Annotated in this window: 167 protein-coding genes, 7 pseudogenes and 2 riboswitches (1 of these 176 cut by a window edge); of the genes and pseudogenes, 82 read left to right on the top strand and 92 right to left on the bottom strand. The window is 51.8% G+C overall.

Going from position 1 to position 190441, the window contains the following annotated elements; all coding sequences use genetic code 11:
* Positions 1-215: 215 nt before the first annotated feature.
* The gene (locus ACPXSQ_RS18755) at positions 216-620 is read right to left on the bottom strand and encodes an MBL fold metallo-hydrolase (protein ID WP_014598310.1); all 405 of its coding nucleotides are present in this window, start codon (positions 618-620) and stop codon (positions 216-218) included.
* A gap of 657 nt (positions 621-1277) precedes the next feature.
* Between ACPXSQ_RS18755 and ACPXSQ_RS18750 the strand changes: the two genes are divergently transcribed.
* Positions 1278-2423, top strand: coding sequence for a lactonase family protein (locus ACPXSQ_RS18750; protein ID WP_426144228.1), 1146 nt, complete (start codon positions 1278-1280; stop codon positions 2421-2423).
* Between the two features lie 168 nt (positions 2424-2591).
* On the opposite strand, the gene uca is transcribed toward ACPXSQ_RS18750, so the two are convergent.
* From uca to ACPXSQ_RS18720, 6 genes are all read right to left on the bottom strand, one after another.
* Positions 2592-6197: an urea carboxylase gene (gene uca / locus ACPXSQ_RS18745; RefSeq protein WP_426144227.1), complete on the bottom strand. Its 3606-nt coding sequence runs from the start codon at positions 6195-6197 to the stop codon at positions 2592-2594.
* A 111-nt stretch (positions 6198-6308) separates the two neighbouring features.
* Positions 6309-6944, bottom strand: coding sequence for an urea amidolyase associated protein UAAP2 (locus tag ACPXSQ_RS18740; protein WP_014333187.1), 636 nt, complete (start codon positions 6942-6944; stop codon positions 6309-6311).
* A 10-nt stretch (positions 6945-6954) separates the two neighbouring features.
* Positions 6955-7683, bottom strand: coding sequence for an urea amidolyase associated protein UAAP1 (locus ACPXSQ_RS18735; protein ID WP_426144226.1), 729 nt, complete (start codon positions 7681-7683; stop codon positions 6955-6957).
* Complete coding sequence (locus ACPXSQ_RS18730; protein WP_426144225.1) at positions 7680-8462, bottom strand: ABC transporter ATP-binding protein; 783 nt, start codon at positions 8460-8462, stop codon at positions 7680-7682. Before ACPXSQ_RS18730 ends, ACPXSQ_RS18735 begins: the two co-directional genes overlap by 4 nt.
* Positions 8459-9274, bottom strand: a complete 816-nt coding sequence (locus ACPXSQ_RS18725; RefSeq protein WP_013027909.1) for an ABC transporter permease — start codon at positions 9272-9274, stop codon at positions 8459-8461. Before ACPXSQ_RS18725 ends, ACPXSQ_RS18730 begins: the two co-directional genes overlap by 4 nt.
* Before the next feature lie 24 nt (positions 9275-9298).
* A complete protein-coding gene (locus tag ACPXSQ_RS18720; protein WP_014604647.1) occupies positions 9299-10357 on the bottom strand; it encodes a putative urea ABC transporter substrate-binding protein in 1059 nt (352 codons plus the stop codon).
* Between the two features lie 55 nt (positions 10358-10412).
* A riboswitch (guanidine-I (ykkC/yxkD leader) is annotated at positions 10413-10511 on the bottom strand.
* A 589-nt stretch (positions 10512-11100) separates the two neighbouring features.
* Between ACPXSQ_RS18720 and ACPXSQ_RS18715 the strand changes: the two genes are divergently transcribed.
* Positions 11101-11760 carry a DUF1345 domain-containing protein gene (locus ACPXSQ_RS18715; RefSeq protein WP_210453306.1) on the top strand — a complete coding sequence of 220 codons (660 nt, stop codon included), beginning with the start codon at positions 11101-11103 and terminating at the stop codon, positions 11758-11760.
* A gap of 123 nt (positions 11761-11883) precedes the next feature.
* On the opposite strand, the gene ACPXSQ_RS18710 is transcribed toward ACPXSQ_RS18715, so the two are convergent.
* Complete coding sequence (locus ACPXSQ_RS18710; RefSeq protein WP_029569653.1) at positions 11884-12117, bottom strand: hypothetical protein; 234 nt, start codon at positions 12115-12117, stop codon at positions 11884-11886.
* Positions 12118-12454: 337 nt separating this feature from the next.
* The gene (locus ACPXSQ_RS18705) at positions 12455-12718 is read right to left on the bottom strand and encodes a hypothetical protein (RefSeq protein ID WP_210448553.1); all 264 of its coding nucleotides are present in this window, start codon (positions 12716-12718) and stop codon (positions 12455-12457) included.
* A gap of 533 nt (positions 12719-13251) precedes the next feature.
* Here ACPXSQ_RS18705 and ACPXSQ_RS18700 point away from each other — a divergent pair.
* Positions 13252-13608, top strand: a complete 357-nt coding sequence (locus ACPXSQ_RS18700) for a cupin domain-containing protein (protein WP_019105927.1) — start codon at positions 13252-13254, stop codon at positions 13606-13608.
* Between the two features lie 35 nt (positions 13609-13643).
* On the opposite strand, the gene ACPXSQ_RS18695 is transcribed toward ACPXSQ_RS18700, so the two are convergent.
* From ACPXSQ_RS18695 to ACPXSQ_RS18670, 6 genes are all read right to left on the bottom strand, one after another.
* Positions 13644-14336 carry an aspartate/glutamate racemase gene (locus tag ACPXSQ_RS18695; RefSeq protein WP_019105926.1) on the bottom strand — a complete coding sequence of 231 codons (693 nt, stop codon included), beginning with the start codon at positions 14334-14336 and terminating at the stop codon, positions 13644-13646.
* 176 nt (positions 14337-14512) lie between these two features.
* Positions 14513-15748, bottom strand: coding sequence for a protein-disulfide reductase DsbD family protein (locus ACPXSQ_RS18690; RefSeq protein WP_019105925.1), 1236 nt, complete (start codon positions 15746-15748; stop codon positions 14513-14515).
* 23 nt (positions 15749-15771) lie between these two features.
* Complete coding sequence (locus tag ACPXSQ_RS18685) at positions 15772-16335, bottom strand: peroxiredoxin (RefSeq protein WP_014333199.1); 564 nt, start codon at positions 16333-16335, stop codon at positions 15772-15774.
* A 213-nt stretch (positions 16336-16548) separates the two neighbouring features.
* On the bottom strand, positions 16549-17085 hold the full coding sequence (locus tag ACPXSQ_RS18680; protein WP_426144224.1) for a DUF4865 family protein: 537 nt from the start codon (positions 17083-17085) through the stop codon (positions 16549-16551).
* A 10-nt stretch (positions 17086-17095) separates the two neighbouring features.
* Complete coding sequence (locus ACPXSQ_RS18675; RefSeq protein WP_042677084.1) at positions 17096-17503, bottom strand: tautomerase family protein; 408 nt, start codon at positions 17501-17503, stop codon at positions 17096-17098.
* Between the two features lie 9 nt (positions 17504-17512).
* Entirely contained in the window at positions 17513-17827 is a 315-nt protein-coding gene (locus ACPXSQ_RS18670) for a carboxymuconolactone decarboxylase family protein (RefSeq protein WP_145032626.1), read from the bottom strand.
* 100 nt (positions 17828-17927) lie between these two features.
* On the opposite strand from ACPXSQ_RS18670, the gene ACPXSQ_RS18665 reads away from it, so the two are divergent.
* Positions 17928-18806, top strand: coding sequence for a LysR substrate-binding domain-containing protein (locus tag ACPXSQ_RS18665; protein ID WP_426144223.1), 879 nt, complete (start codon positions 17928-17930; stop codon positions 18804-18806).
* Positions 18807-19085: 279 nt separating this feature from the next.
* On the opposite strand, the gene ACPXSQ_RS18660 is transcribed toward ACPXSQ_RS18665, so the two are convergent.
* Genes ACPXSQ_RS18660 through ACPXSQ_RS18640 form a run of 5 tightly spaced genes read right to left on the bottom strand, consistent with a single transcriptional unit; the run spans position 19086 to position 24149 of the window.
* Complete coding sequence (locus tag ACPXSQ_RS18660) at positions 19086-19994, bottom strand: metallophosphoesterase (protein ID WP_014598297.1); 909 nt, start codon at positions 19992-19994, stop codon at positions 19086-19088.
* Between the two features lie 11 nt (positions 19995-20005).
* Positions 20006-20824, bottom strand: coding sequence for a carbohydrate ABC transporter permease (locus ACPXSQ_RS18655; RefSeq protein WP_014598296.1), 819 nt, complete (start codon positions 20822-20824; stop codon positions 20006-20008).
* Positions 20821-21738: a carbohydrate ABC transporter permease gene (locus tag ACPXSQ_RS18650; protein ID WP_014598295.1), complete on the bottom strand. Its 918-nt coding sequence runs from the start codon at positions 21736-21738 to the stop codon at positions 20821-20823. Before ACPXSQ_RS18650 ends, ACPXSQ_RS18655 begins: the two co-directional genes overlap by 4 nt.
* Before the next feature lie 4 nt (positions 21739-21742).
* Positions 21743-23020 carry an ABC transporter substrate-binding protein gene (locus tag ACPXSQ_RS18645; RefSeq protein WP_014598294.1) on the bottom strand — a complete coding sequence of 426 codons (1278 nt, stop codon included), beginning with the start codon at positions 23018-23020 and terminating at the stop codon, positions 21743-21745.
* 25 nt (positions 23021-23045) lie between these two features.
* Positions 23046-24149 carry an ABC transporter ATP-binding protein gene (locus ACPXSQ_RS18640; RefSeq protein ID WP_014598293.1) on the bottom strand — a complete coding sequence of 368 codons (1104 nt, stop codon included), beginning with the start codon at positions 24147-24149 and terminating at the stop codon, positions 23046-23048.
* A 497-nt stretch (positions 24150-24646) separates the two neighbouring features.
* Here ACPXSQ_RS18640 and ACPXSQ_RS18635 point away from each other — a divergent pair, with 497 nt between their 5' ends.
* Both ACPXSQ_RS18635 and ACPXSQ_RS18630 read left to right on the top strand, forming a co-directional pair.
* On the top strand, positions 24647-25234 hold the full coding sequence (locus ACPXSQ_RS18635) for a TetR/AcrR family transcriptional regulator (protein ID WP_013027929.1): 588 nt from the start codon (positions 24647-24649) through the stop codon (positions 25232-25234).
* The gene (locus tag ACPXSQ_RS18630; RefSeq protein ID WP_426144222.1) at positions 25234-26166 is read left to right on the top strand and encodes a DMT family transporter; all 933 of its coding nucleotides are present in this window, start codon (positions 25234-25236) and stop codon (positions 26164-26166) included. The genes ACPXSQ_RS18635 and ACPXSQ_RS18630 overlap by 1 nt, the downstream gene beginning before the upstream one ends.
* A gap of 450 nt (positions 26167-26616) precedes the next feature.
* Here the strand turns inward: ACPXSQ_RS18630 and ACPXSQ_RS18625 are convergent, their stop codons facing one another.
* Positions 26617-28281: a methyl-accepting chemotaxis protein gene (locus tag ACPXSQ_RS18625; protein WP_019105917.1), complete on the bottom strand. Its 1665-nt coding sequence runs from the start codon at positions 28279-28281 to the stop codon at positions 26617-26619.
* A 341-nt stretch (positions 28282-28622) separates the two neighbouring features.
* Here ACPXSQ_RS18625 and ACPXSQ_RS18620 point away from each other — a divergent pair, with 341 nt between their 5' ends.
* On the top strand, positions 28623-29180 hold the full coding sequence (locus ACPXSQ_RS18620) for a GNAT family N-acetyltransferase (protein WP_014333214.1): 558 nt from the start codon (positions 28623-28625) through the stop codon (positions 29178-29180).
* Between the two features lie 194 nt (positions 29181-29374).
* Here ACPXSQ_RS18620 and ACPXSQ_RS18615 read toward each other — a convergent pair whose 3' ends face one another.
* Positions 29375-30007 carry a LysE family translocator gene (locus ACPXSQ_RS18615; protein WP_013027933.1) on the bottom strand — a complete coding sequence of 211 codons (633 nt, stop codon included), beginning with the start codon at positions 30005-30007 and terminating at the stop codon, positions 29375-29377.
* Positions 30008-30324: 317 nt separating this feature from the next.
* On the opposite strand from ACPXSQ_RS18615, the gene ACPXSQ_RS18610 reads away from it, so the two are divergent.
* A complete protein-coding gene (locus ACPXSQ_RS18610) occupies positions 30325-31065 on the top strand; it encodes a nitroreductase family protein (RefSeq protein ID WP_426144221.1) in 741 nt (246 codons plus the stop codon).
* Between the two features lie 60 nt (positions 31066-31125).
* Here ACPXSQ_RS18610 and ACPXSQ_RS18605 read toward each other — a convergent pair whose 3' ends face one another.
* From ACPXSQ_RS18605 to ACPXSQ_RS18590, 4 genes are all read right to left on the bottom strand, one after another.
* Positions 31126-32667, bottom strand: coding sequence for a diguanylate cyclase (locus ACPXSQ_RS18605; protein ID WP_426144220.1), 1542 nt, complete (start codon positions 32665-32667; stop codon positions 31126-31128).
* A 265-nt stretch (positions 32668-32932) separates the two neighbouring features.
* Positions 32933-34291: a c-type cytochrome gene (locus ACPXSQ_RS18600; protein ID WP_014333217.1), complete on the bottom strand. Its 1359-nt coding sequence runs from the start codon at positions 34289-34291 to the stop codon at positions 32933-32935.
* Positions 34284-35888: a GMC family oxidoreductase gene (locus ACPXSQ_RS18595; protein ID WP_022622847.1), complete on the bottom strand. Its 1605-nt coding sequence runs from the start codon at positions 35886-35888 to the stop codon at positions 34284-34286. The genes ACPXSQ_RS18600 and ACPXSQ_RS18595 overlap by 8 nt, the downstream gene beginning before the upstream one ends.
* A 24-nt stretch (positions 35889-35912) precedes the next feature.
* A complete protein-coding gene (locus tag ACPXSQ_RS18590; RefSeq protein ID WP_014604669.1) occupies positions 35913-36416 on the bottom strand; it encodes a sugar dehydrogenase complex small subunit in 504 nt (167 codons plus the stop codon).
* 466 nt (positions 36417-36882) lie between these two features.
* Between ACPXSQ_RS18590 and ACPXSQ_RS18585 the strand changes: the two genes are divergently transcribed.
* Positions 36883-37899, top strand: a complete 1017-nt coding sequence (locus ACPXSQ_RS18585) for a lipoate--protein ligase A (RefSeq protein ID WP_426144219.1) — start codon at positions 36883-36885, stop codon at positions 37897-37899.
* Positions 37900-37986: 87 nt separating this feature from the next.
* Here ACPXSQ_RS18585 and ACPXSQ_RS18580 read toward each other — a convergent pair whose 3' ends face one another.
* Positions 37987-38877 carry an ABC transporter six-transmembrane domain-containing protein gene (locus ACPXSQ_RS18580; protein ID WP_029571378.1) on the bottom strand — a complete coding sequence of 297 codons (891 nt, stop codon included), beginning with the start codon at positions 38875-38877 and terminating at the stop codon, positions 37987-37989.
* Positions 38878-38971: 94 nt separating this feature from the next.
* Between ACPXSQ_RS18580 and ACPXSQ_RS18575 the strand changes: the two genes are divergently transcribed.
* The 5 genes from ACPXSQ_RS18575 (at position 38972) to ACPXSQ_RS18555 (ending at position 44170) form a co-directional block, all read left to right on the top strand.
* On the top strand, positions 38972-39556 hold the full coding sequence (locus tag ACPXSQ_RS18575) for a TetR/AcrR family transcriptional regulator (protein WP_014333223.1): 585 nt from the start codon (positions 38972-38974) through the stop codon (positions 39554-39556).
* Positions 39557-40022: 466 nt separating this feature from the next.
* Positions 40023-41405 carry a diaminobutyrate--2-oxoglutarate transaminase gene (locus ACPXSQ_RS18570; RefSeq protein WP_426144234.1) on the top strand — a complete coding sequence of 461 codons (1383 nt, stop codon included), beginning with the start codon at positions 40023-40025 and terminating at the stop codon, positions 41403-41405.
* A gap of 14 nt (positions 41406-41419) precedes the next feature.
* Entirely contained in the window at positions 41420-42886 is a 1467-nt protein-coding gene (locus tag ACPXSQ_RS18565; protein WP_426144218.1) for a pyridoxal phosphate-dependent decarboxylase family protein, read from the top strand.
* Between the two features lie 305 nt (positions 42887-43191).
* Positions 43192-43662 carry a DUF1203 domain-containing protein gene (locus ACPXSQ_RS18560; protein WP_019105907.1) on the top strand — a complete coding sequence of 157 codons (471 nt, stop codon included), beginning with the start codon at positions 43192-43194 and terminating at the stop codon, positions 43660-43662.
* 220 nt (positions 43663-43882) lie between these two features.
* Complete coding sequence (locus ACPXSQ_RS18555; protein WP_014333227.1) at positions 43883-44170, top strand: VF530 family DNA-binding protein; 288 nt, start codon at positions 43883-43885, stop codon at positions 44168-44170.
* A gap of 79 nt (positions 44171-44249) precedes the next feature.
* Here the strand turns inward: ACPXSQ_RS18555 and mqo are convergent, their stop codons facing one another.
* The gene (gene mqo / locus ACPXSQ_RS18550; protein ID WP_013027945.1) at positions 44250-45899 is read right to left on the bottom strand and encodes a malate dehydrogenase (quinone); all 1650 of its coding nucleotides are present in this window, start codon (positions 45897-45899) and stop codon (positions 44250-44252) included.
* Positions 45900-46280: 381 nt separating this feature from the next.
* Positions 46281-47225, bottom strand: a complete 945-nt coding sequence (locus ACPXSQ_RS18545) for an Rpn family recombination-promoting nuclease/putative transposase (protein ID WP_013027946.1) — start codon at positions 47223-47225, stop codon at positions 46281-46283.
* Between the two features lie 268 nt (positions 47226-47493).
* Between ACPXSQ_RS18545 and ACPXSQ_RS18540 the strand changes: the two genes are divergently transcribed.
* Both ACPXSQ_RS18540 and dcuR read left to right on the top strand, forming a co-directional pair.
* Positions 47494-49125, top strand: a complete 1632-nt coding sequence (locus ACPXSQ_RS18540; protein ID WP_426144217.1) for a sensor histidine kinase — start codon at positions 47494-47496, stop codon at positions 49123-49125.
* Positions 49122-49841 (top strand): two-component system response regulator DcuR, encoded by a 720-nt coding sequence (gene dcuR / locus ACPXSQ_RS18535; RefSeq protein WP_013027948.1) that lies wholly within the window; start codon positions 49122-49124, stop codon positions 49839-49841. The genes ACPXSQ_RS18540 and dcuR overlap by 4 nt, the downstream gene beginning before the upstream one ends.
* Here dcuR and ACPXSQ_RS18530 read toward each other — a convergent pair.
* Together ACPXSQ_RS18530 and ACPXSQ_RS18525 are read right to left on the bottom strand one after the other, a co-directional pair.
* Positions 49835-50803: an FAD:protein FMN transferase gene (locus ACPXSQ_RS18530; RefSeq protein WP_028716071.1), complete on the bottom strand. Its 969-nt coding sequence runs from the start codon at positions 50801-50803 to the stop codon at positions 49835-49837. The two genes, dcuR and ACPXSQ_RS18530, sit on opposite strands and share 7 nt — an antisense overlap.
* Before the next feature lie 66 nt (positions 50804-50869).
* Positions 50870-53647 (bottom strand): flavocytochrome c, encoded by a 2778-nt coding sequence (locus tag ACPXSQ_RS18525; protein ID WP_014333233.1) that lies wholly within the window; start codon positions 53645-53647, stop codon positions 50870-50872.
* Between the two features lie 591 nt (positions 53648-54238).
* Between ACPXSQ_RS18525 and ACPXSQ_RS18520 the strand changes: the two genes are divergently transcribed.
* Both ACPXSQ_RS18520 and fumA read left to right on the top strand, forming a co-directional pair.
* On the top strand, positions 54239-55747 hold the full coding sequence (locus ACPXSQ_RS18520; RefSeq protein WP_013027951.1) for a DASS family sodium-coupled anion symporter: 1509 nt from the start codon (positions 54239-54241) through the stop codon (positions 55745-55747).
* Between the two features lie 156 nt (positions 55748-55903).
* Positions 55904-57550 carry a class I fumarate hydratase FumA gene (gene fumA, locus ACPXSQ_RS18515; protein WP_210507880.1) on the top strand — a complete coding sequence of 549 codons (1647 nt, stop codon included), beginning with the start codon at positions 55904-55906 and terminating at the stop codon, positions 57548-57550.
* A 53-nt stretch (positions 57551-57603) separates the two neighbouring features.
* Here fumA and ACPXSQ_RS18510 read toward each other — a convergent pair whose 3' ends face one another.
* Both ACPXSQ_RS18510 and ACPXSQ_RS18505 read right to left on the bottom strand, forming a co-directional pair.
* The gene (locus ACPXSQ_RS18510) at positions 57604-58257 is read right to left on the bottom strand and encodes an SDR family oxidoreductase (protein ID WP_014604677.1); all 654 of its coding nucleotides are present in this window, start codon (positions 58255-58257) and stop codon (positions 57604-57606) included.
* A gap of 87 nt (positions 58258-58344) precedes the next feature.
* Positions 58345-59409, bottom strand: coding sequence for an SDR family oxidoreductase (locus ACPXSQ_RS18505; protein WP_014333237.1), 1065 nt, complete (start codon positions 59407-59409; stop codon positions 58345-58347).
* 99 nt (positions 59410-59508) lie between these two features.
* Between ACPXSQ_RS18505 and ACPXSQ_RS18500 the strand changes: the two genes are divergently transcribed.
* Together ACPXSQ_RS18500 and ACPXSQ_RS18495 are read left to right on the top strand one after the other, a co-directional pair.
* A complete protein-coding gene (locus tag ACPXSQ_RS18500; RefSeq protein WP_013027955.1) occupies positions 59509-60411 on the top strand; it encodes a LysR family transcriptional regulator in 903 nt (300 codons plus the stop codon).
* A gap of 296 nt (positions 60412-60707) precedes the next feature.
* Positions 60708-61493 (top strand): CDP-diacylglycerol diphosphatase, encoded by a 786-nt coding sequence (locus ACPXSQ_RS18495; RefSeq protein WP_072139175.1) that lies wholly within the window; start codon positions 60708-60710, stop codon positions 61491-61493.
* A 5-nt stretch (positions 61494-61498) separates the two neighbouring features.
* Here ACPXSQ_RS18495 and ACPXSQ_RS18490 read toward each other — a convergent pair whose 3' ends face one another.
* Positions 61499-61960, bottom strand: a complete 462-nt coding sequence (locus tag ACPXSQ_RS18490) for a hypothetical protein (protein WP_240678607.1) — start codon at positions 61958-61960, stop codon at positions 61499-61501.
* Positions 61961-62533: 573 nt separating this feature from the next.
* Between ACPXSQ_RS18490 and ACPXSQ_RS18485 the strand changes: the two genes are divergently transcribed.
* Both ACPXSQ_RS18485 and proP read left to right on the top strand, forming a co-directional pair.
* On the top strand, positions 62534-63736 hold the full coding sequence (locus ACPXSQ_RS18485; protein ID WP_014598266.1) for an MFS transporter: 1203 nt from the start codon (positions 62534-62536) through the stop codon (positions 63734-63736).
* Between the two features lie 362 nt (positions 63737-64098).
* Positions 64099-65574 carry a glycine betaine/L-proline transporter ProP gene (gene proP, locus ACPXSQ_RS18480; protein ID WP_089528434.1) on the top strand — a complete coding sequence of 492 codons (1476 nt, stop codon included), beginning with the start codon at positions 64099-64101 and terminating at the stop codon, positions 65572-65574.
* Positions 65575-65634: 60 nt separating this feature from the next.
* Here the strand turns inward: proP and ACPXSQ_RS18475 are convergent, their stop codons facing one another.
* On the bottom strand, positions 65635-66171 hold the full coding sequence (locus tag ACPXSQ_RS18475) for a YbhB/YbcL family Raf kinase inhibitor-like protein (RefSeq protein ID WP_019105898.1): 537 nt from the start codon (positions 66169-66171) through the stop codon (positions 65635-65637).
* Positions 66172-66539: 368 nt separating this feature from the next.
* Here ACPXSQ_RS18475 and ACPXSQ_RS18470 point away from each other — a divergent pair, with 368 nt between their 5' ends.
* Positions 66540-66713: a GhoT/OrtT family toxin gene (locus ACPXSQ_RS18470; RefSeq protein ID WP_014333244.1), complete on the top strand. Its 174-nt coding sequence runs from the start codon at positions 66540-66542 to the stop codon at positions 66711-66713.
* Positions 66714-67041: 328 nt separating this feature from the next.
* Here the strand turns inward: ACPXSQ_RS18470 and ACPXSQ_RS18465 are convergent, their stop codons facing one another.
* The 10 genes and pseudogenes from ACPXSQ_RS18465 to clcA form a co-directional block, all read right to left on the bottom strand.
* Positions 67042-68433: a VasL domain-containing protein gene (locus tag ACPXSQ_RS18465; protein WP_426144216.1), complete on the bottom strand. Its 1392-nt coding sequence runs from the start codon at positions 68431-68433 to the stop codon at positions 67042-67044.
* A 326-nt stretch (positions 68434-68759) separates the two neighbouring features.
* Positions 68760-69116: pseudogene (gene tssE / locus ACPXSQ_RS18460) on the bottom strand (type VI secretion system baseplate subunit TssE); the annotation flags it as partial.
* Entirely contained in the window at positions 69026-70666 is a 1641-nt protein-coding gene (gene tssA / locus ACPXSQ_RS18455) for a type VI secretion system protein TssA (protein ID WP_426144215.1), read from the bottom strand. The pseudogene tssE and the gene tssA, both read right to left, overlap by 91 nt.
* Before the next feature lie 169 nt (positions 70667-70835).
* Positions 70836-72101, bottom strand: a pseudogene (locus ACPXSQ_RS18450) (type VI secretion protein VasK); the annotation flags it as partial.
* Complete coding sequence (locus tag ACPXSQ_RS18445; RefSeq protein WP_426144214.1) at positions 72088-73236, bottom strand: hypothetical protein; 1149 nt, start codon at positions 73234-73236, stop codon at positions 72088-72090. The pseudogene ACPXSQ_RS18450 and the gene ACPXSQ_RS18445, both read right to left, overlap by 14 nt.
* Positions 73220-73477 (bottom strand): PAAR domain-containing protein, encoded by a 258-nt coding sequence (locus ACPXSQ_RS18440; protein ID WP_133344964.1) that lies wholly within the window; start codon positions 73475-73477, stop codon positions 73220-73222. The genes ACPXSQ_RS18445 and ACPXSQ_RS18440 overlap by 17 nt, the downstream gene beginning before the upstream one ends.
* A 14-nt stretch (positions 73478-73491) precedes the next feature.
* Positions 73492-73971 (bottom strand): annotated as a pseudogene (locus ACPXSQ_RS18435) (DUF2235 domain-containing protein); the annotation flags it as partial.
* Positions 73970-74500 (bottom strand): annotated as a pseudogene (locus ACPXSQ_RS18430) (AAA family ATPase); the annotation flags it as partial. The pseudogenes ACPXSQ_RS18435 and ACPXSQ_RS18430, both read right to left, overlap by 2 nt.
* Before the next feature lie 140 nt (positions 74501-74640).
* Positions 74641-75117 (bottom strand): type VI secretion system contractile sheath small subunit, encoded by a 477-nt coding sequence (gene tssB / locus ACPXSQ_RS18425; RefSeq protein WP_426144213.1) that lies wholly within the window; start codon positions 75115-75117, stop codon positions 74641-74643.
* A gap of 1080 nt (positions 75118-76197) precedes the next feature.
* Complete coding sequence (gene clcA / locus ACPXSQ_RS18420; protein ID WP_024471503.1) at positions 76198-77616, bottom strand: H(+)/Cl(-) exchange transporter ClcA; 1419 nt, start codon at positions 77614-77616, stop codon at positions 76198-76200.
* A 258-nt stretch (positions 77617-77874) separates the two neighbouring features.
* Between clcA and glsB the strand changes: the two genes are divergently transcribed.
* Complete coding sequence (gene glsB / locus ACPXSQ_RS18415; protein WP_014598235.1) at positions 77875-78795, top strand: glutaminase B; 921 nt, start codon at positions 77875-77877, stop codon at positions 78793-78795.
* A gap of 1 nt (position 78796) precedes the next feature.
* Here glsB and ACPXSQ_RS18410 read toward each other — a convergent pair whose 3' ends face one another.
* A complete protein-coding gene (locus tag ACPXSQ_RS18410; protein WP_013027987.1) occupies positions 78797-79738 on the bottom strand; it encodes a D-2-hydroxyacid dehydrogenase in 942 nt (313 codons plus the stop codon).
* Positions 79739-79923: 185 nt separating this feature from the next.
* Here ACPXSQ_RS18410 and ACPXSQ_RS18405 point away from each other — a divergent pair, with 185 nt between their 5' ends.
* Together ACPXSQ_RS18405 and ACPXSQ_RS18400 are read left to right on the top strand one after the other, a co-directional pair.
* Positions 79924-80352, top strand: coding sequence for a DUF2946 domain-containing protein (locus ACPXSQ_RS18405; protein WP_024471501.1), 429 nt, complete (start codon positions 79924-79926; stop codon positions 80350-80352).
* Between the two features lie 63 nt (positions 80353-80415).
* Positions 80416-82152 carry a DUF2534 family protein gene (locus ACPXSQ_RS18400; protein ID WP_022622835.1) on the top strand — a complete coding sequence of 579 codons (1737 nt, stop codon included), beginning with the start codon at positions 80416-80418 and terminating at the stop codon, positions 82150-82152.
* A 59-nt stretch (positions 82153-82211) separates the two neighbouring features.
* Here ACPXSQ_RS18400 and ACPXSQ_RS18395 read toward each other — a convergent pair whose 3' ends face one another.
* Positions 82212-82430: a helix-turn-helix domain-containing protein gene (locus ACPXSQ_RS18395; RefSeq protein WP_014604682.1), complete on the bottom strand. Its 219-nt coding sequence runs from the start codon at positions 82428-82430 to the stop codon at positions 82212-82214.
* A gap of 149 nt (positions 82431-82579) precedes the next feature.
* Here ACPXSQ_RS18395 and ACPXSQ_RS18390 point away from each other — a divergent pair, with 149 nt between their 5' ends.
* From ACPXSQ_RS18390 to crtB, 6 genes are all read left to right on the top strand, one after another.
* Positions 82580-83128 carry a YtfJ family protein gene (locus ACPXSQ_RS18390; protein ID WP_105080746.1) on the top strand — a complete coding sequence of 183 codons (549 nt, stop codon included), beginning with the start codon at positions 82580-82582 and terminating at the stop codon, positions 83126-83128.
* A 243-nt stretch (positions 83129-83371) separates the two neighbouring features.
* Entirely contained in the window at positions 83372-84280 is a 909-nt protein-coding gene (locus tag ACPXSQ_RS18385) for a polyprenyl synthetase family protein (RefSeq protein ID WP_275233621.1), read from the top strand.
* Positions 84281-84289: 9 nt separating this feature from the next.
* Positions 84290-85585, top strand: a complete 1296-nt coding sequence (locus ACPXSQ_RS18380) for a glycosyltransferase (RefSeq protein WP_426144212.1) — start codon at positions 84290-84292, stop codon at positions 85583-85585.
* On the top strand, positions 85569-86717 hold the full coding sequence (crtY, locus tag ACPXSQ_RS18375) for a lycopene beta-cyclase CrtY (protein ID WP_022622834.1): 1149 nt from the start codon (positions 85569-85571) through the stop codon (positions 86715-86717). The genes ACPXSQ_RS18380 and crtY overlap by 17 nt, the downstream gene beginning before the upstream one ends.
* Positions 86718-86728: 11 nt before the next feature.
* Positions 86729-88207, top strand: coding sequence for a phytoene desaturase (locus ACPXSQ_RS18370; RefSeq protein ID WP_014598227.1), 1479 nt, complete (start codon positions 86729-86731; stop codon positions 88205-88207).
* Positions 88204-89133, top strand: a complete 930-nt coding sequence (gene crtB, locus ACPXSQ_RS18365; RefSeq protein WP_426144211.1) for a 15-cis-phytoene synthase CrtB — start codon at positions 88204-88206, stop codon at positions 89131-89133. Before ACPXSQ_RS18370 ends, crtB begins: the two co-directional genes overlap by 4 nt.
* On the opposite strand, the gene ACPXSQ_RS18360 is transcribed toward crtB, so the two are convergent.
* The 3 genes from ACPXSQ_RS18360 to ACPXSQ_RS18350 form a co-directional block, all read right to left on the bottom strand.
* Positions 89072-89599 (bottom strand): sterol desaturase family protein, encoded by a 528-nt coding sequence (locus tag ACPXSQ_RS18360; protein ID WP_013027996.1) that lies wholly within the window; start codon positions 89597-89599, stop codon positions 89072-89074. The two genes, crtB and ACPXSQ_RS18360, sit on opposite strands and share 62 nt — an antisense overlap.
* A gap of 112 nt (positions 89600-89711) precedes the next feature.
* On the bottom strand, positions 89712-90728 hold the full coding sequence (gene ahr, locus ACPXSQ_RS18355; RefSeq protein ID WP_014333258.1) for an NADPH-dependent aldehyde reductase Ahr: 1017 nt from the start codon (positions 90726-90728) through the stop codon (positions 89712-89714).
* Between the two features lie 12 nt (positions 90729-90740).
* On the bottom strand, positions 90741-91325 hold the full coding sequence (locus ACPXSQ_RS18350; protein ID WP_014333259.1) for a flavin reductase family protein: 585 nt from the start codon (positions 91323-91325) through the stop codon (positions 90741-90743).
* 354 nt (positions 91326-91679) lie between these two features.
* On the opposite strand from ACPXSQ_RS18350, the gene ACPXSQ_RS18345 reads away from it, so the two are divergent.
* Positions 91680-92231, top strand: coding sequence for a DsbA family protein (locus ACPXSQ_RS18345; RefSeq protein WP_014598224.1), 552 nt, complete (start codon positions 91680-91682; stop codon positions 92229-92231).
* Between the two features lie 53 nt (positions 92232-92284).
* Complete coding sequence (locus ACPXSQ_RS18340; protein WP_072138448.1) at positions 92285-92698, top strand: ASCH domain-containing protein; 414 nt, start codon at positions 92285-92287, stop codon at positions 92696-92698.
* 62 nt (positions 92699-92760) lie between these two features.
* On the opposite strand, the gene ACPXSQ_RS18335 is transcribed toward ACPXSQ_RS18340, so the two are convergent.
* Entirely contained in the window at positions 92761-93174 is a 414-nt protein-coding gene (locus tag ACPXSQ_RS18335) for a YybH family protein (protein WP_014333262.1), read from the bottom strand.
* Here ACPXSQ_RS18335 and ACPXSQ_RS18330 point away from each other — a divergent pair.
* From ACPXSQ_RS18330 to ACPXSQ_RS18320, 3 genes are read left to right on the top strand one after another with little or no spacing between them, the layout of a single operon-like run.
* Positions 93163-93615 (top strand): VOC family protein, encoded by a 453-nt coding sequence (locus ACPXSQ_RS18330; RefSeq protein ID WP_013028002.1) that lies wholly within the window; start codon positions 93163-93165, stop codon positions 93613-93615. The genes ACPXSQ_RS18335 and ACPXSQ_RS18330 overlap by 12 nt on opposite strands.
* 53 nt (positions 93616-93668) lie before the next feature.
* Complete coding sequence (locus tag ACPXSQ_RS18325) at positions 93669-94271, top strand: LysE family translocator (RefSeq protein ID WP_041457914.1); 603 nt, start codon at positions 93669-93671, stop codon at positions 94269-94271.
* Between the two features lie 49 nt (positions 94272-94320).
* A complete protein-coding gene (locus tag ACPXSQ_RS18320; protein ID WP_029571301.1) occupies positions 94321-94788 on the top strand; it encodes a GNAT family N-acetyltransferase in 468 nt (155 codons plus the stop codon).
* A gap of 13 nt (positions 94789-94801) precedes the next feature.
* Here the strand turns inward: ACPXSQ_RS18320 and ACPXSQ_RS18315 are convergent, their stop codons facing one another.
* The 6 genes from ACPXSQ_RS18315 to ACPXSQ_RS18290 form a co-directional block, all read right to left on the bottom strand.
* Positions 94802-95764 (bottom strand): HesA/MoeB/ThiF family protein, encoded by a 963-nt coding sequence (locus ACPXSQ_RS18315; protein WP_019105885.1) that lies wholly within the window; start codon positions 95762-95764, stop codon positions 94802-94804.
* Between the two features lie 9 nt (positions 95765-95773).
* Positions 95774-96532: a thiazole synthase gene (locus ACPXSQ_RS18310; RefSeq protein ID WP_426144210.1), complete on the bottom strand. Its 759-nt coding sequence runs from the start codon at positions 96530-96532 to the stop codon at positions 95774-95776.
* A gap of 2 nt (positions 96533-96534) precedes the next feature.
* Entirely contained in the window at positions 96535-96732 is a 198-nt protein-coding gene (thiS, locus tag ACPXSQ_RS18305; protein ID WP_013028008.1) for a sulfur carrier protein ThiS, read from the bottom strand.
* Positions 96729-97661 (bottom strand): FAD-dependent oxidoreductase, encoded by a 933-nt coding sequence (locus ACPXSQ_RS18300; protein WP_013028009.1) that lies wholly within the window; start codon positions 97659-97661, stop codon positions 96729-96731. The genes thiS and ACPXSQ_RS18300 overlap by 4 nt, the downstream gene beginning before the upstream one ends.
* 138 nt (positions 97662-97799) lie before the next feature.
* Positions 97800-97919, bottom strand: a riboswitch (TPP riboswitch).
* Positions 97920-97977: 58 nt separating this feature from the next.
* Positions 97978-98298 carry an AzlD domain-containing protein gene (locus tag ACPXSQ_RS18295; protein ID WP_019105883.1) on the bottom strand — a complete coding sequence of 107 codons (321 nt, stop codon included), beginning with the start codon at positions 98296-98298 and terminating at the stop codon, positions 97978-97980.
* Positions 98295-98966: an AzlC family ABC transporter permease gene (locus ACPXSQ_RS18290; protein WP_013028011.1), complete on the bottom strand. Its 672-nt coding sequence runs from the start codon at positions 98964-98966 to the stop codon at positions 98295-98297. The genes ACPXSQ_RS18295 and ACPXSQ_RS18290 overlap by 4 nt, the downstream gene beginning before the upstream one ends.
* 94 nt (positions 98967-99060) lie before the next feature.
* Here ACPXSQ_RS18290 and ACPXSQ_RS18285 point away from each other — a divergent pair, with 94 nt between their 5' ends.
* Positions 99061-99609 (top strand): helix-turn-helix domain-containing protein, encoded by a 549-nt coding sequence (locus ACPXSQ_RS18285; protein ID WP_014604694.1) that lies wholly within the window; start codon positions 99061-99063, stop codon positions 99607-99609.
* 22 nt (positions 99610-99631) lie between these two features.
* Here the strand turns inward: ACPXSQ_RS18285 and ACPXSQ_RS18280 are convergent, their stop codons facing one another.
* The 4 genes from ACPXSQ_RS18280 to ACPXSQ_RS18265 are packed head-to-tail and all read right to left on the bottom strand — an operon-like array spanning position 99632 to position 104299.
* Entirely contained in the window at positions 99632-101065 is a 1434-nt protein-coding gene (locus tag ACPXSQ_RS18280; RefSeq protein WP_426144209.1) for an ABC transporter ATP-binding protein, read from the bottom strand.
* Positions 101062-101841, bottom strand: coding sequence for an ABC transporter permease (locus ACPXSQ_RS18275; protein ID WP_022622827.1), 780 nt, complete (start codon positions 101839-101841; stop codon positions 101062-101064). The genes ACPXSQ_RS18280 and ACPXSQ_RS18275 overlap by 4 nt, the downstream gene beginning before the upstream one ends.
* Complete coding sequence (locus ACPXSQ_RS18270) at positions 101838-102773, bottom strand: ABC transporter permease (protein ID WP_014598212.1); 936 nt, start codon at positions 102771-102773, stop codon at positions 101838-101840. The genes ACPXSQ_RS18275 and ACPXSQ_RS18270 overlap by 4 nt, the downstream gene beginning before the upstream one ends.
* Complete coding sequence (locus ACPXSQ_RS18265) at positions 102773-104299, bottom strand: ABC transporter substrate-binding protein (RefSeq protein ID WP_426144208.1); 1527 nt, start codon at positions 104297-104299, stop codon at positions 102773-102775. The genes ACPXSQ_RS18270 and ACPXSQ_RS18265 overlap by 1 nt, the downstream gene beginning before the upstream one ends.
* A gap of 217 nt (positions 104300-104516) precedes the next feature.
* Here ACPXSQ_RS18265 and zigA point away from each other — a divergent pair, with 217 nt between their 5' ends.
* Complete coding sequence (gene zigA, locus ACPXSQ_RS18260) at positions 104517-105749, top strand: zinc metallochaperone GTPase ZigA (protein ID WP_013028017.1); 1233 nt, start codon at positions 104517-104519, stop codon at positions 105747-105749.
* Positions 105750-105890: 141 nt separating this feature from the next.
* On the opposite strand, the gene ACPXSQ_RS18255 is transcribed toward zigA, so the two are convergent.
* Positions 105891-107261, bottom strand: a complete 1371-nt coding sequence (locus ACPXSQ_RS18255) for an aldehyde dehydrogenase family protein (protein WP_426144207.1) — start codon at positions 107259-107261, stop codon at positions 105891-105893.
* 479 nt (positions 107262-107740) lie between these two features.
* On the opposite strand from ACPXSQ_RS18255, the gene ACPXSQ_RS18250 reads away from it, so the two are divergent.
* From ACPXSQ_RS18250 to ACPXSQ_RS18235, 4 genes and pseudogenes are all read left to right on the top strand, one after another.
* Positions 107741-108670, top strand: a complete 930-nt coding sequence (locus ACPXSQ_RS18250; protein ID WP_014604568.1) for a RepB family plasmid replication initiator protein — start codon at positions 107741-107743, stop codon at positions 108668-108670.
* A gap of 1883 nt (positions 108671-110553) precedes the next feature.
* Positions 110554-111753: an AAA family ATPase gene (locus tag ACPXSQ_RS18245; protein WP_105083232.1), complete on the top strand. Its 1200-nt coding sequence runs from the start codon at positions 110554-110556 to the stop codon at positions 111751-111753.
* Between the two features lie 7 nt (positions 111754-111760).
* Positions 111761-112732, top strand: a complete 972-nt coding sequence (locus ACPXSQ_RS18240; RefSeq protein WP_013028021.1) for a ParB family protein — start codon at positions 111761-111763, stop codon at positions 112730-112732.
* Positions 112733-113099: 367 nt separating this feature from the next.
* Positions 113100-113867 (top strand): annotated as a pseudogene (locus ACPXSQ_RS18235) (IS3 family transposase); the annotation flags it as partial.
* A gap of 3062 nt (positions 113868-116929) precedes the next feature.
* Here the strand turns inward: ACPXSQ_RS18235 and ACPXSQ_RS18230 are convergent.
* Together ACPXSQ_RS18230 and ACPXSQ_RS18225 are read right to left on the bottom strand one after the other, a co-directional pair.
* A pseudogene (locus ACPXSQ_RS18230) lies at positions 116930-117303 on the bottom strand (RidA family protein).
* Between the two features lie 20 nt (positions 117304-117323).
* Entirely contained in the window at positions 117324-117656 is a 333-nt protein-coding gene (locus ACPXSQ_RS18225; protein ID WP_013028026.1) for a hypothetical protein, read from the bottom strand.
* A 335-nt stretch (positions 117657-117991) separates the two neighbouring features.
* On the opposite strand from ACPXSQ_RS18225, the gene ACPXSQ_RS18220 reads away from it, so the two are divergent.
* Together ACPXSQ_RS18220 and ACPXSQ_RS18215 are read left to right on the top strand one after the other, a co-directional pair.
* Positions 117992-118720 carry a YoaK family protein gene (locus ACPXSQ_RS18220; protein ID WP_014598206.1) on the top strand — a complete coding sequence of 243 codons (729 nt, stop codon included), beginning with the start codon at positions 117992-117994 and terminating at the stop codon, positions 118718-118720.
* A 369-nt stretch (positions 118721-119089) separates the two neighbouring features.
* A complete protein-coding gene (locus ACPXSQ_RS18215) occupies positions 119090-119284 on the top strand; it encodes a hypothetical protein (RefSeq protein ID WP_426144206.1) in 195 nt (64 codons plus the stop codon).
* Between the two features lie 88 nt (positions 119285-119372).
* Here ACPXSQ_RS18215 and ACPXSQ_RS18210 read toward each other — a convergent pair whose 3' ends face one another.
* The 4 genes from ACPXSQ_RS18210 to ACPXSQ_RS18195 all read right to left on the bottom strand — a co-directional run bounded on the left by ACPXSQ_RS18210 (position 119373) and on the right by ACPXSQ_RS18195 (position 120992).
* Entirely contained in the window at positions 119373-119627 is a 255-nt protein-coding gene (locus ACPXSQ_RS18210; RefSeq protein WP_014604571.1) for a biofilm/acid-resistance regulator YmgB/AriR, read from the bottom strand.
* Positions 119628-119769: 142 nt separating this feature from the next.
* On the bottom strand, positions 119770-120057 hold the full coding sequence (locus ACPXSQ_RS18205; RefSeq protein ID WP_013028030.1) for a hypothetical protein: 288 nt from the start codon (positions 120055-120057) through the stop codon (positions 119770-119772).
* A gap of 169 nt (positions 120058-120226) precedes the next feature.
* Positions 120227-120472 carry a regulatory protein YcgZ gene (ycgZ, locus tag ACPXSQ_RS18200; protein WP_019105874.1) on the bottom strand — a complete coding sequence of 82 codons (246 nt, stop codon included), beginning with the start codon at positions 120470-120472 and terminating at the stop codon, positions 120227-120229.
* A 229-nt stretch (positions 120473-120701) separates the two neighbouring features.
* A complete protein-coding gene (locus tag ACPXSQ_RS18195) occupies positions 120702-120992 on the bottom strand; it encodes a hypothetical protein (RefSeq protein WP_013028032.1) in 291 nt (96 codons plus the stop codon).
* 358 nt (positions 120993-121350) lie between these two features.
* On the opposite strand from ACPXSQ_RS18195, the gene ACPXSQ_RS18190 reads away from it, so the two are divergent.
* The 9 genes from ACPXSQ_RS18190 to ACPXSQ_RS18150 all read left to right on the top strand — a co-directional run bounded on the left by ACPXSQ_RS18190 (position 121351) and on the right by ACPXSQ_RS18150 (position 130325).
* Positions 121351-122226, top strand: a complete 876-nt coding sequence (locus ACPXSQ_RS18190; protein ID WP_246872277.1) for a metal ABC transporter substrate-binding protein — start codon at positions 121351-121353, stop codon at positions 122224-122226.
* A complete protein-coding gene (locus ACPXSQ_RS18185; protein ID WP_426144205.1) occupies positions 122223-123041 on the top strand; it encodes a manganese/iron ABC transporter ATP-binding protein in 819 nt (272 codons plus the stop codon). Before ACPXSQ_RS18190 ends, ACPXSQ_RS18185 begins: the two co-directional genes overlap by 4 nt.
* Positions 123041-123901 (top strand): iron/manganese ABC transporter permease subunit SitC, encoded by an 861-nt coding sequence (gene sitC / locus ACPXSQ_RS18180; protein ID WP_014333020.1) that lies wholly within the window; start codon positions 123041-123043, stop codon positions 123899-123901. Before ACPXSQ_RS18185 ends, sitC begins: the two co-directional genes overlap by 1 nt.
* Positions 123901-124728, top strand: coding sequence for a metal ABC transporter permease (locus ACPXSQ_RS18175; RefSeq protein WP_019106861.1), 828 nt, complete (start codon positions 123901-123903; stop codon positions 124726-124728). The genes sitC and ACPXSQ_RS18175 overlap by 1 nt, the downstream gene beginning before the upstream one ends.
* Positions 124729-124944: 216 nt before the next feature.
* Entirely contained in the window at positions 124945-125433 is a 489-nt protein-coding gene (locus ACPXSQ_RS18170; RefSeq protein ID WP_024471490.1) for a (2Fe-2S)-binding protein, read from the top strand.
* Entirely contained in the window at positions 125430-126422 is a 993-nt protein-coding gene (locus ACPXSQ_RS18165; protein WP_013028038.1) for an FAD binding domain-containing protein, read from the top strand. The genes ACPXSQ_RS18170 and ACPXSQ_RS18165 overlap by 4 nt, the downstream gene beginning before the upstream one ends.
* The gene (locus tag ACPXSQ_RS18160) at positions 126419-128755 is read left to right on the top strand and encodes a xanthine dehydrogenase family protein molybdopterin-binding subunit (RefSeq protein ID WP_426144204.1); all 2337 of its coding nucleotides are present in this window, start codon (positions 126419-126421) and stop codon (positions 128753-128755) included. The genes ACPXSQ_RS18165 and ACPXSQ_RS18160 overlap by 4 nt, the downstream gene beginning before the upstream one ends.
* Before the next feature lie 2 nt (positions 128756-128757).
* Entirely contained in the window at positions 128758-129357 is a 600-nt protein-coding gene (locus ACPXSQ_RS18155) for a nucleotidyltransferase family protein (protein WP_014598200.1), read from the top strand.
* On the top strand, positions 129354-130325 hold the full coding sequence (locus ACPXSQ_RS18150; protein ID WP_210452128.1) for an XdhC family protein: 972 nt from the start codon (positions 129354-129356) through the stop codon (positions 130323-130325). The genes ACPXSQ_RS18155 and ACPXSQ_RS18150 overlap by 4 nt, the downstream gene beginning before the upstream one ends.
* Before the next feature lie 55 nt (positions 130326-130380).
* Here the strand turns inward: ACPXSQ_RS18150 and ACPXSQ_RS18145 are convergent, their stop codons facing one another.
* Both ACPXSQ_RS18145 and ACPXSQ_RS18140 read right to left on the bottom strand, forming a co-directional pair.
* The gene (locus tag ACPXSQ_RS18145) at positions 130381-131517 is read right to left on the bottom strand and encodes an ABC transporter substrate-binding protein (RefSeq protein ID WP_028716058.1); all 1137 of its coding nucleotides are present in this window, start codon (positions 131515-131517) and stop codon (positions 130381-130383) included.
* Positions 131504-133633, bottom strand: coding sequence for a TonB-dependent siderophore receptor (locus ACPXSQ_RS18140; protein ID WP_426144203.1), 2130 nt, complete (start codon positions 133631-133633; stop codon positions 131504-131506). The genes ACPXSQ_RS18145 and ACPXSQ_RS18140 overlap by 14 nt, the downstream gene beginning before the upstream one ends.
* A gap of 500 nt (positions 133634-134133) precedes the next feature.
* On the opposite strand from ACPXSQ_RS18140, the gene ACPXSQ_RS18135 reads away from it, so the two are divergent.
* The 5 genes from ACPXSQ_RS18135 to ACPXSQ_RS18115 all read left to right on the top strand — a co-directional run bounded on the left by ACPXSQ_RS18135 (position 134134) and on the right by ACPXSQ_RS18115 (position 139822).
* Positions 134134-135012: a MurR/RpiR family transcriptional regulator gene (locus ACPXSQ_RS18135; protein ID WP_014598196.1), complete on the top strand. Its 879-nt coding sequence runs from the start codon at positions 134134-134136 to the stop codon at positions 135010-135012.
* A gap of 289 nt (positions 135013-135301) precedes the next feature.
* Complete coding sequence (locus ACPXSQ_RS18130) at positions 135302-137278, top strand: autotransporter outer membrane beta-barrel domain-containing protein (RefSeq protein WP_426144233.1); 1977 nt, start codon at positions 135302-135304, stop codon at positions 137276-137278.
* 208 nt (positions 137279-137486) lie between these two features.
* Positions 137487-138359 carry a 23S rRNA pseudouridine(2604) synthase RluF gene (gene rluF / locus ACPXSQ_RS18125; RefSeq protein WP_014598194.1) on the top strand — a complete coding sequence of 291 codons (873 nt, stop codon included), beginning with the start codon at positions 137487-137489 and terminating at the stop codon, positions 138357-138359.
* Positions 138360-138374: 15 nt separating this feature from the next.
* Positions 138375-138890, top strand: coding sequence for a GrpB family protein (locus ACPXSQ_RS18120; RefSeq protein WP_210448541.1), 516 nt, complete (start codon positions 138375-138377; stop codon positions 138888-138890).
* A 260-nt stretch (positions 138891-139150) separates the two neighbouring features.
* Positions 139151-139822: a hypothetical protein gene (locus ACPXSQ_RS18115; protein WP_014333033.1), complete on the top strand. Its 672-nt coding sequence runs from the start codon at positions 139151-139153 to the stop codon at positions 139820-139822.
* Between the two features lie 47 nt (positions 139823-139869).
* On the opposite strand, the gene ACPXSQ_RS18110 is transcribed toward ACPXSQ_RS18115, so the two are convergent.
* Positions 139870-141666 carry a sensor domain-containing phosphodiesterase gene (locus tag ACPXSQ_RS18110; RefSeq protein ID WP_426144202.1) on the bottom strand — a complete coding sequence of 599 codons (1797 nt, stop codon included), beginning with the start codon at positions 141664-141666 and terminating at the stop codon, positions 139870-139872.
* A 690-nt stretch (positions 141667-142356) separates the two neighbouring features.
* Between ACPXSQ_RS18110 and ACPXSQ_RS18105 the strand changes: the two genes are divergently transcribed.
* Together ACPXSQ_RS18105 and ACPXSQ_RS18100 are read left to right on the top strand one after the other, a co-directional pair.
* Positions 142357-143550, top strand: a complete 1194-nt coding sequence (locus ACPXSQ_RS18105; RefSeq protein ID WP_014333035.1) for a diguanylate phosphodiesterase — start codon at positions 142357-142359, stop codon at positions 143548-143550.
* A gap of 486 nt (positions 143551-144036) precedes the next feature.
* Entirely contained in the window at positions 144037-144807 is a 771-nt protein-coding gene (locus ACPXSQ_RS18100; RefSeq protein WP_014333036.1) for a DeoR/GlpR family DNA-binding transcription regulator, read from the top strand.
* A gap of 267 nt (positions 144808-145074) precedes the next feature.
* On the opposite strand, the gene ACPXSQ_RS18095 is transcribed toward ACPXSQ_RS18100, so the two are convergent.
* Positions 145075-145314, bottom strand: a complete 240-nt coding sequence (locus ACPXSQ_RS18095; RefSeq protein WP_014598192.1) for a hypothetical protein — start codon at positions 145312-145314, stop codon at positions 145075-145077.
* 802 nt (positions 145315-146116) lie between these two features.
* Between ACPXSQ_RS18095 and ACPXSQ_RS18090 the strand changes: the two genes are divergently transcribed.
* A complete protein-coding gene (locus ACPXSQ_RS18090; RefSeq protein ID WP_013028054.1) occupies positions 146117-147883 on the top strand; it encodes a sensor domain-containing phosphodiesterase in 1767 nt (588 codons plus the stop codon).
* A gap of 108 nt (positions 147884-147991) precedes the next feature.
* On the opposite strand, the gene ACPXSQ_RS18085 is transcribed toward ACPXSQ_RS18090, so the two are convergent.
* Together ACPXSQ_RS18085 and ascF are read right to left on the bottom strand one after the other, a co-directional pair.
* The gene (locus ACPXSQ_RS18085) at positions 147992-149422 is read right to left on the bottom strand and encodes a 6-phospho-beta-glucosidase (RefSeq protein WP_013028055.1); all 1431 of its coding nucleotides are present in this window, start codon (positions 149420-149422) and stop codon (positions 147992-147994) included.
* 29 nt (positions 149423-149451) lie between these two features.
* Positions 149452-150900, bottom strand: a complete 1449-nt coding sequence (gene ascF, locus ACPXSQ_RS18080; protein WP_426144201.1) for a PTS cellobiose/arbutin/salicin transporter subunit IIBC — start codon at positions 150898-150900, stop codon at positions 149452-149454.
* Positions 150901-151212: 312 nt separating this feature from the next.
* Here ascF and ACPXSQ_RS18075 point away from each other — a divergent pair, with 312 nt between their 5' ends.
* A complete protein-coding gene (locus tag ACPXSQ_RS18075) occupies positions 151213-152220 on the top strand; it encodes a LacI family DNA-binding transcriptional regulator (protein ID WP_013028057.1) in 1008 nt (335 codons plus the stop codon).
* Positions 152221-152225: 5 nt separating this feature from the next.
* On the opposite strand, the gene ACPXSQ_RS18070 is transcribed toward ACPXSQ_RS18075, so the two are convergent.
* Together ACPXSQ_RS18070 and ACPXSQ_RS18065 are read right to left on the bottom strand one after the other, a co-directional pair.
* Positions 152226-152984, bottom strand: coding sequence for a DNA-binding transcriptional regulator YciT (locus tag ACPXSQ_RS18070; protein ID WP_426144232.1), 759 nt, complete (start codon positions 152982-152984; stop codon positions 152226-152228).
* A gap of 36 nt (positions 152985-153020) precedes the next feature.
* Positions 153021-154280, bottom strand: coding sequence for a DUF1479 domain-containing protein (locus ACPXSQ_RS18065; RefSeq protein ID WP_019105859.1), 1260 nt, complete (start codon positions 154278-154280; stop codon positions 153021-153023).
* 222 nt (positions 154281-154502) lie between these two features.
* Between ACPXSQ_RS18065 and ACPXSQ_RS18060 the strand changes: the two genes are divergently transcribed.
* Positions 154503-155324, top strand: a complete 822-nt coding sequence (locus tag ACPXSQ_RS18060; RefSeq protein ID WP_014604586.1) for a Cof-type HAD-IIB family hydrolase — start codon at positions 154503-154505, stop codon at positions 155322-155324.
* A gap of 289 nt (positions 155325-155613) precedes the next feature.
* Here ACPXSQ_RS18060 and ACPXSQ_RS18055 read toward each other — a convergent pair whose 3' ends face one another.
* Positions 155614-156300, bottom strand: coding sequence for a hypothetical protein (locus tag ACPXSQ_RS18055; RefSeq protein ID WP_014598185.1), 687 nt, complete (start codon positions 156298-156300; stop codon positions 155614-155616).
* 170 nt (positions 156301-156470) lie between these two features.
* On the opposite strand from ACPXSQ_RS18055, the gene ACPXSQ_RS18050 reads away from it, so the two are divergent.
* The gene (locus tag ACPXSQ_RS18050) at positions 156471-156782 is read left to right on the top strand and encodes a hypothetical protein (RefSeq protein ID WP_014333049.1); all 312 of its coding nucleotides are present in this window, start codon (positions 156471-156473) and stop codon (positions 156780-156782) included.
* Positions 156783-156971: 189 nt separating this feature from the next.
* The gene (locus ACPXSQ_RS18045) at positions 156972-158030 is read left to right on the top strand and encodes a diguanylate cyclase (protein ID WP_028716050.1); all 1059 of its coding nucleotides are present in this window, start codon (positions 156972-156974) and stop codon (positions 158028-158030) included.
* A 98-nt stretch (positions 158031-158128) separates the two neighbouring features.
* On the opposite strand, the gene map is transcribed toward ACPXSQ_RS18045, so the two are convergent.
* Positions 158129-158914, bottom strand: coding sequence for a type I methionyl aminopeptidase (map, locus tag ACPXSQ_RS18040; RefSeq protein ID WP_013028064.1), 786 nt, complete (start codon positions 158912-158914; stop codon positions 158129-158131).
* Entirely contained in the window at positions 158914-159156 is a 243-nt protein-coding gene (locus ACPXSQ_RS18035) for a ParD-like family protein (protein WP_013028065.1), read from the bottom strand. The genes map and ACPXSQ_RS18035 overlap by 1 nt, the downstream gene beginning before the upstream one ends.
* A gap of 626 nt (positions 159157-159782) precedes the next feature.
* Between ACPXSQ_RS18035 and ACPXSQ_RS18030 the strand changes: the two genes are divergently transcribed.
* From ACPXSQ_RS18030 to ACPXSQ_RS18020, 3 genes and pseudogenes are all read left to right on the top strand, one after another.
* A complete protein-coding gene (locus ACPXSQ_RS18030) occupies positions 159783-160076 on the top strand; it encodes a hypothetical protein (protein ID WP_033766331.1) in 294 nt (97 codons plus the stop codon).
* Positions 160077-160206: 130 nt separating this feature from the next.
* Positions 160207-160408, top strand: a pseudogene (locus ACPXSQ_RS18025) (methyl-accepting chemotaxis protein); the annotation flags it as partial.
* A gap of 435 nt (positions 160409-160843) precedes the next feature.
* Positions 160844-161944, top strand: a complete 1101-nt coding sequence (locus tag ACPXSQ_RS18020; protein ID WP_028716049.1) for a tyrosine-type recombinase/integrase — start codon at positions 160844-160846, stop codon at positions 161942-161944.
* Between the two features lie 61 nt (positions 161945-162005).
* Here the strand turns inward: ACPXSQ_RS18020 and ACPXSQ_RS18015 are convergent, their stop codons facing one another.
* On the bottom strand, positions 162006-162401 hold the full coding sequence (locus ACPXSQ_RS18015; RefSeq protein WP_013028069.1) for an H-NS family nucleoid-associated regulatory protein: 396 nt from the start codon (positions 162399-162401) through the stop codon (positions 162006-162008).
* A 1177-nt stretch (positions 162402-163578) separates the two neighbouring features.
* Here ACPXSQ_RS18015 and fhuE point away from each other — a divergent pair.
* The 4 genes from fhuE (at position 163579) to ACPXSQ_RS17995 (ending at position 167820) form a co-directional block, all read left to right on the top strand.
* The gene (gene fhuE / locus ACPXSQ_RS18010) at positions 163579-165792 is read left to right on the top strand and encodes a ferric-rhodotorulic acid/ferric-coprogen receptor FhuE (RefSeq protein WP_426144200.1); all 2214 of its coding nucleotides are present in this window, start codon (positions 163579-163581) and stop codon (positions 165790-165792) included.
* A 213-nt stretch (positions 165793-166005) separates the two neighbouring features.
* Complete coding sequence (locus ACPXSQ_RS18005) at positions 166006-166566, top strand: non-canonical purine NTP pyrophosphatase (protein ID WP_013027794.1); 561 nt, start codon at positions 166006-166008, stop codon at positions 166564-166566.
* A complete protein-coding gene (locus tag ACPXSQ_RS18000; protein WP_013027795.1) occupies positions 166563-167357 on the top strand; it encodes an SIR2 family protein in 795 nt (264 codons plus the stop codon). Before ACPXSQ_RS18005 ends, ACPXSQ_RS18000 begins: the two co-directional genes overlap by 4 nt.
* A 136-nt stretch (positions 167358-167493) precedes the next feature.
* On the top strand, positions 167494-167820 hold the full coding sequence (locus ACPXSQ_RS17995) for a YebG family protein (RefSeq protein ID WP_014333057.1): 327 nt from the start codon (positions 167494-167496) through the stop codon (positions 167818-167820).
* A gap of 333 nt (positions 167821-168153) precedes the next feature.
* On the opposite strand, the gene ACPXSQ_RS17990 is transcribed toward ACPXSQ_RS17995, so the two are convergent.
* Complete coding sequence (locus ACPXSQ_RS17990) at positions 168154-168492, bottom strand: cupin domain-containing protein (RefSeq protein WP_019105854.1); 339 nt, start codon at positions 168490-168492, stop codon at positions 168154-168156.
* 159 nt (positions 168493-168651) lie between these two features.
* On the opposite strand from ACPXSQ_RS17990, the gene ACPXSQ_RS17985 reads away from it, so the two are divergent.
* Positions 168652-170583 (top strand): methyl-accepting chemotaxis protein, encoded by a 1932-nt coding sequence (locus ACPXSQ_RS17985; protein ID WP_014333058.1) that lies wholly within the window; start codon positions 168652-168654, stop codon positions 170581-170583.
* A gap of 55 nt (positions 170584-170638) precedes the next feature.
* Here ACPXSQ_RS17985 and ACPXSQ_RS17980 read toward each other — a convergent pair whose 3' ends face one another.
* The gene (locus ACPXSQ_RS17980) at positions 170639-171913 is read right to left on the bottom strand and encodes a Glu/Leu/Phe/Val family dehydrogenase (RefSeq protein ID WP_013027799.1); all 1275 of its coding nucleotides are present in this window, start codon (positions 171911-171913) and stop codon (positions 170639-170641) included.
* A 530-nt stretch (positions 171914-172443) separates the two neighbouring features.
* Positions 172444-173337, bottom strand: a complete 894-nt coding sequence (locus ACPXSQ_RS17975) for a LysR family transcriptional regulator (RefSeq protein ID WP_013027800.1) — start codon at positions 173335-173337, stop codon at positions 172444-172446.
* Positions 173338-173441: 104 nt separating this feature from the next.
* Between ACPXSQ_RS17975 and budA the strand changes: the two genes are divergently transcribed.
* From budA to ACPXSQ_RS17955, 4 genes are all read left to right on the top strand, one after another.
* Positions 173442-174224 (top strand): acetolactate decarboxylase, encoded by a 783-nt coding sequence (gene budA, locus ACPXSQ_RS17970; RefSeq protein ID WP_019105851.1) that lies wholly within the window; start codon positions 173442-173444, stop codon positions 174222-174224.
* 16 nt (positions 174225-174240) lie between these two features.
* Positions 174241-175920, top strand: coding sequence for an acetolactate synthase AlsS (alsS, locus tag ACPXSQ_RS17965; RefSeq protein ID WP_014604595.1), 1680 nt, complete (start codon positions 174241-174243; stop codon positions 175918-175920).
* A gap of 24 nt (positions 175921-175944) precedes the next feature.
* Complete coding sequence (locus ACPXSQ_RS17960; RefSeq protein WP_029571328.1) at positions 175945-176718, top strand: (S)-acetoin forming diacetyl reductase; 774 nt, start codon at positions 175945-175947, stop codon at positions 176716-176718.
* A 223-nt stretch (positions 176719-176941) separates the two neighbouring features.
* Positions 176942-177379, top strand: a complete 438-nt coding sequence (locus ACPXSQ_RS17955) for a hypothetical protein (protein WP_014333063.1) — start codon at positions 176942-176944, stop codon at positions 177377-177379.
* A 226-nt stretch (positions 177380-177605) separates the two neighbouring features.
* On the opposite strand, the gene ACPXSQ_RS17950 is transcribed toward ACPXSQ_RS17955, so the two are convergent.
* Together ACPXSQ_RS17950 and ACPXSQ_RS17945 are read right to left on the bottom strand one after the other, a co-directional pair.
* On the bottom strand, positions 177606-178079 hold the full coding sequence (locus tag ACPXSQ_RS17950) for a DUF1348 family protein (RefSeq protein ID WP_014333065.1): 474 nt from the start codon (positions 178077-178079) through the stop codon (positions 177606-177608).
* Positions 178080-178160: 81 nt separating this feature from the next.
* Positions 178161-178595, bottom strand: coding sequence for a 6,7-dimethyl-8-ribityllumazine synthase (locus ACPXSQ_RS17945; protein WP_013027806.1), 435 nt, complete (start codon positions 178593-178595; stop codon positions 178161-178163).
* Between the two features lie 435 nt (positions 178596-179030).
* Between ACPXSQ_RS17945 and ACPXSQ_RS17940 the strand changes: the two genes are divergently transcribed.
* Positions 179031-179738, top strand: coding sequence for a phage antirepressor KilAC domain-containing protein (locus ACPXSQ_RS17940; RefSeq protein ID WP_014333068.1), 708 nt, complete (start codon positions 179031-179033; stop codon positions 179736-179738).
* A gap of 56 nt (positions 179739-179794) precedes the next feature.
* Here the strand turns inward: ACPXSQ_RS17940 and ACPXSQ_RS17935 are convergent, their stop codons facing one another.
* A complete protein-coding gene (locus ACPXSQ_RS17935; RefSeq protein WP_014333069.1) occupies positions 179795-180592 on the bottom strand; it encodes a MetQ/NlpA family ABC transporter substrate-binding protein in 798 nt (265 codons plus the stop codon).
* Between the two features lie 248 nt (positions 180593-180840).
* Between ACPXSQ_RS17935 and ACPXSQ_RS17930 the strand changes: the two genes are divergently transcribed.
* Positions 180841-181242, top strand: a complete 402-nt coding sequence (locus ACPXSQ_RS17930; protein ID WP_210507831.1) for a cupin domain-containing protein — start codon at positions 180841-180843, stop codon at positions 181240-181242.
* 185 nt (positions 181243-181427) lie between these two features.
* Here the strand turns inward: ACPXSQ_RS17930 and ACPXSQ_RS17925 are convergent, their stop codons facing one another.
* From ACPXSQ_RS17925 to ACPXSQ_RS17900, 6 genes are all read right to left on the bottom strand, one after another.
* Positions 181428-182108, bottom strand: coding sequence for an SDR family NAD(P)-dependent oxidoreductase (locus ACPXSQ_RS17925; protein WP_072139138.1), 681 nt, complete (start codon positions 182106-182108; stop codon positions 181428-181430).
* A gap of 1 nt (position 182109) precedes the next feature.
* Positions 182110-182580: a YhcH/YjgK/YiaL family protein gene (locus tag ACPXSQ_RS17920; RefSeq protein WP_013027811.1), complete on the bottom strand. Its 471-nt coding sequence runs from the start codon at positions 182578-182580 to the stop codon at positions 182110-182112.
* Between the two features lie 4 nt (positions 182581-182584).
* The gene (locus ACPXSQ_RS17915; RefSeq protein ID WP_014598171.1) at positions 182585-183742 is read right to left on the bottom strand and encodes a sialidase family protein; all 1158 of its coding nucleotides are present in this window, start codon (positions 183740-183742) and stop codon (positions 182585-182587) included.
* A 1-nt stretch (position 183743) separates the two neighbouring features.
* A complete protein-coding gene (locus ACPXSQ_RS17910) occupies positions 183744-185165 on the bottom strand; it encodes a sodium:solute symporter family protein (RefSeq protein WP_013027813.1) in 1422 nt (473 codons plus the stop codon).
* Between the two features lie 76 nt (positions 185166-185241).
* Positions 185242-186126 (bottom strand): dihydrodipicolinate synthase family protein, encoded by an 885-nt coding sequence (locus ACPXSQ_RS17905; protein ID WP_013027814.1) that lies wholly within the window; start codon positions 186124-186126, stop codon positions 185242-185244.
* Between the two features lie 19 nt (positions 186127-186145).
* Entirely contained in the window at positions 186146-187291 is a 1146-nt protein-coding gene (locus ACPXSQ_RS17900; RefSeq protein ID WP_426144199.1) for an iron-containing alcohol dehydrogenase, read from the bottom strand.
* 465 nt (positions 187292-187756) lie between these two features.
* On the opposite strand from ACPXSQ_RS17900, the gene ACPXSQ_RS17895 reads away from it, so the two are divergent.
* Both ACPXSQ_RS17895 and ACPXSQ_RS17890 read left to right on the top strand, forming a co-directional pair.
* Positions 187757-188743, top strand: a complete 987-nt coding sequence (locus ACPXSQ_RS17895; RefSeq protein WP_014333076.1) for a D-threonate 4-phosphate dehydrogenase — start codon at positions 187757-187759, stop codon at positions 188741-188743.
* Between the two features lie 744 nt (positions 188744-189487).
* A protein-coding gene (locus ACPXSQ_RS17890) for a tyrosine phenol-lyase (protein ID WP_282472860.1) crosses the window boundary here: on the top strand, positions 189488-190441 show its 5' portion. Its footprint extends 417 nt past the window's final position; 954 of the gene's 1371 nt are visible here — the first part of the coding sequence; the start codon lies at positions 189488-189490; its stop codon lies off the right edge, out of view.

Genomic DNA, 190441 nt, shown 5'->3' with positions numbered 1-190441 from the left:
GGAGTACTTTACGATGAATGAAGTTAACCGCCTCAAAATCCTGCAGGATGTCATTGATGGCAGGCTCACCACTTCGCTTGCATCACAACGACCTGGCCTTACGGATCGCCACTGCCGGCGTCTGCTGATAGCCGAATGACGCGAGATAGAATTGCACCACACCGAGCATGTAGTGCCAGTAGGATCCTTCGTGGTTTTGACTATCTAACAGATAATCAATTTATATGCAGTGGGGTACTGATGTACTCCATGCGAAAACGTGAAAAATTATTATGTATCGACAATTTTTTAATTCTGGCGGTATAGCCTGGAAACCTTACTGCCGAGTAGCGCTCATTCGCCACCATTGGATGGCATATTATTCGACATTTGTCAGGTATCCACGGCACACCACCACAATGGTCATAGTGACCGTGGGAAAGTACAGACGCGGTAAGGTTTGTCAAATCTACTCCCATTAAACCTGTATTATGCATGAAGCTATCATCAGGGCCGGTATCAAACAGAATTGAATCATTTTCATCCTGGATAAACAGACTAAGTCCGGCTTTAGCACACAGCAAATTTTTAGATTCGGGCTTAAGTCGGTTTTCCAGCAGGACGCTGATGGTTATGGACATGTTCGCTCTTTCCCTGAAGTAATACGTTACCGCCAGGCTGCGATAACTCTGTGAGGCACAGTCAATAATACTCCATTGGACTATTGGACTGCCCCCACAACCCTAGACAATTTGTGTCCTCACGATGAGGCCTGATCGAAGGCCTCTGGAGTGACGCCGCCGAGGTGACTTTGGCGCCGGGCGCGGATCGATTAATTCTCATCGAAAACCCTTTAAAGATGCGCGAAATACTTTCCACACCCGCAGATAACGGAGATTAAAATTTGGAGTACTTGCCTCTCCTGTGACATCTCTCACCCCCTGCCAAAACATTTCCGTTTAGTACTGGAAAAATACTCTCTGTATCCGGCCAGACATTGCTGATAATTTGTCCAGACTCTGGTTTAACATAGCTGACACAACGCTTAACGGACGCATCAGAAAACGAACAGCATCAACGTAAGGCTTCGTGCCACGAGGGGCCGTTTCTGACATTTCAAAAAGCGACACGACTAACAGCAAACGAATACCGCTCATCTTCCTTTTCTGGCAACCGTTTCGACGTGAAGAAAGAACGTATTACTGAAACGCGACGCTCTGCCCTTTTGCTTACTAAGTATTCATTGCCCGGATGTTCAGGCGACCGTAAAAATTAACGACACTGGCGAGTAGGGAAAAATGATGAATAAAACGATTCTGGCGCTAGCCGCCGTTGCAAGTGCTTCGGCCATTGTGCCGCTAATGGCTCAGGCATCTTACGCGTATGTGGGAACCTATAATCCCAATGGCGAAGGGGTTTATCGATTTATCCTCAATGCGCAGGGTGAACTGTCGGGAAAAACATTGGTGAGTCAACTGCCCAACCAGGCACAGATGGTGGCGTCAGCGGATGGTAAACATCTTTATGTGGTGAGTGAGACCGAGAAAGGTAGCATCACCGCTTATCAGATTGGTACGGACGGTTCGCTCACGGCATTAAATCAGGTCGACACGCAAGGCAAAGGACCGGTGTACCTGTCCCTGACACCCGATCAGCGTTACCTGTTGGTCGCAAATTATGTCAGCGGCAGTATTACAGTGTTTGCGGTGACGCCAGAAGGCAAGCTGAGTGAGGCTGTCGATCATCATCAGGACAGCGGCCCAGCTGGCGCAGGCAAACCGGCCGCAGCGGTAGACGGCAGCTTTGCCATCAGCGATCACAATGGTCCGCATGCACATATGGTCGCCAGCGATCCCACGGGCCAGTTTGTTTACTCGACGGATTTGGGGCTGGACCGCATTTACCAATACCACCTGAATAAAGACGGTACCCTGACGCCCGGCAAACCCGCATGGATAAACGCCTCGTCTGCCGGTGCAGGCCCCCGCCATTTCGTTTTTAGCGCTGAGGGTCATGCGCTCTGGTTAGTGAATGAAGAAGCCTCCACACTCACACATTACCTCATTAATCCGCAAAGCGGTGCTTTGCAGGAAAAGGCCACGGTTTCTACGCTGCCTGCCGGTTATAAAGGCACCAGTTTTGCAGCCGGGTTAGTCATTGATAAGGGCGGGAAAAATCTTTACGTCGCCAACCGTCTGCATGACAGCATTGCGCACTTTGAGGTCAATGCAAACGGCACACTGACGCATAAAGATGATGTGTGGACGCGCGGGGATTACCCCCGAACGCTGACATTATCCCCTGATGGCAGCATGATTTACGTGATGAATCAGCGTAGCGATAACATCACCAGCTTCAGGGTGGATAAAGCGAGTGGTGCCATCAACTTTACCGGGAACTATGTTGCCGTAGGCGCGCCTTCACAGATGGTGATTGTTCCCTGAAACATTGATGCAGATAACATGCACGTCACGCTGTGGTGCGTGTTACCGACGCAGCGTGCAGGTGCACGAGAAGGTCAGTCTCGCGCACCTGCCCGTTCAAGATCACTAACGGGCATGATCGATAAGCACTCAGGCCCAGCGATTATCGCTGCCAGTGCCAACGCAAAATCAAGTGTTATCCTCCACAATCACCGCAACCCGCTGTCCGGCGCGCACGGCACTGCCTGGCTGTACGTTAACCTGCTGGATGATCCCATCGCAGGGTGCCAGCAGCGGAATCTCCATTTTCATGGATTCAAGCACCACCAGAACATCCCCCGCCTGAACCCGACTTCCCACCGTGGTTTGCACTTGCCAAAGGTTGCCGGAAACCGGGCTTTCGACACCCTGCTCGCCCTGCTGTAGCGGTGCATCACCGCCCTCTTCTGCCATGTTCTCCTGGCTGTCGAAATGGGCCTGACCACTGGCGATCCAGCGATCGCGTTCCGCATTGAACGCCTCTTGCTGGTGGTCACGAAACGCCGCGATACTTTGCGCCTCATGAGCGAGAAACTGCTGATAATCACTCAACCGCAGCGTACTGGGCTCAATGCGCAGCGGATAACGCCCCAGCGGGAAATCGCGGCGGATTTGCACCAGTTCCTCGGCGGATACAGGGTAGAACCGCAGTTGATCAAAGAAGCGCAGCAGCCAGGGTTTCCCCGCAAAATCAGCAACCTCTCGATAGCGATTCCACATCTGAAGCGTGCGCCCCACAAACTGATAGCCGCCAGGTCCTTCCATGCCGTAAACGCAGAGGTAAGCGCCGCCGATACCCACCGAGTTCTCTGCCGTCCAGGTGCGCGCCGGGTTGTATTTTGTGGTGACCAGGCGATGGCGCGGATCCAGCGGTGTCGCAACCGGCGCCCCCAGATAGACATCGCCCAGCCCCATAACCAGATAGCTGGCCTCAAACACCGTCTCCCAGACCGCCTGTTCGTCAGGCAGATCGTTAATGCGGCGAATGAATTCAAGGTTACTGGGGCACCACGGTGCATCAGGGCGTACCGTCGTCATGTACTTTTCAATCGCCTGGCGACAGGCGGGATCGTCCCAGGAAAGCGGCAGATGTACTGCGCGAGTTGGCACCTGCAGATCATCACTCAGGCAAACCCTGAGCCACTCGCCGCGTACCCAGTCCAGCAGCGCGTCATGGGTGAGGATTTCAGGCTGAAAATGGATCTGCAACGAACGAATCCCGGGCGTGATATCAATCACCCCGTCTTTTGCATGCGCTTCCAGCGCCTGCATCAGGGCATGAATGCGAAAACGCAGAACCAGATCCAGCTCCGGCTCCCCGGCTTCGAGTAGCAGATGCGTATCGCCAGAAAGTCGCGCGACCAGGCGCTTATCGGCCTCACCGCAGGTCATCACGATCGGCGAGGTCAGCGGCGCAGGTTGCCAGACTGTCGCCTGGCCACAGAGCGTTGCCAGTTCCTGGCCTCGCGCTTTAGCCAACTGGCGCGCGGTGGTTAAATCCACCGAGGTAAAGCGCACTTTATCACCGGCTTTCAACTGCCCTAACTGCCAGAGATCGGCTTCGATGACTGTGACCGGACAAACGAATCCCCCGAGGCTGGGTCCATCCGGGCCCAGAATCACCGGCATATCGCCGGTAAAATCAACCGCACCTACCGCGTACGGATTGTCGTGAATGTTTGACGGATGCAGTCCGGCTTCGCCCCCGCTGTCTCGGCTCCAGATGGGCTTGGGCCCAATCAGGCGGACGCCCGTGCGGCTGGAGTTAAAATGCACTTCCCATTCTGTGGCAAAAAAAGTGGCGATATAGTCCGGCGCGAAGAACTCCGGCGCACCGTGTGGACCATAAATTACCCGTAGGGTGCGGATCTGCGGGAGATCCATGCGCAATGCCTCAGGAAGTGCCGCGCCAGCTTCCGTTGCTGCCTGTGGGGCCAGGTGCAGCACATCGCCGCTACGCAGTGCGCGTCCGGCGTGGCCGCCAAACTGGCCAAGCGTAAAGGTGCTTTTACTGCCTAAATACGTTGGCACCTGAATGCCGCCGCTCAGGCAGAGATAGCTTCGCACGCCCGCCCCACTCACAGCACCCAGCTTTAACGTCGCCCCGGCGGGAATGGTAAAAACACAATCCATCGGCACGGGCTGGCCATCCAGGGTAGCGCTCAGTGGTGCACCGCAGATGACGGCCTGGATGGCGGTATTGAATTTCAGAGTGGGTCCGGTGAGGGTAATTTCCAGTGCGGCTTCCCCCTCGTCATTGCCCAGCAGCCGATTGCCTGAACGCAGGGCGCGGTCGTCCATCGGCCCCGATGGCGGTACGCCGACCGCCCAGTAGCCCAGACGGCCCGGATAATCCTGCACGCTGGTTTGCGTACCGGCGCCTAGCACCTCAACCGTCGCTGCCTGATAGCTCAGCTGTTCCAGACAACGGGTCCAGGGTTCTCCCTGAACAAAGGGCGCAAACGCTAAAATTTGCTGCAGATAGAGGCGGTTGGTTTCAACACCGTATAAACGCGTTTCTGCCAGCGCCTGCGCCAGTGTGGCAATGGCCTCCGGGCGGCTGGGCCGCCAGGCGATCGTTTTCGCCAGCAGCGGATCAAAAAAGGGCGGCACTTCGCAACCGGCTTCAATCCAGTGATCAATGCGCAGGCGAGCATCCTGTTGGTCGGGAAAGGCAACGTCTGTCAGCAGGCCCGGTGAAGGCTGAAACTGCCGTCCCGGATCTTCCGCATAAATGCGTGCCTGGATAGCATGGCCTTGTGGCGCAAGCCCGGCAGCCAGCTCGCGCAGGGGCGGCAAGGTGTCCGCAGCCAGTTCAATCATCCATTTCACCAGGTCAACGCCCCAGACCTGTTCTGTTACGCCATGCTCGACCTGAAGGCGAGTGTTGACCTCCAGGAAGTAAAATTGTTGGTTCAGGCTGTCATAGACAAACTCCACGGTGCCCGCGCTGCGATAGTTCACTGCTTTACCCAGCGCAACTGCCGCCTCGCAGAGCGCCTGTGCCATGCCTTCAGGCAAATTGGGGGCAGGTGTTTCTTCGATGACCTTCTGGTTACGCCGCTGCACCGAGCAGTCACGCACGCCCAGCGCGATAACGTCTCCTTGCCCGTCACCAAAGATCTGCACCTCAAGATGACGTGCGCGTTCGATATAGTTCTCGAGAAACACGCCGGCATCACTAAAGTTGTTCTGCCCCAGCCGCTGCACGGTATCAAACGCTTCCGTCAGTTCATGCGAATCGCGACAAACGCGCATGCCAATCCCGCCGCCACCCGCCGTACTTTTCAGCATCACCGGATAACCAACGGTCTCGGCGACGCGGCAGGCTTCGGCGGCATCGGCCAGTAATTCGCTGCCTTCCAGCAAGGGCACACCTTCAGCTTTCGCCAGAGCACGGGCCGTGTGCTTCAGACCAAAAGTCCGCAACTGCTGTGGCGTTGGGCCAACAAAAATCAGCCCTGCGGCCTCGCAGGCCTCAGCGAACCCGGCGTTTTCAGAGAGAAAACCGTAGCCCGGGTGAATCGCCTGTGCACCGCTTTGCTGCGCTGCGGCAATAATTTTTTCAGCGGCCAGATACGTTTGTGCCGCCGGGCCGTCGCCAAGGGACAACGCTTCATCGGCATCACGAATATGCAGGCTGCCCAGATCGGCCTCGGCATAGACAGCCACCCCCTTGACCTGCATGGCGCGCAGGGTGCGCAAGATGCGGCAGGCGATCGCACCGCGGTTAGCAATCAGTAAGGTATCAAACATAAGCGGAACTCTCAGGAAAGCGGGTCGTCCCGCAGAAAGTCGACATGTCCCCTGGGGCCGTCCCCGGGGCTTCTCCTGTTCAGGCGTGCGTATTGTTCAGTCGCACCAGGCTCAGTTCCATACCAATACCTCGGCGGGCGTGGGATTCCAGCCGTTACAGGGGTTATTCAGCTGCGGACAGTTTGAGATTAAGACCACCGCATTACACTCGGCGCGCAGTTCAACATATTTGCCGGCGGCGGAAATACCGTCTTCAAAGGTCAGTCCACCCTGCGGAGTGACGGGAACGTTCATAAAAAAGTTGATGTTGGCGCCGATATCGCGTTTATGCAGGCGACCGTCATGCAGGCAGGCACAAAGAAAATTATCCCGGCAGCTGTGCATATAGCGCTTGTCGTGAGCATAACGTACCGTGTTACTTTCCTGCGCGCAGGCACCGCCCAACGTATCGTGGCGGCCACAGGTATCGGCGACAATGGTCAGCAGCGGATTGCCCATATTCGAGTAAAGTACGCTGCCGGTGGTCAGGTAAGCATTACCCTGACGGCGCAGCGTACGCTGGGGATCGTAACGCTCGCGCGGATTATCTGCGTTGTAGAACAGCGTATCGATCGCCTGATTCCCTTCCAGGTCGAGCAGACGCAATGTTTGCCCTTGTTTGACCTCAAACAGCCAGGGTTCGCCCGCCGGAATCACATGACGGTAAACCGCATCCTCTGGGCGGCGGTCGCTGGAAATAATCATCATCGCTGACTCCTTACAGGGCAAAAAGTTGGGTGTTATGTATTGCGCGCTGATTTTCATCGCGGATGAACAGCGCTTCAGTGGTAGCCTGTACGTCATCGGCCTGATACCAGCTCAGCTGGATGGGACGCGGTGCATAGTCAGGGGCAGGATCCATTGGATGGGTGAGCGCGGTCAGGACGATCAGCACGTCCATTGGGGCAAACAGCTCAACAACATCCCCTGCGCGGCTATGTTCGGTATCGAAGCGGAAGCGGCCATCTTCATCGACGGTGACTTTGCTAAAGAAGTTAACGACCATGAGCAGATCTTCAAGACCCAAATCCCATTTGCCCATCTCGACCAGCAGATTATCGACTCCATTGCGGTAAAACCCATTCCGCAGCTCCTGATAGCGCCCTGCGCCATATTTTTCGCGCGTTTCCGCCGCGTTAAGTACGCCACCAAACGGGTCGTGCCAGCCACAACTGTCCGCCACGATCCCGGCGAGTACGCGGCCCATATCGGAATAAAAACAGTGGCCGGTAGTGAGCCGGGCCGTATGCTGGCCCTTCAGCGTATCCGGTAGATTAAGGCGTTCACTTTTCTCATGCGGATTGAGCATCATCATGCTGACGTTCGCGCCGCCATCAATATCGGTCAGGCGCAGGATGTGCCCTTTGCGCAGAATGAATGAGGTGTGCGCCCCGCCTGGAAGCCGCTCTTCGCGCAGGCTGGGCGCTGAGTGAAAACGTGCCGTCATTGCTGTCTCCTTAATGCATAAACGTTGTCTTTACTGTCTGTCATCAGCTGTGCCATTCGCGCCTCATTCAGCGGAATGTCATAGGTGATACGCGCGCCCCAGGCATGAGGGGCCTGGGGATCGTGGCGGACTTTGTCAAATACCAGTAGCCGTGTACCCAGGTTGAAGCCTTCAGTAAGATCGTGGGTGACCATAAAGACCGTCATTCGGGTTTCACTCCACAGTTGAAGCAGCAGCGCGTGCATGTCTTTGCGGATACCGGGATCCAGTGCGCCAAAGGGCTCATCCAACAACAGCACTCGCGGTTGCATGATAAAAGCCTGGGCAATTGCCAGCCTTTGCTGCATTCCGCCGGAGAGCTGTGCCGGATATTTATCCAGCGCATTTCCCAGCCCCACTTTGTCCAGCATCTGTCGTGCCTGCTGCCGGGCCGCGCGTTTTCGGGTGCCGAACAGGCGACCCGACAAGGGCGAAGCAGGCAGTTCGAGCCCTATCGCGACGTTATCCAGTACATTGAGATGGGGAAACACGGAATAGCGTTGAAACACGACGCCGCGGCTGCGGTCGGGTTCTGTCGCCAGTGCCTTACCATCCAGGGTGATCTCTCCCCGGGTGGGTTTTTCCTGCCCCAGCAGCAGGCGCAAAAACGTCGACTTCCCGCAGCCCGATGCACCGACCATAGAGCAGAACTCGCCCGCCTTAACCTGCAAATTGATGCGTTCCAGCACCACGTGGTCGCCGTACTCCTGCCAGATATTGTTGATACTGATAAAACTCATTCCCGGCCTCCTTCCGCCCATGGGAAACAGGCGTTGTGCAGCTTGCGCAGGCCCAGATCCATCAGCCAGGCCAGCAGCGTGATCCAGATGACATAGGGGATAATCACATCCATCGCCATGTAGCGACGCACCAGGAAAATGCGATAGCCCAGCCCGGCGGTCGCCGAAATCGCTTCGGAGGAAATTAAAAACAGCCAGGCCGATCCCAGAAGCAGCCGTACCGAGGTTATAAGCCGTGATAACAGCTGCGGCAGCACGACCCGCAGCACGACCGTCCAGCTATTGGCTCCCAGGGTTTGCGCTTTGATCAACAGTTCCGCCGGAATTTCCCGTGCCCGCTGTTCAAGATCGCGTGCCAGCATCGGCGTAATGCCAATGACGATGAGCATGACCTTCGACAGCTCATCCAGGCCGAAAACAATAAACAGCACGGGCAGAATCGCCAGCGGCGGCACCATTGAGACAACCGTCATCAGGGGTGACAGTGCGGCGCGGGACATCGGAAAAACGCCCGCGGCAATGCCGAGGCACAGACCAATCAGCGAGGAGAGCGCCAGCCCCATGAGCAGACGGCTCAGGCTGATAAACGTATCGGCCCACAGCAGGTATTCACCACTGCGCTTATCTGGCGTGAAGGCCATCCGATCAATCGCCTCAATCATCTGCGACAGTCCGGGCAGCAGTTTGTCCTGCGGATTGGCCTCCAGCCGCACCGCTGATCCGATAAACCAGGCGGCGATGATCAGCACGAAGGGCAGCAGCATTAGCGTCAGGCGCATGCCCTGGCGGGGATAGCGGTTGATGTAGCGCATGACATGAACTCCCGTGGTCAGTGGTTACAACTTGCCCGCAGCGGCCAGCTTAAGATAGCTGTCGTCAAAGCGCAGTTTGCTGTTAGCCCTATCGCCAACGGTGACGTTGCCCGGGAATGTCATGCCGATAAAATCAGCGCTCTGTGCGCCCTGACCCAGCAGACCTTTGTCAAACGAGAAGTTCGCCACGCGTTGCATGGTCTTTGGCAGATCAGGCGAAGAAATAAAGGCCAATGTCTCAGCAGGCGTCCAGAACAGATGCGTTGTTTTAAGCTGAGCCTGATAGCCCGCGAGGTCGGTACCGGAATCTGCCGCCATTGCACTCAGCGCTTGTTTATCACCCGCCTGCATTTTTGCCATCATTTCAAACCACGCACCGGTCAGCGCTTTGCCGAGGGCGGGGTTATCTTTCAGCGTTTGGGTGTTCACGACCATCATGTCGATGAGTTCGCCGGGCACTTGGGTGGAGCTAAACACTTCGGTGGTTTGTGGCGTCTTTTTGATGACGGACAACTGCGGGTTCCAGGCTACCGCTGCCCGCACATTGCTGGTGCCAAAGGCCGAGACGATATCCGCATCGGAGGTATTAACCACTTTCACATCTTTTTCCTGCAGCCCGGCTTTTTCCAGTCCGCGAACCAGGAGATAGTGCGATACCGAGAGTTCGGGCAGATAAACCGACATACCTTTCAGATCGCTGAGTTTTTTATTCATCCCTTTTAGCACGACGCCGTCGTTGCCATCGGAATAGCTGCCGGTGATGAGTGCTGTCGAATCTACCCCACCTGCCGCCGGGATAGTCAGCGCATCCATGTTGGTCATGGTGCAGCCGTCAAACTGCCCTGCCGTGTACTGGTTGATGGATTCGATGTAGTCGTTGAGTTGAACAATATTGATTTTGATGCCGTATTTGCTGGCCCATTTATCAATAATTTTTTCATTGCTGATGGTGCCCCAGGGCATCCAGCCCGCATAGATCGTCCAGCAGATGTTGAACTCTTTTTTAACCGTGGCGAAGGAAGAAAAGCTGATCAGCAAGGTGAGTGACAGCAAAAGCGTGCGGATGAACGGCGTTGTTTTCATGGTTAACCTCTGGTTGGCACAAAAAAGGAGCAGCGCGACACCTGACGGTGCTGCTGTCTCCCGGGCTTTTGTCCCGCCGTGTAACCTCTCAGAGGTCGCCAGCTCTCGGACCAGACATTCACCTGCGTGAACCGGAACCCTAGCCAGCTATTTAATTCAGATTATGTGTTGCGCTGCTTACCGATCAGGTTTTTGCAATTGACGTGCCAGAATTAATGACAATAAAAATCAGTGATTTAGCATTATTCCTGGTGACGAAGCACCAGAATGATGAGTGACCGAGGGGCATTGCACACAATCAGTGCCGACTGGAACACGAAATATGCTGTGCAGTCCTTACATCATAAGCATCAGCGCGGTTTCTGGGCGACGTTGCAGCGGTAGTGTCCATCCTGACGAGGCGTAACGGTATAACGCCTGACGCAATACCGCTGACGGCGCGAGGTGCTTTAATCCTGTACATGTCGCGCGGTCAAAGGGGAGCCACTATTACGCGATAGCCATCCTTGTAGCTTAAGGGAACGTACACGCTTTTAACGGTGACCATCCGCACTTCTCGTTTGTTGACCCTCCATTACTGCTATAGATGCCCGCACGCGGGTATGGCAGTAGCGTGCTACACAGAGACTGGCTTTGCGTTCTGCCGGTTCTTTAACCCACCATAAACGTCGCGCGTTTTTTGCAGCAGGGTCATCCGGCCTGCACTACAGTTAACTGACTCAGTAACCAGCAAAAACATAACCATGTCCTCTTCCCTTCGCTCAAATCTGTTTGCCCGGTTGCGCCTGCTGATCTCTGTGGTGGCAGGTCTCGTCTGCTATGTTTTACTGCCTGGGCATCTGGGGCAAATGCAGAGACTGTTAATCAGTTGGAACGTGCTGGCATGGCTCTATCTGTGGTTTATCTGGTTTCGCATGTTGCGTACCGCGCCAGATGAGATTAAACGAATCGCCCAGATGCAGGATCAAAGTGCCGCGCTGGTGCTGGGGCTGGTCATCGTGGCCTGTATGATCAGTATGGTGGCCATCATGAGCGAGCTTCCCACGTTAAAAAGCCTGACGGGCTCGTCGCGGGCCCTGCATCTGCTTTTGACTGCCATGACGCTCATCGCCTCATGGGCCTTACTGCCCAGCGCATTTGCCATGCATTATGCCCATCAGCATTACCTGCTTCGCAGCAACAGTATCACGCCGATGATCTTTCCGGAGAAACCGACGCATCCGGGTTACTGGGATTTTCTCTACTTCTCTTTCACCATCGCGGTGGCATCCCAGACGGCGGATGTGGCGACGGGCACGACAGAAATGCGCAAGATCGCCTTGTTGCAGTCGGTTATCTCTTTTATTTTTAATCTGGCGATTCTGGGACTGTCCGTGAATGTGGCAGCCAGTTTGTTAAGTTGAGAGTCTGCCTGCGACGATAGCCAGCAGAGAAGCGCATTGACTGTTACTGGAATTTGCCGCTTACAAGCCTGTGCGAAGAGAAGTTGCACCCTCTTTGAGAGGGTGCAGAAAATGCGAGAAAAATTAACCGCCCTGCTGCTGTTGCCCTTGCTGTTGACTGGCCGCTTCTTTCTGTTTCTTTTTGGCCATATGATGTCCAACAGCGCAGCCTGCTGCGGCCCCAGCGACACCGTGATGTTTAACATGCCCTGCCACGCCGCCCACGGCCGCGCCCTTTAGACAGCCTTTGGCTTCAGCTTGTGAACTCATCGCCATGAGCAGACCCGCGGTAACAAGAACAACTGACAATTTTTTCATCGAATGACTCCCTGATAAATAGCGAATACGCATTAATGTCTACTGAGCATAGTTAATCAGGTCGCTTCTGCTGGCCGAAGTCAGTAAATCTTGAAACCGTTTACCCGCCGTTAAGCATTTAACATTCCGGGAGTGATAGCGATATCATAACAGGCGCTTTTTAGCACAATATTCAGTCTTTAACGCTTATCGATAACGACGGGAAGGAGATGTAAGAGAATATAAAAAACTGCACCTTACTCAGTAAGACGTCCAGCTTTTGAGGTGCAGTTCGTTGAGGGGGTTGAGCATAATTAAAAGGCTAAACAATCAGTTCAGGATGTAAAACCGAGCAGGTTCAGGACATATCATCCTGAGTTTCATCGTGTGGGCAAGGTTCGCCGGTGTCATCACAGGCAGGGTTAATGCGCAAACCGCCTGAAGGCTTTTGATGAGCAGCAAGTTTGATGTTCCCCGCACTGCCCGCATTGTTCTTTTGCAGCGAAGAAGCTGACTGTTGTTCATGTACAGATACAGCCAGTGCTGCATTCTGAAAGGTAATCAAGGTCGCGATGGTGAACGCCGTTGTTTGCAGTGCCACTTTTACGGATAACATTTTCATAACTTGCCCTTTAGAGATTACGCCAGGAAGGACAGAACGGTTAGCCGTTCTGCTCTGTGCTGTATTCAAACTCAGCAGGGTGAAAATAGGATCTTTATATTTCCATTTTAAGACGGACCTGATAAATCAGATTACTCCTTGCCAGCCTGATACAGAAAACACCAGGCGGAGGGAAATAATAAAGATTAAAATCATTATCTTATTTACCTCATTCTGCTCGTTGATATTGCAACACCCCCCCTTACTTACACATTTTTCAGATCCTGACTGAGCAGAGCATTAACCAATGACGAGCGGATGAGCGGTAACTGGCTGCACTTTCTCTCAAACTGTCTAAACCTGGCATCGATAGCACCGTACTCAAAAACCTGTGCAGGCCACGGCCAGAAATTTCATGCTTTTAGGGCAATGTATTCTGCGCATAACTTTCATGCCAAAGCGTTTAAGACGCGCTTTGTTTTTCCGTTTTTGTATACGCTGACGTATCAATTCAGACCACGCTGCATCGTTAACGACTGCTCAGGAAGCATGAAATGAAAGTACAAAAACTTAATCAACCCGCTTCAATCAAGACGCTGGAATCATGGGGGACCGTTGAGGGCCTTCCGGGATCGCCCGAGATTGCACTGGCCGGGCTGCAGACGGTGATCCCCGGTCATGAGAATACAGATATGGGCATTTTTGAATGTACGGCGGGCAGTTATCGTCGCGGCGTTAAGCAAGCAGAGATGATGCATTTCCTGTCAGGAACGGGTTCCTTCACAGCGGATGGCGAAGCACCACAGCATTTCAAACCTGGCGATACCTTGTTCTTTGAAGCGAATACAGAAGGGACATGGGTCATGGAGACCACCATGCGCAAGCTTTATGTGATTTTCGACACCCTGTAAAAGTTCGATCACTGATTCATCCCACTGAGGATGAATCAGGACAGCATAAAATCGACGGCATCGTTTGCATGAATGCGCGTTGTATCGAATACCGGTAGCGCGCTTTGTGCTTCTGAAACCAGCAAACCAATTTCCGTGCAGCCAAATATGACTCCTTCTGCACCTTGTGAAGCCAGTTCGTGTATCACCTCAAGATAATACTGGCGGGAGCCTTCCGAAAATTTCCCCATGCAGAGTTCATCAAAAATGATTTGGTTGATGACGTTACGCTGTTCTGCCGGTGGTACCAGGGTAGCAATTGAGAATTGTTTATTCAGGCGGCCCAGATAGAAGTCCTGCTCCATGGTATAACGCGTGCCCAGCAAGGCCACTCGGGTCATGCCTTTGCTCGTTATCGCCCTGCCCGTCGCATCCGCGATATGTAAAAAAGGCAAATGACAGCGAGATTCAATCGCCCCGGCAACCTTGTGCATCGTGTTGGTACATAAGACGATTGCGTCTGCACCGGCACCCGCCAGACCCACGGCCGCTTCAGCCAGTAGTTCACCAGCCCGATCCCAGTCGCCACTGCGCTGGCAGGCTTCAATTTCATGAAAATCCACGCTGTGCAGAAGCAGCTTTGCCGAGTGTAAACCGCCTAATTTGCTTCTGATTCCCTCATTGATCAACCGATAATAAGGGAGCGTTGATTCCCAGCTCATGCCGCCTATAAGGCCGATTGTTTTCATCACTCTCCTTTGAAATACATCACTGCCAAAGCCTGTCGAGGATAATAAAACTGCGCGTTGCCTGAAAGGATTATGACGGATTAGCCGCGTGTTTTCAGGCGTTGCGCTAACCCGTTACCGCCAGAGCCTTGCCGCCGCCGGGCAGCGGAAATCCACTGCCCGGCAGGGATCTATCATCACGTTTTATTGCCTTTTTCACTCGCCTGCTGCAATGCCGTGATGACGATGCCCGGCGTTAACACCTGAGGCAGGACAACGGGTTTTCCGCCGTCAGCAGGATAAACCACATACAGCGGCAAACCGCCACGGCCAAAATCGCTGAGTGCCTGCTCAACGTCAGGATTGTACTTTGTTGAGTCAGCAATCATATAAATGGTGTTGGTACGCGCCATGGCCGTCTTTACTGCCTGGGTTGACAGCGAGGTACGTTCATTAACCTGACAGGTAATGCACCAGGAGGCGGTAAAGTTCACCAGAACCGGTTTACCCTGGCCTTTTATAGCGTCCACATTTTGGGGCGACCATGCCACCGCAGCCGCTGCCACAACATCCGAAGAATCAGGGGCTGCCGTCGAGGTTTTCAGCGTAAATAACGGTGGTACCAACAGGATAATTACAACAGCTGTGGCGATGTGCAGAGCCCAGTGCCGCCTTCCCATCATCTGCCGCTTCTGAGCCAGGCCATACAGCCAGGCGGCAAAACCCAGCAGCAGGCAACAGGTCAGTATCGCTGCCAGCGCCGTCGAGCCAGCCTGCCGTTCCAGCACCCAGATTAACCAACCCGCCGCACCCAGCATCGGAAACGCCAGGCCATGTTTTAGGGTGATCATCCAGGCACCCGGCGACGGCAGTATTCGGGCAACGACAGGGAAAAAGGAAATCAAGGTGAAAGGCGCAGCAAAGCCCAACGCCAGAGAAAGAAAGATAATAAAGCTGATAACGGGGGGCTGTACAAGCGCATAACCTATGGCGCTGGCCATAAAGGGCGCGCTACACGGGGTAGCAACAACAATAGCCAGCGCCCCCGTTAACGCGGACCCGGTCAATCCCCCCCGCTCGCCCCCGACTTCGCCGGCCCGCTGAAGTGATAATCCCACCTCGAACAGGCCAAACAGATTAAGTGCGGATGCCAGCATCACCAGAACCAGCAACGCAATCACCAGCGGTGACTGCAGTTGAAAACCCCAGCCCACTGATGACCCACCGAATCTCGCCAGCAACAGCAGACCAACCAGTAACATCATGGTGACCACTACGCCAGCCAGAAAAGCGAGCCCTTCTGAACGAGCCTGTGCGGGCCTGGCGTGATGCCGTATCAGACTCAATGCCTTGAGCGAAATGACCGGGAACACACAGGGCATGAGATTAAGTATGATGCCGCCCAGAAAAGCGGCGGCGATAGCAGTCAACATGATTTATCTGTCCAGATCGGGAATTAAGCCGGGTTGGCCTGGCGGTATTTTTTCACGGCATCCAGCGTTTTCTGAATGTGTGATTCTGGATTTTTATCCGTATAACTCAGCAGGATTTTGCCATCCGGTGCAATAACATAAGACGTACGATCGGAAAGCGTTTTACCTTTCATCTCCATCGTACTTTTGTATTCTGCAGCCACTTTTGCGCCCGGATCGGCAGCAACGGTGAATTTATCGCGGCATTCAAGTTTAGAAAATTTCTCAATCTGGTCAGTATTACCTGCGGTGACGCCGATTACCGTTGCGCCCTCTTTTTTAAAGTCATCTGTCGCTTCTGCAAAGGCATGCGCCTCTAAGGTACAGCCTGCACTAAACGCCGCCGGGAAAAAATATAGAACGACCGGGCCTTTTTGCAGTGCCTGCTGTAAAGAGAAGGTGGTTTCTTTACCTGCCAGTGCGGCTTCCAGTTTGAAATCCGGCGCCTTTGCACCCACCGGCAGTGCCGCGAACGCGGAGGTCATTGGAAGGCTCAGTGCCAGTAATGATGCAGCCGTCAGCATTTTCAGGTGATTCTTGATACGCATTCTCTTTTCTCCGTCGACAAGCAGGCATAAGTGCCCCTTGCACGTTAATACTAGGTTCATTCACTAAAAATGAAAAAGTTTGCGTCATGGAATAACGCGATAGCGTCACCAGAGCGTTAATGCAAACGTGTCTGGCATCTACAGTAAGATAGTCTTACAACCGATCATTTAGATATGCGGTTAAGCGATAATTTTGTGTCAGACGGTAAATATTCAGGGAACAGAGAGATGCCCTACCTGATAACGCTGAAAATGGCCCGAATCTTGCGCGGGCGCCGTTGTCCAGAGACAAAAATCTATGTGGCGCCAGTGAAAGGTATCCAGAGCCGATACGCGTGCTAACGCCCCGGCTTGTTTTGGGGGCTGTGTTAACCCGGCGAGATCGGCGTAAGCAGGAACGGTGCTGACGTTCAGGGAAGCAAAACCGGCTTGAACCATCTCTGGCGACAGCCTGGCCGATAACACCGGGAAGGTATGCACCTGCGGCCAGCCAAAATCCTCAGTAAGCTTTTTAAAACCTGCCCCCGACAAAAAACAGTGCATGCTCTCTGCGTCCTGCCAAAGATAAAAGGGCACATACACATTTTCATCCGTGTTTATGGGACCTTTGGCTTTGCACGCATAAAGCCAGGCTTTGAATATGAGACCAGGAAATCCCGCCATCTTATATCCGTTGTCATCAATCCGGCGTTGAATAATCGTCATGTCGTAATCGGCGGGAAGAACAAAACGGTATTGCATAGCAAGCATGGTTTTCTCCTTAAAGTTGGGGAATATCCGCCAGGTTAAACATCTTCCCATGACTAAAAGACCAGTCTTCTGGCTGAGTGAAATGAAGAACGATCATGACATCATGGGGCTTTATACCCATCGATTTTTCAAGACGCCGGGTAAGATCCTGATAAAAGGCCTGTTTCTGCTGCGTATTACGCGTTTTACCTGCGGTAATGGTAAACAGAAGAAAGTCATTGCTGCGGCCCGCCTCAGCACCACAAAGATAATGCCGATCAAAAATCCAGCTGTGCGCGTCATAACAATCAAAAAACTGAAAGCAGTCTCCGCGCGGTACGGAAAATGAAGCTTCAAGCGATTGCTGTAACGCAGCAGAAATTTTCTCTCGCCACTGCTGAAAACGCGCTGTTGAGATGGCTATATGGCTTACAGGCATCGGTATCCCTCACTCAGGCTGTGTGTTTTTGAAGACGGTCAACGCGGAAACGGCGTTCGGCCAGCCGCAATAAAAGGCAAGATGCGTTATTACTTCGATAATTTCATCGTCTGAAATGCCATTTTGGCGAGCAAATTCCAGATGCCAGCCCAGCTGTTCATTTCGATACAGTGCAACGAGGGCGCTGACCGTAATCAGACTTCTGTCCCGCGGTGAAAGCCCGTCCCGCTGCCAGATATCGCCAAATAAGACCTCTTCACTGAGACGTGCCAGCTTCGGTGCTATCCCGTCCATATTCTCCCGACTCACCTTTATCGTGTTCATTTTTGTTTCTCCTTGAGGATGTGGTAGAAAGATAGGATGCTTTGACGATCTATAAAATCAGAAATATTGGGACCCTGAATCCCATAAAACGGGATGAAAAATGGCAAAAAGACCCGTTACGTTCGATGCTGAAACATTACGAACCTTTGTCACCGGTATTGAGTTGGGAAGTTTTGCTGCTGCTGCAGAGCGCCTGGGGCGTTCAACATCGGCGGTAAGCGCTCAGCTTAAAAAGCTTGAGCAGCAGGCAGGCGCCGCGCTGGTGCAAAAGTCAGGACGACATCTGGTCCTTACTGCCCAGGGGGAAATGATGCTTGCCTATGCGCGCAGGCTGATGAGTCTCAACGACGAAGCTTACCAGGCGGTGAAATCGGTGGGCATCCGTGGCGAGGTTCGGCTGGGATTGCAGGAAGATTTTGGAGAATCACTTCTCCCCTCTCTTCTTGGGCAATTTTCACGTGCGCACCCCGACGTTCAGGTCTCCGCGACCGTGACCCGCAACAAGCCTCTGCTGGATGCAATACGTCACAATGAACTTGATGTTGCCCTGAGCTGGCAGGGTGACGAAAGCACCGCTTACAGCGAGTCGCTCGGGTCATTACCACTCTGCTGGATTGGCGCAAAAGATTTCGATATCGGCGCATTTATCGATCGGAACCGACCTCTGCCGTTACTGGTTTTTGAAGCACCCTGTCTGATGCGTAGCGCGGCGACAGCGGCCCTGGACAGCATGAATATCCCCTGGCGCATTGCGTTTACCAGCAGAAGCCTGAGTGGGATATGGGCGGCCGCGGCGGCCGGGCTCGGAATGACGTTGCGAACACAAACGGGCATGCCGTCATCACTCGCGATATTTGACCAGCAAAAATTGCCAGATACTGGCGCGATTGGCGTTCGTCTGCATCAGTCTGAAAAAAAAGTATCAGCCGCAGCAGCCTCGCTTTGCCAGATGATAAAAACGCACTTTCGTGGCACATAAGCCAACTACCGCGCCTGAAGAAATCCAGCCAACAGACAGCATCAATCAATGACCGGACAGGCAGGATTTCTGGCGGTTGAGGCTGAGCACAGGGCTGTCAGATTGTGGTCGTTTAAGCAACGCCCTGCTTTTTGTCCGGCCCGGCTTTGGCACCCCTCCTGCTTGCTGCGCTAATCTTGACGCGGGCACCTGAGTAAGGCCAATTACAGTATGCTGTAACTAAAATCGTTACAAAAAATACTGTGCTCACACTTTTGTGACATCCATCGCCAATGCTGTTTACCCCCGGCTTATCTCTCCACCATAGCCTTGTACGCTGAGCGTATCACCGTCTGCTTCCACCCACGCGAAGGGCACAACTGAAGGGCCGTCGAGCATGCCCTTCATGATAAAAAAGTCGGTGTCCAGAATACGGGCATAGCCTCCGCGATGATCGTGTCCGGCAAAACAGGCGCGCACCCGGTAGCGGGTGAATAAATTCACCAGCGCGTCGGCGTTCATTAACATATGCGTATTCCCGGGAGCCAGCGGATAATGCCCGAATACCACGATGCTTTCTCCGCACTGCTGTGCCGCCTGTAACTGCTGCTCTATCCACACCAACTGTTGCGCGCCCACGGCACCGTTCCAGGGCTGCGCGTGGGGTTGATGCTCATGTTGCAGCCGGGCCAGCAACGCTGCCGCCTGTTGGCGATCGGTGCCGTTGAGCGCATTGCAGTAAAGACTCATATCATTGCCATCGTAGACAATGAAGCGCCAGCCGTTAAAACGGAAAGCGTAATAGCTCTTGGGTAGGGGAACCTTACCTTCAAGTCGTGTGGCAATCGTCTGCGCATCATGATTACCCAGCACCACGGCATGGGGATGCTTTAATTCTTGATATACCGGCAATACCGCAGCATAGCTGTACCAGTCGCGATCGACGAGATCGCCCAGGGTCACCACAAAATCGAGCGGCTGAGCGTTGAGCGCCGTGATGGCCTGGTGCAGTTTTTGTAGTCCGTTGCGATAGTAAAGATGGTTGTCAACATCCGGTTCGATATCCGCATATTGCGGGTCGGCGATCAAACCAAAACGAACAACGTTGTTCCGCGCAGGTAAGGGACGCAGCAACGGCGGTTGATACAGCGGTACGACCTCCGCCAGCAGTTCGCGCTGCTGCAGACTAAGCGAGTGAGGCGTTAACATTGGCGTTCACCTTAACGTATACCGGCACGCATGAAAGACTGAATAAACTGACGCTGAAATATCAGAAAGAGCAGCAAAAGCGGCAGCGTTGTCATCAATGTTGCTGCACCAATAAGCGCCCACTGCACGCCCTGCTCTGGCGCGGAAAATAGCTGCAGCCCGACGGTTAAGGGCCGTACCTTAACCGAGTCGGTAATCACCAGCGGCCAGAGAAAATCATTCCAGTGAAAGCTGACAGAGACTAACGCAAAGGCGATATAAATCGGTCTGGCCAGCGGGATGTAGATCTTACGTAAGATATAAAACCGGCTGGCGCCTTCCACGATCGCCGCCTCTTCCAGCACTAAGGGGATGCTTTTAAACGTCTGGCGCAGCAGGAAGATGGCAAAGGCAGACGCAAAATACGGTAAGGCAATGCCGGTCAATGTATCGCGCAGGCCCAGTGCGCCAATGGTTTTATAGTTATTCAGGATCAGCACATCGGGGCTGATCATGAGCTGCAACAGGATAAGGGCAAACAACATGCCCGAATACTTCAGGCGAAAACGGACCAGTGCGTAAGCCGCCATCGTGGCCAACACCAGCTGGACTGTAACGATCATCGTCACCAGCAAAATCGTATTCATGAAGTAACGGGCAAAGGGGGCAGCATGCCAGGCGTTAATAAAATTTTGCAGCGTCAGCGGCGCAAAAAGCCTGAAGCTGCCCTGCTCTGCCGCGGGATGCACCGCAACCCACAGCGCCACCAGGATAGGGAGCAGCCATAGCAGCGCCGCTAACCAGATAATCAGATTCAGGCCGAGGCGGCCAACAGAAAAGGAAGGCTTCATTGATAGTGGGCTCGTTTATCCATCAACTTAAATTTAACTAGCGCAATCGCCGCCAAAATCAGCAGCAACACCACGGTCATGGCCGCGGCTGCCGGTAAATCCCAGTAACTGAATGCTGTGCGATAGATGTAAAACAGCAGCAGGCTACTGCTGTTGTCCGGGCCGCCATTCGTCATCGCAATAACCTGATCGACAATGCGAAACGCATTCATAGATGCATTGATCAAGACAAATAACGTGGTCGGCATCAGCAATGGCCACTGGACGCGCCGGAAGAAATAGCCCTTTGATGCCCCTTCGATTTCCGCCGCTTCACGCACGCGCGGATCAATCTGCTGCAGGGCAGCAAGATAGAAAATCATAAAGAAACCGGCCTCACGCCAGACGGAGACCGCCATCAGGCACCACAGGGAGGTGCCCGGCTCGCCAAGCCAGTTAACCGGAGCAATGGAAAACAGCGACAGAAGTTTGTTCAGTAAGCCCAACTGTGGCGTGTAAAAAAACAGCCACAGGTTAGCAATCGCAATCATTGGCAGAAGAGAGGGAATAAAAAAAGCCGCACGTATCACGGCGTTAGCCGCCAGTCGTCGGTTAACGGCCAATGCCATGAGCAGAGCCAGCATCACCGCCAAAGGGATAGTGACCAGGGCATAGAGCAGATTGTTCCACAACGACCGGATAAACACATCGTCATCCAGCAGCGCAGCGTAGTTATCCAGCCCAACAAACTGGGCCGGATGACCGTTACGTGAGGCGCTGAACAGACTTTCCCACACCGTCGCCAGAGCAGGATAATGGGTAAACAGCAATAAAAAACCCAGTGCCGGTAAGATCAGCAAATAGCCGCACAGCTGTAATGATCCGACGCCTGAGCGTAAAGCAGGGGATGCTGTTGCAAGTGTGTTCATCGCCATCGTATTACTGGTAAGCCTTCAGCAAACGATCGGCCTGCTTCTGGGCAGCTTCCAGTGCTTCTGCCGGGGTTTTCGTCTGGGTTATCGCGGCTTCAATGGCGTGGTTCAGCGCCTCCTGAATTTGCACGCTGTTATAGGTCGAGAGTTCTGGCTGGGCATAGTTAAGTTGCTCACGTGCCACCAGCGCCTGCGGAACCTGTTTCACATAGTCTTTCATGGCTGGCGTTTCCCAGGCGGCGGGTGAAGTCGCGACATAACCGGTAGCAATACTCCAGCGAGCAGCCTGTTCAGGGGCGGTGACCCAACGGATAAACGCCATGGCGGCTTTCTGCTGTGCCGGGGATGCATTTTTGAAGACATACAGATTACCGCCACCGGTCGGGCTTCCGCGCTGTGTCTTTTCAGGAAGCATCGCGACACCAAACGGGAACGTCGCATTTTTACGCACCACGCTCAGATTACCCGTGGTGGTCACCATCATCGCGGTTTTGCCACTCAAAAAATCTTGTGGCGTGGTGCCCCATGCCACGGCGCCTTTAGGTGAAACGCCCTCTTTCTGACCGAGATCGGTTAGCCACTGTAGCGTTTCAATGTTCCCGGGCTTATTAAAATACACGGCCGTGCCCTTGCCATTATCAAGATGCGCGCCATTGGTCGCAGCAAACCCCTGAAACACCCAATAGCCATTTGGCGTAGTCGGGATTTCGATGCCCCACTGGCTGACGTTTTGCCCGTCTTTCACGACCAGCTTTTTGCCAAAGTCCACCACCTGCTGCCAGTTCGCAGGCGGCGTATCAGCATCCAGACCCGCTTTTTCAAACGCCTGCTTATTCCAGTACAGCACCACGGTCGAGCGCTGAAAAGGAACGCCCCAGACTTTTCCATTGATATGGCGTAAGAAAGCAGGATAGAAACTGTCGATCCATTTCTTACCCTCATCGTCTTTGGCCAGATCGCTGGCCGCGACAATCGCCCCCGCATCCATCAGTGAATAAGCTTCGATATCGCCAATAACGGCCATTTGTGGCGCATTACCGCCACGAAAAGCGGTCAATGCTTTGGTCACCGTCGTGGCGTAGTCACCGGTATAGACCGGCTGAATACTGACTTCGGGATGAATTTTTTCGAAATCGGCAACCAGTGCTTCAACGGTGTGGCTGATCTCGCCTCCCACTGCGATGGGATAATACATTTGCAGTTTTACCGGATCGGCAGCAAAAACTGACGCGCTGGTTGCGATAAGCAATGCAGGAAGCAGATGTGACAGACGAATAGCAGACATGATTTTCCCTTAGGTAAAAAGATCGTTAAACCGCGTATTTTTTGGACGAAACAGACATCAGCTGTTCTGCATGCAAACAGCGTTTACCGTTATCGGTGGAAAACAGGTATTGCTTATCAGCAGGCCATTGCAGCCCCACCAGGCTTCCCTCACTGAACCGTTTCATCCCTGCTACCGTCACCGTTAATGTTTCGTGGCTGTGAGCAAGCTGGCACATTAATAAGGTATCAGCCCCCATATATTCGTAACTCACCACGCTGGCCGTCAGCACCGCGCCATCAGCGTTAATAAGCTGAATATCTTCAGCCCGAATGCCCAGACTGAGTGCGCCGGCGGTGAAACCTTCGACGACAGGCTCCCTGAGCGGACTCAGATAGTGGTTCGCGTTGTGGCAGGCGAGCGGCAGGATGTTCATGGGCGGTGCGCCAATAAACTGTGCCGCGAACACGCTGGCAGGGTTGTTGTAGAGATTATCAGGTGTGTCGTGCTGCTCAATTCGTCCCGCGTTCAGCAAAATAATGCTGTCCGCCATGCTCATGGCTTCCGTCTGATCGTGAGTGACATAGATCATTGTCAGACCCAACTTCTTCTGTAAGGCACGGATCTCACGGCGCATGCTTTGGCGTAGCTTGGCATCAAGGTTAGAAAGGGGTTCATCCATCAGGCAGAGCGTATTGTTGGCGATAACGGCTCGCCCCAGTGCCACACGCTGTTGTTGACCACCGGACAACTGGGACGGCAAGCGATCCAGCAACGCCTCCAGTTCCATCAACTTACTGACCCGACTCAGACGATCGGCAAACGTGAGCTTATCTTCACCGCGGGCTTTTAAGCCAAATAACAAATTTTCTTTAACGCTCAGGTGAGGAAAAAGCGCATAAGACTGAAACACCATGGAGAGCTTGCGTTGGGAGGGGGGCAAATGGGTGATATCCACATGATTGAAACTCACCGAACCCGTGTCGGCCGTCTCCAGGCCGGCAATAGTGCGCAGCAGCGTCGATTTACCACAGCCTGAAGGCCCCAACAGAGCAACGAACGTCCCTTCGGCGGCGTCAAAATGGATATTATCCAGTGCGATTTTCTCGCCCCAGCTCTTGGTGATGTGATGAAGCGCCAGATGGCTCATACATGCGCCGCTTTGCAAATAAGAATTGCAGTAAGCTAGCCGAGAAAAATGAACGATTTATGGCTGAAAAATGACAGAAAAAAGATGCACCCATTGATTAATCATGCGGGCTTATCCTTCCCTGCCTTACCAGGCCGCCGTCGCGACCAAGCTTTTCCTCTTGTTCCTGACAGCGAATGAACGCAGAAAGCGGCATCCTGACAACCTGTCGTGCCCATAAGTGACGTTGAACGTCTTGACTGACCAGCCGAGACTGCATGCGATTCTGCTGCACGACAGGGCTGGGGCTCACGTAGTACGTTCGGCAGCATCCCGGATGCTATAAGAAATGACCAGACGCATGCAAAGCGCCAGAGACTCACACAACGTCTCGGAATCCTCGCTGCAGCCACAGAGAAAGGGCTGCAACGACTGTTCACTGCCGGAAACAGACACAGGTTGAATATTTCCGCTTAGTAGGTAGACTGGTATACATACCACTAACAAAGGTTATCGTCATGCCAACTCAATCTGCCAGCGCAGAAACTGCTTATGATAAGTTGCTCAGTGCGGCGCGCGTGCTGTTTTACAACCACGGCATTAACGGGACAGGTATCGATGCCATCGTAAAGCGGGCCGGGGTCGCCAAAAAAAGCTTATATAACAACTTTGCCTCTAAAGATGAGCTGGTCGCGATTTATCTCAGGGTTCGTCACGAGGAATGGCTTGCCTTGTACAAAAATCGTCTGGACCTTGCCATGACGCCGAAAGAACGGGTACTGGCCGTATTCGCGGCTTATGAGGACCATGCTGAATTTGCCTATGAAAACGGTTTTCGCGGATGTGGCCTGCTGAACGCAGCAGCAGAGTTGCCCGCCAGCGCGCCGGGACGACAGGCCGTTCGTGAGCACAAGGAGGAAGTGGAGGCGATTCTGACCGCGCATCTGACAGACCTGATGATGGGTGATGCAGAAAGCGCGCGCAAGATGGCACGGCACTTCGCTTTTCTACTGGAAGGCAGCATTTCACGAGCCGGGCTGGAAGGTAACAGCGACTGCGTGAGTCAGGCCGGTATGATTGCTGAACAACTGATGGAGGCATACTGATGCCTGCATCCGTACACCAAACGGGTGGCGCAACGGCCGTCATTATCGCGGCTGCGCTCTGGGGAACGACCGGTACAGCCGCCACCTTTGCCCCGGCTTTAAGCCCGCTCGCCGTGGGCTCGGTGGCAATGGGTATCGGTGGACTGTTCCAGGGACTTATCGCTGCAACCCCGCTTATTCGACAGCGGCGACTGATTTTTCGGCATTGGCCTTTTCTGCTGACGGGTGCCCTCGCAGTGGCGGTTTATCCGCTCGCTTTTTATGCGTCTATGCGTTATGCCGGGGTCGCTGTCGGCACTGTCATTTCCATCGGCTCCGCCCCGCTACTGTCAGCCCTCATTGAGTACCGTCTTGAAGGCGTACGTCTCACAAAGCAGTGGGCAGGCGGTGCCGCTACAGGGCTTGCCGGCATGATCCTGCTTTGCCTTGCGGAAAGCGGTGGGCACAGTACTGGACAAGGTTCTGCAATGACGGGCATTACGCTGGGGCTGCTGGCTGGTTTTACCTATGCCCTTTATTCGTGGTCTGCGCGGCGGTTAATGCAGGGCGGCATAGCTCCACGCGCGGCAATGGGGGCGACCTTTGGGGCGGGCGGTATCCTGCTTGTCCCTGTCCTTCTGATGACCGGCGCACCGCTTCTGGAAACCTGGAATAATGCCGCCGTCGGGATATATATGGCGCTGGTTCCAATGTTTCTGGGATATCTCTGCTATGGCTACGGACTGGCGCGCATCCCGGCCAGCATGGCAACCACGATCACGCTGCTGGAGCCGGTCGTGGCCGCTCTGCTGACCATTCTGCTTGTCGGGGAAAGGCTGCCGCTTTCAGGTTGGGCCGGTGTAGGACTCATTATTGCCTGCCTGGGTGTGATCACCTTTCCAGCGGGCAAGCGCGCCTCCCCTTCAGCCCAGCGCCGGGCTGATAACCTTTAATCTGGGGACAGGAAAAAGTAGGAAAAAGCGGCCTTCGATGCATTCTGGGCTCTCGACATACGCACGGGCGCTCTCATTAAGCTTGAGGAAAGCAAAACCCGCCTTGATAACTGACTCCGTCCCTGAACCTGAGCAGAGGTGTCCTGTGGCGCCTGTATCAACGATAACGCCCAGGATTTACAGGGCCCCAGGGTAATCTGCATAGTCAATCCGGATACGATGAAGACAGGACCAGAGAAATCGAATGTTCTGCTGCCTGGCGTCTCCGAGGGTTCAGGCGGGACGATACCTTTCGCTTTTTGCTCATGGCTGACATTACCAACATCAGCAGCGATGTCTCAGCCCTCTCGGTCTGCCCTTATCAAATATAAAACGCCTGTTGCAAGGCATCAGGCGTTTAAAAGCTGCCAGATTTCGATCTTTATCAGAACCTTTTATGGCCTACTTTTATCAGAACTGCTCCCAGTTTTGATCCTGTCCGCCAACCACTGCGGTCTGCGGTTTCTTAAAAACCGGCGACGATACCGCTGCGGCGCGGTTTTGCTCCCGATTATTACTGGCTAACTGACCCGCAAGCGTAATCGTGAAGGCACCCACTAAATGACCCAGCGTGGAGGCCTGATCTATCAGAGAACGCGATGCTGCGGAGGCCTGCTCAACCAGTGCGGCGTTTTGCTGTGTCGCTCCATCCATCTGATTTACGGCCTGATGGACCTGGCTGATGCCTTGCGACTGTTCTCCGGCGGCTACGGATATTTCATCCACCAGATCAGTGACCTGCCGCACCGCATCATTCATGCGTGACATGTTAGAGCCTACCCCTTCCGCCTGCTCAGAACCGGCCTCGACAAAGCCCATTGATGACTCAATCAACTCCTTGATTTCACGAGCTGAAGAGGATGAGCGCTGTGCAAGATTACGAACCTCACCCGCCACGACCGCAAATCCCCGCCCCTGCTCACCAGCACGTGCAGCCTCAACGGCGGCATTCAGCGCCAGGATGTTGGTCTGGAAGGCAATCCCTTCAATGAGTGCAATGATGTCAGTGATTTTGGCTGAGCTTGCCCTGATGTCACTCATAGTGGACAGTAGTGTGCGGACACGACCAGCACTGTCTTCTGAGATATCCCGGGCGTTTTTCGCCAACTGACTGGCAAGACGCGTATTTTCAGCGGTCTGACGGACGGTTTCGCTAAGCTCGGACATACTCGCTGCTGTCTGCTCCAGGGAGGCCGCCTGCTCTTCCGTACGGGAGGACAGGTCTTCATTACCCGCCGAAATCTGTGCAGAAGCAGAGCTTACCGACTGAGCAGAAGCTTCCACCTTAGACAGTGAATCTGAAACATTCTCAATCAGATGGTTGAAGGCCCTTGCCGTCAGGCCGATTTCATCATGACGTGACTCATCAACCCTGAGAGTCAGGTCGAGTTTTTCACTGGCCTCTTCCATGGTCTGACGCATGCCGTTCAACTGACGGCGTATAGACATGATGGTTTTGATCGTGAAAAAACCCAATACAAGGATGACGGCGCCAGAGCCGGCAATCAGTCCCCATAGAGTCGTATAGTAGATATGGGTATTGGTTTCATCCAGTTGAGTGCCGATATCAATATTTATCTGCAGTTGCTTACGGTAACTGCTTGTAAGCGTGCGAATGGCTTCACTCAGATTTTTACTGCTTTCATCTGAGTTCGCCGTCGATGATGACTGGGGAATCCTGTTGGTCTGCAGGAAAGGCAGCAGCCTGTCATGAATGTTTTTAATCATGACGAACGCCTCTTTGGTCAGCCGCAGATCTTCGTCGCTGGATATATCATTCTCAAGATAATGCTGATTGAGGGTATTAAGGCGCTCAACCGTTTTGTTCATTTCTGATTCAATTTGCCCCTGCCTGGCAGGGTCTTTTGCGCCCTGATAGTCGTATAGCTTAATGAGAAGTTCATTGTTCTCATCAATCAGTACGTTTAAGTCGATGATCGAAGGTATGGCGTTAATCTGAACATAGTGAAAGCGATACTGGAAGCCAGTAACGACCACGATGGAAATAATAACCATAGAAACGAGAGAAGCTGAGAGCAGAGAAAACGTAAGATAAAGTCGCTGTGAAATTGTCATAACTCACCCTGTGTGTATTTAAAAAATAAAAAACCAACGCTTAGTAAATCGTCGAAATCAACGAAAACTTGATTTTTTTAGAGAGAGGCTGGTGAGTTATGGAGATGAGTAGAGTGAGAATGTGCAGGGCCTGAACATAAACGTGAATATCGCGTAAAACCCAGGGCTAACAAAGCCGCGAAAGGCTGCTCAAGTTTCGCTTTCTGCTGAATGTGGACATTGCGCAATAAGCTGGCTGTTTTTTGCCTGAATGGGCACGGCTCACCCTTTTCACTCAGTTAGGCTAATGCAGCTTTTCATCGCTTATGATAAAAAAGATAACCCGCACTAAGGAGATTTTTATGTATCTGGATGATATTCCTTCTTCTTTTCGGCAGCATGACATGCTTTATCTGACAGCGCCTGACCTGGGCCGTGCAGAAGAAATGCAACGAAAACTGAATGCGTTCAGCTCACTTCATCATGAGTTCTTACTCTGGTCTCCGGGTTTTCACTCTATTGATTCAGTTGAGAAAAACATGGCAGATGCCGCAGATAACTTCCTGAATGACAGAGACGAATATAAGTTTTTAATCATTGAACGCAAGTCAGATGAACTCTTAGGCTGCATAAGCTTGTTCATCCGCAATCAGGCTATCCCTTACGTCGAAATCGGCTACTGGCTTGCAACCAATGCACTGGGCAAAGGCATCATGCCCGAAGCGTGCAAACTGGCCACTAAAATAGCCTCCGATTTTTTGCACGCAAAGAGAATTGAAATTCGTGTCGCGGGACGTAATGTGCGGAGTCAGTCCGTTGCATTAAAATGCGGTTTCAAACTGGAAGCCAGACTGGTTAACGAGCGCCTCGACAGCATGGGAATGACTGACGATACCTTGATCTACAGATATGGCGGTTGACTCTCCCCATCCTGTGAAGTCAGCCTTTCGCTGAGCGCGGCTCTAGACTGTTACGCATGTCCGCTTTATGCCGGGACGGGTCGTTACCCTCAAATCAACCCATCTGTGTCCTCTCACCCACGGTTTCCCTTTCCGGCGAGCCACAGGAGAAAGAACGAATGATTAAGCGCGCCCAGGGTAAAGAGTCAGGCTGCTTATTTGGTGAATGATGAGGAGATTAGTTTGATACCCAGTATGCCCAGGACCGCTGAGGAAACGCGATCAACTGACGTCTTGATACGTAAATATACCTGACGCGGTTTCTCGGCAGACAGCGCGACAGAAACGATGGAGTACCAGACAAAATCGATCAAAAAGCTCATCAGAGGGATGACGACATAAAACAGTAGCGGGATATTTTTAGGCAAAAGGGCACTAAAAATAGAGGCAAAGATAATGGCTGTTTTGGGATTGCTCAGTTGTGTTAACAACCCATCTCTGAATGTTTTTAGCCATGTCTTGCTGTGCCCATTTTGTCCATTCAACGCGAGGTGTACAGGCTGAGATGCACCTTTGAAGATGTTAAAAGCCAGCCATAATAAGTAAAACCCGCCCGCCACCTTCATAACCACAAACAGTTCCGGCACCAAAAGTAGCAGCCTCTGTAGCCCAAGCATCGCGACCAGGGCAAAAATCGCAGCACCAACGCCAGTGCCTAAAGCGGTCACGATTCCGTGAAGACGAGAATGCACAACAGCATTTCTGGCAACATAGATAAAGCTTGGGCCGGGGCTTATCACCCCCATAATCAGAACGGCAGCAATGGCCATAAGGCTTGAAATCAACATCCTGGACCTCGGTAGGGAATAATCAGAGCGGCTATTCTAAAGGAAATGATCCGTTTTCACAGGGTGGATTGTGTTGTCTCCGGGATTCGAAAACGAAACAGGCCCGATGAAGCAGCTTCTTGCTCGTCACTATCGTTCATCGCTCACCACCCAGGCGCATCGGTTTAATACCTTTGCTGGTTACCCACGAACAGCCTGACTCACCTGTTAAATTTGTTATTAATCGGCAGCTTAAAGCCAGTGCGGTTAAAGAGGTGCCAGTCTGTATTTGCTATCCTTGGGAAACGAATTCTTGGGTTACCCTTTTTGGAGCAATAATGGGCGATATTATTAATCTGTTCACCAGCCATAAAAGTGAGCGCAGCTTTACCGATAAACCTGTTGACGATGCCATCCTTGATCGCATTATCAGCACCGCCTATCGCGCCCCTACCTCCGTTAACTCACAACAGGTTTCACTGGTGGTTACGCGGGATGCCGCTCAACGTCAGGCCATTTCAGAGATTGCCGGTGGACAGCCCTGGATTGCCAAAGCGCCCGTTTTTATCACCGTCGTTCTCGATATGCATAAATCCCGGGTCGCCATGGCGGCTGTGGGCAAAGAGCAGGTTGCTCAGGACAGCATTGAAAGTATTGTTTCTGGCGCGACTGACGTAGGCATTGCACTAGGCAGTATTATGGCCGCTGCGCGGGCGGAAGGTTTAGGCATCGTGCCCATCGGGGGAATTCGCCGCGATCCGGACGCGATGATCGAACTGCTTAATTTGCCGGAATATACTTTCCCTGTCGCGGGCGTCGTTATCGGTTACGTCGACCAGCCCGCTTTCCAGAAGCCGCGCCTGCCTCTGCAGACCTTCCGTCACGAAGAAAGCTATCACACCGAAGGTCTGGAACAGCAGATCGCCGCTTACAATGCCGAAATGGTTCAGCACTGGCAAGCCACCGGGCGAGCAGACGGCGAAAGCTGGAGCGACAGCGTGAGCGGATATTACCAGCACATCTATTTCCCAAAAGTCCTGCCTGCACTGCACAAACAGGGATTTGGTAGCGACAAATAACCGTTATTCGTCCGGGCAATGCCCGGGCGATGTCTTTCCCTCTGGCTCAACTCTCACAGGCTAACCCCTTGCCCCGTTTCGCCCCTCGTGTTTGGCACGATAGAGCGCTTCATCCGCCCGTTTAATTAATCGTTCCGCCCTTTCTGGCCCTTCCCCTGCCACCGTTGTTGCCACGCCGGCACTCAGCGTGACGCACCCGGTTTCCAGCCCTGTCGAGCTGTGCGGTATCGCTAACTTCCTGACGGCCTCAACCACGCTTGAGGCTATTTTTAACGCATCCGCGGCGCAGGTGTCGGCTAACACGATGGCAAATTCTTCTCCGCCATAGCGTGCGGCGATATCGATGCGGCGCTGGGCAAACGTCTTCAGTAAGCGTCCTACTTGTTGTAAACAGGCGTCACCCGCGACATGGCCGTAGGTATCGTTGTAGCGTTTGAAATAATCGATATCGAAAAGGATTAATGATACCTGCCCACCGCTACTGCGGCCGTGCAGCAGGCTTTTTATCAGAAAGTGGTCAAAGTACCGGCGGTTAGCCAGCCCCGTAAGCCCATCGCCGTTTGCCAGATTCTCCAGTGAATGATTCGCTTCGGTCAGTTCATCCCTGAGATGGGTTAATTCAATTTGATAGCGTAAGCTACGTTTGGCCTCATGCCGTATCAACATCCACAGCAGAATGATCGCCATCAGAAGCACCAGGCTTAATACTACGCCCTGAACCCGGCTTTCGGCCCAGCTAATCAAAAGCCCCTCTTTGTCAAATCCTGCAGCGACAACCAAGGGGTAACGGCTTGAACTGGCGAAACCAAAAATGCGGGTTACGCCGTCAACCTTCGCTTTCCACTGGCCGCTGCCGCGTTCGGCATTGGCTAACAGCTGGTGAAAAAGCGGGCTGGAGGAGAGATTTTTACCAATGTAGCTGTTCGACAAAGGACGAGCATAGAGCACGGTGCTGTCTGCCAGCATCAGCGCCAGTAAGTCCTTGGGACCAATAACAAAATAATCGTAGTAGTGACGAAAGTAATCGATGCTCACCGTGGCAAGGAGTACACCACGGAATCCCTGGTAGGTATCACTGACGCGCAGCGAAACAGGAATAACGTAGCGGCCCGAACTGCGGCTTCGTAATGCAGGCCCCACGTGCAGGCTGTTGCGTGGATTGTTGCGATGATAGCTGAAATACTCACGGTCGGCGTTATTTCCTGAAAACGACTGCATTAACGAACTGGCGACCCATCGCCCCTGCGCATCGTAATAGAAAATACCCTCCAGCTGCGGCAGGCGGCTCTGTAACGTCCGCATAATGTCGTTGAGGGTTGAGACATTTCCGCCCGTCTCTGCCTGAGACTCGATTTCACGCTGGACTTCACGCAGCGACAGTTCCGTTTGCAGAAAGGTATCTTCGGCCTGACGGGCCTGAGCCAAAGAAAGATCAATGGCGCGTTCTTCAGTGATACGAACCGTTCTTTGCCAGTCCTGGTAAAGCGTCCAGACATTGATCACAATAACGCCAATCGTCAATAAACTTCCCGCCAGGGTAATGCTTCTGAGCAGTGGTGAAAGGCGCATCATCGCCGCATCTTTTTTTCGACGTAATTCCATGCTGGTTAACCCTTCTCTCGCCACGGGATAATGCAACATATCAGAAACAACGTGTTATCAATAACATCCTGACAGGCCATTTATATCTGCTGTTTTCAGTTTAGATTAAGACAGGAACGCCGGCATCGCCTTGCGCCTGTTCAGAGTACAGGCAGCAGGCTCTGATAGCAGGCTGATGGTGCCAGCCTCACCGGTCGGGCGTATCGGGGAACGCGCAGATGTCGAGGCAGCGCTCCACGTCATCCATGACATGGAGAAGGAGAGGTTAACGTCGGCGGCGCCACCACCAAAACAGCAGCAGTCCGATCGTCAGCACAACTACTGCCAACCCTGCGCGGGCTATCGGTAAAAGCAGTGACGGCTCGCCGCCCTGACGCAGTGATTTCACCCGTTCCGGGGTAATGCGCACGGCACTGTTGCCTATATCCTGCATGACATAATTCGTGACGTCGGCAATTTGCGTATTATCCAGCGTATGGGCAAAACCAATCATGCCCTGACCGTTTGCGGGCCAGACACCTTCAAGCACGGCCATGGCAACGTTATCGGCCGTAGGCTTTTCCAGGATCGGATGTTTACTCAGGGCAGGTAAACCATTCAGGCCCTGTCCCTCAAGGTTATGGCAGGCGGCACAGTTGTTGCGGTATACGCGCTCGCCATCCGTTAAATCGGACAGCATGTCTGGCGTATCATCTCCGGTCACCGGCGTGAGTCCGCTAGCCGGTTCCTGAACATCTGAATCCGCGTCAGCCTCGCCTTCTTCCTGATCGGCGGCAGGCATCAGGTAGGTTGCTATGGCCGCCCGATCTTCCGGCGTCATACGCGAAAAACTCTTGTCTATCGCTTCAAGCATCGGCCCCGCTGCCGTCGCACCGTTATCGGCGTGACCGCTCGCCAGATAAGCTGCCAGCGATTCCCGTGACCACTGATCGTCACTCTGTAAGGTATTGGCGGTGATGTCAGGCGCAAACCACGTCCCTAAAGAGGCGCCCTGTAACGATTTGCTCTGCTGCTCAGCCATCAAAAAATTGCGCGGCGTATGGCAGGTGCTGCAGTGCGTTAGCCCTTCGACCAGGTAAGCCCCCCTGTTCCATTCCGCGGACTGGCTGGGATCGGGCTTGAAGGGTTTTGTGTCCAGGAAGAGGAAATTCCACGCCGCCATACTAAAGCGCAGATTAAACGGAAACGGCAAATCGGTTTTTTCTGGCTGGCTATCGACCGCTTTCACACCATGCATAAAGTAAGCATAAAGCGCAGACACATCGCTATCACTCACTTTGGCATAGGCGGTGTAAGGCATAGCCGGATACAAATGACTGCCATCGGCACGAATGCCCCTGCGTAGCGCATCGGCAAACTGTTTTTCAGTATAGTGACCAATACCGGCTGTTTTCGAGGGCGTGATATTGGTGCTAAAAATAATGCCTAAAGGGCTACCGATGGCATGGCCGCCGCTGAACGGCGCTTTGCCTTCCTCTGTGTGGCAGGCCGCACAATCCCCAGCCACAGCAAGATATTCCCCTCGTTTTATGAGGTCAGTCTGGCTTTCCGCCCACGCGCTACTCTGAGTTGCAGTCAGCATTAGCAGCGTGGCGGGCAGCAATCGGCTCAATCGCTTACCCATGCTGCGTCTCCTGCAAAATCTTATCAGCGGTACGCAGCGCAAGCGCCATGGCGGTGAGCGTGACATTACAGGTGCCGACCGTTGGCATCACGCCGGTACCGACCATAAACAGGTTTTCATGATCGTGCGCCCGTCCCCAGACATCGGTTACGCTGGTTGCCGGATCGAGTCCCATCGACAACGTACCGATGATATGTTGACGGTTCGAAAATTTACCGCTTTTGCTGTGTCGGATATTGGTCGCACCCAGTTTTGCCGCTATCGCATCGTAGCACTCTCGCGTTTTTTCCGTGCCCTTCTGCACATAGTCATCCACATCCCAGAACAGCGCAGGCGTGGGTAATCCTAATGCATCTTTATTGCTGCTCAGGGTCACGCGGTTATCGGGATTGGGGAGCTGTTCCAGCGCATTTTTAATGCTCAGTCGGCGGGCCGCACGAAAACGAACCTGCTCCTGGAGTTTTTTACCAAAGTACCCCTCTTCCAGCACTTCCTTCGTCACCGCCGCCACCTGTGATGCATTGGAGATATCCAGACGGAATGGCGCATGTTCGCGGCGGAATTCGCCGTCTCTGAACTGCCCTATTGAACAGGGACTGACAGGTCCGCGTCCGGGCCAAATCTCTTCATCCACGTCGAAGGTAACGCCAATGGCGGGATGGTCGCAGAGATTACGACCAACATTGTCACGGGCATTGCCAATCCCGTGCGGAAATTTATCGCTGGTCGACATCAGTAAAAGCTTTGGCGTTTCAATCGCATTGGCCGCCAGAACAAATGTCTGTGCCGTAATGCGATGGCTGGTTTTATTCCAGTCATAATAGTGGGCGGCAACAATCCTGCCCTGCGCGTCATGCTCAAGCTTATACACGACCGCCTCGGTGATCACCTGAACGCCTGTGTCCTCAGCCTGCTGAGCGGCCAGACCGCCGTGATACTGAGCATCAATCGGACACACCGGCATACAGTTGTTGTTACCGCAGCAGGCCGGGCGACCATCGTAACTGCGACTGTTGCGTCCCGTGCTGTCGTCCAGCACGGTGAAGTCAGGTGCCAGTCTGGCCGTGACGCGTTGCTGAAGCCATGAAGCCGGCACGCGCGCCATCGGAAACGGTTTACTGCGTGGCGAGCCGTTATCAGGTGAACCGCCGACGCCGGCAATGACCTCCGCCTCATAGTAATAGGGCTCCAAATCCTGATAGCCGATCGGCCAGTCTTTGCCCACGCCATAAAGGGTATGCTGCTGAAAATCATTTGGCACAAAGCGCCACAGCTGAGCGGCCCAGTGCCAGCTGGTGCCGCCAAAAATACGGATGTATTGCGCATTAAACGCCTGCGGACCGAGCTGTTGCAGATAATCATTAGGCTCAGGCGTATAGCGTGGCTGAGGTGCCATGGGAGAAAAGGGATAAGGTGACATAAAGTCAGACTTAAAGGCGGAACTGCGAAAGCGCTCGACCAGTTCATCGCGCCCAATTTTCGGCCCGGACTCAAGTAATACAACGGATTTACCCGCTTTGGCCAGTCGGGTAGCCAGCAAAGCGCCATTTACGCCCGCGCCTATCACAACGACATCCGCCGACTCATTCTTCTTCATTGATGACAATACTCATAAAAAGGATCACGGTTGACTCGCCCAGCTGCCGCAGACGCCATAGGAGAAGCTCGGCGGTACCAGTTTGTCATTCACAATTTGATTCGCGAGCGTGTTTATGTAGGTGATGTAGCGTGCATTTTTGCCTTTGCCCACAACCCCGGTGTACCAGCCGCTCAGGATAGTGCCCGCCAGCTTCGCGCTACCTGCGTCACTCTCAGCAAACGGCAGGCGTTCCTGTTGCAACAGATCGGGCTGATGGGTCAGCAGGTTACTCAAACGCAAAAGCGCAGAGGAGAAATTCTTTTGGGTCTGACTCAACGTGTCATACAGCGCAGCACCCACGGTTTCGTTAAGTTCATCCTGCTGAGTAAGCTGCTGAGAAACCTGCATAAAGATATCCAGCTCATCTGTCTGGGCATCGGGCTGGGCGGCGTTGAGGCGAGCAAGAGGGAGCAGATGTCCGGCAGCGCTGGTTACAGCAACCAGACCGACCATCTTCAGCACGCGTCGGCGTGAATAGTGATTCATCATATCTTCCAGTAAAAGCCACCTGTCGCTGGCAGCAAATCAGCCTGCGTAATACGGATTATTATGCTGGCAGCGCGCATAATATTTGGGCCAGGATTCACAGCAATTCCCTGCCGCGTTCGCACCTGAAGCCGCTGGTTAAGCGCCAATTCAACAGCATAATGGTTGGTGAGTCTGCCATCTGCCGCTTTCAGTCTGCGGGATCATGAACGTCTCTTTCTCAATGATCCACTGGTAATTAACTAAATGTTAACAATCCGCTGAGGATAAACCAGATAGTTGCTTGGGTTATAAATATATTAAATCGATATTAAACAAATTTGATACAAAGCGGAACTGAGAGCACGCTGGCCCATGTGGCATTTTCAGGCTATGGAGGGCGATCGTTGTCTTTGAAGCGGAGTGAAGTAAACTGCCATTCTGCCCTGCTGCAGCGGCATACGTTCTCAAGCAAACGGAGTTGATCATGCCCCCATTACGTTTACTGTTATCAGAATCGAACGATCCCTGGTTTAACCTGGCGGTAGAAGAGTGTATTTTTCGCCAGATGCCGGCTAACCAGCGCGTACTGTTTTTGTGGCGTAATGCGGAAACGGTGGTCATTGGTCGGGCGCAGAACCCGTGGAAAGAGTGCAATACACGTCGTATGGCAGAGGACGGTATTAAGCTGGCGCGACGCAGCAGTGGAGGCGGCGCGGTGTTTCACGATCTGGGCAACTGCTGCTTTACCTTTATGGCGGGCAAGCCAGGTTACGATAAAAGTGTCTCAACCGCTATCATCCTGCAGGCACTGGCAACGCTGGGCGTCAATGCGCAGGCTTCAGGACGAAACGATCTGGTGATCGACACCGGTGACGGCGTGCGCAAAATATCCGGCTCTGCTTATCGCGAAACGCCCGACCGTGGCTTTCATCACGGCACAGTTCTAATTAATTCCGATCTGTCGCGCCTGGCTGATTATCTCAATCCCGACGTGAAAAAGTTACAGGCGAAAGGCATCGCCTCCGTGCGAGCACGCGTGACAAACCTGCAAACGCTGGTGCCCAATATCAGCTACGAACGCCTTTGCCATGCCATCACGGAAGCCTGTTTTGAACACTTTGCCACTCGCGGTGAACCCGATGTTATTTCTCCTGATAACCTGCCGGATCTGCCGGGCTTTGAACAACAGTTTGCCCGTCAAAGCAGTTGGGCGTGGAATTTTGGCCAGGCGCCAGACTTTTCGCATCTTCTGGATCATCGCTTTGTATGGGGCGGCGTGGAGATACATTTTGATGTTGAACGGGGCGCCATTAGCCGCTGTCAGATATTTAGCGACAGCCTGAACCCTGCGCCACTGGAGGTGCTGGCCTCCCGCTTACAGGGTGCAGCCTATCAGCCTGACGTTATGGCTCAGCATGTAGAAACGTTGAAAACGGACTATCCGCTGCAGCAGCACGAACTGGATGAGCTTGCACAATGGCTGGTGACAAGTCTCCGCTGACAGTCCGGTGAGCGAGGTAGCGTTTGCCCGGCTCAGCAGCAGAAATGGGCCGCGTCAGACGATTGCCTGCGGCTGCTCAGGTTCAACTTAGCTTCCCGTATTGACGCGTTTGCCGATATCTTTCAATTGCGAATATTTTTCAAGCAATCGCGGTCCATCATCCAGGCTCATGGCAAACATCCACAGATAGGTCATGACCGAATAGATGTGCCCTGCGTCACCCATCCCTTTACGGGTCATGGACAGGATGGTAAAGGCAAACAGCAGCGCCGCTGCTGTACCTATCGTTATAAAACCTAACGCCTCGCGATCGGATAGCCCTATGCGTAATCGCGCCAGTACGCCGTAGTGTTTCGCCAGAGCGGGTGCCTGGGCAACGGTGACCAGGCTAACCTCTTTTTCAAGCCGGTTATTCAGACGGCCAAACAGCGCTTCGTTCTTGCGCGAGAAGCCCGGCAGAAAGCAGGCAAGTATCAACAAAATGATCAGACAGCCCACGCCCGTCCAGAACTCAATTACCAGAAGCATAATGGCTGCGCCGCTAATCGATGCCAGAGAGGTGATCAGCGTTGGCAGATGCAGCTCAAAAAAATCGACAAACTCACGTGACAATGTCACGCGAGCGGCGATAGTGGAAGCATTTTGCTTCTCGTGACGTTGTGCCACGATAACCGGCACGGCCAGTTCGGCATAAATACGGGCGAAGGTGCGGGTATCAACGCTGCGTCTTGCGGCGCCTAGTGCCCACATTGCAAAGACCATGACCGCATAAAGCACAGCATGAAGCGCCTGCCCGGTGACAATGGCGTTAATGGCGAACCCGGCTAACAGCGGATAAAGCAGGTAGGTAACGTTTTCCGCCACCACTAACAGCAGGGTAAGAACGAGCTTTTTACTGTGACGACGTCCCAGCATCTTGAGGGTGGCAATGGCATTTTGCGGCGCCGTCTCCGGCGTTATTGTTTTGTGAGAACACATGATTTTCTTTTGGTAAACGGTTAAAATTGAGCGGTCGCTCAATAGCCAGCGCATCGTATTTGAGCGATTGCTCAAAGTCAATCCAGGAGTCACAATGAAAGCATCAACGGCAACATCTGGAGAAACACGCAAAGAGACGATTATTGCGGGCGCCATCGCGCTGTTTATCGAGAAGGGAATTGAAAAAACCACGACACGTGACTTAACGGAATCGCTGGGTATTTCACGCAGCCATATTTATCACTACTTTCCTGACTGGCACACGCTCACCCTGACTGCGCTGGAGCACTTTATGCAGCGCGAGTTGGATGATTTCACCCTTGAGCTGGCCGCGCTGGATCCTGTGCAGCAACTACACTCTATGATTGAAGGCCACATTCCTGACACATCAGATTCAGTCTGGCGGCTTTATGCTTCCTTCTGGCAAATGGCCAGCCATAATGCCGATTACGCTGAACTGGCCGACAAGATTATCGCCGGTTGGGATGCGTTGCTCTGCAAGATTATTCGCGCAGGCGTTGAACAAGGGTGCTTGCATACGGATGATGTGGCACGCAGCGCACGCCAGCTTAACGCCTTACTCAACGGCTACGCCGATCTGCTGAGTATTACGTCTTCACCCGCGCGAATTGAGCAGGCGTTGGCCGACATTCACCACTTTGTGCAATTTATGCGTTAACGGAGCGGGAAGTCAGTAAAGCGCCGTTTTCTTCTTTATTGCCATTAATTAAATGTTAAATAGAAGTTATACGAATGATGTGCAGTACGCTTTAAATGTGTCATTCAAATGGCGCGCGCTTTACATTTTGTGGCTTGATTAATCTCAAATTTTATCGCTTATTCGCGCAGAAACGCTTGCTAACACAGTTTATTTTTCTCGCCCAGACTGATGCTGAAATGCGATAAGCAGGTGTTTTTTGGCGCTTTATTGTTTACAGGTTTTGATAAAAGTGGCTGCCCTGGCCGTTAATTTGGGTCTAAGTCGCTGGTTTATAAAGTAAATACATTAACAAATCCTCATAAAATTAATCATTGAGTCCTGTGATAAAAACCAATATATTGGCCGCGTTTTTAACACTAGCTCTAAATTTTATTCACTTATCCAACTGCAGCGTGATGCCACGCCCGGTTGTAGGAGAGATATGATGACGGATAAAGTCCGTATTGATAGTTTGAATGCGAATACATTAAACGGTAACAATGAGTCTTATCTGGCCCGCCAGGCCGAGTTTGAATCAAATGTTCGAAGTTATCCGCGTAAATTACCATTAGCGATTGCGAAAGCTAATGGTGTCTGGATCACAGACGTCGAGAACAAACAGTATCTTGACTGTCTTGCCGGTGCCGGAACGCTTGCGTTAGGTCATAATCACCCTGACGTACTGCAAAGCATCCAAAATGTCATTACCAGCGGCTTGCCGTTACATACTCTGGATCTGACCACGCCACTCAAAGATGCGTTTTCAGAATACCTGCTCTCCCTGTTACCGGGTCAGGGCAAAGAATACTGCCTGCAATTCACCGGTCCTTCCGGCGCGGATGCCGTTGAAGCCGCTATCAAGCTGGCGAAGAAGCATACAGGCCGTTCAGGGGTGATCAGCTTCTCCGGGGGTTATCACGGCATGACGCACGGTGCGCTTTCTGTCACCGGTAACCTGTCACCGAAAGAAGCCGTTAACGGCATGATGCCTGAAGTGCAGTTTATGCCTTATCCGCACCTGTACCGTTGCCCGCTGGGCATTGGTGGTGACGCGGGCGTAAAAGCGCTGACCTACTACTTCGAAAACCTGATCAACGACGTTGAAAGTGGTGTGCGTAAACCTGCGGCCGTGATCCTTGAAGCGGTTCAGGGTGAAGGCGGCGTGAACCCTGCCCCGGCTGAATGGCTGCAGCGCATCCGTAAAGTTACCCAGGAACACGGTATTCTGCTGATTCTGGATGAAGTTCAGGCAGGTTTTGCCCGCACTGGTAAATTCTTTGCGTTCGAGCATGCCGGTATTGAGCCCGATATCATTGTAATGTCAAAAGCCGTCGGCGGCGGTTTGCCGCTTGCCGTGCTGGGGATCAAAAAGCAGTTTGATGCCTGGTCACCTGGCCACCACACCGGGACATTCCGTGGCAACCAACTGGCCATGGCAACCGGCCTGACCACGCTGAAGCTGCTGAAAGAAAACAACATCGCTGGCAGCGTCGCTGAAAAAGGTGAGTGGCTGAAAGGCAAACTTGCCGAACTGCAGAAACGTTATCCTGCCATCGGTAACGTTCGCGGTCTTGGCCTGATGATCGGTATTGAAATGGTCAAGCCGAACGAAGCGCAGGATCATATGGGCTGCTACCCGGCCGATGGCGATTTATCGGCTCTGGTACAGAAGAAATGCTTTGAAAACGGTCTGATCCTTGAGCGCGGGGGACGTCACGGTTGCGTATTGCGTCTGCTGCCTTCCCTGTTGATCAATCATGACGAAATGCAGATTTTCCTGGATAAGTTCGAAAGCGCCCTGCTTGCCGCTGGCGTCGAAGCAGTTTGAGTGGAGTAAATTCGATGTCACGGTCAAATCCGATTCTGGCGTCCTCAGTGCAAAGCACTGAGGCTTACCAGCAGGCTATCGCACAAAGCAGTGCGGCAGTGGTTAAGTGGCTGGAACAGCCTGAAATGTATCAGGGTAAAACAGTTGCTGAACTGCGCGAACGTATCCAACTGGACTTTAATCCCGAGGGCCTGGGCAACCAGGCCGCCATTGAGCGCGCGATTGAGTATTTCCTGAAAGACAGTCTGTCGGTCCATCACCCACAGTGTGTGGCGCATTTGCACTGCCCGAGTCTGGTCATTAGCCAGGCTGCCGAGGTGCTAATTAACGCGACGAACCAGAGTATGGATTCCTGGGATCAGGCGCCTTCTGCCACCCTGATTGAAATGAAGCTGATTGAATGGCTGCGTTCACAGGTGGGTTATCAGGCAGGCGATGCTGGTGTGTTCACCAGCGGCGGCACCCAGAGCAATCTGATGGGGCTGATGCTGGCGCGTGATGCCTTCTTTGCCCGTCAGGGCCATTCTGTTCAGCAGGACGGACTGATCGGCGATCTCAGAAAGATCAAAGTCTTTTGTTCAGAGAATGCCCACTTCTCCGTGCAGAAGAACATGGCACTCCTCGGCCTGGGCTACCAGTCCGTGACGTTAGTGAAATGCGATGAGTTTGCACGCATGGACATGACCGATCTGGCTGACAAACTGGCACAGGCGAAAGCCAATGATGAACAGGTGCTGGCCATTGTCGCGACAGCAGGCACCACCGACGCCGGTGCTATCGATCCGCTGCGTGATATCGTCAAACTGGCCGCAGAGCAGAAAATCTGGGTGCACGTTGACGCGGCCTGGGGCGGTGCATTGCTGCTGTCAGAGAAGTATCGTCATTATCTGGACGGGCTGGACCTGGTGGATTCCGTTACGCTGGACTTCCACAAACAGTTTTTCCAGACCATCAGCTGCGGTGCTTTTCTGTTAAAAGAAGCCCGTCACTATGAGCTGATGCGCTATCAGGCGGCATACCTGAACTCTGAGTTTGATGAAGCACAGGGCGTGCCGAATCTGGTTTCGAAATCGTTGCAGACCACCCGTCGTTTTGATGCGCTGAAACTGTGGATGGGACTGGAAGCCCTCGGTCAGAAGCAGTACGCCGCCATTATCGACCATGGCGTAACGCTGGCTCAGCAGGTGGCGCAGTTTGTTGAGCAGCACGACGCGCTGGAACTGGTTATGAAACCTCAACTGGCGAGCGTCCTGTTCCGTTATCGTCCACAACAGATGGCGGAGTGGAGCGATGCCGACGTTGCGCTGTTCAATCAGCGTATTGGCGATGCTCTGCTGGAATCAGGTCGCGCCAACGTTGGCGTGACCGAGCATAACGGCGTTACCTGTCTGAAAATGACGTTGTTAAATCCAACCGTGACGCTGGAAGATATTACCGTCCTGCTGGCACTGCTTGAGAAAACAGCCCAGTCATTACGCTAAGTGCTTTATCATGCCGGTGACAGTGTCACCGGCATAGCGCTTTTATTTCCCATGCTGCTGGCGCATGAGTCCGCTGCACCCTCCCTCTGAATGCCTCCCTGCCCCTTTAATCAACAGGTTATCATCTGTTTGGACGTCACGGCGTTGATGGACTTGCCGTTTGCAGGTCTCTGAAGGGCGAAGAAAAAGCGCAGCACCTATGGGATATCGCGCAGCACCGGTGTGATCATCTCCGTGGCCGAAAACAGCGAGAACGGCTGACGCAGAAACGTTATCGTCCTTCTGTTGATAACCGGAGGATCACAATGACCTATCAAATCTCAGGCCTGAAAGCCGATGCTTTCACTCACCTTTACGGACAGAACGAGCGCTATTTAAAACAACATGGCGTAATGAGGCTGAAAGTAGAAAACGCTCCTGGCTATCCCGACAGAATTTCACTGCGTGATATCCCGGCGGGTGAAACCGCGCTGCTGATTAATCATCTCTATCAACCGGCCCGAACGCCTTATTATGGTTCTCATGCGATCTACCTCTGGGAGCACTGTACCCAACAGGGCATTTACATTAATGCATTACCCCCGGTCATGACGCACCGGCTTCTTTCGTTACGGGGCTTTGATGCGCAAGATTTACTGATCCAGGCAGACGTCTGCGAAGGAAAAGCAGCAGACGAAATGATAACGCACTTTTTTAGCCACCCGACGGTGCGCTATATCCAGGTCCATAACGCCAGGCAGGGATGTTATTCCTGCCGGGTAGATCGTTGTGAGTAACGGGTCCGGCAGTGACCGGGGGAAGGCGAAAGGTGCGCTTCGTCTGTTTTGTTCCCGAAGTCGGTGAGGCGCAGAGAGTGAAATGATACAGCGCGCTCAGATAGTCCAGGAATGCGTGCAGCAGATTTTCAGAACAGACAGCGAATATGTTCAGTCAGCGCTTGCACCCTGAGGCACCATACTGCAGGATCGGTTTTTTACCGCATTTATCGGAAAGACTATGACCGTTCACGCCTCTAAAGATCCCCTGCATGGCGTTACGCTTGAAATGCAGGTCAACAGCCTTGTCGCACAGTATGGCTGGCCTGAACTGAGTAAGCGCATCAATATTAACTGTTTTAAAAACGACCCCAGCGTGAAGTCCAGCCTGAAGTTTTTACGCCGTACGCCGTGGGCGCGGGCAGAAGTGGAAGCGCTCTATCTGGCTTCGCTGAGTGAATCTCAGCCGGATTCTGCGCCCCCAGCCAGTGATGATCCCTGGGCTAACTGGCGCGAAGATAAAACCTGAAAACGTGTTAACGCCCTTCTAAACAAAAAAAAGCCCGCGTCACAGATGGCGCGGGCTTAGTTTCGTTCAGATGACTGTATTACAGCGCCATATCGTGCTTCGCCGAGACTGGGGCTTTTTCGCTGTTAGCAGCGGGCGCTTCAGTTGGCTGATTGCCCATCTGAATAACCGGCGGCTTGGTCAGCTGCAGCGTTGCTGCCGTTTCATCCCAGACCTGCTGCGTGAGCGCAGGGTTGTCGTTCAGTTTCTGGCCGTAAGCAGGAACGATTTTACGGATTTTTTCCTGCCATTCTGCTGACTTGAATTGTTCAGGGAACAGTTTCTGCATCACATTGATCGCGATAGGTGCAGCCGTGGATGCGCCAGGCGATGCACCCAGCAATGCGGCAACGGTTTTCTGCTGATCGGTCACAATTTCCGTACCCAGTTTCAGCACGCCGCCTTTATCTGCATCCTTTTTGATGATCTGCACGCGCTGACCGGCCTGAATCAGTTTCCAGTCTTCTTTCTTCGCTTCAGGATAGTACTCTTTCAGCGCGGCAAAACGGTCATCATCGCTCAACATAACCTGACCGATCAGGTATTTGACCAGGTCAAAGTTATCCATGCCTACGTGGGTCATCGGCATAAAATTGTGGGTGGTCGTTGTGCTCAGTAAATCAAATAACGAACCATTTTTCAGGAACTTGGTTGAGAACGTTGCGAAAGGTCCAAACAGCACGACACGCTTACCATCAAGGTAACGGGTATCCAGATGCGGAACCGACATCGGTGGCGCACCCACGGAAGCCTGACCATACACTTTTGCCAGATGGCGATCGGCAATCGCGCTATTCTCTGTCACCAGGAAGGATCCCCCTACCGGGAAACCTGCGTAATTGTCGGCTTCCGGAATACCGGTTTTTTGCAGCAGTTTAAGCGCACCGCCACCTGCACCGATAAAGACGTATTTCGCGTCTACGGTACGTTCGCCGCCATTTTTGGCGTCTTTAATGGTAACGTGCCAGGAATTATCACTGTTACGTTTAAAATCGGTCACTTCCGAAGAGGTTTCCAGGCGGAAATTATCGTTCTTCTTCAGGCTGCCAATTAACTGACGGGTGATTTCACCATAGTTAACGTCGGTTCCTACTGGCGTCCAGGTAGCAGCCACTTTTTGTTGTGGATCGCGACCTTCCATAACCAGCGGCGCCCACTGCGCGATCTGCTTGTGATCGGTTGAGAACTTCATGCCTTGGAACAGCACAGTTTTCTGCAGTGCGGCATAGCGTTTCGTCAGATAATCAACGTTATCGCCCCAGACAAAGCTCATGTGCGGCGTTGAGTTAATGAACGAACGCGGATTATTTAACACGCCGTCTTTAACCTGAGAGCTCCAGAACTGACGAGAAATCATGAAGGCTTCGTTGATTTCCAGCGCTTTGGTCACGTCAATAGAACCGTCTGCACGCTCTGGCGTGTAGTTCAGTTCCATGTTGGCTGAGTGGCCGGTACCGGCGTTGTTCCAGCCGTTAGAAGATTCCAGCGCTACGCCATCAAGTTTCTCAACCATGATCTGTTTCCAGCCCGGTTGCAGCTCTTCCAGCAGGGTGCCCAGAGAGGCGCTCATGATACCGCCGCCAATCAGCAGAACATCTGTTTTTTCTGGTGAATTTTCAGCGTGGGTCACTGAAGAAACGAGTAACGCTGCAAGCGACAGTGCAGGTACAAATTTAGTTGATTTAATCATTAGGGATCTACGATTTCGTGGAGAACTAGTTAAAAAAAGTTCCGAAACTTTAAAATATTGTTATTTCGTAGTTAATATGAAAATAGTTAAAAAATTAAAAGACAGGATTTTGCAGTTAATTTAGTTACAAAAGATTAACTTTGTTATCGATATATTTTAACCACACAATAAAGGGGCGTTTCGAAATATACAATGCCCTAACACAAATATTCTCTGTGGCGATGAATAAACGGAAATGGCGGCGCCTGACCGGAAAGTGGGGTTATTTACTGCGGCAAACGTGCATTAACATGTACGGAACAGGATGAGGCGGTTGACGAAAAAGTATGGGCAGTACACGCAACCTGATGTCCCTGAACGATAAGCCTTCAGGGACATGGATTAGTGGCGAATCAGCGCCAGTTCGTCTTCACTCAGGCCGGTCATCTTCATAACCGTCTCACGGTCAAGACCGCTTTGAAGCATAGTGCGGGCGATTTTCAGCGTCGCTTCGCGCTCTCCCTCTGAGCGGCCTTCTTCGCGACCCAGTTGGATGCCTTTTTCCATGCCTTTTTCCATGCCTTTTTGTTCGAGTTGCTGCGCAATGGTCATCAGTGCGTCTCCGTGTTGTGGCACGCGATGTGCCAGTTCTCTTACCAATGCTTCGGCGTCGGCGGTTTCTCCCGCCTGCACGATATAGTGTATCAGCGATACGACCTGTGATGAAGAAAGATAGCCCGCCAGTAAGACCGGGACAAGCTTATCAACCAACTCCGCTAAATCGCGCTGGTGGATATGTTTCTGAAGCAGGGTTAACGCGGCCATACTGCGGTGCTCTGCAATCTCCTCGTCAGGAATAATCGTGACATCCACCAGCGGAAAAGCCGTGCTATAGAGCCGGTTGGCCAGCGCAGGATCGGTAAATTCATCCAGCCAGCGCGTGGAATAAGGATAAGGACGACGTTTCCCGGTATAGAACAAGACAGGGATGACCAGCGGCAATTTTTTATGGCCGGCTTCAAGGTGGCGCTGCATCGCCGCCACGGCATAACGCAGCAGCCTGAATGCCATGTGCTTATCCGGTGAGGACTGATGTTCGATCAGGACGTGAACATAGCCGTCATCGCCTTGTGCGGTTTTCAGGCTGTACAACACGTCGCTGAAATATTGGCGAAGATCATCTTCAACGAAAGATCCGGATTCGAGTTTTAACGTGCTGAGATCGCACACGGCCCGTAATTCCGCAGGCAGGTGCAATTCCATAAAATCACGCGCAATCTCTGGCTGCGTAAGAAACTGGCGGAAGGTGGCATCGTGAGGCGTGGGTGTACTGTTTTTTTTCTTCATCTGTCCTGACTCTGCAAGCGCAACCTGGCGTAATGCTTACCGGCGCGAAAACGAATATGTCGATTCACACATACATTTTGTCCAGCACTCTCTGATTTACCTGCCATGCTGTCAGTATGATTTACAGGCGTTGTCCGTCATCATGCCAGATATCCACGGTTAAAAGCACGCTAACCTGCTTAATTTACTGGATTTCAGGCGCAAACTGTACTGGTGCCACGACTTCGCGTATGTTGCAACGCGTACCTCAACACATCTGATGCTGACTATGAATGACTCCCGGCCACAACGATCATTAAAGAAGCGCCCAATGAAGCTCAGCACCCTGTCGTCATTGATGATGGCGGCCGTGCTGATGACCGTAATATTAAGCGTCCATCTGCTTTATTACATTCAGATCGATAACTTCACCCGTTCGCATTTGAAAGATAAAGCGATGGCGGTGGCGCGCACTCTGGCCGACAGCCCGGAGATTCAGCAGGCCCTGACGCGGCCAGACGGAAGCACCATCATTCAGCCGATCGCGCAGGCAACGCGAAAACGTAACGATTTGCTGTTTGTCGTCGTCACCGACATGCGCGGTATTCGCTTCTCTCACCCGAACCCTGAAGTGGTTAATCAGCACTTTGTCGGGGACGATATTAAACCGGCGTTACGCGGCAGGGAGAATGTCGCGGTGAATCATGGCGTACTGGTTGAGGCGCTCAGGGTATTTACGCCCGTTTTCAATCAGGCGCATCAGCAAATTGGCGTGGTGGCAATTGGGATCTCGGTGAATGACGTCGCGGCGCAAATTGCGAAAAGCCGCTGGAATATTCTCTGGACCGTGCTGTTTGGCGGGCTGGTTGGCATGCTCGGCATATTAATCTTAGTGAAACGCTTAAAGCACATCTTACTGGGATTAGAGCCGTATGAGATTTCCAGCTTGTTTGAAGAGCGTCAGGCTATTCTCGATTCGATTAAAGAAGGTGTAATTGCGGTTGACGATCAATCCCGCGTCAGCCTGATTAATCAGGCTGCGCAGCAGCTGTTAAAAGAAACCACCCGCGAAGCATTTCTGAGCGGTGACCGCGTGCCGGAAAATGCACAGATGCTGACGCATTTACGCGATGCATTGCACGAAGGCAAAGCCTCTTATGACGAAGAGCTCAACGTACGCGGCAAAATACTGATCAGTAACACCGTGCCGGTGCGCAGTCGTGACAGTATTATTGGGGCAGTGAGCACATTCAGGGATAAAACAGAAATCAGCCAGCTAATGCAGCGTCTCGACGGCATGGTAAACTATGTCGATGCACTGCGGGAGCGATCCCATGAATTCATGAACAAGCTGCATGTGATTCTTGGTCTGCTGCACATGAAAAACTATGCGCAGATGGAAGAGTACATCCTTAAAACGGCCAATAACTATCAAACGGAAATAGGTTCGCTGCTACAGAAGATTAAGTCGCCTGTTATTGCAGGCTTCCTGTTGAGCAAAATTAACCGCGTAACAGATGAAGGCCACCAGCTGATCCTGAGCGAAGCCAGCTATCTGCCCGACAACGGCAGTGAACAGCAAATCGCAGCACTTATCACGGTACTGGGCAATCTGATTGAAAACGCGCTGGAAGCGCTTGATCCGGAAATGGAAGGGGAAATCCATGTCATGCTGCATTATCAAAACGGCTGGCTGTCGTGCGAGGTCAGTGACGATGGCCCCGGTATTCCTGCCGATCAGCTCGCCGTCATTTTCGAACGCGGCGTCTCTACTAAAGGTGAAGATCGTGGCGTTGGACTGTTTTTACTCAAGCAACAAACGGAAAGTCTGGGCGGTAACGTCAGCGTGGAATCAGAACCGGGCGTTTATACCCAGTTTCTGGTTCAGCTTCCGTGGGAAAGAGGGAATATTAGCGAATGATCAATGTGTTAGTCGTAGACGATGATGCCATGGTGGCCGAACTGAACCGATGCTATATCGGGCAGATTGACGGTTTTACCTGCTGTGGTACCGCGTCCACCTTACAGCAAGCCAAAGAGCGCCTGTTGCAGACAGATCCGCCCGTTGATCTTATTTTGCTGGATATCTATATGCAGCAGGAAAACGGACTGGACCTGTTGCCAGAGCTGCGCAGTGCGGGGCGTCCGGTTGACGTCATTATCATCTCATCCGCTGCCGATGCGGCGACCATTAAAACGTCGCTGAACTACGGCGTTGTGGATTATCTGATAAAACCCTTTCAGTTTTCCCGCTTTGAAGAGGCGCTGACCGGATGGCGTCAGAAAAAACGGCTGATGGATAATCATCAGTTTTATCAGCAGGCCGATGTGGATCAACTGCTGCATGGTAATCAGGCCAATGCCAGCGAGACAAAACGCCTGCCAAAAGGGCTGACGCCACAGACATTACGCACGCTGTGTTTGTGGATTGATGCGCACCCCGGTACCGAGTTTTCTACCGATGAGCTGGCCACTGAGGTGAATATTTCTCGCGTATCGTGCCGTAAATACCTGATTTGGCTGGCGCAGAGCAATATTTTGTTTACCAGTATTCACTACGGCGTCACGGGACGTCCGGTGTATCGCTATCGTCTGCAGCCGGAGTACCACACGCTTTTACGCCAGTACTGTCAATGACGGAGCTGAAAGCGGTTATCCAGTAAGGTGAAGTGAAAGTGACGTTGTGACGAGCAAATGACCTGCTTGTCGCGCGTCACGAAGACAGCCTCAATATCAGGATGGCTTTTCAGATACGCAATGCCCTTCTCAACGCCCATGCCATAAATCAGCGTGGTATAAATATCACCGTCGATCGACTGGTCGGAAATAATGGTCACGCTATACAGCTCATTATCCAGCGGATAGCCGGTATGTCTGTCAAGAATATGGTGATAACAGACGCCATCCTGTTCGAAGTAACGTTCGTAGATCCCGGACGTCACCACGGATTTGTTCACAACATGAATGACACCAATCAGGGCATCCTGGGCCGCAAAAGGGGTTTTCAGACCAATTGCCCATCCCTGCTGCGGCGCATCACGAGGTGCGCCTAACGTTTGCACGTTGCCGCCAAGGTTAATCAACGCACTATCGACGCCCTGCTGCTGCAAAAAAGCCTGCACCCGATCGGCAATGTAGCCTTTGGCGATGGCGCCCAGATCAATTTCCATCCCCGTTTTGTTCAGAAACACCGAACGCGTGTCCGCATCAAGCTGGACATTTTCAGGACAGGTTAAGGGCAACGTTGCCAGTATTGTCTCCCGCGCAGGAACGCAGTCACCCTGAAAGCCAATTTTCCAGCATTTCACCAGCGGGCCAATCGTGAGATTAAAACTGCTGTCTGGTAACAGACTGACGTTAAGTGCGCGCTGAATTAAATCAAAGACGGGTTGACTGACGCTCACGGGATGCTGACCGGCAGCATGGTTAATCGCCATCACTTCGGAGTGCGTCCGGTTAACCGTCAGCAGATTTTCGTACTGTTTGATTAATCTGAAAGCCTGTGCCGCAAGCTTTTCGTCGTGCTCGAATAGCTTAAGCAGAATGGGCGATCCCATCAGGACGGCGGAATAAGCACAGACTTGCGACTCGGTTTGCATAAGCGACACCGCTCTGGGAGGGAATAAAACCGGCACCTGCATGCGGCCAGATGCCGGCGGTGACGACTAGCGTTTGGCTAACGCCGCAGCGTTGGCACCTGCCAGAATACCAAAGATGATGATGTCCGCAACCGCGTTACCACCGATACGGTTTGCACCGTGGATCCCGCCGACAACTTCACCGCACGCCCAGGCACCGTGGATTGGCTGTTTATGGCTGTCGAGCACGGCTGTGGTGGTATCAATGGTGACGCCACCCATTGTGTGGTGAACACCGGGCGCGATGCGGATCGCATGGAAAGGGCCCTCGTTCAACGGATGACGCAGCGCGGTCTGACGATCGAAGTCCGCGTCTTTCTGCTGTATCACAAAGCCGTTATAGCGATGCAGCGTTTCTTCCAGCGTCCGGTGTTCCATATTCAGTTTCACCGCCAGCTCGCCTACGGTTGGCGCGCTGATGACAAATCCTTTGGCAATATACTCATCGGCCGCTTTGTTATTCATACGAACCTGCTCATCGAAGACAATCCAGGCGCTTTTCTCCGGCAGTGCAATAATCTGCGCAGAAACTTTATCGCGGGTTTCCATCTCATTACAGAAGCGCTGTCCCGCCTGGCTGACCAGAATGGCCCCACCGCCACGAATAGACTCTGACACCAGATAGGATGTGGTTTGCTCAACCGTTGGGTGAATCTGAATCTCGCCCATATCCACGGTATCCGCACCAATTTTTTGCAGCATCGCAATGCCTGCGCCAGTGGCCCCTTTATGGTTGGTGGTGACAAAGCCATCCAGCTCAGGGCGGTATTTCACCACCATTTCCCGGTTGGCGCTGAAGCCACCTGTTGCGACGATGACGCTTTTCGCATTGAGAATACGGCTGTCGTTGTATTCATCCACCACTTTGACACCGCTGACCGCGCCGTTGTCGAACAAAATTTCCTCTACGGCGGTTTCAAGCAGGACGTCAATATTACGGTTATTGATATTTTTCACTAACCCACTGATCAGGAAGCCGCCAACGGCCGAGCGGTCGGCAGGACGGTGCGTACGATCAATGCTCATGCCGCCGGTGATGGTGATGTCATTCAGTTCGATACCGTGATCGGCCAGCCAGTCAATGGCTTCAGGCGCCAAATCAACGAACTCGCGCAGCAGGGTCGGGTTGTTTTTGTACTTACCGCCCTTGAGCGTTTCCTCATAAAACAGTTCTTTGCTGTCTTCGATACCTTTCAGTTTCTGAAAACGCGTCTCGGCGGCGTTCATCCCTACGGATGCTTTGATCGTGTTACCGCCGATAGTGGGCATTTTCTCAATGACAACCACTTTGGCACCTTCATCATGCGCCTGAATGGCCGCGGCCAGACCGGCACCGCCGCTTCCCACGACCACCACATCATACTGTTGCGGTGCATTGGGATTACCGCCCTCTTCAATCACATGGGCTTTATTTGAAGTGGTCATTGCACGCGATACTGCTTTTTTCAGGGCCTCACTCTGCGTGGTCGCGCCGGTGATAGCATCAACGTGTGGGCTGTTAGCCACCAGAATACGATTACGCAGGCTTTCGAAGGTGGTAGTGAAGTCAACGTCCAGCGTGTCGTCCGGTACCAGCGAGATATCTGTAATACGGTCGGTATCCAGCGTGACGTTGATCTTCAGCTTAAGCGCTTCGGCCTCAACTTTTTCCTGATAAACACCGGCTTTGTATTTGCGTCCCGACTCACTCATATCGCGAATCATGGCGTCAACCAGCGAGAAACGCCACAGCGGTTCAGGGATCAACAACGCTTCACGCTGGTTACTGTCGATGTAAAGTTCAAGATGCTCATTATTGATAATGCGATCTGTCCAGTCGGGATAAGCGATGCAGGCTTTACCTATCGCAACCAGGTCATAGCCTTTTTCCAGTGCTTTTTCCGCATCTTCTTTGTTTACCACACCGCCAACGCCAATGACCGGCACTTTCGCCAGCGTTGGGGACCGCATGTTAATAAACTTCTCAATCAGCGGGGTTGGATCGGTGGTATCAACGATAGAGGGGCGCATAAGCTGCCCAACAGAAAAGTGGACATAATCGAGCCCGCGTGCCGCCAGCTTTTCCAGTAGGTACAGGGTGTCATCGAAACGGATGCCCGGGACTTCAAGTTCTTCAGGGGAAAAACGGTAGCCGATGATGAACCCGTTATGTGCAAATCGAGCGGCCATTTTATGGGTAATTTCGAGAACTTCCAGCGGAAAGCGGGCACGGTTATCGCGACTGCCGCCCCATTTGTCATCGCGTTGATTGGAATTGGGTGAGTAAAATTGCTGTATCAGATAGGTGTTTGCGCCATGAATTTCAACGCCATCAAATCCGGCTTTAATGGCGCGGTTAACGGCGTCACCAAATTTAGTGATCATGGTATCCACTTCTTCTGCCGTTAGCGCGCGCGGCGTCGTGGCACCCTCACGAGGTGCGGCAATGGCGCTTGGGGCGACAGGGGTTTTCCCCCCTATCAGCTCAGGCTCAACCATGCGGCCGCCGTGATAGATCTGCAAAATCGCTGTCGAACCTTCCTGCTTGATGGCGTCAGCAATTCGCTTTAGGCCCGGAATTTTGTTGTCGCTGTCGATGGCTATAGCCCCTGGAAACGCGGGACCTTTTGGATCGATAAAACAGCATTCAACAATGACCGTTCCGATGCTGCCAGCACGGGCACGATAATATTCAACCAGTTCACTGGTGACCGTTCCGTCATAAAAACCGGTGCAGGTTGTCATGGGTGCCATGATCAGGCGATTTTTTAAAACTGCGCCACGCGGCAACGTAATGGGATTGAGAATGGGGGTGAGTGTATTCATTGCGATTAACTCCAAAAATTCAAAACTCGGGAATTCTGTGCGGACGCTTTTTTTATTAATAAATAAGTGGTCCGATGTCATAACGCTAATATACCAATTATTTTAGTTTCATAAGTTTTAATTTTAGTTTTTTAACTTTTAAATATTTCAGGTTTACTATTTGATTAAAGCAGGATCGTGATGTATATTTATTGTTAATCAATAGTTAAAGAAAATCAATGAGAATTGGGAAATTAAAAATACTACAATAAAAACAATAGCTTAAACATATAATTTTGTTGCTCGCCCTTCCCTAAGTGAAGCTTAAAACCCTTATTCTTGCAGTTTAAATATTTGGCTCTAGGTTATTAATAATTTAGTTGTTAAAAATTTAATCGTATATTTTAACTTACTTGATCTGGATCAATATTCTGTTTTTAATTAATCGCATCATATCCACATGATCTTTTATAAATGCCTCCATCGCACCAGAGGACAAGTTAAAGAATTATAAGGCATCACGGTTTATTCTCATAATTTAGAATAAAAAAACCCCTGTGGACGAATTGCCGGGACGCTGCTCGAATTATCCTTAACACGTAGAAAAATACTATGAAAACACTCTCAAACGTCAAAGAGCCTCCAAAAGCAGCCCCTGCAGCTGCGGGCAAAAATAAAGCACTTATGCTTCTTTTGCCGGTTTTGGTCGCCGTCCTGTTGTTACTGGTCCCCGTGCCAGCGGGTCTTGAACCTTATGCATGGCACTTCTTTGCCATCTTCGTCGGCGTCATCGTCGGGCTGATTTTTGAACCCTTGCCCGGCGCAGTGATTGGTCTGACCGGCGTCGTCGTCATCGCCCTGTTCAGCCAGTTCCTGCTCTTTAGCCCGGCAGAACTGGCCAACCCCAAATTTAAAGTGGCAAGTGAGTCATTTAAATGGGCGGTCAGCGGCTTCGGTAACTCAACCGTCTGGCTGATTTTTGGCGCATTCATGTTCGCTGCGGGCTATGACAAGACCCAGTTCGGCCGCCGTCTGGCATTGATTCTGGTGAAATACCTGGGCCGCCGGAGTTTAACCCTCGGCTATGCCATCACCTTCGCGGATTTGCTGCTGGCCCCTTTCACCCCGTCGAACACGGCCCGCAGTGGCGGTACCATTTATCCCATCATTGCCAATCTGCCGCCGCTTTATGGTTCAAAACCCAATGACCCCAGCGCGCGTAAAATTGGATCTTATCTGATGTGGGTTGCTATCACCGCTGCCTGTATCACCAGCTCCATGTTCCTGTCCGCCCTGGCCCCCAACCTGCTCGCCCTTGCGCTGGTCAAAAGCGTCATTGGTTTTGATATCTCCTGGGGAATGTGGTTCCTTGCCTTTTTGCCACTGGGCCTGCTGTTGATTCTGACCATGCCGCTGCTGGCGTACTGGTTCTATCCGCCTGAAGTGAAGGTGAATGATGAAGTGCCTCGCTGGGCGATTGCTGAGCTGGAAAAACTGGGTAAGTTGACCCGTAATGAAATCCTGTTACTGGTGTTTGTTGTCTGTGCGCTACTGATGTGGATTTTTGCCACTGCCTGGATCGAACCGGCCATGGCCGCTCTGCTGGTGATTATCCTGATGCTGTGGACCGGGGTACTTAACTGGAACGACATCACCAGCAATAAAGCCGCCTGGAACACCTTTGCCTGGTTTGCCACACTGGTTGCGCTGGCCGATGGTTTAGCCCGCGTAGGCTTTATCGCCTGGCTAGGCAAAGAAGGGGGAATGTTACTGCAGGGATACGATCCTCAAGTGTCGGCTGTGGTGCTGTTGATTGCCTTCTTCCTGCTGCACTACCTGTTTGCCAGTACCACCGCGCATACGACCGCCTTGCTGCCTGCGATGTTAACCATTGCAGCTTCCATTCCAGGTATTAACATGCCCGTGTTTTGCCTGATGCTGTGTACTTCACTGGGTGTGATGGGGATTATCACCCCTTACGGTACCGGCCCAAGCCCTATTTATTACGGCAGCGGCTATTTACCTACGAAAGATTACTGGCGTCTGGGCACCATCTTTGGCGCTATCTTCCTGATTGCTATGATGCTCATCGCCTACCCCTGGATGGTGTGGATGTTCTGATTGTGTCAAATGCATTTCGACGCGTCATACGATAACATGCCAACACTTGCCAGCCTGTGCTTATGGCTGGCAAGCATAATAAACAACTCATTCGCCTTTGATGTTGCTCCTGTCAGCCTGCGTTAACGGAGCCAGCACGTCATTAAGTGAGATACTATGTCGAACAAACCTTTTTTTTATCAGAACCCCTTTCCTCTTGCCCACGAGGACACCGAATACTATTTGCTTAGCCCCGACCACGTTTCCGTGGCTGAGTTTGACGGCCAGTCCATATTAAAAGTGGACCCACAGGCATTGACGCTGCTGGCCCAGCAGGCCTTTCATGATGCGTCTTTTATGTTGCGCCCGGCCCACCAGCAGCAGGTTGCGTCAATTCTGGCTGACCCTGAAGCCAGCGATAACGATAAATACGTCGCTCTGCAGTTCTTACGAAACTCCGAGATCGCCGCTAAAGGTGTCTTGCCAACCTGCCAGGACACCGGCACTGCCATCATCATGGGCAAAAAAGGCCAGCGAGTGTGGACCGGTGGCGGTGACGAAGCCGCGCTGTCGCAAGGTATCTACAATACCTATATTGAAGATAACCTGCGTTACTCCCAAAACGCCGCGCTGGATATGTATAAAGAAGTGAACACCGGTACCAATCTTCCGGCGCAGATTGACCTCTACAGCGTGGACGGTGATGAATACAAATTCCTTTGCATCGCCAAAGGCGGCGGTTCCGCCAATAAAACCTATTTGTATCAGGAAACCAAAGCACTGCTCAGCCCCGGCAAGCTGAAAAATTATCTGGTCGATAAAATGCGTACGCTGGGTACTGCGGCTTGTCCTCCCTACCATATCGCCTTTGTCATTGGCGGCACCTCTGCCGAAAGTACGCTGAAAACCGTCAAGCTGGCATCGACTCACTACTATGATGGTTTACCTACAGAAGGTAACGAGCATGGTCAGGCGTTCCGTGATGTTCAGCTTGAGCAGGAGTTACTGGAAGCGGCGCAGCAGCTTGGGCTGGGAGCACAGTTCGGCGGCAAATATTTTGCACATGATATCCGCGTAGTGCGTTTGCCTCGCCACGGCGCATCCTGCCCGGTTGGCATGGGGGTTTCGTGCTCCGCTGACCGCAATATCAAAGCTAAAATCAACCGCGAGGGTATCTGGATTGAAAAACTGGAAGCCAATCCTGGGCGTTATATCCCTGAAGCACTGCGCAAGCAAGGTGAAGGCGAAGTGGTTCACATCGACCTGAATCGCCCGATGAATGACATCCTTGCCCAGCTTTCGGAATACCCGGTTTCGACACGTTTGTCCCTGACCGGGACCATCATCGTTGCGCGTGACATTGCCCATGCCAAACTAAAAGAACGCATTGATAACGGCGAAGGCTTGCCGCAGTACATTAAAGATCACCCTGTCTATTATGCGGGTCCGGCCAAAACACCGGAGGGTTACGCATCTGGCTCACTGGGCCCGACGACGGCAGGCCGCATGGATTCGTATGTCGATCTTTTGCAGGCGCATGGCGGCAGCAAAGTCATGCTGGCAAAAGGTAACCGTAGCCAGCAGGTCACCGATGCCTGCCACAAGCACGGCGGTTTTTACTTAGGCAGCATTGGTGGTCCGGCTGCCGTTCTGGCGCAGCAGAGCATCAAGAGTCTGGAGTGCGTGGAGTATGCCGAACTGGGGATGGAAGCTATCTGGAAAATAGAGGTCGAAAATTTCCCGGCCTTTATCCTGGTGGATGACAAAGGAAATGACTTCTTCCAGCATATCGAACGTGAGCACTGCTCGCGCTGTGTGAAATAAACACGCGGCGGTAAACATGATGAAACGGCCCCGTTACAGGGGCCGTTTTTTTATCATCGTTGCAGACGGAACATGGCGTCGCTTATGCTTTCGTCGCCTTCGGTCAGCTCAATAATTTTGCGCGAAATTTGCGGTGTTTCGACCAGAGCCACCAGCGTGGCGGCCACATCCTCACGCGGGACCGACCCGTAAGGAATGGCAAAATCTGCACGTACGGTGCCGCGCCCCGCCACATTGGTTAGCGTACCGGGACGAAGAATCACCCAGTCAAGTTGGCTTTCGACCAGGCGAACATCAGCCAGTCGCTTCACGCGCATGTAATTTTCGAAACCTTCAGATGTCTTTTCGCCACGTGCGGCATCCGGGAAGACTGAGACCAGCAAAAACCGCTTCACACCGGCCTTTTCGGCTGCGGCAACCGCCAGGGACAACCCCTCGCCGTCAATGGCGTTGGTCAGCTCAATCCCCGCGCCTCCCGCCCCAGCGCTAAAAATCACCACATCGTGGCCGGCCATTTTCTGCGCCAGTTGATCCACGGTCAGCTTCTGGAGATCCCCCGCCACGGGAACCGCTCCGGCGGATTTAAGTGCTTCAGCCTGCTCAGATTTACGATGCAGTGCAGAAACCGCATGTTGCTTAGCGCTGAGCTGTTTCGTCAGATGAGAGCCAACGTTGCCCGCCGCGCCAATAATAAAACATGTCGTCATCGTCCTGCTCCCTTGAAAAAGTCAGATATCAGTATAGACAATAAGCGCAGCGGTAATGAGCGCCCGTCGGGGCGCTCCAGGACATGATTAAGGAATGATTTTCTCATGCTTCAGCTTATCGAAAAGCTGAGTGAAGGAATCCAGAGTGCTCCGGTAGCCAGTAAAGCCCGCCTTGCGACTTTTACTCATATCGGTGAAGGCTTCCATGGGTCGCCCCAGATCCGCGTCGGTGTGCCACCATGAGGCCAGACGCGTGATATCCTGTTCACGCAGGTTTTCACGCTGAGCAAGCGCCTGCCATACGCTGGCCGCCTCCTGCATGCGCCCGTCAAGCGGCATCATTTTCGCCGGATAAGCGGCAGCCTCAAGACCAAAATACGCCGCCAGTTTTGGCCACATCCAGTTCCAGCGGAAAACGTCACCGTTTACCGCGTTGAAATCCTGATTTGCCGCGGCCGGGCTGGTCGCCGCCCACTCAAGTTGTTCAGCCAGAAGACCGGCGTCGGTCATATCCACCACGCCATTCCATTGCTCGGGTGAACCCGGGAAGATAAACGGCCAGCCTTTTTCTTTACATAAGGTGGCGTAAACGGCCAGAGTCTGCCCCATGTTCATGGCATTTCCGAGCGCATAGCCAATGATGGTATGCGGACGGTGGACGCTCCAGCGATAGCCATATTTTTCGGCGCCAGCGAAGACTTCATCCTCCTGGGCATAATAGAAGTTGTCTACCGGCTGACGACCCTGCTCTTCGCGGAAAGGCGTGACCGGCACAGCGCCTTTGCCGTAAGCTTCAAATGGCCCCAGATAGTGCTTAAGGCCCGTCACCAGCGCCACATGTGCGCCCTGGAGGCGTTCGCCAAGCGCTTCAATAACGTTGCGGATCATGCCGCCATTGACGCGGATATTCTCTTTTTCACTGTCCTGGCGCGCCCAGACGCTGAAGAACACTGCATCAGGTTTGACCGCTTTCAATGCCGTTTTTACCGCTTCAGGATCGGTTAAATCTGCGGTGAGGTTGCTGCAGCCCTCAGGTACCGCGCTGCGGCCCCGTGACAACCCGCTGACCTGCCAGCCTTCGTTATTTAGCCTTTCTGCTAACGCTCGACCAATCACACCACTGATTCCAACAATCAAAGCCTGCTTTTGCATGTTAATTCTCCTCTTTTTGCGTAATGCTAAGCGTAATAGAGAATTTCATTCCTATTTTGGGTAATAATTCACATCATTATCAACCTGAGTTCATCAATCATGCACGATCAGCGTCTTAAAGACATTGTTCCTTTTGTGGCCAGTGTAGAAAGCGGGAGTTTTACCGCTGCGGCTGCCCGTTTACATGTCACGGGTTCTGCCATCAGTAAAAGCGTTAGCCGACTGGAGATGCGACTGGGCTCGCGCCTGCTCGAACGCACAACGCGAAAACTGCAACTGACGGATGCGGGCAGCGCCTATTACCAAACCTGCTTACGCATCATGGAAGAGCTGGCCGAAGCAGAAGCCGTCCTGGCTGCGCAACGGATTATTCCTTCCGGCCGTCTGAGACTGGCCGTGCCGCATACTTATGGCCGGCTGAACGTGATGCCGTTGCTGATTCCGTTTTGTCAGCAGCATCCCGAGCTTGAATTGAGAATGAGTTTTTCAGATCGCTTCATCGATCTGTTTGATGAAGGCATCGACGTTGCGGTCAGAATTGGCGGCTCAGATGATTTACCCGCATCAATGGGCTGCCGTCATATTGGTCGTGAACGCATGGTGTTTTGTGCCTCGCCAGCGTGGCTGGAACGCGAAGGACGGCCGCAAAATGAACAGGCACTCATGCAGCATCGGGCCATTCTGTATGAACGGGCCGATAACACGCCAAAACCCTGGTTATTTAGTGGTAAAGACGGTCATTCGTACTGGCGGGACGTTCCCTTTCGCATGGCGCTGGCTGATGTGGATGCACAACTACAGGCAGTAATTGCCGGATTAGGCGTTGCACAAATGCCCTCGTGGCTGGTACAGAACGCCGTTGACAGTGGTGAACTGGAAATCTTACTGCCGCAGCAGCAACCCGAGGGGCTGCCACTCAGTGTGATTTGGCCCCGGCGTAAGCAGCTTCTGCCTAAAGTGGATGTTTTATTAACCACGCTAACGCAGTTAACCATTCGTTGATTGCGAGAGAATTTAATCGCTTTTTCACAGGGTGAGTAATGAGATATGGCGGATAATATAACGTCATTATAACCTTTATGCCTGTGCTGCCAGAATCGGATGGGCAGGTTAGGTCATAATATTTCAGTACTTTCTGGTCAACCCAATGGTGTTTATAACGGAGTGGCGCTAACGTAGAGGCATTCCAATCCGCTCAGGCGTAGGGACAAAGGCGATATGGCAGCAAGGGCGGTGAGCGTTAAAAAAATCAAAGGTTGTGAAACGTTGCCGGTACCTGACAGTGAACGGCTGCGTTTATGCTAAGTCTGCTCTTTCGCCTGATGGTACTGACTATAATGGCACTTACGCTGGCGGGATGCGCACGCTCAGATGCATTATGGGCGGTGACAGACAACGTTTGCATGGTGAACTATCACTACACTGGCCACCCGTCACCCTGTCAGCAAATCTATATTCCAGAGGGCAAACGGCAGGGTTTTAGCATTATTCAAAACCCTCGTTATCCCTATCATTTCATTCTGGTTCCCACGATTCCGGTATCCGGTATTGAAAGCCCGTGGCTATTCATGCCTGGCCGTCCAGATTATTTCGGCTACGCCTGGCTGATGCGTTATCAGTTGATGTCTCAATACGGCAGGCCTGTGCCGGAGGACATGCTGGGCATGGCAATCAACTCGGCCTGGGGCCGCAGTCAGAATCAGCTACATATCCACCTCACCTGCCTGCGAGAAGATGTTTACAGGCAGTTAAGGGCTGAACGTCCCTATATTCAGGATGCGTGGCATCCCCTGCCCGATAAGCTCTTAACGCATACTTATTACGCTCGCCGTGTCCTTCAACCTACAGCGATGGGCATTTACCCTATCGCGTCCGTTGCTCACTACTTTCGCCTGACGCCGCCTATGCTGGCTGAATATGGCGTCGCGTTAGTGCCGACAACGTTCTCGGGTGAAAAAGGGTTCATCCTGCTGGCAACCCGTCGCGGCTGGGATAAAGGCAATCGCGCCTCCGTTGAGTCTTTACTGGATAAGCGATGTGACATTCTGGGTTCGGGACCCGCAAAACCCTTACGTTTTAGATAATTAACTCACTTATGTAAAATGCGCTGAACCCACGCCCTCAACGCCTGATGTTCCCGAGGGTGATGGAAATTGTGTTCAGCCCCTTGCACCGTCGTTAGTACCGCTTTGTGGCGGTGTGCAAAGGTGACAACCGCACTGAAATCGGCAATCTGGTCCTGGCTTCCAACCATAATATTCAGGGGCAAGTTTTCTCCCGAAAACCGGTGCTGCTGAAGATACGCAAGATAATCGGCTCGAAAAACCGTGCCGTCAGAAGCAATGATGACCTTCTCGCGATTGAGCCGGGTTTCATCAACATCAGCCTTGACCATCATTTTTCTGATGAGACTGTCGAGATCGATAACAGGCGAAAGAAATAATGCCTGACTTATTTTTATTTTCTGAGCTGCAATCATGCTAAAACTGGCACCAATGCTGCAGGCAAATAGTGCCGTTGCACTGAATCGTTTCTGAGCATAAGCAAGCATGATTTTAATGTCATCAACGGCTTATGTTACATGGCATTCAGACTCTACATGACGCCTTTCACCATGAGCAGGAAGATCGAAAATCAGTATGCTATATCCCGCTTTTACAGCCTCAGATGCCAGAATCTCAATGCATTGATCTTCTTTATGGGAAAAATAGCCATGTACGGCAAGGATAAGCTTACCGCCTGCCCGATTACCCCAGTGAACGCAGGAATGCCCTGCACATGGCTTCGTGTCTTTAACATAGGGCTTCGCCTTCTTCAGCCTCTCACGTCCTCTGAGTCTAACCGGGCTCACAGCAGAAAATTTTGATTCTGAAACGCCTTAAACGGGACAGTTGTCGACGCCGCCAGAGAAGGTGGACAACAGTGTACCCCTGCATGGATACCTCTCACCGCAGAACGGCCTTCAGACCGCACCGCCGCTAGACCAGATTACATAAAAAGTGAATTTTTTCATTTTGTAACTTTAACGTTATGTTACTTGGTATTTTTGCTGCCATGATTCATTGCGTTACTTATTGAAATGTGTTGGTCACCCAAACCTTACTATTGCTACAGGGAAAATCACATGTCACAACGGTCACTTCAGGCACTGTGTCTGATGAGTTTTTTTCTGGCCGACGTCAGAGACGGTCTGGGACCATTTTTAGGCATTTTTCTGACAGAACGCCACTGGAGCCCGGATGAAATAGGCCTGGTCATGACCTCAGGCGGCATTGCAGGGCTCCTCTCAACGTTGCCCGCAGGCGTGGTGGCGGATGCAACGCGCTATAAACGTCTTGTCATCCTGACAGGATGCATCGTGATTACCGTTGCGACCTTATTACTCTGGTACAGCAACCAGTCCTGGACGGCGATCATTTCACAGATCGTTGCCGGTATTGCTGCCGCCTTTATTGGCCCGACCGTAGCAGGGATAACACTGGGCCTGACGGGGCAAAAAGGGTTCAACCACCAGATGGGGCGGAACGAGGCTTACAACCATGCCGGAAACACTCTGGCGGCTGTACTGGCAGGATTCGCTGCCTGGAAATGGGGGCTCGGCGCCGTTTTCATTTTAATGATGATAATGGCCGTCTTTGCCGCCATCGCGACGTTGGCGATACGTGGAGAGGATATCAATCATGAGGTTGCGCGCGGATTAGAAGACAATCAGTCTCAAAAGCCGACTCTGAGCCTGTGGATCCTGGCGCGCAAACCCGCACTGCTGGTAACCGGTCTGACTTTACTGCTGTTTCATCTGGCCAACGCCGCACTGTTGCCCATGCTGAGTATGCGCGTTGCCTCATCAACCGGGCCAGATGCGGTCGATCCCGGTTTGTATGCTGCGGCAACGGTTGTTATTTCTCAGCTGGTGATGATCCCTGTCGCGATTTACGTTTCACGCCGTGTGGATAAAATTGGCTATCGCTATTTGATCATGACGGCCCTGTTAATGATGCCGCTTCGGGCGCTTATTGCGGCAGAATTTCCAGAGACGCTATTCGTTATTCCAGTCCAGGTGCTTGATGGCATTGCGGCAGGAATACTGGGCGTTGCCGTGCCGGGCTACATTGTCTCCCTGCTGCGCGGAAGCGGGCACGTTAATGCGGGTCAGAGTGTGGTGATGCTAATGCAAGGCGTAGGTGCCTCCATGAGCCCGGCGATGACGGGGCTGATTGTGGCTCGCTATTCCTACAGTATTGCCTTTAGCGCATTGGGTTGTATCGCCCTGGTGGCCTTACTGCTGTGGTGGAGCACCGGACGAACGCCGGCGGCTGAACCGGCATAATTAAGGGTAATCTGCCAGCAATCTCACGCTGGCGGATTCTGGTTTGCCCCTGAATACCGCATGCTATAGGCGAATCCGCCATCCTGAATACCGTTTAAAAGGGACTCAGGCACCATCAGATGTACCAAAATGTAAACAAAGGTAAAAAATGATTTATGCCTATCTCACTTATTAATCACTCTTTTTTCCTGATTACTTGCAAAAAATTACATTCATGTACTATGTTTTCTCGCTGCGGTTAAGAACGCTCTATCATTAATGTCACTGGCCTCTTATAGCTTTCTCTTCCTTTATTTCCGTTAACCTCGCTGACTGGCTGCGAAAGCTATAGGTCGTCTTCATTTAAGTAGTTTGAGGAAAATATGGATACAAACCGTTCATCGTCACCCAGGCCTAAAAAACATTTCTGGAATAAAAAGCAAAAAAAACTCACGGTTGATGACATAACCGTTATCGATAATGACATGTTAAAACGCGCTGTCGGTGCCGCCGCATTAGGTAATGCCATGGAGTGGTTTGACTTTGGCGTCTACAGCTACCTGGCTGTTATCATTGGTAAGGTCTTTTTCCCCGATGCCAATACGGCAATTCAGTTGATCGCGACCTTTGGTACCTTTGCAGCGGCGTTTTTAGTCCGCCCACTGGGCGGTCTGGTATTCGGTCCGCTGGGTGACCGAATCGGACGTCAGAAAGTGCTGGCCATCACCATGATCATGATGTCGATAGGCACATTTTGCATCGGCATCATTCCATCCTATGCCTCAATCGGCATCATGGCACCCATCCTGCTGCTGGTGGCCCGACTCGTTCAGGGATTCTCTACCGGTGGCGAATATGGCGGTGCAGCAACCTTCATCGCAGAGTATTCGACAGATAAACGTCGTGGTTTTATGGGAAGCTTCCTGGAGTTCGGTACATTAGGCGGCTACCTGCTGGGTGCCTGTCTGGTGACCTTAATGACGAGCTTTATCTCATCAGAAGCCATGATGTCCTGGGGCTGGCGCGTGCCCTTCTTTATTGCCGCGCCCCTTGGCTTGTTCGGCCTGTATGTGCGTTTGAAACTCGAGGAAACACCGGCTTTCAAACAACATATGCAGAAGCAGGAGGAGCTGGAGCAGAGTAAACCGCGCCTGACGCTCTTCAAGATGTTAAGTAAGCACCGCGTGCCCATGATGAAGTGTATCGGGCTGGTCTTGTTGTTTAACGTTTCCAACTACATGCTGACCTCGTATATGCCCAGCTATCTTACCGGCGTACTGGGTTTACCTGAGCTCAGCGGGCTGCTGCTGGTGATGATCGTGATGTTTGTCATGATGCCGTTAACGCTGATGTGGGGCCGCTGGACCGATCGAATTGGTCGTCGCCCGGTGATTGGCTTCGGTGCAGTGGGCCTGATCCTGCTCGCTATCCCCAGCTTTATGTTGATCGGTTCACATAATATGTGGGCAGTCTTTGCCGGCCTGCTCATACTGGGTATTCTGCACACCTGCTTCAGTGGCACCATGCCCTCAACGCTACCCGCGCTTTTTGCCACTGATATTCGTTACAGTGCACTGGCGATCGGCTTCAATCTTTCGGTTTCACTGTTTGGCGGCACCACGCCTTTACTTACCGCATGGCTGGTTGATACCACGCAAAATACCATGATGCCGGCGTACTACATGATGGTTGCAGGTGTGGTGGGATTACTGACGATTCTGACGGTACGTGAAACGGCCCGTAAGCCCTTAACCGGCTCTTCTCCTGCTGTCGCAAGCGAAGCCGAAGCCCAAAGCCTGATTAATAAAATGGACAGAAAGGCTGAATCCGATCGACCCGCGCCAGCTGACGCGAAATAATCCGCCGTTTTCATCCAAAACACCCTGTCCGCAGGGTGTTTTTTTATGTGTACATTCAGTCTAGTCATTACCAAACCGGGCCACCGAGCTGGCCGCACCCAGGGCATGTCCTTTGAGTTTCTTCATCAGCTCGTCATGAGTCAAACCCGGTTCAAGCGCAGAGGGTGCAAGATCCGTGGCAATCAGCACGAAGTTATAGTGGTGAATGCCTGAACCGACAGGCGGACAGGGGCCGTAGTAATGGGCGGTGCCCGGTGAGTTTTTCCCACCCGTGTAACCTTTCCCCGTTGTCAGTTCACCCTGAGCAAAAGCACTGCGTTCAGAAGCAATGTTGTAAGCCACCATATGACTCACGCCGAGACCTTTAGCCCCCACGGGATCGGTCATCAGTAAGGCAAAGCTTTTGGTACCGGCCGGACTCTCTGACCAGTTAAGTTCGGGTGATACGTTTTCGCCGGTGCAGGCCGCATTACTTTTATTCGCACCGGCAAATTTTTTATCTAACAAGCCATTATCGCTGAAGTCTTTCGACTGCAGGGTTAAAGCCAATGCAGCAGGACATAAAAAGATTAACAACAGATAAGGAAATTTTTTCACCTGATACTCCTGTGTTATCGAGAGGTTATCCTGGGACGAGAGCGAAATTCATCCAATCCACAATGAAACAGTATATGTCTCAAAACCCGACAGAGAAGTGCGACAGGAGCCCACAGAAAAGAGGAGAAGAGAAATAAAAACCGCAGTTCGCCAGAGGCGACAGGCCTTCAGGATCGGCCTGTGAAGGGGAATAAGGCTTATTTTACTGTCATCTTTCAGGGTGAAATCGCCAGTATTTAGCGCCCGATTGCCGGTAGCAAACCGGTCTGACGCCTTTTTTTTATTTACACAAAAGGCCTGATACTTGATCTGAATCACAAAAATCCGCATGATCTGCATCAAACATTTAAACAGGTATTGAGGCAAAAATGACACTTTATCAACACATGCTGGTCTTCTATGGCATTGTTGCCTCGGTAGCGGCACTCATCACCTTCTTTATCGCCAAAGACAAGCTCAGCATCAAACTGTTGAGTGCTTTTCTGGTTGGTGCAACCTGGCCTATGAGTTTTCCGGTAGCATTAATGTTCGCGCTATTTTGAAAATTTCTCTCCTGTAGGTCAGATACATCGCTACCTGCTGGGCGGTCTTCACACTTCAATAAGACACCTTCACCAGACAATTTTGCATAACCTTCCCTTGGCGCAACCGCTGCCCTGTACTGTTCTGCAAAACCCGCTTTTTCCTGCAAGCGATGGCTGCAATCATCGCCACAGCGTGCCGTTCCGATAGACGCCTTTTGTCATGCACCGCACTCACTGACTTGCTGACGTCGCAAGATACCTGTTTTAAGCAGCGCGCGATCGCCCGCTACCGAAAGGGAAAATCGTAGGGTAACAGACTGAACCTCGTGAAGTTTTTACCCCACCTTTATTGTGAAACCTGGTGTGTTATTTCAGCATAACGGGCCGTCAGTTGCTTCAGGTGCATTTCCAGTTGAGACCGGGCAGCGGCAGGTAAAGGTTCGCCCGCAGGATGTTGTGACAATGCCCGCAGTTGCTCTTCAACCGGTATGGATTGGTTAAAGGACTGCATAGTGGAAAAAACCACTGATTTCAGCTCGCTGACCGTCATGTATTTTCCCTTTTGTTCATCAAGTCCGTTCAGTCTGTCACTCAGTTTTTGGAGTGACATCATTCCCTGAAACCAGCCATTTAGCTGCTCTGCTGGCAAAGCGGCAGCATAGCGTTGTTGCTGCCATTGCTGCGCCAGCGGTTTCGCCTGCTCTGGCCATAGCGCCTGAGCCTGCTCTACAAGCTGCCGACTGTAGTCAATGTTCCAGCCTGGCGAAAGTTGGTCCAGACGGGTCAGTTGTTGCTGCGTCTGTGCAATAAAGTCCTGCGGCAGGGGAATCTGCTGACGCAACCTAATCACCTGTTCAGGCGTGAGAGTGGCAGGTAAAGGCGCCAGGGAGGCGGCAAGCTGAGTCTGTAACGGGTCAGGCCGGTGAAGATCGTGCCAGCCCCACACTGTGGCTGTGCTTATTACCAGCATGGTACTCATCCCGGCAAGAAAGGGTTTCCACTTTTTTACCGGCGCCGTTATTGCTGCCAGTACGTCCACATTGGCCTGGTGTTCCGGCTGCGCAACGTACACCCACTTCACTGAGCTACCTGGCCCTGAGGAGTTTTCAAATGGCCCGCCAGCCTGAGAACCTGTTGATATTCCCGCGTCCTTCACCAGGGGGGCAGGCAGCACGAAACCTGGCTGACTCGTCGCCGTTGTCGGGATTGTGTCATCGCTGTTTTCCAGCCGGACAGCACTGTTGTGCATCAGGGTACGCAACGTATCCAACTGGCTGAGATGTTTTAGCTCCAGACGCTGCAGCACCTCCACCATAACGGTGAGACGTTGCTCTGCCCGATACAACTGACCGAGGTCGCTGTAATTCAGCGGGAGCGAGCGCATCCGTTGCTGCAGGCGCTGGCTCAAACTGCTGAGAATTTCCATTCGGGCGTGAACAGGCTGCGGCCAAAGTGCGCACCACTGATGGCTGATCAGCGCCTCCAGTATCGCCAGACCTTCATTGAGGCCGAATAATCCGGCAAGTTGCATACGGGCAAGCGTATACCAGGCCGCGCTCTGCAACTCCACACCGTTCTGCTCAAACAGTGAAAGGCAGAGCTTTTCGACATAGAGCCAGTTCACATCAGGCCGCGCCGGATGTGACAGCTTGCTCAGTTCATTGCGCAGGGAAGCATAATCCGGCAGCGTGCGCGGGTCGCCACCGGTTTTGATTTTACGTGGAGTAATGTCATTCATGACCAGTTGTCCATTTGACGTGTCGGTAGCGGTGGAAAATATTGCGGTTTCGCTTTCTGCGTAGTCGGAACGCTGCAGAGACTGTCGCGCGGCCAGATTTGCGATATGTTCCCTTTCGCGCGCGGCCGCACCATCGCGGGAAATCCTGGGGCTGTGAACGGCGCCATATTCAGCCCGGTATCTTTCAGCCAGGCATCTATCGGTTTCTGAAAATGCACCACGCCCGGGCGAAACTCAGCGAGACTGGCCTGACGCCCGGTGACGACGGGATTGGATGTACCGTTTTTTGAGGAAACGTGAGGGTACTGACAGGCCGTTATCAGGCTTCACAGACGGGTTAAGGTATCAAGATACTGCTGTTGCTTAAGATGCCTCAACAGGACCCGCCCCTCTGGCATAAACTCGGTGCCGTAGCGCACCAGTCCTATACCTTTGAGTTCAGCGTCAATGGCATAGCTCAGCTCTCCGGGGACTTTCTGTTCCAGCATGACAACCGTTATTTTTTTCAGACGTGGCTCATACTTGAGCAGAAGTGCAGATAAGGTGCCCATCATTTCATGGGCCGTACCTGGCATGCCTTGCAGGATTTTCGTCATGTCCGGCAAACCGTAATCCGGCAAATGCGCCAGCGTTCCGGCGCGACAGTTGAGGATTCGCTGCATGTTATCCAGCACTGAGAGGACAGCAGTAAATCCATCTCAGACTGAAGCCGCGCTTTATCGCTTTCGCTACGGCTGGCTTTTATGCGCAGCAGTCTGAGGCGACGGGATTTCACTTCAAACAACAGTGCCGGTGTCCACTGCGTGAGCGTGATGGACTGCGCGGCACTGTCGAGCTCTTCCAACAGATGCAGGGCCAGTTCATTCTTTCCCTTCTGCTCAGCCACCCGGGCCATCAGCAAACGCAGCAACCATTTGTCTTTCGTGGCGTCGGTGCCCGGACGGGTCTGCAGCCAGTGAAGTGTGGCATCCAGGCCGTCAGTGTCCGCTTTCTCCAGCGCTTCCGGTTCAAGTGCCAGGATACCGTTATCTGTCTCACTGACGGCACTGACCGGTTCATCACACCAGCCCGGCATATCGTCGAGCACGCTCTGATTTATCCAGTTCAGCGTGACTTCATCGGCAAACGGCGTACCGTCGTTGAAGGCCAGCGTTTCAAGCCCGATAAGGCGACGCAGCAGCCCTTTCAGGTCGGCGGTGATAATATCGGCAAAGATGTCCTGACCCGACTTCACCAGGGCCTGATGGATATACCACTGCAAATCCAGCCAGAGATGATTGGCACCGCGCGAAAAGGTGCTGTCCGCCTGCTCCAGTATCTCCAGCCAGCTCTGCTGCAGGTACAGGCGTTTGAGCATCGCCCGCTGGTCAGCGCGCGGCGGTTCGATTCGGGTTTTCCCCTGTGCATCCGGGGCAGGAATACTGTGCAATGTGTCATGACGCAGGCTTTTCATCAGCCGGTGTGCGGCAAGCCAGCCATTGGGTTGTTCACGCAGATACGCCGTCAGTGTACGGGCCTGGGCCAGCAGATCCTGACCGGACGTGATACGGCTCAGTAGCGGTGCGTCAGGTTCGGTGATGTGTGAGGGGGCCTGCAACTTTGCTTTATTAGCGGCGTTTTGCGGGACCACGGCATCCATGCCACCGGCTTTCATCAGGCGAGACTCCAGCGCGCTGTACAGGGTATTCAGTTCTGGGCGTGACGCTTCCGGCTCGGTCTCCAGACTGTCGCGAATAAGCAGCAGTGCGCCGGCAGTGCGCAGGGCATCGTCGCGCACTACTTCCGGCCAGAGTGACAGGCTGTCCAGAACGCGGGAGCCTGCGAGCCACTCCAGCGCCGGTTTACGGCTCCGCTCACGCTGAGGATGAAGCTGCGTTCCATAGCGCTGTAGCAATCCCGCCAGCAGTTCAAGCCCTTCGGCAAATCCGTTTTCCCCGTCCTGGTGCAGACGCGCCCAGCAGTAATAGGTGGCAATCCGGATATCTTTGGCTGTGGTGGTCAGCAGTTTTTCAGCAAGTGTGCAAATCAGCCCGGTATCGATGCCGGAAAGCTTATTGACCTCCTCCCGGATACGGAGAAAATCATCGTCATAGCCGGGGTCTTCTCCGGTCGGACTGGCGTCAGTTATCGGAGCAAGCCAGGGCTGCCAGTTTTCTGTGTGTCTCTGCGCCTGTTGCTGCAGCTGGGCATCGTCAGCCTGACAGGCCACGATCAGATTCTGTAGAGTGCTCATGGTTCGATTCCGTCTGCGTCACTGTTTCCTGTGTGAGCTATCAGCGCCCGATCGGCAATCGCGCTGTCAACACTGAATATCTGATCCGGCAGCGTGAAACCGCGCAGGTCCAGCAGCGCCAGCGGACCGTTTTCGTGCTGAGAGCGCAATACCCACTGCAGGGTCCGGCCAGCTGGTCATCTGATACGGCAGGATGCGCCACCAGGGCATGCGCCTGCTGCGCCACAGAGACAATCTGCTGGCGGTTGGCCGCAAACGAGAGCAGGGTTCCTGCGCCCCAGATACCGATGATGGTCATAAGTGTCCAGGCAAGGGTCTGTTCCCACGCCAGGCCGACCCGGCGGCCACGCACGCGGGCGCAGTCGTCCACGATACCCTGCCAGGTGGCGGGCAGAGTCAGGGCATGCTGGCGGGAAAGCGGCAGCAAGGCGGCCTCATCCGCCATCGTGTTTTCAGCCGCCTGCGGCAGACTGAACATCAGGCCGCGCAACGGGATGCGCTGCTGGTTACTGTAGAGCCAGGGCGAGAGCTGCTGTGCCCAGCGGGCGATGCCGCCGTCTTTAAGCTTCTGCCCCAGGCGCAGCAGAAAATCGTAGCTGATATTCTCAGCCACCTGGCTTGTACCCTGTTCAGTGAGTTTCGGTAGCAGTTGTTCCAGTTGCTGCGCGACTTCTTCCTGATTTGCCCCCAGAGGGAAAGAAGCGCCCACCGCCTGTTCGGTACGTCCATCCTGCGACCAATTGCTGCCGCAAAGTTGCCAAAGCCAGACCGGTGGCTGATAGCGCAGCGCTTCGCCAATTTTTTCAAGCCCCCGCAGGTCGTTGTCGCTGGTCTGCGGCGTGAGGTTTTGTGAAGCGTCCAGAACGCGAATAATCCCGTCCAACGGACGGCCCCGGCGCAGTTTACGCAGGGCTTCAAACTTTTCTTTATCGATTTCTTCCGTCAGGCTGCCGCCGTAAATCAGCACGGTGCGGTTGCCTTCAAGCCACTGATAAGCGTTTAACTCAGGCAGCAGTTTGGCAATAGCAGCCTGTTCGCCCGTGACCAGCAGCAGACGGATTTTATGACGCCAGAAGAGGTTATAGCGTTTACGCAAAACACTCGCGATCTCGGTTTTCAGCCCCTGCTGTTTTAAGTTGTGTTTGCGACTTTTGTATTTCACTCCCTTAGAGGAGAGCTTCTTCAGCCGGCTAATTTGCCACAGCTGAATGCCAGCAAAACTCAGCGTAATTAGACAAACTAACGCAGTCCAACAAATCCCGCAGACAATAAGGATGGGCCGAATCGATTCCCAGCCCAGCGAGATATCAGCAAAAAAATACCAGTATACGAGACCGCCGCAGAGTATCAGCAAAGTGACAACAGCAAGGGTGATTATCACCGTTACGGCAGTAGAGATACTTGCGTCTGGTTTAAGGGCGTTATCCTTTTCCATGTGGCTTCACTATTCCAAGAGCGAGAGTGTGTTGAGGATCGGTACTAACCCAGCCGCATGGCTGTGCTTCTGTTTGGGCAAAAAGAGCAGCAAGAGAGATAACAATGAGAGGTTCCATGCTGCCCTGCATTCCCCAATAGCTGTCCTGTAGGTTATGCGTGGTATTCCAGCCGCACTCATCCAACTGAGTAATTTGAGGATGTGAAAATAAAACGCAGGCGGGTGGATCGTCGTGAAGATCGCACTGTGCCACCGCGCGTTCACAGATGAGGTTCAATGGCTCTGAGGCAGACGCATCATAAAACTCACCCCGGGGCATCACCACCGGAGCATCTGCCCCGACCACCCAGAGAGCGGCTGATTCGCCCGCAGGCAATGGGCTATTCGCGTCAGCAGGGAGAGACACGCACCCAACCACCAAATGTTGACTCTTTTCATCTTCACGAAGCAGGGTCGCAAGCCTCGCGAGCGTTGCTTCTCCCTGCCAGTTTTCAGGTTGGTCTGGCAGGTGGACTTCAGGAAAAGACGCCTTCATTTGCTCGCAGAAAGCGGACCAGACAGAGGCATCCCCTAAAAAGAAACAATGCGAGATCGTAAGCGGCCTGTCACGCGGGGTACTCCTCCATTGCATCACCAAAGCGCGAACCAGCTGTTGCTCCCTTGTCAGGCTATCTGCAGAGAAGGTGCGGGCAATACGCAGTGCTTTTCCACCCGTTTCCTGGCGTTCAGCCGGGGGCCGCTGAATACGGCTAAGCACCCTTTGCCAATCCACCATATCCGCGCCTGAAGGACCAAGCAGCAGGACTTCTTGCAGACCAAAGAGGCTTTGATGATCTTCCCACCACCGACTTTGCTCATGCGCAACGTTGCGTTGCCATGCTATTGCATGATGCAAAGAGAGACGGAAATAAAGCAGCTGACAAAGCCAGAAAAAACCTATGCAGATCAGAACAAAGCCCATTGCTGAAAAAGCCATTCCGCTACGATTTTCTCCGCCAATCAGCACCCCCACCGCCCCGGCAAATAAAATCAGAAATGCCCCTGCCAGCAGCCATCCACGGTTTATCGGCTTTTTGGCTTTTTGGCTTTTTTCCAGGCGGGATACTGTGGCACGGCCCTCACTGTCCGATACCAAAATCAGGAAAGGAGCTCACCAGCGTGCAGCCACAAGCACAACGGTGTCCATGCAGGGCAATAGGCTGACCATCTACCTTCGAGAGTGAACTGCCTTCGGCGATGGCTGTTATTCCATGCTTGTTACATTTAACCGCATCCCCTTTAGCGGCAATCCCTTTACCAAAGCAGAGATAGTGCCCGACCAAAACCTTACCGCCGTACTCCTTCAGGATGTCCCCCTGACGAATAACCCTTTTCATTCAATGCCTCCTGCTCAGGTTGTCACCAGCGATTGTGCTTTTTCCAGCCATCCGGACTGGATAATTGATTTCGCCATCTCCAGACGTTTCTCACTGATGATTTCTGTCTGTTGCGCCGTCACAACGCCAGGTTCGGAGGTAAAGGCTTTCAGCACATCGGCGTTGTCGACCATAGGAATTGCCAGGCCGGTGAGATAATCCATTGCTTCAGACTCCAGCGTCAGCAGCCCGGCCGTGCCGGCGAGACCGGCCAGTTTTGCCGTCGTTCCCTTCTGTTTGAAGCTAAAGATAACGCCACCGACAAGCGTAGCCGCCCCAACCACATCTCCGGCAATGGTCAACGGAGAGAGTGATTTATTGCATTTGTTACCGAAGTAGATCATCCGGTACAGGAAATAGCTGCCCCAGGGTTCCCGCGTTCCAAGCGCGTAATGCATAAACCACGCGCGGGAGTCATGCACCTGATCGTCAAAAAGCGCTCTGACCAACCCGGCTGTCCGGCAGCAGGCAGGCCGTCGTCAGCGCATCGTACAGGCTCTCATCAATATGCGTGGTCAGGCAATAGTGACGATTCAGGCGCTGGCTTACCTGCCCCAGTTTCATCTCCACGATGGTGCGCATCGCCGCTTGCGACAGCGGGCGGTAAATTACCGTCTGGAAGCGGGCCAGCAGCGCGGGCTGGAAGTGATCACGTAAGATCGGGCGCAGCAGTTCGTGCAGGTCGCCTTCGGTGGCGTCTGGTTGTTCATCCAACCGCTGCATCAGGTGGTCGCTGCCCAGGTTCGAGGTCATCAGAATAACCGTGTTGCGGAAGTCGATTTCCCGCCCTTCACCGTCGCGCATAAAGCCGCGATCAAACACCTGATAGAACAGGTTCATCACGTCACGGTGTGCTTTTTCCACTTCATCGAGCAGGACCACGCTATAGGGACGCTTGCGCACAGCTTCGGTGAGGATATCCAGTTCTGCCGCCTCGTCACGCAGAACGGCAACGGCCGCGGCCTTAGCTTCAAAATCATGCATCGGGATACGGTCATAGCGGGAAATATCGAAGCTCACGCGATGCAACAGCTGGCGATTGTTCCAGCCACTGCTGAGCAGAGCAGCAAGGGCTGCAAGGGTGAAAAGAGTGCATGCATAGCCTAAGGTTTTGCCACGGGGCGTCATGCCCTGCCCTTGCGGCAGCAGCGGCAGAATAAAATCCGGGAGTGGGGGGAGAACCGAACCGTCCGTTCCAACCGGTTGTCCAGTAAATTTGCCTTTAAATCACGCAGCAAATTGCGCATGGAAAGCATGGCCTTCAGCTGGGGTATTTGGCGGGAAACCTGCTCTGGAGAAAAATCCTGCATGCTCTGGAATGACAGGCTGATGTTTTCTTCGCTGTCGTCACCGGCAAGCGTATTTTTAACGGTCAGGTTTAATTTTGGGGAATATTCAGAAAGCACAGCGTCAAAATTATTTTTGTTCAGATTAACTTTTTTACGTTCAGGCAGGGGTGCAGACTCCTGACCATTACTGAAGTCGCCCGCCACAAGTAATTTCAGAGGGAGCTCCGTTTTCTTGCTTGCGCCCCCCGTATGCAGATCCAGTTTTAAATTAATACGTGCCTTTGGCACTTCACTCTGAAAACTATCCGTCATCTCATCATCCCTCGATTTATTGCTGCACACACTTTTGAGACCAAAATTATATACACGCCAAATTGGAATAATGATCGAAACAAGATCAAATTTACCGATCTTTAATCCTAAAAAATAATATTATTAAGAATTTTCTACTGATTAATAATATCGAACAATCGTAGCCCACCAGAGGATTGGTCTACCGCTAATACAATGAACAAACGTTAATATCGCAGTCATAAGAACGTACAGGGAATCGGGAATATAACGATCTCGAATTGACTCAAATCATTGCTCGGGAAGCGGGAATACCCATAGCCTTTTAAGGCTGGCATTGGAGAGAGGAAGAAGATAAAAATGGCGCATCCAATAAGCGGAGAGTCATGACCTTATTTCACGTGAGGAACACGCTAATTGTCACAGGAAAGACTTCCCGGGTTTACGTGCCCCAGGCGAGTCTGTCATCAACGTTCAAAGCGATAAGTGATTCTATAACATCGGGCACAATTACAGGCTGAAACCGGGGCCTAACTGAATATTCCATCATCAGCCAGCATCGTTAGCCAGAAACACAGGCGTCTTTAGCCACGTATAAAAAGAGCCTTCCTGTTGCTCTTTCCGTCCATTTTATAGCGCCACGTGGTTTAAAAAGCCGGAGCGTCGTGGGTTGTCATATTCCAAAATGAATCACCAGAATGTGGGTAAATAACGCGCGAGCATGAGTCAGGAAGAAACGCGCGCAAAAAATGCCCATATTCGCGTGAAGGAGAGTACGTGCAATGTCGCTTCAGAGCCTGTTTTGTGCCGCAGAGACGGGATAATCGGCTAAGGTGACGCTGGCCTGTGAGCGAAGCATGAAGAGAACGCCGATAGCGCGGGGAGCCCTCACCAGATTTTTTCAGGATTCTGTAAGGCGTTCCCAGCGCAGCCAGCACTGCGCCGAGTCTGAATGTCACCGCTGGCCGTCAGCGTAAACAACCCTGTCTTTATCAGGTGCGATCTTATCCGCCCTCCGGATAACCCGTTTCAAGAATGATTGCCGTCCGACCTCAGGCCAGATTCCCGGCGTTAATATCTGCGCAATATCGCCCTGCTCACTCAGGCCCGATCGTGCGTTGCATTGGCCTCCGCCTCACTTTGTTGCTGCTTTGCCAGAGTCCGGGCGAGAAGCGTTGAATACAACGGCGTTCCGCCGAAATATTGCGCAGACAGGGTAGCCCCAAGACAGGTAATAATCATTGGCAGAATAAGCTGATAATTATTCGTCATCTCCAACACCAGAATAATGCCGGTCAAGGGTGCGCGTACCGAGGCCGCAAATAACGCCCCCATGCCCGCAACGGCAAAGGTTGCCGCTTCAAGATGATACGCCGGAAACATCGCAACACAGAGTTGACCGACGCTGATGCCGAGTAATGTGCCGAGCGTCAGCATCGGCGCGAAAATACCGCCTGGCGCCCCGGATGCGAAACACAGCAAGGTGGTCAGCGCGCGAAGAAAAAACAGGGAGAGTAGAGCGGCGGAGGTATATGTACCGGCTGAAAAGTCGGGAATTAACGTAATACCGCCAGTGACGGCCTGAGGCAGTACCAGCCCCAGCAGACCGCATAATCCGCCCAACACTGCACCGCCCAGCACCCAACGCGAGGTTTGGCCCTTGTGAAGAGTCTGAAACAGATCCTGCAGCGTGAATATCAGACGATTAAAGGCCACACCGCAGCCACCAAATAAAATCCCTAACAGCAAATATAACCACAGGGTTTGTATCGGCGCATCTTTCAGTTGCCCGATGTTAATGATGGGTTCGTTACCGTTCAGCGCGCGAAAAACAATGCTTGAGGTAATGACCCCAACAAACACGGCTTTGATAGAAATAAGGCTAAAGCGAAACTGCAGGCGCATTTCTTCAATGATGAACAGAATGCCTGCCAGCGGGGCATTAAAGGCGGCGGCCAGGCCTGAAGCAGCACCGGTAGCCAGAATAGTATGACGGGATTCAGAAGAGCGCATGCGGAAGATATCCAGACACATGCGTCCAATGTTGCCGCCAATCTGAACTGTCGGCCCTTCTCGCCCAAGCACCATGCCCGAGCCCAGCGCGCCCAGCCCCCCAACGAACTTCACCGGTAAAACTCGCCACCAGCGTACGGGCCTTAACTCCTCCAGCGCACCTTCTATTTCAGGAATGCCTGATCCACCCGCTTCAGGCGCAAATCGCCTGACAAGAAAATAGCCTGACGCTGCCAGCCCTGCGGAAAAAATAAAGGCAAATAAGCCCATTAACAAGGCATTGTTTTCAAACTGGCTCAGCCAGTGGAGGCGGGAATGTATGACCCAGCTTACCGCTCTGTCGAATGCCACCGCCGTCAGGCCCGTTAATACACCCACCAGCGCGGCGAGCAGTAATAAGGCAACCGGCGTTTTATCTCGCCGAATAAGATATTGTAACAACCGTAGCCGACGGGGGCGAAAAAGACCGGGTCGGTTTGAGACAAAAGCGCGCATGCCTGACCTCAAAATTAGCGTGCTGAACAGCACCAACAATGCAAATTAAATCCAGAGGTTATCGCATCCCCGCCATAATTCCTCGCTTTTATTTATCTCCGAATTTTACTAAATCAGCAACCTGCTGCTGCATAAGGGATGATGTGGGGTAATCATCATCCCTGATAAAATTTCAGGCCTCGTCTGGCAATTTTATCTGCAAGCCATTGATTTGCAGCCTGAGGACGCTCATCATCCTGCGCCATCAACGATCTTTCTGGAGACGCGTGTGTGACCACTCTCAGTAATTCACTGCTTGAAGCCGTTCTTGAGCAGGTCCGTCCGTTAGTTCATCAGGGCAAAGTCGCTAATTACATTCCGGCGCTGGCTGACGTCGCGGCCGACCATCTGGGTATAGCGGTCTGTTTACGTGATGGCACAGTTTTTCAGGCAGGCGATGCTGAAACACGTTTTTCGATCCAGTCCATTTCGAAAGTGCTCTCTCTCACCGTCGCGCTGACGCGTTATGAGGATGCGGAGATATGGCGGCGAGTGGGTAAAGAACCCTCCGGTCAGCCTTTTAATTCGCTGGTTCAGCTTGAACTGGAGCAGGGAAAACCCCGTAATCCCTTTATTAACGCCGGGGCGCTGGTGATCTGCGATTTGCTTGAAACCCGGCTGACAGCACCGCGTCAGCGTATGCTGGAAATAATCCGTCAGCTCAGTCAGCAATCGGATATTCAGTACGATCGTCACGTCGCCCGTTCTGAATACGAACACTCTGCCCGCAACGCGGCTATCGCCTGGCTGATGAAGTCATTTGGTAATTTTGACAACGACGTCACCAGCGTTATGCAGACTTATTTTCACTACTGCTCATTGTCCATGAACTGTATTGAACTGGCTCGCAGTTTTATTTATCTGGCTAATCAGGGAAAAACCCTGGATGGCGCGTCCCTGATTTCGTCCCGCCAGGCGCGGCAGATCAATGCGCTAATGATTACCAGCGGTATGTACGACGGGGCTGGCGAATTTGCCTGGCGGGTGGGCATGCCCGCCAAATCCGGGGTTGGTGGCGGTATCATTGCCGTCATTCCTGGTGAAATGAGCATCGCGGTCTGGTCACCCGGATTGGATAGCGCGGGCAATTCGTTAGCCGGCACCGCCGCGCTGGAGTGCCTGACTGACAAACTCGGCCGTTCGATATTCTGATTCAGCTCACGACATTCACGGGCCGGTTTTGCTCAAATCCCGCCAGGTTCACCATGAGTCCCTGAAGCAGATTGTGCATGCCGCTGTTACTCGCCCAGGCAATGTGCGGTGTCAGGAGAAGATTGGGGATATCGGGCTGGAGTAGAGGGTGATCCCGCGCAGGGGGTTCACTGCTGAGAACGTCCAGCGCTGCACCGGCAAGGGTGCCATTCCGTAGGGCATCTGCCAGTTGCGCCTCGTGAATTAAGCCGCCCCGCGCGGTGTTAATCAGTAACGCCTGGGGTTTCATCTTTTCCAGCGTCTCGCGATCGATCAGATGACGGGTTTGCTCGCTAAGAGGGCAGTGCAGTGAAATGATATCGCTGGAGGCCAGCATCGCATCAAAGCTGACATAGCCGTCACGGATCCTGCTGCTGTCTTTGCGTTCGGCATAAAGCACACGCATTCCCAAGGCCTGTGCCAGCCTGCCGACTGCGCTGCCGATGTCGCCCTTTCCAACAATACCCAGCGTTGCGCCAGCAATATCCTGAATCGGCGCCCGGTGCAGGCAAAAATGAGAGGATTCAGGCCAGGAGTGACGCGTGCTGTTGGCGTATTCCACGATCTGGCGCCGCAAGGCAAAAATAAAGGCTATCACGCCTTCCGAAACACTTTGCGTTGAGTAACCCGGAATGTTGCTCACCACAATGCCACGTTCTTTGCAGGCTGCAATATCAATGCAGTCATAGCCCGTTGCCGTGACACAGATGTATCGCAGGTCGGGGAGCTGTGCCAGCGTCGCCGCACGTAAGGGCACCTTGTTGGTGATGGCAATGGTCGCCCCCTTTAGCGCTGTAACGATCTCGTCTTCGGCCGTGTCCGTTCGAAATTGCCAGTCACTACACCAGGCGGGCTGAGTCGGTGGCACGGGCAATGTGTCGCCGTCGAGTGTTACGATTTTCATTAGATCTCCTTTATTACAATATCACCGACAAATAATGTTATTTAAATGTACGGCATGAGTAACGATAAAGTTAATTTCAAAGCCAATTTGAGTGAAGGTGTTCAAAAGGTGCGACTTTCGATGGCTTAAATGCCATTTTTTTTAACCCTTTAATCTCCGTCGCGTTACACTGCCGCCCTGAAATTGTGAATAACTATCCTGTTCTGATGATGAAATCCACCCGCTGTAAACAACAACGACTGAGCGCCTGTATTGCGATACTGGCTGTACTGCTGTTGTTTATTGCACCTGTGGTATCAAAAAATCTTGCTGAACGCCATGATGCGATGACGATGTCAGGCATGAGTGCGGATATGCCGATGATGGATCATCACAGCGATATGGCGATGACCGATCACAGTATGATGAACGACGGCCTCGCCTGCGGTTATTGCGATCTGCTGGTGCATGTTCCGTTAATGTTGTGGGTATTTATTCCCTTCATCTGGTTGATCTGCCTGACCTGTCGCGCTCCTCCGCCCCGGCACATTGCGCGCCTGGCGTTACCGCGCCTGAACGGTATTTATCGACCCCGCGCACCACCCTTGCCCCGGTTGTTTATTTCCTCGATGTGATCTTTTCTTCTTACGCCATGGCGCAGGAGGAAAAGCCTGGTATTCTGAAAATATGGAATCGCTATGACTTTTTCACGGGAAAATAATCTTCCTCAACGCGGAGCGATGTTGAATGTTCTTCGTCGTTTACATTTTTATATTGGCCTGTTTATTGCGCCCTTTATTTTTGTTGCGGCATTAACCGGCACGCTGTATGTCATCACGCCGCAGTTAGAGAACCTGATTTATAAAGATGCTCTCACCACCAACGCCCAGGGCACTGCAAAGCCGCTTTCCGATCAAATTAGTGCGGCCAGGCGTTATGCCGGTAATGCCCGGATTTATGCCGTAAGGCCCGCTCCGGGCGAACACGACACGACGCGTGTGCAGTTTTCAGAGCCGCAGTCAGGCCCTTCAGAATCGCGTTCTGTTTTTATCGATCCTTATACGCTCGCTGTAAAAGGGGACATGACGGTTTATGGCACCAGCGGCGTATTACCTCTTCGCATGTGGCTCGATCAGGTTCATCGCGGTCTGCTGCTGGGCGATGTTGGCCGTAATTACAGCGAACTGGCGGCGTCATGGTTATGGGTTGCGGCACTGGGTGGCATTCTGCTGTGGCTGGGGACGCGTCCGCGGCGCAAAGTCAGACAGCCGCGTTCTGGCTTTTTATTAACGCGTTCCTGGCATATTACGCTCGGCTTAGTCCTGTCCCTTGGTCTGGTCTTTTTCTCGGTAACGGGATTAACCTGGTCACAGTGGGCAGGTAGTAATATTGATAAAATGCGCAGCGATTTTGGCTGGTTGACGCCTCAGGTCAGAACAGCGCTAAATGGCGATGCACCGGTGGTGGCTGCCGATCCTCATGCCGAACATCATGCCACGATGGACGGTATGGCAATGGGCGGCACCCTGCCCAGCATGCCGGGTCATAAGACCGACAAACCCGTTATCCTTAATCAGCCTGATGCTGACTGGGACAGGGTTGAGGCGGCCGCACGTAGCGCAGGTATCAAGGCGGCAAAAATTGAATTACGCCAGCCGAAAAGTGCCGGTCAGGCATGGACAGTGAGTGAGATCGATCGCCGCTGGCCAAGTCAGGTCGATTCGGTTTCCGTTAATCCTGATGACTTCAGCATTGTCGATCACGTGGAGTTTGCCCATTTTCCGCTGGTCGCGAAGCTGACACGCTGGGGCGTAGATGCACATATGGGCGTGCTGTTTGGCCTACCGAACCAACTCATCCTGGCGCTGTTTGGTACGGGGTTATGTGCGATGATCGTTCTGGGTTATCGCATGTGGTGGATTCGCCGCCCGGCATTACCGCAGGCCAATCCCGCGCAAACGCTGCTGGCAGCATGGCAGGTCTTACCGCGCTATCAGCAGGGGGCCAGCCTGATCCTGGCTCTCGCATTCGGTTATGCGCTGCCGTTGATGGGCGTGAGTTTACTGGCCTTCTTACTGCTTGATATCCAGCGCTGGCGGAAAGCACAGCGTGCTTCACGTCAGGAGGTTGTCACGCCGCTGGATAAGCAGTCTCCATTGGCGATTGTTCAATCCCGATTTGCCGTTAAGCGTAAAGAGATGCGTTATTTCCTGCGCAGCGTGGTCATTCTGGCAATTATTGTGGGAACCGTTATGGCACGCGCCATGGTGAGTGGCGTAATTGAGCAATACAATATTCCGTTCAGCGACTGGACGATAATGATGTATATCACTCAGGCCATGATGATTCTGCTTTATACCACCGTATTTACCGGCTTAATGTCGATTCCACTCTGGTATTTTTTCCTGGGTGAAAGTGACGAGCAGGGCAAGTAATAAAAATGCCCGCATTATGCGGGCGTTTGATGAATCAGAATGCATGCTAAGCCGTGTCTTTAATCATGATGGATATCGTGAACGCGTTGCAACGCGTGTTTTAACTGGCTGACATCCTCTTTTAACCAGTGCCGTTGCGCCAGAGGCAGATGATCCAGTCCTTCGGGAAGCGGCACACCCTCTAACGCCCCCTCATTACAAAGCGCCCTGACCAGGGTTGCCTGCGAAACCCCTAGATAGGCTGCCATTTCAGATAATGTCATACGATCTGAGTGCATTTTTCACCTCCTGATCTTCACTTGCTGATGCATTTTTGTTCAGGCCTCCCCCGGCTATATTGATCTCAAACAGGTTTGGGCATAAAACAGTTGAAAGTGAATAAAGTTGCTAAGCTGGTAACTCAGATCCTAAAAACAGGGATAAGACTGTGCAACGTTATGGATTGATGGCGCTTTTGCTCGTTTCCTGCTGGGCCAGCGCGCATAACATCGTCATCGGGCAGCCCCTTCCGTCGGTTTTTATTGCGGATAAAGGTGAAATGCGGCTGGAGGGCGGCAAGGTTAACTATCAAAAATGGAACAGCCTTTCTCTTCCGGGTCGGACACGTTTAGTTATTCATGTTGCAGGACGATTGTCGGCCAAAGAGCAGTCCGCCCCGCTTATTGCGGCCCTGCAGCGCGCCAACCTGCCACAAGACCGGTTCCAGACCACAACCATCGTGAATACAGATGATGCTTTGCCTGGCAGCAGTCTGTTTGTGATTAACAGTATCCGCTCCAGTAAAAAAGCCTCACCATGGCAACAATTTATTATCGACAGTAGCGGCGTGGCACAACATCGCTGGCAGCTTAAGCCAGAAGGTGCCGCTGTCATCGTGCTGGACCCTGATGGTCAGGTAAAGTTTGCGAAAGACACGGCGCTCAGTGCGGATGATGTTTCTCAGGTCATTGCAACATTACGTGCGCTGACAGGCTGACCCCTGGCAACCCGGTAAAGGTACCGCACGGTCTGCCAATCCGACGGAGGTTTATGAATTTTCCACCTTTTCCACAAGCTCAACTAGTATTAACGATGTGGATTTAGCAAAAAAAACCTGTAACCCTAAATGTAAAATAACGGGTAAGCCTGCCAACCATGTTATGGCAGATTAAGCGTCTTTTTGAAGGGCACCGCATCTTTCGCGTTGCCGTAAATGTATCCGTTTATAAGGACAGCCCGAATGACGGTCTGCGCAAAAAAACACGTTCATCTCACTCGCGATGCTGCGGAGCAGTTACTGGCTGATATTGATCGACGCCTTGATCAGTTATTGCCCGTGGAGGGAGAACGGGATGTTGTGGGTGCCGCGATGCGTGAAGGTGCGCTGGCACCGGGAAAACGTATTCGCCCCATGTTGCTGTTGCTGACCGCCCGCGATCTGGGTTGCGCTGTCAGCCATGACGGATTACTGGATTTGGCCTGTGCGGTGGAAATGGTCCACGCGGCTTCGCTGATCCTTGACGATATGCCCTGCATGGACGATGCGAGGCTGCGGCGCGGACGCCCTACCATTCATTCTCATTACGGAGAGCATGTGGCAATACTGGCGGCGGTTGCCTTGCTGAGTAAAGCCTTTGGCGTAATTGCCGATGCAGATGGCCTCACGCCGCTGGCAAAAAATCGGGCGGTTTCTGAACTGTCAAACGCCATCGGCATGCAAGGATTGGTTCAGGGTCAGTTCAAGGACCTGTCTGAAGGGGATAAGCCGCGCAGCGCTGAAGCTATTCTGATGACGAATCACTTTAAAACCAGCACGCTGTTTTGTGCCTCCATGCAGATGGCCTCGATTGTTGCGAATGCCTCCAGCGAAGCGCGTGATTGCCTGCATCGTTTTTCACTTGATCTTGGTCAGGCATTTCAACTACTGGACGATTTGACCGATGGCATGACCGACACCGGTAAGGATAGCAATCAGGACGCCGGTAAATCGACGCTGGTCAATCTGTTAGGCCCGAGGGCGGTTGAAGAACGTCTGAGACAACATCTTCATCTTGCCAGTGAGCATCTCTCTGCGGCCTGCCAACACGGGCACGCCACTCAACATTTTATTCAGGCCTGGTTTGACAAAAAACTCGCTGCCGTCAGTTAAGGATGCTGCATGAGCCATTTCGCGGCGATCGCACCGCCTTTTTACAGCCATGTTCGCGCATTACAGAATCTCGCTCAGGAACTGGTCGCGCGCGGTCATCGGGTGACCTTTATTCAGCAATACGATATTAAACACTTGATCGATAGCGAAACCATTGGATTTCATTCCGTCGGGACAGACAGCCATCCCCCCGGCGCGTTAACGCGCGTGCTACACCTGGCGGCTCATCCTCTGGGGCCGTCAATGCTGAAGCTCATCAATGAAATGGCGCGCACCACCGATATGCTGTGCCGCGAACTCCCTCGGGCATTTAACGATCTGGCGATAGATGGCGTCATTGTTGATCAAATGGAACCGGCAGGCGCGCTCGTTGCTGAAGCACTGGGACTGCCGTTTATCTCTGTCGCCTGCGCGCTGCCTCTCAATCGTGAACCGGATATGCCCCTGGCGGTTATGCCTTTCGAATACGGGACCAGCGACGCGGCTCGCGAACGTTATGCCGCCAGTGAAAAAATTTATGACTGGCTAATGCGTCGTCATGACCGTGTCATTGCCGAACACAGCCACAGAATGGGCTTAGCCCCCCGGCAAAAGCTTCACCAGTGTTTTTCGCCACTGGCGCAAATCAGCCAGCTTGTTCCTGAACTGGATTTTCCCCGCAAAGCGTTACCGGCTTGTTTTCATGCCGTCGGGCCTCTGCGCGAAACGTACGCACCATCAACGTCTTCATCCCGTTATTTTACATCCTCAGAAAAACCCCGGATTTTCGCCTCGCTGGGCACGCTTCAGGGACACCGTTATGGGCTGTTTAAAACGATAGTGAAAGCCTGTGAAGAAATTGACGGTCAGCTCCTGTTAGCCCACTGTGGTCGTCTTACGGACTCTCAGAGTGAAGAACTGGCGCGAAGCCGTCATACACAGGTGGTGGATTTTGCCGATCAGTCAGCCGCGCTGTCACAGGCGCAGCTGGCGATCACCCACGGCGGCATGAATACGGTACTGGACGCGATTAATTACCGGACGCCCCTTTTAGCGCTTCCACTGGCCTTTGATCAGCCCGGCGTCGCGTCACGCATCGTTTATCACGGCATCGGCAAGCGTGCTTCCCGCTTTACTACCAGCCATGCTTTGGCTCGTCAGATGCGTTCATTGCTGACCAACGTCGACTTTCAGCAGCGCATGGCGAAGATCCAGACCGCCCTTCGTTTGGCAGGGGGCACCATGGCCGCTGCCGATATCATTGAGCAGGTTATGCGCACCGGTCAGCCTGTCTTAAGTGGGAGCGGCTATGCAACCGCATTATGATCTGATTCTCGTGGGGGCTGGACTCGCGAATGGCCTTATCGCCCTGCGTCTTCAGCAGCAGCAACCTGATATGCGTATTTTGCTTATCGACGCCGCACCCCAGGCGGGCGGAAATCATACGTGGTCATTTCACCACGATGATTTGACTGAGAGCCAACATCGCTGGATAGCTCCGCTGGTGGTTCATCACTGGCCCGACTATCAGGTGCGCTTTCCCACACGCCGTCGTAAGCTGAACAGCGGCTACTTCTGTATTACTTCTCAGCGTTTCGCTGAGGTTTTACAGCGACAGTTTGGCCCGCACTTGTGGATGGATACCGCGGTCGCAGAGGTTAATGCGGAATCTGTTCGGTTGAAAAAGGGTCAGGTTATCGGTGCCCGCGCGGTGATTGACGGGCGGGGTTATGCGGCAAACTCAGCACTGAGCGTGGGCTTCCAGGCGTTTATTGGCCAGGAATGGCGATTGAGCCAACCGCATGGTTTATCGTCTCCCATTATCATGGATGCCACGGTCGATCAGCAAAATGGTTATCGCTTCGTGTATAGCCTGCCGCTCTCGCCGACCAGATTGTTAATTGAAGACACGCACTATATCGATAATGCGACATTAGATCCTGAACGCGCGCGGCAAAATATTTGCGACTATGCCGCGCAACAGGGTTGGCAGCTTCAGACATTGCTGCGTGAAGAACAGGGCGCCTTACCCATCACCCTGTCGGGCAATGCCGACGCATTCTGGCAGCAGCGCCCCCTGGCCTGTAGTGGATTACGTGCCGGTCTGTTCCATCCTACCACCGGCTATTCACTGCCGCTGGCGGTTGCCGTGGCCGACCGCCTGAGCGCACTTGATGTCTTTACGTCGGCCTCAATTCATCAGGCCATTACGCATTTTGCCCGCGAGCGCTGGCAGCAGCAGCGCTTTTTCCGCATGCTGAATCGCATGCTGTTTTTAGCCGGACCCGCCGATTCACGCTGGCGGGTTATGCAGCGTTTTTATGGTTTACCTGAAGATTTAATTGCCCGTTTTTATGCGGGAAAACTCACGCTGACCGATCGGCTACGTATTCTGAGCGGCAAGCCGCCTGTTCCGGTATTAGCAGCATTGCAAGCCATTATGACGACTCATCGTTAAAGAGCGACTACATGAAACCAACTACGGTAATTGGTGCAGGCTTCGGTGGCCTGGCACTGGCAATTCGTCTACAGGCTGCGGGGATCCCCGTCTTACTGCTTGAACAACGTGATAAACCCGGCGGTCGGGCTTATGTCTATGAGGATCAGGGGTTTACCTTTGATGCAGGCCCGACGGTTATCACCGATCCCAGTGCCATTGAAGAACTGTTTGCACTGGCAGGAAAACAGTTAAAAGAGTATGTCGAACTACTGCCGGTTACGCCGTTTTACCGCCTGTGTTGGGAGTCAGGGAAGGTCTTTAATTACGATAACGATCAGGCCCGGCTCGAAGCGCAGATTCAGCAGTTTAATCCCCGCGATGTCGAAGGTTATCGTCAGTTTCTGGACTATTCACGCGCGGTGTTTAAAGAAGGCTATCTGAAGCTCGGTACTGTCCCTTTTTTATCGTTCAGAGACATGCTTCGCGCCGCACCTCAACTGGCGAAACTGCAGGCATGGAGAAGCGTTTACAGTAAGGTTGCCAGTTACATCGAAGATGAACATCTGCGCCAGGCGTTTTCTTTCCACTCGCTGTTGGTGGGCGGCAATCCCTTCGCCACCTCATCCATTTATACGTTGATACACGCGCTGGAGCGTGAGTGGGGCGTCTGGTTTCCGCGTGGCGGCACCGGCGCATTAGTTCAGGGGATGATAAAGCTGTTTCAGGATCTGGGTGGCGAAGTCGTGTTAAACGCCAGAGTCAGCCATATGGAAACGACAGGAAACAAGATTGAAGCCGTGCATTTAGAGGACGGTCGCAGGTTCCTGACGCAAGCCGTCGCGTCAAATGCAGATGTGGTTCATACCTATCGCGACCTGTTAAGCCAGCACCCTGCCGCGGTTAAGCAGTCCAACAAACTGCAGACTAAGCGCATGAGTAACTCTCTGTTTGTGCTCTATTTTGGTTTGAATCACCATCATGATCAGCTCGCGCATCACACGGTTTGTTTCGGCCCGCGTTACCGCGAGCTGATTGACGAAATTTTTAATCATGATGGCCTCGCAGAGGACTTCTCACTTTATCTGCACGCGCCCTGTGTCACGGATTCGTCACTGGCGCCTGAAGGTTGCGGCAGTTACTATGTGTTGGCGCCGGTGCCGCATTTAGGCACCGCGAACCTCGACTGGACGGTTGAGGGGCCAAAACTACGCGACCGTATTTTTGAGTACCTTGAGCAGCATTACATGCCTGGCTTACGGAGTCAGCTGGTCACGCACCGGATGTTTACGCCGTTTGATTTTCGCGACCAGCTTAATGCCTATCAGGGCTCAGCCTTTTCTGTGGAGCCCGTTCTTACCCAGAGCGCCTGGTTTCGGCCGCATAACCGCGATAAAACCATTACTAATCTCTACCTGGTCGGCGCAGGCACGCATCCCGGCGCAGGCATTCCTGGCGTCATCGGCTCGGCAAAAGCGACAGCAGGTTTGATGCTGGAGGATCTGATTTGAATAATCCGTCGTTACTCAATCATGCGGTCGAAACGATGGCAGTTGGCTCGAAAAGTTTTGCGACAGCCTCAAAGTTATTTGATGCAAAAACCCGGCGCAGCGTACTGATGCTCTACGCCTGGTGCCGCCATTGTGACGATGTTATTGACGACCAGACGCTGGGCTTCCAGGCCCGGCAGCCTGCCTTACAAACGCCCGAACAACGTCTGATGCAACTTGAGATGAAAACGCGCCAGGCCTATGCAGGATCGCAGATGCACGAACCGGCGTTTGCGGCTTTTCAGGAAGTGGCTATGGCTCATGATATCGCCCCGGCTTACGCGTTTGATCATCTGGAAGGCTTCGCCATGGATGTACGCGAAGCGCAATACAGCCAACTGGATGATACGCTGCGCTATTGCTATCACGTTGCAGGCGTTGTCGGCTTGATGATGGCGCAAATCATGGGCGTACGGGATAAGGCCACGCTGGACCGCGCCTGTGACCTTGGGCTGGCATTTCAGTTGACCAATATTGCTCGCGATATTGTGGACGATGCGCATGCGGGCCGCTGTTATCTGCCGGCAAGCTGGCTGGAGCATGAAGGTCTGAACAAAGAGAATTATGCGGCACCTGAAAACCGTCAGGCGCTGAGCCGTATCGCCCGTCGTTTGGTGCAGGAAGCAGAACCTTACTATTTGTCTGCCACAGCGGGCCTGGCTGGATTGCCCCTGCGTTCGGCCTGGGCAATCGCTACGGCGAAGCAGGTTTACCGGAAAATAGGTGTAAAAGTTGAACAGGCCGGTCAGCAAGCCTGGGATCAGCGGCAGTCAACGACCACGCCCGAAAAATTAACGCTGCTGCTGGCCGCCTCTGGTCAGGCCCTTACTTCCCGGATGCGGGCTCATCCTCCCCGCCCTGCGCATCTCTGGCAGCGCCCGCTCTAGCGCCATGTCTTTCCCGGAGCGTCGCCTGAAGTTTTGACAGGGGCGGCGCATAGAGGAAGCCAAAAGAAACACAACCTTCTTTGCCCCTGACGGCGTGATGCATACGGTGCGCCATATACAATCGTTTGAGGTAGCCCTTGCGTGGAATATAGCGGAATGGCCAACGTTGATGCACCAGCCCGTCGTGCACCATAAAATAGAGTAATCCATACGCCGTCATACCTGCGCCAATCCACTGGAGCGGCCACATTCCTGTACTGCCCAGATAAATCAGCAGGATCGATAATGCAGCAAAAACCACGGCATAAAGATCGTTAACTTCAAACGCACCTTTACGCGGTTCATGATGTGAAAGATGCCATCCCCAACCCCAGCCGTGCATGATGTATTTGTGTGCCAGTGCAGCAACCACTTCCATGCCAATCACGGTAACGAAAACGATCAGGGCATTCCAAATCCACAACATAATTTCTCCGGTAGAGACGTCTGGCAGCAGGCTTAAGGATTCAATTTTAACAGAGATTAGCCGATCTGGCGGCGGGAAGGGAAAAAGGCGCGCCAGAAAGGCGCGCCAGGGATCAGAAGTCGGCTTTCAGAACCACACGGTAGTTGGCTTTACCTGCACGAACATGGTCCAGTGCATCGTTGATTTTCGACATCGGGAAGTACTCCACTGTCGGCGCAATATCTGTACGGCCAGCCAGCTTCAGCAGTGAACGCAGCTGCGCAGGTGAACCGGTTGAAGAACCCGTCACGGCGCGGTCGCCTAAAATCAGGCTGAAAGCCGGCACGTCAAACGGCTTCAGTACGGCACCCACGGTATGGAACTTACCGCGAGGCGCCAGGGCCGCAAAGTAGGGTTGCCAGTCGAGATCGACGGCGACCGTGCTGATAATCAGGTCAAACTGGCCCGCCAGGCTTTTTAAAGCTTCCGGATCACGGCTGTTCACCACATGATCGGCGCCCATGTCCAGAATAGCCTGCTTCTTATTGGCCGAAGAACTGAACGCCGTCACTTCTGCGCCCATCGCGTGCAGAATCTTAATGGCGATGTGGCCCAGACCACCAATACCGATCACGCCGACGCGGCTCATCGCGGTAATGTTATGCATAAGTAAGGGTTTAAAGACGGTAATCCCACCACACAGCAGAGGGCCGGCCGTGGCCGCATCCAGCTTTTCAGGTAATGGGATAACCCACTGCCAGTTGGCGCGCAGTTTGTCAGCAAAGCCACCATTGTTGCCAATTGTGGTTGTGGTGCCATTGGCGCAGTTGACGTGATCGCCGCTGATGCAGGGATCGCAATGCTGGCAGCTCTTGGCTGTCCAGCCGATGCCCACGCGCTGTCCCACTTTCAGGCCTTTCGTTTTGGCACTTTCGCCAAGCGCAGCCACGCGTCCAATCACTTCATGACCGGCAACAACGGGATACGCGGAAATTCCCCATTCGTTATCGATCATCGACAGATCTGAGTGGCATACGCCGCAGTATTCAACTTCAACTTCTACATCTTCAGCGTCTAACGGGCCGGGATCATAGTCGTAACGCTCCAGTGCTTGTCCCGCCTGCATGGCTGCGTAACTCTTAATTGTCATTCTGTACCTCATTTAACGCGTTGTTTTGGCGGTCAGCGTATTTGCAACTGTCACGAACTGACCGCCGCCAAGATGATGTAAAGTGTGTAGCGCTGAGTTGCTGTCATCGAAATGCCAGCGACCGTCGTAAAAAACCCGATTGTCTGCCGCAGCGGTGACCACTTCACCAAACAGCGTGTCGTACGCCTGCTGCGCTTCGGTTTCAGGTAACAGACGGCATTCCATCCACGCTACACAACTCTCCTCCAACAGAGGCACACCGAAGTGTTGACTCTCGCTGGCCTGAATATCAAAAGCCGCAAATTTATCCTGGTCGCGCCCGGTCGTGCTGCCAACGGCATAAGCCAGATCGACAAATTGCGCGGCAGGGACACAAATACCAAATGCACCACTGGCTTCAATCAGCTCACGTGACCAGGTCGATTTATCCACAATAATCGCTACCCGCGGCGGCGAAAATTCGACGGGAACGGACCAGGCTGCGGCCATGATGTTGCGACGCTGTGACTGACTATCCCGACTGGTTATTAATATAGTCGGTCCGTGGTTCAGCAAACGGCTTGCGTGTTCCAGCGCGACAGGACGAAAGTGCGACATTCGAAAATCCTTAATGACTGGGTCAGGCAATATAACGCCAGTACACCCGGTTTGCAGGTTGATGAACCCGGTACTCTAGCGGTTTTTATCTCAGATGAACTTGCCGCTTTGTGCCTTAGCTTGACAAAATAGTGTTTAATATCATGATTTAACAATCTTGAAATTTTAAACAGGTTGCACGACAAGCGGAACCGCTGAAGGGATAATTTTAGTTCGGTTTGGTATGAAAGATGAGAAATAAGACTAATCCTTATCAGGCTGCATTCACGGCTGCTGGCAGGATCACCTGGCAGAATAAGCGTAAGTTTGTCACAGTCAGTGAAGCAGATTTTAACCATCGTAACGGGAGTTGCTATGAACAATGACAAGCTACAGGCTGAACCTCTTGTCTGGGGACAAGGTCCACAGGTGTTTGAGGTTTTTATCGAACCCACCTGCCCTTTCTCTGTACGCGCGTTTAACAAATTCGATGCGCTGTTAGAGCAGGTTGGTGAAGATAAAATGACACTCAAAATTCATCTTCAGTCGCAGCCCTGGCACATGTACTCTGGCGTAATCGTGCGCTACATCCTCGCGGCATCGGTAGAAAGCAAAGCGGCGGCTAAAGCGGTTCTGCAGGCCGTTGCCGATCATCGGGAAGCCTTTGAGTTTACAGACCATTGTCGTGGTCCAAACCGAGACGTTACGCCTAATCAGCTTCTCGCCAGACTCAGAGAGTACAGCGGCGTCGATGCTTATGCGGCATTTGACCGGCCCGATTTGCAAAACCTGATCAAATGGCACTGTAAATATGCCCGCCAGAACGGTATTCATGTTTCACCTACCTTTATGATTAATGGCCTGGTGCAGCCCGATATCGGCAGTGGTGATACGGTTGATGAGTGGGCAAAACGTATTCTGGCCTGACAGACTTGCTGCCCAAAAGCAGCCATTCAGGCCCTGCTGTAAAAGGACTTAATATGACGATGACGCTTGAACAGATTAAAACGAAATACCCTGACGCGCTGGCCTGGTCGTTTGGCGATTCACCCGATCTGGCCAATGAACTGGCCACGTTGGTCCTTACCGGCAAAAAAATCGCCACCTGCAGTTCTCTGCAAGGCTGGTATGAAGATGACGTGAAACCGCAACCCGGCGGCTATAGCATCATCTTAAACGGCGCGGATAATCCGGTTTGCGTCATCAGGACGACGGGACTGTTTGTGACACGCTTCGATCGCGTTACGCCGGAGATGGCCATGATGGAAGGCGAAGGTGACCTGAGCCTTGAGTACTGGCAGCGTGAACATCAACGCTTTTTTCAGCGTAACGGGGGTTTCAGTGCTGAAATGGAACTGATATTTGAGACCTTTCAGCTTGTTGAAGTCATCTGAATCAGCCGTTAATCCGCACGCTATCCGGATTAACGGCCTAAATCACGCAGTGCATACCAAAATCAGCCCTGCTCACTCAGTACAGGATCCAATAGCGAAGTGCCATAGGAGTTATCCACGGTGCAGCGCCACTGGTTATCGCTTTCCAGCCGAAATACATAGGTGGCCCGGCGGGTGCTTTCTACGGACTGTCCCTGCCCATCGGGATAGCGCAGCACAGTTTCCATAATCACCAGCGCGGTGCCTGCGCCCTCAATGACCTCCATCCTGCCCTGCTCTACCACCAGCTGATGCTGAAAATAATTTGCAATCGCTTCAAAGGCGCGACGAATGGCTACGCGACCCGTAACGGTCATTCCGGGCTTCACAACCAGGCTGGCATCGGCAGCATAGTGTTTCATCAGGGCATCATAATTACCGGCTGATATCGCCCGGTCGCATAACCTGACAACCTCTAAAACGGGATGGTCATTCATCAGCACTTCCTCACACATAGCGGGTGTGCTAAGTATATCGCCATCAATGTTAAAAAGGAGTTATATATGTTTAGCCATATGGTTGTTGGTACGGATAATATTGAGCAAGCTAAAAAATTCTACGATGCTGTTTTTGCTGTGATCCGTTGCGAAGATCAGGGCATTGATGCCCTGGGTCGCCCTTTTTACGTTAAAAATCACCAGCGTTTTATTATCACTCAGCCCATTAATGGCCAGCCCGCGACCTTTGCCAACGGGGGTACCATTGGCTTTACCATGGCCTCCTCTGAAGACGTTTTCAGCTGGTATCAAAAAGGTCTCGAAAACGGCGGCACTTCGGCTGAAACACCGCCTCATGTCAGAGAAACGGATGGAAGATGCGTCGCCTATCTGCGGGATCCAACCGGCAATAAGCTGTGTGCTTTTTATAATCCGGCATAATTTTTTAACGAATTTGATGTGCGCCTTGAAGCGCTCCCACAAGCCGGTGGCGGATGGAGATTAACCTGACAGGGTTTCTGCCTGCGCTTCTACCGATTGCCCTTTCTCCCGGCGCGAGTTTCACGCTGGCGATGAACAGCGCGCTTACGGCTGGCCGCAGGGGGCTGGTGAAAACGCTGCTTGGTACCGCGCTGGGTATTTATACGCATGCTTTGCTGATCGGTCTGGGCCTGTCGACAGTGCTGGTTGCGTCCCCCGCGCTGTTTGCCCTGTTAAAAATGGCTGGCGTACTTTACCTGTTCTGGCTGGGCGGCCTTTTATTTATCACTGGCATCAGGACCAGGGCATTCGTGCTCAAGACAACGGGTAGCGCAATTACCGTTAAAGGTGCGTGGCTGGCTAATGTCGCTAACCCCAAAGCTATCCTGTTTTACCTGACGGTGGTTTCACAGTTTGTTGGCGACAGGGCCGGTATTGATGCCTTTCTGACGCTGGCAACAGTGCACATTGTCGTGATGAGCCTGTGGTTAGCGCTCTTCAGCCAGGCGCTGGTCTTCTCGGCCCAAAAAATCAATCCTGTCGCGCTGAAACGCTACGTCAATATCGGTGGTGGATTACTGCTTATCGGCATTGCCGTACGCACTCTTATCGCCTGACAGGTCTTTCGCCACCGACTCTCATACTTAAACAAGGAATACGGGAAAAATGATGGCACCTGTTCAGCACTGGCATAACGGCGAGTATGCCGTTACGACGGATAAGTCGCAGATGGATATCGGGGCAATACACCGTTACCTCACCCGTTCAAGTTGGGCAGCGGGAATTGATTACGCCACGGTCGCGCGGTCAATTGAAAATAGCCTGAATTTTGGGCTTTTTCATCAGCAGCAGCAGATTGGCTTTGCGCGTTTCATTACTGATTACGCGACCTTTGCGTACCTGTGCGATGTCTATGTACTTGAAGAATGCCAGGGCAAAGGACTGGGCGGATGGCTGATCGAATGCTGTCAGTCACATCCCGTGGTTAGCACATTGCGCCGGCTGTTGCTCTTCACCTCAACCGCGCCCTGGTTATATCAAAAATTTGGCTACCAGCCGGTAAACGAACCCGACTATGCCTGGACAATCACCCGGCCCGATATTTATCAGGCCAACCGCGATGCCCAGACGTAATCAGCCGCCTGTATTACCGATCTGCAATAATCGCCAGCCGCTGGCAGCCACGTGCCTCCAGGGCCAACGCGGCCTGAGCAGCACGCATGCCGCTGGCACAGACCAGAACAATGCGTTTATCCGCGGGCGGCTGCCAGCCGGCAATGTGCTGTGGCAATATCCGCTGTGCATACTGGCTGACACTGACAGGTGCTTCCTCTGTCCCCCGTAGATCCACCACGCAGTCATCGGGGGTCAGCAAAGCAGGATCGATAAACGGGATGCCGGCCTTTTCGGGCTCAGGCGCATTATCGAACCGGAACTGACGCAGTTGCCACGAGACAAAATCACAGTTGATCATACAGCCCAGTGGTGAGGGCGAAAGGTGCAGCAGAATGCTGAGCGCCATCTGCGCCTGTAAGGCGCCAAGGGTGGCAACCGCCGGTCCCAGCACGCCTGCGGTGTTGCAGTTACCTGAGGCTTTGGGTAATTGTGGGAACAGTGCGCGATAGCTGGGCGCGCCGCCGCAAAAACTGCCTGCATAACCCTGTCGCCCCAGCACCGAAGCGCAAACCAGCGGTAGGTTACGGGCAAAGCAGCTGTCGGAAAGCAGATAAGTCACCGCGAAGTTATCCGCAGCGTCGATAACTAAATCAATATCCACCAGTGCTTCTTCAATACGACTTGCCTGTAACGCTACGGGATGTGCTTCAACCACCGTATCAGGATTACGCTGTGCCAGCGCACGTTGGGCGCAAAACACCTTTGGCTCGCCAATATCGGCAGTCGTAAATAGCGTCTGACGATGCAGGTTATGCAGCGCCACGACGTCGTCGTCATAGAGCCGGATATAACCGATGCCAGCGCCCGCCAGGAGCGGTAATAACGTGGAAGCCAGTCCACCCGCGCCAACCACTAAGACGCGGGCAGCGGACAAAGCCTGCTGCCCCTGCTCGCCCACTTCTGGCAGCATTGTCTGTCGTTGATAACGTGCCATATCTGCTCCTTAGCGAAATTGCGCCAGGCCGAAAACGGGCGTAGAGGCGGCAGCCATGTCGCGACGCTCCATCATGCCAGCCTGACGTGCCTGATATCCCGCTTCAATGGCGCGCGCAAATGCGCCAGCCATGCGAACCGGATCGCTGGATTTCGCCACGGCGGTATTCAACAGCACAGCATCAAACCCCAATTCCATCGCCTGAGCCGCCTGGCTCGGCGCACCGATCCCGGCATCAATAATCAGTGGAACGTCCTTAAACCAGGCACGCATCGTGCGTAATCCCTCGATATTGCGTAATCCCTGGCCTGAGCCGATAGGCGCCCCCCACGGCATCAGCACTTCACAGCCCGCGTCCAGCAGTTTCTCGCCCACAATCAGATCTTCTGTGGTGTAAGGGAAAACGTGGAAACCCTCTGCACACAAAATACGTGCTGCTTCGACGAGGGCAAAGGGATCGGGCTGTAAGGTATCGGCATGACCGATCACCTCAAGCTTGATCCAGGACGTGGCAAACAATTCCCGCGCCATATGCGCAGTCGTCACGGCTTCTTTCACCGTATGGCAGCCTGCGGTATTGGGTAAAACGCGTTTATTTAAGGTTTTCAGGAGATCGCGAAAGGCTCCACCCTGGCTTCCTTCACGACGCAGACTCACCGTAATAATCTCGGAGCCGGATGCGCCAACGGCCTGTTGCAGAATATCCGGCGAGGGATAACCTGCAGTGCCCAGTAAAAAACGTGACTGTCCGCTAAAGTCATAAAACATCGTTAGCCTCCCTGCATCGGCGATAACACTTCAAGACGACAACCCGCCACAAGCGGCTCTGAGGAATAGCGCTCCCGGGGAACAAATTCGCCATTCACGGCACTGGCGACACAGCCAGCATCGATATGTTGTTCCACGAGTAATTCAGCCAGCGTGCGGGCTTCGGTTTCAATAGCAAGGCCGTTCAGTTCTATTTTCATCGCACTCCCTCGGACGTCAGTTGTTGCATAAGCTTCTCGGCCATCATCGGGGCCAGCAGGAAGCCGTGACGGTACATGCCGTTAATGGAAAAAATGCCATTTTCATAACGCACTTCGGGCAGATTGTGGCGGTAAGCCGGACGCAAACCTGTGCCGCTTTCAATAATGCGTGCTTCGGCGAGGGCGGGATGGATGCTGTAGGCTGCGCTTAACAGTTCCATCATAGCGCGCGCGCTGATTGGGCTGTCATCCTGGCTTTCGACCATGGTCGCGCCCAGCATAAAATGCCCCTGCGCCCTGGGCACCAGATAACAGGGAAAACGCGGGTGCAGCAGGCGAACAGGACGGGAAAACGTTATTTCGTCGGTGTGGAGAATAACCATTTCACCGCGCACGGCACGCAATTCCGGTTGGGATTGCCGGGCATGAATACCCCGGCAATCGATAATTTTCCCGCTGGGTTTACCCGGGTGAAACCGGACCCCCGCATTCAGTAAACGCGTTTGTAATTGTTGCATTGCCAGCCGGGGATCAAGATGACCTTCTGCGGCAAAGAACAAGCCACGGGCAAAACGGTCTTCCAGCGCAGGTTCAATCTCTGCTGGCGTCACCCACTGATGTGATGAGGTCATGTTAGCGAAACGCGTTAACTCAGCACTGTCGCGCGGGGGCGCAATCACCAGGGTACCCTGCTGTTCCACGCCGCTGACCCGGGCCGACCACCATGCCGCAGCATACTGACCCCAGTCAACGACCTGCTGTGGCGCACTTTCCGCTTCGCACCAGGGCGCCAGCATACCGCCAGCCCAGTGCGATGCCGCGCGGCAGTCCGGTAAGGTAATGATTTCGACAGGTTCACCTTGCTCCGCCAGTAGCGTGGCGATACACAGTCCGGACACGCCGCTGCCGAGCACTGACCAGCGGCTCATTGCCAGCCAACCTGACAGGGTAACATCAGAAACAGGATTTTCACTTTGGCCTCTCTGTTAACAGTCAGAGACCCGTGATACAAGAAGGGAAAAAGCATGAGCCCGACAAAAGCAGACTCTGCGGCAAGTATCTGCCTGGGGCAAAGATACCCGTCTTCCTACGCCAGTATCAACTGGGTCAGGTTCTAAGGGTCGCTAAGCCGCGCATTGCGCTATTAGCCTCTCAGTCTCTTTGGCGAGACTCCCCTGACGGGTTCTAGTTTTATTTTAAGCCGCGCCTTACGTCAAGGCTGATGCAGCAATTTGTCGTTAGCGACTAAGGCACATTCAGGTAACGCAGCAGAGCGGTCATACAGGCTGCGCCCAAAATGATGACGATCAGCGGCGCCCTGCGCCAGGCGAGAAAAATGGCAAACGACACGCCCAGCAGCCTTGCCATCCCGGCAAAATGCTGACCTTCGAACAACGTGGTGGTGGCTGCAACGGCCAGTAACAGTACCGTGGCCGCATCGGATAACACATTTTGCGTGCGCTCACTGACAGGCAACCGGTTACCCAGTTTGACGCCCGCATAACGAATGGCATAGGTTCCGGCAGACAGCAAGGCAATGCCTGCAATTATCATCGGATGATTCATTTGCGCGATCTCCACGTAAGCAGCCCTAACAACGAAAACAGAACAGGCATCCCTGCTGGAACAAATGGCGTGACCGCCAGCGACAGCACGGCGCCGGTAGCCGCAGGAATGCGGGTTCGGGGTTTGCGTAACGCCGGGAAGATGAGTGCGATAAGAATGGCGGGAAACACGGCATCCAGACCGATAACGGAAATATTCGGGATAAACTGGCCAATCGCGGCCCCGAGCATGACGGTGAACGGCCAGATCAATCCGATACCGATGCCGCACAGCCAAAACGCACTGCGGCGTTGAGCCAGCTGCGGCTGAGAGATGCCGAACACCACACTTTCATCGTTCATAATGTGACAGCCGAGCGCCCCCCGCCAGCCTCTGCCCACTAAGTCTTTAACCGCAATGCCAAAGGGAAGATGGCGGGCGTTGACCAGCAAACCTGCCGCGGCAGCGGTTAAAGGACTGCCACCGCCGGCAACGATGCCAATAAATAAGAATTCCGATGCGCCAGCCAGCACCAGCGTTGATAACGCCAGCGGTACCCAAAACGGAAAGCCATCAGCAGTGGCGAGCGACCCGTAAGACAGGCCGACAATGCCATCTGCGATACAGACCAGAAAAATTGCTTTTATAACGCCTTTATCCAGCGTGAATTTTTTTGCCAGCATCAACATCGAATCCCATAACGAACGATAAATCCATTATAATGAACATCGGATATGTATTACAAGACGAACGATACGTTCATTTTAACGAACAGGAAAAGTGATGAGCACGCCCATTGATATCATTGCCCGAGGTTTAGTAAGAGAACGCCAGCGTGCCGGCCTGACGCTGGCTGAAGTTGCTCGCCGGGCGGGGATTGCAAAATCGACCCTGTCTCAGCTTGAAGCCGGTAACGGCAATCCGGGTATTGAGACGTTGTGGTCGCTGTGTGTCGCGCTCAATATTCCATTTGCACGCCTGATGGAGCCGGAAACGAACCGGTTACAGGTTATTCGCCGCGGAGAAGGCCCCACGGTGGCTGCTGAGCAGGCTGATTACAAAGCCGTCTTACTGGCAACCTGTCCACCGGGCGCACGACGGGATATCTATCTGCTGCACATACAGCCCGGCAGCGAACGCTGCTCACAGCCGCATTCACCGAATACCATCGAACATTTAATTTTGACGCAAGGGCGCGCAGAGGTTGGGCCGGTTGATTCACCCGTTGAGCTTGAGGTAGGCGATTACATCAGCTACCCGGGCGACACTGAGCATATTTTTCGTGCACTTGAGCCAGATACGCTGGCTGTGCTGGTCATGGAGCATGTGTGAAGGCAGGTTTCCCTGCCTTCGGTTAAATACAGACTTCCTGGGCTATTGCGGCGCTCTGGCTGAGGGAAGCCAGTGAGATAACACGATGCGCGCTTTTCTCCAGTAAGGCGAGATCGTGGCTGACCAGCAAAATGGCGCAGCGTTGCTGTGTTGCCAGTTCGCTAATCAACGCCAGCGTCTGCTGCTGAACGACAGGATCCAGGCGCGACGTCGGCTCATCCGCAAATAAAAACACAGGGTCCAGTAACATCACCCTGAGCAGTGAAAAGCGCTGAAGCTCGCCGCCTGACAAACCCGAAGCCGGACGGTTCAGCAACGCGTGCGCTAATCCCAGTTGTGCCATCAGTTCATCACGTCGCTTCACCGTGGCGTGGTGCAGCCGCAGCACATCATCGATAACCCTGACCATCGCGATGTCAGGTGGAAATATGGCTGAGGGATCCTGATAAAGTTTTTGATAACGTAACCTACTGGCAGCCCCTGGACGCACGACCTTGCCCGCATCGGGCATTATCAAACCGCATAGCGTATCCCCCAGGCTACTTTTACCGCAGCCGCTTTCGCCGTAAAGCCCCACGATTTCGCCGGCCCGGAAGATTAGCGAAGCATTGTGAAACAGTTGCTTCCCTGACCGTTTCAGAGAAAGGCCCTCTGTCTGTAACACGATGGTTTCATCACAGGGTACTCGCGAGCCTGGCGCCCAGGCCTCAGGATCGGCCGCCAACAGCAGTTGGGTGTAAGGCGCTTGTGGACGGTATAACACCTGCCCGGCGCTGCCCTGCTCAACGACTTTGCCTTTATGCATCACCATGACCTCACCACCTAACTGTCGGGCCAGTGCAATGTCGTGCGTGATCGTCAGCAAGGTTTCACCCTGAGACACCGCCGTATTTAACAGGTTACCCATTTCATCCCGCCGCGCGACGTCCAGCCCTTTAGTCGGCTCGTCTGCAATCAGCAGCGTCGCGCCCCCCGCGCGAGCAGCCGCGAAGCAAACCCGCTGGGCCATTCCCCCTGAAAGCTGCCAGGGAAAACGCGCAGAGGCGTGCGCAAGCCCCAGATGATTGAGTGCGTGTGCCGCGGCCTGTTGTGCATCCCTCCGGGCTAAACCCCGCACGTACCGGTAACCTTCCATGACCTGAGCGCTGACACGCATTGTTGGATCGAGCGCCAGCCCGGGTTCCTGGGGCAAAGACGCGATGCGATGCCCCCACAGAGCGCGAAGACGGGCCAGATCGGTTTGGAGATCATAACGTTGTCCGTCAATCTCAACCGTGCCTGTGGCACGGAGTCCTTCTGGTAACGCCCCCATGATGGCCTGGGCGAACAGACTTTTTCCCGATCCGGTTTCGCCCACCAGCGTCATGGGTTTGCCCGGCTGAATGACCATGCTCACGGGCTCGACGATGCAATCTTCGGCGTAAACGGCGACCTGTTTAATTACTATGCCCGTCATATCCGATCCTTATTCACTAATAAATTCATGCCAGTCAGTAACAAAAAAAGCACCAGCACGGGCTGGAGTAGAAGCCAGGGCGCTTCCCAGGCATAGGGAAAAAGTTCTGTCATCATCAGCCCCAATTCTGGTGTCGGTGGGCGAACCCCCACGCTGATGAATCCCAATGCGGACACCGCCATAACGGCACTGCTAAACGCATAGACCGTTAACGTCAGCAACAAGGGCGCCATGGCTGGCCATAAGTGTCTGCGAAACAGATAGCGTATCGAGAAACCGAGCAGTGAAGAGGACTGGACGGCGGGAGACGTAACAACGGGTCGCAGGGTGGCTCGCGTCACGCGAAAAAACTCGACCCACAGCACCAGTGAAATCCCCAGCCACAACATTTCTGGCGAATCAGGTGAGATAGCCGCTAACAACAGCACCAGCAGCAGACCGGGAAGCGCAAGGCACATATCCGCTAATGCGTTGCACACCTTGTCCACCCAACCGCCGCGCCAGGCACTCATGATCCCCGCCAGCGTGCCCATTATCAGTGCCGTGATAACGCATATCGCTGCCAGGCCCAGTGATAACCTTAGTGCCGCACTCAACCGGGCCAGCATTGAGCGGCCAAGATGGTCATAGCCCAACCAGGCCTGCCCAGAGGGAAGCTGTAACATCTGCAACAGGTCCTGCTGCACAGGATCCCCAGCCCCGAATAGCGGCACCAGCCAGGCAAACGCGAGCAACGCCAGAATAATTGCCAGACCTGTTTTTTGACGAAAGGTCATATGCGTTTCCCCCTTGGATCCAACACATAGCACAAACCATCTACCAGCATGTTCAGGGTGACAAACGTCAACCCCAGTACCATTGCGCTGGCCTGTATCACGGGCACGTCCCGGGCAAAAATCGCATGGACCAGCGCATGGCCAATGCCTGGCCAGGCAAACAGCGTTTCCACCACCACCACGCCTTCCACCAGCCAGACGAACTGCATGCCGAGCCAGGTCACGACCGGAACGCTGAGATTACGCAGGGCGTGACGCCAGAAAAGACGCGGTTGAGAGAGACCCTTTTGTGCCCCCCAGCGATACCAGCTGGCCGTTACAGCCTGGAATGTCGCCTCACGTACGACCCGAGCGCCCACGGCACTTAGCGGCAGCGCCAGCGTCACTGACGGCAGGATGAAATGTCGCCAGTTTCCCTGCCCGGCACTGGGCAGCCAGTCCAGACGCAGCGCAAACAAAACGATAAGCAGCAGGCCAAGAGCAAAATGCGGAACCGATTTGAGAATGGCGGCAGCGCCGTTAATGGCCCGGTCCAGGAAACGGCCGGGATGACAGCCTGCCCAAATCCCGAGTGGAATAATCAGCAGCAGGGTCAGTAACAGAGAAAAGCCGGCAAGGGCGAACGTTTGTTTCAATTGCCAGACCAGTTCGCCACTGACAGGCTCACCCGATACCAGTGAACGGCCAAAGTTGAAGCGCAGCAGATCCCACATCCACTGCCCCAGCGCACTTCCCTGGGCGGTCATATCCGCCAGTTGCTGTTTTACCTGGGCTACCGCTGCCAGATCGACCCGATCATAACCATAACGTCCCGATGCGATACGCCAGGCCATATCACCCGGTAATGCCTGTACCAGAACAAACGTTAAGATCCCGACCGCGAGAATGACGAACGCGGCCTGGCAAAGGCGCCAGCTGAGTTGTTTAAGCATCATTTCACCCATTGCATATCACGCAGGCCAAAATGGCGTTCAAACGGATCCAGCGTGACCGAGGTGAGGCTGGCATTAACTGCCGCTGACTGCTGATACCAGGCGATGGGAATAACCGGCAAATCGCGCTGGAAAGCCGTAGTAATGACCTCTCTGGCCTTTTGTCGCACCGCAGGATCATGACTCTGCGATAGCGTACCGAGCGCCTCGTTAAAGGCCTTGTCGTGCCAGTTCATTGCTCCCCAGTCACCGCCTTGAGGGCCATAATCCTGAAGCAGCGTACCGGTGGGATCGGGCGTTAAAGCAAAATTACGGGCGAACAGCGCCATCTGCAGGCTCCCGTCGTGATGACGAGCGGGGATTTCACTGGAGTTAGTTGAATTAATGACGACATCGATTCCGATCTGACGCAGCTGCTGTTGGATCACCATCGCGATGAGCGGCAATTCAGGACGGTCCGGATAGGTCAGCAGCGTGAGCGTAAAACGCTGTCCATTACGGATCAGTATCCCATCCTGACCGGCTTGCCAGCCTGACTGCGTAAGCAATGCTGTTGCACGCTGTGGTGAGTAATCCAGCGTGGGCAATGCCGGATTGTGCCACTCGGCCATCGAAGGCGGGAACATCTGTGTCGCCGCCCCCGGATAGCGCAAAACCGCATTAGCAAGCGCACTCCGGTTAATCGCCAGGCTTAACGCCTCGCGCGTGGTGTGGTCGCTGAGAAAGGGATGTGCCAGATTCAGTTTGAGCATCACCGTTCGTGGAACGGAAACGGTAAGCAGCTGCAGAGATCTTTTATGTGACAGGCGCTGCCGACTGGCGGCATCAAGGTTAAAAACATAATCGGCGTCTCCGCTTTCAGCCAGCAGTGCGCGTGTTTCAGCGCGTCCCGCGGATAAAAATTCAGCGCCAGCGATGGCCGGTTTTTTCCCCCAGTAACCCTCAAATCTCTTTACGCTCAGCGCCTGAGGCGGCTGAAAACTCACCAGCTGAAACGGACCGCTGCCAATGATCCGCGTGACAGCGTTCGTGTTATCCCATGATGCCAGCGCCAGAATTTGTGAACGACTTTCTGCCAGCACCGCCAGTAGCGGTGTAAAAGGTTCACTGAGTGTGATGGTGACCTGTCGATCTTCACCCACGATCGACGTTATCGGTGCCTTATCCAGCAAGCCCGGCTTACCGCGGGCGATATTAAGTGATTTCACCACGCTTTCAGCAGTAACAGGGGAACCGTCGTGAAAATGGGCGCCTGGACGCAGTGTAAAGCGCCATTGCAGACCATCCGGAGAAGCCTGCCAGCTCTCAGCCAGCGCTGGAACAGGGGCTCCTTTAGCATCCGTCTCCACCAGCGTTTCCACCACATCCATGCGGAGTAAAATATCACCCGAAAGAGCGGGATCGGCACCCTTAATTTCAAATGGGGCGGCAATACGGACCGGTTTTGTTTCGGCAGCACCGGCACTCAAGGAGGCAAATAACAGGCACGCAAGCGTGCTGTGAAGGAGGTGCTTAAGTTGTTTCATAATATGTCTTTTAACCACATAATGTTACCCAGAAATATTATGTTATAACATATCAACCCAAAGCAAAACCCATCTGAACATGTCGAGTCGAAAACGGGATAGTCACTCAGCAGTTTCACGATCCTGTGTTTTGCTATTCCTGACAAACAGTGTTGAAAATCACCGCCATTTTGTTATGTTATAACATATTAAATGACACTGATTTTAAGGATCTCTCATGGCGCTTCATTCCTTACCGGACTCACCCGATCCCCGCTTGCCTGTTTCTGTACTGTCAGGATTTCTCGGCGCAGGTAAAACGACACTGCTAAATCACATTCTTAATAATCGCGAGGGTCGACGCATTGCAGTGATTGTTAACGATATGTCTGAAGTCAACATTGATGCGGCGTTGGTGCGTAATGGCGGAGCTGAACTCTCCCGTACCGATGAAAAGCTGGTGGAAATGAGCAATGGCTGCATATGCTGCACCCTTCGTGAAGACCTGTTACTGGAGGTCAAACGGCTGGCGCAGGAAGGCCGCTTTGATCATCTTGTCATAGAATCGACCGGCATCTCTGAGCCGCTTCCGGTTGCAGAAACCTTCACCTTCGCCGATGAGGACGGGGAGAGTTTATCCACTATTGCGCGGTTAGATACCATGGTCACCGTCGTAGATGGGTATAACTTTCTTCAGGATTACCGTTCGGTCGACTCGCTTCAGGCACGAGGAGAATCTCTTGGGGCAGAAGATGAACGATCTGTCGTCGATCTTCTGGTCGATCAAATCGAATTCTGTGATGTGCTGGTGGTTAATAAGACTGACCTCATCACGGAGGATGAGCAACGGACGCTTAAAGCGATGTTACATTCGCTGAATCCACGAGCGCGTATCATCACCAGCCACTTTGGTAACGTTCCCCTTGATCAGGTACTGGATACCGGTCTGTTTGACTTTGATCAGGCTGCACAGGCACCGGGTTGGCTGAAAGAGCTGCGCGGCGAGCATCAGCCTGAAACAGAAGAGTATGGTATTCGCAGTTTTGTTTACCGTGCCAGGCGTCCTTTTCATCCAGAACGTTTCTGGCATGCTGTTAACCACCAGCTTGATGGCGTCATTCGCTCGAAAGGCTATTTCTGGCTGGCCAGCCGTCCGGAATATGCGGCGATGTGGTCACAGGCCGGTGCGGTCGCACAGCATGGTTATGCCGGGAGCTGGTGGGCCAGCATTCCGCGGGACAAATGGCCCAGAGACAGCGAGTCTCTGAATTTTATTGCTGAGAACTGGCTGGATGGGATTGGTGATGCCCGACAGGAACTGGTTTTTATCGGCATTGAAATGGATGAAGATCAGGTGCGCAGCGCGCTTGACGCTGCGCTGTTAACGCCGCTGGAAATGGCTCAGGGCCCCGAATACTGGGTAACGCTTCCGGATCCCATGCCGGGCTGGTTTGGAGATGCTGATTCCTGATCGTTATATCCTGAGTCCACCCTCTGACTCGCAATAGAAAACCCGTTTCTCTGTTTTGTATGAAGGCTAAAAGTGATAAGAAACAGGCGCATTGTCATGCGCCTGTTTTATTGTTGTCGTCGCCAGAAGCCAGAACGTGGATTACCGACGGTTTTTCCAAATCGTCTGCACATTACAGAACTCATGCACACCAAAATGTGACAGTTCGCGGCCATAGCCACTCTTTTTCACACCACCAATGGTGACGCGCGGATCTGAAGCGCCATTGCCATTAATAAACACAGCGCCCACTTCCAGCTCTTCGCTCATCCGGGCAGCCATATGCTCATCGCCTGTCCAGACGGTCGCGCTCAGCCCAAAGTCGCTGTTATTGGCGATTTCCAGAGCGTGCTCCGCATCCCGGGCCACGGCAATCGCCGCTACCGGACCAAACAGCTCTTGCCGGAAGGCGGTCATTTCGCTGGTGACGTCTGAAAGGATGGTGGGGGCGTAATAGTTGCCCTGCCCTGCTATTTTCTCACCGCCTAACACCAACCGGGCACCCTCACGCAGGCTGGCTTGTACCTGCTGATCCAGCTCATCACGCAGATCGGCGCGGGCCATTGGGCCGATATAGGTGTCCTCATTCAAAGGATCGCCGATTTTAAGCGCTTTGACAGCCTCTACAAAACGGGCCTCAAATGCCTCTGCGACGGATGCCTCAATGATGAACCGTTTAGCCGCCATACAGACCTGTCCGGTATTCTGATAACGGCCTGTCACCGCAGATTTCACCGCTTCGTCGAGGTCTGCATCAGCCAGCACGATGAAAGGATCTGATCCGCCCAGTTCCAGCACGGTCTTTTTCAACGCTGCGCCCGCCTGTGCTGCGATCGCTGCACCAGCCCGAACACTGCCTGTTACTGCGACTGCAGCAATACGATCATCTTTGATAGCGGTTGAGACACCTTCGTTATCAACGTTAATCAGATTAAAACCGCCCTTTGGCAGGTCGGTTGCATCAAATAACTCAGCCATCAGCGTTGCGCTTCCCATGACGTTGGGCGCGTGTTTAAGCAGATAGGTGTTACCCGCCAGCAGCATGCCTACGGCGCCGCGCAGAACCTGCCAGAAGGGGAAATTCCACGGCATGACGGCCAGTATCACGCCTATAGGGCGAAAGGACTGCCACGCATCAGGTACTTGTGATGGCTTGTCTTCCAGCATCGCAGGTCCAAATTCTGCATACCAGTCACACAGATTGGCGCATTTCAGGATCTCCGCTCTCGCCTGCGCCACGGGTTTACCCATCTCGAGGGTAATCATGCGTGTCAGTTCAGGCTCGCGTTCACGAAGCTGATGACCGAGCTGGCGAAGCACCGTTACGCGTGATGCCATGCTGCTTTTTCGCCATTTTTTAAACGCAGCCGCGCTGGTGCTTAATGCCTGTTCCAGTTCAGATGCGTTCTGCATGGGATAGCTGGCGAGAATGTCGCCCGTGGTTGGATTACGTGACACGGCAAAGTCAGTCATGGTTTCGATCCTTTTCAATAAGTGATGTTGTCACCATACGCCGGGATAATGCTGATGAAAAATGAATAATGCTGAGCAAGTTGTTTATAAAAAATGAAGTGCTCGCTTTGTCACGCCAGGTTTCGCTCAGGCGAACACCACGAGCAGCGCGTTACTATTTTGGCAGAACGGATCCGGACAGACGGCTGAATAACGTGAATGCCATATGTGTTTCAGGCAAGTTATCCACTTATACAGTGAATAGTTCCTATATAACGATCATAAAGAGATCCCTTATAGATCCAAAGAGATCCCCGATCGTCGCAGGCCGCACCACACAAGGGCTGAGAGGGGGTTTGCATTCACTGTAATCAGTAAAGTATTCACTGTAATCAGTACTTTATTCACTATACACAGTAGAATGTTCACTATAATCAGTGCTAATGTTCACTGTAATCAGAAAACGATCCTTTTCATCCACAGAATGAAGATCTTATCCAATGGCAGATAAAGATAGTGAAAACAAAGCGTTACTAGAGCCTTTTCTGTCTGTGACCAAAAACAGTGGTGAAGTTATTCAGCTTCATCCCAACAAAAATAATACCGTTCAGCCCGTGGCCTTAATGCGTCTGGGACTCTTTGTTCCCACGCTTAAATCCACAGCGCGGGGCATTTCTGGTGCTATGGCTTCAACCGACGCCACCAAAGAGCTTAAAAACCTCTCTCTGGTTAAAGCGGAAGGCTATGAAAAGATTACCATCACCGGTGCCAGACTGGATATGGATAATGACTTTAAGACCTGGGCCGGCATTATTCAGTCTTTTTCCCGTTACCCTACACAGGGTGATACGGTAACCCTGCCTTTTATTGATTTCGTGAAGATGTGCGGTATTCCCTCCGCCAACTCCTCTGCCGCATTGCGTAAGCGACTCGACGCTTCGTTACGCCGTATTGCGACGAACACTCTCTCTTTTGAAGGTAACGGTAAGGCCTATCATACGCATCTGGTACAGTCAGCTTATTACGATCGTGAAAAAGACATTGTTCGCATACAGGCTGATCCCAAGCTCTTTGAGCTGTATAACTTCGACCATAAGGTTTTACTGCAGCTGAGGGCTATCTCCCGCCTTAAGCGTAAAGAATCGGCTCAGGCGCTTTATACGTTCCTGGAGAGCCTGCCGACCAACCCTGCGCCCATTTCTCTTGCCCGCTTACGTATGCGGCTCAATCTTGGCTCAAAGATTACCACGCAGAATCACGTGGTACGGCGCGCGATGGAACAGCTTAAAGAGATTGGCTACCTTGATTACTCTGAAGTCAAACGAGGCCGCTCCGTATTTTTCATCATTCACAGCAGAACACCGAAACTCGATGGTATCAGTAACCTGGAAGGAATCGATACGCTCGATGAGATCGATTTTGAAGACTGAGCCCAACGTTCACTGTAATCAGTACTCCTCGCGTTGCAGTGTCACTTTTGCCAAAAAGTGACACGTATGCCTATCATTTTCGTCTGAATTCTTCAGGCAGTTGGCTGGCCATTCACTGTAATCAGTCGTGTTCACTGTAATCAGTAAAAGTGGACTGGTTCACATATCTACTTTCGCGGTCCATTTTTTTAAGTGCAAACTTATCAATAATTTATAAGTTAGCTTGCACTTACTAACATTTTTTAGAACACCTCTCTCCATGCGTTTAAACCGCTTTTACTGATTACAGTGAATGTCGGCTCGAAAGCGAACCTCCGCGTCGTCATACTGTTTATAGTGAATTTACTGAGCTTTGTTATTTACAGAATACAGTGAATGTTAGAGTTAACCCATTGTTTAATAGTGTCTTTTTTTACCTCTGTTTTGCTGGCTATTTGCCCTGCCTTTCCTGTTACAATTGGGTGCTTTTCCGCTAAAAAAAAGTGACAGGGTTAAGCCAGTGCTGATTACAGTGAATGATGTGTGCCGTTTGGGATGAAGCTTCAGCATTTGTCACGAAGTCAGCTGACTACAGTGAACACTTAGCTCATTACAGTGAATGTTGAGATACTGGCAGGTTAAATGAAAATCACGTTTGCTGATTATAGTGAACATCCCATCTGACGCGGCCAGGTTCCGTTTGCAGCCAACCGAATTCCTTTCCTTCTTTTACTGATTACAGTGAATGTTTTACTGACTACAGTGAATCCCCTCTCACCCGTAAGCCCGCCCATGATGAGACGTGGCCTGATTCTGGTCACTGACCCGCGGGTCAGGACTTACGAAGTATACTGATTACAGTGAATGCTCTGACCATGCTGGGGCTGGTGGAAGTAGATTGAGTTGTTTAGCATTCAACCCCGTATGAGGTGTTTGGCTGGATGTGTATTTACTGATTACAGTGAATGTTTGAAACTCAGTCCCATAGCCGTTCTGCGTTTAAGTTAGAGTCTGGCTGTGGGAAAGGCCAGCCTGATGACTCCTCGTAAAGGGGCCATCAAAATGAAAGCGGAAGGTTACTGACTACAGTGAATGCCTAAAGTTACCCATAACTTTTACTGATTACAGTGAATATACTGAGCGCTGCACTTGCTGATTATAGTGAATCCTCTGTCGGCGCCCTGTGAAATGACTCCCCTTTTCTTTCGTTGAAAAACGGGATATGACACCCTGCCAGTTGCCAGTTGCCAGTTGCCAGTTGCCAGTTGCCAGTTGCCAGTTGCCAGTTGCCAGTTGCCAGTTGCCAGTTGCCAGTGCGTTCAACTCATTACCCTTTTGTCTACCGGCTTCACAGCAGGGCCACACATCGGCCAGAACTCATGATGCACCCATCCCTCGTTACTGATTACAGTGAATCTTTTGCTGACTATAGTGAATCTTTCAGTTTAGCGATTTTACCGCTGCCAACCGGCATGAATCTGTGCTCCAGACATGCGCTGAAATCAGCATATTGGCCTGGCCCTCCTGCTTACGGTTAACACGTATTGGAACTGAATTGATCTCCATCAGGTCTGCAAAAATTCGAATGCATTCATTCACTGATTACAGTGAACGTTCGACACTGTTATTGATGCCTTTTCTTACCAGCTTTTACAGGAGATAGAATTTGTCAGCCTTATCGTGTGCTGGATCAAGCGTCAAGGTTAAGGCTGTGAAGATGAATGGGCGGTATTTCATGTGCGCGAGCTCGAGATGTGTCCCGCTCATCACAGTGAATTGTGCGAACAAAGTCACAGAAATCAGGAGTCCTACATTTAACACAGTATTGCGTTGATATGATAACTTGTTGCCTTGTGTGCAGGATTTAGGTATAAATTCATAAATCCTACATATTTGGAGTAAGTATGGCTAACGATGATAGTCAGGTCATGAAAGTTGCTCAGCGTTCCGAACGCATGTTATTGAGCCTTACTGAACAAATTCAGGCACAAAAGCTTGAGTTGCAGGAAAACAGCTACTACCAAATTTATGCCAAGGCGGCTCTGGCTAAACTGCCAAAACTGACCCGCGCCAGCGTTGATTATGCCGTAAACGAAATGGAAGAGAGTGGTTATCAGTTCGATAAGCGCGCTGCCGGTAGCTCGGTGAAGTACGCCATGTCCATTCAGAACATTATTGATATCTATCATCATCGCGGCGTGCCGAAATATCGCGATCGTCACACTGAAGCCTTTACTTTATTTGTGGGGAATCTTAAAGGCGGCGTTTCCAAGACGGTTTCTACTGTTTCTCTGGCTCACGCTCTTCGGGCTCACCCTCACCTTTTATATGAAGACCTGCGCATCCTTGTGATTGATCTCGACCCACAGTCTTCTGCCACGATGTTTTTGAATCACGAGCGTTCTGTCGGGCTCGTGGAGGCGACTGCCGCTCAGGCGATGCTACAAAACGTCACACGAGATGAGCTGGTAAGTGAATTTATCGTTTCATCCATTATTCCCGGTGTGGACGTATTACCTGCATCAATAGATGACGCATTTATTGCATCAAGTTGGGATCAGCTGTGTGCCACTCATTTGCCAGGGCAAAACATTCATTCGGTGTTATACGATAATGTCGTGTCTAAGCTTAAAAAAGATTACGACTTCATCTTCATCGACAGTGGCCCACATCTGGATGCATTTTTAAAGAATGCGATCGCCGCATCCGACCTCCTGATGACTCCAGTCCCACCGGCACAGGTTGATTTCCACTCTACCCTCAAATACCTGACTCGTTTACCAGAGCTGATTGGCATTATTGAAGAGTCGGGAGCCTTATGCCGTCTCCAGGGCAATATCGGGTTTATGTCAAAGCTCTCTAACAAAGCAGACCATAAACTTTGCCACAGCCTTGCTAAAGAAATTTTCGGCGGCGACATGCTGGACGCAACCCTGCCCCGTCTGGATGGTTTTGAGCGTTGCGGTGAGTCGTTTGACACGGTTATATCGGCTAACCCGTCAACCTATGTAGGTAGCAGTGAGGCGTTAAAAAACGCCCGTTCTGCCGCCGAAGACTTCGCTAAAGCGGTTTTTGACCGCATTGAATTTATCCGCCTGAACTGAGGTTTTTATGAGTGCGAAAAGAATAACGATCGGCAGAACCTTCAGCCAGACACCGTTAAACACAGAAAAACTCTCTGATAACCCTTCGCAGACGTTTGTTCTTGCCACAGGAAAACGTGCCGTATTCCGTTTTGAACACATTCCTGCGAATGAGATAGAAAGCAAAACCTTTGTGACCATGGAAACGAATGGTCGCGATCAGTCTGGTCTTACGCCTGACTCACTGCGGGATATTATCCGCACGATTAAGCTTCAGCAGTTCTTCCCTGCCATTGGTGTGATGCAAGGCGAACGTATAGAGATACTGGACGGCTCACGACGTCGCGCGGCAGCACTTTATTGTAAAACCGGTCTGGATATTCTTGTGACCGATGCGGTCATCACTCCGGATGAGGCACGCAGGCTTGCGCAGGATATTCAGACGGCTCGTGAGCATAATTTGCGTGAAGTCGGGATGCGATTACTGGCGCTCAAAGACGGCGGCTTATCCCAAAAAGAGATTGCTGAAAACCAGGGCCTTTCGCAAGCCAAGGTCACCCGTGCTTTACAAGCTGCCAGCGTTCCCGCTGATTTGATCTCTCTTTTTCCTAATCAGTCAGAGCTGACTTATCCTGATTATAAAGCTTTGCTTCAGGCTGCGGATAAACTGAGTGAGACCGGGCAAACCGTCGAGGCATTGATAAACGCTATCTCGGCTGAAATCGATGTTGTCAGGGCTCGTGATGGTTTGGCTGAGGACGAGTTAAAAAACACAATTCTGAGATTGATTCGTCAGGGCAGCCAGACGCTCGTTAAAGAACCTGAGAAAGATAAAACCACAGCGGTGGCTCTCTGGTCCTTTGCTGATAAGGATCGATTTGCGCGCAAAAAAACGCGAGGAAGAATGTTTAGCTATGAGTTTAACCGCCAGTCCAAAGAACTCCAGGACGAACTAGATAAGGTCATTGCTGAGACATTAAAGAAGTATATGACCCGATGAAACATATCAAACCAGGCAAAATGATTGTCTGGTTTTTTATTTCCTCATATTTCCTTTATCCCTTTAATATTCGATATCGCTATAGCGAATTTCAGGCTGAAATCGCCAAATAAATAGCCTGAAATTTATCTCTAAGATACTGTTTTTTGAATTTTTTAATTTACTTTCCCAAAATGAAATTCGCTATATTTCCCGCCTGCCGCCTGCCGCCTGCCGCCTGCCGCCTGCCGCCTGCCGCCTTAATGTGGTTGTCTGCCTCGGTGCTAAAAGATTTTTGATTCGACTGATCTGCTCCCCGTTGCTGGCCACAACATGATGTTATAGCAACGCAAGGACATCCCAATGAAGACAGTTTTCGTACGAACAGATCATCAGTATCACTTGCATAGCCGAGGCTGGCATTTCCTCCCGTAAGCATATTATTTCTGACGCAAACTTTTGCGCCTGGCGTAAGACATTTAATGGCTTGGCAATCCCTGAAGTAAAACGTCTGCAGAAGAGAGAGCCCGTCTCAGGAAGTGACTTGCAGAAGTGATGCCTGAGTGAAGATGCATTACAGGTGGTTGAGCCGATAATACTGACGACAGATCGCAAGCGGGAAGCAGTTGCAGTGAGGTGTGAAGTGATGAGTCTGTCACGACCTCGTGCGTGCACGTATGCTGATTTGTTCCTGTCGACTTGCTGCCATGAGAAGCAGCCTCCGGTGGCTGATGCGCATTTTTTAGGGCGTACTATTGCGCTGCCATCCGAGCGACGGCGTTTCTGTTAGCGCCGTATAGCGGGAAACTACGGCAACGAGAAGGCCTGCATGTTAATCACAAGTACTTGTGATGCCTTTACCATCTCAGCGGCCCGGGTGTTAATTGCAGGCGAGGTCGTAGAGTACGGGTTACAGAACGCCTTCCTCTGCTCCGTCTTGCTGCTCCTGGTCTGTCGTGGTCACCGTATTTCGTCATGGACGCACAGGCATCCTGACGCAGAATAAAGTGTTATATCTGCGTTGATGATTTTACCAATGAATACCTGTCAGTTTCTCTTACCTCAGGTATATCTGGCATGCAGGTCACACGTATTCTGGACAGTATTGTGCTATTTCATGGCTATCCGGTAACGTTAAGACCAGACCAGACCAGACCAGACCAGACCAGACCAGAGCAGACCAGACCAGAGCAGAGCAGACCAGAGCAGAGCAGAGCAGACCAGAGCAGACCAGAGCAGACCAGAGCAGACCAGACCAGACTCTGCACCAGCGTTTACCTGGCGGGCACTGAACCAGTGGACCTCTGCGCATGGCGTTAAGCTTCGGCTTATTCAGCCGGGCGATCAAATACCTATGGGGTTATCGAAAGCTTAAATGGTAGTTTTTTAAAGGCGTGTCAGATTAAGCTCGGGTTAAGCGAAAGTGTTCACCCAAAAAAAACATTAACGACTGGCGGAAGGACTATAAGCGTTTCAGCCTCATTCCTGAGTGATTTATCTGACGTCAGCGAGGTTAGCAGTGGGCTGGCAAAATGCTAACAGAGAAGGTAACCCAATCGACATGGCTAACGGTCTATTGTGCTCAATGCTGTGGGGGCAAATCACGTCGATGATTTTTATTGGATGCAGTCTGCGCGATATTTACACAAACAGAGACGGATACAGCAATTTTTCGACGGCATCTCAATTAGCGGTGTTGCTGTGATTGCAATAAGAGATTTAGCAGTGTGTGGATTATCGGTGTCAGGGCGAAAGAGACGCTTTTTTCAACCCTATCTTCATGAAAAATATTGTTTTTATGATGGCGATTTCAGCCTGAAATTCAGTCAGCGATAAAAAGTAATCCCTCGGTTTCTGAGAGAAGTCAATGCGTCAGGGTTTTGCTTTGTTATTTTTTTGAAGACGAACGTCCCGGTCAAACTCTGGTTAAATTGATATACAGAAAATATCCCTTAGTTATCCACAGAAAAAGTGGATAAGTTGAGAAAGCCTTAATGACAGAGACATGCGCCAATCTTTCGCCTTACTGATAGGCGTTTCAGGAGTAAGTAAGTTAAGCACATGGAGTTGGTTTCATGCCCCGATGCTAAAAAACATGTCGCAGTTTGCATCGTGACTCTGGCCTTTCGCTTAAGCGGAACAGATTCACGCCTGGCAATCGGCCTCACGTTGATAACATAACGATTTAGTGAAAACGAGCGCTGACGCGACGACAGAATGCACAGCGACAAGCTGAAATCGGTGCAGTCATCATCCAAAACCCGTTTCAGCCCAGGTATTATTCGAATCAGTAAGAGACAAGGCTGGAGAGCGAAAGCGTTCTGTTAGGCGCTAATGAAAGTAAAAGCCTGATGCTGTACAGCATTTTATCAAATTCGCATCAGTGCCTGCAGGAGGAGAAAAACGCTATTCCTTACAGAACAGTGATGCCCGGGCGAAAGCTAACGGCTTATGGCGTTGGCATGATGTTTTTACTAAATACTATAAGCTGCATTCAGGCCAACCCGACGTTCACTGTAATCTGTAAACGTAGGTCATAGGCTTGATTATCGACTGTGTGTGGCACTGTCACATTTCCATCCATGATGAACAACTGATTACAGTGAATCGGCAACGAGATCCTTTTGAGATTAACTGTTCTGGTCTTCACTCATAACATGCTCATGTTGGCTGAGTTTAGTTTATTTCATCCTGCTGAGGCTACATCCCGCTTCAATCACGGGAATGACTTTCGATACTGATTACAGCGAATCACAACCACTGTAATCAGCAACCGCAAATGACCTGTTTGGCGATTTCAGGCTGAAATTCATACTTATCAATGGGTTTGCTGCATGAAATTGTTGAAAGCAGTCATTATGAAAACAGGCAAGCCTCGCTGGCGAGTGGCCGTTTAGACAGGGTTTTTTGATCGCATCATCCAGGCTTTACATAGGTATCTGGGTTGCAGTGTACAGTGAACGGTTAAGATGCGTTGCTCACCCGGGTTAAAAGTATTCTTCACATGATGGCGGGTTGGGGACAACTGTCTTTAACAGGCTTAAAATCGCTTTAAAGCAGATAAATGACGACTCGCCACGAAGGGAAATCCACGTGGCGGTATTAACGTGTTTTAGCCAAATCGAAGGAAAAATACGTCGCTGTCTTCTCAGGACGTCAACGATTTCAGGGGCGAAAATTTGCGACCGTGCCTGATTATTTAACATAATATAAAGGTTTGCCTGTGTTTTTGACGTTCAAAAAAATCATTCATCCTCTGGCTGGTTTTTATTTCCTCTTTCACTGATTACAGTGAATGCCACTTAAACGTTCACTGTAATCAGTAACACCTAAATATTGGCGATTTCAGGCTGAAATTTATCTTATGCACCTAATGGCAATTTGCGGCACGTATATCAGCCTTGTGTAAATGGGAGTCTTACACGATTTCTTTTTATGAGCAGATAGCCACTGGTTCAGCATTCAAGCCGAAAAGCGCGCAGCCTTCCTCGTTAACTGAAACTGTTAAGCCCGGCGTGGAGTGCGACTGGCGTAAGCGTTCACGAAGACAAGGCACAAGCGGCGATTCGACAACATACGTATCTCTCAAGACGAAAATGTCTTTGCCAGCGTGACCGCAGAGTGAAAGCGGTAATGGGTGAAGATGGAGAGATGAGAGTTCAGTGACAATTCATGTGTCATGCGCGTTTCAAGGCAATAATGGTCAGTGGCTATTAGCCAGCACTGAGCTGCAGGTAAGTAAAGGGTAGGGCAGGGGGCTTTGTTACTCAACGATTCCAGAACTTCCACCAGACTACTCAGCATCACTAACGTCGGGGGCATTTATAGCCTTTCAGCACTGTGCCACTTACGCATAAACCTGTTCGTTCAATGCCATCTGACGGTGCGGCAACTGAAGTATAAAGCGTTGGGTCAAGGATGAGAGAAGGAAAAGACGATCATAATCAGATGTTAATCATGCCGTATGATCAGAATTTGTTGTGTCTTTTTTGCCGGAATAGATGCCAGGCCTGAAAACATCTGTCGTCATCTGATATATCCGTCGATAACAGCCGGTAAAGGTTCAGGTCGCTCTGCGTGGTTTGAACGGCTTTGCGCGAAATGAAACTTTGCTCCCATTGCCAGTGAGTTGCGCTGGATTAAGTACTGTCTCGAACATCATTGCGTTACCTCAATTTCTGCCCTTTTCATAACCCAGAAAATGAGGTTTATAAATGTTCAAAGACCCAGGATTGCGTCGATCTCAATCAGCAAGTCAGGTGAGAACAGAGCACTAACCTGTACCAATGCGCTCGCAGGTAAATAATCACCATAACGTTTAAACAGCACGTTGCGGAGTGCATCAATATCTTTAAAAGAGGTTACAAAGAGGGTGACCTTAATGAGTTGCTGCAGAGAGGTGTTTTCAGCCGCCGCTATGCTTTCCAGCTGATCAAAAATCACTTCAGCCTGCGCCGCGATATCCCCTGGTTTGCAGGCGTGCCAAACGCCGTTAAGCCTGAGACATAGAGTGTTTGATTGTGGCTGACGGCATGGACATAGGGGGCAGTCACTTCCCCACGCGAAGCATAGTTTTTCCGTACAGGCATCATAGTGCTTAACTCCCAATATATTACTTGTTGGTCATTAGCAGCTGCGAGCACGCATGATTGCTAAGTGCTGCCTGCTGCTGCTGTTCTTGAGTCAGACTTTTCCAGTTGTCGATCACCCGAGCGGCCAGGCCAGGAACAAAATGTATTTTTTGCAACGCATAGTCTGAATTACTGCCTTCTATAACGTTTTTCATGTCTTTCTGCAGCTGTTGCTCATTTTGCTGAGGTACGGCGCAGAGCACAGAAATGTAGTAGTTTTCATCTTCAGCGTCATAATGAGGTGTCAGCCACCACCCCAGGAACCCAACGACAAGGGCGGCAGGGATAAGAAAAGCGGGTTTTAGTACTGTCATCTATCCATCCAGAGTCATTCTTCTCACTGGCCAACAGGGGCATCAGTCCGGTCGCATATCCTGCCATAAATAGCGCTATTAGTTAAATCCTCTGCCTGGATTAGGCTATCGGGTTACACCAGGCACCAGCCCTGGCCATAAGCAGCATAAAAAATATGACCGGCATTGACGTTTTATGAAATCAGTCAATGAAACTATAAAAATCAATACAATTAACAGGTTACAGACCCAGACTTATCTGTATTCACCGCTGAGTTTTTAAAAGCATACTACTATTAGTTGTCTGGAGCCTCAGGATCCAGACTGATATTTATGCACATTTATAGGGGAACCGCGTGCTGATAAAGAAGAAGAAAATACGGTCACATACCGAGGATAGATATCTGGCACTGGCACTGGCAACGACTGCCGGGATACTCAACGCAATGGCTTTAGGCGCGTTTGGTTTTTTTCCGTCACACATGAGCGGTAATACTTCTCAGATTTCTAACGAAGTTTTCACTTCTGACTTTGATAGTCTGGTTTTCCTTGCGGGTCTGATTTCTGCGTTTGTGATCGGTTGTACCACCGCGAGATTGTTCATTATTGCCGGCGAAAGACGGAAAATCAGAACCATCTTCTGCCTGATCATTCTGGCTGAAGGGTTTGCACTGACGGCAGCGTCACTCTTCGAAAAATGGTTTTATTCACCCAGCTACAACGGTGAAGTATTGTTGATGCTGGGCTTCCTGATGGGCTTACATAATGCAACTTCTACGCAACTGTCGAACGGCCGTGTCAGATCAACCCATATTACCGGTACGCTAACTGACGCAGGCATTGCATTAGGTTCCTATTTATCATCTTTTATATCCCGGGCAGAACCTTGCGACAGACGATTTGCCCAGAAGCAGCTTTATACACATTTAACCACGGTATTATCTTTTTTAACGGGGTGCATTGTCGGGCTATTACTTTTTAAAACCTATGCATTTAACGCTATGATTGGACTGGGGATTTTCCTCATCGCCCTTGCAGCTGGCGCGATTGTTATTACATTGTATAATGCAAAAAAGCTTTACTAGTTGATTTTTATAAATGGCGGTTTCGTGAGATTTTATTTCAGGTGCCGCCATTACTAGCAGGAATAATTAATTTAAGACTGTATTTTAAAAGTGGTATAGCCAATTAAATAGAGGGATTAACTTCCAGAATATGACCGGTGAACAAGTCCATAAAACTGACAAAAAGTAATAGAAATTTACGTTTTATCCGATTTAGAAAAGAATTACCATTTCACTAGATTGGTCGTGGAAAAATAAAATTATTGTATAATTAAATCAATAATATAAGTAGATTCTACCGCTTCGCTTAAGGTTTATTTCCTCTGCCGGCTTTGTTTTCCTGACTATAAAAGTGTTAGTCTGTATATACATACACCGGTTGGAGGTTATGTGAATAACCATGAAGACAACGACATTCGTGCGCTGATTGGGGCGGTGGTGAGTGAACTTCTGAAGGTAGGTGAGCCCGTGCAGTTTCATCAGATCACAGATGCATTGTTTCGTTTAAGTCAGGGCAGCCGAGACAAAAGATTTAAAGTACTTTGCCAGCGCGCAATCCATTTTTTCTCACGCAAAATGCATTAAGAGTGACCTGCAATCTGGCTGCGTTGCAGGTCAACAAACTCACGCTGACTTAGGATAAACGCCCTCACCACAGATGTCAGATGCGAAACTACACACCTGCATCGTCTGGCGTACGTCCTACCACGATTTCAAGAGTTCTGCGTAACAGTTCGATGTGGAACTCATCATCCGTCGATTCGAGTTCTGCGATGAGGTACAGGATGATCGCTTTATTGGTTACGCGTTTTTCGTCACTGACAATATTTCTGATAACTCTGCCAAGCAGCTCAGTCTCCTGAGCAAGATGCTCTCCCTCACTGCGAAAAAACTCGATGATGGCTAAATCTGATGTGCTCTGTTGCATAGTTATCATTCTCTAAGAATCGTCAGTTGCGTATTAAGGAGTCAGCCGACAAGGTCATTAAGTAGTAAGGGTTACCAGGCATAACACACTTTGATGCCCATCTTTTCTCTCGCTGGCACAGCTTAAATCTTAGACGCCAGCGTCAGTGTTTTTTAGAGCCTTCTGGTGGGCCGTCGTTGTTCAAACGGTGTTTATCGCGCTCGGGAAGATCCACCCGGCGGCGACTATTCGCTGTGGCCATGCCTTTTTGTACTTCAACAATCGCAACTTTGATGGCTTTCAGCCTGGTTGCGTCCTCGGTTTCACTTGCCATTGCTTCAAGTTGAGCAATAAGTGCATTGCTGGATATCGGACTTTCTGATTTCAGTAAGATCAGAACGGCCTCACCAATCATGACATCCGTTATTTTTTCTTCTTCACTTCTGTACATACTGGCTTCTCTGATTACGAATTTGTAGCCACGCTCCGGCTACGATGACGGGGGACAGCTAACCTTCCCGCGTCAGCTGTGGGCAGTACTATCCCTGTAAGTAAACATGGTACTGCCCGATCAGAAATTACTTCAGGTAACGAATTAATTTTAAAGCGTTAAATTTATATTAGCTTTCGCGACTAAACAGTAATCCAATCAGCTCCTGGTAATGACTTTGCTGCTCTGTGGCATCACAACCGTCAAGACGATGGAGCAATTTACTGCAAATTGCTTTGCGTGAAAGTGTTTGGCCTGCGCGCAGTAGCTCAACAACAATCTCACCCAGCGTTTCCTGCTGAGAGGGCAAATTTGCCTGGCTGAAGTAACGGGCGATGTCGCTGGTATTATCCGGTGCATGTCCGTTCTGACGCATACGATTATCCTCAGGTGGTTAAAATGTACTTTGCCATAGAGCGAAAGTTATACATCTTTCAAAAACTTGTACAGAATTTTGATGGTCTTAACGGGAGTTTTTTGTGCAAAAAATGCTAATTGATTAAAAACAGAGAGTTACAGAGGTGTGAAGTAGGGCGGATGTTATCAAGCATTGTGCCAAAATTAAGCTTAAAAGTTAACACAATGCGTAAAATATGAGCATAGAACTATTTTATGACAATGTCATCGCCGTCGTTGTCTGAAGATCCTGAAAACGCTGATTTGCGTGCAGACCAGCCTCTGCCTGAAGTCAGGCGCGAACCAATTTGCCTGAAACCCATCAGCCATTTGGTTGCATCATCGAGCTGTGACAGCCTGGCTTCATCCACTTCAGACCGGGTCATTACTTTAAGCTCATCGACAAGAGACTCCACACTGACGTCCTGATTGATGGCGATCAGGTTCAGAGCGGCTTCTCCGATGATCGTGTTTGTCAGGTGCTGCTGGGAAAGTAACAAAATGACCTCCTTTGCCTTTCATACGACAAGTTTATTTTAGCAAAGAATAGCGTTCCTGTTTTGCCCTGCGCGCGCTCAGCGTTGATCCATCCACTTTATGGACCTGCATCAGGACGGTTTCTTCATTATTCGATGGCGCTACACTGCTGGACTTTTACTTTCAGAATAACTAATTAGCCACTCTGCATTACAAAACTTAAAACTTCCATTCATTTCATTAAAAAACTTCACAAAGTGTTTCTGTGTGAATTTTATAGCCTGTGCTATAAAATTTAGCACGGGCTAAATTATTGGCGCTTTTTTCATTAATCTCAGGATGACGAACATGGTGAGTAAATTATCGGTTTCAACACTTGGCATGATGTTGAGTGTTTTTATTAGCCTCAACAGCTATGCGGCTGATAAATTTAGGGTTGTCACGACCTTCACCGTTATTGCTGACATGGCAAAAAATGTGGCAGGGGAGGCGGCTGAGGTGACGTCAATCACCAAACCTGGTGCCGAAATTCATGAGTATCAACCGACCCCAGGCGATATTAAACGTGCACAGGGTGCACAGTTGGTGATGGCTAATGGTTTGAATCTGGAATTGTGGTTTCAACGTTTTTATCAACATCTCAAAGGCGTTCCTGAAGTTGTTGTTTCAACGGGCGTTTCTCCGATAGGAATAGGGGAAGGACCTTATAATGGCAAACCCAATCCTCACGCATGGATGTCACCGGATAACGCACTGATCTATGTGGATAATATTCGTGATGCGCTTGTAAAGCACGATCCGGCCAATGCCAGCACCTATCAGCAGAACGCAGCCGCCTATAAGCAAAAGATCGTTGCAGCACTCGAACCTGTTCGTAAGCAACTCGCCGCCATACCAGAAAACAAACGCTGGATAGTGACCAGCGAAGGCGCTTTTTCCTATCTGGCACGTGATTTAGGGCTTAAAGAACTTTATCTCTGGCCAATCAATGCCGATCAGCAGGGAACGCCACAGCAGGTTCGGAACGTCATCGATCAGATGAAAAAGAATGCCATTCCCGTCATCTTCAGTGAAAGCACCGTCTCCGATAAACCTGCACGCCAGGTCGCGCGCGAAACGCACGCACATTATGGCGGTGTGTTATACGTTGACTCATTAAGCGCGGCCAGGGGGCCTGTGCCAACGTATCTTGACCTGTTGAAAGTTACCACCCAGACGCTGGTTAACGGCATTCAGGACGGGATGAAAACACCATGAACCCCACAATTGTCGTTTCGGACCTCTCGGTAACCTACCGTAACGGGCATACAGCGTTGCACAACGCCAGCTTTAGCGTGCCAGCCGGGTCAATTGCTGCACTCGTCGGGGTAAATGGTTCGGGTAAATCTACGCTTTTCAAAGCGCTTATGGGATTTGTACCTGCGCGATCGGGCCATATCAGCGTACTGGGATTGCCAACGCGTAAGGCGCTTCGCCGTAGCCTGGTCGCCTATGTGCCGCAGGCCGAGGAGGTTGACTGGTCTTTTCCGGTTCTGGTGGATGATGTGGTTATGATGGGGCGCTATGGGCATATGGGCCTGATGCGTATCCCTAAACGGCAGGATCGCGATCGGGTGACTGACGCGCTGGCACGCGTTGACATGCTGGATTTTCGCCATCGCCAAATCGGTGAGCTTTCCGGCGGTCAGAAGAAACGCGTTTTCCTTGCGCGGGCCATTGCGCAACATGGTGAGGTGATTTTACTGGATGAACCCTTTACCGGCGTTGATGTTCATACCGAGGCCAAAATCATCAGCTTGTTGCGTGAGTTAAAGGAGGAAGGAAAAACTATGCTGGTTTCGACCCATAATCTTGGCTCCGTGACCGAGTTTTGTGATTACACCGTCATGGTTAAAGGCACGGTTCTTGCCAGCGGCCCCACGGCGACGACGTTTACGCAGCAGAATCTGGAGCGCACATTCAGTGGCGTACTGCGCCATGTCATGACTGAGGGCGGTATCACGCAGGTTATCGCCGATCATGAACGTCCGGTTAATGCATCCATGGACACGCATTCATCATGGGGTAAATGATGACCGCGCTCCTTGAACCTTTTGGTTATCAATATATGTTGAACGCCATGTGGATTTCAGCCATGGTCGGCGGGCTGTGCGCCTTTCTGTCCTGTTATCTGATGTTAAAGGGCTGGTCGCTTATTGGTGATGCGCTGTCACACTCTATTGTTCCCGGTGTCGCGGGCGCTTACATGCTCGGACTGCCGTTTGCGTTGGGCGCTTTTTTATCAGGGGGCTTAGCGGCAGGGAGCATGCTGTTGCTCAACCAGCGCACGCGGCTGAAAGAAGATACCATCATCGGCCTGATTTTTTCTTCGTTCTTCGGCCTTGGGCTGTTTATGGTTTCCCTTAATCCCACTTCGGTAAATATTCAGACTATCGTGCTGGGCAATATTCTGGCTATTGCGCCTTCCGATATCATTCAGCTGCTTATTATCGGACTGACTTCTGTCGCCATTTTGTTTTTCAAATGGAAAGATTTAATGGTCACCTTTTTCGATGAAAACCATGCTCGTGCCGTTGGTTTAAATCCGGTGCGTCTTAAGATCTTATTTTTCACTTTGTTGGCCGTTTCGACCGTGGCTGCGTTACAAACTGTGGGCGCGTTTCTGGTTATCTGTCTGGTTGTCACGCCAGGCGCAACGGCCTGGTTGCTGACCGATCGCTTTCCCCGGCTACTTGCCATCGCGGTTGCCATTGGCAGCATCACGAGCTTTATGGGCGCGTGGGCAAGTTATTATCTTGATGGCGCAACGGGCGGCATTATTGTCGTTGCGCAAACGTTACTGTTTTTACTGGCCTTCATCTTTGCGCCTAAGCACGGTGTGCTGGCGAATCGTCGTCGTGCCCAGGCGCATGCTGTGCGGGAGACAAGATGATGTGGCTGGAACCTTTTCAGTTTGGTTTTATGAATCATGCTTTACTCATCGCGGCGGTGGTTGCCGTGCCTTGTGCGCTGCTGTCAGTCTTTTTGGTCCTGAAGGGCTGGGCGTTGATGGGTGATGCGATGAGTCATGCTGTCTTTCCAGGCATAGTGCTGGCGTGGATGATGGCATTACCTCTGGCAGTGGGCGCATTCAGTGCCGGTTTGTTTTGTGCTGTCGCCAGTGGCTACCTTAAAGAGAACAGCAGAATCAAGCAGGACACGGTTCTGGGTATTGTTTTTTCCGGGATGTTTGCGGTTGGCCTGATTTTGTACATCGCCCTGAAACCGGAGATCCACCTCGACCATATTTTATTCGGCGATATGCTGGGGATCAGCCAAAGCGATATTTTTCAGACGTTAGGTATTGCCGCTGTGATTGTCGCTGTCGTCGGTCTGAAATGGCGCGATTTCATGCTGTTCAGCTTTGATCCTCAACAGGCTCAGGTGTGCGGGCTTTCGGTGCGCTGGCTGCATTATAGCCTGTTGTGTATGGTCTCTCTGACCATTGTGGCAACGCTTAAGGCAGTAGGGATTATTTTATCGATTTCATTGCTTATTGCACCCGGAGCGATTGCCGTTTTGCTGACGGATCGGTTTTCCCATGCGTTGATACTGGCGACGTTTGTTTCGCTGGTCGTCTCACTCTGCGGCGTTTATCTCTCATTTTTTATTGACAGTGCTCCCGCACCAACCATTGTGGTGCTTTTCGCTCTGGTCTTTATCGTCAGCTTTATCACCACTCACTATAAACTTTCTCGCCTGTCTAAATCCTCCTGCTGATTACTGTGCTGGTCGCCTGAATGAACAGGGCGACCAGCCGTGTTAATTAACGCAATCATCGTCTTTTTACCTCTTACCCTGAAAATAAGTGCTAAACCTAATGACGTACATACGCATGTAAACATCAGGGTTATCCGGCTTTCCCCGTTCTTATCTCGCCCGTTATGTATAAGTAACCGATCACCTAACTGGCCCTGCAACCATGGGAAAAAGACAATGTCAGAAACAATACCGTTAACGATGCAGGTCAATGGTCAGACCCGACAGATCAGCATCGATCCTCGCGTAACCTTATTAGATGCGCTGCGCGATCATCTTAACCTGACCGGTACCAAGAAAGGGTGCGATCAGGGGCAGTGCGGTGCCTGTACCGTACTGGTAAACGAGCAGCGGGTACTGAGTTGTCTGACACTGGCCGTGCAGACGCAAGGTAAAGCCGTGACCACAATTGAAGGTCTGGAACAGTCCTCGGGTGAACTGCACCCGGTGCAACGCTGTTTTATTGAGCATGATGGTTTCCAGTGCGGCTACTGTACGCCTGGTCAGATTATGTCTGCGGTGGCCTGCATTAAAGAAGGCCATACCGGTTCTGACGACGAAATTCGGGAATATATGAGTGGCAACCTCTGCCGCTGCGGTGCTTATCCTTTCATTCTTGATGCCATTAAACAGGCCGCGGCGGAAATGGCGGAGGAGGCACGATGAATGAATTTCACTGGCAGGTTGCGCAGTCCGTTGAGGATGCTGCTGGCGCCAAACAACATCCCCAAAATCATCTTATCGCGGGTGGGACGACACAACTCGATTTAATGAAATGTGGTGTCTTTACGCCGTCCCGGCTCACTGATATCGCTGGATTACCCAACTTGTCTGCGATTGATTTTGGTCAGGATAACATCACCATTGGCGCTCTGGTCACTATGAGTGAGCTGGCGAATCATCCGGCCTGTGAACGCGAGGCGCCGGCTTTGTACGGCAGCTTATGGCAGGCGGCGTCGCCTCAGATTCGCAACATGGCTACTATCGGCGGCAATTTATGCCAGCGCACACGCTGCGCGTATTATCGCGATCCGGCCACCTTCTCTGCGTGCAATAAACGCGTGCCTGGCTCCGGCTGCGCTGCGCGGCATGGTGTGAATACCAACCACGCTATTCTGGGAAACAGCGACCACTGTGTGGCGGTTTATCCCGGCGACCTGGCGGTCGCTCTGACGGCATTCGATGCAACGGTTGTGGTGCAAAACAGCCAGCAGCAGAGCCGACGCATTCAGATTGAAGATTTCTTTCTTCTGCCAGGTGATACACCCCATCATGAACATGCGTTGCTGGCGGATGAAATCATCGTAGCCATTGAGATCCCATGCTCCCCGGCGCTTAAGCAGTCTCACTATTTAAAAGTCCGCGATCGCACCTCCTACGAATTCGCCAGCGCCAGTGCAGCCGTTGGACTCACGCTTAATCAGGGAATGATCGAAACGGTCCATATTGCTTTAGGTGGTGTGGCAACAAAACCCTGGCGCGCGCGCCGCATTGAACAGGCACTGACAGGACAGCCTTTTGAGCACCAAACGCTGTATGAGGCTGCAGAGCTGATTAACCAGGAAACACAGGCGCTCTCCGGGAATGCGCATAAAATACAGCTTACACCGCGGGTAATCGCACGCGCCTTGATGGCGGCAGGAGAAATCGTATGACCCATGACCAAAACGACCTGCTTCACAGTGGGAACGCCGTGGATTCCACAGGCGATCACAACGAACGCTATCGCCGCGCACCCGCAAGCCTGTCAGGACTGGGAACGCCGCGCACCCGGGGTGATGGTGAGGTTAAAGTGACAGGAAAAGCGCGTTACGCGATCGAACATACACCCGAGAATGCTGTGCACGGCGTGGTCATCCAGTCCACCGTCGCCAGCGGTCGCATCAGACACATGGATACCACTAAAGCAGAAAGCGCAGCGGGTGTTATTGCCGTTTATACGCATCTCAATTCACTGAAAATTCATCAGCCGACGGCAATCGCTGACGGGGGCGCCGCGCAGACAACCTACACGCCGATCCAGGATGACTTGATTATTCACAACGGTCAGAACATTGGCCTGGTGGTGGCCGAAACCTTCGAACAGGCAACTTACGCAGCTTCGCTGGTAGAGATTGACTATGATACCACGCCTGCGCTGATATCACCGACAGATGAAGGGGTGGAACCCAAGCCGCTCCCACCTCAGGATATTGAGATGGGTGATGCGCAGAGCGCCATGAACCAGTCTGAAGTCCGCATCAATCAGCGCTACACGACCCCGCGTGAATACAATATGCCCATGGAACCCCATGGCTGTATTGCACAATGGGAGAACGATCATATGACCGTCTGGGAACCCAGCCAGTGGGTGATGGGCGCCCAGGTCGAAATTGCGGAATGGATGGGCATCTCACCCAAACAGGTGCGTATCATTTCGCCCTATGTGGGGGGCGGCTTCGGTTCTAAGCCCGTGCCTTACACACATGTTGCGCTGGCCTGTGTGGCCTCGCGCGCGCTCAATCGTCCGGTTCGTGTGTCACTGACGCGACCGCAAACCTTCACGGGTTTGGGCGGACGTCCGGCAACCTCACAACAGCTGGAAATGGGGGCGACGCGGGAAGGAAAGATTCAGTCCGTTATCCTGCGCAGTTTTAGTGAGACATCACTTATTGACGTGTTCGCCGAAAACTGCAGCAAGGTCACTGGCCGCATGTATGCCATCGAAAACCTCTCTGCCCAACATCAGGTCAGACCTATTAATACGGTGACGCCTGGCTGGATGCGCGCACCGGGTGAAAACCCCAGCGCGTTCGGTCTTGAAGTGGCGATGGATGAGATGGCTTACGCACTGGATCTTGATCCCCTGGCTTTTCGGCTACTTAACTGGGCCGATCGTGATTACCAAAAAGATCTTCCCTGGAGTTCACGTCGGCTTAAAGAGGCCTACCAAAAAGGGGCTGAGGCGTTTGGTTGGGATAAACGCGTCATGGCGCCCCGATCGATGCGTGAAGGACGCGAACTGATTGGCTGGGGAATGGCCTCGGGGACCTACCCGGTCAACACCATGCCAGCGGAAGCTAAAATCCTGCTTTCTCCGCAAGGTCAGTTCGTTGTGCAGTGCGCAGGAGCGGATATTGGTACCGGCACTTACACCATACTGGCGCAAACCGCCGCAGATATTCTGGGCGTTGATTCACAGCGCATTGATGTTGAATTAGGCGATACGCAACTGCCCCGGGCTGGCGTTGCGGGCGGCTCCCAGCTGGCAGGGAATCTGACCGCTGCCGTAGACGATACCGCGAAAAAGCTGCGCGCCCGTTTACTGGCGTTGGCCAGCCAGACCTCAGGTTCCCCTCTTGCCGGCATTTCGCATGACCAACTCACTCTGGCCCAGGGTGGCATCCATCTCACGGCTAAACCGTCTCAGGCCATTGATTTGGGGGCGCTGCTTAAGCTGGCTAACCTTAATGGGCTCAGCGTTGAAGGCGGCACGTTTTCACCGGACATGTCTGCGCAGGAACGGGACAGCGTTACCGGTAGCCTGAATGAAATGAGCCGACCGGATACGGTCTCGGCCCACAGCTGGAGCGCACAGTTTGTTGAGGTGCGGGTGGACGAAGACTTTGGCACCATAAGGTTGAAACGTATGGTCGCGGCCTTCGACAGTGGCCGACTTTATAATCCTAAACTCGCCCGAAGTCAGTGGGTGGGCGGCATGATCATGGGGGTAGGTCAGGCATTACTCGAAGGTGGCATTATCGATCCGCGTAATGGTCGGGTGATTAACAACAATCTTGCCGATTATCTGATTCCAGTGAATGCGGATATTCCCGAGATCACCACCATTGATGTCGGCGAACCTGATTATCAGGCCACCAGCATGGGCGGAAAAACGGTCGGTGAACTGGGCATCGTGGGCGTGGCTGCGGCTATCAGCAATGCGGTTTATCACGCGACCGGTAAGCGCGTCAGGGATTTACCCATCACGCTGGATAAAATCCTTTAAATATGGGCAGCGAGGTTGCCGGGAAGGCGGATGTGAAGACGGCGATTTTGCTCACGGCGGCGGGGATGAGCCGCCGGTTTCGACAGGCAAGCGGCCAGCATAAACTGCTGGCGGTACTGCAAGGAAAAGCCGTCCTCCGGCATTCGCTGGAACAGGCAAGGGCAAGCGGTATGGATATCATTGTTGTGACGCGCCCGGAAGATAAGGCTATTCATGTGCTGCTGGACAACGTGCGTGCTGTTTTCTGTGTCAGTCAGGGGCTGGGAGATTCCATAGCAGCGGGCGTCAGCGCCTGCCTGGACTATGATGCCGTCATTATCGCGCTCGGTGATATGCCTTTTGTCACGACTGACAGCTATCAGGCGGTGGAGCAGGCGTTGCATGCTTCACCGCTTGTACGCCCGTGGGTAAAAGGACAGCCAGGCCATCCGGTTGGCTTCCAGCGAGCATTTTTTCCCGCGCTGCAACAGCTTTCAGGCGATACGGGGGCACAACATTTGCTGTTAAACCAGCAAATCCGCTATGTGCCGCTCAGCGATCGGGGCTGCCTGGAGGATATTGATTACCCGGAAGACTTACTGCGAGTAAGGAGCAGCTCATGATTACGCTGGATCAGCGGGTTATCGAAACGGCCTTGAACTGGCATCAGGCGGGACAGGCGATTTGGTTGTGCACCGTGCTTCGCACCTGGGGTTCGTCCCCACGCGCGCCGGGGACAATGATGGCGATTAACGCCTGCGGTGATTGCTGTGGCTCGCTTTCTGGCGGCTGCATTGAAGAAGATTTCCTGGCACGTCTGGCGGAAGGGCATTACCGGATAAGCAGCCAGGTTGTCCGATATGGTGATGGCGGACGGCAAACCCGGGTGCAGTTGCCTTGTGGCGGCCGTCTGGACGTGCTGGTGGAACATCTGCTTCCTGACATGCTCAGCGGCGCGTTGTTAAGTGCGATGCATCAGGCGCTTATCGGCCAAACCCGGATGATCAAAAAGTTGTCCGTGGGCGAGCGCGCATCGTGGGAGAGGGTTGCAACGTCGGCCGCCTTACCCGTGCTTAGCTATCAGGACGCCGACATCGTGTTGCCAGTCGGCGCGATTCCTGAACTGTTGGTGGCAGGGTATTCCACGGTTGCGTTTGAATGCATTCGTCTTGGGCAATTTCTGGGTTTTCATGTGCGCGTCTGTGAGCACCGTTCGGCAATGTTAAGTGAACTGGAGCGTCATTTTTCGGGTGAAGACAACGTGACGATTGTGCCGCAGCATCCTGCGCGCTGGCTGGAGTTAAACGGTGCCCATGCTGCTGTTGCCATTGTGTCGTTAACACACGATCCCCGTATTGATGAGTTAACCATGATGGAAGCGGTCAATACGCACGCTTTTTATATCGGCATCATGGGATCGGTAAAAAACAGCGCTAAGCGTAAGGCACGCTTAACGACGATAGCCGGATTGGCTGAGGATGAGCTGGCCAGGATTCAGGCACCGATAGGTTTGGCCATTGGCAGTAAAACGCCTGCGGAGATAGCGTTATCAGTGATGGCCGATATCGTAAGGGTCAAAAACCAACACTGATATTATACCAGCCGGTTCTGGCGGCGCGATGTTCAGTCTGCCGCCAGACCGCGCTTTAAGGCGATGCTTTCTCCAGCGAATAAAAGTAGGTTCCTGAATAGGGAACAGGCAGGAACGTGGTGAATATCTGCTGCAGGGTGTGTTCCGGATCAACGTCTTTAAACCGATCCGGATAAAGGGTTTTAGCAAAAAATTCCGCTGCCGCAACGTGCCACGGGCTGAGATAAAAGTTGTGCCACAGCGCGGCAGCATGACCGTTATGAAGGGCCCGAAGCTGCTTAAGGCCATTTTGTTGCGCAGTCAGCTGGATCAGGGACGCGCGTGTTTCAGCCGAACTGATGGCGGGACCGATCTTCAGATCCGATGAATCGCCGCTGTCTCCGCTACCTGTCGCAAAATAAAAATCCGGATGCGCGACAATCACGGCTTCTTCATTCAGTCGGCCAAAAACGCCAGCCAGGGTTTTACCGGCAATGTTATCTCCCCCTGCCAGCGACAACACCTCGCCGAGACTGCCATTCACAGCGGTGACGCAACATTCATTGCGGCGGCCCAGGTGGAGCTGTAGCAGCACGGTAGGTTTAGGGCCTTGATAACGGGCAAGGCGCTGCTGAATAACCTGCATATGTTGCTGATAAAACTGGTTGAACGCCGATGCACGCTGTGGCTGATCCAGTACATCCCCAAGGATGGCAACACTCCGCGTGGTGTTTTGCAGTAAATGGACCCGCAAATCGATTTTAACCACGGGAATGTTTGCTGCTTTCAACGCCTTTTCCAGCCGTTGCCCGGCATCACTGCTGCGGGCGAACTCGGGCAGGATCACCACGTCTGGTTTTAACGCAATCACCTGTTCAGGATTAATATCATTTATTCCATCAAAACCTAACGACGGTATGTTGAGCATCTCTGGAAATTTGTGCGCGAAAATATTCCATGTTTGCCGGTCATACTTCTTCAGATCCTGTGGCCAGCCGACCAGCCTTTTGAACGGATTGCCGGGTTCCAGCATGGCGAAGGTGTACAACATTCTGCTTTCGCCGAGAACAATACGCTGAGGACGATCGGGAATATCAACCCGATCGCCATTAATATCAGTAATCGTCTTGCCCCAGGCGACGCTGCTGACTGTCATGGAGAGCAGCAGGAGCAGGAGCCGCCAGATTGTTTTGCAGGGATTAGAATTCAACACGGGCTTGCACCATCAGGTTACGGGTTTCACCTTCACGTACGCGCAGGTTACCGCCGCTCGACGTGTAGTAGTGTTTGTTAAACAGGTTATTAAGATTCAGTCTTAACTGCGTTTTTTTACCCAGTAGCTGATTGTTCCAGGCAATAAAGCCGTCAGCGACAACGTAATCCGGCAAAGAGAAGCTGTTATCCGGATCGCCGGCGCGACTGCCAACATAGCGTGCGCCACCACCTACACGAAAATCACCGGGTAAACTGCGTATCACCAGGTTGTGACTCAGGTAAAGCGCCCCGGCATGTTCAGGTGCATTCTGAAGGCGATGGCCGTTGTTGGCCGGATTAATTCTGTCATCGACGATTTCGGCATTGTCATAACTGTAATTGGCACTGATGTCCCAGTCGGGCGCCACTTCACCATTAACCTCAAGCTCAACCCCTTGAGACCGCGCCTTGTTAATAGGGCGGGTGGTGCCGTTAATGCTCAACGACATCTGCCTTTCATCAATGTTGTAGAAGGCGACCGAGGCGAAAAGGCGAGGGGTGATTTGCCATTTGCTCCCTGCTTCCCATGTCGTTCCCTGTTCGGGTTGACTGACATTGCCCGCATCATCAACATCGGTTGACGGGGTAAAGGATTTACTTATGCTGGTGTAGAGCGAAATATCTGGCGTGATTTTATAAATCAGCCCGGCCTGTGGCAGGAATTTATTCCCTTCATCATCCAGTGTCTGAACGACCGGGTTAAAACCTTTTGAAGCTCGTTGCTCATAATGTTGGTAACGCCCGCCCACGACGGCGATCCAGTCGGACGTCAGCGAAATACTGTCTTTGACATAAACCGAGCGGCTGTGGATACGGTTTAAGTTGTTGGCATTCGCCGTATTCTCTGTCGTGCTGTCGGTGACGGGAGAAAACATGTCATAAACCGGATTGAAATAGTTGAAGCGCCTGTCATTCTTGCCCTGATACTGATGCGCCCGGTAGGTTTGGTTCATTTCATAATCGGTGCCAAACACCAGCGCATGCGTCATGCCAAAAAGTTCCGGATTGCCCAGAACATCCCAGGAAACGTATTTGGTTTTTTGATTAAAGCCGCGATTGGCATCCGCGCGCCGGGTGACAACGCCGCTGGCAGGATCAATGGCCGTTACCCGCACCTCATTATTGTCATAACGGCGCTGATTCCAGCCAAGCGTCAGGCGCGTGCTCCAGCTGTCGTTGAACTGCCAGTCATAATGGGCGTTCAGCGCCTGATTGCGTCCCCAGGCATGATTGGCTTTATCGTCCAGCCGCTGTTTGTAGGGCAGTGAGAGGGGTGAGCCGTTGATAAACGCGGTGCCGCGATCGTAGGGAATATCATAACGATAATCGCTGTAACTGATTAACAGGCTGGCCTTCTCCCCATACCACTGAAGAGAGGGAGCCAGCAGCGAGTGTTCATCACTGCCAAAGTTACGCCAGTAATCCTGGCGTTGTTTTTCCGCGATGAGCCTGAAGGCAACGCCGTTGCCCAGTGGGCCCGTAACATCCAGCGTACCGGCACCGCCGCCTTCGCTTGCGTAGCGGCCACTGACCGCTGAGTGCCAGGAATATTGCGGCTTTTTGCTGATCACGTTGATGATCCCACCGGGATTCTGAATACCGTAGAGTAACGAAGCCGAACCCTTTAGCACCTCGACGCGTTCCGTGGTGGCATCCAGATTGAGTCCCTGGCTGCTGCGGATGCCGTCGCGATAAACAGACCCATCAGAATTACTCCCAAAACCGCGCCGCACAAAGCCATCTTCCGTGCCTGCCAGGGTGTTTGCTTCAGACACGCCACTGACAAAACGCATTGCATCACTCAGGCTGCTGGCCTGGTAGTCATCAAGCTGTTGTTGTGTCACGGTACTGACAGACTGTGCCTCATCCAGACGCGCCACCGGGGCTTTGCTGGCCACGCTGGTGGTGGGGATGGTGTAGCCATCGTGACGATCTGCGTCACTGGTTACCGTCACCGTATTATCACTGACCGCCGCCAGGCCTTTACCCGGGGCAAGCAACGCGCCAGAACACATCGCCAGCATGACTGCCTGCTGGATCCCCAGGTTTTTAATCTCGTTGGAACGTTTTTTCATTATTTTTTCGCTGATCATCAATGACAGAAATAAAGGGAATAACCCTGTGTATTGCGTGTATTTATTCAGCGACGGGCAGATAACCGCATCACCTCGCCCACGCTTTTTTGTAATTGATAATCATTCAATCATTGGCTGATGTAGTAGTAAACAGAAAAGAGAGGGTTTTCACTACATTCTGAAATGTTACCTGGCATGCAGTAAAAGCGGTGCGTGAATGACTTTATATATTGAATTTAATGATTTTTTTAATTCATGCTGGGCGAGTGAACGCGTAAGCTGTCCCAAGAGGAGGATCCTGTGTGCGATAAAATTGCTTGCTGACTACATTGTGCAGGGCCATTATCTGCAGGCGGGAAATGAGAAACATTATCCTTTATCCGGCTTATTGGGGCCTTCTGCATTCATGTTTCCGGCACTCATGTCGCTTCAGGATCAATACGTGCGGGAATAACATCACATGTTTACTAGTGAAAATGATAAGGCGGACGATCATCGCAATGCAGACTAAAAGCCGCGTTGATATCGTGGGTGAGCGTATCCGGTCACGTGAGCATCAACTCTCTCCACGCCTTCTGGCTGTCGCGCATTACATCAATAGCAACCGGGAAACGGTGCTTGACAGCACGGCGATGGATATTGCTGACGCCAATCATACCTCTGACGCCACCGTTATCCGCGCAATCCAGGCGCTGGGGTTTTCGGGCTTACGCGATCTGAAAAAAGTGCTGCAGGCCTGGTTCGGCCCTGGCATGTCGTCAGAGGAGAAGATGACAACCACGGTCAACGACGTAACGCGTGATGTCACCTCGTCAATAGACTTTGTTTTGCAGGGGCATCTTCATGCCTGCCATGTTTTATCCTCTGAGCAAAACCGTCAGGCGCTGGCCGAGGCTACCGGATTGATGATCGAAGCCCGTCAGGTTGCCATTTTTGGCATCAATGCCTCAGGCATCCTTGCGGACTACAGCGCCCGCCTGTTAAACCGAATCGGCCTGGCGTCATTCTCACTTAATCGGGCAGGGATAGCGCTGGCGGAGCAAATGCTGGCCTTGCAGCGCGGCGATGTGCTGATCATGATGGCGCAGAAGTCTGCCCACCGTGAGGGAAGCACCGTGGTGCGTGAAGCCAAAAGACTCGGCGTGCCCATTATTTTACTCACGAATGCCACTGACTCCTTTTTTGCCCGCGAAGCGGATGTGGTAATCAACGTTCCACGCGGTGGAGAGAAGGGGCGAATTCCGCTCCATGGCACCGTAATGGTTTGCCTGGAGATGATGATTTTGTCGGTTGCCTCCTCCCTGCCTGACCGCACCGTGAAAACCATGAAAAGACTGCAGGACCTTTACCGCGGGCTTAAGCCTGCGGCTAAAAAATAGCGCCTTCGTTGGGTGTCACACAGTTCCAACCTGATGAGGCCTGTCCACGGCCGCCAGGGTTGACGACATTGCCTCCGTCCTGGCCTCGCCGGGCACGTTTTTCGCGCTCCGGGCTCAGGTGCGGCTGTGGCTGGCACTTTTCGGAATTTTAAAAAAAGTTTTCGTTTTTGCGAGCGCATCCCAGCTTTCACCTGGAGCCTTTCACTCTCAACGGCTATTACTGAGCCGTGATGTTATTTGCTGTTCTTCGATTTATCCATCCTTGTTACATCCCTGAGCGGAGCAAATGATGAAGAGAGTGCGTGTGTGGTTTCCTGTATCCTTAGTGGCGCTGGCCACGGTGAGTGCCCTGACAACACCGCTGCCGGCCATGGCATGGGACAGTCTTACCGTATTCGGTGACAGCCTGAGCGATACCGGAAATGTGGGTCGGTTTACCTATAATTCTGCAACCAATCCGCTGTATGACGAAATCCTTGCGCGGCAGGCAGGGCTTACGCTCCAGCCTTCTTCCCAGGGCGGCAGCAACTACGCGGCAGGCGGTGCCGTTGCCGTACCCGCTATTAATCCGCAGTTTAATACTCAGGATCAGGTGGCGCGTTACCTCGCATCGACCAACGGTCGGGCCGATCCCAACGGATTATATATTCACTGGATAGGCGGTAACGACCTGGCCGCAGCCGTTGCGCTTCCTCCGCTGGCAACCACCCTCATTGACAACAGTGCCGGTGCGGCCGCCAGTCAGGTGAAAGCGCTGCTCAATGCTGGCGCAGGCACCGTGATTGTGCCGACAGTCCCTAACGTAGGCGCCACGCCCGCGCTGATCGAGGCGATTCTTCAGCCGTTTAGTGCCGCAGCCGTGTCCGCTGCCTTTCAGTCACTGGATGCTGCCGCAACGCCCAACAGTGCCGCCAGACAGCAGGCTATTCAGGCTGCGTTCAATCAGGCAGCCGGACAACTCTCCGGTGTCCCGGCGGTTCGCGATCTGCTCGCGCAGCAGTTATTCGCCGCCTGGCAACAGCTGAGCGCTCAGGCGGCAGCCTTGACGGCGCGGTACAATCAGCTGGAGGAAAACGCGCTGGCAAATACCCAGGGAAATATCGTCCGGGTTGATATTAATGGGCTCTTTAGTGAAGTCATCGACAACCCCGCGGTTTATGGATTGAGTAATACCGCAGGCATGGCCTGTCCGCCCGGAACCTCCTCCGTTGACTGTACCTCATCAACAGCAGGTTTTTCGTCCCAGCAAAATTATCTGTTCGCCGATCGCCTTCATCCCAGTCCGGCGGTACATGCCATCATTGCCGACTACATTCAGTCGATTCTGGATGCACCCGCGCAGGTTGCGGTGCTGACGCAGGCCCCACTCGCCATGCTGCATGACATGCACAACACACTGGATGGCCATCTTCAGCAGCAGCGCAAGCAACCCGCTGAGTCCGGTCAGTTCACCGTATTTGGCGGTTATGCCGGTCAGCATGCCCGCAATAAAAACGATGTTTTCAATGATGGCGACACCGATACCGCCAACCTGTCTGTGGGCATCGGTTATCAACTGAGCGATAACTGGCAGGCCGGTGCGTTGCTGTCGACCGCCAGTCAACGCCAGCATCCCTCTGATCGGTATGATTACCGACTGCGTGGCAATATGGTTGCGCTCTGGAGCCAGCTGCAGCTGATGGATCGGCTCTGGCTTAACGCCGACGTCCACTATGCGGATCTGGATTACGACGCAATAGAACGGCGGATAAAACTTGGACCTGCAACGCGAACGGAGCAGGGAAGCAGCGGGGGTAAACTGATGGGGCTGCGCGTCCAGACAGGCTGGGATTTACCGTTAGGCGAGGTCATCACTACCGGTCCGGTAGCCAGCTATGCACTGGACTACGTGCAGGCAGATGCTTATCAGGAACGGGGCGACAGCAGCAGCGCCATGCGTTTCTCCGATCAAACGCGGCACTCACAGATTGGCGCAGCGGGCTGGCGTATCGACACCCAAGGATTATGGATAAACCCCTGGGCGCAGGTCAGCTATAACCACCAGTTTGGCGACACCGACTCAGCCGTGAGCGCGGGGTTAAAATCTACCCGCACGACCTTCCGGCGCACCAGCGCAGGCCAGGATAAAGACTGGGTGGATATGGCCGTTGGCGCCAATGTGCCCTTGGGCGAGGCGGTGACCGCATTTGCCGCTGTTTCGACGGTAGTGGGTGACCGTGATTATCGCGACGTCACATGGAACCTGGGCCTGAGCGCTCGTTTTTAAGAGGATGTTGTCGCAGGGACGCGATAAAGGTTTGCTTGCTCATGAACCCGGGCGCTGGACTGACGGATACCCCGGCCTGTGTCCTGAGGTCATCGCCACGAGATAAATCGTTACCTGGCTGAGGGAGGGTGAACGGCTCAGAAAGTTTGACGGATCCCGCTTCGCAAGCGGGTTTCGGTAAGGTATAGTGCGCGTTTTTGGAGGAACCATGCTGACCCAATCATCTACACGGCTCAATAAATACATCAGTGAGAGCGGAATATGCTCCCGCCGCGATGCCGATCGCTTTATCGAACAAGGCAACGTTTTCATCAATGGCAAGCGCGCGGCGGTAGGTGCCCAGGTCTTTGCAGGCGATGTCGTAAAAGTGAATGGTCAGTTAATTGAGCCACGTGATGAAGATGATTTGGTGCTGATTGCGCTGAACAAGCCAACCGGCATTATTACCACTATGGAAGAAGGCGAGCGCGATAACATCAGTGATTTTGTCAATCACAGCAAGCGCGTTTTCCCTATTGGTCGGCTTGATAAAGATTCTCAGGGCCTAATTTTCCTGACCAACCATGGCGATCTGGTCAATAAAATTTTGCGTGCCGGCAACAACCACGAAAAGGAATATGTGGTGACCGTCGATAAGCCTGTTACCGACGAATTCATCGCGGGCATGGCGTCAGGTGTTCCCATGTTGGGTACGGTAACCAAAAAATGCAAAGTAAAGAAAGAAGCGCCTTACGTGTTTCGTATTACGCTGGTTCAGGGGCTTAACCGGCAAATCCGTCGCATGTGCAAACACTTTGGATATGAAGTGACTAAGCTTGAACGCACGCGCATCATGAACGTCAATCTTAAAGGGATCCCTTTAGGAGAATGGCGCGATCTCACGGATGATGAACGGGTTGAACTGTTTAAGTTACTCGAAAATTCCTCTTCAGAAGACAAGCCAGCGAAGAAAACACCACAGAAGAGTCCGGCGGCAAAGAAACCGGCAAAAAATGCCGTTAAACAGGGCGAAAAGTCAGAGGATAAACCGGCGTCACGCAAGCGCTTTACCCAGCCGGGTCGTAAGAAAAAAGGGCGCTAGAACGGATGCGCATCAATGAGTCGTTTCCCTTTGATTATCCGTGAATACCGGCCCGAATGGACGGATCACTTTTCTACCGAAGCTGCCGTTATCGCGGCGGCATTGGGTGAGCATCTTGTGGCTATCCACCACATTGGCAGTACGGCTGTTGAAGGGTTATCAGCCAAACCTGTCATCGATATTCTGGCAGAAGTGATGAATCCTGATGCGCCAACAGCAGAGTCTGGGCTAATACAGGCAGGCTATCAACCGCGCGGAGAAAACGGTATTCCGGGAAGACGCTATTTTACTAAAGGTGTTCAGGCGCGGACCCACCAGATTCATGCTTTTCTCCCGGGGAGTCCGCATATCATACGGCACCTGGCGTTTCGGGATTATTTGCGACACTTTCCCGCGATTCGCCATGAATATGCTGCGGTCAAATACGCCGCACAACGTGCCTGCCAGGGCGATATGAAGATCTATCGCGCATTGAAACATGATTTTATTCAGTTTCATCAGCAACGCGCACTGGCGCTCTTTCCCTTCTGATTTCTTCCACAGCCTCGCTCTCCATTACCCGCAACTTTTCTGAAATTGTGTTTCTGCCCTCTACACTTTTTCACTCAGCAGCAAGCGCGTACTGGCGTTTGCCGAAAGTGCCTGAAACGATGAGATAAAGCATGTGGGAACAGCCGATGCGTGCGAGAAAGCGTCAGGCCAGTGCCTCAGGCCGCATAATCAGAAGACGCCACCTTTTCAGGATGAAAACGACATGGCAGGATAAGCCAAATTACTAAGGAGTGGGCCTGATGTTACTGAAAGGTATGAATGATCCGTTACTTAAAGCGTATCAGCATCCAAAATCAAGGTTGATGATCAGTCGTTTCAGAGGGTTAGCGGGGGATCGTCGTCTCAGTGACTGGCAGGTTTTTTGTATTCTGGTCAACGGATTTACTAATTACTGGTACGTATTATCCGGTAATTTCAACATCCATGTTGAATATACTAAAACGCGGCAGTTCGATTTCATGCAGGATTTTTTGCATTTTTCTGTCACGCTCGATGGCTTATTAAGCGACGCGCACTTTCGCTGCCCCGATTTTATTTTGCCGCATTATGATGTTCCTTATGAATTTTGCCGCTGGCGCAGCAAACGCGGTTATGATTCTCCGGTGACGTATGTTGGCAACCACGGTGTTAAATCCCATAAAGGTCTGTTTATTGCCAGCCACGATGCGACGCGAGATGAGTACCTGATGAAATGGGAAGGAACAGTCACGGTTTTTGATAAAGCCTTTTTTAAAATGGGAAGTTTTCAGACTACCTGTGACTTTTTAGTGAATGATATGACAAAAACCATTCGTGAAGGCGTGATCAAGCATTTGAGCCTGTATCGTGACCTGTATAATTATATTTTTCCCTCGCCCGTGGAAGCGCGTATTCAGGCGCGTGACAATAAACGTTATTTGGCAAAGAAATAAACAATCGGCCAGACCTCTCCTCGCAATCCGTTCAGAAGGGTAAACCGTTAGTGTCCGGAAGGCTCGCCAGGTAACTTCCAACGCAGCCAGGCATCCAGTTCAGTTTCGGCCATGGGCTTGATATTGAAATATTCATATGCGACATCATTATCTTGCGGGGGAGCGGCAAGGGGTGACGTCGCAGCGGGAAAGCCGGTTTCATCCGCTAAGACGATCGTATTAAACTCTTTTAAGGTGCTAAAAATACTGTGCGCTATCAGACGTGAAGTGATTTTTGCATTGATCGCGTTTGCCAGGACGTTATTAAGCTTGATGATGACAGGCGGGCTTTGGCGAAGGTAGCGTATTTTGCTATAGCCTTTAGCGGCATCCTCCCACGACATACTGAATCCCAGACGTCTGAGCATTTCCAGCCCCAGCATGGCGGCCGGACTGTCAATGATATGCTCCGTTTTCACTATCTTGATGATGAGCAGTGAGACCGGCAGCCCTGCCTTTAGCATTTTCTCCGCCAGCTTTTCTGCAAAAGCGACGTCAGCAACATCTCGCTCGTGAAGACTTATCGTTACAGGTAACTGAATAGGGTGATGCCGGAGACGCTTAAGGCGGCAAATAGCGCGGTCGACCAGCCAGGCTGTGAGCTGTTTGTCCAGCTCTGTTCCCTCAGCCAGCGTGACAAAATTATCTGCCGGCAGGTCGCCGCGCAACGGATGGTGCCAGCGCATCTGTGCTTCAAGGCCCACAGGTTTGCCGCTTTTCAGGCATACCTTGGGCTGGAAAACTAAATATAAACCGTGATTGTGTCGTAAGGCTTCTGCCAGTTCACTCATCAGGGTAAAATCTGGCGCACGGCCTGAATCGCTCAATTCATCAAGACGAAACGGCGAGACCTTTTGGTCACTCTCATATTCCAGCGCATTGACTGCTCGTCGGAGAACCTCATGGGCGGGGGCATCACCGGCAACAAAATCTGTTTGCCCGACGCAGGTGGTCAGGGCCATAGTCAAACCATCACCGACATCAGCACTGATTCCATTCAGACGCTCGACCACCCAGCGCGCACTGATGTGGCTGTCAGTATGGGTTAAAATCGCAAAACGCCCGGTGGCGATAGTATAAAGCATGCCGCCACTGATTGGTCGAAGGCGTAAAGGCAGAAGCGTCGCCACATCTTTAAGCAACGACTCCAGCGATGCCATACCTAACGATCGGGATAATTCGAACGCGCGTGACATATCGATACAGTCAATCAGCACCAGACGGCGAGAAGCCGTGTCGTTCAGATTAGCAAGGAGCTGTATATCACGAACAAGACGTTCCCGATTCGCCAGGCCAGTAACCGGTTCGACAAAAGCCGCAGAGTGCCAGGCGTCAAGGAATGCGATAACTAACGCTGCCAGGGATTCAAAGATATTTTTTTGCTGGTTGTCGAAATGGCGCGGTACCGTATCCGTTACGCACAGCGTCCCCAGCATCAGGCCATTTTTGTTTTTTAGCGGCGTGCCGACATAAAAGCGGATGAAAGGCGCATGCGTTATTAACGGATGATGAGCAAAACGTGCATCACGGCAGGTATCCGTGACAACGACCGTTGCGCCGCCTTCGACCACGTGCCGGCACAAGGCCTGCTCGCGAGATGAATCTTGCAGCTCAATATTATAACTGGCGCGAACAATATGCTGTTCATCGGTCAGGACGGTAATATAACTTCCATGGGTGCCCAGCAGCTGGCTGGCCAGACGCAGAAATTTCTTCAGACCTTCATCCCGGCCGCGATCGGAAATGCTGAGTGCATTTTTTTCACTGGTGCGGTGAGGTTCCTTTTTACTGTATTCCATAGACATTCCCGCTCCTGCCCGTTTGCTGAATAGAACTGCAAAAAAAGAGTTTACGACAAATGCTGGAAATAAAACCCAATCAATATAAAAGGCAAAAGCAATTAATTTATTTCTTGTGGAGAGTGAGGGTAGGAATTATAAAGTTTTCATGTCTTTTTACTTAATGCAAATTGTATCCGTTTTTTTGGCGTTGTTTTTTGGTTAAGAAGTTTGACGCTGAAATATTATAAATAATAGTGCGGCCATTTTAATCAAGCGTGTCACTTTTATTTTATCATTCAGCCCTAAATTAAATTTCAGGTATTGTTCGTTTTTTTTAATGTATACATGCCGGGTTTTATGTCATTTATGCGCTTTGCATTACGCCGCCTGACGGGATGGCCCTCAATGGTTACGTCTGCAATGTCAGCCAATACAAGGCATTATCCTGTCTCAATGGCGGGCGGTAACGAGGCGTTAAAGTCAACCAATAAGCTATGTCGGGATCTTTACGGTGAATAGGCATTTTTAAATAAATAACCTTAATGAATAGGTTTCACGACGCCACAAGATTAATCCGGATCGTGCCGCGATGAAGCGTCGTCACCGTAGTATATTAATGTAAATTATTGTGCCTGTTCGCGAACCGATACCTGCATGTTTGGACAATAACTGATAAGCTATCTTCTACAATCACGACGACGTTGGAGCTGCCCTTTGCTGACCACCATTATTTATCGCAGCCACATTTCGGATGACGTTCCTGTTAAGACGCTTCCAGGAATGGTGGATGATGCCAGCATACTTAATGCTTCCCATGAAGTGACAGGCATTTTGTTGTTTAATGGCACACATTTCTTCCAGTTGCTGGAAGGCCCGGAAGAGGGCGTTCTTGCTATTTACCAACGTATCTGTGCCGATCGCCGACATCACAACGTGGTAGAACTGATGCGTGACTACGCGCCATCCCGTCGCTTCGGTAACGCCGGAATGGAGTTGTTCGATTTGCGTGAACACGATCGTTCAACCGTGCTTCAGGCGGTTCTCGATAAAGGCACCTCCAAATATCAGCTGACCTATGCTGACAGAGCGCTGCAGTTCCTGCGTACCTTCGTAGAAGCGCGTGAAAAAGAAAACTACTACGAGGTATTACCGTCAGAATACTGGGAATTCATTCCTGAAGCGCCTGCCTCAAGCGCGGCAAAATCCTCTCCTTCGGGTATCACCTTCCGACCGGTTGTTGATCCCCTTGCCAGGCAGGTGACGGCTATTGAGGCGATTACGGATACGCGCCACAGCGGCAGCGATCCCAATGGGTCGGATAAAAAGTTACATGATGCCGACCTTGATGCCGTGATTAAAGCTTTCGAGATGGCAGGCAGGGCCTGTCCGGATGAAATGACCCTGTATGTCAGCCTGCTTCCTATGACGCTGGTGGTCGTGCCGGACGCCGTTGCCAAAATTGTTGCAACCATCAACGCCTCAGGTCTGGTGCCGGAGCAGGTGGTCATTGGCGTCAGTGAAACCGAAGTTATTTCACGGCTGGAAGCATTTTCCGTGGCTGTCAGGGAGCTTAAAGCCGCCGGTATCAGCCTGTCCGTTGATAACTTCGGTGCGGGATCGGCGGGATTGTCATTGCTGACCCACATTCAGCCCGATCGCATTCGTATTGATTCCAGTATCACCACGGATGTTCATCGAAGCGGCCCGAAACAGGCAGTTGTTCAGGCGATCATCAAATGCTGTTCAGCATTAGAAATCACGGTAATTGCCGCAGGCATCGTGAAAGCGGAAGAGTGGATGTGGCTGGAAGCCGCGGGCGTGATCAACTTTCAGGGCAGTCTGTTTGCGTCGCCAGATTCGGGGCAGTCCGATGCGGTTGCCTGGCCAGAATATCGTGACGCCATGTAAGTATGCTCATGCCGTTATAACATCATAGTCTGAACGTTTATCGGTAATCTATTCCTGGCAGCACGGAACGCTGCTGTTATTCCACTTATGCTCTACGTCCCCGCCCTGTATTATCCTTCTCTCCTGCTACGCATTTTGAATTCAGCCTGAATATTGCCATTTTTACCGATCCGCTATCTTCTATCGCGAGTCATTGTTAATCGTCAGGCAGCCAGCAAGAGTGCTGGTTTGCTGTTGCGAAAGGGATGAATAACGATTCCTCGTACTCCGCGACAATATTTAATGTCTCCACTTTTCGTCAGAGAAATTAAAACGATTTTACCTGAACAGTCTGAGCAGGGTGGTCAGGAGGCGGGCGCATAAAGCGGTATTACTCACCAGTGAGCTGAGTTAATCACCTTTCCAGAGATTACCTGGACACAAAAAGCACAGTTTGCGATCATGGCAGCATTACGGAAAATAAAAACCTGTTCAGGTACACATAACATGAAAGAAAACAGTCGCTTAGAATCGATCATGAATTATCTTAAAGGCAACAATCTGGTCACGGTTGAACAGCTTGTTACGGTGACCGGTGCGTCACCTGCGACCATAAGACGCGATCTGATTAAACTCGATCACGAAGGTGTCGTCAGTCGCACGCATGGCGGCGTTACCCTGAACCGGTTTATCCCTTCTCAGCCCACGACGCTGGAAAAGTCGTCGCGCAATCTGGCTGAGAAACACGCGATTGCCCGCGTTGCGGCCAGTTTTATCAAAGCCGGTGATGCGGTGATACTGGACGCCGGTACCACCATGTTTGAGCTGGCGCGACAGATTACCCATATGCCTTTGCGTGTGATTACCAACGATCTCCATATCGCGCTGTTTTTGTCTGAGTTCAAACAGATTGAAGTGACAATTATTGGCGGTCGCATTGATGAAAGCAGCCAGTCCTGCATTGGTGACCACGGGCGAAAACTGCTTAATAATATTCATCCGGACATTGCCTTCCTGAGCGGTAACGGATGGGATGGGGTTAAGGGCGTGACGTCGCCTACAGAAGAAAAGGCCGCGCTCAAACGGGACCTGATCAGGAACGCCCAGCGCCGAATTTTACTGGCAGACAGCTCAAAATACGGCGCATGGTCGCTGTTCAACGTGGTGCATTTGAAGGAGCTTACGGATATTGTCACCGATGCCAACCTGGATAATGAGATCCGGCAAAGGTTGCTGTCAAACCCACTCCCTGCGCTGACGATCGCGGAACCCGTGTAACACGCCGTTGCCTATGGCGGTGTTGCAGACCAATCGGGTGCGGATGAGTGCGTGACGGAACAGCGCGTTAACCGCGTGGCACAGATTATTGCCCGGGCATGGCATCAAGATTTGCCCAGAGGAGCGCGCGGCTGAGAAAGGGTTAAGGGTTTGCGACAGGATAAATGCGTCAGGCAGGTACCAGGGTTGGCGCCAGAACACGACATCGCTGAACCGGCTGATAAAATACGCGCCTGGGTCACGCAACCGTTATCCCGCCAGCGAGCGTTACTCGTCTATCAGGGGTTTGAGATACAAGCGTGTATCGCCGTCTTCACCATGTTTTGGGTGCCAGACCATGGCTGCATTTTCATCGCCGATGTAGGTCATCCCCAAAGGTTCTATGACTGCATAGGGCCGCGCGAAAGCGGCCCGGTAGGCCAGTAACTCTTTTGCCATTGCCACAACCTGATGAGAAACGTCGTCGGGGTGGGTGACAATGTGATTCAACTGTTCTTCAGTCAGCATACTTCCATTCCTGAACACCCAGCCCATAAACGAAGCCATCTGGCAGGGGTTTTAAATCTGTTAATTATAGTCAAACGGGTTACCGTCAGCTTTCGTCATTGCTCAACGCTCAATGGACATGACCCATATTGGCTGTAGGGCGTAGCTTACTACGGGAAGGACAGATTTCGAAGGCCTGTTGACAGCCGTGCAGAAGAAAGGAAAGGGCAGCAGGACAGGCGTTACCTTATGCGTCGATAAATCAGACAGAAAAGACGCGACAGCTGGCCTGCGACATCTTCACTATTTATAGCCATATGGTCGCGGTTGGTGTTGTTGGCTTCAGCAACAGGGTAGCGCGCGTTTTACGCTTGTGTATGAGCCGCCATTTTCGCTTCCGCCCCGTCAGGCCCAGAGAAGGAGGCGGTAACGCGTTACACAAAACGATCTGAAGATATTGCTGAAAGAGCGGTAAGCGCAACAGCTGAACGCATTTCATATTATAGCCTGCGGTTATTCAGGCAGGCAGCTGCGCTTTTGATGAGGTGAATGATAAATATGCCCGGAATAATCAGGTCGTTTATTGGCGCGATTGCTTCACTTTGGCTTGCAGTCATGTGTGATATCGACATAGCTGAAAACGCCAGGCGCGAGGCTGACGGCGCGGTTTCTCGTTAAAAATCTTAGAAAAAAGTTCCGGTCATGTTATACAGTCTCGCATAGCCCTTGTTTGCGATAAATCGTCCTTTAACAGGGCGCTAAATATTTAAATTTAGGCTAAATTAGTTTCTGCGTTTTTGCACCCGCACAAGGGGAGGCTGTTGTGCACAATAATCAAAGTGGCAATGACGAAAATCGTCTCAAAGCGGTTAAAGCACTTTTGTCACCTGATGTTACCAGGGATGAGGTGCTGGAAAAGTTTGTTCATCTTGCCGCGCAGGTACTGGGCATTTCAGGCAGTTTTATTTCTATTATTGATGATAAAAATCAATATATTAAGGTTTCCCGTAATTTCAATCTTAAAGAATCCGCACGAGAAGTTTCCCTTTGTCGTCACGTGATTGACGGTGACGGACAGCTCGTTGTGCAGGACACATTACAGGATAACCGCTTTACCTTTCATCCACTTGTTGAGGGTGAGCCGCACATTCGGTTTTATGCAGGCGTGTCGTTATCTAATCTGGAAGGGCTGGTTTTAGGCACGCTTTGCGTGACCGACACAAAGCCTCATACGTTTAGTGATGAGCAACTGGACACCTTAAAGTCGCTGGCAAAACTGGTTAGTTCTTTTCTGGATGCCTGGAATCTTGCCAGTTTCACGGACCTGATCACGCTTTTACCCAACCGGCCCCGACTTATTCGCGACATGCAGCAGTTGGCCGTCAATAATCCCGATCGTCGTTTTCGCCTGATCCTCATCGACTGCCTTGATATTCCACAGGCGTATGAGTTATCCCGTACTTTTGGCATTGCGCCGGTAGAAAACCTGCTCAGACAAATTGCCGGACTGGTCGGTGTTCGTCTTCAACTGCAGTCAGATGACATGCTGTATTCATTTGCGCCCGGCCGGTTTGCGTTAATACAACCTTATCTTGGTGGTTATAATGCGCAAAGCACCGTTGAGGTATTAACCAGCCTTAAAGCAGATTTAGCGGATAACATTACGATTGATATTGATGTTTATACGGGTGAGACAGAGTTTGTTTCCCGCGACATCGATGCGAATGAAGTGGTGCGCCAGGCGGTCAGTGCATTACACGAATGTATCCATCAAAACATGGGCGCCATGACGTTCGATCATGCTTATGATTCGCGTCGCACTGAAGATTTTTTGATTATGAACGATCTGGCTCAGGCGCTTAAAAAAGATGAAGGCCTGTACCTCGCTTATCAGCCAAAGGTCTGTTTAAAAACGGGAAAAACCGTAGGGCTTGAGGCTTTGATCCGCTGGCACCACCCAGAGAGAGGCGAACTGTTTCCGGCCGACTTTATACCGCTGGCCATTAAAACCAACCTGATTTCTGTCCTCACTGACTGGGTTATCGATCGCGTCATTATTCAGCTTAAGCAATGGAACAACGAGTTTGAACTTATCCCGGTATCCGTGAACGTCAGCGAGCGTGACTTTTCCAGACCAGAGTTTGCTTCTGGCTTAGCCAGTAAAATGCAGGCGGCAGCCTTGCCGACAGCACTACTGGGCATTGAGTGTCTGGAAAACGAGCTCATTACGGAGAGTGATATCGCCATTAACGGGCTGGAGGCGCTTAAAGCTCAGGGATTTGTTATTTCACTGGACGACTTCGGTACGGGCTACAGTAATATCAGTTATCTGCAGGAAATACCGCTAGATGTCATTAAGGTCGATATGTCTTTAATTGGCCGAATGGATGGCGATCATGCGTCAAGAATCATCGTGCGGAGTATTATCATGATGTTGAAAGAACTGAATTATACGGTACTGGCAGAAGGCGTTGAAACTGAAGCCACGTTGAGTTTGCTGAAGCAATACGGTTGTGACCAGATACAGGGTTACTTCTTTTCGAAGCCGCTCCCGGCCAGCGATATCGAACACTGGTTGCTACAGAAGTAAATGCCCTGAAGGCGACAGTCAGTGTCGCCTGAAAAGCAGGACTGCCTGCTTCAGGGCGTTTTGCCAGCAGCGCTTCAGTCGGCTAAGAGGCTGAAGCGCGCTGTACGATTAATCCAAATCCCTGCCGTTACTTGCTATCACCTTTTTATACCACCAGAAGGACTTTTTCCGCCGCCGGGCCAGCGTGCCTTCTCCACGATCGTCACGATCCACATAAACGAACCCGTAACGTTTGCTCATTTCGCCGGTTGAAGCGGCAATCAAATCGATACAGCCCCATGTGGTATAGCCGATAACAGGAATACCGTCTCCGATCGCATCGGCCATCGCCCGGATATGTTCGCGCAGGTAGCTGATACGATAATCGTCAATAATTTCGCCTTTCTCCGTTAACTCATCGCGTGCGCCCAGGCCATTCTCGACCAGGAAAAGCGGTTTCTGATAACGGTCATACATCATATTCATGGTGATACGCAGGCCAAGCGGATCGATGCCCCAGCCCCATTCACTCCGCTGAATATGCGGGTTGGTGAGGGATTTCACCACGTTTGCCGCGCTGCTATTGTTGTCATTCATCTCGGCCGAAGCACATCGGGATGCATAATAGCTGAACGACACGAAATCGACGGTATGCTTGAGTATATCCGCATCACCGTCTGCCATTTCAATCTGAATCCCTTTTTCGCGGAAAAGGCGCGCAGCGTAGGCGGGATAAGCACCTCGCGCCTGAATATCAATGAAAAACAGGTTTTCACGATCTTTTTGTAGCGCCGCCCAGACATCGTCAGGTTTGCTCGACCAGGGATAAAAATTGCCACCTGCCAGCATGCATCCCACCTGATTATCAGGGTTGATTTCATGCGCGATTTTTGTCACCAGGGCGCTCGCGACCAGTTCGTGGTGAGCTGCCTGATATTTAACCTGCTCACTGTTTTCACCGGGTTCAAACACCAATCCGGCACCCGAAAATGGGCTGTGCAGCATGATGTTAATTTCGTTAAAGGTCAGCCAGTACTTCACTAACCCATCAAATGCGTCAAAACAGGTGCGGGCATAGCGTGCAAAAAACTCAATCATTTTACGATTACGCCACGAACCGTATTGCGTAACCAAATGCATGGGAACGTCAAAATGGCAGAGCGTCACTAAAGGTTCAATGCCATGTTTACGACACTCGGTGAACATATCACGATAAAAAGCCAGACCCTGTTCATTCGGCGTGCTTTCATCGCCACGCGGAAAGATACGGCTCCACGCAATTGAGGTGCGAAAGACGGTAAAGCCCATTTCTGCCATCAAGGCAATATCTTCCCGATAACGATGATAAAAATCGATCGCAGTATGGCTGGGATAGAATTCGTCATCGCGCAACTCAACGCGTTTTTCCTGCCCCAGCTTTACTGGCATACGCGTGGGGCCAATGGGGATCATGTCAACGGTAGTGAGTCCTTTCCCGCCTTCAAGAAAAGCGCCTTCTGACTGATTGGCGGATAAGGCACCACCCCATAAAAAGCCTTCAGGGAATGTTGCTTCAGACATGAAATCCTCTTTAACAGGGTCATTAATGATCAGCTGGCGTTAGCCGCTTTCGTTTGTTCGGGGGATGCGCCAGGTTGTGATGGCGCCGGAGGGGTGGTTTCTGGAATATCTTCAAAACCCAGAATCAGGGTAAGAATGAACGACAGCACCACGGAAAGTACCATTACCGCGACAACCCAGACAATCGACAGGGGATTGGTCGGGTCAAAAAACTGGACGCTGGTAAATAAACCCGGTGAGGCCATTGAATGGCTGGCCAGACCGCCTATGCCGGCCACGGCACCGCAGATGAATCCACTGATCAAACTGGCAATTAAGGGGCGTTTTAATCGCACTGCCACGCCGTATAGAGCAGGTTCGGAAATGCCAGCCACAATAGCGGAGGCCGCCGCCGCCAGCGAGGTTTGACGTAATTCGCGGTTTTTTGTTTTAAAGGCCACCGCCAGCGACGAGCCGCCAAGCGATAAATTGGCGCCAATCTCAGAAGGCATCACCATGCCTTCTTTACCCGTTTCGGCAATGGTCTGGATGATGGTGGGAGTAAAAACCCGATGCATACCTGTCATGACCAGCAACGGCCACAGCCCACCCATAATGGCCACAGAAAGCCAGCCCAGATAACCGTGAATGGTGTAAACCAGAGCGGAAATCCCGCTGCCGATCCAGATACCAATCGGGCCAATCAATACAATGGCGATCGGCGCGGCGATTAACACGATCAACATAGGCTTAAGGAAGTTTTTTGTCACTGCAGGGGTGATACGATCCACCCCGCGTTCAATGTGAGACAAAATCCAGGTCATCACCAGCGCCGGTATCACCGTATAGGTATACTTCACCGCCGTGACCGGGATAAAAGCAAAGTCGACGTGTTGTCCCTGTGCTGCTTTAGCCATGAGGTCAATAAAGTTGGGATGCACCAGCACGCCAGCAATGGCGATAGCCAGTGACATATTGGTTTTGAATTTCAGCGCGGCAGACGCAGCCACCATAATGGGCAAAAAGAAGAAGGCACCATCACCTATCACGTTAAGTATGATTAGGGTTGATGAGCCTTTCTCAAATACGCCAGCCATATCCAGTATCATGGCCAGTAGCTTGACCATTGAACCGCCGATAATAGCCGGAATCAGCGGTGACATAGTGCCAACCAGCGCATCCAGAATGCCGGCGCCTACGCTTTTAAGCGTCATTTTGCGTTTTACGGGCGCGGCGCCGTCTGACTGCGGTTCGCCTAATGCCAGCACGGCCTGATAAGCCTTTGCTACCTCATTGCCAATAATCACCTGTAACTGAGTATCGGTATGAACAACGCCCATGATGCCGTCAATGGCTTTCAGGCCGGCAAGGTCAACCAGACGGTCGTCCTTCACCACAAAACGCAGGCGGGTCATGCAATGGGTTACCGCACTGATATTAGTCAGGCCACCCAGCTTACTGACGATAGCCTGTGAAATCTCTGCATAATTTCCTGGCATGATTTTATCTCGTAGGGAAGAGGAAAGTGCGCTCGGGTTTCCGCTCTGGCCGTCGTGTTGTTGTTTTACTTCGCCAGTCAGCCTGCCTTACTCTGCATCTGACCCACGGTGCGGCTAAATAGGAAACCGGTTTCACAAAATCATGAAGAGATTTCACCTTTTAAACAAGAGTGTAAAATAGGCTGATGTTATTTTTGTGATGATAATCACTTTGAGTGGCGAAGCAGGCGGCACGACATTAAGGCTAAATATTTCAAATAATGAAAGGCTTAGGTAAACTCCATTTACTCAGAAGATTCTGGCAGCGATAACATGACAACCATTTCACAAGTAGCAAAACGCGCCGGCGTCTCAAAAGCGACAGTTTCGCGGGTGTTGTCAGGTAAGGGTTATGTAGGGCAGGAGAAGCGGGAACGGGTTTTGCTGGCCATTGCGGAGACAGGCTATCGACCTAATCTGCTGGCACGTAATCTGGCAAATAAAAGTACCCAAACCATCGGGCTGGTTGTAACCAATACACTGTACAGTGGCAACATTTTCAGTGAGTTAATGTCTCACTCTGCCAGAATTATGGAGCAGCAAAATCGGCAGTTGATCCTGGCCGATGGCAAACATACCGCTGAGCAGGAGCGCGCTGCCATCCAGTTTCTGCTCGATTTACGTTGCGATGGCGTTATCATCTATCCGCGTTTTCTCAGCATCGACGAGCTGGATGCGATTATTTCGCAGCACAAGCAGCCTGTGCTGGTCATTAATCGTCGTCTGCGAATTAATGACAGCTTCTGTATTTACAGCGATCAGCAGGCAACCAGCCAGAGGGCCGTCAGTTACCTGATTGAACAGGGCCATCGCAATATTGCATTTATTACGGGATCACTGGATTCGCCGACCAGTCAGGAGCGACTTGCGGGCTATAAAACCGCGCTTCACACTCAGGGAATCGCAGCGAATCAGCAGCTAATTGTGCAGGGCAAATGGACGGCGCAAAGTGGGATGCTGGCGGTGAAAACATTGCTGGCGAGCGGACAGCCCTTTAGTGCTATCGTCGCCAGCAATGATGAAATGGCTATCGGGGCGATCAAACAGCTTACAGAAAATAATATTGCTGTACCTGGAACCGTCTCGGTCATTGGCTTTGATGACATTCCGCTGGCCCCTTATATAACGCCTGCGCTCTCCAGTGTTAAATTTCCCGTTACCGATATGATCAATGACACCATTAATCGACTGGTCTTTATGCTGGATGGCGGTGAATTAACGCCGTTTACTCCCTATCAGGGCAGCCTCGTTGTGCGTGATTCCATTACCGGCATCACCTGATGCCTTTACTGTGCTGAGTCGATCGCGACCTGTATTAACCCGATACCTTGCGCCGCGAGTCCGGCCACCACGTCCTGAGAAAGCCCCTTTTCCGTAATGACGTGACCGGGCTGAAAACCGGAAGACAGGGGATAAGGATGGATCTGCCCGAATTTAGAACTATCGGTCAGAACGTAGCTTTCTGCACCTTTAGCCAGCACGGCATCCACGACATCACATCGCAGCATATCCCGGCCGGTGAAGCCGGTTTCCGGGTGCCAGCCATCTGCACCAATAAAGGCCTTATGGAAGTGCATTTGCTGTACGCAATACCGGGTTAAGGGCCCCGTCATTGATTCGCTGCGCTTTTGCAACATGCCGCCCAGAATAATGACTTCACAGGCCGCGTCTTTAAGCAGATGGCCGATATAATGGCTTACGGTGATTAACGTCAAATTTTTGCGGCTGGCCAGCATATGTGCCAGCAGGGCGTTGGTGCTGCCGCCTTCGATCAATACAGATTCGCCATCGTTAATCCGCCCGGCTGCATAACGGGCGAGCGCCAGTTTTATCCCATAGCGGGTATGCATTCGCACGCCAACGTCGTCGCTGTCTAATGCCTGAGCCGCACCGTGAACCCGACGTAAAACCCGCTCTTCTTCCAGCAGGTTGAGGTCCTGGCGAATGGTAACCTCCGACACACCGGCCAGCTCAGCCAGTTCGCTGACGGCGACGTTGCCTCGGGTATTAACCAGTTCAATAATTTTCTGCTGACGCGTATTCATCATGGTTCTCTGCTCTGACGTTGAGTCTCACTGGTTTCAGGCTAAACCCAGTCCACGTTTACCCACCGAATTGAGATCGGCGAGGGTAAACCGGTTCTTCCAGCCGGCCTCGTAATGTTCAGGCGGAAAATCAGCAGGGGAATGACCCTGCTCAAGTGCACTCGCCACCTGATGCGCATAAGCGCGGTTTTTATCACACATTGGCGCCGCGGGAATATACATAACGTTTCCCCATCCCTGTTGATTTTCAACCGGTGCGACCGCATGAATCAGGTCACAGTGCCACCATACCGAATCGCCTGCGGTGATCGCCGGTACGGAGCATAATCCTTTTACCAAATGCGGGTGCCATTTTTCACTAATCGGGAGTACGCGCCCCGGTTTAACACCACATAATTCATCGTCAGCGACATCCGATAACAATGGGCGCAGCAGCACATATGCAATGGCCTCCGGTACGGGAACCACGTGCAGTAAGCCCTGACCCGGCATCATATCGGACAGCGCCGTCCAGCCCTGAAACGTCCGGAAAGCCGAGCATTTTGTGGTATCAGGAACATCAAACTCATCCACTTCGCTGCGATGTGCAGCATGCCACGGGTCGTAATGCTCAAGATTGCCGTCGAAAATAGATCGAAAAACGCGTTGGTAAGCGGGCAACAGCCAGCGTTCCAGCGCGCCGGAGTCAGTGTGTGCGCCCAACCCTTTCGAGGTCGTTCCTGGCGGTCGCCGACGAATGCGATCCGGATAGATAAGATTCACGTCCGGATCGAACCATTGCTGGCCCCCGGATTCAAACGTCCACAGGCGATTTAAACATGACTGCACCTGGGCCATTTCAGGACTCTGGCGCGCCTCCATTTGTGCGTGAGACCAGTAAATGGGATAGATTTCAGGGCGGGATGCTTCCAGGCTGCCGAAAAAATTATCGCCCGGGCCGCGGTACTGTGCATCAAACTGATTTTCGTCCAGGTAACGCAGCATGGAGGCATCCCATGCCAGCGCCTGTTCCCGTGGGAAATGCTGCTTAACCACCACACAGCCACGGCGCTTGATGCTTTCTCGGGTTTCAGGCGTCAGCCCTTGCGTGATCTCCTCGGGTGAAATAACCGGCCAGGCGCTGCCGTTTAGCCGCTCTTCCGCTTTTGCGTCGCTTATCGCCTGCTCGGTTCTCTGGCAAACCTGCCTGAATAAGCCTTCAACATCGCCAATCTGCTGACGGATCTGCTGTTTAAACTGGCGGATGGCGGCTGAAATATCCGTGGGTAACGCTGTGTGCTGAAGCTTTACATTCATGACTGCGCCCTTAACAGTGTTTTCATTTTACATATGAAGGTTTATTTCATTTCATTCGAAAGTCAGCACTATGTTTAACAGATTGCTGTTGGTGAAAACCGGAACTGGCGCACAATGTGAGCGAACAGAAGGATTTTTGATGACTGGAATTCTCATTATCCCCTTCAACGAGTAAGCTTAAAAAAGAGTGAGCCTGTTCAGGCCGGGAAAAGGGGGATGACAATGGCAGTAAGGATGATTGCAGTGGATATGGATGGGACGTTTCTGGACGAAAACAAGCAGTACAACGTCCAGCGCTTTTCACGCCAGTACGCCCTGCTAAAGCAAAAAGGTATTCACTTTGTTGTCGCCAGTGGCAATCAATATTATCAGCTACAGCGCTACTTTCCTGACATCAAAAACGACATTGCGTTTGTTGCCGAAAATGGTGCGTGGGTATCAGAAGGCGATGATGAAATTTTTTGTGGTGAGCTGGCAAAGGAAAGCGTGCACCGCGTGTTGGATATCCTGGCAAAAGAGCCGGATATCAGCACTGTCGTTTGTGGACGCAAGGGCGCTTATGTCCATTCTTCAATGCCAGACAGCGTTATTCAGATGCTTAACAATCATTATTACCGACTTGAAAAGCGCGATAATCTTTATGATATCGATGACACCATTTTTAAGTTTTCGCTTAACCTGGCCAACGAAGGCATAGACAGCCTGATGGATCGTCTGCATAACCAGCTCGGTGAAATCGATCATATTATGCACCCCGTATCGAGCGGCTATGGCTTTATTGACCTGATTATTCCAGGCTGTCACAAGGCACATGGTATTGCTTTGCTGCAACAAAAATGGGGCATCAGCGATTGTGAGGTGGTGGCCATCGGCGACAGTGCAAACGATATCGAAATGTTGCGCCAGGCCTGTTTCAGTTTTGCAATGGCCAATGCTGTTGAGTCGGTTTCAGCCGTTGCGCGGTTTAAAACGGAAAGCAATCAGGATGAAGGGGCGCTAAACGTCATTGCCAGAGTGCTGGCGCGCGAATTCCCTTTTGATTAACGCCGCAATGGCGGCTTTTCAATCATGAGCGCGGAAGGGGAGCCTCTTCAAAAACAAACTTAACGTGACGATGTCACTTATTTTGCCTGCTTCTGATCTTTTCGGACTGTATAAGGTGCTGGCAGGGGATGTCAGTGCCGCGCAAAGAAACCGCATGCAAAGACAGGTTAATGGTAATAGTTACAACATACTTTAAATGATTTTCTTAACACCGTTCGGTTAGATCGACGTCGTCTTTGTCTGGGCAAGAAAATCACGAAAAGCCCGGTCCAGGCCGGGCGGGCAGGCATTATTTATCCGCTTTCTTCTCATCCTCAGCGCCTGACGGCTCCGCTTCAGCAACGGACAGCCAGGGCTTGAGGAGTTGAATATCCAGAATGACGTAAACCATCGTGCTAATAAATAACGAAATCACGCTACCGAATACGCCGCTGGTGGTGAAGGTCAGATAGTTATAGATAATCAACCAGGTCAGGCAAATGAACAGGGAAAGGGCAAGCATAATCGATGAGAGTGAATAGTTGCTGGTGCCGGCGCCTTGTTGGTGCGTCAGTTTAAACAGGTTCCCGAGGGTGTATTTTTCCAGCATCAAAATCGTTTTTTGCCAGTTACGGCGTTGGCGTGAACCTGCGCGAACAATAAACAGATACAGTACGGAGATAAAAAAGCCTGAAAAGGCAATCAGTACCGGCACAGCCTCCAGAGCATACTCAATGCTTTTGTGGCTTGCGCCAGCCGGGCTCAGGTCCAGCGTTAATGAGGCACCCAGTGCGGCATACAGAAAAACGAATAGCGCCAAAAAGGTTATCGTGCGCTTCCAGTCCGCCTCTGCTTCGCGGTTCTGTTGCTGGAGGGCGACGGTAAAGGCGCGTTCGATATGTTCAGCCTGAGGTGAGTGCATTTCAATCGCCTCTACCGTTTCATCCAGCAGGGCAGTGATAAAAGGTTTGTGGTCGTTGTGCAGGGGAATTTTCATGACGTCGATTCTCGTTGAAATTTCCGCTTATTTTAGTCTGCCTGAAGGGAAATGATACCTGCTTAACGTGATTAACCTTGTCAGACTGAGCCACTTAACTCGCAGGTAATGCGCTTTGCGAGCACGGCATGATGTACACTGCTTATGAACTCACCACGAGGAAAGCGATTATGAATGACAAGAAAATGATTTCCATCGATCAGTTCAGTGATGAAGAGCGACTCGCCGTTAATGAAGTTCTTCAAAACCTGATGCAGAAGCACCGTCAACGCACCGGCAAAGAACCTGATGCAAAAAAAGAGAAAGAGTTAAACAGCGAAGCTCGTCAGCAGGTCATGGCCGATAAACTTCTTAATGAAAAGTTAAAAGCAGAAAAAGAAAGTAAAAAACCGCTCAGGAAAAAGAAACCCTCTTCGCTAACGGCCAGTGAAGTCGGCGATTTCAACTGGTCCGCCTCAGTGGCTAAAGGCCGCAGAAGATAAAGTAACGCCCAGTCGCGCTAAGGCCTGACGATATAACATGGATCGTTGGGCCATGTGGACCCGGCCAAATCATCGGCATAAGTCATCATAACGGCAATAACAAATAAAGGGTAAAAGTCTTAAAAATTAAAGCGCAGGGCGTTTTTTGTGGATAAACTGCGCTAAATATATTGTCAATTACGCGTGCGAATGACCTATTACTCACCTGATGATCATCATCTTAAAATGCGATCCACGCGATTTGTCCGTCGCATGTTTGCCATGCGCCAGCTTGGCACGCTTTTATGTTTTTTGCCGATTGCATCCGTTCTCCTGGAACTGGGGAAAGAACCAGCGATATTGGTATTACTGATTAGCAACGTTCTTATCTGGCCTTATCTGGCATACCGCCTTGCCGTAAAATCACGGGACTCCACCGCGCGGGAGCGTTCAAATTTAACGCTGGATGCCGCATTTGGCGGTATCTGGATTGCGCTGATGGCCGTGAGTCCTATGCCGTCCTTTGTCATCATCGCGGTTTTGATGGCCGACCGTTACGCCGCAGGAGGCTGGCCTCAGTTGCTCTCTGCTACGCAGGCATTTCTGTTTGCCTTTATTCTGGTATGGACGATTGAAGGCGCGCCGGTTTTGATGGAGTTTAGTACGCGCACAGCATGGCTTACCCTTCCACTGGCCACATTCTATATGTTGGCACTCAGCGTTGTATCACACAATTTGACGTTGAGCCTGCGTCAGAAGAACCGTGAGCTGGAGAGAATTGCGCTGATGGATCCCGGTCTGGAAATCCCTAATCGTCGTTTGTTCGAACGCCGGCTTGAAAGCGAGCTTTTGCGCACCTTGCGGGGTGACACCAGAGCGTATCTGATACTGATAGATGTCGACCATTTTAAAAACGTTAACGATACGTTCGGTCACGAAGCCGGGGATTTTTTGCTGGCTGAAATTTCCGGCCTGTTACGTGACAGCGTAGGTATGAAAGACATTCCGGCACGCTTTGGCGGAGATGAACTTGGCGTTATCATTCGTGATTCGAATGACGTTGACATCATCAGACTGGCCGAATCGCTTCAAAGAAATATTGGGCAATTACGCCTGCCTGCTTCTGTAACGTTCAGGTGTTCAGTCAGTATTGGCATTGCCAGTGCTGATAAAGCCGACTCAATACATGAGTGGCTGCGGCGCGCTGATAAAGCGTTATATGAAGTGAAACGATCAGGGCGGGATGGCCTGAAATTATGGCGGGCCTGATCCCCAGCGGAACAACGCATCGCGGGGTTCGGTAACGTCCACCCGTAGTGCATCACCAGACCGTCATCAATGCCGCCTCCTCTGAGGCGGCATAAGTATCAGATAGCCGGATAGTCGCCAGTGCCTTCAGGCCAGGGCGTGAGCAGGTCAAAGCCCGTCTCGGTGACGGCGACGGTATGCTCCCACTGGGCAGACAGCGAGCGATCTTTTGTAACCACCGTCCAGCCATCAGAAAGCACACTGGTCCCTGCTTTTCCAGCATTGATCATGGGTTCGATGGTAAAAATCATCCCTGCCTGTAAAGGCATTCCTTCGCCCGGCGTGCCGTAGTGAAGAATTTGAGGTTCGGTATGATAAATCTCGCCGACGCCATGACCGCAATATTCCCTGACCACGGAAAAACCCGCGCTCTCAGCAAGGCGCTGAATAGCGGCGCCAATATCGCCCAGTGTCGCGCCCGGGCGAACCGTTTTAATGCCTGCAACCATGGACTGATAGGTAATATCCACCAGCCGTTTTGCACGCACGGATGGCGTCCCCACAAAATACATTCGGCTGGTATCGCCATACCAGCCATCTTTAATAATGGCGACATCGATATTCACAATATCACCTTCCTTTAATGTTTTGGCCGCCGGGATCCCGTGGCAAACAACATGGTTAACGGAAGTACAGGTGGTACGGGTGTAACCGTGATAACCAATATTGGCGGGCGTAACGTTGAGTTCATTGACAATAAAATCATGACAGATATCGTCCAGTTGCTCTGTCGTGATCCCCGGGCGTACATGAGGGGTGATCATCGCCAGCACCTGGGCGGCAGCGTGCCCGGCAGCACGGGCTTTTTCAATTTCTTCTGCAGAATGGATCTTAACGTTCCCCATTACACTTCTCCTTGTGGGGTTAAATCGGCATGATGTAGTACCTGGCGAATATCGGCACCGCCGTTCATTTCTATGCGGATTAATGTTTGAGCAAGCTCGTGTTGTGTCAGCTGGGGATACAGCTCGGCCAGCATGCCCAGTTTTAACCAGTGCTCAGCCTGCGCATTTATTGAGCGGCTCATCGCCTGGCTGGCGATGCGTAAGTTTTCATGCATCAGATCGGATATTTTTACAATGCCCATGTGAAGCCTATATGTAATGTATACGTTTTATATATAGGTTACGCTTTTTGCGGTGACAGTGAAAGCTGAATTAACCGGTCATAAAATGCTTAAAGCGCCATTCTTCCGGTAGCGCGATGAATTTCTAACTTAATGACACAGTCTGAGTGCGTATTTAATCTGTTCTGATCTCGCGCCTTTTATTGGCGTGCCGGGCAGAGTTAGTCTTTGATGTGACCGATCAGCAAAGTCACACACCATTCTCTGACTGGGTTAAACATGCGGTATTACCCAGGTTAACTTTTCATGTTACTTAGCAGATCATGAACCATAATCTACTGTTGAAAATCTGCGATATTGACGCATCACGCCTGTTCCGTCCTGGCCATCGCGCTGAGGTCTGCAATTCATGGGTTGGGTACAATCAGACAAAGATTTGTCTTTGTCTGATTGTTGCCGCTGCTTCAGTTGCAGGCCGGTTGCGGATGTCCGTTGACAAGACGCGGTGTGGATTGTGCAGAGTGGCGGTAATGTGCGGGAGGTTTAACGCAGGCGGTGGTATTTTATCCGGGGCTCTTACGCCTTAAAACAGCATCATAAAAGGATTACGCGTGTTCACGTTGCACTTAACCACCGGGATTAACCTTATGAGAGCACTCTTCGTCACAGGCCTGATCTTTGCGCTAGCCGCATGCTCCAGCTCAGTGGGTCGAAATGTTGATACAGCAACCGTTCAGAAAATCAGGCCAGGCCTGACAACCCGAGCGGATCTGATCGCGATGTTTGGCCCGCCTGACACGGAATCCCCGTATCCCAACGGACAACAGTTACTGATGTGGAAATACAGTAAAGCCAGAGCGCTGGCTACCTCGGCAGGTGAAACGCTTACGGTACAGACAAAAAATGGCAAAGTGTTTAACTACACCTTCAGTAAAAGCTGACGTTTTATCCCGATATCTCTGCGCACAATAAAAAACGTGATTGTATTGCCAGGTTAACACAATTGCGGATCTGTGCAGGGAGATAACGTATTCCTCTTCGTTCAGGAGGGATGTGATGAATAAGCCCATCGTGGCAACCGGCACCGGAAAACGTATTCTGAAAATTGTCGGTATGGCCGGTGAGCTGGCCGATGCCATGGATAATATTTCGCTGTCCTTATCAATACAGGCAGGACATTTTTCAGGTCAGTATTGCCGTTAGCCAGATGGATGCTGCCACGCAAAAGCACGCTGTATTTGTCGAAGAATCCTCTCCAGTCTCGCAATCTTAATCTGAGCAGATGTACGCTATGGTGAAAACCTCCGCTTAGCGCGCCCGCCCCGTCATTAACGTGTTTCCCGTTGTCTCGTCAGCGATGACGGGGCAACGCCATGTTGCGCTTGCTGCACAGCGCCGCGTAAAGCCCCCACATCCTTCGGCGTGTTAAGTGCCGGGCAATCCAGTGAACACCTTATTCCCCTCTGAAAATCCCGACGGCAATGCCGATTTGAAGAAAAACGTCTCTCCTGGCGAATGTTACGGGGAAGGGCAGCTTCTCTGCGTAGCGTCGAGGCGTTAACACAGTCATTGCCGTTTTGCTCTTTGCCTTGATTCCTTTTCAGAATCAGCGTAGCGACGTCTTTGTGACTCCAGACTTAACAGGTCTGGAGTCACAGTCGGCAGAAAGGTAGAATCTGCAATACGGCTTTATTATCTGGGAAGAGCAGTGGCTGAAATCAGCATAAATACAAGGTCGCCGCATGTCGGCCATCACGTTATGGTATGGCTGGAGCAGATCAGAAAGGCTTCGCTGTCTGAAGTCGATAATTTTGGTGACGAGGGCACGGTCGAGCAGGTCATTAAGGTCTGGGTAAAGCTGTCATTACTCGTTACGCGTCGCCGTCCTGAAATCGCGATTTCCTCCCTTCTCCGGCATGTCTTACCGAATATTGGCTCACTCCCGCTGAAGAATCTGACGCGATTGCGACTAAACAGACTATATAACATACTGATTTCAGAGGGTAAAAAGGAAGAGGCGCGGCGCGTATTCGCGTTGACAAAACAGTTTTTATCCTGGGCAGAAATGCAGGGTTATCTTGAGCATTCCCCTGTTGCTTCAATAAAAAAACGTGACATTGCAGGCCGTGCGGCCTCACCGCGCAGTCGACAGTTGTCGGATGCTGAGATTTGGGTGTTCTGGCATGGGCTGGACAACTGGGCGCTTTCTGAACAGGCCCGTTGGGCACTGCGGCTTTGCCTGGTGAGCGCGCGACGACCAGACGAGATCGTTCAGGCTCGTAAAGCAGAATTTAATTTACAGTCAGGGCTGTGGAAACAAGGTACGCGAAACAAATCGCAACGTGAACATACGTTGCCGGTCTCTTCCCTGATGCGCCTGTGTATCGAGTCATTGTTAAAGGCCAGCGATCCTGCTTCGCCCTGGCTGGTACCGGCACCACGCGATGTGATGCAACCGCTGTCAAAAGGTGCGCTTAATCAGGCTCTGCGACGCATGTTGCGCGCACCGCGCGGCCTGGGACTGGAACATTTTACACCACGAGACCTGCGGCGAACGGCACGCTCAAAGTTATCTGCACTGGACACGCCAAACGACGTGGCAAGAAAAATCATGAATCATGCATTAGAAGGGATAGATCGTGTTTACGATACGCACGACTATGTCGTGCAGATGCGCGCTGCACTGGAAAAGTATTCGGAATCATTACAGGTAATTATCAACAGTGATAGTTACCATTTTCTACATCATCGTTATGAAGGTGAAAGGCTGAAATTAGACAGTTCCTCTGTCATGGTCATGAGCCTTTAACGAGATAGTCAGGCTGTTTCCAATAAAAAAGCGGTGTCCTCATCAACACCGCTTAATTATGTCAGATCAGGAAGTCATCGAGAGAACCGCCTGCATCCAGGGCCTTTTTAATAGGCGATGGTGTACGGCCCTGACCTGTCCATGATTTCTTTTCACCGTTTTCGTCGGTATATTGATATTTAGCCGGGCGCGGAGCACGTTTAGCTTTTGTTTTAGTTTCTGTAGGTAAATCCATCAGCTCAGAAATATCGATGCCGTCATTCATCAGCATTTCTTTATATTTAGCCAGCTTGTCTGCTTTTTCACGCAGCAGGGCTTGCTCAGCTTCTTCTTCTTCACGGCGTTCAGCGACAACGACAGAAAGCTTTTCGAGCATCTCATTTAACACATCAAGCTCAATTTCCCGGGCTTGTGCACGTAAAATACGAAGGTTATTTAATGCTTTGAGCGCATCCATTGATTAATCCTTAAATTACAGCGAATATTTTAAACAGAGCCATTCTACGAAAAATATTCCCAGAAGGAAATATCTCTTCAGTCCGAAATGTACAAATTTGTTACTGTAAAGATTATTACTGACTTTCAGAACCTGAGAAACGGCATAAAGTTTAGGAATACATTGATGTTTTAAACATATTTAAACCGCCTCATGCCAATGAAAGGCGAGCAGGTTCTACACAACATGAATTATAGAATCTCTTTTTTAAGTTAAAAAATCAATGAAAATCAAAACCTAATACCTGGCTATCTTGATTTGTCGTCACGTTGTAAACCTGGAATGATGTGATTTGTCTCGTCAGAGAGAAATGATAACGTATAGTTAATAATAGCCACCCTTAAATAAAAGCTGGTCTGAGCGGACGAAATGCCTTACTAAAAAAACCGCTATTGAGGATAACGTTTTGTTATATGTAAACCCTGATTTTGATGCCAGACATCCCTCAAACCTTCCTTAACCCGACCGTTGCAGCTGTTGGCTGCTTTGCAAAGATGAGAAACGGCTTTACCCGATCTGAGAAAAATAGCATTCCGGATTTCGCAATTACACAAACTCGATAAAGCAACCTGTAACCTGTGCCAGGCTTCATGCCAGGCTGAACGTTTTCTCTGTCAACCCAACGGCCATAAGTCTGTATTATCTGAACATAAGCGAAGCGTCAATAAGGGCAATAACGTTCACATCACCGTTGTCAATAACAGCCTTTACCCATTTTTTCCATATTGTTTAAACCTGCAGTCCACCTGTCTCAGATAATGACCGCATTATATATAAGGAAAAAAGACATAAGCGAGTGTGAGAAATAATTCTGTTCACACAGGGGTAAAACGGATGGCTCAAAAATATCCAGGCCAGCTAATTTCAGCGTTACGTCACGCGCTCGGGTTCAGAAGTACTGTGCCCGACTTGCGCTAAAACATCTGCATTATCAACAGAATACACACATCGGCTTTTCTGACGCTTTTAAAGATAAATGTTAACAATAACTTGCAATGATAATCTAAATGAGTATATTTCTCATTTGTTTTTACATGTTGTTGTTTTTGTCCTTATTCCTGATGGCCAGCCCGCACGGTAGTTAACTGGGACTGATGCAGGGCAGTGGCAGCTAAAAAAAAGAAAACGAGGCGTTAGAATGTTTCTGAATATCCCCCTCCTGAACAGGGATCGCGTGAAGCCCACTTTTCCTCTGGTTCCCTCACACTTATCACTTTTGGCAACCCTTGTGGCAGGCGTATCTTCACATAATGCGTTTGCAGAGACGCCATCGGATGTGAATACGAGCAACCCGACGCTTATCGTTACTGCGGCTGAACAGCCGGTTTCCGAAAATACTTCCTCGGACTACAGCGTACCTGTTACCCGCGCGGGCAATAAGTTACTTTCGACCGTGCGCGATATTCCTCAGTCTGTAAGCATCATCAGCGCGCAGCGCATGAAAGACCAACAGCTACAGTCGTTAAATGATGTTCTGGACAACACCACGGCTATTCAGACCAGCACAGCGGATATGGATCGTAAGACCTATTATTCTCGCGGGTTTTTAATCGACAATTACCTGATTGACGGTATTCCTACTGTATTCGAAGAACGCTGGAATTTGGGTGATGCACAGACGGATAGCGCATTATATGAACGCATTGAAGTGGTCAGGGGTGCAAACGGGTTATTGACCGGTGCCGGTAATCCTTCCGCTGCCGTTAATATGGTACGTAAACATGCCGACAGTCATCAGCCAGAAGGCGAGATATCCGCCAGCTATGGCAGCTGGAATAAACAGCGTTACGTTATGGATGTGCAGTCCCCGTTGAATGCTGCAGGAAATGTTCGAGGCAGAGTGATTGCGGGTTATCAGGATAATAATAGCTTTATTGAGCGTTATGGTGCTGAAAAGAAATTTGTTTATGGGGTGATTGATGCCGATCTCAATGACGCCACCACATTATCTGCAGGCTATGAATTTCAGCAGCTGAATACTGACAGCCCAATGTGGGGCGGTTTACCGCGTTGGTACACAGACGGTAGTAAAACCCATTTTCGTCGCGGCTTTAATACCGCCCCTGACTGGACTTATAACGATAAAGAGAGCAGAAAACTCTTTGCCCGGCTTAAACACACTTTTGCAAGTGGATGGCAATGGACCCTTAACGGCACCCATGATCGGTCAACGCTTAACAGCAAAATGATGTATATCGCCGGCTATTTTGACAAAAATACGGGTGCAGGCGTTTCTCCCTATGCGGATTATCCTGTCGTTGCGGGCACGGGATATAATGCAGCCAAACGTCAAGTCGATGCTGTGGATACCTTCGCCAGTGGCCCTTATCAACTCTTCGGACGCACCCATGAATTAATGGTCGGTGTTAGCTACAGCAAACAAAAAAACACTTACTACGGTACTTTTGCGAATATCTCGCCAGAAGAATTGGGGAATTTTAACCTTTTTGACGGCCAGTTCCCGGAAACGGATTGGGCGGCGCGCACCCTGTCCCAGCAGGATATTACCCGACAAACCTCGGGCTACCTTGCCACCCGTATTTCACTGGCGGATCCGTTAAATCTGATACTGGGCGCTCGTTACACCCGTTGGAGCAAAAATACGCTGACCAACGATATGGAAAAAAATAACATCACGCCTTATGCGGGTCTGATTTATGACATTGATGAGAACTGGTCAACGTACGCCAGCTATACTTCCGTGTTTCAACCGCAGTCATATCGTGATCTCTCAGGTGCCTATCTGGCGCCGGTTATTGGTAAGAACTACGAAGCCGGCGTTAAATCTGACTGGTTCGACAGCCGCTTGACCACGTCACTCTCGGTCTTTCGGGCTGAGCTGGATAATGTAGCACAGACCACCGGTCGCATTATTCCGGGTACCACCGAGTCAGCGTATGCAGGCAAAAATGGTACGGTAAGCCGAGGAATTGAATTCGAAATTAACGGCGCAATCACAGATAACTGGCAGATGACCCTGGGAGGCACGCGTTATATTGCCGAACAGCGTGATGGCACGGCGGTAAAACCCGACTTACCGCGAACGCAGTTAAACGTCTTTACGCGCTACCGTTTACCCATGTTCCCTGATCTGACTGTGGGTGGCGGAGTGAAATGGCAAACGCACGTCTGGAGCGATAATTCGGCACCGGAAGGAAACGGAACGTGGCGTGCTGAGCAGGGCAGCTATGCGTTAGTCAATTTATTTAGCCGCTACCAGGTGACGAAAAATTTTGCTGTTCAGGGCAATATTAATAATCTCTTTGATAAAACCTATGACACGAATGTTGCGGGGGATATCGTTTACGGTGAACCCCGTAACGTCTCTGTGACTGCCAGCTACCGTTTCTGAAGACGCCGGACTTTCACCAGTGAGCGCCTCACCCGGGGCGCTTTCTCCCCTGCTTTTTCCCCCTCGACCCGGCGCAAATCGCTGATCCATCACGTTTTGACGTAATTGCCAGGCCAGAAAGTCGGGGATTTGCGCTACACTGACCAGCGTTAATCCTCCATTCTGCCGCTATGATAGCGCTGTCTGAGGCAAACTAATTCACCTGGAAGAAGTATGAAAATCAGATTCCTTTCGGCTAATGAGCAAAAACTGGCGGAGGTGCGTGAAATCCTGGAGCCAGTGGGCGTCGAAGTCTTGCCGATCGCTCGTCGTATTGAAGAAATTCAAACAGAGAATGAGCTGGATTTGGTGCGGGACAAACTCACAAAAGCCTTCTCAATTATTGGGCGTCCTCTCTTCGTTGAGCATACCGGACTTTATCTCGATGGGCTGAATGGCCTGCCTGCGGGGCTGACGCGCATATTCTGGAACCGGCTGGATGCCGATCGTTTTGCCTCCCTCGTTAATGGCCTCGATAGCCAGGGCGTCACGGCCAAAACCGTACTGGGCTATTGTGACGGGCGCAAAATGTATCAGTTTTACGGCGAATTACGTGGCACTATTGCCTCAAAACCGGCGGGCCCGCGTGGTTTTCAGTGGGACTGCGTGTTTATTCCTGAAGGCTACGATCAAACCTTCGCTGAGATGGGCGACAAGAAAAATGAAATCTCAAACCGTCGCATTGCACTGGACCGCTTCGCGTCCTTCTTAAAAACAGCACGAGGCGTGGCATGAAACCTGAACTCAAGCGGGCTTATGACTCCGGTAAGCTGATACTCTTTGCCGGTGCAGGCCTGTCCCGCAATCTTGGCCTGCCAGAATGGCATGAGCTCATTGCCCATCTGGCCAACGAGCTGGGGTACGATCCCAAAATTTTTAATACCTATGGTACGCACCTTTCCCTGGCCGAATACTATAAGCAAAAAAAAGGATCGCTAGGGCCGTTGAGAAGCTGGATGGATCGCGAATGGCATCGGCCGGATATTGATGTTCGTAGCTCTGAAATTCACACCATGATCACGCAGGGCAACTTTTCGCGTATCTATACCACCAATTATGACCGCTGGCTGGAAGCGGCACATGAGGCGCACGGTGTGCCTTACTCAAAAGTCGCGAATGCGGCCGATCTGGTGTCATTAACTGAAGACAAGCGCCACATCATTAAACTGCACGGCGACTTTGATGATGATACCTCCATCGTTTTAGATGAAAGCAGTTATTTTGAGCGCCTCTATTTTGATTCGCCGCTGGATATCAAACTGACCCATGATGTCATGGGGAATTCGGTGTTGTTCGTGGGCTACAGCATCAGTGACTTTAATATTCGTCTGCTGTTTTATCGCCTGACCAAAATGTGGGGGCGCACGGGCCTGGCCACTGCGCGCCCCAAGTCGTACCTTTTCACTAACCGCAATAACCCGGTGGCAAAAGAAGTGCTGGGTCAGTGGGGCATTGAAATGATCGTCTCTGAAGAAGACGATCCTCGAAAAGCCCTGGCCGATTTTATGCAAGCGCTTCTGGCGTGATGCGCGGGGCGGGGCTGACCACGTCGTTGTAAAATCTGAACCGCATGTCAGGTTTATCGGGCGTGGTGATTCTTCTCTGGAAAATGCGGATTACTGTGGTATGCTGTATAAATACACAGTACCTGAGGGCAAAACTATGGCTGTTGAGACAAAATTTGTAGTGGTCAGAAAAGGTGAAGAGAAGATGACATTTGCCAACAAAAAAGAGGCTGATGCCTACGACAAAATGCTGGATATGGCGGAAGCGTTCACCGACTGGTTGCTGACTCATCAGGCGGAGATGGATGAATCTCAGGCTGAAACACTCGGCCTGTTGCTGGCAGAACAAAAAGACGCCGTGCAGCACATTCTTCGCACCAGTAAACTGCCTCAGTCAACCTCAGGCGGAAGCGCCCCTGAAGCGACGGATGCTGATCATGCGCCGCAAAGTGACAAGAAAGTCCGCGCCGTCAAAGCCGCCTGACCGGGTTATGCCGGAAGCCTGCTTCCGGCATAACCACTCTCGTTTCCTGTCTTTTATCCGTCAATGACCGACTCAGCGTGGGTCTTTTGATCCTTCTCAGCGAATCAAATGCGTCACGGCAAAAGCATAGTGATGAAGGTATCTGGCCATGCACGTCATGCAAAGTACATAACCATGAAACCAGCCTGATTTGTTTAGCATGAATGGGTTCCCGGTTCAGTTATGCCTGGTTAGAAGAGGGCACAGACTGCCATTTAATCCCCGTCTATATATTGTTTCATATCAATACTATTCAGATCAGTAACGGATTCCTGCGTATTATTATGGCCATGTTCAGGTCAGATCGGTCCGATCGCCTCGGGTCGTCGGATGGGAAATAACTAAAAAAGTGACACTGTCATTTCCGTCGTTACGTGCCTGATGTTTCGCACCCGGTGAGATCTCAATGCCTTGCTGCGCCTGCAGGAGATGCACGATGCCCTCAATTTCCATCGTCAGCTCTCCCTCTAAAACAAAAAAGAACTGGCGAGACTGGACGTGAAAGTGTCGGGTTTCAGCAGTCGCAGGCGGCATATGTTCATGAATAATGCTTAAATCCTGGCGTTTCAGCAGATGCCAACCATCACAGTTATTTCCCCAAACATAATGTTCTGCGTTGTCTTTCGAAATCATAAATCCTCTTTTTGCCCGCAACGGATAATGTGAGCCGATTCTGGCTTTGATTCATCTTATTAAAGTTAAATTCTGGCGCGCCGATAGTTATTCCAGGGACATGAAAGATTGTATCTGACAGGGTGGTCAATTTAGCCGTTGTATTCCAGGGGAATCAATATGACCACTCAACCCATTAAAAAAACCATGAGTACCCGCACGCAGATGCTTCTTGCGGGCGGCCTGACGATTACGCTTGGGTTTACCGTGACGATTGGTGTTCTGAGCTGGCAGTCGGCAAAAGAACAAAAAACGCTGGCCGAACATTATCTGCAGCAGATCGCTCAAAGTCGCGGGCTGCAAATTCAACAAGAGCTGAGTTATGCCCTTAATATGGCGCACAGCTTAGGCCAAAGTCTGATTGCTCTGCCCAAAGCGGGCATTAACGATCGTAAAGTCGCTGACAGAATCATGGAATATTCACTCAGAGCCAATCCTGATTATCTCTCGATGTCTGTGATTTTTGAACCCAACGCGTTTGATGGTCGTGATGCTGAATTTGCAGGTCAGAGCGGACAGCCGCCACAGGGCCGTTATGCCTGGTTTGTTGACCGCGATCAGGCCGGTAATTACGCCATGCATCCGTTACTGTCCTTTTTAACGCCGGGTCAGGGTGATTATTATCTGGTTCCCCAGCAGACAAGAAAAGATACGCTGATTGAGCCCTACAGTTATGCCTACAATGGTATACCAACGTTATTGACCTCTGTAGCCTCACCCATTATCGATCAGGGTAAACTTTACGGCGTGGTGACTTCCGATATCTCCCTTGCCTCACTACAAAAGAAAGTTAACCAGATAAAACCCTGGCAGGACACCGGTTATGCCCTGTTGCTCTCTAACACAGGCAAAGTCGTTTCCTCGCCAGATAAAGATGAGGCGGGCAAAGCGTGGAAGGGGGAAAAAGACAATTTCACCCAGCAAATTGTGGAACATGACGACCCGGTGCTGGGCGAAAAAGCCATGTATACCTGGTATCCGGTCACGGTAGGTAATAGCGATAAGCCCTGGTACGTTGGAATTGTCGCACCGGTCAGCCAGGTGATGGCTGCGGCGAATCGCCAACTCTACTGGGCTATCGGACTGATGCTGGTAAGCATCCTGCTGGTCGGCGCGGTGCTGGGGCTCTTGTTCAATCGCAAAGTCATGCGTCCGCTCGGCGGCGAGCCTGCAGAGGCAGCCAGAATAGCGCTGGCGGTTGCGGAAGGTAAGCTCAGTAACCGCTTTCACGTTGCACCGGGCGACAACAGCAGCCTGTTTTATGCGCTGCATACCATGCAAAGCCAGCTGCAATCTATTGTGGGCCAAATCAAAGATGCCAGCGCGTCGGTGCGAGAAGGGGCTAGCGAGATTGCCAGTGGTAACCTCGATCTGGCATCGCGTACCGAACAGCAGGCGGCTGCGCTGGAGGAGACTGCAGCCAGCATGGAGCAAATCAGCGCAACGGTTCGCCTGAATGCCGATAATGCTCAACAGGCCACGAATCTGACCGAAAATGCCACCTCAATCGCCAGCCGGGGCGAAGCGCTGGTTGGGCAGGTGGTGCAGACCATGTCACAGATTGATGACAGCTCGAAGAAAATTGGTGACATTACTACGATGATCAACAGTATCGCCTTCCAGACGAATATTCTGGCCCTTAACGCTGCGGTTGAGGCGGCGCGCGCTGGCGAGCAGGGACGAGGCTTTGCTGTCGTGGCCTCTGAGGTGCGTAATCTTGCGCAGCGAAGTGCGGGCGCGGTGAAAGATATCGCTGCCCTGATTGAAGAATCGAGCGTTCGGGTTCAAAGCGGCGTGAAACTGGTTAACGAAGCAGGCAAAACGATGCATGAGATGACGCAGGCCGTATCGTCAGTGCAGAGCATCATTGATGAAATCGTTTCTGCCTCTGATGAACAGGCGCGCGGTATCGGTCAGGTCACTGTCGCAGTTAACGAGATGGACGGTACGACACAACAAAACGCCGCACTGGTGCAGCAAATGTCTGCCGCCGCCAGCTCGCTGGAAGATCAGGCGCAGCAGTTGGCGCAAACGGTGGAGCAGTTCCGCTAACGCGCGGTAAACCGCTAAAACACAACCCGCACGGTGCGGGTTGTGTTTTCAGTCATTAACCCGGATAGATACCGCGATCTTTACGTGCCATCAGGATACGTTCGCAGGCCACGATATAGGCTGCGGTACGCAACGAGCACGCTTTCTCTTTGGCTTTTTCCCATACGTGAACCATGGCTTCCGTCATGATCTTGTCTGAGCGTTTATTAATTTCGTCTTCGCTCCAGAAGAAGCTGGCCATATCCTGCACCCATTCGAAGTAACTGACTGTCACACCTCCGGCGTTACAAATCACGTCGGGTACAACAATCACACCGCGGTTTGCCAGAACATCATCAGCATCCGGATAGGTCGGACCGTTAGCGCCTTCGAGCACCAGCTTACAGCTCAGGATCTCAGCACGCTCCCGCGTGATTTGTCCTTCCAGCGCGGCAGGGATCAGAATATCCATTTCCGTATGCCAGAAACGCTCTTTCTCGATGTTTTGTGCACCGGGGAAGCCTGCGATCTGCTTGTTTTCAGTCTGCCATTGTGTCAACGCATCCATATCCATGCCGTCAGCGTTGAACAGCGTTGCAGTGTGATCCTGAATCGCCACAACGCGCGCGCCCGCCTGACTAAACAACCGGGCGGCTTCACTGCCTACGTTACCAAATCCCTGTACGGCGACACGTGCGCCTTCAATCTGGATGCCGGCTCGGCCAGCAACCTCACGGCCAGTGACGAACACACCACGGCCGGTCGCTTTTTCACGGCCGAGGGAGCCGCCAAGGTGAATAGGTTTACCTGTCACCACACCCGTCACCGTGGTGCCCAGATTCATGGAGTAGGTATCCATCATCCAGGCCATCACTTTGCCATTGGTGCCGACATCGGGGGCCGGGATATCTTTTTGCGGTCCAATGATGATACCGATCTCGCTGGTATAGCGGCGCGTCAGACGTTCGAGTTCGCCTTCAGACAGTTTAAAAGGATCGACACGAATCCCACCTTTTGCCCCGCCGTAGGGCAGATTGACAGCGGCACACTTGATGGTCATCCAGGCTGAAAGGGCCATGACCTCATTTAAATCGACATCGGGATGATAGCGGATCCCGCCTTTACCCGGACCGCGTGAAAGGTTGTGCTGAACACGATAACCCTCAAAATGACGAATGGAGCCGTCATCCATTTGCAGAGGAATATCAACAATTAATGCACGCTTAGGATGACGTAAAGTATCAATCCAGCGCGTAAGGTCGCCCAGGTAAGGCGCAACGCGATCGATTTGTTGTAGGTAGGTGGACCAGGCTGAAGTACTACTGTCAGACGCGTAAGATAACTTATCCATACAAAACCTTTCTTATCGAAGTTATTTATTGTGTTGAGCCGTGGAATGACGCGCGTTTAAGCGCGCCGACATAATTTATCATTACCAGAGAAAATATGATGTCGACCAGGCGGTCATTATCCCCATGCTATTTCGATTAACGGTGAATAAGAGTGAATAATATTTCGACTTATCTGCCCCGGATGCGGCTGTTTCGTGCATAAATAAGGCATTGTTAGTGCATAAACCAAAAATTTTATGATTTATCAGTTCTTTGAAGGGGGTCAAAAAGTTAATGAATTGTTTCAAAGGATATTGACTTTGTTGCACCGCCAGGGTGCATAAATAAAAGTAATGCGAAGGTTACTTTCACTTATGCGAAGAGGCTAACGGACAATATCTCACGCTTTTTTCACCGACGGCAGAGCAGAAAATAAGATGTGCCAGCAAAATGCGTTTATTAAAACTGGATGGAACTCAACCGCTAAATTTTTACCCTGAATAAGGAAGACGGCCGTGAGCGGATGAAAAATGCTGCGAACAGCAGTGCATCAGTTTACGCTTTGACCTTCTGAAATCAGCGACAACAGATGGTTAACCGCTTTAGACGCATTATTCCGCCGCCAGGCAAAAGCCACATCGGTAAAAAGCGTATTGTTAGCGATTTCCCGGAAGCAAATCTGCGGATTCTGCACGCAAACCATCGATTCCGGTATAAGGGCTATACCGCAACCTGCGCCGACCATACCTAGAGAAGAACTGATTTGCGGAGCCTGCTGAAAAGACGATGAGGAGAAACCCGCGCGCAAACAGGCACTGACAATAAGCTCATACAGGCTGGGTGAAACGTCTCGCGGAAAAATAATTAAGGTTTCCTGCACCAGTTCGCTCAGCGCGATGCTGGATTTTTGTTGCAGAGGATGCGCAGCAGGTAAAGCCAGCAGCATCCGTTCGGTAGAAATGACGCGCAAATTAAACGATTTACTGCTTTCGCAGGGAAGACGAAGAAATGCCGCGTCCAGCAATCCCTCCTGGAGATCCTGAATAAGCAATGACATGTTCTCTTCCCGCGTCATCAGCTCCAGGGCGGGATAGCGATCTTTAAATCGCCGAATAATCTCAAAGACGTTGGGATCAAATGCCACCGAACTGGCAAAGCCCAGCGACATTTTGCCAGAGATCCCCCGGGCAACGCCTTTCGCCTTTTCCAGCGCATGATCGGCGAGTTGAATGATTTCAATCGCATCCGCCAGAAATGTTTTTCCTGCATCCGTCAGTTCCACACCGCGCGTCAGTCGTTTTAACAGCGGCGTACCGATTTCATGCTCCAGTCGCTGAATTTGCTGACTGAGTGGCGGCTGCGAAATGCCAAGCAATTCGGCCGCTCGGGTAAAGTGCTGCGTTTGAGCGACAGCAACGAAATAACGTAGATGGCGCAGTTCCATATTAAAAACGTCTCAAAGTTTACAGGTTTTGCTATTGGATTCTGTCCGCAAACAGGGTCACCATTATGTTAACACGGCTTAACAGTTAACCTACGAGGCATCCGATGAGCAATTTTGTAACTGATTGTTCCTGCGAGGATCAACTAAAAGATACCGTCCGAAAGCTGCGAAAAAACATGCCAGAAAGTGTTATGTATCAAACCTCTTTGATGAGTGCGCTGCTGAGTGGTGTTTATGACGGTGAAACCAGGATTGCTGACTTACTGCGCAAAGGTGACTTTGGTCTGGGAACCTTCAATCAGCTGGATGGTGAACTCATTGCGTTCGACAGCAATGTGTATCAGCTGCGCGCTGATGGTAGTGCCCGGCCTGCTGATCCTGACCAGAAAACGCCATTTGCGGTAATGACCTTTTTTCAACCCCAGCATAAACACGTTTTTGAACGCGCGGTTCAGCGCGATGCGCTGCACCAGCTTATCGACAGCGAAATCACCTCCGACAACCAGTTTTGTGCACTGCGTGTAAGCGGACATTTTTCATCCGTCCAGACGCGTACCGTTCCGTGCCAGTGCCGGCCTTACCGATCGATGCCTGAAGTTCTGGGAAACCAGCCCATATTTGAATTCACGCACCGCCATGGCGAGCTTATTGGCTTCCGCACGCCGCAGTACATGCAGGGTATCAACGTCGCGGGATATCACGAACATTTCATCACAGACGACAGAACCGGCGGTGGGCATATCCTGGATTATGTGCTGGAGCAGGGCACGCTGACTTTTGGTGCCATCAGCAAGCTGGTGATCGATTTACCAGAAAACGCCGACTTTCTTAATGCCAACCTGACGCCGGAAAATCTGGATGATGCCATCCGTTCTGTCGAAAGCTAATCACGAGGCCTGAAATATGAAAACTCTCTCTGATACGACACTCTGGCACTGCGGTGCAGACCTGGTTGTCGCGCAACTTGAAGCGCAAGGCGTCAGCCATGTGTTTGGCATCCCTGGCGCAAAAATTGATAAGGTATTTGATTCCCTACTCGATTCTTCCATTCAGACGATCCCCGTGCGGCATGAGGCGAATGCCGCCTTTATGGCCGCGGCAGTAGGCCGTCTGACGGGTAACGCTGGCGTGGCGCTGGTCACATCCGGTCCGGGCTGCTCAAACCTGGTGACCGGTATGGCTACCGCAACCAGTGAGGGCGACCCGGTGGTAGCTATTGGGGGCGCGGTCAAACGCTCCGACAGCGCCAAGCAGGTTCACCAGAGTCTTGATACCGTATCTATGTTCCGCCCGGTGACAAAATATGCGGTTGAAGTCACCGACTCGTCGGCACTGGCGGAATGTGTATCAAACGCGTTTCGTCACGCTGAACACGGTCGCGGCGGCGGTGCGTTTGTCAGCCTGCCACAGGATATCGTTGATCAGCCGGTCACGGGTAAGGTGCTGAGCCATCACGGCCGCATCACGCTGGGTGCGGCACCGGATGTGATGATTGATGCGGTCAGCCGTGAGATCGCCCACGCAAAAAATCCCGTGATTTTGCTGGGCCTGATGGCAAGCCAGCCTGAGAATAGCGAAGCCATTCACGATCTGTTAAACCGCAGCCATATCCCGGTAACCAGCACGTATCAGGCTGCGGGTGCCGTTCGCCAGGAGCACTTTTCCCGTTTTGCCGGTCGCGTGGGACTTTTCAACAATCAGGCAGGCGACAAGCTGCTGCAACAGGCCGACCTGATTATTACCATCGGCTACAGCCCGGTTGAGTATGAACCTGCCATGTGGAACAGCGGGAATGCCACCTTAATCCACATTGACGTTGTGCCAGCGGAAACGGATAACCGCTATTTGCCAGATGCGGAGCTGGTCGGCAACATCGCCGCCACGCTGCGTAAACTGGCACAAAAGGTCAGCCAGCCGTTACAGCTCAGCAAGGAGGCTGCCAGTATCCTTGAGGACCGTCAGCAGCAGCGGCAGTTACTTGCATTACAGGGCGCGAGCCTGAATCAGTTTGCTCTTCATCCGCTGCGCATCGTGCGTGCGATGCAGGACATTATCAACAGCGACGTCAGCCTCACCGTTGATATGGGCAGCTTCCATATCTGGATTGCCCGCTATCTCTACAGCTTCCGCGCACGCCAAATCATGATTTCTAACGGGCAGCAAACCATGGGCGTGGCCTTGCCCTGGGCGATTGGTGCCTGGCTGGTCGATCCACAGCGTAAAGTCGTCTCGGTTTCAGGAGATGGCGGCTTCCTGCAGTCAAGCATGGAGCTGGAAACCGCCGTCAGGCTCAACGCCAACATTTTGCACATTGTCTGGGTCGATAATGCTTACAACATGGTGGCGATGCAGGAAGAGAAAAAATATCAGCGTGTTTCAGGCGTGAACTTTGGACCCATTGATTTTAAAGCCTATGCGGAAGCATTCGGTGCGGCGGGATTCGCGGTGAACAGTGCCTCCGAACTGGAACCCACGCTGCGCAAAGCGATGGATGTTCAGGGGCCTGCTGTTGTGGCAGTGCCAGTGGATTACGCCGATAACCACTTGCTGATGGGGCAGCTTCACCTCAGCCAGTTACTTTAATTTCAACGGAATAAGGAAACGATGATGAAAATGCGGGTTGCGCTTGTGACAGGTGCGGGTCAGGGCATTGGTGAGGCGATAGCCTTACGTCTGGCAAAAGACGGATTTGCCGTGGCCGTGGCTGATTATAATATTGAAACCGCGTCGCAGGTTGCGGAAAAGATCAAGAATGATGGCGGCCGTGCGTTGGCCATCAAGGTGGATGTAACAAAACGGGATCAGGTATTTCATGCCGTAGAAGAAGCGCGCAGCGTATTGGGTGATTTTAACGTCATTGTGAATAACGCAGGTGTCGCGCCCTCAACGCCCATTGATGAAATCACCGAAGAGGTCATCAACAAGGTTTACGACGTTAATGTTAAAGGCGTGATCTGGGGCATGCAGGCCGCGATAAAAGCATTCGCGTCTGAAGGCCATGGCGGAAAAATTATTAACGCCTGCTCTCAGGCCGGGCATGTCGGCAATCCCGAGCTGGCAGTTTACAGCTCAAGCAAGTTTGCTGTTCGGGGCCTGACACAAACTGCCGCACGGGATCTGGCACCGGCGGGGATCACCGTAAATGGCTTTTGTCCTGGTATTGTTAAAACACCGATGTGGGCGGAGATCGACAGGCAGATTTCCGAAGCGGCAGGCAAACCCGTGGGTTATGGTACTCAGGAGTTTGCGAAAAGAATCACGCTTGGTCGGTTATCAGAACCCGAAGATGTCGCAGCCTGTGTCGCCTTTCTTGCCGGCCCGGATTCTGATTACATCACCGGACAGTCGTTACTGGTAGACGGCGGCATGGTGTTTAGCTAACCGGAAAAATGTCTGGCGCTACGGCGCCAGACTGCCCGGTATTCTGTCACCTCGCATGAGGTAGGCTGAGATCCTGCATGACGTCCTGTAAAAAAATAACGCCGCTTACTTTTTCCCTCATTTCCTGACAATTTTAAGAGCATACCGAGCGTTTCCGGGCTTCCATCGTTCAGTGAAACGGCTAAAATAATGCGTTCATTTGCCAGGGAGTAAGACAGCTATAATGCGTTATCGTAATCTTTTTACCGCACTTGCGGTCGCCACAACATTAGCCGGATGCGCCCGGCATCCCGCCGCCAATCCCCCCGCTGCGGCAGCGGATGATTTTACGACCGGACAGACCCAGATCGATGTTTCACACGTGATTACGCGTGCGGATGACGGTTCACATATTTATCTGACGGTAGATGGTAAAGATGCAGGCGAACTGCCCAATGGTGAAAGCAAAATCCTTCATGTTCCCGCGGGTAAACATGAAGTCGGCGGTTATGTGCGCACGTTGTTTGGCCTGGGGCGGGTAACTATTGATCCCCTTGAAGTGACAACGTCACCTGAAGACGTTAAAAAAGTGGCTTATACCGTGACTCGTAATAAGGCGACCTTTGTTGAACAACCTAAACAGAGCGAACCCCAGCCAGCACAGACGCAGGAACAGGGCTAATCTGTCCTGCTAACGCCAGGTCGTGAATTTCACTGCCTGGCGATCGTTCAGATAGCGTTACGGCAGCAGCAGGTTATCTCTCTGCTGACGTCGATCTGCCGTGTAGTGCCCGTGACCTCAGTGCTTTATGGCGTTAATCTCGCCCTTGACGACAGCCGTTGTGCTTTTGATGACACATGAGGCACGATGGCAATTTTGATCACCCATAGCGCCTGTTAATGAATGCCTATAGCCCCAGTTCACTGAGAGAGGGATGATCGTCCGGTCGGCGGCCCTGAGGCCAGTGAAACAGTCGCTGACTGTCGGTAATGGCCACGTCGTTAATGCTGGCATGGCGTTTCACCATGTAGCCATTCTCATCAAATTCCCAGTTCTCATTGCCGTAGGAACGGAACCAGTTTGCCTGGCTGTCATGCCACTCATAGGCAAAGCGCACGGCGATACGATTTGAATGAAAACTCCACAACTCTTTGATCAACCGGTACTCTGCTTCCCTTTGCCATTTGTCTCGTAAAAACGCCACAATTTCGGCCCGGCCCGTAATAAACCTATCGCGATTTCGCCATGCGCTGTCGGGAGAATAGGCCAGAGAAACACGTTCGGGATCCCGGCTGTTCCAGGCATCCTCTGCCAGGCGCACTTTCTTTATCGCATCCTGTACATCGTTAAACGGGGGTAGAGGCTGACGTGGTGATTCCATAAGGTCTCCTGAAACGCTGGCAGACTCAGCGACACTTCAGCATTGGAGTGCCGGCTGATGACATTCATAAACGGGCAGGTTTTAGAGCGAAATGGCGTGAACCTGACAAACGGCGCGTGCCGCTTCTTTACCTTTTTTCACAAAATGCTCGGTATAAAAACGCACGAATTCGTCGGCAGGCTGAAAATTATGCGGCGTCAGTGAAACAGAAAACACGGGAACATTGGTAGCCAGCTGAGCCTGCATGAGTCCACTGACCACAGCCTGCGCCACGAAGTCGTGGCGGTAAATGCCACCATCAACGACCAGGGCCGCACAAACAATGGCGTCAAACTGACCTGTTTGCGCCAGGCGCTGCGCCAGTAAAGGCATTTCAAAGGCACCAGGCACGTCCCAGGTTTTAATTTCGTAAGGCGTGCCGCTGTTTTCCATTTCCTGATTAAAGCCAGCCAGGGTTTGAGAAACAATGTCGCTGTGCCAGTTTGCCTTGATAAAGGCGACTCTTAACGGTTGCATAACTTACTCCAGTAAACGTGACATCCGGTGCACGTGAAATCGCAAAACGATCGCATTCTTCCGAATCAAAAATAAAGCTGTCTGATGAGCAGCACAGTAAATTCGCTCAGCACTTCTTAAATCACCTGGCTACCTGAGCGCCGGAGCCGGATGACGTCTCTTGCTTATGGCCGACATTATAAACTGATGTCAATAATCCGTGCTTATCTTTAATCCGCTTTTACCGCCATCCACCGTTACGGACGGCACCAATCTTGCGCGGATCATCCGCCAGAGCGCTGTCGTGTTTTATCCGTCTGGCCAATGCTCGCTTTTTGCGTAACGCTTTCCATTAATGTATCAGCTTAAAAATAGTACTGGATATTTAAACAGGTAATTGTATAATTATTCCACTGCCCGTTGGGTGTTGTCTGGAATGATTAGGGGGTAAAGCCCATGATGATATCGACAGAAATCTTCAAAGCAACGGATCATGCCATTACGATGACAAGCCGTGAAATTGCCCAAATGACCGGCAATACGCACGGCGAAGTTAAACGCTTAATTAAAAGTCTTGAAACGGCGCAGCGCCTTTCTCAGCCGCTTTCAGTCAATCTCTATGAGCGCGAAGGCCAGACGCGTGAGGAGTTCTGCCTGAATAAACGCGACTCTCTGCTGGCTGTCGCCCGACTTTCGCCGGGTTTTACGGCCGATGCGCTCGATCGCTGGCAGGCCCTTGAAGAGCGTGTTCATCTGCCAGATTTTACGAACCCTGCTGAAGCCGCTCGTGCCTGGGCTGAACAGTTTGAACAGCGACGCGCAGCAGAGAAACAACTGGCCGAATCGGCACCAAAAGCCGCTTTTTTTGACCACTTTGTCAACGTTGAAACGTCTCTGGGTTTCCGTCAGTTGTGCAAAATGCTGAAAGCCAAAGAGCCAGATTTTCGCCAGTTCCTGCTGGAGCGCAATATTATGTTCCGTGACAAGGGAGCCTTAAGGCCCCAGCATTACCATCTGCAGGCGGGTTACTTTACACTGCATTCAGGTACGGCGGACAATCAGCATGCTTTCTCGCAGGCTCGCTTTACCGCCAATGGTGTCAGATGGATTGCCAGCCTGTGGGCCGGACATCTGTCTGCTCAACTCAAAGGTGCGGCGGCTTAGCCTCACTTCTAGCGTGGAACAGGCCGCTGACGATGCGGCCTGTTTCAGCCAGCCTTTTACCAGCCTTTGATCGCATCACCTTTGTAAACTTCTTCTGCTTTGGCCGCGACTTCCGGAGACTGTAACGCAGACTTCAGCTTTTGGATTTTATCGCTGTCTTTGTTGTCCTGACGTGATACCAACGCATTGACGTAAGGCGATGAGGCGCTTTCCATAAACAACCCATCGCGACGCGCCGACAGGCCAGCCTGGGCAGAGAAGTTGGTATTTATGATTGAAAGCGTGACATTTGGATCGTCAAGAGTACGGGTTAACTGCGGCGTATCCACCTCAACCAGCTTCAGATGCTTAGGGTTTTCGGTGATATCCAGCGAGGTCGGCAAATAGCCCACGCCGTCTTTGAGCTTAATTAAGCCCTGAGCCTGCAACAGCAACAGACTGCGGCCCAGCGTTGTGGCCTCATTAGAAAGGGTAATCGTATCGCCATCTTTGAGTTCGCTGATGTTTTTAATCTTGTGAGAATAGGCAGCGATAGGGAAAACAAAGGTTTTACCGACAACGGCAAATTTGTAGCCACGCTCTTTAGACTGTTCTTCCAAATAGGGGAGGCTCTGAAAGGCGTTGGCATCAACTTCTTTATTGTTCAGCGCTTCGTTTGGCAGTACGTAATCGTTGAAGTTAAGCACTTCAACATCCAGCTGATACTTGTCTTTGGCAATTTTCTGAACTTCCTGCCAGATAGCTTCGTCGGGACCGGTGTTGATCGCCACTTTAACTTTATGATCGTTATCAGGTGAGCAGGCGGACAACAGTAATACGGAACTGGCGATTAGCGCCGTAAATAAACCTTTCATTAGTAGCGATTCCCATCAGTAAAAGATGTCAAAAGCCTAATACAATTTATCCGCCTTGCGTACTGACGCGGCGATATAAGATATAACCATTACTGCATGATTTGTCTAAAAATTCACCGCATGGTCATCAGGCGCTATCCTGGCGTTTTTAACCGCTGGCAGGGTAATTGACGTCGTCGAACACGATCATAGGCTACGTTTAAACACGTTATTCATTTCAGTATTGCCGACGCGAGTCAGGAGAAACCATGTCAGGGAATCATTCAGATAAATCATCAGAGAAAAAAATCGTTGCCGTACAGGTGTTAAAAAGTAGTGAAGCATGGAACGGTCAACACATTGACGCTTATCCGCAGGGTGAACCCGAACTGACCGTGATGCGCCTGACCATTCCGGCTAATTCTTCGTTACCCTGGCATACGCATCCCATGCCGAATGCGTGTTTTATCCTGTCAGGTACGCTTGTAGTTGAGGATAAAGAAACGGGTGAGCAGCAAACCTTTCAGGCTGGCGAAGCGTTAAATGAAACGGTGAACAGCGCACATCGCGGCTTTACGCTGAACACGCCTGCTGAGTTGGTGATTACCTATGCGGGGGTGAAAGGGATGGAGCTGAGCGACCCGCTTCCCGGCGAACCTGAAGAGTTCTAGCGTGAGAATGCCTACCGGTACAGTTTCGGGTTAAACACTCGCTGGAGCCAGTCCTTTGCAGATCGCGTGAACGGGGCAGAAAACCTGATTCAGGGTGCGCATTTGGCATCTGGAATACTGTGTAGGGTCATGGCGCAAAAAAAACCAGCCGGTGAAGGCTGGTTTACGTTTGTATGCAACTCTCATTACGCTTTCAGCGAGGCGCCGCCGCAGATAACCAGTTCCTGGCCCGTAATGGCTGCGGCGGGTTCGCTAAGTAGATAACCCACTAGCGAGGCGACTTCTTCTGGTTGAATGAGCCGGCCAATCGGCGGAACCATAGGGGCCGACGACGTACGTTCAGGTCGGGTGAGCATGGGGGTTTCGGTCGCACCAGGCGCAACAACGTTAACGGTGATGTTACGCGGTGCCAGCTCCATTCCCCACGAGCGAACCATGCCAACCAGTGCCGCTTTGGTTGCAGCGTACTGCGAGCGGTTAGCGGCACCTCGCGACGTGCGGCTACCTATAATGACAATCCTGCTGCCAGGCTGCATCATCGGCACAAAGTGGTTCACCAGGACTTCCGCCGCCTGAACGTGCAACGACCACAGGCGCGCGCCGGCAGCGCTATCAAGTTCGCCTAACGGGGCGGCCACCATCATCCCTGCTGCATGTATCAACGCATCCGGGGTACCGAGTGTGCTGATAACCGACTTAAGCTGTTCCGCATCCGTTAAATCCACGGCAACCCAGTTAAGGTTCGGTGAGGCCATCTCTCCCTGGGTTCTGCTAAGTCCCGTCACTTTCCAGCCGTTATTCAGCAGATGATGGGTGATGGCCTGGCCGATACCGGAACTGTATCCCGTGACGATAGCGTGACGCATCTCAGTCTCCTAACATAGATTTTGGCACTTTAAACACCGCTTTGCGGACCGTCATCGGTTCGTTGACCGCGCACAGCGCCTGATGAGGCTCACCGGGCAGAAATACCGCAAAGTCCCCTTTGCGTAGCGTTATGCTCACGGGCCATTCGCGGGGGCGGGTGATGAACAGATCGGGTTTCTTCTCTTCATCATCCGTCTTCGCGACGGACTGCGTACCGGCGTTGATAATCTCTTCGCCTTCCAGCATCACCTGAATATCCGCCCAAAGATGGTGATATTCGGTGTGCCGTAACGCGGCATCTTCGGTAGTGGCCTGCTGAATATTACAAAACCACGCAACATTTTCTGGCTGCCATTTACCGATATCTTTTGCTGCCAGTGCCTCAAACGTGCATGAGGGTAAACGGAGCAGGGCCAGTAAGGGTTCAGGTAATCCTGCCAGGGCCAGGTTGTTCAGGTTTCCAACAATCATCAGATTACTCCTTCACCCACTCAGGCGTGACGCGCGCGTATTTAATTGCCTGACGAAAATAGGTATAAGCGATATGCAAAGTCCCCCCAGCATCCTGCTTGATGCTGGGATAGGAAAATTCACGGTTGCGTTTTTCCTGAGAGTTATTGGTCATACAGTATCCATCGCCTTCATCGAGGTTTTTCTGCCATGGCCAGGTCTTGCCCCCATCCGCTGAAATAGCCACGGTCATGGGCGCGCGCGGTGCCCCCCAGAATGCGGTACGGCCTGTCGTTTCCGGCTCTTTTCTGCCATCACCGTCATCGATCTCATCATATAGAGAGGCACGACGTTCTGTGGCCCCGGCCGCACTCATATTGTTAAATACCAGCGCCAGCTCGCCGCTGTGCAGCGTCGTCACCTGAATAGAAGAGTTGTTGTTAGGTAAAACAGTGGCCTCGGGCGATGACCAGGTTTCTCCGCCATCGGTGGAGCGGCTCAGATAGATATGATCCGCCCAGCGGCTGCGGTAAAGGGCAACCAGCGAACCATCCTGCAAGGCGGTGATATTCATGTGTACACACCCCAGGCTGTCTGGCACGACCACATCTCGCCAGCTTTTGCCCTGATCAGACGAAATTTTCACCGCGCTGATATCATCATTACCTACCCATTTTTCACCTGGCTGGGTACGGCAGTAGAACACGGGCAGTAACCAGTTACCGTTATCCAGAACGGTAATGGGCTGACGGATAAAGGTGCCTGGCTTATCTAACAGCGTATCGATCGGGCCCCAGGTTTGGCCAAGATCGCTGGACTGGCGGTATCGGACAATCGCCGTATCCTGATTGCCGGAGATCTGCGCCGTCCACAATAGCCAGAGAACATTATTGGGCGCGAGAAACAGCACAGGGTTTTGCTCAGACCGCGTGGGATCGTCAGACAGTTTGACGGCTTCGCTCCAGGTGTCAGCGCCTGCCGGCAAGCGAGAGCACCAGACGGAGATATCGGCAATCCCTTCCTGTGTTCCGCCAAACCAGACGCAGAGCAGGGAACCGTCCTGCAGTGGCAAAATATTGGCGGCGTGGTTTTGCGGGCATGACGAAGGCAACATTGCCGTCATTACTCGGCCATCTTTTTCCCATGGCTTCAGATGGCCATCACGAATTACGGTTACGGTCATTTTATTCTCCTTTGCTTGCTGCATTTTTTGCCTCTTCAGCGGCCTGGGTCCGGGCTTTACTTGGGATCATATGGTCAATAGCCATAATCAATGCTGGTGTCAGTAGCGCGATATACATGTTGTTGATACCAAAAGGATCGCCTAACAGATACCAGATGGAGGTCACCACACAGGCGCCCACCAGGCCCGCATTTGCCCCACGCGTACTTCTGTAGAACGGCGCGTAGAAGGCAATCACCGCAACAACGGTAATAGACAGACGAATAGCACGTGTAAAGAAAGAGAGTTTTAAGACTTCAGGCACGAACAGAACAAAAATCAACGGCAGGAAACCAATCAACAGTGATAACCAGCGCGTTGTTTTAAATTCCTGATCGGGCGTCGGTTTGAAATAAGGCACATAGAAATCTTTCACCACCAGTGAGGCGATCGCCAGAGCGACGGTACTGACGCTGACAAAGATGGAGGCCACCAGCGAGGTCGTTACCAGACCCGCCAGCCAGGGGTTCATGTCCTGCAAAAACACCGGCATGGCGTACAGGCTGTTAATCTCTGGATGCAGGTACTTTGCGGCCACACCGATCACCGCAATCGCCAGTGCAATCGGCATACAGAACAGGAAAGCAATCCACGTGGAGCGCTGTGCAGATTTCACGTCTTTAGTTGAGGAGATAGCCTGAATAACAAACTGTGTGCAGAAAATCGAACCAATAGTACCGATGAGCCAGGCAACGATGGTTGATACGCCGATATTACCATCCCAGGTCCAGTAATAGGCGGGCATTTCGTCGATCATAGGTTTGAAGCCGCCCGTTTGCGACAGTGCAAACCACAAAATAGCCAGAATACCAAAATACTTCAGCGCGCTGTGCAGCATGGTGACCCAGGCAATTCCCTTTAAACCACCAAACGCAAAGTAGAAGGTACTGACGATAGCGGTGATAAACGCAGCAATGGGCAGGGTAACGTGTAAGACCGTCGCGATAGCTGCGGCACCACTCACATAATTACCCACGTTTACCAGCAGCAGGGCATAAATCATAATCAGTGAAATGATATTCTTGGTACTGCTACCGTATTTTTCAGCGATGGCGCCCGAAATGGTAATTTTGCCGGTGTTATAAATACGTTTAACCAGAATCATACCAAATAACGGAAAACCGATTGCCGCACCAATAACAGACCATGACGCGGCAATACCGCCTTCAAAAGCGGCCTGCGCGGTGCCGATGGTCGACTTTGCCCCTATATATTCTGACATCAGCAGAATACCAACAATAAAGGCGGGCATGGCGCGTGAGCCTTCCATAAAATCGCCAGAGTTTTTACTGCGTAAGCGAAACGTTAGCCAGGTGGTAAATAAAATATAAGCCACCACGATGCCAATAATTATCAGGGTGTCCTGAGCGTTGAAAGTTTTCATTATAGCCTCAGATATAACAAGATAAATTCGGGGAGCACAGCGACTCCCTGTCTTTACGTTTTATTACTTCTTATTATCATTTCAGGTACAGGTTGATGATTCTGCGGATTTCATCTTCCTGTGCGGTATCAAAGTGAACGGCATAACGGCTTTCGCCCACGTTATAACCTAAAATCTGCAACGCTTTTTTAACTGCTGCGGGTGAAAATGCCACTTTATAAAGGTCTGTGCGTAAGCCCGTGACCTGCTCTTGCGCCAGCCGCGATCCTTCACGATCTCCGGCATGGAAGCGAGACCAGATAGCATTGATTTGACGCGGCGCGACGTTAGCCAGGCCTGAAATACAGGCTGAGCATCCCTCGACATAGCCCTGGTGAATCAGTGAGTCCGGACCGTTCAGCACATCGAAGTCTTTACTGTCCTTAACGGCATCCAGATAACCTTTCAGGCTTTCATAGCTTCCCGCGCTGTCTTTCACGCCAATAATATTCGGGTGTTCAGCAAGTGTGCGGGCCGTTTGTGGCTCGATCGTATTACCCGTCCTGGCCGGAATGTTATATAAAAACACCGGAACGGAAAGGGCATCCGCAATGGCCGTGTAATGATGAATAAGTTCGCGCTGATTAAGCGGCACAAAATAAGGCGTAATCACCGAAACTGCGTCCACGCCCAGTTTTTCGATTTGTTTGCCCAGCCGAATGGTTTCGCGGGTGGAAATCTCACCAATATGCGCCACAACGTTTCCGCGCCCCGATACTTCATTAACACAGGTTTCAGTAACAGTGAGTTTCTCTTTCTCATTAAGAACAAAAAACTCACCGTTAGTACCGCCACAGAAAATACCGTTGCCCGCATTAAGTTGGCGAATAACCTGACGCTTAAGTTCATCAAGGTTAAGTCCGCCTTCTTTATCAAAAGGGGTAACAATAGCTGTTAACACACCTTCAATTTTCTTACGCATTACCCACTCCTTTTTTAAATTAAATCCTGGGGAAAAGTGTCCGGTAAATTGCAGCCACATCCTGATGGCTGACTACGCAAGGCGAATTGTTCATCAATCGCTTCACGTTCAGAGCCGCTTCACTGAGGGAATCGATATCATCGGATGGCACACCCAGGGCTTCCAGGTTATCAGGCAGGTTGAGGCGTTTGACTAATTTGGCCAGATAGTCAACCAGCGCATGTGATTTCTCTTCCTGACTCAGCGTGGTATCGGCTTCCGGGATCAGATCCCAGACGTTGGCAAATTTCTCCACCGCAAAGGGCCGCACTACTTTCATGCAGGGCGCCAGCAGAATGGCGTTAGCGACACCGTGAGGCAGATGCCAGGTACCGCCTAAGGGATAGGACAGGGCATGAACAAGATGGGTACCGGCATGGGCAATGGCTGCACCGCCATAATAAGAGGCCCACAGCATTTCCAGCTTGGCTGTCAGGTTATGCGGTTCATTAACGGAGGTTTCCAGATGACGGAATAATTTATACAACCCCATGAGTGCAACATTGTCACCGACAGGGTTCGAAATCGTTGCGGTGTAGCACTCAAGTAAATGGCACAGCGCATCAATTCCCGTTGATGAGGCGATATGCGCGGGCATGCTGGTTGTCAGCTCAGGTATCAGGGCAACATAATCTGGCAGCATGACAGGCGAAATAATACCGACTTTGGTATTTTTCTCGGGAATGGCCAGAATGGCATTTGGGGTCGATTCCGATCCTGTGCCCGCAGTAGAAGGAATGAGCAGCGACGGCAAGCGCGCTTCAATTTTCTGACCGTCCAGCAGAGCCTTGAGCGAAGGACGGGACGCATGGCATAAAACCGAGAGGAGCTTCGCCACATCCAACACGCTTCCGCCACCAACACCCACGACCAAATCATAGGCCTTACCTGCCGTGCGCGTCAGCACTGTTTCAACGTCAGTATGCGTCGGCTCTGCCGGAACATCGTCAATGAGCTCTACCTGACGAGCATCCTGCCCCAGTAGTGTGAGGATCTGCGCTGTTGCCGGCAAATTCACAATGTTTTTATCTGTTAAAACCAGCAGTCGTTTTCTGCCCGCCACGACGGGCGCCAGTGCGTTTATCACATGAGAACCGCTTAATATCGTGCTGTTAATTATGGCCACATTCTTCTCCCCGTTTATGACTGAAATTCATCATGCTGCTGTAGCGCAATCACTCAGCGACTAAATTTATAAATAAAATGGCGCTTTATTAAATTGATCTTGCTCACATATAATCGATTGTGATTGAATATAATCAAATGATCGAGCGGATGCTTTGCACACCTGGTCGCTGTGTGTAAACGCGCCTTTAGCTGAAGCCGTCAGTGAGCAGCACGCGATTTGCTGCCTGGTGCGTGTTCCGTTGGTGATGCGCAGCGCACCGTCAAATGCGGTATTACTCAGGTGCGGAGATTGCGACGGCATTGTGCGCGACGGGATTCAGAATTGAGGGCCGGGCGGGTGATTGTGCGCCATACAGATACTTTCCCGGCCGCGGCCGGAGTCTGACTGTATTGATTAAAGTCGGTGTTTTCGGAGATGAAACCACCCTTTCAGAAATATTGAGCTTCGTTGAGGAGAAAACAGGTGACGAATACTGTTGCTATAACAATGGGAGATCCTGCCGGGATCGGTCCTGAAATCATTATTAAAGCGTTAGCCGAAGGTGCATTGAATGGTTCACCCGCGGTTGTTATCGGCTGCGCTGAGACTTTCCGCCGCATACTGGCCATGAACATCACACCTCAGGTTGAACTCCGGGTGATCGACCAGGTTTCTGAGGCACGGTTCACGCCCGGCATCCTTCATATTATTGATGAGAAGGTGGCGCATCCCGAAGCGTTGCAATGTGGTGTGGTTCAGCCAGAAGCCGGTGATGTGGCCTACCGCTGCATCAAGCGCGCGACCGAAATGGCGCTGCGTGGTGAGGTAAAGGCGATTGCGACTGCGCCGCTGAATAAAGAAGCGCTGCATCTGGCAGGGCATCATTATCCGGGCCATACCGAATTACTCGCGAAGCTAACGGACACCAAAGATTATTCGATGGTGCTCTACACCGATAAACTGAAAGTCATTCATGTCACCACACATATTTCCCTGCGCAAGTTTCTGGATACGCTGAGTCAGGCGCGGGTGGAAACGGTGGTCAGGATTGCCGATACCTTTTTACGCCGGGTCGGTTTCACACAACCGCGTATTGCGGTGGCAGGAGTAAACCCACATGCGGGTGAAAATGGTCTGTTTGGCGATGAAGAGATCCGTATTCTGACGCCCGCTGTCGAAGCGATGAAAGCGCAGGGCATGGATGTGTACGGCCCCTGTCCACCGGACACCGTTTTCATGCAGTGTAACGAAGGCATGTACGACATTGTTGTCGCCATGTATCACGATCAGGGGCATATTCCGCTTAAGCTGCTTGGCTTTTACGACGGGGTGAACATCACGGCAGGATTGCCTTTCCTGCGTACTTCAGCCGATCACGGTACGGCATTTAACATCGCCTGGACAGGTAAGGCTAATCCGGAGAGTATGGCGATATCAATTGATATGGCCATGAAGATTACCCGGGAGTAATAATTTATCGAAAGCTAATGCTTTCTGGTCACTCAGGCGATGGCAAGACATCGCCTTTTCTTCACCGGGCTGAAGCGTCATCGCTGTCCACAACCCATCCACCTCAACACGTTACCTCCACTTCGCTTGCAAATGACTACGAGCAGATAGTCATGCTCTATTACATAAGTTCTCTTTATTTAAGTTTTGATCGGCAGCGACCTGCCTCAGTGGGATAATATGAATGGATTGTCTCAGTGCTGTAGCGACTTTCTTATTTCAACGTCATTAACATTCGCCGCTCAGTTAATAACTCGGCGATGTACATTGAAGTTTACGGATTTTAAGCAACCGGTGTGATTATTCATTTTTTAGGTGATCGCTGCCTCATATTATCTGGTTAAAAATGTCACATTTATTACCTATAAAGAAAATGGAAAGATAAGTTTTCATTGTTATCAACCTTAACCGACTTTTCTGTTTCTGTATGACCGACGGCCGTTACGCTAACGCTATGAATATTCAGCATGCATGGCCGATCTTTTTTTGATGTTTAATCATTTTTACGTTTTATACATTGTCAGAAAGGCGCGCATAGTGACGCGGCTATTTTCATCGCATGATAAATCCCGCATGATGGTGTCGTATTATTTCCACCTCGATTCTGAGGTTATTGTTATATCTTCCTGTGCATTTCATCTATGCACCAGACTTATTCGACGCGCATTTTTCTGCGTATGAAAATGGATAACTGGAGAAATAAACATGAACTATCCTGCCGAGCCTTTCCGCATTAAAAGTGTTGAAACCGTATCAATGATCTCACGCGATGAGCGTGTTAAAAAAATGCAAGAAGCGGGCTATAACACGTTTTTACTGAATTCAAAGGATATCTACATCGATCTGCTGACAGACAGCGGTACAAATGCCATGAGTGACAAGCAGTGGGCAGGGATGATGATTGGTGATGAAGCCTACGCAGGCAGTGAAAACTTCTACCATCTCGAAAAAACGGTGAAAGAGTTGTTTGGTTTCAAACACATCGTTCCAACCCACCAGGGACGCGGGGCGGAAAACCTGCTCTCGCAGCTGGCCATTAAGCCCGGTCAATATGTCGCAGGAAATATGTACTTTACAACAACCCGCTTCCATCAGGAAAAAAATGGCGCAACCTTTGTGGATATTGTCCGCGATGAAGCACATGACGCCAGCCTGAATCTCCCCTTTAAAGGTGATATTGACCTGAATAAATTAGCGACGCTCATTAAAGAAAAAGGCGCCGAGAACATTGCCTATATCTGCCTTGCGGTCACCGTGAATCTGGCGGGTGGGCAGCCCGTTTCAATGGCAAATATGCGCGCCGTACATGAAATGGCCAGCACGTATGGCATTAAGATCTTTTACGATGCCACCCGTTGCGTTGAAAATGCCTATTTTATCAAAGAGCAGGAGGCGGGCTACGAGAACGTCAGTATCAAAGATATCGTGCATGAAATGTTCAGCTATGCCGATGGGTGCACCATGAGCGGTAAAAAAGATTGTCTGGTGAATATCGGCGGCTTCTTGTGTATGAACGATGAGGAGATGTTCTCAGCGGCAAAAGAGTTGGTTGTCGTTTATGAAGGTATGCCGTCATACGGCGGGCTGGCCGGTCGGGATATGGAAGCAATGGCTATTGGGCTACGTGAAGCCATGCAGTATGAATATATTGAACATCGG

Origin of the sequence: Pantoea sp. EEL5 (assembly GCF_049892805.1) — a bacterium.
Lineage (GTDB): Bacteria > Pseudomonadota > Gammaproteobacteria > Enterobacterales > Enterobacteriaceae > Pantoea > Pantoea ananatis.
The sequence above is the reverse complement of the archived record's forward strand: the minus strand, read 5'-3'. Positions and strand labels throughout refer to the sequence as shown.

What these genes read in the sequence shown, in the direction of transcription:
- ACPXSQ_RS18755 (WP_014598310.1), bottom strand. Translation starts at nt 620, where the DNA reads ATGTCCATAACCATCAGCGTCCTGCTGGAAAACCGACTTAAGCCCGAA.
- ACPXSQ_RS18750 (WP_426144228.1), top strand. Translation starts at nt 1,278, where the DNA reads ATGATGAATAAAACGATTCTGGCGCTAGCCGCCGTTGCAAGTGCTTCG.
- uca (WP_426144227.1), bottom strand. Translation starts at nt 6,197, where the DNA reads ATGTTTGATACCTTACTGATTGCTAACCGCGGTGCGATCGCCTGCCGC.
- ACPXSQ_RS18740 (WP_014333187.1), bottom strand. Translation starts at nt 6,944, where the DNA reads ATGATGATTATTTCCAGCGACCGCCGCCCAGAGGATGCGGTTTACCGT.
- ACPXSQ_RS18735 (WP_426144226.1), bottom strand. Translation starts at nt 7,683, where the DNA reads ATGACGGCACGTTTTCACTCAGCGCCCAGCCTGCGCGAAGAGCGGCTT.
- ACPXSQ_RS18730 (WP_426144225.1), bottom strand. Translation starts at nt 8,462, where the DNA reads ATGAGTTTTATCAGTATCAACAATATCTGGCAGGAGTACGGCGACCAC.
- ACPXSQ_RS18725 (WP_013027909.1), bottom strand. Translation starts at nt 9,274, where the DNA reads ATGCGCTACATCAACCGCTATCCCCGCCAGGGCATGCGCCTGACGCTA.
- ACPXSQ_RS18720 (WP_014604647.1), bottom strand. Translation starts at nt 10,357, where the DNA reads ATGAAAACAACGCCGTTCATCCGCACGCTTTTGCTGTCACTCACCTTG.
- ACPXSQ_RS18715 (WP_210453306.1), top strand. Translation starts at nt 11,101, where the DNA reads ATGTCCTCTTCCCTTCGCTCAAATCTGTTTGCCCGGTTGCGCCTGCTG.
- ACPXSQ_RS18710 (WP_029569653.1), bottom strand. Translation starts at nt 12,117, where the DNA reads ATGAAAAAATTGTCAGTTGTTCTTGTTACCGCGGGTCTGCTCATGGCG.
- ACPXSQ_RS18705 (WP_210448553.1), bottom strand. Translation starts at nt 12,718, where the DNA reads ATGAAAATGTTATCCGTAAAAGTGGCACTGCAAACAACGGCGTTCACC.
- ACPXSQ_RS18700 (WP_019105927.1), top strand. Translation starts at nt 13,252, where the DNA reads ATGAAAGTACAAAAACTTAATCAACCCGCTTCAATCAAGACGCTGGAA.
- ACPXSQ_RS18695 (WP_019105926.1), bottom strand. Translation starts at nt 14,336, where the DNA reads ATGAAAACAATCGGCCTTATAGGCGGCATGAGCTGGGAATCAACGCTC.
- ACPXSQ_RS18690 (WP_019105925.1), bottom strand. Translation starts at nt 15,748, where the DNA reads ATGTTGACTGCTATCGCCGCCGCTTTTCTGGGCGGCATCATACTTAAT.
- ACPXSQ_RS18685 (WP_014333199.1), bottom strand. Translation starts at nt 16,335, where the DNA reads ATGCGTATCAAGAATCACCTGAAAATGCTGACGGCTGCATCATTACTG.
- ACPXSQ_RS18680 (WP_426144224.1), bottom strand. Translation starts at nt 17,085, where the DNA reads ATGCTTGCTATGCAATACCGTTTTGTTCTTCCCGCCGATTACGACATG.
- ACPXSQ_RS18675 (WP_042677084.1), bottom strand. Translation starts at nt 17,503, where the DNA reads ATGCCTGTAAGCCATATAGCCATCTCAACAGCGCGTTTTCAGCAGTGG.
- ACPXSQ_RS18670 (WP_145032626.1), bottom strand. Translation starts at nt 17,827, where the DNA reads ATGAACACGATAAAGGTGAGTCGGGAGAATATGGACGGGATAGCACCG.
- ACPXSQ_RS18665 (WP_426144223.1), top strand. Translation starts at nt 17,928, where the DNA reads ATGGCAAAAAGACCCGTTACGTTCGATGCTGAAACATTACGAACCTTT.
- ACPXSQ_RS18660 (WP_014598297.1), bottom strand. Translation starts at nt 19,994, where the DNA reads ATGTTAACGCCTCACTCGCTTAGTCTGCAGCAGCGCGAACTGCTGGCG.
- ACPXSQ_RS18655 (WP_014598296.1), bottom strand. Translation starts at nt 20,824, where the DNA reads ATGAAGCCTTCCTTTTCTGTTGGCCGCCTCGGCCTGAATCTGATTATC.
- ACPXSQ_RS18650 (WP_014598295.1), bottom strand. Translation starts at nt 21,738, where the DNA reads ATGGCGATGAACACACTTGCAACAGCATCCCCTGCTTTACGCTCAGGC.
- ACPXSQ_RS18645 (WP_014598294.1), bottom strand. Translation starts at nt 23,020, where the DNA reads ATGTCTGCTATTCGTCTGTCACATCTGCTTCCTGCATTGCTTATCGCA.
- ACPXSQ_RS18640 (WP_014598293.1), bottom strand. Translation starts at nt 24,149, where the DNA reads ATGAGCCATCTGGCGCTTCATCACATCACCAAGAGCTGGGGCGAGAAA.
- ACPXSQ_RS18635 (WP_013027929.1), top strand. Translation starts at nt 24,647, where the DNA reads ATGCCAACTCAATCTGCCAGCGCAGAAACTGCTTATGATAAGTTGCTC.
- ACPXSQ_RS18630 (WP_426144222.1), top strand. Translation starts at nt 25,234, where the DNA reads ATGCCTGCATCCGTACACCAAACGGGTGGCGCAACGGCCGTCATTATC.
- ACPXSQ_RS18625 (WP_019105917.1), bottom strand. Translation starts at nt 28,281, where the DNA reads ATGACAATTTCACAGCGACTTTATCTTACGTTTTCTCTGCTCTCAGCT.
- ACPXSQ_RS18620 (WP_014333214.1), top strand. Translation starts at nt 28,623, where the DNA reads ATGTATCTGGATGATATTCCTTCTTCTTTTCGGCAGCATGACATGCTT.
- ACPXSQ_RS18615 (WP_013027933.1), bottom strand. Translation starts at nt 30,007, where the DNA reads ATGTTGATTTCAAGCCTTATGGCCATTGCTGCCGTTCTGATTATGGGG.
- ACPXSQ_RS18610 (WP_426144221.1), top strand. Translation starts at nt 30,325, where the DNA reads ATGGGCGATATTATTAATCTGTTCACCAGCCATAAAAGTGAGCGCAGC.
- ACPXSQ_RS18605 (WP_426144220.1), bottom strand. Translation starts at nt 32,667, where the DNA reads ATGGAATTACGTCGAAAAAAAGATGCGGCGATGATGCGCCTTTCACCA.
- ACPXSQ_RS18600 (WP_014333217.1), bottom strand. Translation starts at nt 34,291, where the DNA reads ATGGGTAAGCGATTGAGCCGATTGCTGCCCGCCACGCTGCTAATGCTG.
- ACPXSQ_RS18595 (WP_022622847.1), bottom strand. Translation starts at nt 35,888, where the DNA reads ATGAAGAAGAATGAGTCGGCGGATGTCGTTGTGATAGGCGCGGGCGTA.
- ACPXSQ_RS18590 (WP_014604669.1), bottom strand. Translation starts at nt 36,416, where the DNA reads ATGAATCACTATTCACGCCGACGCGTGCTGAAGATGGTCGGTCTGGTT.
- ACPXSQ_RS18585 (WP_426144219.1), top strand. Translation starts at nt 36,883, where the DNA reads ATGCCCCCATTACGTTTACTGTTATCAGAATCGAACGATCCCTGGTTT.
- ACPXSQ_RS18580 (WP_029571378.1), bottom strand. Translation starts at nt 38,877, where the DNA reads ATGTGTTCTCACAAAACAATAACGCCGGAGACGGCGCCGCAAAATGCC.
- ACPXSQ_RS18575 (WP_014333223.1), top strand. Translation starts at nt 38,972, where the DNA reads ATGAAAGCATCAACGGCAACATCTGGAGAAACACGCAAAGAGACGATT.
- ACPXSQ_RS18570 (WP_426144234.1), top strand. Translation starts at nt 40,023, where the DNA reads ATGACGGATAAAGTCCGTATTGATAGTTTGAATGCGAATACATTAAAC.
- ACPXSQ_RS18565 (WP_426144218.1), top strand. Translation starts at nt 41,420, where the DNA reads ATGTCACGGTCAAATCCGATTCTGGCGTCCTCAGTGCAAAGCACTGAG.
- ACPXSQ_RS18560 (WP_019105907.1), top strand. Translation starts at nt 43,192, where the DNA reads ATGACCTATCAAATCTCAGGCCTGAAAGCCGATGCTTTCACTCACCTT.
- ACPXSQ_RS18555 (WP_014333227.1), top strand. Translation starts at nt 43,883, where the DNA reads ATGACCGTTCACGCCTCTAAAGATCCCCTGCATGGCGTTACGCTTGAA.
- mqo (WP_013027945.1), bottom strand. Translation starts at nt 45,899, where the DNA reads ATGATTAAATCAACTAAATTTGTACCTGCACTGTCGCTTGCAGCGTTA.
- ACPXSQ_RS18545 (WP_013027946.1), bottom strand. Translation starts at nt 47,225, where the DNA reads ATGAAGAAAAAAAACAGTACACCCACGCCTCACGATGCCACCTTCCGC.
- ACPXSQ_RS18540 (WP_426144217.1), top strand. Translation starts at nt 47,494, where the DNA reads ATGAATGACTCCCGGCCACAACGATCATTAAAGAAGCGCCCAATGAAG.
- dcuR (WP_013027948.1), top strand. Translation starts at nt 49,122, where the DNA reads ATGATCAATGTGTTAGTCGTAGACGATGATGCCATGGTGGCCGAACTG.
- ACPXSQ_RS18530 (WP_028716071.1), bottom strand. Translation starts at nt 50,803, where the DNA reads ATGCAAACCGAGTCGCAAGTCTGTGCTTATTCCGCCGTCCTGATGGGA.
- ACPXSQ_RS18525 (WP_014333233.1), bottom strand. Translation starts at nt 53,647, where the DNA reads ATGAATACACTCACCCCCATTCTCAATCCCATTACGTTGCCGCGTGGC.
- ACPXSQ_RS18520 (WP_013027951.1), top strand. Translation starts at nt 54,239, where the DNA reads ATGAAAACACTCTCAAACGTCAAAGAGCCTCCAAAAGCAGCCCCTGCA.
- fumA (WP_210507880.1), top strand. Translation starts at nt 55,904, where the DNA reads ATGTCGAACAAACCTTTTTTTTATCAGAACCCCTTTCCTCTTGCCCAC.
- ACPXSQ_RS18510 (WP_014604677.1), bottom strand. Translation starts at nt 58,257, where the DNA reads ATGACGACATGTTTTATTATTGGCGCGGCGGGCAACGTTGGCTCTCAT.
- ACPXSQ_RS18505 (WP_014333237.1), bottom strand. Translation starts at nt 59,409, where the DNA reads ATGCAAAAGCAGGCTTTGATTGTTGGAATCAGTGGTGTGATTGGTCGA.
- ACPXSQ_RS18500 (WP_013027955.1), top strand. Translation starts at nt 59,509, where the DNA reads ATGCACGATCAGCGTCTTAAAGACATTGTTCCTTTTGTGGCCAGTGTA.
- ACPXSQ_RS18495 (WP_072139175.1), top strand. Translation starts at nt 60,708, where the DNA reads ATGCTAAGTCTGCTCTTTCGCCTGATGGTACTGACTATAATGGCACTT.
- ACPXSQ_RS18490 (WP_240678607.1), bottom strand. Translation starts at nt 61,960, where the DNA reads ATGCTTGCTTATGCTCAGAAACGATTCAGTGCAACGGCACTATTTGCC.
- ACPXSQ_RS18485 (WP_014598266.1), top strand. Translation starts at nt 62,534, where the DNA reads ATGTCACAACGGTCACTTCAGGCACTGTGTCTGATGAGTTTTTTTCTG.
- proP (WP_089528434.1), top strand. Translation starts at nt 64,099, where the DNA reads ATGGATACAAACCGTTCATCGTCACCCAGGCCTAAAAAACATTTCTGG.
- ACPXSQ_RS18470 (WP_014333244.1), top strand. Translation starts at nt 66,540, where the DNA reads ATGACACTTTATCAACACATGCTGGTCTTCTATGGCATTGTTGCCTCG.
- ACPXSQ_RS18465 (WP_426144216.1), bottom strand. Translation starts at nt 68,433, where the DNA reads ATGAATGACATTACTCCACGTAAAATCAAAACCGGTGGCGACCCGCGC.
- tssA (WP_426144215.1), bottom strand. Translation starts at nt 70,666, where the DNA reads ATGAGCACTCTACAGAATCTGATCGTGGCCTGTCAGGCTGACGATGCC.
- ACPXSQ_RS18440 (WP_133344964.1), bottom strand. Translation starts at nt 73,477, where the DNA reads ATGAAAAGGGTTATTCGTCAGGGGGACATCCTGAAGGAGTACGGCGGT.
- tssB (WP_426144213.1), bottom strand. Translation starts at nt 75,117, where the DNA reads ATGACGGATAGTTTTCAGAGTGAAGTGCCAAAGGCACGTATTAATTTA.
- ACPXSQ_RS18410 (WP_013027987.1), bottom strand. Translation starts at nt 79,738, where the DNA reads ATGAAAATCGTAACACTCGACGGCGACACATTGCCCGTGCCACCGACT.
- ACPXSQ_RS18400 (WP_022622835.1), top strand. Translation starts at nt 80,416, where the DNA reads ATGACTTTTTCACGGGAAAATAATCTTCCTCAACGCGGAGCGATGTTG.
- ACPXSQ_RS18395 (WP_014604682.1), bottom strand. Translation starts at nt 82,430, where the DNA reads ATGCACTCAGATCGTATGACATTATCTGAAATGGCAGCCTATCTAGGG.
- ACPXSQ_RS18385 (WP_275233621.1), top strand. Translation starts at nt 83,372, where the DNA reads ATGACGGTCTGCGCAAAAAAACACGTTCATCTCACTCGCGATGCTGCG.
- ACPXSQ_RS18380 (WP_426144212.1), top strand. Translation starts at nt 84,290, where the DNA reads ATGAGCCATTTCGCGGCGATCGCACCGCCTTTTTACAGCCATGTTCGC.
- crtY (WP_022622834.1), top strand. Translation starts at nt 85,569, where the DNA reads ATGCAACCGCATTATGATCTGATTCTCGTGGGGGCTGGACTCGCGAAT.
- ACPXSQ_RS18370 (WP_014598227.1), top strand. Translation starts at nt 86,729, where the DNA reads ATGAAACCAACTACGGTAATTGGTGCAGGCTTCGGTGGCCTGGCACTG.
- ACPXSQ_RS18360 (WP_013027996.1), bottom strand. Translation starts at nt 89,599, where the DNA reads ATGTTGTGGATTTGGAATGCCCTGATCGTTTTCGTTACCGTGATTGGC.
- ahr (WP_014333258.1), bottom strand. Translation starts at nt 90,728, where the DNA reads ATGACAATTAAGAGTTACGCAGCCATGCAGGCGGGACAAGCACTGGAG.
- ACPXSQ_RS18350 (WP_014333259.1), bottom strand. Translation starts at nt 91,325, where the DNA reads ATGTCGCACTTTCGTCCTGTCGCGCTGGAACACGCAAGCCGTTTGCTG.
- ACPXSQ_RS18345 (WP_014598224.1), top strand. Translation starts at nt 91,680, where the DNA reads ATGAACAATGACAAGCTACAGGCTGAACCTCTTGTCTGGGGACAAGGT.
- ACPXSQ_RS18340 (WP_072138448.1), top strand. Translation starts at nt 92,285, where the DNA reads ATGACGATGACGCTTGAACAGATTAAAACGAAATACCCTGACGCGCTG.
- ACPXSQ_RS18330 (WP_013028002.1), top strand. Translation starts at nt 93,163, where the DNA reads ATGGTCATTCATCAGCACTTCCTCACACATAGCGGGTGTGCTAAGTAT.
- ACPXSQ_RS18335 (WP_014333262.1), bottom strand. Translation starts at nt 93,174, where the DNA reads ATGAATGACCATCCCGTTTTAGAGGTTGTCAGGTTATGCGACCGGGCG.
- ACPXSQ_RS18325 (WP_041457914.1), top strand. Translation starts at nt 93,669, where the DNA reads ATGGAGATTAACCTGACAGGGTTTCTGCCTGCGCTTCTACCGATTGCC.
- ACPXSQ_RS18320 (WP_029571301.1), top strand. Translation starts at nt 94,321, where the DNA reads ATGATGGCACCTGTTCAGCACTGGCATAACGGCGAGTATGCCGTTACG.
- ACPXSQ_RS18315 (WP_019105885.1), bottom strand. Translation starts at nt 95,764, where the DNA reads ATGGCACGTTATCAACGACAGACAATGCTGCCAGAAGTGGGCGAGCAG.
- ACPXSQ_RS18310 (WP_426144210.1), bottom strand. Translation starts at nt 96,532, where the DNA reads ATGTTTTATGACTTTAGCGGACAGTCACGTTTTTTACTGGGCACTGCA.
- thiS (WP_013028008.1), bottom strand. Translation starts at nt 96,732, where the DNA reads ATGAAAATAGAACTGAACGGCCTTGCTATTGAAACCGAAGCCCGCACG.
- ACPXSQ_RS18300 (WP_013028009.1), bottom strand. Translation starts at nt 97,661, where the DNA reads ATGAGCCGCTGGTCAGTGCTCGGCAGCGGCGTGTCCGGACTGTGTATC.
- ACPXSQ_RS18295 (WP_019105883.1), bottom strand. Translation starts at nt 98,298, where the DNA reads ATGAATCATCCGATGATAATTGCAGGCATTGCCTTGCTGTCTGCCGGA.
- ACPXSQ_RS18290 (WP_013028011.1), bottom strand. Translation starts at nt 98,966, where the DNA reads ATGTTGATGCTGGCAAAAAAATTCACGCTGGATAAAGGCGTTATAAAA.
- ACPXSQ_RS18285 (WP_014604694.1), top strand. Translation starts at nt 99,061, where the DNA reads ATGAGCACGCCCATTGATATCATTGCCCGAGGTTTAGTAAGAGAACGC.
- ACPXSQ_RS18280 (WP_426144209.1), bottom strand. Translation starts at nt 101,065, where the DNA reads ATGACGGGCATAGTAATTAAACAGGTCGCCGTTTACGCCGAAGATTGC.
- ACPXSQ_RS18275 (WP_022622827.1), bottom strand. Translation starts at nt 101,841, where the DNA reads ATGACCTTTCGTCAAAAAACAGGTCTGGCAATTATTCTGGCGTTGCTC.
- ACPXSQ_RS18270 (WP_014598212.1), bottom strand. Translation starts at nt 102,773, where the DNA reads ATGCTTAAACAACTCAGCTGGCGCCTTTGCCAGGCCGCGTTCGTCATT.
- ACPXSQ_RS18265 (WP_426144208.1), bottom strand. Translation starts at nt 104,299, where the DNA reads ATGAAACAACTTAAGCACCTCCTTCACAGCACGCTTGCGTGCCTGTTA.
- zigA (WP_013028017.1), top strand. Translation starts at nt 104,517, where the DNA reads ATGGCGCTTCATTCCTTACCGGACTCACCCGATCCCCGCTTGCCTGTT.
- ACPXSQ_RS18255 (WP_426144207.1), bottom strand. Translation starts at nt 107,261, where the DNA reads ATGACTGACTTTGCCGTGTCACGTAATCCAACCACGGGCGACATTCTC.
- ACPXSQ_RS18250 (WP_014604568.1), top strand. Translation starts at nt 107,741, where the DNA reads ATGGCAGATAAAGATAGTGAAAACAAAGCGTTACTAGAGCCTTTTCTG.
- ACPXSQ_RS18245 (WP_105083232.1), top strand. Translation starts at nt 110,554, where the DNA reads ATGGCTAACGATGATAGTCAGGTCATGAAAGTTGCTCAGCGTTCCGAA.
- ACPXSQ_RS18240 (WP_013028021.1), top strand. Translation starts at nt 111,761, where the DNA reads ATGAGTGCGAAAAGAATAACGATCGGCAGAACCTTCAGCCAGACACCG.
- ACPXSQ_RS18225 (WP_013028026.1), bottom strand. Translation starts at nt 117,656, where the DNA reads ATGACAGTACTAAAACCCGCTTTTCTTATCCCTGCCGCCCTTGTCGTT.
- ACPXSQ_RS18210 (WP_014604571.1), bottom strand. Translation starts at nt 119,627, where the DNA reads ATGCAACAGAGCACATCAGATTTAGCCATCATCGAGTTTTTTCGCAGT.
- ACPXSQ_RS18205 (WP_013028030.1), bottom strand. Translation starts at nt 120,057, where the DNA reads ATGTACAGAAGTGAAGAAGAAAAAATAACGGATGTCATGATTGGTGAG.
- ycgZ (WP_019105874.1), bottom strand. Translation starts at nt 120,472, where the DNA reads ATGCGTCAGAACGGACATGCACCGGATAATACCAGCGACATCGCCCGT.
- ACPXSQ_RS18190 (WP_246872277.1), top strand. Translation starts at nt 121,351, where the DNA reads ATGATGTTGAGTGTTTTTATTAGCCTCAACAGCTATGCGGCTGATAAA.
- ACPXSQ_RS18185 (WP_426144205.1), top strand. Translation starts at nt 122,223, where the DNA reads ATGAACCCCACAATTGTCGTTTCGGACCTCTCGGTAACCTACCGTAAC.
- sitC (WP_014333020.1), top strand. Translation starts at nt 123,041, where the DNA reads ATGACCGCGCTCCTTGAACCTTTTGGTTATCAATATATGTTGAACGCC.
- ACPXSQ_RS18175 (WP_019106861.1), top strand. Translation starts at nt 123,901, where the DNA reads ATGTGGCTGGAACCTTTTCAGTTTGGTTTTATGAATCATGCTTTACTC.
- ACPXSQ_RS18170 (WP_024471490.1), top strand. Translation starts at nt 124,945, where the DNA reads ATGTCAGAAACAATACCGTTAACGATGCAGGTCAATGGTCAGACCCGA.
- ACPXSQ_RS18165 (WP_013028038.1), top strand. Translation starts at nt 125,430, where the DNA reads ATGAATGAATTTCACTGGCAGGTTGCGCAGTCCGTTGAGGATGCTGCT.
- ACPXSQ_RS18160 (WP_426144204.1), top strand. Translation starts at nt 126,419, where the DNA reads ATGACCCATGACCAAAACGACCTGCTTCACAGTGGGAACGCCGTGGAT.
- ACPXSQ_RS18155 (WP_014598200.1), top strand. Translation starts at nt 128,758, where the DNA reads ATGGGCAGCGAGGTTGCCGGGAAGGCGGATGTGAAGACGGCGATTTTG.
- ACPXSQ_RS18150 (WP_210452128.1), top strand. Translation starts at nt 129,354, where the DNA reads ATGATTACGCTGGATCAGCGGGTTATCGAAACGGCCTTGAACTGGCAT.
- ACPXSQ_RS18140 (WP_426144203.1), bottom strand. Translation starts at nt 133,633, where the DNA reads ATGAAAAAACGTTCCAACGAGATTAAAAACCTGGGGATCCAGCAGGCA.
- ACPXSQ_RS18135 (WP_014598196.1), top strand. Translation starts at nt 134,134, where the DNA reads ATGCAGACTAAAAGCCGCGTTGATATCGTGGGTGAGCGTATCCGGTCA.
- ACPXSQ_RS18130 (WP_426144233.1), top strand. Translation starts at nt 135,302, where the DNA reads ATGAAGAGAGTGCGTGTGTGGTTTCCTGTATCCTTAGTGGCGCTGGCC.
- rluF (WP_014598194.1), top strand. Translation starts at nt 137,487, where the DNA reads ATGCTGACCCAATCATCTACACGGCTCAATAAATACATCAGTGAGAGC.
- ACPXSQ_RS18120 (WP_210448541.1), top strand. Translation starts at nt 138,375, where the DNA reads ATGAGTCGTTTCCCTTTGATTATCCGTGAATACCGGCCCGAATGGACG.
- ACPXSQ_RS18115 (WP_014333033.1), top strand. Translation starts at nt 139,151, where the DNA reads ATGTTACTGAAAGGTATGAATGATCCGTTACTTAAAGCGTATCAGCAT.
- ACPXSQ_RS18110 (WP_426144202.1), bottom strand. Translation starts at nt 141,666, where the DNA reads ATGTCTATGGAATACAGTAAAAAGGAACCTCACCGCACCAGTGAAAAA.
- ACPXSQ_RS18100 (WP_014333036.1), top strand. Translation starts at nt 144,037, where the DNA reads ATGAAAGAAAACAGTCGCTTAGAATCGATCATGAATTATCTTAAAGGC.
- ACPXSQ_RS18095 (WP_014598192.1), bottom strand. Translation starts at nt 145,314, where the DNA reads ATGCTGACTGAAGAACAGTTGAATCACATTGTCACCCACCCCGACGAC.
- ACPXSQ_RS18085 (WP_013028055.1), bottom strand. Translation starts at nt 149,422, where the DNA reads ATGTCTGAAGCAACATTCCCTGAAGGCTTTTTATGGGGTGGTGCCTTA.
- ascF (WP_426144201.1), bottom strand. Translation starts at nt 150,900, where the DNA reads ATGCCAGGAAATTATGCAGAGATTTCACAGGCTATCGTCAGTAAGCTG.
- ACPXSQ_RS18075 (WP_013028057.1), top strand. Translation starts at nt 151,213, where the DNA reads ATGACAACCATTTCACAAGTAGCAAAACGCGCCGGCGTCTCAAAAGCG.
- ACPXSQ_RS18070 (WP_426144232.1), bottom strand. Translation starts at nt 152,984, where the DNA reads ATGAATACGCGTCAGCAGAAAATTATTGAACTGGTTAATACCCGAGGC.
- ACPXSQ_RS18065 (WP_019105859.1), bottom strand. Translation starts at nt 154,280, where the DNA reads ATGAATGTAAAGCTTCAGCACACAGCGTTACCCACGGATATTTCAGCC.
- ACPXSQ_RS18060 (WP_014604586.1), top strand. Translation starts at nt 154,503, where the DNA reads ATGGCAGTAAGGATGATTGCAGTGGATATGGATGGGACGTTTCTGGAC.
- ACPXSQ_RS18055 (WP_014598185.1), bottom strand. Translation starts at nt 156,300, where the DNA reads ATGAAAATTCCCCTGCACAACGACCACAAACCTTTTATCACTGCCCTG.
- ACPXSQ_RS18050 (WP_014333049.1), top strand. Translation starts at nt 156,471, where the DNA reads ATGAATGACAAGAAAATGATTTCCATCGATCAGTTCAGTGATGAAGAG.
- ACPXSQ_RS18045 (WP_028716050.1), top strand. Translation starts at nt 156,972, where the DNA reads ATGACCTATTACTCACCTGATGATCATCATCTTAAAATGCGATCCACG.
- map (WP_013028064.1), bottom strand. Translation starts at nt 158,914, where the DNA reads ATGGGGAACGTTAAGATCCATTCTGCAGAAGAAATTGAAAAAGCCCGT.
- ACPXSQ_RS18035 (WP_013028065.1), bottom strand. Translation starts at nt 159,156, where the DNA reads ATGGGCATTGTAAAAATATCCGATCTGATGCATGAAAACTTACGCATC.
- ACPXSQ_RS18030 (WP_033766331.1), top strand. Translation starts at nt 159,783, where the DNA reads ATGAGAGCACTCTTCGTCACAGGCCTGATCTTTGCGCTAGCCGCATGC.
- ACPXSQ_RS18015 (WP_013028069.1), bottom strand. Translation starts at nt 162,401, where the DNA reads ATGGATGCGCTCAAAGCATTAAATAACCTTCGTATTTTACGTGCACAA.
- fhuE (WP_426144200.1), top strand. Translation starts at nt 163,579, where the DNA reads ATGTTTCTGAATATCCCCCTCCTGAACAGGGATCGCGTGAAGCCCACT.
- ACPXSQ_RS18005 (WP_013027794.1), top strand. Translation starts at nt 166,006, where the DNA reads ATGAAAATCAGATTCCTTTCGGCTAATGAGCAAAAACTGGCGGAGGTG.
- ACPXSQ_RS18000 (WP_013027795.1), top strand. Translation starts at nt 166,563, where the DNA reads ATGAAACCTGAACTCAAGCGGGCTTATGACTCCGGTAAGCTGATACTC.
- ACPXSQ_RS17995 (WP_014333057.1), top strand. Translation starts at nt 167,494, where the DNA reads ATGGCTGTTGAGACAAAATTTGTAGTGGTCAGAAAAGGTGAAGAGAAG.
- ACPXSQ_RS17990 (WP_019105854.1), bottom strand. Translation starts at nt 168,492, where the DNA reads ATGATTTCGAAAGACAACGCAGAACATTATGTTTGGGGAAATAACTGT.
- ACPXSQ_RS17985 (WP_014333058.1), top strand. Translation starts at nt 168,652, where the DNA reads ATGACCACTCAACCCATTAAAAAAACCATGAGTACCCGCACGCAGATG.
- ACPXSQ_RS17980 (WP_013027799.1), bottom strand. Translation starts at nt 171,913, where the DNA reads ATGGATAAGTTATCTTACGCGTCTGACAGTAGTACTTCAGCCTGGTCC.
- ACPXSQ_RS17975 (WP_013027800.1), bottom strand. Translation starts at nt 173,337, where the DNA reads ATGGAACTGCGCCATCTACGTTATTTCGTTGCTGTCGCTCAAACGCAG.
- budA (WP_019105851.1), top strand. Translation starts at nt 173,442, where the DNA reads ATGAGCAATTTTGTAACTGATTGTTCCTGCGAGGATCAACTAAAAGAT.
- alsS (WP_014604595.1), top strand. Translation starts at nt 174,241, where the DNA reads ATGAAAACTCTCTCTGATACGACACTCTGGCACTGCGGTGCAGACCTG.
- ACPXSQ_RS17960 (WP_029571328.1), top strand. Translation starts at nt 175,945, where the DNA reads ATGAAAATGCGGGTTGCGCTTGTGACAGGTGCGGGTCAGGGCATTGGT.
- ACPXSQ_RS17955 (WP_014333063.1), top strand. Translation starts at nt 176,942, where the DNA reads ATGCGTTATCGTAATCTTTTTACCGCACTTGCGGTCGCCACAACATTA.
- ACPXSQ_RS17950 (WP_014333065.1), bottom strand. Translation starts at nt 178,079, where the DNA reads ATGGAATCACCACGTCAGCCTCTACCCCCGTTTAACGATGTACAGGAT.
- ACPXSQ_RS17945 (WP_013027806.1), bottom strand. Translation starts at nt 178,595, where the DNA reads ATGCAACCGTTAAGAGTCGCCTTTATCAAGGCAAACTGGCACAGCGAC.
- ACPXSQ_RS17940 (WP_014333068.1), top strand. Translation starts at nt 179,031, where the DNA reads ATGATGATATCGACAGAAATCTTCAAAGCAACGGATCATGCCATTACG.
- ACPXSQ_RS17935 (WP_014333069.1), bottom strand. Translation starts at nt 180,592, where the DNA reads ATGAAAGGTTTATTTACGGCGCTAATCGCCAGTTCCGTATTACTGTTG.
- ACPXSQ_RS17930 (WP_210507831.1), top strand. Translation starts at nt 180,841, where the DNA reads ATGTCAGGGAATCATTCAGATAAATCATCAGAGAAAAAAATCGTTGCC.
- ACPXSQ_RS17925 (WP_072139138.1), bottom strand. Translation starts at nt 182,108, where the DNA reads ATGCGTCACGCTATCGTCACGGGATACAGTTCCGGTATCGGCCAGGCC.
- ACPXSQ_RS17920 (WP_013027811.1), bottom strand. Translation starts at nt 182,580, where the DNA reads ATGATTGTTGGAAACCTGAACAACCTGGCCCTGGCAGGATTACCTGAA.
- ACPXSQ_RS17915 (WP_014598171.1), bottom strand. Translation starts at nt 183,742, where the DNA reads ATGACCGTAACCGTAATTCGTGATGGCCATCTGAAGCCATGGGAAAAA.
- ACPXSQ_RS17910 (WP_013027813.1), bottom strand. Translation starts at nt 185,165, where the DNA reads ATGAAAACTTTCAACGCTCAGGACACCCTGATAATTATTGGCATCGTG.
- ACPXSQ_RS17905 (WP_013027814.1), bottom strand. Translation starts at nt 186,126, where the DNA reads ATGCGTAAGAAAATTGAAGGTGTGTTAACAGCTATTGTTACCCCTTTT.